The sequence below is a fragment of the Lentilactobacillus raoultii genome (assembly GCF_900411375.1).
Taxonomy (GTDB): domain Bacteria; phylum Bacillota; class Bacilli; order Lactobacillales; family Lactobacillaceae; genus Lentilactobacillus; species Lentilactobacillus raoultii.
Genome location: NZ_LS422986.1, coordinates 230,686 through 425,082, shown reverse-complemented (window position 1 = coordinate 425,082; position 194,397 = coordinate 230,686). Strand labels below are relative to the sequence as shown.

At 42.1% G+C, this 194,397-nt stretch carries 187 protein-coding genes, 1 rRNA gene, 3 pseudogenes and 1 riboswitch (1 of these 192 only partly in view); of the genes and pseudogenes, 87 read left to right on the top strand and 104 right to left on the bottom strand.

Annotated elements, in window-relative coordinates:
- Positions 1-58 precede the first annotated feature (58 nt).
- Positions 59-1,631, bottom strand: a 16S ribosomal RNA gene (locus ED605_RS07725).
- Positions 1,632-2,230: 599 nt separating this feature from the next.
- Here ED605_RS07725 and ED605_RS07720 point away from each other — a divergent pair.
- Positions 2,231-3,409, top strand: a complete 1,179-nt coding sequence (locus ED605_RS07720) for a thiolase family protein (RefSeq protein ID WP_121978307.1) — start codon at positions 2,231-2,233, stop codon at positions 3,407-3,409.
- A 186-nt stretch (positions 3,410-3,595) separates the two neighbouring features.
- Here the strand turns inward: ED605_RS07720 and ED605_RS07715 are convergent, their stop codons facing one another.
- A complete protein-coding gene (locus ED605_RS07715) occupies positions 3,596-5,161 on the bottom strand; it encodes a hypothetical protein (RefSeq protein WP_121978306.1) in 1,566 nt (521 codons plus the stop codon).
- 130 nt (positions 5,162-5,291) lie between these two features.
- Here ED605_RS07715 and ED605_RS07710 point away from each other — a divergent pair, with 130 nt between their 5' ends.
- The 3 genes from ED605_RS07710 to ED605_RS07700 all read left to right on the top strand — a co-directional run bounded on the left by ED605_RS07710 (position 5,292) and on the right by ED605_RS07700 (position 6,458).
- Positions 5,292-5,507 carry a CsbD family protein gene (locus tag ED605_RS07710; protein WP_121978305.1) on the top strand — a complete coding sequence of 72 codons (216 nt, stop codon included), beginning with the start codon at positions 5,292-5,294 and terminating at the stop codon, positions 5,505-5,507.
- Positions 5,508-5,671: 164 nt separating this feature from the next.
- Positions 5,672-6,205: a GNAT family N-acetyltransferase gene (locus ED605_RS07705; protein ID WP_121978304.1), complete on the top strand. Its 534-nt coding sequence runs from the start codon at positions 5,672-5,674 to the stop codon at positions 6,203-6,205.
- A 61-nt stretch (positions 6,206-6,266) separates the two neighbouring features.
- Positions 6,267-6,458: a hypothetical protein gene (locus ED605_RS07700; RefSeq protein WP_121978303.1), complete on the top strand. Its 192-nt coding sequence runs from the start codon at positions 6,267-6,269 to the stop codon at positions 6,456-6,458.
- Between the two features lie 148 nt (positions 6,459-6,606).
- Here the strand turns inward: ED605_RS07700 and ED605_RS07695 are convergent, their stop codons facing one another.
- From ED605_RS07695 to ED605_RS07675, 5 genes are all read right to left on the bottom strand, one after another.
- On the bottom strand, positions 6,607-7,170 hold the full coding sequence (locus tag ED605_RS07695) for a L,D-transpeptidase (RefSeq protein WP_121978302.1): 564 nt from the start codon (positions 7,168-7,170) through the stop codon (positions 6,607-6,609).
- 148 nt (positions 7,171-7,318) lie between these two features.
- Entirely contained in the window at positions 7,319-11,095 is a 3,777-nt protein-coding gene (gene addA / locus ED605_RS07690) for a helicase-exonuclease AddAB subunit AddA (protein WP_121978301.1), read from the bottom strand.
- Entirely contained in the window at positions 11,095-14,643 is a 3,549-nt protein-coding gene (locus ED605_RS07685; RefSeq protein ID WP_121978300.1) for a PD-(D/E)XK nuclease family protein, read from the bottom strand. The genes addA and ED605_RS07685 overlap by 1 nt, the downstream gene beginning before the upstream one ends.
- A 571-nt stretch (positions 14,644-15,214) precedes the next feature.
- Positions 15,215-15,589 carry a hypothetical protein gene (locus tag ED605_RS07680; protein ID WP_121978299.1) on the bottom strand — a complete coding sequence of 125 codons (375 nt, stop codon included), beginning with the start codon at positions 15,587-15,589 and terminating at the stop codon, positions 15,215-15,217.
- A 33-nt stretch (positions 15,590-15,622) separates the two neighbouring features.
- Positions 15,623-16,192 carry an SDR family oxidoreductase gene (locus tag ED605_RS07675; protein ID WP_121978298.1) on the bottom strand — a complete coding sequence of 190 codons (570 nt, stop codon included), beginning with the start codon at positions 16,190-16,192 and terminating at the stop codon, positions 15,623-15,625.
- An 84-nt stretch (positions 16,193-16,276) separates the two neighbouring features.
- Here ED605_RS07675 and ED605_RS07670 point away from each other — a divergent pair, with 84 nt between their 5' ends.
- From ED605_RS07670 to ED605_RS07640, 7 genes are all read left to right on the top strand, one after another.
- Entirely contained in the window at positions 16,277-17,224 is a 948-nt protein-coding gene (locus tag ED605_RS07670; RefSeq protein ID WP_121978297.1) for an aldo/keto reductase, read from the top strand.
- Positions 17,225-17,315: 91 nt separating this feature from the next.
- Positions 17,316-17,831, top strand: a complete 516-nt coding sequence (locus tag ED605_RS07665) for a type 1 glutamine amidotransferase domain-containing protein (RefSeq protein WP_121978296.1) — start codon at positions 17,316-17,318, stop codon at positions 17,829-17,831.
- A 328-nt stretch (positions 17,832-18,159) separates the two neighbouring features.
- On the top strand, positions 18,160-19,470 hold the full coding sequence (locus tag ED605_RS07660) for an NCS2 family permease (protein WP_121978295.1): 1,311 nt from the start codon (positions 18,160-18,162) through the stop codon (positions 19,468-19,470).
- Between the two features lie 236 nt (positions 19,471-19,706).
- The gene (locus ED605_RS07655) at positions 19,707-20,225 is read left to right on the top strand and encodes a QueT transporter family protein (protein ID WP_121978294.1); all 519 of its coding nucleotides are present in this window, start codon (positions 19,707-19,709) and stop codon (positions 20,223-20,225) included.
- 316 nt (positions 20,226-20,541) lie between these two features.
- Positions 20,542-21,843 carry an acetylornithine deacetylase gene (locus ED605_RS07650; protein WP_121978293.1) on the top strand — a complete coding sequence of 434 codons (1,302 nt, stop codon included), beginning with the start codon at positions 20,542-20,544 and terminating at the stop codon, positions 21,841-21,843.
- 74 nt (positions 21,844-21,917) lie between these two features.
- On the top strand, positions 21,918-23,036 hold the full coding sequence (locus ED605_RS07645) for a glycerol dehydrogenase (RefSeq protein ID WP_121978292.1): 1,119 nt from the start codon (positions 21,918-21,920) through the stop codon (positions 23,034-23,036).
- 267 nt (positions 23,037-23,303) lie between these two features.
- Positions 23,304-23,702 carry a hypothetical protein gene (locus ED605_RS07640; protein ID WP_121978291.1) on the top strand — a complete coding sequence of 133 codons (399 nt, stop codon included), beginning with the start codon at positions 23,304-23,306 and terminating at the stop codon, positions 23,700-23,702.
- A 31-nt stretch (positions 23,703-23,733) separates the two neighbouring features.
- Here ED605_RS07640 and ED605_RS14605 read toward each other — a convergent pair whose 3' ends face one another.
- The 3 genes from ED605_RS14605 to ED605_RS07625 all read right to left on the bottom strand — a co-directional run bounded on the left by ED605_RS14605 (position 23,734) and on the right by ED605_RS07625 (position 25,969).
- Positions 23,734-23,973, bottom strand: coding sequence for a hypothetical protein (locus ED605_RS14605; protein ID WP_162919770.1), 240 nt, complete (start codon positions 23,971-23,973; stop codon positions 23,734-23,736).
- A gap of 264 nt (positions 23,974-24,237) precedes the next feature.
- Entirely contained in the window at positions 24,238-24,849 is a 612-nt protein-coding gene (locus tag ED605_RS07630) for a transcriptional regulator (protein WP_121978289.1), read from the bottom strand.
- Positions 24,850-24,868: 19 nt separating this feature from the next.
- Complete coding sequence (locus ED605_RS07625) at positions 24,869-25,969, bottom strand: ArsR/SmtB family transcription factor (protein WP_121978288.1); 1,101 nt, start codon at positions 25,967-25,969, stop codon at positions 24,869-24,871.
- A gap of 99 nt (positions 25,970-26,068) precedes the next feature.
- Here ED605_RS07625 and ED605_RS07620 point away from each other — a divergent pair, with 99 nt between their 5' ends.
- The 4 genes from ED605_RS07620 to ED605_RS07605 all read left to right on the top strand — a co-directional run bounded on the left by ED605_RS07620 (position 26,069) and on the right by ED605_RS07605 (position 30,042).
- Positions 26,069-26,974: a ThiF family adenylyltransferase gene (locus ED605_RS07620; protein WP_121978287.1), complete on the top strand. Its 906-nt coding sequence runs from the start codon at positions 26,069-26,071 to the stop codon at positions 26,972-26,974.
- Complete coding sequence (locus tag ED605_RS07615) at positions 26,961-27,815, top strand: methionyl-tRNA formyltransferase (protein WP_121978286.1); 855 nt, start codon at positions 26,961-26,963, stop codon at positions 27,813-27,815. The genes ED605_RS07620 and ED605_RS07615 overlap by 14 nt, the downstream gene beginning before the upstream one ends.
- The gene (locus tag ED605_RS07610) at positions 27,812-29,173 is read left to right on the top strand and encodes an MFS transporter (protein ID WP_121978285.1); all 1,362 of its coding nucleotides are present in this window, start codon (positions 27,812-27,814) and stop codon (positions 29,171-29,173) included. Before ED605_RS07615 ends, ED605_RS07610 begins: the two co-directional genes overlap by 4 nt.
- Before the next feature lie 395 nt (positions 29,174-29,568).
- Positions 29,569-30,042 carry a hypothetical protein gene (locus ED605_RS07605; protein ID WP_121978284.1) on the top strand — a complete coding sequence of 158 codons (474 nt, stop codon included), beginning with the start codon at positions 29,569-29,571 and terminating at the stop codon, positions 30,040-30,042.
- Between the two features lie 56 nt (positions 30,043-30,098).
- Here the strand turns inward: ED605_RS07605 and ED605_RS07600 are convergent, their stop codons facing one another.
- Entirely contained in the window at positions 30,099-30,842 is a 744-nt protein-coding gene (locus ED605_RS07600; RefSeq protein ID WP_121978283.1) for a sulfite exporter TauE/SafE family protein, read from the bottom strand.
- A 453-nt stretch (positions 30,843-31,295) separates the two neighbouring features.
- Between ED605_RS07600 and ED605_RS07595 the strand changes: the two genes are divergently transcribed.
- A complete protein-coding gene (locus tag ED605_RS07595) occupies positions 31,296-32,546 on the top strand; it encodes a Fic family protein (protein ID WP_121978282.1) in 1,251 nt (416 codons plus the stop codon).
- A 336-nt stretch (positions 32,547-32,882) separates the two neighbouring features.
- Here the strand turns inward: ED605_RS07595 and cls are convergent, their stop codons facing one another.
- The gene (gene cls, locus ED605_RS07590) at positions 32,883-34,343 is read right to left on the bottom strand and encodes a cardiolipin synthase (protein ID WP_121978281.1); all 1,461 of its coding nucleotides are present in this window, start codon (positions 34,341-34,343) and stop codon (positions 32,883-32,885) included.
- A 132-nt stretch (positions 34,344-34,475) separates the two neighbouring features.
- Between cls and ED605_RS14600 the strand changes: the two genes are divergently transcribed.
- Complete coding sequence (locus tag ED605_RS14600; protein ID WP_162919769.1) at positions 34,476-34,625, top strand: hypothetical protein; 150 nt, start codon at positions 34,476-34,478, stop codon at positions 34,623-34,625.
- A 67-nt stretch (positions 34,626-34,692) separates the two neighbouring features.
- On the opposite strand, the gene ED605_RS07585 is transcribed toward ED605_RS14600, so the two are convergent.
- A complete protein-coding gene (locus tag ED605_RS07585; RefSeq protein WP_121978280.1) occupies positions 34,693-37,305 on the bottom strand; it encodes an efflux RND transporter permease subunit in 2,613 nt (870 codons plus the stop codon).
- A gap of 172 nt (positions 37,306-37,477) precedes the next feature.
- On the opposite strand from ED605_RS07585, the gene ED605_RS07580 reads away from it, so the two are divergent.
- From ED605_RS07580 to ED605_RS07565, 4 genes are all read left to right on the top strand, one after another.
- On the top strand, positions 37,478-38,035 hold the full coding sequence (locus tag ED605_RS07580) for a TetR/AcrR family transcriptional regulator (protein ID WP_121978279.1): 558 nt from the start codon (positions 37,478-37,480) through the stop codon (positions 38,033-38,035).
- A 280-nt stretch (positions 38,036-38,315) separates the two neighbouring features.
- On the top strand, positions 38,316-38,888 hold the full coding sequence (locus ED605_RS07575; RefSeq protein ID WP_225419083.1) for a PadR family transcriptional regulator: 573 nt from the start codon (positions 38,316-38,318) through the stop codon (positions 38,886-38,888).
- Positions 38,872-40,443, top strand: coding sequence for an MFS transporter (locus ED605_RS07570; protein ID WP_121978278.1), 1,572 nt, complete (start codon positions 38,872-38,874; stop codon positions 40,441-40,443). Before ED605_RS07575 ends, ED605_RS07570 begins: the two co-directional genes overlap by 17 nt.
- A 100-nt stretch (positions 40,444-40,543) precedes the next feature.
- Complete coding sequence (locus tag ED605_RS07565) at positions 40,544-41,464, top strand: NADP-dependent oxidoreductase (protein ID WP_121978277.1); 921 nt, start codon at positions 40,544-40,546, stop codon at positions 41,462-41,464.
- A 68-nt stretch (positions 41,465-41,532) separates the two neighbouring features.
- Here the strand turns inward: ED605_RS07565 and ED605_RS07560 are convergent, their stop codons facing one another.
- Entirely contained in the window at positions 41,533-42,318 is a 786-nt protein-coding gene (locus ED605_RS07560; protein ID WP_121978276.1) for a carbon-nitrogen family hydrolase, read from the bottom strand.
- Between the two features lie 210 nt (positions 42,319-42,528).
- On the opposite strand from ED605_RS07560, the gene ED605_RS07555 reads away from it, so the two are divergent.
- A complete protein-coding gene (locus tag ED605_RS07555) occupies positions 42,529-43,485 on the top strand; it encodes a GRP family sugar transporter (RefSeq protein ID WP_121978275.1) in 957 nt (318 codons plus the stop codon).
- On the opposite strand, the pseudogene ED605_RS07550 reads toward ED605_RS07555, so the two are convergent.
- Positions 43,484-43,642 (bottom strand): annotated as a pseudogene (locus ED605_RS07550) (transposase); the annotation flags it as partial. The gene ED605_RS07555 and the pseudogene ED605_RS07550 sit on opposite strands and share 2 nt — an antisense overlap.
- A 221-nt stretch (positions 43,643-43,863) precedes the next feature.
- On the opposite strand from ED605_RS07550, the pseudogene ED605_RS15060 reads away from it, so the two are divergent.
- Positions 43,864-44,172: pseudogene (locus ED605_RS15060) on the top strand (IS982 family transposase); the annotation flags it as partial.
- Positions 44,173-44,515: 343 nt separating this feature from the next.
- Here the strand turns inward: ED605_RS15060 and ED605_RS07545 are convergent.
- A complete protein-coding gene (locus tag ED605_RS07545; RefSeq protein ID WP_121978273.1) occupies positions 44,516-45,355 on the bottom strand; it encodes a hypothetical protein in 840 nt (279 codons plus the stop codon).
- Positions 45,356-45,729: 374 nt separating this feature from the next.
- The gene (locus ED605_RS07540; RefSeq protein WP_121978272.1) at positions 45,730-46,056 is read right to left on the bottom strand and encodes a SemiSWEET family transporter; all 327 of its coding nucleotides are present in this window, start codon (positions 46,054-46,056) and stop codon (positions 45,730-45,732) included.
- Between the two features lie 772 nt (positions 46,057-46,828).
- Between ED605_RS07540 and trpD the strand changes: the two genes are divergently transcribed.
- From trpD to trpA, 5 genes are read left to right on the top strand one after another with little or no spacing between them, the layout of a single operon-like run.
- On the top strand, positions 46,829-47,854 hold the full coding sequence (gene trpD / locus ED605_RS07530) for an anthranilate phosphoribosyltransferase (protein WP_121978270.1): 1,026 nt from the start codon (positions 46,829-46,831) through the stop codon (positions 47,852-47,854).
- On the top strand, positions 47,851-48,630 hold the full coding sequence (trpC, locus tag ED605_RS07525; RefSeq protein ID WP_121978269.1) for an indole-3-glycerol phosphate synthase TrpC: 780 nt from the start codon (positions 47,851-47,853) through the stop codon (positions 48,628-48,630). Before trpD ends, trpC begins: the two co-directional genes overlap by 4 nt.
- A gap of 2 nt (positions 48,631-48,632) precedes the next feature.
- Positions 48,633-49,232 (top strand): phosphoribosylanthranilate isomerase, encoded by a 600-nt coding sequence (locus ED605_RS07520; RefSeq protein WP_121978268.1) that lies wholly within the window; start codon positions 48,633-48,635, stop codon positions 49,230-49,232.
- The gene (trpB, locus tag ED605_RS07515) at positions 49,216-50,436 is read left to right on the top strand and encodes a tryptophan synthase subunit beta (protein ID WP_121978267.1); all 1,221 of its coding nucleotides are present in this window, start codon (positions 49,216-49,218) and stop codon (positions 50,434-50,436) included. Before ED605_RS07520 ends, trpB begins: the two co-directional genes overlap by 17 nt.
- Positions 50,429-51,223, top strand: a complete 795-nt coding sequence (gene trpA / locus ED605_RS07510; protein WP_121978266.1) for a tryptophan synthase subunit alpha — start codon at positions 50,429-50,431, stop codon at positions 51,221-51,223. Before trpB ends, trpA begins: the two co-directional genes overlap by 8 nt.
- A 498-nt stretch (positions 51,224-51,721) precedes the next feature.
- Here trpA and ED605_RS07505 read toward each other — a convergent pair whose 3' ends face one another.
- From ED605_RS07505 to ED605_RS07450, 11 genes are all read right to left on the bottom strand, one after another.
- Entirely contained in the window at positions 51,722-52,546 is an 825-nt protein-coding gene (locus ED605_RS07505) for a hypothetical protein (RefSeq protein ID WP_121978265.1), read from the bottom strand.
- Positions 52,536-53,354: an ATP-binding cassette domain-containing protein gene (locus ED605_RS07500; RefSeq protein ID WP_162919768.1), complete on the bottom strand. Its 819-nt coding sequence runs from the start codon at positions 53,352-53,354 to the stop codon at positions 52,536-52,538. The genes ED605_RS07505 and ED605_RS07500 overlap by 11 nt, the downstream gene beginning before the upstream one ends.
- Positions 53,344-53,682 (bottom strand): CPBP family glutamic-type intramembrane protease, encoded by a 339-nt coding sequence (locus ED605_RS14980; protein WP_121978263.1) that lies wholly within the window; start codon positions 53,680-53,682, stop codon positions 53,344-53,346. Before ED605_RS14980 ends, ED605_RS07500 begins: the two co-directional genes overlap by 11 nt.
- A gap of 739 nt (positions 53,683-54,421) precedes the next feature.
- Positions 54,422-56,014: a putative polysaccharide biosynthesis protein gene (locus tag ED605_RS07485; protein WP_191981357.1), complete on the bottom strand. Its 1,593-nt coding sequence runs from the start codon at positions 56,012-56,014 to the stop codon at positions 54,422-54,424.
- A 134-nt stretch (positions 56,015-56,148) separates the two neighbouring features.
- Complete coding sequence (locus tag ED605_RS07480) at positions 56,149-56,706, bottom strand: GNAT family N-acetyltransferase (protein WP_225419082.1); 558 nt, start codon at positions 56,704-56,706, stop codon at positions 56,149-56,151.
- A gap of 132 nt (positions 56,707-56,838) precedes the next feature.
- The gene (locus ED605_RS07475; RefSeq protein WP_121978260.1) at positions 56,839-58,167 is read right to left on the bottom strand and encodes an MFS transporter; all 1,329 of its coding nucleotides are present in this window, start codon (positions 58,165-58,167) and stop codon (positions 56,839-56,841) included.
- Positions 58,168-58,599: 432 nt separating this feature from the next.
- Positions 58,600-58,860, bottom strand: coding sequence for a hypothetical protein (locus ED605_RS07470; protein WP_121978259.1), 261 nt, complete (start codon positions 58,858-58,860; stop codon positions 58,600-58,602).
- Positions 58,861-59,034: 174 nt separating this feature from the next.
- A complete protein-coding gene (locus ED605_RS07465; RefSeq protein ID WP_121978258.1) occupies positions 59,035-60,945 on the bottom strand; it encodes a S53 family peptidase in 1,911 nt (636 codons plus the stop codon).
- A 146-nt stretch (positions 60,946-61,091) separates the two neighbouring features.
- Positions 61,092-61,574: an isochorismatase family protein gene (locus ED605_RS07460; RefSeq protein WP_121978257.1), complete on the bottom strand. Its 483-nt coding sequence runs from the start codon at positions 61,572-61,574 to the stop codon at positions 61,092-61,094.
- Between the two features lie 33 nt (positions 61,575-61,607).
- Complete coding sequence (locus ED605_RS07455; RefSeq protein ID WP_121978256.1) at positions 61,608-61,859, bottom strand: fatty acid kinase subunit FakA-related protein; 252 nt, start codon at positions 61,857-61,859, stop codon at positions 61,608-61,610.
- A gap of 124 nt (positions 61,860-61,983) precedes the next feature.
- Entirely contained in the window at positions 61,984-62,352 is a 369-nt protein-coding gene (locus ED605_RS07450; protein ID WP_121978255.1) for a winged helix-turn-helix transcriptional regulator, read from the bottom strand.
- A gap of 184 nt (positions 62,353-62,536) precedes the next feature.
- On the opposite strand from ED605_RS07450, the gene ED605_RS07445 reads away from it, so the two are divergent.
- The gene (locus tag ED605_RS07445) at positions 62,537-63,556 is read left to right on the top strand and encodes a zinc-binding alcohol dehydrogenase family protein (RefSeq protein ID WP_121978335.1); all 1,020 of its coding nucleotides are present in this window, start codon (positions 62,537-62,539) and stop codon (positions 63,554-63,556) included.
- A gap of 14 nt (positions 63,557-63,570) precedes the next feature.
- Here ED605_RS07445 and ED605_RS14755 read toward each other — a convergent pair.
- The 4 genes and pseudogenes from ED605_RS14755 to ED605_RS07425 all read right to left on the bottom strand — a co-directional run.
- A pseudogene (locus ED605_RS14755) lies at positions 63,571-63,743 on the bottom strand (ASCH domain-containing protein); the annotation flags it as partial.
- Between the two features lie 48 nt (positions 63,744-63,791).
- Entirely contained in the window at positions 63,792-64,241 is a 450-nt protein-coding gene (locus tag ED605_RS07435; RefSeq protein WP_225419080.1) for a hypothetical protein, read from the bottom strand.
- A 119-nt stretch (positions 64,242-64,360) separates the two neighbouring features.
- Entirely contained in the window at positions 64,361-65,932 is a 1,572-nt protein-coding gene (locus ED605_RS07430; RefSeq protein WP_121978254.1) for an ABC-2 family transporter permease, read from the bottom strand.
- Positions 65,925-66,692, bottom strand: coding sequence for an ABC transporter ATP-binding protein (locus tag ED605_RS07425; protein ID WP_121978253.1), 768 nt, complete (start codon positions 66,690-66,692; stop codon positions 65,925-65,927). Before ED605_RS07425 ends, ED605_RS07430 begins: the two co-directional genes overlap by 8 nt.
- A 319-nt stretch (positions 66,693-67,011) precedes the next feature.
- Between ED605_RS07425 and ED605_RS07420 the strand changes: the two genes are divergently transcribed.
- The gene (locus ED605_RS07420) at positions 67,012-67,467 is read left to right on the top strand and encodes an NUDIX domain-containing protein (protein WP_162919767.1); all 456 of its coding nucleotides are present in this window, start codon (positions 67,012-67,014) and stop codon (positions 67,465-67,467) included.
- 3 nt (positions 67,468-67,470) lie between these two features.
- Here ED605_RS07420 and ED605_RS07415 read toward each other — a convergent pair whose 3' ends face one another.
- From ED605_RS07415 to ED605_RS07370, 10 genes are all read right to left on the bottom strand, one after another.
- Entirely contained in the window at positions 67,471-68,394 is a 924-nt protein-coding gene (locus ED605_RS07415) for a glutathione S-transferase C-terminal domain-containing protein (protein ID WP_121978251.1), read from the bottom strand.
- A gap of 118 nt (positions 68,395-68,512) precedes the next feature.
- Complete coding sequence (locus ED605_RS07410; protein WP_121978250.1) at positions 68,513-70,318, bottom strand: oligopeptide ABC transporter substrate-binding protein; 1,806 nt, start codon at positions 70,316-70,318, stop codon at positions 68,513-68,515.
- Positions 70,319-70,413: 95 nt separating this feature from the next.
- Positions 70,414-71,367, bottom strand: coding sequence for an ABC transporter permease (locus ED605_RS07405; protein ID WP_121978249.1), 954 nt, complete (start codon positions 71,365-71,367; stop codon positions 70,414-70,416).
- A gap of 12 nt (positions 71,368-71,379) precedes the next feature.
- Positions 71,380-72,339 (bottom strand): ABC transporter permease, encoded by a 960-nt coding sequence (locus tag ED605_RS07400; protein ID WP_121978248.1) that lies wholly within the window; start codon positions 72,337-72,339, stop codon positions 71,380-71,382.
- Entirely contained in the window at positions 72,339-73,319 is a 981-nt protein-coding gene (locus tag ED605_RS07395; protein WP_121978247.1) for an ATP-binding cassette domain-containing protein, read from the bottom strand. Before ED605_RS07395 ends, ED605_RS07400 begins: the two co-directional genes overlap by 1 nt.
- Positions 73,300-74,337: an ABC transporter ATP-binding protein gene (locus ED605_RS07390; protein ID WP_121978246.1), complete on the bottom strand. Its 1,038-nt coding sequence runs from the start codon at positions 74,335-74,337 to the stop codon at positions 73,300-73,302. The genes ED605_RS07395 and ED605_RS07390 overlap by 20 nt, the downstream gene beginning before the upstream one ends.
- 205 nt (positions 74,338-74,542) lie before the next feature.
- Positions 74,543-75,745, bottom strand: coding sequence for an MFS transporter (locus ED605_RS07385; RefSeq protein WP_121978245.1), 1,203 nt, complete (start codon positions 75,743-75,745; stop codon positions 74,543-74,545).
- Positions 75,746-75,924: 179 nt separating this feature from the next.
- Complete coding sequence (locus tag ED605_RS07380; protein WP_121978244.1) at positions 75,925-76,578, bottom strand: NAD(P)-dependent oxidoreductase; 654 nt, start codon at positions 76,576-76,578, stop codon at positions 75,925-75,927.
- 41 nt (positions 76,579-76,619) lie between these two features.
- Positions 76,620-78,878, bottom strand: coding sequence for a glycoside hydrolase family 65 protein (locus ED605_RS07375; RefSeq protein WP_121978243.1), 2,259 nt, complete (start codon positions 78,876-78,878; stop codon positions 76,620-76,622).
- 21 nt (positions 78,879-78,899) lie between these two features.
- Positions 78,900-80,258, bottom strand: coding sequence for an SLC45 family MFS transporter (locus ED605_RS07370; protein ID WP_121978242.1), 1,359 nt, complete (start codon positions 80,256-80,258; stop codon positions 78,900-78,902).
- 451 nt (positions 80,259-80,709) lie between these two features.
- Between ED605_RS07370 and scrK the strand changes: the two genes are divergently transcribed.
- The 5 genes from scrK (at position 80,710) to ED605_RS07345 (ending at position 85,267) form a co-directional block, all read left to right on the top strand.
- Positions 80,710-81,585 carry a fructokinase ScrK gene (gene scrK / locus ED605_RS07365; protein ID WP_121978241.1) on the top strand — a complete coding sequence of 292 codons (876 nt, stop codon included), beginning with the start codon at positions 80,710-80,712 and terminating at the stop codon, positions 81,583-81,585.
- 63 nt (positions 81,586-81,648) lie between these two features.
- Positions 81,649-82,650 carry a zinc-dependent alcohol dehydrogenase family protein gene (locus ED605_RS07360; protein WP_121978240.1) on the top strand — a complete coding sequence of 334 codons (1,002 nt, stop codon included), beginning with the start codon at positions 81,649-81,651 and terminating at the stop codon, positions 82,648-82,650.
- Positions 82,651-82,679: 29 nt separating this feature from the next.
- Positions 82,680-83,420 (top strand): DUF6198 family protein, encoded by a 741-nt coding sequence (locus ED605_RS07355; protein ID WP_225419079.1) that lies wholly within the window; start codon positions 82,680-82,682, stop codon positions 83,418-83,420.
- Positions 83,421-83,447: 27 nt separating this feature from the next.
- Positions 83,448-83,837 (top strand): VOC family protein, encoded by a 390-nt coding sequence (locus ED605_RS07350; protein ID WP_121978238.1) that lies wholly within the window; start codon positions 83,448-83,450, stop codon positions 83,835-83,837.
- An 83-nt stretch (positions 83,838-83,920) separates the two neighbouring features.
- Complete coding sequence (locus ED605_RS07345; protein WP_121978237.1) at positions 83,921-85,267, top strand: glucose-6-phosphate isomerase; 1,347 nt, start codon at positions 83,921-83,923, stop codon at positions 85,265-85,267.
- 66 nt (positions 85,268-85,333) lie between these two features.
- Here the strand turns inward: ED605_RS07345 and ED605_RS07340 are convergent, their stop codons facing one another.
- Genes ED605_RS07340 through ED605_RS07330 form a run of 3 tightly spaced genes read right to left on the bottom strand, consistent with a single transcriptional unit; the run spans position 85,334 to position 88,393 of the window.
- Complete coding sequence (locus tag ED605_RS07340; protein WP_121978236.1) at positions 85,334-85,936, bottom strand: TMEM175 family protein; 603 nt, start codon at positions 85,934-85,936, stop codon at positions 85,334-85,336.
- 43 nt (positions 85,937-85,979) lie between these two features.
- On the bottom strand, positions 85,980-87,386 hold the full coding sequence (locus ED605_RS07335) for an MFS transporter (RefSeq protein WP_121978235.1): 1,407 nt from the start codon (positions 87,384-87,386) through the stop codon (positions 85,980-85,982).
- 32 nt (positions 87,387-87,418) lie between these two features.
- On the bottom strand, positions 87,419-88,393 hold the full coding sequence (locus ED605_RS07330; protein WP_121978234.1) for a LacI family DNA-binding transcriptional regulator: 975 nt from the start codon (positions 88,391-88,393) through the stop codon (positions 87,419-87,421).
- Between the two features lie 156 nt (positions 88,394-88,549).
- On the opposite strand from ED605_RS07330, the gene ED605_RS07325 reads away from it, so the two are divergent.
- Positions 88,550-89,098: a hypothetical protein gene (locus ED605_RS07325; protein WP_121978233.1), complete on the top strand. Its 549-nt coding sequence runs from the start codon at positions 88,550-88,552 to the stop codon at positions 89,096-89,098.
- 116 nt (positions 89,099-89,214) lie between these two features.
- Here ED605_RS07325 and ED605_RS07320 read toward each other — a convergent pair whose 3' ends face one another.
- From ED605_RS07320 to ED605_RS07305, 4 genes are all read right to left on the bottom strand, one after another.
- The gene (locus tag ED605_RS07320; protein ID WP_121978232.1) at positions 89,215-89,400 is read right to left on the bottom strand and encodes a hypothetical protein; all 186 of its coding nucleotides are present in this window, start codon (positions 89,398-89,400) and stop codon (positions 89,215-89,217) included.
- 60 nt (positions 89,401-89,460) lie between these two features.
- Complete coding sequence (locus ED605_RS07315; RefSeq protein WP_121978231.1) at positions 89,461-90,789, bottom strand: C1 family peptidase; 1,329 nt, start codon at positions 90,787-90,789, stop codon at positions 89,461-89,463.
- 145 nt (positions 90,790-90,934) lie between these two features.
- Entirely contained in the window at positions 90,935-91,447 is a 513-nt protein-coding gene (locus ED605_RS07310) for an ECF transporter S component (protein WP_121978230.1), read from the bottom strand.
- A 193-nt stretch (positions 91,448-91,640) separates the two neighbouring features.
- A complete protein-coding gene (locus tag ED605_RS07305) occupies positions 91,641-92,501 on the bottom strand; it encodes a bifunctional hydroxymethylpyrimidine kinase/phosphomethylpyrimidine kinase (RefSeq protein ID WP_225419078.1) in 861 nt (286 codons plus the stop codon).
- Between the two features lie 204 nt (positions 92,502-92,705).
- On the opposite strand from ED605_RS07305, the gene ED605_RS07300 reads away from it, so the two are divergent.
- Positions 92,706-93,377 (top strand): YoaK family protein, encoded by a 672-nt coding sequence (locus ED605_RS07300; protein ID WP_121978228.1) that lies wholly within the window; start codon positions 92,706-92,708, stop codon positions 93,375-93,377.
- Here ED605_RS07300 and ED605_RS07295 read toward each other — a convergent pair.
- The gene (locus ED605_RS07295) at positions 93,374-93,784 is read right to left on the bottom strand and encodes an MFS transporter (protein ID WP_121978227.1); all 411 of its coding nucleotides are present in this window, start codon (positions 93,782-93,784) and stop codon (positions 93,374-93,376) included. The genes ED605_RS07300 and ED605_RS07295 overlap by 4 nt on opposite strands.
- 352 nt (positions 93,785-94,136) lie before the next feature.
- Here ED605_RS07295 and ED605_RS07290 point away from each other — a divergent pair, with 352 nt between their 5' ends.
- Complete coding sequence (locus ED605_RS07290; protein WP_121978226.1) at positions 94,137-95,267, top strand: vitamin B12 independent methionine synthase; 1,131 nt, start codon at positions 94,137-94,139, stop codon at positions 95,265-95,267.
- Positions 95,268-95,352: 85 nt separating this feature from the next.
- On the opposite strand, the gene ED605_RS07285 is transcribed toward ED605_RS07290, so the two are convergent.
- Complete coding sequence (locus tag ED605_RS07285; protein ID WP_121978225.1) at positions 95,353-96,282, bottom strand: sensor histidine kinase; 930 nt, start codon at positions 96,280-96,282, stop codon at positions 95,353-95,355.
- Positions 96,283-96,291: 9 nt separating this feature from the next.
- Positions 96,292-96,969, bottom strand: a complete 678-nt coding sequence (locus tag ED605_RS07280) for a response regulator transcription factor (protein ID WP_121978224.1) — start codon at positions 96,967-96,969, stop codon at positions 96,292-96,294.
- A 134-nt stretch (positions 96,970-97,103) separates the two neighbouring features.
- On the opposite strand from ED605_RS07280, the gene ED605_RS07275 reads away from it, so the two are divergent.
- The 4 genes from ED605_RS07275 (at position 97,104) to ED605_RS07260 (ending at position 100,877) form a co-directional block, all read left to right on the top strand.
- On the top strand, positions 97,104-98,027 hold the full coding sequence (locus tag ED605_RS07275; protein WP_121978223.1) for an ABC transporter ATP-binding protein: 924 nt from the start codon (positions 97,104-97,106) through the stop codon (positions 98,025-98,027).
- Positions 98,020-98,787, top strand: a complete 768-nt coding sequence (locus ED605_RS07270; protein WP_121978222.1) for a DUF2705 family protein — start codon at positions 98,020-98,022, stop codon at positions 98,785-98,787. The genes ED605_RS07275 and ED605_RS07270 overlap by 8 nt, the downstream gene beginning before the upstream one ends.
- 269 nt (positions 98,788-99,056) lie before the next feature.
- Complete coding sequence (locus ED605_RS07265) at positions 99,057-100,241, top strand: MFS transporter (RefSeq protein WP_121978221.1); 1,185 nt, start codon at positions 99,057-99,059, stop codon at positions 100,239-100,241.
- Between the two features lie 141 nt (positions 100,242-100,382).
- Complete coding sequence (locus ED605_RS07260; protein WP_121978220.1) at positions 100,383-100,877, top strand: hypothetical protein; 495 nt, start codon at positions 100,383-100,385, stop codon at positions 100,875-100,877.
- 21 nt (positions 100,878-100,898) lie between these two features.
- On the opposite strand, the gene ED605_RS07255 is transcribed toward ED605_RS07260, so the two are convergent.
- Both ED605_RS07255 and ED605_RS07250 read right to left on the bottom strand, forming a co-directional pair.
- Entirely contained in the window at positions 100,899-103,685 is a 2,787-nt protein-coding gene (locus tag ED605_RS07255; RefSeq protein WP_121978219.1) for a DEAD/DEAH box helicase, read from the bottom strand.
- A 239-nt stretch (positions 103,686-103,924) separates the two neighbouring features.
- Complete coding sequence (locus ED605_RS07250) at positions 103,925-104,512, bottom strand: hypothetical protein (RefSeq protein ID WP_121978218.1); 588 nt, start codon at positions 104,510-104,512, stop codon at positions 103,925-103,927.
- A gap of 176 nt (positions 104,513-104,688) precedes the next feature.
- Here ED605_RS07250 and ED605_RS07245 point away from each other — a divergent pair, with 176 nt between their 5' ends.
- The 3 genes from ED605_RS07245 to ED605_RS07230 all read left to right on the top strand — a co-directional run bounded on the left by ED605_RS07245 (position 104,689) and on the right by ED605_RS07230 (position 109,823).
- Entirely contained in the window at positions 104,689-106,344 is a 1,656-nt protein-coding gene (locus tag ED605_RS07245; RefSeq protein ID WP_121978217.1) for an ArnT family glycosyltransferase, read from the top strand.
- A 9-nt stretch (positions 106,345-106,353) separates the two neighbouring features.
- Positions 106,354-108,093: a putative glycosyltransferase family protein gene (locus ED605_RS07240; protein WP_225419077.1), complete on the top strand. Its 1,740-nt coding sequence runs from the start codon at positions 106,354-106,356 to the stop codon at positions 108,091-108,093.
- Positions 108,094-108,614: 521 nt separating this feature from the next.
- Complete coding sequence (locus tag ED605_RS07230) at positions 108,615-109,823, top strand: D-alanyl-D-alanine carboxypeptidase (RefSeq protein ID WP_121978215.1); 1,209 nt, start codon at positions 108,615-108,617, stop codon at positions 109,821-109,823.
- Between the two features lie 86 nt (positions 109,824-109,909).
- Here ED605_RS07230 and ED605_RS07225 read toward each other — a convergent pair whose 3' ends face one another.
- Genes ED605_RS07225 through ED605_RS07210 form a run of 4 tightly spaced genes read right to left on the bottom strand, consistent with a single transcriptional unit; the run spans position 109,910 to position 113,461 of the window.
- On the bottom strand, positions 109,910-110,800 hold the full coding sequence (locus ED605_RS07225) for a polysaccharide deacetylase family protein (protein WP_121978214.1): 891 nt from the start codon (positions 110,798-110,800) through the stop codon (positions 109,910-109,912).
- Positions 110,793-111,095 carry a hypothetical protein gene (locus ED605_RS07220; RefSeq protein ID WP_370824653.1) on the bottom strand — a complete coding sequence of 101 codons (303 nt, stop codon included), beginning with the start codon at positions 111,093-111,095 and terminating at the stop codon, positions 110,793-110,795. The genes ED605_RS07225 and ED605_RS07220 overlap by 8 nt, the downstream gene beginning before the upstream one ends.
- A 2-nt stretch (positions 111,096-111,097) precedes the next feature.
- The gene (locus ED605_RS07215; protein ID WP_121978213.1) at positions 111,098-112,312 is read right to left on the bottom strand and encodes a glycosyltransferase family 2 protein; all 1,215 of its coding nucleotides are present in this window, start codon (positions 112,310-112,312) and stop codon (positions 111,098-111,100) included.
- A gap of 36 nt (positions 112,313-112,348) precedes the next feature.
- The gene (locus ED605_RS07210) at positions 112,349-113,461 is read right to left on the bottom strand and encodes a family 20 glycosylhydrolase (RefSeq protein ID WP_121978330.1); all 1,113 of its coding nucleotides are present in this window, start codon (positions 113,459-113,461) and stop codon (positions 112,349-112,351) included.
- A 373-nt stretch (positions 113,462-113,834) separates the two neighbouring features.
- On the opposite strand from ED605_RS07210, the gene ED605_RS07205 reads away from it, so the two are divergent.
- From ED605_RS07205 to ED605_RS07175, 7 genes are all read left to right on the top strand, one after another.
- The gene (locus tag ED605_RS07205) at positions 113,835-114,659 is read left to right on the top strand and encodes a hypothetical protein (RefSeq protein ID WP_121978212.1); all 825 of its coding nucleotides are present in this window, start codon (positions 113,835-113,837) and stop codon (positions 114,657-114,659) included.
- Positions 114,643-115,347 (top strand): hypothetical protein, encoded by a 705-nt coding sequence (locus ED605_RS07200; protein WP_121978211.1) that lies wholly within the window; start codon positions 114,643-114,645, stop codon positions 115,345-115,347. The genes ED605_RS07205 and ED605_RS07200 overlap by 17 nt, the downstream gene beginning before the upstream one ends.
- Positions 115,344-116,006, top strand: a complete 663-nt coding sequence (locus ED605_RS07195) for a hypothetical protein (protein WP_121978210.1) — start codon at positions 115,344-115,346, stop codon at positions 116,004-116,006. Before ED605_RS07200 ends, ED605_RS07195 begins: the two co-directional genes overlap by 4 nt.
- A 5-nt stretch (positions 116,007-116,011) precedes the next feature.
- Complete coding sequence (locus tag ED605_RS07190; RefSeq protein ID WP_121978209.1) at positions 116,012-116,644, top strand: ABC transporter ATP-binding protein; 633 nt, start codon at positions 116,012-116,014, stop codon at positions 116,642-116,644.
- A 333-nt stretch (positions 116,645-116,977) separates the two neighbouring features.
- Positions 116,978-117,907 (top strand): AEC family transporter, encoded by a 930-nt coding sequence (locus ED605_RS07185; protein ID WP_121978208.1) that lies wholly within the window; start codon positions 116,978-116,980, stop codon positions 117,905-117,907.
- Between the two features lie 94 nt (positions 117,908-118,001).
- Positions 118,002-118,748 carry a hypothetical protein gene (locus tag ED605_RS07180; RefSeq protein WP_121978207.1) on the top strand — a complete coding sequence of 249 codons (747 nt, stop codon included), beginning with the start codon at positions 118,002-118,004 and terminating at the stop codon, positions 118,746-118,748.
- 23 nt (positions 118,749-118,771) lie between these two features.
- Positions 118,772-119,617, top strand: coding sequence for a D-alanyl-D-alanine carboxypeptidase (locus tag ED605_RS07175; protein ID WP_225419076.1), 846 nt, complete (start codon positions 118,772-118,774; stop codon positions 119,615-119,617).
- Positions 119,618-119,740: 123 nt separating this feature from the next.
- Here the strand turns inward: ED605_RS07175 and ED605_RS07170 are convergent, their stop codons facing one another.
- From ED605_RS07170 to ED605_RS07155, 4 genes are all read right to left on the bottom strand, one after another.
- Positions 119,741-120,703, bottom strand: coding sequence for a helveticin J family class III bacteriocin (locus ED605_RS07170; RefSeq protein WP_225419075.1), 963 nt, complete (start codon positions 120,701-120,703; stop codon positions 119,741-119,743).
- 183 nt (positions 120,704-120,886) lie between these two features.
- On the bottom strand, positions 120,887-121,237 hold the full coding sequence (locus ED605_RS07165) for a hypothetical protein (RefSeq protein WP_121978205.1): 351 nt from the start codon (positions 121,235-121,237) through the stop codon (positions 120,887-120,889).
- Between the two features lie 119 nt (positions 121,238-121,356).
- Positions 121,357-121,722, bottom strand: coding sequence for a hypothetical protein (locus tag ED605_RS07160; RefSeq protein WP_121978204.1), 366 nt, complete (start codon positions 121,720-121,722; stop codon positions 121,357-121,359).
- 29 nt (positions 121,723-121,751) lie between these two features.
- On the bottom strand, positions 121,752-122,144 hold the full coding sequence (locus ED605_RS07155; protein WP_121978203.1) for a hypothetical protein: 393 nt from the start codon (positions 122,142-122,144) through the stop codon (positions 121,752-121,754).
- Positions 122,145-122,497: 353 nt separating this feature from the next.
- Here ED605_RS07155 and ED605_RS07150 point away from each other — a divergent pair, with 353 nt between their 5' ends.
- On the top strand, positions 122,498-123,121 hold the full coding sequence (locus tag ED605_RS07150) for a LexA family protein (protein WP_121978202.1): 624 nt from the start codon (positions 122,498-122,500) through the stop codon (positions 123,119-123,121).
- A 132-nt stretch (positions 123,122-123,253) separates the two neighbouring features.
- Here the strand turns inward: ED605_RS07150 and dsdA are convergent, their stop codons facing one another.
- From dsdA to tenA, 5 genes are all read right to left on the bottom strand, one after another.
- A complete protein-coding gene (gene dsdA / locus ED605_RS07145; RefSeq protein WP_191981352.1) occupies positions 123,254-124,555 on the bottom strand; it encodes a D-serine ammonia-lyase in 1,302 nt (433 codons plus the stop codon).
- A gap of 167 nt (positions 124,556-124,722) precedes the next feature.
- Complete coding sequence (locus tag ED605_RS07140) at positions 124,723-125,226, bottom strand: hypothetical protein (RefSeq protein ID WP_121978200.1); 504 nt, start codon at positions 125,224-125,226, stop codon at positions 124,723-124,725.
- Between the two features lie 43 nt (positions 125,227-125,269).
- Entirely contained in the window at positions 125,270-125,944 is a 675-nt protein-coding gene (locus tag ED605_RS07135; protein WP_121978199.1) for an AAA family ATPase, read from the bottom strand.
- A gap of 12 nt (positions 125,945-125,956) precedes the next feature.
- Entirely contained in the window at positions 125,957-126,706 is a 750-nt protein-coding gene (locus tag ED605_RS07130; RefSeq protein ID WP_225419074.1) for a hypothetical protein, read from the bottom strand.
- 599 nt (positions 126,707-127,305) lie between these two features.
- Complete coding sequence (tenA, locus tag ED605_RS07125) at positions 127,306-128,007, bottom strand: thiaminase II (protein ID WP_121978197.1); 702 nt, start codon at positions 128,005-128,007, stop codon at positions 127,306-127,308.
- Positions 128,008-128,070: 63 nt separating this feature from the next.
- Positions 128,071-128,169: riboswitch (TPP riboswitch) on the bottom strand.
- 145 nt (positions 128,170-128,314) lie between these two features.
- Between tenA and ED605_RS07120 the strand changes: the two genes are divergently transcribed.
- The 7 genes from ED605_RS07120 to ED605_RS07095 all read left to right on the top strand — a co-directional run bounded on the left by ED605_RS07120 (position 128,315) and on the right by ED605_RS07095 (position 132,672).
- Positions 128,315-128,836 carry an SDR family NAD(P)-dependent oxidoreductase gene (locus ED605_RS07120; protein ID WP_263852942.1) on the top strand — a complete coding sequence of 174 codons (522 nt, stop codon included), beginning with the start codon at positions 128,315-128,317 and terminating at the stop codon, positions 128,834-128,836.
- Positions 128,817-129,059, top strand: coding sequence for an SDR family oxidoreductase (locus tag ED605_RS14895; RefSeq protein WP_263852941.1), 243 nt, complete (start codon positions 128,817-128,819; stop codon positions 129,057-129,059). Before ED605_RS07120 ends, ED605_RS14895 begins: the two co-directional genes overlap by 20 nt.
- Positions 129,060-129,298: 239 nt before the next feature.
- Complete coding sequence (locus tag ED605_RS07115; RefSeq protein ID WP_121978196.1) at positions 129,299-129,760, top strand: DUF6978 family protein; 462 nt, start codon at positions 129,299-129,301, stop codon at positions 129,758-129,760.
- Entirely contained in the window at positions 129,750-130,529 is a 780-nt protein-coding gene (locus ED605_RS07110; RefSeq protein ID WP_121978195.1) for a DUF1828 domain-containing protein, read from the top strand. The genes ED605_RS07115 and ED605_RS07110 overlap by 11 nt, the downstream gene beginning before the upstream one ends.
- Before the next feature lie 102 nt (positions 130,530-130,631).
- A complete protein-coding gene (locus ED605_RS07105; protein WP_121978194.1) occupies positions 130,632-131,582 on the top strand; it encodes a zinc-binding dehydrogenase in 951 nt (316 codons plus the stop codon).
- 187 nt (positions 131,583-131,769) lie between these two features.
- Positions 131,770-132,087 carry a hypothetical protein gene (locus ED605_RS07100; protein WP_225419073.1) on the top strand — a complete coding sequence of 106 codons (318 nt, stop codon included), beginning with the start codon at positions 131,770-131,772 and terminating at the stop codon, positions 132,085-132,087.
- 198 nt (positions 132,088-132,285) lie between these two features.
- Positions 132,286-132,672, top strand: a complete 387-nt coding sequence (locus tag ED605_RS07095) for a hypothetical protein (protein ID WP_121978193.1) — start codon at positions 132,286-132,288, stop codon at positions 132,670-132,672.
- Positions 132,673-132,736: 64 nt separating this feature from the next.
- On the opposite strand, the gene ED605_RS07090 is transcribed toward ED605_RS07095, so the two are convergent.
- Both ED605_RS07090 and ED605_RS07085 read right to left on the bottom strand, forming a co-directional pair.
- Positions 132,737-133,294 carry a phosphoribosyltransferase family protein gene (locus ED605_RS07090; RefSeq protein ID WP_121978192.1) on the bottom strand — a complete coding sequence of 186 codons (558 nt, stop codon included), beginning with the start codon at positions 133,292-133,294 and terminating at the stop codon, positions 132,737-132,739.
- A 2-nt stretch (positions 133,295-133,296) separates the two neighbouring features.
- Entirely contained in the window at positions 133,297-134,373 is a 1,077-nt protein-coding gene (locus ED605_RS07085; protein ID WP_121978191.1) for an NCS2 family permease, read from the bottom strand.
- A 277-nt stretch (positions 134,374-134,650) separates the two neighbouring features.
- Between ED605_RS07085 and ED605_RS07080 the strand changes: the two genes are divergently transcribed.
- The 7 genes from ED605_RS07080 (at position 134,651) to ED605_RS07045 (ending at position 143,994) form a co-directional block, all read left to right on the top strand.
- Positions 134,651-135,517, top strand: coding sequence for a DUF3737 family protein (locus tag ED605_RS07080; RefSeq protein ID WP_121978190.1), 867 nt, complete (start codon positions 134,651-134,653; stop codon positions 135,515-135,517).
- Positions 135,517-136,695 carry a MalY/PatB family protein gene (locus tag ED605_RS07075; RefSeq protein ID WP_121978189.1) on the top strand — a complete coding sequence of 393 codons (1,179 nt, stop codon included), beginning with the start codon at positions 135,517-135,519 and terminating at the stop codon, positions 136,693-136,695. The genes ED605_RS07080 and ED605_RS07075 overlap by 1 nt, the downstream gene beginning before the upstream one ends.
- Before the next feature lie 333 nt (positions 136,696-137,028).
- Positions 137,029-139,278, top strand: coding sequence for a ribonucleoside-triphosphate reductase, adenosylcobalamin-dependent (gene nrdJ / locus ED605_RS07070; protein WP_121978188.1), 2,250 nt, complete (start codon positions 137,029-137,031; stop codon positions 139,276-139,278).
- Positions 139,279-139,811: 533 nt separating this feature from the next.
- The gene (locus tag ED605_RS07060) at positions 139,812-140,348 is read left to right on the top strand and encodes a cob(I)yrinic acid a,c-diamide adenosyltransferase (RefSeq protein WP_121978186.1); all 537 of its coding nucleotides are present in this window, start codon (positions 139,812-139,814) and stop codon (positions 140,346-140,348) included.
- Between the two features lie 14 nt (positions 140,349-140,362).
- Positions 140,363-141,058: a FadR/GntR family transcriptional regulator gene (locus ED605_RS07055; RefSeq protein WP_121978185.1), complete on the top strand. Its 696-nt coding sequence runs from the start codon at positions 140,363-140,365 to the stop codon at positions 141,056-141,058.
- Between the two features lie 66 nt (positions 141,059-141,124).
- The gene (locus ED605_RS07050) at positions 141,125-142,321 is read left to right on the top strand and encodes an MFS transporter (RefSeq protein WP_121978184.1); all 1,197 of its coding nucleotides are present in this window, start codon (positions 141,125-141,127) and stop codon (positions 142,319-142,321) included.
- A 230-nt stretch (positions 142,322-142,551) separates the two neighbouring features.
- On the top strand, positions 142,552-143,994 hold the full coding sequence (locus ED605_RS07045; RefSeq protein WP_225419072.1) for an MFS transporter: 1,443 nt from the start codon (positions 142,552-142,554) through the stop codon (positions 143,992-143,994).
- 76 nt (positions 143,995-144,070) lie between these two features.
- Here the strand turns inward: ED605_RS07045 and gap are convergent, their stop codons facing one another.
- The gene (gene gap, locus ED605_RS07040) at positions 144,071-145,081 is read right to left on the bottom strand and encodes a type I glyceraldehyde-3-phosphate dehydrogenase (protein WP_121978183.1); all 1,011 of its coding nucleotides are present in this window, start codon (positions 145,079-145,081) and stop codon (positions 144,071-144,073) included.
- 220 nt (positions 145,082-145,301) lie between these two features.
- Positions 145,302-146,660 (bottom strand): FAD-dependent oxidoreductase, encoded by a 1,359-nt coding sequence (locus ED605_RS07035; RefSeq protein ID WP_121978182.1) that lies wholly within the window; start codon positions 146,658-146,660, stop codon positions 145,302-145,304.
- Positions 146,661-146,986: 326 nt separating this feature from the next.
- Here ED605_RS07035 and ED605_RS07030 point away from each other — a divergent pair, with 326 nt between their 5' ends.
- The gene (locus ED605_RS07030; RefSeq protein WP_121978181.1) at positions 146,987-147,211 is read left to right on the top strand and encodes a hypothetical protein; all 225 of its coding nucleotides are present in this window, start codon (positions 146,987-146,989) and stop codon (positions 147,209-147,211) included.
- A 106-nt stretch (positions 147,212-147,317) separates the two neighbouring features.
- Here ED605_RS07030 and ED605_RS07025 read toward each other — a convergent pair whose 3' ends face one another.
- From ED605_RS07025 to citD, 10 genes are all read right to left on the bottom strand, one after another.
- The gene (locus ED605_RS07025) at positions 147,318-147,722 is read right to left on the bottom strand and encodes a flavodoxin family protein (protein WP_121978180.1); all 405 of its coding nucleotides are present in this window, start codon (positions 147,720-147,722) and stop codon (positions 147,318-147,320) included.
- 160 nt (positions 147,723-147,882) lie between these two features.
- A complete protein-coding gene (larE, locus tag ED605_RS07020; RefSeq protein ID WP_121978179.1) occupies positions 147,883-148,725 on the bottom strand; it encodes an ATP-dependent sacrificial sulfur transferase LarE in 843 nt (280 codons plus the stop codon).
- Between the two features lie 41 nt (positions 148,726-148,766).
- On the bottom strand, positions 148,767-149,210 hold the full coding sequence (gene larC2, locus ED605_RS14890) for a nickel pincer cofactor biosynthesis protein LarC2 (RefSeq protein ID WP_121978178.1): 444 nt from the start codon (positions 149,208-149,210) through the stop codon (positions 148,767-148,769).
- A gap of 8 nt (positions 149,211-149,218) precedes the next feature.
- On the bottom strand, positions 149,219-150,004 hold the full coding sequence (larC, locus tag ED605_RS14885; RefSeq protein WP_121978177.1) for a nickel pincer cofactor biosynthesis protein LarC: 786 nt from the start codon (positions 150,002-150,004) through the stop codon (positions 149,219-149,221).
- Positions 149,994-150,755 carry a nickel pincer cofactor biosynthesis protein LarB gene (larB, locus tag ED605_RS07005; protein ID WP_121978176.1) on the bottom strand — a complete coding sequence of 254 codons (762 nt, stop codon included), beginning with the start codon at positions 150,753-150,755 and terminating at the stop codon, positions 149,994-149,996. Before larB ends, larC begins: the two co-directional genes overlap by 11 nt.
- Positions 150,756-150,793: 38 nt before the next feature.
- Entirely contained in the window at positions 150,794-152,053 is a 1,260-nt protein-coding gene (locus ED605_RS07000) for a lactate racemase domain-containing protein (RefSeq protein ID WP_121978326.1), read from the bottom strand.
- 210 nt (positions 152,054-152,263) lie between these two features.
- Positions 152,264-153,211 carry an L-lactate dehydrogenase gene (locus ED605_RS06995; RefSeq protein WP_225419071.1) on the bottom strand — a complete coding sequence of 316 codons (948 nt, stop codon included), beginning with the start codon at positions 153,209-153,211 and terminating at the stop codon, positions 152,264-152,266.
- A gap of 613 nt (positions 153,212-153,824) precedes the next feature.
- Positions 153,825-155,363, bottom strand: a complete 1,539-nt coding sequence (gene citF, locus ED605_RS06990; RefSeq protein ID WP_121978175.1) for a citrate lyase subunit alpha — start codon at positions 155,361-155,363, stop codon at positions 153,825-153,827.
- Positions 155,353-156,267 (bottom strand): citrate (pro-3S)-lyase subunit beta, encoded by a 915-nt coding sequence (gene citE / locus ED605_RS06985; protein WP_121978174.1) that lies wholly within the window; start codon positions 156,265-156,267, stop codon positions 155,353-155,355. The genes citF and citE overlap by 11 nt, the downstream gene beginning before the upstream one ends.
- Before the next feature lie 2 nt (positions 156,268-156,269).
- On the bottom strand, positions 156,270-156,563 hold the full coding sequence (gene citD, locus ED605_RS06980; RefSeq protein WP_121978173.1) for a citrate lyase acyl carrier protein: 294 nt from the start codon (positions 156,561-156,563) through the stop codon (positions 156,270-156,272).
- A gap of 282 nt (positions 156,564-156,845) precedes the next feature.
- Here citD and ED605_RS06975 point away from each other — a divergent pair, with 282 nt between their 5' ends.
- Positions 156,846-157,808: a sugar-binding transcriptional regulator gene (locus tag ED605_RS06975; RefSeq protein ID WP_121978172.1), complete on the top strand. Its 963-nt coding sequence runs from the start codon at positions 156,846-156,848 to the stop codon at positions 157,806-157,808.
- A 117-nt stretch (positions 157,809-157,925) separates the two neighbouring features.
- Here ED605_RS06975 and ED605_RS06970 read toward each other — a convergent pair whose 3' ends face one another.
- The 3 genes from ED605_RS06970 to ED605_RS06960 all read right to left on the bottom strand — a co-directional run bounded on the left by ED605_RS06970 (position 157,926) and on the right by ED605_RS06960 (position 162,481).
- On the bottom strand, positions 157,926-159,347 hold the full coding sequence (locus ED605_RS06970; protein WP_121978171.1) for a DASS family sodium-coupled anion symporter: 1,422 nt from the start codon (positions 159,345-159,347) through the stop codon (positions 157,926-157,928).
- Between the two features lie 62 nt (positions 159,348-159,409).
- Positions 159,410-160,804 carry a flavocytochrome c gene (locus ED605_RS06965; protein ID WP_121978170.1) on the bottom strand — a complete coding sequence of 465 codons (1,395 nt, stop codon included), beginning with the start codon at positions 160,802-160,804 and terminating at the stop codon, positions 159,410-159,412.
- 291 nt (positions 160,805-161,095) lie between these two features.
- Positions 161,096-162,481: a class II fumarate hydratase gene (locus ED605_RS06960; protein WP_121978169.1), complete on the bottom strand. Its 1,386-nt coding sequence runs from the start codon at positions 162,479-162,481 to the stop codon at positions 161,096-161,098.
- Between the two features lie 580 nt (positions 162,482-163,061).
- Here ED605_RS06960 and spxB point away from each other — a divergent pair.
- Positions 163,062-164,825, top strand: coding sequence for a pyruvate oxidase (gene spxB, locus ED605_RS06955; RefSeq protein ID WP_121978168.1), 1,764 nt, complete (start codon positions 163,062-163,064; stop codon positions 164,823-164,825).
- A 214-nt stretch (positions 164,826-165,039) separates the two neighbouring features.
- Entirely contained in the window at positions 165,040-165,876 is an 837-nt protein-coding gene (locus tag ED605_RS06950; RefSeq protein WP_121978167.1) for an FAD synthetase family protein, read from the top strand.
- Between the two features lie 20 nt (positions 165,877-165,896).
- Here ED605_RS06950 and ED605_RS06945 read toward each other — a convergent pair whose 3' ends face one another.
- The 3 genes from ED605_RS06945 to ED605_RS06935 all read right to left on the bottom strand — a co-directional run bounded on the left by ED605_RS06945 (position 165,897) and on the right by ED605_RS06935 (position 168,312).
- Entirely contained in the window at positions 165,897-166,322 is a 426-nt protein-coding gene (locus tag ED605_RS06945; protein WP_121978166.1) for an RrF2 family transcriptional regulator, read from the bottom strand.
- 60 nt (positions 166,323-166,382) lie between these two features.
- Complete coding sequence (locus ED605_RS06940; RefSeq protein ID WP_121978165.1) at positions 166,383-167,786, bottom strand: MFS transporter; 1,404 nt, start codon at positions 167,784-167,786, stop codon at positions 166,383-166,385.
- Positions 167,787-167,940: 154 nt separating this feature from the next.
- The gene (locus ED605_RS06935; RefSeq protein ID WP_121978164.1) at positions 167,941-168,312 is read right to left on the bottom strand and encodes a DUF6483 family protein; all 372 of its coding nucleotides are present in this window, start codon (positions 168,310-168,312) and stop codon (positions 167,941-167,943) included.
- Between the two features lie 240 nt (positions 168,313-168,552).
- Here ED605_RS06935 and ED605_RS06930 point away from each other — a divergent pair, with 240 nt between their 5' ends.
- Entirely contained in the window at positions 168,553-169,119 is a 567-nt protein-coding gene (locus ED605_RS06930) for a helix-turn-helix transcriptional regulator (protein ID WP_121978163.1), read from the top strand.
- On the opposite strand, the gene ED605_RS06925 is transcribed toward ED605_RS06930, so the two are convergent.
- Complete coding sequence (locus tag ED605_RS06925) at positions 169,112-169,309, bottom strand: hypothetical protein (protein ID WP_121978162.1); 198 nt, start codon at positions 169,307-169,309, stop codon at positions 169,112-169,114. The genes ED605_RS06930 and ED605_RS06925 overlap by 8 nt on opposite strands.
- Before the next feature lie 239 nt (positions 169,310-169,548).
- Between ED605_RS06925 and ED605_RS06920 the strand changes: the two genes are divergently transcribed.
- Together ED605_RS06920 and ED605_RS06915 are read left to right on the top strand one after the other, a co-directional pair.
- On the top strand, positions 169,549-170,439 hold the full coding sequence (locus ED605_RS06920) for a LysR family transcriptional regulator (protein ID WP_121978161.1): 891 nt from the start codon (positions 169,549-169,551) through the stop codon (positions 170,437-170,439).
- Between the two features lie 166 nt (positions 170,440-170,605).
- Positions 170,606-172,228, top strand: coding sequence for a malolactic enzyme (locus ED605_RS06915; RefSeq protein WP_121978160.1), 1,623 nt, complete (start codon positions 170,606-170,608; stop codon positions 172,226-172,228).
- A gap of 86 nt (positions 172,229-172,314) precedes the next feature.
- Here the strand turns inward: ED605_RS06915 and ED605_RS06910 are convergent, their stop codons facing one another.
- The 4 genes from ED605_RS06910 to ED605_RS06895 form a co-directional block, all read right to left on the bottom strand.
- Positions 172,315-173,106 carry a CPBP family intramembrane glutamic endopeptidase gene (locus ED605_RS06910; protein WP_121978159.1) on the bottom strand — a complete coding sequence of 264 codons (792 nt, stop codon included), beginning with the start codon at positions 173,104-173,106 and terminating at the stop codon, positions 172,315-172,317.
- Between the two features lie 212 nt (positions 173,107-173,318).
- Positions 173,319-173,711, bottom strand: a complete 393-nt coding sequence (locus tag ED605_RS06905) for a type II toxin-antitoxin system PemK/MazF family toxin (protein WP_121978158.1) — start codon at positions 173,709-173,711, stop codon at positions 173,319-173,321.
- Positions 173,711-173,932 (bottom strand): type II toxin-antitoxin system PemI/MazE family antitoxin, encoded by a 222-nt coding sequence (gene mazE / locus ED605_RS06900; protein WP_121978157.1) that lies wholly within the window; start codon positions 173,930-173,932, stop codon positions 173,711-173,713. Before mazE ends, ED605_RS06905 begins: the two co-directional genes overlap by 1 nt.
- A 180-nt stretch (positions 173,933-174,112) precedes the next feature.
- The gene (locus ED605_RS06895; protein WP_121978156.1) at positions 174,113-175,072 is read right to left on the bottom strand and encodes a D-2-hydroxyacid dehydrogenase; all 960 of its coding nucleotides are present in this window, start codon (positions 175,070-175,072) and stop codon (positions 174,113-174,115) included.
- Positions 175,073-175,295: 223 nt separating this feature from the next.
- On the opposite strand from ED605_RS06895, the gene ED605_RS06890 reads away from it, so the two are divergent.
- A complete protein-coding gene (locus tag ED605_RS06890) occupies positions 175,296-176,132 on the top strand; it encodes a C40 family peptidase (RefSeq protein WP_121978155.1) in 837 nt (278 codons plus the stop codon).
- Between the two features lie 24 nt (positions 176,133-176,156).
- Positions 176,157-177,341, top strand: a complete 1,185-nt coding sequence (locus ED605_RS06885; protein WP_121978154.1) for a CPBP family intramembrane glutamic endopeptidase — start codon at positions 176,157-176,159, stop codon at positions 177,339-177,341.
- 83 nt (positions 177,342-177,424) lie between these two features.
- On the opposite strand, the gene ED605_RS06880 is transcribed toward ED605_RS06885, so the two are convergent.
- Positions 177,425-177,745, bottom strand: a complete 321-nt coding sequence (locus ED605_RS06880) for a hypothetical protein (protein WP_225419070.1) — start codon at positions 177,743-177,745, stop codon at positions 177,425-177,427.
- 119 nt (positions 177,746-177,864) lie between these two features.
- The gene (locus tag ED605_RS06875; protein ID WP_225419069.1) at positions 177,865-179,187 is read right to left on the bottom strand and encodes an MFS transporter; all 1,323 of its coding nucleotides are present in this window, start codon (positions 179,185-179,187) and stop codon (positions 177,865-177,867) included.
- Between the two features lie 122 nt (positions 179,188-179,309).
- Here ED605_RS06875 and ED605_RS06870 point away from each other — a divergent pair, with 122 nt between their 5' ends.
- On the top strand, positions 179,310-179,918 hold the full coding sequence (locus tag ED605_RS06870; protein ID WP_121978153.1) for a winged helix-turn-helix domain-containing protein: 609 nt from the start codon (positions 179,310-179,312) through the stop codon (positions 179,916-179,918).
- A 108-nt stretch (positions 179,919-180,026) separates the two neighbouring features.
- On the opposite strand, the gene ED605_RS06865 is transcribed toward ED605_RS06870, so the two are convergent.
- The gene (locus tag ED605_RS06865; protein ID WP_121978152.1) at positions 180,027-180,371 is read right to left on the bottom strand and encodes a type II toxin-antitoxin system PemK/MazF family toxin; all 345 of its coding nucleotides are present in this window, start codon (positions 180,369-180,371) and stop codon (positions 180,027-180,029) included.
- Between the two features lie 235 nt (positions 180,372-180,606).
- On the opposite strand from ED605_RS06865, the gene ED605_RS06860 reads away from it, so the two are divergent.
- Positions 180,607-181,818, top strand: coding sequence for an RNA-guided endonuclease InsQ/TnpB family protein (locus ED605_RS06860; RefSeq protein ID WP_121978151.1), 1,212 nt, complete (start codon positions 180,607-180,609; stop codon positions 181,816-181,818).
- Between the two features lie 63 nt (positions 181,819-181,881).
- Here the strand turns inward: ED605_RS06860 and ED605_RS06855 are convergent, their stop codons facing one another.
- From ED605_RS06855 to ED605_RS06835, 5 genes are all read right to left on the bottom strand, one after another.
- Positions 181,882-182,154, bottom strand: coding sequence for an AbrB/MazE/SpoVT family DNA-binding domain-containing protein (locus ED605_RS06855; protein WP_121978150.1), 273 nt, complete (start codon positions 182,152-182,154; stop codon positions 181,882-181,884).
- Positions 182,155-182,304: 150 nt separating this feature from the next.
- Positions 182,305-182,727: an SRPBCC family protein gene (locus ED605_RS06850; protein ID WP_121978149.1), complete on the bottom strand. Its 423-nt coding sequence runs from the start codon at positions 182,725-182,727 to the stop codon at positions 182,305-182,307.
- 75 nt (positions 182,728-182,802) lie between these two features.
- Positions 182,803-183,630, bottom strand: a complete 828-nt coding sequence (locus tag ED605_RS06845) for a helix-turn-helix domain-containing protein (RefSeq protein ID WP_121978148.1) — start codon at positions 183,628-183,630, stop codon at positions 182,803-182,805.
- Between the two features lie 32 nt (positions 183,631-183,662).
- Entirely contained in the window at positions 183,663-184,325 is a 663-nt protein-coding gene (locus ED605_RS06840) for a CPBP family intramembrane glutamic endopeptidase (protein ID WP_121978147.1), read from the bottom strand.
- A gap of 29 nt (positions 184,326-184,354) precedes the next feature.
- The gene (locus ED605_RS06835; protein ID WP_121978146.1) at positions 184,355-184,810 is read right to left on the bottom strand and encodes an HIT family protein; all 456 of its coding nucleotides are present in this window, start codon (positions 184,808-184,810) and stop codon (positions 184,355-184,357) included.
- A 198-nt stretch (positions 184,811-185,008) separates the two neighbouring features.
- Here ED605_RS06835 and ED605_RS06830 point away from each other — a divergent pair, with 198 nt between their 5' ends.
- The 6 genes from ED605_RS06830 (at position 185,009) to ED605_RS06805 (ending at position 189,589) form a co-directional block, all read left to right on the top strand.
- Positions 185,009-185,515, top strand: a complete 507-nt coding sequence (locus ED605_RS06830; protein ID WP_121978145.1) for a hypothetical protein — start codon at positions 185,009-185,011, stop codon at positions 185,513-185,515.
- A gap of 174 nt (positions 185,516-185,689) precedes the next feature.
- Complete coding sequence (locus ED605_RS06825) at positions 185,690-186,595, top strand: ATP-binding cassette domain-containing protein (protein WP_162919772.1); 906 nt, start codon at positions 185,690-185,692, stop codon at positions 186,593-186,595.
- Positions 186,592-187,371 (top strand): ABC transporter permease, encoded by a 780-nt coding sequence (locus ED605_RS06820; RefSeq protein WP_121978143.1) that lies wholly within the window; start codon positions 186,592-186,594, stop codon positions 187,369-187,371. The genes ED605_RS06825 and ED605_RS06820 overlap by 4 nt, the downstream gene beginning before the upstream one ends.
- A 137-nt stretch (positions 187,372-187,508) precedes the next feature.
- Entirely contained in the window at positions 187,509-188,240 is a 732-nt protein-coding gene (locus ED605_RS06815) for an ABC transporter ATP-binding protein (RefSeq protein WP_121978142.1), read from the top strand.
- A 6-nt stretch (positions 188,241-188,246) separates the two neighbouring features.
- Positions 188,247-189,302, top strand: a complete 1,056-nt coding sequence (locus ED605_RS06810; RefSeq protein WP_121978141.1) for an ABC transporter permease family protein — start codon at positions 188,247-188,249, stop codon at positions 189,300-189,302.
- 14 nt (positions 189,303-189,316) lie between these two features.
- Complete coding sequence (locus tag ED605_RS06805) at positions 189,317-189,589, top strand: hypothetical protein (protein WP_121978140.1); 273 nt, start codon at positions 189,317-189,319, stop codon at positions 189,587-189,589.
- Between the two features lie 81 nt (positions 189,590-189,670).
- Here ED605_RS06805 and ED605_RS06800 read toward each other — a convergent pair whose 3' ends face one another.
- Positions 189,671-190,363, bottom strand: coding sequence for an aspartate/glutamate racemase family protein (locus ED605_RS06800; protein WP_121978139.1), 693 nt, complete (start codon positions 190,361-190,363; stop codon positions 189,671-189,673).
- A 235-nt stretch (positions 190,364-190,598) separates the two neighbouring features.
- Here ED605_RS06800 and ED605_RS14745 point away from each other — a divergent pair, with 235 nt between their 5' ends.
- Positions 190,599-190,973: an MFS transporter gene (locus tag ED605_RS14745; protein WP_225419068.1), complete on the top strand. Its 375-nt coding sequence runs from the start codon at positions 190,599-190,601 to the stop codon at positions 190,971-190,973.
- Positions 190,945-191,916: an MFS transporter gene (locus ED605_RS06795; protein ID WP_225419067.1), complete on the top strand. Its 972-nt coding sequence runs from the start codon at positions 190,945-190,947 to the stop codon at positions 191,914-191,916. Before ED605_RS14745 ends, ED605_RS06795 begins: the two co-directional genes overlap by 29 nt.
- Before the next feature lie 133 nt (positions 191,917-192,049).
- On the opposite strand, the gene ED605_RS06790 is transcribed toward ED605_RS06795, so the two are convergent.
- On the bottom strand, positions 192,050-192,241 hold the full coding sequence (locus ED605_RS06790) for a hypothetical protein (protein ID WP_121978138.1): 192 nt from the start codon (positions 192,239-192,241) through the stop codon (positions 192,050-192,052).
- A 165-nt stretch (positions 192,242-192,406) separates the two neighbouring features.
- On the opposite strand from ED605_RS06790, the gene ED605_RS06785 reads away from it, so the two are divergent.
- Positions 192,407-193,483 carry a S66 family peptidase gene (locus ED605_RS06785; protein ID WP_121978137.1) on the top strand — a complete coding sequence of 359 codons (1,077 nt, stop codon included), beginning with the start codon at positions 192,407-192,409 and terminating at the stop codon, positions 193,481-193,483.
- A gap of 84 nt (positions 193,484-193,567) precedes the next feature.
- Here the strand turns inward: ED605_RS06785 and ED605_RS06780 are convergent, their stop codons facing one another.
- Together ED605_RS06780 and ED605_RS06775 are read right to left on the bottom strand one after the other, a co-directional pair.
- Positions 193,568-193,816, bottom strand: coding sequence for a metal-sensitive transcriptional regulator (locus ED605_RS06780; protein WP_121978136.1), 249 nt, complete (start codon positions 193,814-193,816; stop codon positions 193,568-193,570).
- Positions 193,817-193,818: 2 nt separating this feature from the next.
- Positions 193,819-194,397, bottom strand: partial view of an FAD-dependent oxidoreductase gene (locus ED605_RS06775; protein ID WP_121978135.1) — the 3' end only. It continues 1,077 nt past the right edge of the window; the window shows 579 of its 1,656 coding nt (coding positions 1,078-1,656); its start codon lies off the right edge, out of view; it ends in the stop codon at positions 193,819-193,821.

Genomic DNA, 194,397 nt, shown 5'->3' with positions numbered 1-194,397 from the left:
ACCTCTCAAAACTGAATAAAACTTCCGACATTGTGTAGGTTTCCGAATTTTTCCTTAGAAAGGAGGTGATCCAGCCGCAGGTTCTCCTACGGCTACCTTGTTACGACTTCACCCTAATCATCTGTCCCACCTTAGACGGCTGGCCCCCGAAGGTTACCTCACCGGCTTTGGGTGTTACAAACTCTCATGGTGTGACGGGCGGTGTGTACAAGGCCCGGGAACGTATTCACCGTGGCATGCTGATCCACGATTACTAGCGATTCCAACTTCATGCAGGCGAGTTGCAGCCTGCAATCCGAACTGAGAACGGCTTTGAGAGATTAGCTTGACCTCGCGGTTTCGCAACTCGTTGTACCGTCCATTGTAGCACGTGTGTAGCCCAGGTCATAAGGGGCATGATGATTTGACGTCATCCCCACCTTCCTCCGGTTTGTCACCGGCAGTCTCGCCAGAGTGCCCAACCGAATGCTGGCAACTGACAATAAGGGTTGCGCTCGTTGCGGGACTTAACCCAACATCTCACGACACGAGCTGACGACAACCATGCACCACCTGTCATTCCGTCCCCGAAGGGAACGCCTAATCTCTTAGGTTAGCAGAAGATGTCAAGACCTGGTAAGGTTCTTCGCGTAGCATCGAATTAAACCACATGCTCCACCGCTTGTGCGGGCCCCCGTCAATTCCTTTGAGTTTCAACCTTGCGGTCGTACTCCCCAGGCGGAGTGCTTAATGCGTTAGCTGCAGCACTGAAGGGCGGAAACCCTCCAACACTTAGCACTCATCGTTTACGGCATGGACTACCAGGGTATCTAATCCTGTTCGCTACCCATGCTTTCGAGCCTCAGCGTCAGTTGCAGACCAGACAGCCGCCTTCGCCACTGGTGTTCTTCCATATATCTACGCATTTCACCGCTACACATGGAGTTCCACTGTCCTCTTCTGCACTCAAGTCTCCCGGTTTCCGATGCCCTTCTCCGGTTAAGCCGAAGGCTTTCACATCAGACCTAAAAAACCGCCTGCGCTCGCTTTACGCCCAATAAATCCGGACAACGCTTGCCACCTACGTATTACCGCGGCTGCTGGCACGTAGTTAGCCGTGGCTTTCTGGTTGGATACCGTCACGATGTCAACAGTTACTCTGACACCCGTTCTTCTCCAACAACAGAGTTTTACGAGCCGAAACCCTTCATCACTCACGCGGCGTTGCTCCATCAGACTTGCGTCCATTGTGGAAGATTCCCTACTGCTGCCTCCCGTAGGAGTTTGGGCCGTGTCTCAGTCCCAATGTGGCCGATTACCCTCTCAGGTCGGCTACGTATCATTGCCTTGGTGAGCCGTTACCCCACCAACTAGCTAATACGCCGCGGGTCCATCCCAAAGTGACAGCCGAAACCATCTTTCAAACTAAAACCAGGCGGTTTTAGTTGTTATGCGGTATTAGCATCTGTTTCCAAATGTTATCCCCCGCTTCGGGGCAGGTTACCCACGTGTTACTCACCAGTTCGCCACTCGTCTAAAGTTGAATCAGTTTGATGCAAGCACCAAAAATCATCAACCCAGACGCGTTCGACTTGCATGTATTAGGCACGCCGCCAGCGTTCGTCCTGAGCCAGGATCAAACTCTCATCTTAAAATGAGTAATTTGTGACTCATTGATTGTTGTTCTTAATTTACTAGCGAATTGACTTCGCAATTTGTTAATTGGCTTTAGGCACGCCGCCAGCGTTCGTCCTGAGCCAGGATCAAACTCTCATCTTAAAATGAGTAATTTGTGACTCATTGATTGTTGTTCTTAATTTACTAGCGAATTGACTTCGCAATTTGTTAATTGGCTTCGATTGAGATCGAAGCACCCTACACAATTGTTTGTCGAAAATTTTGTTCAGTTTTCAAAGGTCTACCTACAGGACAGCAACTAATTTTTCAATTTCAATCAGTTGATTTAGCTTGCTGAATCGTTGATGTCCTGCGCTTCAAGCAACGAGATTAATTATATATCATCGAATCACTTAAGTCAAGAAAAACTTTTTTGGAACCGATTGGTATATGTCGTTCGTATCGAAGCAACGAATAATATATTACCAGCTATTTTGGAGTAGGTCAACCATTTTTCAAAATTAATTTCATCTTTTTTGAAAAAGCTAAGAAAATAGTAAACCGACACAATATCTCCCCCAAAACAGTCGACTATCTGTATACTAACATTGAATAGAAAAAGGAGTCATTAGTATTGAAAAAAATCGTCATTGTTAATGCTAAGCGAACCCCGATTGGCAAACTTAACGGGGTGCTCAAAGATCAAACGGCCGTCGAACTTGCAACAGCCGTTTCAAAAGCATTAATTAAAACTTCAAAAATTTCAGCTGAAGAAATTGACCAAGTCATTTTGGGAAATGCTGTTCAAGCCGGTAACGGTCAGAACCTGGCGCGTCAAGTCGAATTAAACAGTGGCCTTCCTTCTAAAACCACATCATTTACAATCAATCAAGTCTGTGGTTCGGGATTAAAAGCTGTTCGTCAAGCCCAAATGGAACTATTAATGGGGGACGCCAGAATGATTTTAGCGGGCGGAACTGAAAGTATGTCTAATGTGCCGTTTTTAAATATGGATCAACGCCATCCAACCAAATTTGGTTCAATTACCGTTTATGATGGGCTGGAACGTGACGGCTTAACCGATGCTTTCTCCAGCCAGCCAATGGGAATCACTGCCGAAAACGTGGCCAACCGGTTTCACGTAACTCGGAAACAGCAGGATCAATTTGCTCTTAATTCCCATTTGAAAGCACGGGCTGCCATTCAGAATCATTATTTCGATCATGAAATGGTGCCTATTCAAGTGACTAATAGGAAGAAAACCGAAACAATCGATCAGGATGAACCTGTTCGGTTTGATACCAGTCTTGCGCAATTGGCGACATTAAAACCCGCTTTTGTCGAAAATGGGACTGTCACCGCCGGCAATGCAGCCGGTTTAAACGACGGCGCCTCGGCATTGCTGCTCACAACTGCCGAACATGCCAATCAGCTCGGCCTTTCACCAATTGCTGAAATTGTTGATTATGCTGAACAGGGGATTGATCCTGAAATCATGGGATACGCCCCCTACTATGCCATCAGAAAGCTATTAGCCAAGCAACGGATGCACATGGCCGATATCGATTTATTCGAAATCAATGAGGCATTCGCTTCACAGTGTGTTGCCGTGGCCCGCGACCTGGGCATTGATGAAGCTCGTTTAAACATTAGCGGCGGTGCCATTGCTCTCGGCCATCCGCTGGGCGATTCGGGCGCTCGAATTTTGACTACACTCCTCAACAATTTGAAACGAACCGGCCAAACGTATGGGATTGCTTCACTATGTATGGGTGGCGGCATGGGATCGGCAATGCTGATTAAGATGTGTTAATCCCCCTCTTTTCACCAACAAATATAAGCAGTATGGATTTGTCAGAAACATTTTTTGTCTGACAAACTCATACTGCTTTTTAAACGCATAAATCATTATAAAATTTTAGAGTGTGATAGCCTTTAAACGAGCTGCGATCATCATGTTTTTCATCACATGATGCCTAAATGATGACTAAATATAGTTTCAAAATAACCTGACACGGTCATTTTCCGGCAATTCAGCTGAAAATGACCGTTGATAAAGCCAGTAGAGGACCCGTTTAGTTTGTTTGCCCCGACTCTGATAATTCGGATCCAATGCCTGACACTGGGAACGACTGCTCATTAAGTGGTTGAAGGCACTCATACTTCCAGCTTGCGTTAACTGGGCATAATCGACGGCCCCCTGATGGATCAGCTTGGCAAAATGCGTTATCTGATTAACTGCTAATTGATTGGCAAGGCCAGTCAATGTTCCTGGTGTCATAGAACCCAGCTCTGCCTGTATTGGCCTTTCCGGTGGCCGACGCTGGCCGATAGCCCTCAAAGTCTGGTTCCTGGCAAACAAATAATTAACCAAAACCGGCCATAATAATTTTCTTAACAATCGGTCAAATAAGTGATCAAACACACCATAATTAATTTCAATTTTTTCATCTAAGTCATTTACTAATGGCTGATGCAGCTTACCGAGCGCAAACGCAAAAATCTGTTGAAAATTTTGATTAGCCGCATGTCGCGTATGGGCAACCTGGCTCAAGTCCAAAATTGGTAATGTTTTAACAGTTGCAACAATTGTTGACTGAAGCCCAAGCTCGGCAAGTAAACTGGATTCCCGGCGCTCAACATACCACTTAATCTCTTCAACATCCGTCGTCAGCAATGGCGGCAGGCCAATCAAGTCATAATTGTCACTAGCCAAGCTATTAATCGCCACCTTCTGGATAACAGTGGTCATCAATAAGTCCATCAGACCGATCAATTTCTGGTTAATAAAGTGATCCACAGCGTCCGTTAAACGGTCTGACAGCGCGCCGACCATCATCGGCGGTAGATGATGCTGCTCACTGAAATCGGGTGCCAGATCACCGTTAAATTGAAATAGTGACTGTTTGCCATATTGATAATGACCCAGAAAGCCACCCTCAGATTCATCAAGCAGCCCCTTAACCACTTGATCATCAGTTGTCTGATCCAATCGACGATCGACTGGCGTATTCTTTAAATACCGAGTTAACCGTTTAAACCAGTCATTCACCATTTGACTTGCTTGCTGAAATGAGAGGCCGGCTAAGCGATCCAGGATGGTTGGGACAACCCCGCCCTCACCGGCAATGGCTTGGACAAAATGGATGACCGCTGTTTGATAACCGGCTGTAAAGCGTTTTTCATCACTGCTTTCAGCTAAATAAGCCGCGTAAGCATCTCCAGTTGCCCGATTAACAACTTCTGGCGTCTCCTCGCCACTTGCCCAAGCTACCATAAACGAAAATTGGTTAAAGTCAATAACCATTAAATCCTTTACCGCAACCAAATATCCCAGTTGAGCCGGCTTAGTCATTTTAAAATCAGCCAACGACAAGCCTGATTCAAGCGGAAATTTTAAGGAGCTGTGGGCACCCCGCTTAATTCTTTCGGCATAAATTGAACTTTTAGCATATGTATTTTCGCCTAACAATTTGGAAGTTACCGATCCCATCAAGCTGAAAAGCTCTTTAAAGGCTGCCGACCGGGGGGTTCTTGATTTAACTGTTCGATTATTTTCAGCCATGTTATCACCTTCCCTGAATCCAACTTATTTTAACATATTCTTTGACCCAAAATTACCAAACTTAAAAATTGCGACCACCCCACCTGATTGGTTAAGATAAGGGTAGAAATAACGAAAGGATGTGGCAAAATTGGGTAAACTTAAAAATGAATCAGATAAGGTAACCGGCAAGGCAAAAGAAGGCCTTGGCGAAGCAAGTGGTAACGATAAGATGAAATTAAAGGGCAAGCTCCAAAATGCATCCGGTAAGGCGAAAGAAAAGTTGGAAGATGCTAAGGAGAAGGTTGCTGAAAAGGCTAACGAATTCTTAGATAAACATGAGAAAAAGAACAAAGATGATAAGTAACCAGAATTTTAAAGACCAATGAGGCGGTATCAATCGCTTCGTTGGCCTTTTTCTTTTCTTATCTGATTCTTCTTGCAATTAAAAATTCAATGCTCTATAATGCTCTTTCGTGCTAAGAAAATCTAATCATTCAAATTAGAAATAACCAAAGGATGTGAGCATTGATGTCTGCAACATATTTACGTCAAGCAACGAATCAGGACCTTCCGGAAATTAAAAAAATTATTTCGGACGCCAAAGCATTTTTGAAGAAACAAGGAATCGACCAGTGGCAAGACGGCTACCCAACCGACGAAGATCTGGAAACTGATGTCAAATTCGGCATTACCTACGTCTTAATCATTGACGGTCAAATTGCGGCAACCGCGGCCCTGCACCAGGGTCTCGATGTGAGCTACCTACAAATTCACGATGGCGAATGGCTAAACGGCGTCCACGGCCGCTACACTGCGATTCACCGGATTGCCATGTCGGCTGATTTCCGTGGTCAACACCTCTCAGAAAAGATGATTTCAGGCTTAATTACCATCTCAAGCGTTCTCGGCTACAAGGATGTCCGAATTGATACCCACCCGGATAATAAAGGCATGCAACATGTCATTACCACTAACGGCTTCACCAAGCGCGGTACCATCTACATGGAAGAAAAAGATCACGAAGCTTCCCCGCGCTACGCTTACCAATTAATTATCGAATAGCCAACACCCATTCTTTCCCCCTACCTTTTCAGTGAGGTACAATGGTTGATGAGGTGATCTAATGGCGATTTCAGATGCAGATGTTAAAACAGCTTTAATGACTATGTACATCATTGGAATAATCTGTTTAGGCATTATCTTTTTCTTATTGGATAAAGTCAACGGTCAATTCTTTACTAAATTTTCCATCGGTTTAATTGCCATTATCTTGGTGATGGGCGTCATTTTGATCAACTTATTCAGTTTGAGTTGACGCTGTTCATATCGGGATGCGTTTCATTGCATGGTTGCATGGAGAAAATTATCCAAGTTAAAAAGACTAAGTTCGGCGAAAGCCTGGCTTAGTCTTTTTTTGAACTTTTAAAAATGTCACATGCTTACCAAAACGTTTGGTGGCTTGCCTAATCAGTGATCACAACTTTTGTCCCCATTGGCACGGTCCGGTTAATCCACTTGGCATCAGGAATTGACAGCCGAATACAGCCATGTGAATTGGCTCGTTTACCTAAATGGCGGGCTTCGGATTTAAGATATTGCCCTTTAGAATTTGTCGGCACCGTATGAAATAGGTAAACCCCATGGTTTTTCCACGATGTCCAATAATGGGCACCTTCGTGAGACGACGGATTATAAAAGAAGTCACCACGTTCCTGCTGAATGTGATAGGTTCCCGTTGGCGTCGAATTATGAATGCCAGTTGACGCATACATCGTATATAGCGTTTGGTGGTTTGGACTTTTTACATAAACCCGTTGCTTCTTTAGCGAAACTTGTAAAAAGCGGCCGTTGTTTGTCGTAATTTTAGGATATGGTTTGTTTTGAGAAGGCTTCTTCCAATTAATGACCTTTGTCGATTGGCTTTTTTCTGAAACGGTTCGGTGGTGAGAATCAGCTCGTCCATCACCACAGCCGGTCAAAATGAACGCCAAACCAATGACGGCCATGAGTCGTAAATAATTTCGCATGGTTTCTCACTCTCAATAAATAGTCTGCTTCTATTATATCATTGCATTAGGTGGAACCAAGCGGTTGACCTTTTCGGCGAATAACAGCGCCAGATTAATGGATAAAGCGGTTTCGACTAATCATTTTTGCTAAAACCTTACACTAATCTTAATCATTACCAACGTGAGACAGTTCAACGGCTTGATTAGCCGCCAACAGATACAAGTACTGATGAGTGACCGGACGGTGCAGAATCTTTGACAATGCCAGCGCATACAGTGCTAATTGACCGCGGTACCGTTTAACAATATCGGCAACCGTTGTTTTAGGGGTGAGTCGATCGGTCTTGTAATCAAATAGGGAGACCTCGTCAGCTGTGACCACATATCCATCAATAATCCCATGAATCAAAATGGTCTGATCATCATTGTCCTGAAAGCCTTTGAAGACATCTTTAGCTTTCATTAGTAATGAGAATGGGGCTTCTCGATGGGTCTTTTCAGGATTGGCTAGGACCAATCGGCCCACGTCACTTTGGTAAAATTGCAGCACTTCATCTACGTTGATCTTAGCGGCCACTGCCGGTTCCAAGATGTGCTGCTGAGTTAAATTAGTGATCAGTGCCGTTACGGAATCTGCCGTTGGCGGTGTGCTTAAATCCAATTGTTGGAGGACCAAGTGCGTTGCCGTACCAATTTCGGTAGGTGCCGGCTGGCCGGTTCCCGCTGAAATAAATTCCGGCACTTCAAGGTCAGCTTTCAGATAACGACCGGTATTAGCAGCCTTGTTAACATCCAGCATTGAATACCCGGACAATTGTGTGTTATCGGGGTCATCGAATAACCGCTTAATTTCAGAAACAGATTGGTAAGCGGTTGTCACTGTGGCAGCCTGATGCGGATAATCCAAGTTCATCACTCTAGAAATATACGTTTTAGTTGGCTGTTCAACAACCGTCGGCTTTTTAGTCAACCGATCAATAAACTCATTTGGTGAGACCGGCTTATCGACCTGACCACCGGCTTCTTTGGTAATTCGCTCATCATCATAAAAGTCCAGTCGAAAATCAGCTGGGGCAGTTGCTAAAACCGGTGACCCAACACTGTCACCAACTTCTTCTGTGACTCGTGGGTGACGGGAAATCGCTGGGCCGATCCAGTCCAGGTAGTTTTTGGCTGCGCTTCGGACCGCTGCCGGCAATACCAGTTGATTGGCATCCGTTTGCTGCTGCCAGTGTTGAATCAGCTGTTGATTGTCGCCGCTCTTATCTCCCTTAATTTTGGCAATTAAGTAGAGTCGCTGCTCGGCCCGGGTCATGGCAACGTATAGTTTCCGCATTTCTTCTGCCAAGCCGGCATTCTTTGTCATATCCAAAATTGCCTGGCGCTGCAAGGGTGATCGAAATTCCCGGCTTTGGTTGTTAAAATACGAAATGCCAATGCCCCAGTGATCGTTTAAGACATACTTGCCCATCGTATCCTGCATGTTGAACTGCTTGCCAACGTCGTTTAAGAAGACAATCGGAAACTGCAACCCTTTACTGCCGTGAATGGTCATGACATGCACCGTGTTATCGGAAGTGGTCGGATTGGTATTGGCCAAATCGTTATCCCGATCCTGCATCCGCTGAATAAACTGAACGAATTGAAACAGCCCTTTAAACCCATTTTTTTCGTAATCGGCCGCGCGATCATATAACGCATGCAAATTAGTTTGCCGTTGAAGGCCGGCCGGCATTCCGCCGACATAGTCCAAATAACCGGTTTGATTATAAATATCCCAAATTAAGGCCACTAAGCCATCCTGCTGGGCAATGTCCTTGAACCGACGCAACTGTTTCATGAAACGGTCAATTCTCTGATAAATTTGGGTCGCGTAATCATTGGGCTCATCGGTTGAAAACCGTTGGTAAAAAGCCAACACCGCCTGATAGTAGTTGCCGGTATTCCGATTAATCCGCAGGTAAGCCAACTGATTTTCATCCAAACCGACAATCGGCGAGCGCAGTACCGCCACTAAGGGAATATCTTGAAACGGATTATCAATAATTGACAGTAACGCCATCATGATTTGGATTTCAGTCGTTTTAAAATAACTCTTGGCACCGGTAATCTCTGCTGGAATATTGTAACGGGAAAAAATGTCCGATAAGGTTAACTCATTATTATGGGTTGGTGAAATAACAGCAATGTCACCGTAAGTCACCGGCCTCATCTGATCCGTTTGTTTGTCATAAATCAACTGCTGTCCTGTTACCAAAGCTCGAATCTTTTGCGCGATAATTTCAGCCTGGCCACTATCACTGTCTTCAATCTGGTCAGCCGCTACGTCTTCATCAGTAGTGGCAGCTGTAGATGATTTAGTTCGATAAATGACTAATGACACATCGGCGTTTAGGTTTTCAGGATAGTAAGTCGCCCCAAACTGCAGCTTAGCCTTACCACTGTAGTCAATATTGCCAACTTGAGTGTCCATTGTCTGTTCAAAAATCAGATTGGTAAACGCATCGATATTTTTAGCTGAGCGAAAGTTCTCCGATAAATTAATCAGTTCGTCGGCTGTATCAGCTTGACGGTATTGCGTTTGTTTTTTGATAAACATCGTCGGATCGGCTAATCGAAACCGGTAAATCGATTGCTTAACATCCCCCACCATAAACCGGTTCCCCCGATCGGGCCGGGCAATCCGGTTCAAAATGGCATCCTGCAGCCGGTTATTATCCTGATATTCATCCGTCATAATTTCGACATACTGCGTCTGCAATCGCTGGCGAACCTGCTTAGCCTGATCGCTTTGATCATTTAGGATATCGTAAGCAGCGTGCTCAATATCGATAAACTGCATCAAATGGCGTCGAGCCTTGGCCTGCTTATACGCCAGTCGGAAAGTTTTAACCACCGTCACCAGCTTTTCAACCCGTGACTTGGCGGCCGCCATTAGGGTCAGGTTATCCTGTTCATTCCAAGTAAAGTAGTGATCAAGCAACTTGGCCCAATCTGCTTTCATTTTCTTGTTGGTTGTCTTAACTTGTTCATATAGCTGTTTTTGATAGTCGTCAGTATCTTTTCTTAACCTCGCTTTGTTCATTGAAGCAAAGGAAAAGCCGGTTAATAAGGTGCGTAAGTCATCCCACGAATCAGCTTGATTCATCTGTTCAGCCAATCGCTGAATCGTTGCCAGCTGATCGGTAAACAGGGCTTCGACTTTAGGCAGCTCAGCTTGTTGAGCCAATTGAATGATTGCTTGATGTGACATCACCAATCGTTTGAAAGTGGCGTCAATTTCAGGCTTAATTAACCGCTGATATAAGTCGCTTTTAATCAGGCCGCCGTCACCGATATCATAAAAGGTGGCCGTCTTAGCTAACCAATCATCCGGATTTTCATTAACATTGGCAAAGTCATCCATTTGAAAAATGACGTTGGTTAGGCCATCATCACTTCGATCATTTGAAAAGTTCTCGGTCAATTCGGCAAATGAATGATCGACATCCTGACCATATAAATCTTCCCGCACGTTATCCCAGACCTGTTCCTTCAACAGCTGAATTTCGGTACTATCGGAAAGCACTCGAAAGTTGGGATCAATTCCTAAGATATAGTAGTAACGGCCCACCAACTTCTGACAATAGGCATCCATGGTCGTGATGTCGGCAACCGCTACTTTTCGAATCTGGGTCAGCAGATGCTTTTTAGTCTCGGCATCATTGGCTTTGGCAAACTCCGACTGTAGAGACTTTCTCAATCGTTCCCGCATTTCCTTAGCCGCCGCGTTGGTAAAAGTAACCACCAACAGCTGATCAATATTGACCCCTTGATTTTTAACCATCTCAATGATCCGGTCGACCAAAACCCGGGTTTTACCAGAGCCGGCAGAAGCTGAAACCAGGACGTTGCCGGCGGGGTGATCTTGAATGGCTTTTTGTTGATCCGGTGTGTATTGCATTATTTTTCCCCTCTCAACTTCGCAATAATTTCTTCCTTTGAGTATTTTGGCAGCAGTCGATAGTTATTTTCCGGCAGTAGCGGATCGAAATTCATAATTGACTTATATGGTGTAAATTTCAACGGTGTCAATTGGTCAATTTTAACCGGTGCCAGTGAAATATCTCCAGCAAAAATTCGCTTGGAGGCGTCAACTATCAAAGCTTCCGTGTGATCCAGAAAGGCTGTCAAATCATTTTCGGTAATGGTCGAAGAACTCTTCCCGACCTTCCCACTCTTAAGCTTATTAAATGGATAAACCAGTGAATGACCACTTCCCTGTGCCAAATCCGCATCCAGATGGTCAACCAGGTCGGCGTCATCTACCAGAATGCCCTGATACTTATGCTGCGTCAACAAAGACTTCTCCAGTCCTTTCTGAAAATCAGCCGGTTTAAAAGTCGCGTTAAAGATGTGCATGTACAGCGCCCCGGCTAACAGGGCATCGTGACTATCGGGGTTCAACGTGGCCAAATTATATCGCAGCACATCCAAATACGTCAGTAACTGCATCGACGTGCCCAAATAGGCCTGATTGAAGTCGAATTTTTTGTTTCCAGATTTGTAATCCACAATGCCAAAGTAACGCTTATCGTTAACCTTCATTGAATCAATCCGATCGATCCGGCCACGCACGTTGACTTGTTTATGATTCGGCAGATCAAAACGCAACCCCTTTAAACCATTGGCCGATGGTTGGCCAAATACCAATTCAGTCTTTTGCGGTCGCATCGGCGTTAACTTCTGCTGATCCCGCATTGTTCTAATCATCTGCTGGATCGTGGCTTGCAGCTGCAGGGTGATGTAATGCATGCGGTTGGAACTGCTTAAAATGAGATACTGAAAATTATCAGGATCCTGAACCATTGCGTCAACATTTTCTGTCACCAATTCATTAACATCGGCATCGCTTAAGCCTGTCAGATCAATCTTTTGGTTGTGAACCATCGCAACAATCCGTTCCAGCGCTTCATGAAAAAACTGTCCGGTGGAAGCCGATGACAATTCGAACTGTTCGCGTTCCTGAAGTCGCAATCCATATTTCAAAAAGTATTCATAGGGATTTTCATAGAACGATTCCAATTGGGAAATTGAAATATTCAGTGACGAGCCGTATAATTTTTCGGCAATCTCACGACTCAATGGCACCGGCACGTTTCGGTAATTGATACTGCCGAGTAATTGCTCCGTCAACGTGGCCGTTTCCTGATCCCGTTTTAATTGGTTAAAGACAAAGGCCCACGTTGGCGATAGCTTTTCCTGTTGCTGATAGCTGGCTTGGACGACTTGAATCAAATGGTGCAGGGTCGCCCGCTTGGAGCCGATGTAAGCCGCGACTTTCTTTTGATGGTTATCCGGAACAGCGGCGTGATGGCGCACCGGCAGATGGAAATAAGCTGCTATTCGAGTCACATAAGGTGACAGTGAGACACTGGTTTCATCGCTCAACTGACTAGCATACGAAAAAATTAAGTGTCGAGACGGGCTGGTAAAGGCCAGATAATTCAGGTAAGGTTCGGCAGCCATCTGCTCATCAGCCGGATCGTTTAGAAACTGGTCATCAGTCAACTGACCTTGAATCTGAACCAGGTCATCATCCCCAAATAAACTGTCATTAACGATTCTCTCCGGCATATTTTCATCGTTGGAACCAATCATGATCGTCACTTTGCGGTTGTTCATCTGAACCATTCCGCTTTCAGAAATCTGAACCTGATCCAGGGTTGATGGAATTTGCGAATACGTCGCTCCCTCAAAGCCCGCGTAAATCAAAGCCCAGAAGTCTTCGGCGACAAACGATTGATCGCCTAAAATTCGGACGTTTTCATCCAATAGGGCGCAAAAAGTCCGCCAAACCTGCTCGATTTCATCTGAACGGTTGATTTCCTGCTGGTTAACCGCTTGATTTCGAAGTGCCTGTAATCGATCAATCACCCCGCTAGCCGCCAAAAACTGATAGAGCAATTTAGCGGCCTGGCGGTTGGTCTTTGCCCGATAGAAGCGCTTATAAAATGGCGGCAGCAGATCCTTAACGAGATGGCGAATGGTATTAATCTGTTGAGTAATGGCTTGATCGCGTTCACTAATGGTCGGCCCGTCATCGTCGGCAGCCACCCAAATATATTGCCAGTCCTCATCCTGAGTCCATTTTTGGCCTTCAAAACCGTTTTTAAGGACCAGATTTTCGGTCAAAGAAACGGCTTGACGGTAATTTTCGATAGGCATTGGCGTGCCATCCGCGAGTTTTGGTAGAATCAATTCTGATTTCAATAACCGCATGACGTCATCATAACGATAGTTCCGAGCCCGGTTTGGCTGGTAACAGTCAAATAACGCTCCCAACAATTCAACGAGCGGATGATCAACCATCGATTTTTGAATATCCTTAAAATAGGGAATTTGTTGCATCGTCAAGATTGGATCTAAGATAGTCTCGTATCCTGCCAAATGTCGGGTGACAATTAGAAAGTCTGAATACCGATACTTTTTGGTTGCCACCAGTTGACGAATTTTAGCAGCCATCTGATCCAGTTCGGAATACGGATTATCGGCCTGATAGATCTGAATTGTATCAGCAGCCACTTGGTGATCCGCCGTAATGGTACCCAAGCTGTTGGACTGTTGCCAAAAAGTGCCCAGCTTTAACAGATCTGGTTCAACCCGGGGCTGATCCGCCTTAACGACCGGCAAATAGGGGATCCGATTAGCAGCTGCAAATCGATAAAATCGGTTAAACAGTTTAGCCGATTGATAGAACAGATTCGGCCGCTCCGGTAAGTCTGTTGGGTAAGGCCGATCCAAAATAATCGATATGGTCATACTGGCCCCCCGCTTGGTCAGCGTTTCAACCAATCGGCACTCCTGCGCGGTGAATTTAGCAAAATCTGAAATGTAGAAATGCATGTTACTTAAGTCACGTTGTTCTAATTCATCGCTCAGCAAATTCAAGACATTGTGTGGATCAAAATACTGATCGTCAATTTTCTTTTCATAGGCTTCGTAAATGATGGAGAAGTCATGTAATTTATCACGCAAATCATTTGACAACTGATTATCCTGGTTTTCATTCATTTTCATTAAATCAACCGGTAAGACATTACCAGCCTGCATCAGTGAAATTTGTTCGGAAATCTGGTTAATAAATCCCGGTAGGCGGGCTTCCTGGCCGAATAACAGCAGCTCATTCTGGTGTTCGGTAATAATTTGATATAACAGCATATTAATACCAGCCGGGCTGATTCGCTGCTTTTGATATTTAGCTGTCGTTCGTAAAAAGTACCAGGCCAAACGGGTAAATGAAAGCACCTGAACACTACTTTGAGCCGTCTTATCCTCCCCCGGCTCGGCCAACTGCTTCAAAATCGCCACTTCAGATTCAAACTTGATGTGGTTGGGAACCAAGTAAAAGAAGCGGTCATCGGGGTGAGCTGTTTTTTGCTGCTTTAAAATCTCAACCATTTTTTCGCGATGGTCATAACCGTTCGTCCCCAGTACAAATTGTAACGTCACAGCAATGCCTCCTTTAAAAGATATATCATTTTTTGCATACTTCAATTTTGCCTTTTTCAACTCATTTATTAATATTTAAATAAGGCCAAAAAATTAAACAATTAGTTATCAAAAGTGAGCCTTTTTCATTGAACATTGTGAAAAATAGGCTATTATTAGAAGTGGATGTAACGATGCATCCATTATTTGACCTAAATGAAAGCTTTATGCTTGCATTGATCTTGTTTACGGGGATGTGCCGGCCGCTACGATTTAATATCGGAAGCAAGAATTTACGATCTACCCCCAATATATCTTTCAAGTTCACATCGACCGACAATCCCCTCTCCTAATAACGCCTGGATCCAACCAGGCGGTACATATCAGGAAATCTTCAATTCTGAAAACGAATTGAAAATCCACTATCGTTTTCAATCATCGTTTAGAAAGCGGTGAAGGCTGCAGCTCATGTACTTTCTTGTACAGGAGTTGCAGCCCTTTAATTTTCAAGGATCTTCAGTTTTAAATGATCATCCACTCCCGTTAGAGCTGTTTGAGCACTTAGTCAACTTTAAACCAATATATCAAAACGTTAATGATCACCATTAGTATCGGCCGTCTGCACCTTATTTTCCAACATCACTTTATTGGTATAGTATTCCAAGTCATCGACAACTTGTTCGTTCTGATCGCCCTTGATTTGCGCGTTATGAAGATTTTGTTGAGCAACTGCCCAATAGACCAAATTATCCGTGATCGGCAGAATATCTCTAATCACGTGAAATTCAAATTTATCTGAATTCGTTGATTTCATATTTAAGTAATTATTCCAATCGGTGACCATTCTAACACCGGTATTTTCTTTTTTAGAAATCGCCATGATAATCACAAAATGTGAGCGACGATTTGCCACAAATAGCTGTTGCTTCAGTTCTTTAAGTTGTTCCGGATCCAATTTAATTGCCATACTTGAGATCACCCCCTCGCCTTTAAGGTTTAGTTAATGATTATCATTAACGTCCACAATGCCAACCGACTGATTGAGTCGTTCTTGATTAACAAACGCCGTCAGAACCAGATCAGCCACGTTCTTTGCGGCAACCTGTCCGACCGGCATGACAGCTCCTTCGTTAAATAATCGATAAGTTGAACGCCCTTGGTCAGTCAACGCACTCATTCTAATAATAGAATACGGGATTTCAGACTCATCGACCAGCTTCACGGCATATCTTTGCTGTTTTATAAACTCTGGTCGATTGGGCACCTCCGGATAATTGGTAGGTCCCGTCAACTCATCATCAATACCGGCATAAGAAAGCATGATAAAATGTTGGATTTTGGGTGCCGTTTCTTCAATTGCATCAAATAAGGCTTCAAAATCCAAGTCAACATCCAGCGGGCCCAAAGCAGCCAACAACCAATCAACGCCAGTCAGTGCTGCTGCGTAATCACCGGCAGATTGAAGATTCCCTTGAAATTGGACAACCTTTAGGCCATCAATTTCTTGGAGTTGTGGGGATAGTTCAGCGACCACTGGACTATTTTGATTTAAAATTAATAATTTTTTCACGTCATGGACTTCCTAGTCGAAAAATTTTGTGCTTAACTTAATGTGTACCATAGTATAGCTGGAAAATCAAAGGAGGAATTTGCAATGACTAAAAACGTCACGATCGGCCACTCAGAAGTTCACGCCACTCCCCTTGGATTAGGGACCAATGCTGTCGGCGGTCACAACCTGTTTCCAAATCTCGATGAAAAAACCGGGATGGCGACGGTCAGAACCGCTTTGGATAATGGTATTACCATGCTGGATACTGCCTATGCCTATGGGCTGGGACGTTCCGAAGAATTGATTGGCCAAGTGCTAAAAGACTATGATCGGTCCAAAATCACGATTGCCACTAAGGGTGCTCAAATCGTTAAAGACGGTCAAACCACCATCAGTAATGCTCCAGATGATTTAAAGCGATTTGTCGAAGCCAGTTTAAAACGGCTTCAAACCGACTACCTGGATATATTTTACATCCATTTTCCTGATGAAAACACCGCTAAAGATAAAGCTATCGCAACTTTGCAAGAATTAAAAGATCAGGGCTTGATTCGAGCAATCGGTGTTTCCAACTTTTCGCTGGCGCAGCTTAAGGAAGCCAATCGCAACCATCAAGTTGACGTGATTGAAAACCAGTACAGCCTAGTTCATCGCGAACCGGAAAAAGAATTGTTTTCTTATTTAAAACAGGAACACATCTCATTTGTGCCGTTCTTCCCACTGGCTTCCGGCCTACTCACCGGTAAATACGATACCACACCAAAGAAGTTTCCCGATGATGACCTGCGCAGTCAGGACCCTAACTTTTCCGGCAGCCGCTTCAAAGCAATCATCGAAGCCGTCAACAGTCTCCAGCCGATTGCCGACAATCATGACGCCACGATTGCTCAAATCGTTCTGGCCTGGTACATTAAGAACCCCGACATTAGTGTCGTCATTCCGGGTGCTAAGTCACCCCACCAGGTTCAAAGCAACGCGAAAGCCCTGAATATCGTCTTATCCGCAGAAGAATATAATATGATTGACAATGCTTTCAAGTCATTTGAGTAATTTCAGTTGATTTTACTCACTTAGCATTTGCCACTTATCTTTTCAAAGTGTTAGAATAAAAATTACACTAAATTAGGAGGGAACAAATCCAATGAGCAAAATTGCAGTCATCGTCACAAATGACGTTGAAGATGTAGAATACACTTCACCGGTTGAGGCACTTAAAAATGCCGGCCATCAAGTCGTCACGATCGAAAATCAGGCTGGTAATCACCTGACTGGCAAACACGGGGTTGCAATCACCGCCGATAAGGGCATTGATGATGTAAACCCGGATGAATTTGACGGCCTGTTAATTCCCGGTGGCTTTTCACCGGATCAATTACGAGCCGATGAGCGTTTCGTAGATTTTGTTAAGGCCTTTTTGTTAAGCGACAAACCGGTCTTCGCGATTTGCCACGGCCCACAATTATTTATCCAAACCGGCTTAACCAAGGGTCGCACCATGACCGCTTATACGACTGTTCGGCCAGACCTGTACTACGCTGGTGCCATCGTTAAGAATCAGCCGGTAGTAGTTGACCAAAATCTGGTAACCAGCCGAACTCCGGATGATTTGGATGCTTTTAACAGCGCCATCCTTACAACGCTTAAACAGACTGCTTAGATAACTTTAAACAACCACCGGTTGAATTTCGACAACCGTTTATAAAATAAACCGATCTTTATTCAGCATGGGATGATGCCTGATCCAAGAGTCATTTGACTGCTTTGGTCTTGAACATCGTTACCATAACTGAATGCGGATCGGTTTTTGATTCGTAACTGGACTACTTCGGAAATAACAACAGCCGGCTTAGCCGCCAAATAAATAAGTAAATAATTCGAGCTTTTTAGGATATTTAATTCGGTTATTGAAGATAGTAAGCTATAATGATAATATAAAATACGTTGTTTTTATTTCATATCCGAACGATAAGGGGCGCTATTATTTTATGTTAAAATCAATTGCAACATTTTTCGACTTTGAGGGTCGAAAAACCAATTTCAGAAGGGAAATTGTTGCCGGCATCACCACGTTCGTGTCAATGGTGTATATCTTATTCGTTAATCCCAATGTCCTGGGCGTGACCGGCATGGACAAGGGCGCTATTTTCACCGCCACGGCGCTGGCTTCGGCATTTGGTTGCTTCCTAATGGGACTGATTGCCAACTATCCAATTGCCATTTCCGCCAGCTTGGGGATCAACGCTTTCTTTGCCTATTCAGTCGTCATTGGCATGAAAGTTTCATGGCAGACCGCGCTGGCCGGTGTGTTCGTGGCCTCAGTGATTTTCATCATTTTAACGGCTTTAAAACTCCGAGAAAAAATCATTGATTCGATTCCAGCCGATTTTAAAGCAGCGATTGGTGGTGGGATCGGCCTGTTCATTGCTTTTATCGGGATGAACGACGGTGGCTTGATTCAATCAAGCAAAGATACCCTGGTTACTTTGGGTTCACTTCACGTTGGCACAACCTGGCTAACAATCTTTGGCTTACTGGTGTCCGTGATCCTGATGAGCATGAGAGTCCCCGGCGCCATCTTTATCGGGATGGTTCTAAACGCCATTTTAGGGATGGTCACCGGCTTGATTCCCTTGCCACACCAATGGGTTTCAGGGATGCCGAGTTTGGCACCAACTTTTGGCGTCGCACTCTCCCACATTGGCGACATTAATTCACTTCAATTAATCGTGGTTGTCCTCACCTTCCTGCTGGTGACGTTCTTTGATACGGCCGGTACCTTGGTTGGTTTGGCTGAACAAGCCGGCTTCATCAGAAATAACCGGATTCCAAGAATTGGCCGTGCACTCATTGCCGACTCTTCAACTATGGCTGTCGGCTCAATTTTAGGCACCTCACCAATGGGGGCCTTCGTTGAATCCTCAGCCGGAATCGCCGTGGGTGGTCGAACCGGCTTTACCGCCGTGATTGTCGGCATTCTGTTTGTTTTGGGAACCTTCTTCTCACCACTACTAACGGTAATTACCAGTCAAGTTACCGCGCCGGCTTTAATCATTGTCGGGGTGCTGATGGCCCAATCGTTGAAAAATGTCCATTGGGAACAGTTTGAAATTGCCGCACCAGCCTTTATCACACTGGTTGGGATGCCGTTTACTTATAGTATCGCTGATGGAATTGCACTTGGGTTTATCACCTACCCGATTACCATGATTGCCGCAAAACGGGGCAAGGAAGTTAGTGCGATGATGTATGGTTTGGCAGTGGTCTTCGTTGTTTTCCTTTGGATTTTGAACAGCTGATCAAGACTGCCCTTTGGCTTTATTCAAAGATCACAAAGGATTCTATAGAACTATAGATCTATAGTTCTATAGAATTAGAAGGAACTGCCACATCGATTTTCGTGAGCAGTTCTTTTGCTTAGCTGGAGATTTTATTCACCAACCCAGTTGATCCGACTCTTGAGCTTCCCACCGAAAAGCGTTAAAGTTAATAAGTTACCAATAACTAAATAATTTAACTTAAGGAAGGAATTTAAATGAATTCTAAGACAAACGTTCTCGGCATCGACAGCGTGGTGGACCTCACCAAAGCTGCCGTTGTCGCTGCACTCTACATCGCGTTAACGATGGTCTTTGCAGCCGTAAGTTATGGGCCCATTCAGTTCCGGTTTTCGGAAGGGTTGAATAACCTGGTCCCTTTTAACAAACGCTACATTGTTGCCATCACTTTAGCCTGCTTCATTACCAATATCATGTCACCAAACGGGGCGATTGATATGGTGGTCGGAACCTTTGAAACCTTCATCAATTTGATCACCATTTATCTGGTAACCAAACACATGAAGTCGGTGATCGCCAAGTTGGTGGCATCAGTTCTGATCGGAACTTTCTATATGTTCATCATCGGTTTTGAAATTGCTATTATCGGCCACAGTGCTTTCTGGCCAACTTTCTGGGGAACCTATCTGACTGCCGGAATTGGTGAATTTGTCACCATGACAATCGGTGCGATTGTTCTCTATCTGATTAATTTAAAGTATGATTTAAGTAAATAAGTGTTACAGAAAAGAAGCTTTGGCAATTAATTTTGTGAGGCTTCTTTTTTCATACTAACTGTTGCTGAACACCCCAATAACTCACTAGAAGTTATTCTACCAAATCACTTAGCCTGTGTTATGCTAATAACAGCTAGGGGAGCATTTGCTGAGACCTGAAAAGGAACCCTTTGAACCTGAGAGTCAGCACTCGCGTAGGAAAGCCGTTATTAACGTGAAAACTAAAATCATTCAAAGATCGTTCCATCTCAATCGCTTCTCTGGCACTATTTCAAACTAATTGCCGAGAAGTGATTTTTAGATTGGAGCAAACATTATGACAACTACTAAAGCCCAACTTTTAGCCGCCATTGATCAGCACTCAGAAGAGTTGATTAAACAACTTGATCGAATTGTTGCATTTAACACGGTTTCCCCACCCGCCCGAAATACGGCCGACTTGCAACAATTAATTGACGAGGAATTAACAGCCGATGGTTTTGCGACCAAGCAACAACCCTTTTACAAAAGGGACCGCTTATTATCCGCCACTAAGCCTGGCACTGCTTCGACATCCCATCACAGTTTGATTCTAAACGGTCACGTTGACGTGGCGGCTTTGGAAAATCGTGACGACTGGCGAACAGATCCGTTCAAGCTGGTCAAGCAGGGTGATACCTTGATTGGCCGCGGCGTCAGTGATATGAAGGGTGCGATTGCCGCTGATTTATTTATTTTTCACTTACTCAAGAAACTGGGGATTCAATTGCCCGGTGACTTGAAATTCCAATCCGTTGTGGGCGAAGAACTCGGTGAAGCCGGTACCAAAACATTGCTTAAACAGGGTGAAACCGCCGATTTTGCGATTGTCGGTGATACTTCCGGTACTCACTTTCAGGGCCAAGGCGGCGTGATTACCGGTTGGATTACCTTGAAAAGCCCCCACACTTACCATGACGGTAACCGGATCTCGATGGTTCAAACTGGTGGCGGCCTCAAAGCAGCCAGCATGGTCGAAAAAATGATGGTGGTCATTTCCGCACTGCAGACACTTGAACGATACTGGGGCATCACCAAAAGTTATCCGGGATTTAAACCCGGCACCGATACCATCAATCCAGCCTATATCAAAGGCGGTATTCATCCGGCCTTCGTTGCCGACGAGTGCCGCTTATGGATCACAGTTCATTTCTACCCAAACGAAACCGTCGAGGGCATTGAAAAAGAAGTTGAGGAAGAGGTGATTACTGCCGCCAAGGCCGATCCGTGGTTGCGTGACAACCTGCCAACCTTTAAATGGGGCGGCGATTCCATGCTGGTAGATCAGGGAGAAGTCTTTCCCGCCCTTGAACTGGATCAAACCAGCCAGCCAATGAAGTTGTTAAAGAACGCTTACCAATCCGCCTTTGATCGTCAACCGGTGATTGGGATGTCAACCTCCGTTTCCGATGGCGGTTGGTTTGGCTATTACCACATCCCGGCAGTCATTTATGGCCCGGGTGAATTAGTCCAAGCCCACAGTGATAATGAAAGTGCCAGCTTTGATCAGTTACTAAAATACACTAAGTCAATCGCCGGATTTATTGTCGACTGGTGCCAATCAGAAAAAACATCGGATGAAGCTGACCACACTGAATGACTTTCCATTCACGGTTAAATCCCCTATACTTAATATGTGAACAAAATCACTTATTAGAATTAGGAGGCTTTTTCATGACTCAAATATTTGCAAGTCCCAGCAACTATCTTCAGGGACCCGGAGAATTATTCAACAGTGCCCCAATTATCGAAAAATATGGGCAAAAAATCCTGTTGCTTTCAGATCCAACGGTTTTGAAAATCGTTGGCAACCAATTCATGGATTATTTAAAGCAGCATCAATTTGACGTGACTCTGGCCACCTTTCAGGGCGAAGCATCCGAAGCCGAAATTAATCGAGTCACTGAAATCGGCCAAAAAGCTCAGTCGACAATCATTATTGGCCTCGGTGGTGGTAAAACCGCAGATTCAGCCAAAGCGATCGCTGATAACCTGGGGATTGCCGTCATGATCGCGCCTACCATTGCTTCAACCGACGCACCGTGTTCTCGATTGTCAGTGATTTACACGGACAATGGTCAGTTTGATCACTACCGATTCTACAAGAAGAATCCGGAAATTGTCCTACTCGACACTAAGATTATCGCTGGTGCCCCAGTCCACCTATTGATTTCAGGAGTCGCCGATGCTCTAGCAACCAACGTGGAAGCGATTGACGTTCGTAAAGCCAACGCTGACAACATGCTGGGAGCCAAGCAGACCATTGTGGCCGGTTCAATCGGTCAAGCTTGCGAAACAACATTGTTTAACTACGCGGAACTGGCTGTAGCGGCTAACCGGGCCCACGTCGCAACCGATGCCTTAAATCACATTGTTGAAGCCAACACCCTTTTAAGTGGCTTGGGATTTGAAAGTGGTGGCTTGGCAGCGGCTCACGCCATTCATAACGGCTTTACAGCACTTTCTGGAGAAATCCATCACCTGACTCATGGTGAAAAAGTTGCTTACGGTACTCTAGTTGAACTGATTTTGGACGGCAGTGATCAAAAGCGGTTTGAAAAGTTCCTAAAATTCGATTTACGACTCGGGTTACCAACCACATTGACCCGCCTTCATTTAGCTGATGCTTCCGATGATGATCTAATGAAAGTCGCCACTCAGGCATGTGATCCCAACGATACCATGACTTGCATGCCGACTAACATTACGCCCGCAGACGTCTTTGCGGCGATTAAAGCCGTCGACGAATATAGTCGTGATTTCCAGGGCAAATCGGTAATGGAATTGGATTAACCTAAATCAAAAGTACAGAGTTAAAGCATTAAAAAGTGCTCCTTAAACACCGATATAACAGTGCTTAGGGAGTACTTTTTTAATGCTGGTGTCTCTTCCAAATGACCAATCTCACGAGGAACTGCCCTATTCCGACACTTGTAGTCCTAAAAGTCAGCTTACTAAATGGCACTATTAGGCAAAAGCCGGTGATATAATGTGTTTGAAATTAGAAACAGCTAGTGTTTTGTTTATCGTCAAGTGACCATTTGAAATGATGTGATTAAAATGAAACCTATTAAAACCGCTAAAATTATTATTTTGTTTTCGGAATTATTAACCTTAATTGTGATATTGATTTCCGGTGTGATAACGTTGCAAAACAAAGTCCAGTCTCACAGTCATTACACACTAACCTCCCTAATCGCTTCTTTAATCTTGATCTCTGCATCATTTGGCGTCGGTTGGTTGATCACAACGCATAACCTAAAAAACGGCCTATATACCCTCACAATTTGGCAGCTTCTTCTGGCATTAGGAATTTTCTTTGTCCCATTTCTATCGCTATCAACCATTGGCACATCATTTTTGACGATCTCTGATGCAAGTCTTTCCATCCTAACCGTTATTTTAAGCATCTGGAGTGGCGTCTTAGTCTTTAACACTAAAGCCCACCAGAAATCATAATCTGGCTAACGCGCATTTGACCACCAACTACTCAATCATCGCTTGAATCAGAAAGCACATCAACCAGCCATGCCAAGATCACCATTGGGATTGCCGTCAATAAAGTTTGCCCGAAGAAATCCGTGAAGGTTTTGCTATTGGACCATCCCATCATTTCAAAAATAAGCTGCACAATCAAACAAATACCAAACCCGAAGAATGCGTCAAACGTATATCTAAAGAGCAAGGATGTTTTTCTTTTGAAAGAAATTTTAGCTAATAAGATTCGCAAATTAATCAACTCCATCAAACAGGAACCTAAACAATCAATTATCTTGATTACGATAATCGTTGCTTTTATTTGGTTAATCACAAATGTTTGGTTCTTTAGTTTATTAAGCACGGCCTTTGTGTCAGCATTGCTTATCGTCGTGTTGATCCAGTTTTTAAGGTCATTTAAAAACAGGTAAACAATTGCAACTGCCGATTTCAACAAAGCTGGTTTGATTTTCTCAAGTAATTTAGAGAAAGCCAAACCAGTTTTTTATAGCCGTTCTCAATAAGGCTTGTCCTCAAGAAATTTTTCCTTAAACCAACGTTTTAAAGGCAAATTTAGCACCACCTGCCTATTGCTTTCCAGTGTGACAACCTTGTCAGCTACCAACTGATCTAACATTTTAGTACCTAAAACGCCAGATAAGTGAGGTAATCGTTCAGAAAAATCAATGCAAGTTTGAATTTGAGATTGGCGAACAGGTTCACCTAAGTAACGGCTGAATCGGTGCTTGCCTGCCTCGCTTAAAACATACTTAGCCGGTGACTCATATCTAACTAATTTAGCCTGAATTAAAAGTTGAAATAATTGTACACCGGCCTGTCCGGCTAAATGATGATAGCAGGTCCTAGCCTGGCCAATTCTAATTACTGATTTTCGATGGGTTAATTTTTCCCATGTCCTCTTGCCAAGATCTGATATCGGACTAATGGACCTACTTAATTTAAAGTAATTTCGTCCAGCAAAGAATCGATGTTCAATTAGATTTTGATTTTCCAAAATTTTTAATTGATTCTCCCCTGACTGTAACGCCAAGTTAGTTGCCCTGCAAATCTCACGTAAAGTTAAAAAGCGCTGACAACTCAAAACTGACAGTAATTGGTTAGTTAACATGTTCAAACACTCCTCGTAATTAATCCGACTGATTTAGATATGTGTAAAAGCCTGGAATTAAATCATCAATCAAGTTAGTTGGTGAATACAAAACAAACTTGCGATCTTTTTGGGTTTTCACTAATTTAGCCTGTTTTAAAAGTTTTAAGTGATGGGAAACCGTTGACGCACTCATTGTCATAATTTGTCCGAGTGACTGAGTTGTCAAGGGTTCATCCGATAAATACTTCATAATTCGTAATCGCACTGGATCACTTAATGCATTAAATATTTCTGATAATTCATCCGGATTTACTTTGGTTTTAATCTTATTAAGTGCGTCATACGTAATGGTTACACCATCTTCGAAACGATCAACAAAAAGGTGTGGCCAAACAAAATAACTGGGAACCAGCAAAATAACGTCATGATTCCCTAAATTAATTTGTTGATCAAATGGCTTTGTCACCATCAACTGGTTTTGCTGCCAATGTAATCGATCAACTTCCAAGTGATTGATCAAATTCACAAAACCATGATCTCTTAAATACGTCGATTGATTCTTAATTTCATTAATTAAAAATTGACTTAATGACCGATCTTGCCACGTTTTATCAAAAACCGCCCTTCGATAGTCATCAATAAAGCCGAACAAATTCCCATAAACTTTTTGAGGATCTGACTGCAAGTCCGCCAATAATTGCTTAGAATTAGTTGGCTGATAGTCTCGCCACTCCAAGCTTTTAGCAAGTTTGGGAATAAATTGATTTTCCCGTTGTTGGGCAGCCTGTGCCAAGCTCTGCCAAACATTTTTGGGATTCTCGTGACTTAAAAACCGTTTTAGGTTATTAATTTCCTCATCTAAATCATTTGTGAGATTTTCAAAATTGTTAAAAAAGATTGGCGGAACACCTAGTTCATAAATTAATTCAAAATAATGAAGCTGGTTGAAAAAATCATCTGATAATGTTTGTCGAGCTTCTAATGCCCAATCAATATTCATCCCGTGATGACGGGGATTTAGAAGAACATGTAGGCTTCTAAACAATTCATTTAGTGGCGAATACACAAATTGAATCCGCTGAGTCAGTGTTTCATTGTTTTGTAACGCATAATCTCCAAAACTAATTTTAATCGTCATGTTTTATTTCCTTTCGATTTCAAAATTCCGAAATCGTTTGATTATATTACAAGTTGATCTTATCATGAAATTACAATAATTCAAAGGAGATCATTTCATATGATTCATGATAAAGAGCATTTAGTGTACACCGCTAAGGAAAATGAAGTAATGTATTGGGAACGAGTAAACAGAAGTTTAGGATGGCTTGGAAACTCCACAGAAGAGCAACATAAACGTCAAAATAAGTTAAAGAATGCAGTAATCGGAATTGCAGGTACTGGTGGAATTGGTGGTCAGCTTGCTCAACGATTAGTTCGTATGGGAGTCAGAAACCTAAAGTTAGCGGACCCAGATTCATTTGATATTTCAAATATGAATCGTCAAATGGGGGCCGATTTGAAACATCTCGGTAAAAATAAAGCCGAAGTTGTTGCTGAAATGACTTATAGCCTAAATCATGATGTTAACATTGCGGTTTATCCGGAAGGTATTACGACAAAGACAGCTACAGATTTTGTAGAGGATTGTGATTATATTCTTGACCAAATGGATTTTTATCAAATTGCTAACCGCTATGCACTGCATCAAGCATTTAGAAATTCTAATAAGGCCAAATTTATATTAAAAGTTCCTACAGTTGCACACGGTACTTACATCTTTAAATACACTAAAGATTCTATGCATATAGAAGATGTATACGGAATTAATCCAGATTCAAAGTTATCCCCTAAAGTTATTCATCGACTTATGGAGCGTATTATCCCACATATGCCAAATTATCCTTCTAAGCAAACTCTTGATAAATGGTTTATAGATTTAAAACGAATGCCGATTTTTGCTGCATGTCCTCCAATTGCTGAAGGAGTTTTAGCCGAGAGATTAGGTCAAGCAATTACTGGATTAGATAAGCTCCCTGGTGCAATTAGAATTCCCGTACAGCCAGGTTATGTTTATTTCGATACTTTAACTTGGGCAACAGAGATTAAATCAGGAAAGTGGTGGACAAACGATGAAGAAATTTAAAATTATTTTCTTTTCTGAGGTGAACTCAAAATTTGGCATGCCTTTTTTTAAAAGAATTGTTAAAGATCCACATTTTGAAATTGTTGCATTTGTAACAACACCCGCTGGTAAATTATGTTCATATTATGTGGGTGAACCAAATCCAGTGGATCTAGAAGAATTTGCCAAGTCAAAAAGCATTCCTGTTTTTCGCCCAACAAACATAAAATCAACCGACTTTGTGGCTAAGCTTAAGACTTTTTCTCCAGATTACATTATTATTGCAAATTATCAGAAAATTCTTCGAAAAAATCTTATTGTTTTACCTAAATACGAAGCTTTGAATTTCCATCCGAGTCCTTTACCACGCTATGCTGGACTTGCACCGTTCTTTTGGATGGCTAAAAACGGTGAACACAACAGTGGTGTTTCCTGCATCGAAGTCGCCCCTGAAATTGATGGAGGAAAGATTGTAGCCCAACTCCCTGTGCATCTAACAGGAGGTGAGACGTCACCAGAAATCCGAAACAAATTATTTGATAAATCCTTGAAATTATTAGAAAACGTACTACAGTCAATTATTTCAGGAACATTATCTGCCCAACCTCAAGATAAAAGTTTGCGGCAATATTTTGGGAACCCCTCAATGAACGATAGATCCATAACTGCCAATTCTTCACTACATGATGTTTTAGCAACAATGAGGGCATGTGCTCCAAATTATGCCTACCTATTTCGAAATGACAAGTACATCCCAGTTACAGCCGTTGGATATGTACTTCAAAATGGTTCTATTCCTTTTAGATGTCAAGGAGTACAGTTATTTTTCCAACCTGCCACTAATCAGGAGAAGGTATCATGACTAATCAGGTAAAGAATCGATTAATTCTTATAGTTGCTGGGATGGGAATGTTACTTTCAACATTAGATACCGGGATCATCAATGTTGCACTCCCATTTCTACAGCATGAGTTTCACACTTCCACTAGTACAACTGCCCTGAGCGTCGTTGGGTACACAACTAGTTTAGCCGTTCTGATTTTACCTTTGGGATATCTGAGCGACCGAATTGGTAAACTCAAAGTTTCTTTTATCGGATTATTAATATTTGGACTTGGGTCGATTTTATGTGGAATCGCCACAAACATTTTAAGTTTAATTGTCTTTCGAATTATTCAAGGAATTGGTGCTGCAGCTCTTCAATCAACCTCGGCTGCTCTAATCACAACGCTCATGGATAGTGACCAAATTTCAAGTGCACTGGGGATATTAGGAATCATGATCGGATTAGGACCCATCTTAGGCCCGTCAATTGGCGGATTTTTTTTAGCTATGAATGTTTGGCGGCTAATTTTCTGGATCAACGTTCCGTTTGCAATTCTAGGAGCAATTTGTAATCAATTATTGATTAACCAGGTTAATGAAAATTCAGAAAATAGACGTTTCGACTTTTTAGGTAGTATTATTAATGCTTTTATGATCATCTTTTTGCTAACTGGTTTTTCGCTTCTTAGTCAAAAAACAAATTTCAGATCAGCGTTAATTTTCATTATCGGTGGCGTGCTTTGCGGATTTCTATTCTACATTTTTGAATCGAAATCTACTCATCCCCTCATTAACTTTCGAGAATTTTCTAAATCACCTAAGATCTGGTTATTTTTAGCACAAACCATTATTTTTGGGTTTACATCTGCCGTTATCTTTTTGATCCCACCATTTCTTTTTGAAAAGATACTGCACATAGGCGTCGGGACAACTGGTCTGTTAGTTCTTGGTGCTCCAGCAGGATTAGTCATCTTTTCCAGAATTTCTGGCAATCGAAACGACGGAACCAAAAACCAAAAATTCAGTCTTTTGGGACTTCTAATTATTAGCATTGCTTTTACAAGCTTGCTCCTAGTAAGGACAAACTGGCCGGCTATTATCATTACGGGTTGTCTGTTCTTATTCGGAATCGGCGGTGGTTACTTCCAACCAGCCAACATTGCAGCTATTATGCAGTCAGGCTCTTTAAACAATCAAGGAGCTATTGGGTCGCTACAAAGAATGACGCAAAACATTGCCATTGCCAGTGGTACAGCAATTGGCTCAACGCTAATTAATCTAACAACTCCCAATCTGGCTCTTGGAATTCAGGTTAACTGGCTGCTAGCACTATTAGTTGTTGCCATTGTTCTCATTGCCGATGTAGTGATTAATTCACGTGATAAACCACTTTAAAAATTCCACGTTAACCCTATATAAAAATGAAAAACCGATTTAATTTTCTCAAATAATTATGGAGAAAGTTAAATCGGGTTTCTTTTAACAGCTTGACAACAAAATAGCAATGAATAAATTCCGGTAATTTCTTAGAGATTGTCAAGCCCCCTTAACATTCAAAAATAAAACTCTGACTTTGCTAAATGAGGTTGACTAATTAATCAATGACTACTGAAAACATTGACAAATAAATAGTATCGATGTTACAAATTAATATTAACGACTTGTTGATAGATAATCTGATTAATTTAAACGGCAATGGGTAATTTTCATAATGGAATACGACTACTACTGAAAAAATCACTTTAAATTTATTGAAACCTACTCTAACTCACATGTATGGGAGAGATAGCATGAAAAAAAGTTTCTGGGTGAGTTCAACCATCATTTTGCTGCTATGGTTATTGAGCGTGGGAGTTGCAATGGATTATGGCACACCTAATAATCACACCTTAACTCGAACAGCTAATCAATACCATCAGAAGCTTAATAATCACTGGACCATCACCAAAGCCGATCGAGCTGGTGACCTTATTTTAATGGGATCTACCAAGACAAGGTTAATTGTGCAGTTTCTACAAAAGCACCTTTTCTATTACCAAACCCTGGTCAATAGAACCTATTCGTTAAAAAGTTTACATTATCGAACAATCTATGACTTAATGCCGATTAAAAGAGCAAACTATTTTGTTTATGGCAAATTAAACTCCCGTAAACCAACCCCAACGATTGACTATCAACCAACTTCAAGTATGACAGCCGGAAAGTATCAACTTTGGTACGGTTTGGAATCAGGTAAGTTGAATCAAACTTTGCGTTTTCGATAAAAATAAAAAACTGGTTTGGTTTTCTCAAGTAATTTAGAGAAAGTCAAACCAGTTTTTCATAGATAAGCCTGATACCCCAAGATCACCGAGAGACCCAGGGCAAAAATACCAACCGCCAATTCGATTACTTTTGACGGAATATAACGCACAATAATCGGTCCAATGTAGCCGCCGACTGAGAGGCCCAACAATAACGGGATTATGACCGCCCAATCGATTGGCAGTCTGACAATAAACATCCCGGCCGCCACCACATTGTTACAAAATGATGCAAAATTGCGCATCGCATTATAAATAGCATAGTTTTCATCCACCAGTTTGGAAAGTACCGCGATCATCAGTAAACCAGCAGCTGCCCCAAAGTAACCGGTGTAAATGCCCACTAAAAAGACACCCAACCAACTGAGCCGCGTTGCCCACTTATTTTCGGCAGCCTGACTAGACTGTCTTTTAGGTATTAAGATCAAGATTCCGGCCAATAAAATGAAAATTGGTACCAACTTTTGAAAGCCAGCGTTTGAACTGTGGATTAAAATCAGGGCGCCAAATGCCCCACCAACGGTATCTAAAAGCGCAATCTGACCTGCCTGTTTCCAGTGATGCCGTAACTCTTTTAACGAAGCTGAAACAGTTCCCAATCCGGCTCCTACTTGAGCAACGGTAATTGTGGCGTTGGCCGTAATCGGCATCACTCCCACCGACAATAACACTGGGTACAAGGTTAAAGACGCCATGCCGACAATCCCCGTAAGAACACCAGCCACTAAGCTCATTAAGATTAAATAAACGATTGAAGCCATCATGATCCTTTCACATCAACGGCACTGTTGGTTTTGGTTACGCCTGCACTTACCAATATTTAACGTCATTATTATAACATGTCACACCCATAGTAATTCGTAATTGTTAAGCGTAGCAGGCCACTGGGAAATTAAGATCATTTGATCAAAAAGCGTTTCAGTTTGGTCCTGATATTTCGCCAAGGAAGCTGTTTGCTGAAATGTTAGTGCAAAATTAAGGTGATATTTTAACAAAACGGCTTTTTGTTAAAATATCACACAAGAAATACTTTTATATTTTAACAAAAGACCGTTTTGTCAAAATATATATCGAACATTCACTTTGTATTTCATCAAATAGCTCTTTTTCTCAAATAAATTTGCTAAAAGCAGAAGACAAACTAATAATTAGCTGTTTTGACCAAATACGATGTGATATAGTAAGAATTACCTAAAAGACTGGAGGCTTTTGAAATGACTTATCAGTTACTCTCAATTTTTAAATATAATGGAAGTGGGCCTTCAAAAAGCTTGGACGAAATCAACCAAGAATATCAACGGCGTTTGACGGGTTACTCAACCGTTGTGACTAACCTGTTCCCGGTTTTAGACCATCACGAATTCGAACAACTATCAACTTTTCCGTTATTCTTCATCCAAACTAACGAAATTAACACCTTAATAAACCAAGTCAACCGAAATTCAAAAAAAATTATCAAGCTTGCCCATCCCTTACCCGGCGTCGCAAAACACAGTTATACCCGCAAATTGTTAACCGCCGAAATTTATTTTACGAATGAAATTGAAGGCGTTAAAACAAGCCGAAAACAAATCGGGACTATTATTAGCGAGTTAAATACGAAGAAAAAATCGACACGACGGTTAGAATCGGCTATTAGGCTATATAACATAACATTGAGTGGCAAAACTTACCAAATCCAGACGCTTGAAGATTTTCGAAAGATTTACGATGACCTGCTTCGCGGCGAAATTCCTGAGTCCAAACAGCCAGATGGTCATTTATTTCGAAACAAAGCCGTTTATATTGGCACTGAGAGCCAAAAGATCCACAATCCACCTGTCAACGAACGTGAAATCCAACAAAAACTTATGCCATTAATTAACTTTATGAATGATGAAACTGTTCTCGATATTCCTAAATCACTAGTCACCCATTTCATGTTCGAGAACACCCACCCATTCTATGACGGCAATGGCCGAATGGGAAGATACCTACTTTCCGCTTATTTAGCTTCAAAACTAGACCCATATACCGGGCTCTGCATTTCCAGTGCGATTCACGCTAACCAAAGCGCTTATTACAAAATTTTTAAACAGACGGATGATGTTGAAAATAGAGCCGATGCGACTTTATTCATCACCAAACTTTTAGCAATTATTTCTCAAGGCCAGCAAGACGTCATTGAAAGTTTATCTCAATTGTCGGTCCAGCTCGAGAAGACTGCTCAAAAAATTAACGCCCAATTTAGTGATCCGATTGACCAAACTATTCTCTATATTTTTGCTCAATCTAAATTATTCAGTGATCGTGATGAAACCGGCATTAAAGATACTGAATTAAAAGAATTTCTATACGCTGACGCACCCCAAAAATTTCACAAACGCGACTTACAACGTCGAATTGATCGATTTGAAGCTGCTGGCATTTTAAAAAGGATCAAAGGAAAACCCGTCCAACACATTATTACAAACACCTGCATTTAAAACCCACTGTTCTTAATCCCGGCCTCACAACACATTTTTCACTCACAAAAAGCGCGCCATCATCCAAATAAGATGACGACTCGCTTTTCGAGATGGTAATCGCTGAAAGGTATCGGACCAATCATTGACCAACTTAGCTGGTCGGGTATTGTGTTACGTTAAATATCTCTGTTGTCATCGGCAAACTACTCGGATCTAGGCACGCTGACCTAGCGCCTTACCTAATTCTTGGCCTTATCCCTCGTTTGTCAAACAGGTGATTAGTCACTTCACCTTTCAACTTTATTATAAGCGAATCGGACCATTACTGACAAACAATTTGGCTCATCATTTTCCCTAAAGAATCGGTGATAACAAACGGCTAAAAGTTTGTTTGAACTTCAACCAGAGGGATTGCTGGTTAAACATGGCCGGTGTTTGCAGCTGACTAACTGAGATGTCATTTAAATAGATCTCGCGCATGGCCGTCGCAAATTTTTCATCATAAATAAACGAGTTGATTTCAAAGTTTAATTTAAAGCTCCGATAATCCAAATTGGCTGAGCCCACTGAGGCAATCTCATCGTCAATTACCATCGTTTTGGCATGCATGAAGCCCTTCCCGTAATAGTAAATCTTGACGCCCTCTTCAGCCAGTTGACGAGCATAGTATTGAGTGGCCCGGTAAACAAAGGGATGGTCCGGCATACTTGGAATCATGATGCGAACATCCACACCGGACATGGCCGCAATTCTTAAAGCGTCTAAAACACTATCGTCGGGAATCAAATACGGAGACTGGATCCAGCAATACTTGGTTGCCATGGTAATTAATTTGATGTAACCCATTTTGATCTGTTGCAGATCGGAATCCGGGCCACTGGACACAATTTGCATGTTGACGTTGCCCTTCGTGGTGGTTACCGGAAAGTACTTTGGCTGGACCGCTTCTTCATTAATCTGACCACGTGTACTAGTGGCATTCCAGTCCAGAATAAAGCGAGCCTGCAAGCCGAAAACCCCCGAGCCAATAATTCGAATGTGGGTATCCCGCCATGGGCCAAACTTTTTCTTGCGGCCTAAATATTGATCGCCAATGTTAAAACCACCGGTATAGCCAATTTTTCCATCAACCACGATAATCTTTCTATGATCACGAAAGTTGATTCGAAAATCCAGGAGAACTGAACGGGTATTCAAGAATGGATAAGCGTGACCGCCGGCATCGTTTAACGGTTGGAAAAATTTACGAGTTGTCCCCATCGACCCCCAAGAATCGTAAATCACTCGGACTTCAACACCTTGTTTAGCCTTCATCACCAGTAAATCACGAATCTCATTGCCAATCCGATCATTATAAAACGTGTAAAATTCAATATGGATACTTTTTTTGGCACTTTCAATATCCTCAATGACCCGATGAAACAAGTCGTTCCCATTTGTAAAAATGTGGACTTTATTTTGTCGTGCCAAGAATGCCGAGTCGGTGGTCATAAACATATCCACGGCATTTCGGTTGCGCCGCACCACATCATCAGCGGGTGTCTTATCGGCATGGCCTAATTGGCTGCGTTGTTCCTGGAGTCGCTCATCCAGTTGCATTTGAACGTGCTTATGTAATTTAAATAACCGGTTTTTGGGCAGTTTGCGCCCTAAAAAGGCGTAGGCAATAAATCCGACCAGTGGTAAAAAAACCAATACCAGCAACCAAGCCCAGATAGCCGCAATATCCCGTTTTTCTCGAAAGACTGTTAACACGGCAAAGATCGCGTTGATAATGACGACCGCGTTAAAAATAGAAGAGGCATCAATTGTCATATTTCCCTCCTGAAGCAAAATTTAGCTTATTATTAGAATAGAGCAGAATGAGTGATGACACAATTGATAATTTACAATTTCAACCCAAATCCAGCGCTACATCAATTAGTATACTAGAAAGAAGGGCTTTCGATGAATCTTTTTAATTTTTTCCCGGTCGGCCTTCACGGTTTTCACACCGTGCACTTTATTCACGTGATCTTTAATGAACAGCCGATGATTGGAATTGCGCTGATTGTCGCTTTGGTTTTATATTTAATTTATCGCTTTATGAATCGTTGATCTACCACGCAAAAACGCCCACCGAGATTAGTTGTCCCGGTAGGCGTTTTTAAGTTATTAATGTTAGTTAATTCTTAGTTGGTTTTTGGTCCGATTTTGGCTTCCTAGGCCGCAACAGATAGATAATCGCTGGCAAAATCGTCAGGGTACTGATGAGCGCGTAAGCCGTATCCAGTACCGTAATAAATCCAAACGATTGCAAGACCGGAAAGTTAACGAAGGTCAGGGTGATAAAGCCGCCAATGACTGTCAAGCCGGAAACTGTGATGGCTTGACCAACCGATCCCAGTGCCGTTTCAATCGCACCTTCATTTTCTTGACCCTTTCGGCGTTCCTCGATATAGCGTTCCAGAACCAGAATGGTAAATTCGGTGCCAATTCCCAAGATCAATGAGCTTAACGAAATGGTCAACGGATTATAGCTGATCCCCAGTAGTTTTAACGTCATTGGCGAGAGCCCCAACACAATAATGATTGGTAATAACGGATAAATTGCGTAGTGGAAATGACGATAAACCAGTAGTAGTACCACAAAAATTGTCAATAAACCAGCAATGATAATCAGCCCATGGTTGGCCGTCATGTTATTAATTCCTTTCAGCATCATCCCGGTTGAACCAGCCGGACTAATGGTGACGTCACCACTCACATTTTTAGCATCTTTGGTAATCCGGTTCATGAGCTTCAGTGCCTGATCTGATTTAAGATCCGGGTCAATCTTAAACGTAATCGCCGAATACTGGTGATTCTTGCTAACAAGTGTTTGTTGGACCACACTTGGAATTGCGTCAACCTGCTGATTGAGCTTGGTTTGCGATAACTTATTTTGTGAGCCGCTTAATGTCTCCGGCAAAGAAGTCACGTCTAAAACATCTTTTGAATATTTTGACTTAACTTGTTGACCAAACTGGTTAATCGCCGCTAAGTTATCCTTGCTTCGAACATCGTCGGATTTAACCAAGTAAGTCAGATTAGTTGTTGAGCCGACCTCTTTAATGATTTTCTTATTGGCTTTTAGTGCCGGCAAACTCTGCGGGATCATCTTGGTCAAATCAGTCTCAATTGAAATCTGACTTTCAAAGAAGAACCCGGCAATACCAAGTAACACGCCCACGACAGTAATCACGCCGGCATGCTTCATAATCCATTTTGAATAATTGGCAAGGACATTATTCAACCAAGACTTATTTTTGTTGAGCTTAGCTGTCTGCCTAAAGTTCTTCCGCTGATCCAGGATGGAAACCAGCGCAAAGGTCAATGAAAACTCAACAACGTATCCCATTAAGACACCAATTGCCAACGTCACCCCGAAGAATTTCAGCATTGGGGCCTTTGAAATCAACATCATCAAGAAGCTTAGAATCATCACAACCGATGCGATGCCCACGGCCATTCCGGAATGAGCAGCCGTTGTGGTAACTGCTGCCCGTGAATCTTGGTGATTCTTCTTGTATTCCTCTTCGTAACGATTCAAGAACTGAACCCCAAAATCGGTTCCCAGTCCAATCAGGATTGGCAACGTCGCCATTGTGGCCATAGTAATTTCAATTCCCAGCCAGCCCATAATGCCAAACGTCCAGACCATCCCAACCAAAACAAACAGTAACGGGAACAATCGGCGTCGAACCGGAAAGACAAGTAACAGAATAATCACCATGATCACAACCGCGGCTAATAACATGATCGTCATACTGTTGGTCATTTGTTTTCCAACCGTCCCGGCAATTGCGGGTGAACCGGCAACGCTTGCCCGGTAATGACCAGTTGTCAAGCCGGCATCTTTTAACAGGTGCTTAATTTTCTTATATTGCGTGTTGTTCATGTTCATATCCGTATTCGCCGTTGTCGTCAGCGAAATCAAGAGATGACGACCATTTTGAGGCAATAACTGAGCCATTGCACTTGGGACTCGGCCATTATCGAAATATATCAATTGCTTCAACAGACCAGCGTTCATGTTCTGAACATCCGGCAGCATTTTCAGCATTGTGGCCGCGACTGCCTGTTTTTGAGAAGCTGTGAGTAGTTTTTGCGTATAGGCCTGCACCACTGCCTGCTGCTTTGGTTGCAGTAATTTAGTCAGGGCAGTGCTGCTTTGCGTGGTGCTTCCTTTAGATGACTGACTAGCTTGAGCCATTTTCATTTTTTGCGTATTGGTCAAAATCGATAGCGTGTACGCTGATAAGCGCTTTTGCTGACTAGCCGTTAACGATTTAGTCATTTGATTTTGAAGCTGTTTCTTTTGGCGACTCGACAACTGCGCCATCATCGCCGATTGAGTGCCTGATTGCGATGAACTTCCCAGCATGTTACCCGCCGATGAAGCGTGAAGTTCGCCGTTTAAAACACTTGAAACGTCGGTTGTCGACTTAATCCCTTTGATTTGATTGGCTTTATCGGCAAATTGTTTAACCTTTTTGAAGGTCGTCGGATTAACGGTAGATTCGCCATTAGGTTGATGAAGATCGACAATAAAAACGTCGTTGCCGAATTGCTTTTGGTAAGTCACAGAATCCTTGGCAATTTTTGAGCCGGAACTGACAAACATACTGTTACCGGTGTTCATTTGAATTTGGGGTAGCCCCAAACCAAAGATCACTGTTAACACCGCGATTATTACGAGTGTCAACTTTGAATGGTTATAGATTAAAGACCCGGCTTTTGATAATAACCCCTTCATGATTCTATATTCAGTCCTTTCGAAACATTTTCTATACGCTGTGGTATTAAATGAATACTGTGTTGATTTAAAAGTACGTGATTTAGTATAATATAGGTAAATTAGTAACTCAATCATTAAAAAATTCAAAAATGTTATCAAATGAACACTCAACATGGAGGATGTTTAACCAATGGTCGGAACAAAAAATAATCGCCGCACAAAATATACAATTCAGCTACTCAAAAACGCCCTGCTCACGATTTTGACCCGCGAACCACTTGCCAAAGTGACCATCACCGAAATTTGCAGGGAAGCCAACGTCAATCGAGGCACTTTTTATCTGCATTTTGAAAGTCCCGGTGATTTATTCGAAGCCATCGAAAAAGATATTTCCAACCAAGTAATCCCCTTACTAAAGGTCCGACCAAGAGACGACTTATACGAATGGGGCCGCCGGCTGGTATCGGTGATTGAGGATAATCAAATTGCCATGAAAATCATTTTGGATGCCAAACGGGAGGATCGGGTCATTCAACAGATTTTTGATGAGGCTCACGAATTGTTTCTCAAAGACTTTGCCGAACAATTTGACGTCACTAACCAAACCGTTCAGGAATATTACTTCACCTACTTTGTCAATGGCAGCATTGGCATCCTCAAAAAGTGGTTGGAAGGAAATGATGAAATCACGGCGGATGAAATCGCTAGAATTATCATTAACCCCAACCTACTCCAACCCAAGGCTTGATCAACCTTAAAAATCAAAATGGGTCATTGTCATAAAAAATTCATTTAACTCCGATCATCAAACAGGCTGAAGACAAATTTGTCTTCGGCTTTTTTATTCATTAATGGCAGGACTTTGTGAACCTCGAATAATAAGTTGAAAGCGTTTTTCTTTCAACAACTGTTATAATAGGCATCCAGCTTCAAATAAATTAAACAAGCTTGTGAAAAAATCCTTGCATTATACGTCGAAACGACCTATGATAAGTAAGCTATTTTAAAGTAGAAATAAGGAAAATCTCTTGTACGAATTATTAATTTTGGGCGTACTGACCTCCCAAGATATGTCTGGCTACAAATTGCGAACCATTTTGGAGAGTAGTCTGGTCCCCCGCCGAGAAATTTCCAACGGGGTAATGTATCCCTTGTTGAAAAAGTTGGCTGACCAAGGATTTATCGTTTTTTTGAAAGCCCCTGACACTGCCAGAAATAAGAAGTTTGCTCACCTGACGGCCGCTGGTTTTACCCGATTTCAACAGTTAATGGCAGCCTCGGTAACCCGCGATGCCAAGCGTGAATCTATTTTTCGGTTCAAATTCCGGGGAATGGCCGGCATTGATTTTGACACTCAGGAACAAATTTTAACCGATTACGAAGCCGCCGAACAAAGCGACCTCAATTCCTACCAGGAAGTTTACCGGCACCTGCAGACCAAACTCACTCAATCCACTACCAACCGTGACGATCTTCGCTGGGCTATTCGATCACTGGACCTGAGCCTTTCAATTTGTCATGCAAAGCTTAACTGGCTTAAAAATTGTCGTCAAAAAATTAATCAGGATAGGAAGCGTTACTCAAATGAACAAACAAAGTAGTTTAAAACAATGGATTGCCTTGCTCGCCATGGGTCTCGGCGTTTTTATGGGGTTACTTGATGTGACTGTCGTGAACGTGGCGCTGCCAACCATGGCCCGTGGGTTCAATACCACTTTCACCGATCTACAGTGGGTGTTGAACGCCTACACACTAGTTTACGCGGTCACGCTAATGATCATGTCAAAGCTAGGCGATATGTATGGCCGAAAGAAGGTCTTTTTAGGCTCGTTGGTATTATTTGTGATTGCCTCCGCTATCAACGGAATGGCCCCGACTCTGCTGATTTTAGATATCGGCCGGGGCGTACAGGCAATTGGTGGCGCCGGGATGATGTCACTATCCATGGCACTGGTGGCCTCCAACTTTGAAGGTCGAAAACGTGGCTTGGCACTTGGCATCCTGGGGTCCATCATCGGTGTTTCATCCGCTTCCGGTCCACTAATCGGTGGCTATCTGGTCGAACACTTTGGTTGGCCGGCTATTTTTTATGTAAACGTGCCATTTGGCATTATTGCTGTCATTCTTACCATTTTTTATGTCGCTGAAACGCCAAGCTATGGAAAGAATCACCGCATCGATTTACTGGGCATGCTGCTATCGGCAGTTGGTTTATTTGCTATTATTTACGGCTTAATTATTAAAGAAAGCCACCCACACTGGTCATGGCTTGATATCCGGGTTAGCGGGCTGCTAATCGGCGGAATGATTGTGATGGCCGGCTTTGTGCTGATTGAATTAAAAGTGACCGATCCCATGATGGATATTCAGATGTTCAGACGCCCCCATTTTCTCGGAACAATTGCGGTTGCTTTCGCGCTTGGCGCCGGTATTTATGCTTATAACGCCTTCCTGACGGCTCTGATGCAAAACTACATCGGGTATTCGGCTGTTCAAACCGGGGTAAGGCAGCTGACAATTAGTGCCTGGTCCCTAGTTTTAGGCCCCGTTGCCGGCATTCTCAGTGCCCGTTATTCCAAAAAATGGATGATTGTCATTAGCTTACTTGTTGGCGGTCTTGGCTTCTTTGCCATGGCGCATGCGATCAGTCCAACGATCAGTTTCGTTGAACTATGGCCAGGGATGGTGTTGATGGGAATTGCCAATGGGATGGTCAACCCTCTGTTAAACACGGCCGGAATGGAAGGGGCTTTGCCTAATGAAATGGGCATGGTCTCCGGCTTGCTAAATGTCTTTCGGCAGTTTGGGACAACCGTTGGCGTCGTTGGTCTAGGGCTGATTCAAGATGCCCAATTTGAAAACCACCTTAACACCCACCTACCTGCCTTAAAGATGCCTACTCAGGCACTTAACGGAATCAAAGAAGCCCTGATCAATGCCGGTCCGTTTTCGGGTCACAGTATTGCCTTTTCAAGTCGGATTGAAAAAGCCCCGTTTGCCCATGCGCTCCAGCAAATTGTCATCAGGGCCTATGATAATGGGATGGCTGCCGTAGCTGTTACTTCCGGCATCCTCGTGATTCTCGGCGCATTGGGAGCCGCCTTCTTAATGAGAAACCACGCTTCTCAAGACATTGAACTCAAACAATCGAAGTAGTTGTATCAGCCTTAATTTGAAAGGCAACTTGCTTGCTTTAATTAACCGTTTCCGCTTACAATAACCACGTTATCAACGAGTTATAGGGAGGCGGTTTTTTATGAAAGCATTTGGATATGAGCACCACGGCGCACCTGAGGTCTTTCAGGCCTACGATATTCCTACCCCATCTCCGTCAGCCAATCAGTTATTGGTTCGCACTATTGCCATCGGCCTTAACAATCGCGAACGGGCTGAACGGGCAGGTGGTTACGGTGGCATCAGCGGCCCACTGATTCCCGGTCGAGACGTGGTCGGTGAAGTCGTGACTGTTGGTAAACGCGTCAGTGGCTTTTCAGAAGGCGATCTGGTATTGACCCATACCGAGCACGGCTATGCAGAATTTGTATTGGCTGATCTTGATGCTACCGTGAAGTTACCCGATGGGATACCGCCAACCAAGGCTGCCGGTATTATTACGCCAGGGCTAACGGCCTATAAAGCAGTGACCTTTTTCGGTAATGTTAAAGCCGGCCAAACCGTTGTCGTTAAAGGGGCGTCTGGTGGCGTTGGCTCGATTGCGGTTCAAATTGCAACCGACTTGGGCGCCAATGTAATCGGGATTGCATCCAGTCACAATGCGGACTTCGTTAAGTCAATTGGTGCCAGTCAGTTTGTCGCCTACGATCAAAGTGATCCGGCAACCGTTTTGGCTGATCAAGCCGACGTAGTGATCAACAGCGCGATGAACGGTGCCGGTACCGAAGACGATTTGGCCATGGTGAAACCTAACGGCACGATTGCCAGTGTTGCCCATACGTCACCAATTTCCGATAAGCCGGTTAACTTCGTTCATATTCGGCCAACCAACGAGATGACCGATCGTGAAGCCTTGCAAGCCGTGGTCGATCTCATGCGGGATGGCAAATTAACCATCAAAATCGGTTATAAACTACCATTTTCACGGGATGGCTTTGTTAAGGGCCATCAGTTACTTGAAGAAAAACATGACGGTCGCGTGATTATTGTTAACGAGCTGTAATCACCAAAAATCGCGAACTAAAAACGGAAACCGGAAAGCAGCCATCAAGCTGATTTCGGTTTCCGTTTTTATCGGTAAAGTTCAGGCCGCCGGTCCGCAAATACTGGCATGAATCCTCGCGCATCATCGGTTTCTGTTGTCTCAATCGTGATTGTTTTTAATTGCGGTTGATCATCCAGAGTCAGTAATTCATCTCCCAATGGATTGTAAACACCGGAGTGGCCACCAAATTGATTATCCGGATCACTACCAACCCGGTTTACGGCCACCACAAAACTTTGATTTTCAATTGCCCGTGCGGCCAACAATCGGCGCCATTGTGGAATTCGACTGGTCGGCCATTCTGCCGGTACAAAGATCAGCCGACTGTTATCCAGACTCAACGTCCGTAGCCATTCCGGAAAGCGGATGTCGTAACAGATCACACTGGTGGCGTCGACTCCTTTAATTTGGAAATGGTCTTCTTCATGTCCGGCCGCCAAGTATTGATCTTCACGCATCAAACCAAATAAATGAACCTTTTGGTAACTCGTCAGCAATTGCCCCGCCGTGCCAAAAATGTAAGTGGTATTATAGTAGGCACCGTCATGGGCGGTTGCCACCGAGCCACCATGCACAATGAGTTGGTACTTCTTAGCCAGTTTGGCCAGTAATGTCTGGGTGCGTTGACCATTAGGATCCGCAATCTTGGCAAATCTGGTCAAATCATAACCAGTATTCCACATTTCCGGGAAAACAACGATATCTGCATGTTGTTCGGCCGCTTGCTTAACCGCCGGCTCAATTTGCGCAAAGTTCTTGTCCGGATCACCAAAATAGAGATTGAGCTGAGCTAAAGAAATTGTCAACTTCATTTAAAAACCTCCTCGTATTAGAACATCATCTTAACGTTGCGTTAGTTAGCGTTATTATAGTCCTAATCGACTACGTATGTGCAACCAGATAATTGTTTTTTAAAGAGTTCTCAATTAAAATCAAATTTCGGCACTACCAAATCAGTCATATGATATAATTTCTCTGTTAGAACTAAATTAGCCAAAACGACTAAAAAATGGAGGAACACGATGAGCATCAGTTTACTATTTGCACTCATTCCACCAATCACTTGGGGCGCTACCGGTATCATTGGCACCAAGATGGGCGGCTCGGCTGCCCAACAAACCTTTGGTGAATCCTGTGGGGCATTAATCTTAGCATTGGGCGTCTACCTTTTCTTCGTGCTTCCCAATGGCATTGTGGTGGATGGCCGGATTTGGGTTGTTGGCCTATTTTCCGGTCTGTTCTGGTCAGTTGGCACGGTTGGCCAATTTTTCGCTTATAAACGGATGGGCGTTTCAGAAGCTTTTCCGCTTTCAACAGCCGGTCAAATCATTACCAACGCCTTGATGGCTGCCGCGGTGTTAGGTGAATGGACGACCTTAAGTATGTGGTTTTTTGGTGCAATTTCAATCGCTTTGGTAACCGTGGGGGCACTTCTAACGGCGGCTCGGTCAAAAGCTGACAAGAAAATCACTAAAAAACGTCCAAGTACTTACATGCAGGGATTATTTGCTCTGTTTTTATCAACGATTGGCTTCATGCTTTACTTTGTCTTTCCCAACCTACTGGTAAAGGTGGGGTACATCAGTCAAACCGTCCATAATGCCAATCACGGCATTAACTATATGACGGCAATTGTGACGCCTCAAGCCATTGGTCAAATCATCGGTTCAGCACTCATCGGCACCTTTATTCTTCACGAAACCAAACTAATTGCCATTCCAACTTTGAAAAACTTTGTCACAGGAATTAACTGGGCTATCGGAAATCTGTTTATGTTCATTTCAACCGCCAATCCAGCTATCGGTCAAGCAACGGCCACGACGCTTTCTCAATTGGGAATTGTTGTCGGCACGTTTGGTGGCATTTATATTCTGCACGAACGCAAAACCCGCGATCAAATGGTCAAAATCATCCTTGGCTCTCTGCTGGTCATTGTCGGCAGTGTGCTGATCACGAATTTGAAACTGCTGAGTTTATAACAAGCTCGAAGAGGCCACTATCCGTCCACTTCCGGAAACAACTATAAACGGTCTCCCAAGAACCAAACTCGGCGGGCAAGTCTCGCCAGGGTGAGCCGACCTTGAGTTGCCAAAGCACGGCATTTAAAGCCGTCCGGTTACTTAAAGGTCGACCAGTGGTTAGAGCTTTTCGATCCGTTACCACTTTTCATCAGAGATAGCGTGTCGATTAGTGGCTAATGGGGAAGTAGTCATGCGTTGGGTCCTCATTTCCGGTTTTTACCCAGATTATACCGGAATTTTAGTTAAAAAGTTTGTTTTAAGACCAGGCCCTAGTTTAATTCCCAAATATCCGTGTAGAATAAGAATTTATTGTGGACAAATAAAGTATCTATCACTTTAGTGGCTTTAGGTAATCTAGGATATTTAAGCCAGCCACAGCAGTGTGACTTAAGGGCAAACGGGATTATATTGTCGATGTAATTTGCCATCAAGGGAATTAGTGCAACAGACGCGGCTCTTAAAGCGTTACCAGAAACGAAATGAAACGACCTTTTCATCTTTTACACGTAGTTTTCATTTTGAGCAACTAGTTCACAAACCCTGACTGGGGTTCCACCAACAATTGAGGCCAGCTTTTCGTTCATACAATGAAGAGCGTGAGAGCAAGGACCTTACGGCTTCAATTTAGCCAATGGTAATTCTTAACTAGCGCAAGAGGTTAGGGTTAAGAATTTATTAACTTGTCTTTTAAACGGTTTTATTTGTATACTTTTCAGCTTATTATACAAAATAAATATAAAGGAGTGTGAATATATTGTCAATTGTAAGTTTTCCATTTTTTATTATCTCACTAGTTTGGATTATTGTTTTATTATTTCAACACAAAAAACCAGATGCGTTTTTAATTGTAGTATTTACGTTGTCGTTACTCATGCAAGTTGTATCATTTTTAACTTTTTGGAATATGCCATAAAGGCTAAAAATTAATAATAATTAAACCAAAAAGCAGTTTTAAAGTCGTTACCTTTAAAACCGCTAAGTTATTACGTTAGACTCTCCACCAAAGCCTGTGTGACCAGTTAATGTGTGGTAAGCCACCTTTAAACGCAGAGCAATTTTTGTTAGTTGTCAGCCCCTTACACTTTGTATTTCCACTCATTTCACAACCATAAGTAGAATCGTTGTTATCACAGTCACTTCCTTGAAAGTTTAATGCTGCTTTTGCTGCACTCATAGCACCCGAACGGCGGCTATAATACTTATGTGAATAATTAAACTCTCCATTAAAATCATTACATTGAACCCGAACCCCAGCTTTATATTTATGCCCATCTTTTTGACCTAAACTAGCAGTTTGATAAACTGTGTCGCCATCTCCATTGTCTTGACCGGAAGCCATATCAGATTCATTTGTTTCCATTTTATTGATTAACTCCATTAGGTCTAATGTAACTGTGAAATCACCTTGTTTACTTTGTAATTGTTGTTGCGTTAAGTTAATAGATTGAAGCACATTGCCTAGTTTGTTTTTAAAGACAATTACTGGATTGTCTTTATCAACTTTTAAAGTAAATTTGTCATTTGAAGTAGTGGTGCTTCCAACAGATGAAGTTACGACAGCCCCACTATCATCTAATTTTTCATCTAATATCGTGTAATCGCCATCAGTATGAGTAGAATAACGGGAATTCTCCTGCAATGTTAACTTTTGCAGACTCGTCATATCATCGTCACTTAATGCCGACGTTAGCATTCTAGCCTCATTTTGGATTATAACATGTCCCTGAAGATCTATTGTATTTGCACTATCTGCATTCACAATTTTGCAAGATCCAAACAACATAATAACCATTGACATCCCTAAGAGAAAAAAATACTTTAATTTCAAAACTGAAACCCCTTCCCTATATATACATAAAATTTACATAACTTCATAACATTATCATGTAAATGTGTTCATACTTTGAATTTTTTTATGACTTTTTTATGAATAGATTAGAAAAGCTATAAGGAAATATAAAAAAACTTGTTTGGACAAAAACTGAGATCAAATGGTCAAAATCATCCTTGGCTCTCTGCTGGTCATTGTCGACAGTGTGCTGATCACAAATTTGAAACTGCTGAGTTTATAGCATAACGATGGGAATCCAGTCGTAACTTAAAAAGCGTTCCGGATAATTAATAGCTTAAAATGCTAATTATCCGAGACGCTTTTGATTTGTGTCTGATCTCTCAATTTTTAGTTTGATCCTCAAATGTCCATTAAACCATCGCCGTGATCGCCGTTAAGACACCAAAAACAACACCGGGCAAACTGGCGATGATTAGCCGCCAATCCTTTTGAGGCTTTAACCAGCCATAGCCAACCCACAAGGTCGCGTTGAGTGCGGCAAATAATGGTTGAACCGGCGAAATCGGATTACCATTTAAATTGCTGATGATTTCACCAATATACGACACGTACATGATGAAATTTGCAATGGTCGCAAAATCCCCAATTAACTTAATTTCATCAATGCGCTTCTTATGTAGTGCATCCTGAATCTGATGATTAAATTGACCCTGAGTTGGTCTTAATTGACGCTGCATTCAATCGCTTCCCATTCCCCTTTTTTACTCACCTCAGTCTTACCACTTCCCCGCTCCAAAAGCCAGAAAAATTTAATCTAATTATCATTTTTGTTGGCTTATGAATTACTCCGCTACATTTTAAAAAAATTAAGCCAGCCATTTTGAATCGTTAGTTTTTTGAAGCCATCTAAACAACGCCTCTGCATCAAGGCTTAGTGGATAAGCTCCTTGCCCGGATTTCCAACCGTTTCAAGTTAGCCACCCAAGATTTCCAAAAAAAGTTTTATTAAAATTATTGACTTTTTGATGAAAAGCCTCTAATATACAAACTAACAATTAATGATTCGCCCATAAAAACCGATGAAGTGGAGATCAAGATCATTGTGCACGCAAAGAGAGTTGCCGATGCTGAGAGTGCAATCGAACGCAGATGATTAAATGGACCACTGAGGGTTCTTCCGAAAGATTTTCGAGTACGGAGAAACGTCAAGGCATACGTCAGTTGTCGGAGGGATGTTAGTCCCTTGCTAAGCGTGATTAATTGGGAATTGAAGACAAATCAGCAACTGCTATTTGTAGTAGACCCAATTAATTGAACTAAGGTGGCACCGCGGAAAAATCCGTCCTTAACTTACAGAAGTTATGGGCGGGTTTTTTTATATTCCCGGAGGTCTTGAAAATGAACCAAAACAAAGAAATCAAACGATGGCAACCCTCATCAAATGACAACCAAAAATGTCGTTAACTCACAATCTAAATTAATTTTATAAACCAATTGGAGGAATGCATGATGATTAAACAAGCCATTGAAAAAGTCGTTAACCATGAAAACCTAACGTTTGAAGAAAGCCAAGCTGTTTTGGATGAAATCATGAACGGTGAAGCTTCGGAAATCGAAACTGCCAGTCTTTTAACGGCGTTAACCGCTAAGACCCCAACCATTGATGAAATTGCCGGTGCTGCTTCCTCAATGAGAAGTCACGCCTTGGCTTTTCCGGAAACTAAAGACGTCCTGGAAATCGTCGGAACTGGCGGTGATCATGCCAACACCTTCAACATTTCAACCACCAGTGCAATTGTGGTTGCCGCTACCGGCACTAAAGTTGCCAAACACGGCAACCGGGCCGCTTCATCCAAGAGCGGTGCCGCCGACGTCCTTGAAGCATTGGGCTTAGACATTAATGAAACGCCGGCTGTCAGTTATGAAAGCCTTCAAAAGAACAATTTGGCCTTCCTGTTCGCCCAGGAATATCACAAATCCATGAAGTACGTCGCTCCGGTCAGAAAACAACTGGGCTTTCGAACTATCTTCAACATTCTTGGCCCACTGGCTAATCCAGCCCACCCAACCCGCCAATTACTCGGTGTTTACAACGAAGAGTTGCTTGAGCCACTCGCTAACGTGCTGAAAAAGCTGGACGTTAAAAACGCGATGGTCATTCATGGTCGTGACGGTCTTGATGAAATGACAACCGCTGGTGAGACGGCCGTAGTTGAACTTCGTGACGGAAAGCTCACCAAGTATACCCTGACGCCGGAACAATTTGGTTTAAAACGGAGCCAACGAGCCGATTTGGTCGGTGGGACACCTGACGAAAACGGCCAAATCACCCACGATATTTTAGCCGGCAAAAAGGGGCCTAAACGTGACATTGTAATATTGAATGCCGGTGCTGCCCTTCACTTGGCCCATCCGGAATTATCGATTCAGGAAGGCATTGAGTTGGCAGCCAAAACCATTGATAACGGCAAGGCTCTCAACGAACTCAAGAACCTGTTAGCCTTCTCCAAGAAACGTCAGGATGTGGTGGCATGATTCTCGATGAATTAGTAACTGTCACCAAAGCCAGATTGGTCCGTCATAAACGACGTCAATCATTAGCCGAGCTGAAGCAAACGATCACGTCAATGCCAGCAGACTCCAAACCTGATTTTTTAGAAATTTTAAAGCATCCCAGCTTACACGTCATCTCGGAAGTCAAAAAAAGCTCGCCTTCCAAGGGGATGATCGTTACAGATTTTCCTTATTTGAAAATTGCCAAGGCATACGATCAGGCCGGAGTAGATGCCATTTCCGTACTAACCGAGCCTGATTATTTCAACGGCCACCTGCATTACTTGCGAGAAATCAGCCAAGTTGTTTCGGCACCAACCCTGCGTAAGGATTTCACAATTGATCCCTACATGATTTATGAGGCAAAAGCCAACGGCGCCGGCATCATCTTACTGATTGTGGCAATTTTATCCGATCAGCAATTACGTGACTATCGGGAATTAGCTGAAAGCCTTGGCATGCAGGCAATTGTGGAAGCCTACACTGCTGATGAAGTAAAGCGGGCCCGTCAAAGTGATGCCAAAATTATCGGTATCAACAATCGCAACCTTAAAGATTTCAAAGTTGATTTTAATAACAGTTTGAAACTACGCCGTTTAGTCCCGGCAGACATTCCGGTGGTCGCAGAAAGTGGCATTCAGACCCAACAGGATGTCAAACTGCTGGCCGATGCCAACTTCAATGCCATTTTAATGGGTGAAACACTGATGCGATCCACCCAAAAGCAACAGTTAATCAGGGAATTTAAGGAGGCTTAAAAATGGTTTTAGTTAAAATCTGCGGTCTGATGCGCCCAGAAGACATCTTCGCTGTTAACCAAGTCGATGCCGACTTTGCCGGTTTTGTCTTTGCGCCTAGCCGACACCAAGTTTCATTAGAAAAGGCATTGGCATTAAAAGAGTTATTAAAGCCGGAAATTAAGACTGTGGGCGTCTTCGTTAACGAGTCCGTAGATGAAATGCTAGCCATTTATCATGCCGGCGCCATCGACATTGCCCAGCTGCATGGTAAGAGTACGCCGACTGAAATTAGCCAACTCAAGCAGGCCGGACTTGGCGTGATTCAGGTTTTTGAACGCCAAACCGTTGACACAACCTCCCCAGCCGACTATCTGATGGTCGACAGTGGTAAGGGCAGCGGCCAACTGCTTGATTTAACCAGGATTCCCCACCTTAACCGATCATTAATTCTTGCTGGTGGCCTGACCCCGCAAAACGTCAGTCGAGCAATTCAAATTGTTCGGCCAGATATCGTGGACGTTTCCAGCGGCGTCGAAACCAACGGCCATAAAGATGCTCAAAAGATTAATCAGTTTGTCAAAAACGCAAAAGAGGAAGTTTACTATGAAAACATTAAATGACGCAACTCAGGAAAAACAACGAAGCGGCCGTTACGGCCAAGATTTCGGTGGCCAATACATCCCCGAAACTTTAATGACCGAGCTTGAAAAAGTAACCAAAGCTTTTAACGACTTAAAAGATGATCCCAAATTTAAAGCCGAATTAAATGACTTGCTGATCAACTACGCCAACCGACCATCTTTACTGTACTATGCTAAAAACATGACCGAGGACCTCGGTGGTGCCAAAATTTACTTAAAACGTGAGGACTTAAACCATACCGGCGCCCACAAAATCAATAACGTGATTGGCCAAGTGCTCTTGGCTAAACATTTAGGCAAAAAACGACTGATTGCTGAAACCGGTGCCGGCCAGCACGGTGTTGCCACCGCAACCATCGCTGCTTTAATGGGCATGGATTGTGAGATTTTTATGGGTAAAGAAGATACCGATCGGCAGAAGTTGAATGTTTATCGAATGGAGTTATTGGGTGCCAAGGTTCACCCGGTTACCAACGGCTCAATGGTCTTAAAAGATGCCGTTAACGCTACCCTTCAGGAATGGGCCAGTCGTAGTGAGGACACCTTCTATGTGATGGGATCCGCCGTTGGACCGGCACCATTTCCGGCTATCGTTAAGCATTTTCAAAGCGTGATTTCCAAAGAATCCAAACAGCAACTCCAAGTCAAAGAAGGTCGGCTTCCCGACATGGTCGTTGCCTGTGTTGGCGGCGGTAGTAACGCCATTGGCAGCTTTGCGGACTACATTGATGATCCCGATGTCAAGCTGGTCGGCGTTGAAGCAGCCGGCAAAGGCGTTGACACCGATCGGACCGCTGCCACGATTGAACGAGGGACCGTTGGGATTTTTCATGGCATGAAATCATTATTTATGCAAAATGATGACGGCCAAATCGATCCGGTTTATTCCATCTCGGCCGGTTTGGATTATCCGGGAGTTGGTCCGGAGCACGCTGCTCTTGCCCAGGAAGGCCGGGCTCAATACGTTGGCATTACCGATGATGAAGCGGTCCAAGCTTTCGAATATATTGCTCGAGAGGAAGGCATCGTTGCCGCCATTGAAAGTTGTCATGCCGTTGCTTATGTTGAAAAAATCGCCCCAAAGATGGCCAAGGATCAAATCATCGTCTGCACCCTTTCCGGCCGTGGGGACAAGGATGTCGCAAGTATTGCCAAATACAAAGGAGTCAACATTGATGAGTAAGTTAAGTGAAGTTTTCAAAAATCATAAAGCATTTATTCCATTTGTCGTCGCAGATGATCCGGATTTTGACATCACAGTCGCAAATATCGTCGCTCTGGCCAACGGTGGTGCCGACATCGTTGAATTAGGGATTCCCTTTTCTGATCCGGTCGCCGATGGGCCAGTCATCCAAGCAGCTGATCTACGTGCTTTCGATGCCAAGGTCAGAACCAAAACAGTATTTGAAATCGTGGCGGCTACCCGAGAAAAGACTCAGGTGCCAATGGTCTTTTTAACTTACTTAAACATCGTCTTTAAATACGGCTACGACGCCTTTTTAAAGCGTTGCGCCGACTTAGGAGTTTCCGGTCTGGTCATTCCGGATCTCCCCTATGAGAGTCGCGATGAAATTGTTCCGATCGCCAATAAGTATGGCGTTGATATTATTCCACTGATTACGCCTACATCCGGCCATCGCATCGATAAGATTGCCAAAAGCGCCACCGGTTTTATTTACGTGGTCTCTTCAATGGGGATTACCGGTGAACGAGATGCCTTCTTCAACGGCTTAAAAGACTTAGTAGCCCACATCAAACAGGCAACCGATGTGCCAACAGCGATTGGGTTTGGCGTTCACACACCCGATCAAGCTCAAAAGATGGCCCAAATCGCCGATGGTGTCATTATTGGTAGTGCAATCGTCGATATTGTTGCTAAAGAAAAACAACATGCTCCAGAGGCAATTGAACAGTTCACCAAACAGATTCGTCAAGCGGTCGATTCTGGGAAACAGGTATCTGTTAAATAACATTACAACATAGCAAAGCAGGTAGACATATATTAGCAGTGTCCATAGATACCATTAGTTTACAATTAGCAAAACTATTTCAGTGAAAGATCACTCCATAAATAAAATTCTCACCATCCTTCGGCATTGTCCATCGGGTGGTGAGAATTATTTTGACAGATACGTTTAATTAATAGCTTAAATAATAGATAGACTGATTTAACCTCACACAATTAAACTTATCTACTCCTCATAATACCTACTGAGTTTTATCATGTTAATCTATTATTTAATGCCACAATATACCATGACGTTTTGGAGTCTTAATCAAAGTTCACCAAATTAGGAAACTGCGAGTAGTAGATTTAAATTTATAGATAAGTAATGCTTAATCATTTTACTTATCGCTATGTGTTATCTAATAACAATTAGTCTAAATCCCTCAACAAAAAATCATACACATCATTTTATCAGAACTTTTATATCTGTTTATTATTTTATACTAATTTTTATAGAAAACTATCTTTTGCGATCTACAATTGATTCAAGAATTAATAACGCAACCAAAATAACTAGCCAAACAATTAGCAGCTTTATAACATTCCCATTAATTCTAAAAATTCCTAAACTTTTGAATAGCTTGGGCTTATAAGCAGCAGGAATTGTAACATTTTTGACCATAATACTTCTAATAACTCCAGCAATTTTATACCCTGGCCATTCGACCACCAACTTTTTCATAAAACTTGGGAGCTCACCAAATATTATATAGGAACCAGAGAAAAAGCCAGTCAACGCACCAACAATTGCTGATAATGATGAAAAAACAGAAATGGAATTTACTAGATTAGTAATACAAGCGAAAAATAAACAACCAAAAACAACTAAAAGTAATGCATACCCCACTATTTGTATAAACATATTGAGAGTTAACAAAGAGCTATCTCCGACACCTAAATAGGCATATGCAATGACAACAAATGCTAAAGTTGAGACGGATGCTTCAATTACAGCTGCTATTAAATATGATACGGACATGGAAAGCTTAGACATCTGACCATTCACAATAAAATCATATTGTTTATTATCTTGACTATCCTTTATTCTTTGTTCAAATGGGGCAAGAGAAGCTGATATCCCAACAATTGAAATCAGACCTGCAATCATCCATAAATCCACAAATTGCTTTGCATGGATACCCTTGGGCATAGTTTGCAAAATATTATCCCTCAAGAAAAAAACATAAATAAATAAAGTAATTAAAAGAGCCAGGAACGAGAAGAAAATTGCTACTTTATCTCGTCGGTATATCGCAAGTGTTCTCCGAATAAACTTAATTTTCATTATAGATCGCCTCAGCATTCATAAAAAGATCATCAAAAGAAGTATGTTTAACTTCAAAATCTCTTTCCCTAGGAATAATATTATTCAGATAAGTAATAACATCATTAGAATCATCAAAAAATTTTGTCTTTAAAATTGTATTCTCTTTTTCCAGTTCCCTATCACTGTCCTTATAGATTATTAACTTATATCGCGGCATTTGGCCAATAAATTTTTTCATAGAACCAAAGTATTTTTTTTGCCCTTTTTGAATAAACAAAACCTTATTTGCATATATCAATTCTCCCAAATCATGCGTAGTATAGATCATTGCAGAGCTACTATCAGTGTCTAACAAATTGTGAATTTGCGTCCACGCTTCCTCTTTTATATCTACATCCATCCCCGCTGACAATTCGTCTAATAACAATACATTAGGTTGAGATACCGCTATTCTAACAAAATTAACAATCCTTTTCTGCCCCCCGGATAGAGAACCATATAATTGTTTTAAATCTTTTATTTGAAATTGATTAAGCATCTCCTTCGCATCTTCTAATTTCGATCTTTTTAAAATTCTAAACCTTAAATTTTGTATAATACTTAATGTTTCATCTAAAATATTATTTTGGAATACTGCACCAAAATTCACTTTACTAGTGCTAACTTTTCCATTATCTGGAGATATTATTCCCATTATAATTTGTAATAAAGTAGATTTCCCAGAACCGTTTGGTCCTATTAAAGCAATTCGATCACCCGAATTTACACTTAAATCGACTTTATCAATACGCCCAGCTTTGCTTACGTTATCTATATCAATTTTCATAGTAATTTTCCTTTCTGTTCTGCACATAGAAATACACAAATATATTAAAAGCCATGTGACACAATATTGTTAAAATTACGCCATATTTAAGGAACAATATCGACATTAGAATGCCTTGAAAAACTTTAATTGTACCTCTTTTAAAACCAAGATAAGGCAGATGACTAAAAGAAAAGGCCAAAGAAGAAATTACAATAAATGTCATAAAATTCTGGTGGATTTCTAAACCTGTGTAATAAATAAGCCAACGAAAATGAAGTTCCTCTAATAGTGGGAAAGAAAAAATCGAATTTTTTTCTCTTAGAATGTTTAGTACATACTTCTGCATTCTTATAGCCTTGCCAGTACAAAGCTCAATTTCTACAGGAAGAATAACACCTATAAAAAAAGTACTGTTAAAAGGCTCATAAAAGAATCCCCATTAATTCCAAATAAGTCATTATCAATTTAGAAGGTAACAGAATTTCTAAAGTGGCTCCCATAAATAATCCTGAAATCAACCCATAAATAATTGTCTTCATGCTTTTTCCTTTCAAAAAGGGCAGAGAAATCAAGAATTTCTCTGCCTTTACAAAATTAGCAGCAAGTAGTCGTGCAGCAGCAGGAACCATAGTATGTCAATTCAGTTCCTGATACTTCCGATTTAATAATGGAAGATGTTACCCCATCCTTGATTTTCATGGTCTTACCTCTCCGTCATTACGCCTAGACTCCAAATTTCTAACACGGAGAAATCATAAAATTTGCATAGAATTATAAAATTCCTCATATGATCTCTTCATGTTCACAGTATCACTTGGTGAAAATTTATCAATTAATATGCCTTCAAAATCAAAGATTAATTCAATTAATTCGGGAATCAATTTATATAACAAAAAATTTCGTGTAATCAATAGAAAAGAGACGGTCAGCTACTGCATACAGGGGGGGAGATCCTTCCCAGTGAAACTCTTTTAACAAACTAGAAACCTCAAGAGTGATGATAATCACCGGAAAAATAAAAGACCATCCTGTAACTATTAACGTTACACAGGACAGCCTTTTTATTTTTGGTGCTGAAAATTTTTTCATTCAAAATGCTTATATCTAAGATAGCGATAACCGATCTTCTTTTCAAAGATCCGCTTGGATAAACCAGTCGCATTGGCCAACGCCAGATAGATTAACAAGGCCACCAAACCAAACACGGCGGCAAACATAAACGCCGAAATTTTAGTCACCGGCAAGAAACTCCGGTGAAGACCGGTAATAGCTAGCGCAACGATCACCGCAAAAGCAATGTTGACCACGATATTCAGCGTCAGCTTCGATAACCTGACCCCAAACTCCTTGCGAATCTCACCCAAACTCATCAGGCAAACCAGGCCAAAGGCGATTGCTGTAGCCAAAATAGCACCGAAACCTTGCAGCCAAGTAACTAATGGCACCTGCAAAACCAACTTGACGATCAAGCCAATAATTAAATAGAACATCGCTTTTTTACTATAATGCAACGCCTGAAGCAACGTTAGCCCATTAATTGCCATCCCCAGAATCAAGCTCTGAATGATGTTCCAGAAAAGATAGTGACCACCCAGGAAGCTAAATGGGAAGAAGACCCCATTTGTTTCAAACGACAAGGCAGCTAACAGCGTCACAATCGGGCCCAACGCAAATAGTAGCATGTTCAGGTTTTGAAGAACCAGATCACCAATATTATGCTTACCAGCTGCCCGGCTGCTTGCCAAAATCGGTAACGTGGTTTCTGCAACGGCTAGTGCCAACGAAATGACCACCGTCGTAATCTTAGTTGGGTTAGCTGAGAACATCGTGAAAATATTTTGGGTATACAACGCTGTTTTATGAAGAACATTTTCCATCACCTGCTTGAAGACCAGCTGATCCACAAACTGAGTTAAGGTGATGCCGGAACCAACCACCACAAACGGGATTGATTCGTAAGCAATCATTTTAAAAGTTCGCCCCAGCCCCTCAAGATCATACGGCAAACTTTTTTCAGCCTTTTGTTGATAAACATTTCGTTGTTTGCGGTAGTAAAAAGCTAAGTAAAGATAGCTGGCAAGGGCCCCAACCAAAGCTGCCATGACACTTAAATAAACTGCATGGACAAACGTTTTATGAAAGATAAAGATTGTCATGTAAGTAGTAACCAGGATAAAAATGACCCGGACAAATTGCTCCCAGAGTTGTGACACACCATACGGTTTTAAATCCTGATTGCCCTGAAACCAGCCGCGTGCCGCGCTCATCGACGGCAAAATCACAATTGCCGGTACCAAAAAGCGAATAGCGGTTGTCGAAATTTCCGGCGACACCACCGGACTATTTTTAGAAAGCAGTGGCGCCAGGGCATAGAGTAAGATTCCGCAAATCACGCCAGACAGCATCATTAGCCCCATGCCCACTTTGGCTAACCGTTTTGAGTTTAGAAATTTATTTTCACCATTATAAAAGGCCACCCGGCGAGCAATCGCTGAAGGAAAGCCGGCCGTGCCAAGTGAGATAAATAGTGCATAGGGTGTATAAGATGTATTAAATAATGCTTGTGCCGCATTCTGGTGGGCAGCGCTGCCCATCATTGCCAGCCATGGAATTAAGTAAACCACACCAAGAACGCGTGAAAAGATGCTTCCAAATGACAGCCAGAATGAACCGGACATAATTTTTTTATTCAAAGAAAACACTCTTTCTAGTCGAATGTCTAAAATGATATTGTACCGCATTTTAGCAATTGATGGCACCTTAATTTAAAAATCAACGTGCCAAAAACATTAGGATGCCAAAATCAGCAACATCAGTGGCGGTCCACCGGGTTGACCAGACCAAATTCTTCAAAATCACGGAATTGACCGTGAAAATAAATCTGCTCCTTAAAGACTGCCTCACGAGAGAAGCCAAGCCGCTGAGGGATCGCCGAACTTTTGGTATTTTCAGTATCAACTTGAATCAAAATTTTATGCAACCCGAGTGTTTTAAAGCCGTAGTCTATTATGGCTTCAAGTGACCGAGTCATCACACCCTGTCCCTGAGCCTGACTACTCAGCCAATAGCCAACTTCAGCATGCCGGTTCGCTCGATCAATGTTATGAAAGTCAATCATCCCCACTGGTACTTGATCAACCACAATGGTCAACATGAAAACTTTACCATTGACCATCTGACCCTGAATATATTTAATGAACTTGGCTTCCGCACGTTCACTCTTGGTATCGTCTACCCAGGGCATCCACTTTCTTAACTCTTTCCGGTCTGCTTGGACAGCTTCAAAAAGAGCTGCTGCCTGATTTTTTTCAGGAAGCAACAGACTGACTTGATGCTGATTTAACTCAAATTGCTTGAAAACAAACATCATTTGGTTCCTTTCGACAAAAATATGATGACACTTAATCTATATTATACCCTATTTTTGACAGACAAAAACCCGACTTGGCAAAGTCCCAAATCGGATTTTTCTTCTATATTATAAGTAGGTTAATTTAGTCGATTATTTTGTATAATCAATACTCTTGGTTTCTTTAGTTGTTAAGAGCGCAACCAGTGAAACAAAGGCCATCAATGCCAAGTAGAAACCAACCGAGTGGATGCCCCACCGATCAACCAAGAAGGAGGCGATGGTCGGTGCAAAAGCTGCCCCGATGATCGCTGCTAAATTGTAGGCAATGCCAGAACCCGAATAACGGGTACTAGTTGGGAACAGTTCTGGCAGTAATGCACCAACTGGGCCATAAATAATGCCATAGATAAAGAAACCGACAAAGATGAAGAATAACCCACCGGCAAGGTTATGCTGACCCTGGAAGAAGAATGGAAAGGCCAGGGCAAAAGCGATAATCATCAAGGTACCAGTTACCAAGACACCTTTTCGGCCAAGTCGATCGGCAAATAACGAGGCCACCACGATCATGACCCCAAACAAAACCACACCAAGCATTAGGAGCAAGAGCCATTCACGGTTATTAAAGCTCATTGCCGTGGTAACGTAACTCAATGACCAAGTCGTCAATAAGTAGAAGAAGGTATAGGCAACTCCCATGATGAAGGTGCCTTTGAGGATTTGAGCCCAATTATGTTTGAAGACTTGGGCCAAGGGTGCCTTTTGAACTTTGGACTTATCCATTGCCAAACGGAACAACGGTGTTTCCTGCATCTTTTCACGGACAACCAACCCGATAACCACCAGAACGGCAGATGCCAGAAACGGAATTCGCCAACCAAAAGCCTGCATTTGAGCCGGTTTTAAAGTTGACTCCAAAACGAAGTAAAGACCATTACTTAAGAAGAAGCCGATTGGTGCGCCTAGTTCTGGAAAGGCACCATATAGTGCCCGTCGGTTAGCCGGGGCGTTTTCAGTTGCCACCAAAACGGCACCGGACCACTCACCGCCAAGGCCGATTCCTTGAATAAAGCGGGCCAGGCACAGCAATAAGACGGACAAAAGGCCTAATGTTGCATAACTTGGCAATACCCCAATGACAACAGTTGCTGTTCCCATTGTCAAAAGTGATACAACCAGTGTTTTCTTTCTACCCAGCTTATCACCAAAATGACCAAAAATCAGTGAACCCAGTGGTCTTGCAATAAAGGCAACTCCAAATGTCAAAAGACTTAAAATAAGGGCAATCGCTGGAGTAACCTTCGGGAAAAAGACTTTCGGGAAGTATGTAGCTGCTGCGGTACCATAAGCATAAAAATCAAAAAATTCAATTGCCGTCCCGATCATTGATGCTAAAATAACGGTTCTGACCGGGTCTCTTTGTAATGTTTCGGCTGACTCCTGTCTGGAATCAACCACTGTCGTAGGCGTATCTTCCATAAAAAAATTCACTCTCCTCAAAATTTTATCGATTCCAAAGAATCTATCCACTCATTACCAAACAACGTTTTCAATCAATTTCATCAACCATCTTCTTTCCGGGAACTAAAAAACGCCAAGAACCGTTTTGACAGTTCTTGGCGAATTGCACCAACCCTGCCCGCAAGCTTGCGGGCACTCTAATTAGCCCGCAGTATGAATAATAATCACAATGCGAGAAATTAAGCTGTTTAATTGTAAAGCTGAGTTAGTGTTTTTCATTTCGTTTGATCCCCTTTTCATAAATTGGTTTTATCTTATCAGAAGAAAAATTAAAAGTAAATGAATTTTCAAAAATTAAGGGTTAATACCTATATCATCAGATATTAACCCTTTAACCAAATTTTAATTTTAAGCTCAGTTAACTTTCTCAAAACACTATTCCAACGCTGATTAGTCAGCGCTGACGGTTGCATCCTTTTGGATTTCCGGAGATAGATCAAACATCTTGGCTGCTTCGGATAACATCGCATGGTATGGATAAAAGCCATCACGATATGGTTCAATCACCACTTCTTCTGAAATCTTGGAAAGTGGCTTTTTGCCATCCCTTACTTGCAGCTTATCCAACTCTGCGATAATTTTCTTCTCAACTTCCGCGTAGCTACCCACTACCGGATTAGTCTTTAAATTGCCTTGAACTGAAATTTTCATAAGCATCCCTCCGCAATCTATCGTTTTTGAGAAAACATATCCGATCAAATTCTTTGGATATATTTAGTTACATCATACCAGTTATTAGCGAATTGTTCAGCTTGAATTTGGATTAATCTCAACTAAATAAAAAAGTGACCACTTGAATAATTCCTGGCAGTCACTTATTTTCGGTTATCGATAAGTTTGCATTAATTTTTCGAAGTTGACAATTCCCAACCCACTGGCCTGGTTATAGTCAGTATTTGGCTGACCGGTATAGTACAAGTTAGAATTATCCTCAGTATCATTCAATGGCGTGAATGGTGTGTCGGATTGGACGGCTAAGCGATAGAGTTGAGGATTCCAAAAGCCCATTCTCGGTCGGCCAGTTTGGCTATTAATCAAAGCAGTAACTGCCGCAAATTGTGGTGTCACAATGCTGGTACCACCGCCAACCCGCCACGTAGCACCGGTATAAATTAGATACCCAGTATTAGCATCGGCATTGGCTGACACATCCGGATAATTCCGACCACTGTCAGTCCCGGTGACCAATGCCGGATTAAAGCTAGGCTGATTTAACTGTGACAAGTACTGTCGGGCAGAGAAGGTGTTGATTCCCGGCACTCCCTGTTGATAATCGGGCGTATTGTACATATGGGCAAAGCCGCCACCGCTACCTTCACCAATTTCCGGTAAAAACTCCGGCATCTTGGCAAAGAAGTTCGAATTGTTTTGCAAAATCGGCCAATAGTAATCAGTGCCCCAGCTTCGTTCTTTGTTAACTTGGATAACTCCTAAAACATTATCAGCTGGTTGGTACTTTTTCGAAAACGGCAGTGTCGTTCCCCCGATTGAAGTAATCCAAGGGCTGGTTGAATAAGGATCGGCATCGTTAACGGTTCGATCCAATAATACTTTAGATCCTGAAAGACCACTTACCGTGTAAGTTGGCCCACCATTATCACCGGACGCAACAAAGTTTGAAATTCCTTCCAGGGCCCCTTGAGCAAAAATCAAATTCATAACTTGTAAATATTTTGGTGAAAGGACCCGACGTTGTTTGAGTAACTGAAGATAGTGATCAGTACCCAATCCCCAGCTGCTGGAAAGCGAGCCAGCCTGGTTTTCATCATAAGCGGTTGCGTAAGCATTCACAAAATTCATGAAGGTCGGTACCGAGCTTTTCACCCGATACAGTCGGATATTGGCTTCCGGCGCTACCGAACCGGCGTATTCAACATCCATTTCCGCTTCCTCCTCACCCTCATCAACTAATGACGGATCAAATAAACCGCTGTTAACTCGTTTAACCGTGTAACGACTCTTGTTGGCGTTAACCTTTTCATGTTTCCAAAAATGGGAAACATCCTGCCAATTTATACCGCCAAAGGCAATAATTCCGATCGTTTGACCTTTTCCGGTTAGTCCCCGTTGATACAACGGCGTAACCTTGTAATGGTTGGCAAATCGGCTTGTATCGCCAAAATTCTTCGCATAATTAATCGGCATAGTCGACCCAAAAAAGTTAATTTTAGATTCTGGATAGAAGTATCTCGAATTGTGATCAGTAACCCCTAAAGTCGTCCAAACCGTTTTTGCCAAGCGGGCAGGAATACTTGGTTTGCGGTTTCCGAATTGTAGTGGATTGGCATGATAGAGTGCCTGATTTAGATTGACTTTAAAAAGACGGTTTGCATTCTTGGCCTTGCCGCTGACATTAAGGATCAGCCCATTATGGTAAGTCGATGTTTTCAATTGATAGTGCTTTAAAAATTGCGTCCACTCATCCGTTACAGATGTTGGTTGCCCGTATTGGTCACGAATGCCAGTCGCTGTTAGATACTGCTTAAATTCCGGCTTCACTGGGTTATTAACGGCCAGCGCCTGTTGATAAAGTCCTGACAAGTTTCTCGGCTTCAGCACAATATCGAAATCAACAGCTGAATTAGCCTTTAGTTCACTTGGCATTAACTTTTGTGCCGTGGTCATATTACTAAAGATATCGCTAATCGCGTTGGCAAAAGTCGTTTTTGATGTCGCGACTACCAGTAAACCTACCCCAACTAAAAGAATCAGTCCCCGCTGAATCAATCGTTTCATATAGCATCCCCCCCATTTCAAAAATCTCACCCTCATTTTAGCACTAAAGGTGCAGCTAATTGACTTGGGAAGCCTATGACTTGATTCAGTGAAAAACTGATTTTTTAATAAACTCAAAACGCTTAGCTAGACTAGCTTTAACACACTTAATTCATTACTTCAGCAAACGAACCGGCCCAGATATGCTCATGGTGGATGAGCATTTGTTGAGTCGAAATCTCGGCATCAAAGGTCGTATGCAGACCATGTGTGATCGCCATATGGAAACCTAAATCATGACCCACTCGAATGGCAGTGTCAATGCAATATTCTGTTTGCAAACCACAAACTTCAATCGAAGTCAGTTTTTGATGTCTTAAATAATCGGCCAACCCGGTTTCAAAAAACGAATCTGAGTGATACTTAAGGAGTACCCGATCAGAATGCTGCCGATGAAGTTCAGCAACCAATTGGCTGGCGGTAGTGCCATAACTCAGCTCATCATCAATATTCTGCATAAAAACAATTGGGCGGCCAGCCTGGCGGTACGCATCAATTCGCTGATTGATCTTTGACGCCACTTTATTAAAGCCAACTGCCTGAGACAAGCCATTTTGAACATCGATCACCAACAAAACATCTTTTATCATGTAAAAATCCTTTCTACCTGGTAAGTGACTATTTTAACCTTTCAACCCACGAGCTTGGCGATCCATGTCTTCAACCACGATATCAAAAATTTCCCCGAGTGACGCGCAGTACTCTAAAATCTCCCATGGCTTATTTGTGTGAAAATGAATTTTAATCAGTGACTGATCACCAACCGCAATTAAGCTATCTCCTTCAAAATGGGTTTTAATATATGCATCAATTGCATCTTCATCCAAATCATGTCCATCAATTAGGCACTGCACATCGTATTTATATTTGATCATGACAAGTATCCTCCACTCCGTTTAATGGTTAACCTATATTATAGCCGTCTGCCTTTAAATAACCCAGAATTAATTGTTCAAAAAACGGCACTGACCAAAATTAGTCAGTGCCGCTAAATTCAAGTTAAACATTAGATGATGTTTTTTTAACTGAACTTGAACTACTTTGCAGCTGATTATACATATTTCCCCACTGTTCCATTGCGGAAACGACCGGCTCCAGTGTCCGGCCAAATTCAGTCAATGAATAAGTCGTTTTTACCGGCACCGTTGGATATACCTCTTTTGAAATCACGCCATCCGCTAAGAGTTCTTTTAGTTGCAAAGCCAACATTCTTCTGGAACAATCTGTTATTTCTTTTTGCAGGTCGTTGAAACGTTTGGTGCCATCCAACAAATGGTAAATAATCACACTTTTCCATTTTCCGGCAATAATTTGCAACGTACTCTCAACGGGACATCCCGCTTGGCAATTATAAATTTTTCGTTTCAATTCAATTCCTCCCTGTCCTACAAGTATCAACACTTCCATCATAATTCGCAGGTCTTCGGGATTCAAACCAGAAGCTGAATTTTGGAAAAATTTGTAACTTAGTGAAATTTAATTCCCTTCTTGTACCTAATTTTTAGTGGTTTACACTAAAGTTAACCAGAAAGGGGCTTATTTTATGACTAAAATTAATGCCATCGGTTTTACACAACATCTACCTATTTCAAATCCAGATAGTTTTCAAACTTTTCAACTCGAAATGCCGAAACCAACCGGCCATGACTTATTAGTCAAAATCATCGCGACTTCGGTTAATCCCGTTGATGTCCAAGTTCGTGGGCATGGGCAGGGAACTTTAAAACAGCCAAAAGTCATCGGTTGGGACGCGTATGGCGAGGTTACTGACGTTGGCAGTGACGTATCGCTATTCGACGTAGGTGACAAAGTCTTTTATGCCGGTTCATTTATTCGTGCCGGTAGCGATAGTGACTACCAACTAGTTGACGAACGACTTGTAGGCCACGCACCGAAGAAACTGACAGCTGCTCAAATTGGCGGGATGCCACTAACCAGTTTGACTGCCTGGGAAGCATTATTTGAACGCCTTCACATTGATCCTGAACAGCCCAAGGAGAATGCCAAACAAACGTTACTAATCATTAACGGATCCGGCGGGGTCGGCTCAATTGCAACTCAGTTAGCCCACATGGCCGGGTTGAACGTGATTGCCAGTGCTTCGCGCCCCGAGACGGTTAAATGGGTTAAGCAAAACGGCGCCGACCAAACAGTCAATCACCATCGCAATCTGGTAACCGAAGTTCGCAAACTTGGTTACCACTACGTTGACTACATCTTAAACCTGAACGATCTGGATGGTCATTGGCACGAAATTGCTGAATTGATCAAACCCGCCGGCAAGATCTGTGCGATTACCGAAAATAAGCGCGGAATTGACTTGCAACAACTGACCAAAAAGTGTGCGTCATTTCACTGGGAATGGATGTATTCCAAATCCTATTATCATACCAATGATATGATCACCCAGCATGAAATTCTCGATAAAGTTGCCAATTTATTGGATCAAGGGATTATTCACCCAACCGTCACAAAAACGTTACATCCAATTAGCTTGGCAACCCTAAAGCAAGCCCATCAAGCGGTTGAAACTGGCCACATGATTGGCAAAATCGCTATTAGCAACCAATAGAAATGCAATGATCATTAACTAACTACTTTGAATACTTCACAAACGCAGGGAATCTGATTGGAAAACGACTTTCCCTGTTCTACATACGCTTGGCGAAAAAATCTTCATGCACTTGACGCCAATAATTTAATGATCGATCACCTTCACCTTCATGGTAGGCGTGTTCCGCTGATACCAGTTTAAAGGGGGGCCTCTACCAGATAGTTACTATCCTGCCCCTTTGAAGGTCCATTTTTCAATATCGATAGACTTTGGGGATTGTCACCCGTGCACGTGTCTTAACTGGCAGAAAAGCTTCCTGCCCATCAAGTAAGATGGCGTGATGGTAGCGACCATTAACCAAAACCTTACCAAGATGATACAGCGCAAAAGCCGAGCAGTCATCCTGTTTTCGTTTACTGAAGAAAGCATATTGGTTATGACCATCAATCGTCATCCTTTGAACGATCAGATGTTTACCAGTTGCCTGACCCTTTCCTTCTCGAAAACTATGGGAAGCCAATTTTAAAGTCACGAATCGATGGCGAAAACGGTCATAATAGTGCCAAGTGCCAAAAAAGGCGCTTGGGATTTTCTTTAGTCGAACAACCTTTGGCGTCGTCTTGGCACTTGCTCGGTCGTTTGGAATATTCAGCAGACCGTCCACAAAAAGTCCTAAAATTATAAATGGTGTTACTTTAACCAAAACAAGTTTTAACCTCCAAATATTTTTTCAATAAATTTCTTTGATATCAGCCAGTGTCCTACACGACCTATCTTAATATCGGTCGGATGGCACTGAGTCAACGTCCACTTCACCTTGATTTAAAGGTTCAAGTCAACTTTTTTCCAATAATCCAAGTAATGCCAAACCATATAGGTTGTTGCAATTACAATAAGCATGAAAACACTGGCATTAATAATCATTGGCGGAAATTGGGTCACCAGATAAGCATAGAGGCCGACTAAGATGGCACCAGCAATCATAAACCCGACAATTACCAACCCGATCAGGAAATTCCCACCACCACGGTTAAATAGTTGAGTGGCGTTAGTCCATGTCAGATCAAGTAGCCGCCAGTCTCGTGTGTAGTTATACATACTGCTCAAAAAGTTACCCAGAATGGTCCCCAACCCCAGTGTTAAAATGTTAACCCACATGAGTTTGGCGAAGATCCCAAAACCAACGGCCAGAATCAGTAACACAATGGATTGAATAGCGACTACGATCTTAAACTTCAACCATAGGTAATCTTTAAAATCAATTGGCAACGACTTAATAAACGCTAGATTTTGCCGATCCAAAGAAATCATGACACTCGATAGTGACCCCTGATTAACTGTGACAACCGCCACAACCATCCCTGTCAAAAACATCACACCCGCATACTGAATCGAAAGACTAGAGAGTGATAAGCCCTGTTGCACGAAAATAGCTACTGCATACACAGCCACGGGAAAAATGGTCATCGACAACGATTGGGTTAATAATGTTGGATTGCCAAGCAGGCCGACATTATACCGAATAAATTGCCGATTCATCCCTTGCCCGCGACGATGTTTGCGTTTGGCAGTTCCGGTTTGCGAATTAAGGCCGCTCATGACCCTTGGCAACAGCCATTTTTGAAGCAACAGCCCCATGACAACACTGGCTATTACCAGAACCGCGACAGTCATTAAACTCCCCATACTGGTTGGTTGAACAACCACTTGGTGTAGACGGTCGAATAACGGAAGAGGCTTAAAACCGCTGGCATTGCTATCACTAGTTTGATTCATCACTAGTACAGCAATGACCATCGCCACCATCGTGATCCCAGTCATTAGAAAAGTCATCAATTTTTGGTGACGTCGGTAAATTCCGGTTTGGGCGAAACTAAAAATGGCAATTGAACAAAATAGAAACAAGAAGACGTAATAAAGTACAAATAATAACGTCCCAACCGTGATGCCGACACCAATAAAACGTCCAGTTTGAATGCCGGTAACCACAAACATCATCCAAATTGGAAGTGCTGTAGGTAAAATTATCAACCCCACAACTGAAAATTTCGCCATATAAACTGCCCAGCGACTTAACGGCAATGGTAGATAATCCTTCAAATCTTTACTTTCAAAAAAGACATTGTCAATTGTGGTCACACTTTGAGATAACCCGATAATCGTGAATAAACCGACAACGTTCGTAAAAGCACCAACATCCTTAACCAGATTGGACGTCAATAATAGGCCGCCATAAATAACCGCAAACAAGGCGCCTAACAGCACGTATTGCTGAATCAGTGACCGATATAGCGCTGCACCAGTTTTACCGTTCTCACGCTGCTTACGGGTTTGTTGGGGATTTACGTACAGAATGTTAATTTTAATCAGCTGCATTAACTGTCGATTAAGCATCGTGCTCATCCTCCTCCAACTGATGAATCATCTGATTGTCACCCTGACGACCAGCCATTTTCAGATAAATGGTTTCCAACGTTGCATTCGGCATCGTACTCAACAACTGTTTAACTGACCCATTGTAAATCAATAAGCCTTTTCGCAAAATGGCCACTTCGTCACATAATTCCTGAGCAGTGGCTAAAACGTGAGTTGAGAAGATCACAGTTTTACCCTTTTCAGCGTGGGAGCGCATTAGTGATTTTAAATCATAAATAGCTTGCGGATCCAGGCCGGTCATCGGCTCGTCCAATACCCAAATATCTGGATCCGGTAATAACGCGCCAATAATAATGACCTTTTGACGCATTCCATGTGAAAAACTGCCAATTGTCTCATCAACGTGATCAGCCATATCAAATAATCGTGAAAGATTATCTTGGCGTTGCGTTCGAAGCTGCTTGGGAATTTCGTAGGCTGAAGCAATCAGGTCCCAATAATCATTCGCCGTCAATTCCAAAAACATGTCTGGCGAGTCCGGTACGTAGCCGATTTTTTTCTTAATAGCCAGTCGGTGTTCAGCTAAATCGTACCCGTCCACCTTAATTGACCCGGAAGTCGGCTCAATAATGCTCACCAAGCTCTTTAGGGTGGTTGATTTACCAGCCCCATTGTGCCCCAGAAAGCCGAAAATTTTGCCGTTGGGAATCGTTAATGAAAGATCCCTGAGGGCTTCAGTTGATGGATATACTTTTCTTAAATGACTAAATTCAATCATAATCTCAATACCCCTATTCCAAAATTTGTGTCAAATTATACACTGGTTTATCATAATAACAAATCGCAAACTGCAATCTACTTGCCAAAAACGTTGATAAATCAAAAGTGCCATAATTACTAGACATCGAATTTGCGATGAATTAATTATTAAGCTATACCGTTGATGTGAAGAAAGTATGAATTTTTTATGCAGAAATAATGAAATTAAAATGATTGCTTCATTTTTCACATCATAAAAAAACGAGTATTTGCGATTCACAAACTGTTTATCGATAATAATATCTAACGCTGGAAACAATAAAGAGGAGGAATCAGACTTGACGACTCATGGCGCTTTTGGGGTTATCCAAAATGCCAACCGACAAATTTTGCTAGTTAAACGACGTGATTTCCCACTATGGGATCTTCCGGGTGGTACTCAAAAACCTCACGAATCTCTTGAAGCTTGCCTCAAACGTGAAGTTTACGAAGAAACTGGATTACTAGTAACCCAGTATTATCTTGTAGGAACCTATCTTCGGCTTTTACACGATGACCAACAATATGTGTTTGACATAACAGATTTTACAAATCAATGGATTCCCAAAGGACCGGAAACCAGACGAATTGCCTTTTTTTCTATCGATCATTTACCAAAAAATATGGTTGCCTTGCGACGTCGGCAAATTACCGACACCTTAAAAGGCAACCATCATGTGAATTCTGTTAATCAGGAAAATCGACTGTTATTTTTAGGCGAACAATTAATTCGCAAACTTTGGGCCCATCATTAAGTTTCAGAAGCTTGACCAACGACTTTCATCTGGACCCACTGGCATGATTCGATCAAAGGATTCGACTGGCTCATCGCTGACTTTAAAGAAGTGTTCCTTGATCGCTTGAAAATCTGTACTCTGACGAAATGCCGGGATTTGGTAGCATTCCCGTGCGTAACGCCATAGGTTCGGATAATCATCCAATCGCTGTTTGTTTAACTTATCTTTGAAATAGAAAACAACATCAAATCTCACCAAATCAACAAATAACCGGATATCCGGTTGGGTTAATCGATCGCCTAATAAGAACCGATTATCACCCAAGCGTTCTTCCAGCCAATCTAATCGATCAAAGTATTGTTGAGCCAGTTTTTCATACTCCGTCTGTGACGTCACATCAGCGAGCTTTCCAGGAATTGATGTTAAATCGCCGACAATCATTTGATTCAATTCTAAAATGGCCTCACTCTGATCATTAGGAAAAATGTCGAGTACGTCAACCGCGAACTCAGATTGCCAAGCTGTTGAGAGCTCATTCATCAATTCATCAGAAGAATTATTGACAACTTTGCCAGTTTTAAGGTCAATTAAAGCCGGGATAGTCGGTCGGGCTTTAAATTGAGGATCCGTTTTTCGATAATTTTCAGACAAGCGGGTTGTTTTTAAGACCGGATCTTGGTCATCATCTAACGCACCAAAGAACCAATCGTCGTCAATGCCGGCATGGCGCAAATTGTAGATGGCCGTTTTAGAAATCACCTTGTTTAAGCCGACTAAATCAATTAGAATTGCTACCGGTGTTGCCCAGGGACAGAAGCGACCCCACACCAAATGATATCGGTTAGCCTCGACTGGTAGTTCACCTGTCGTAAACTTCTTTTCAAATAACGAGTCGCTGCTGGTGCGGGGATGCCAAGCACAAGCAGCATTCTTTTCATTTGCCAAATAAATGCCTTCTTTCAATTACTTTAGTTGTCATTTATTTTACACCGAATTTAGTTGCTCAAAACAAAAACGCCACCCGTTTGAGTGGTGTTCTTGCCGTTTCATTTGCTAATCAATACTATTTGGGGTTTGCAGCGGTTAATGACAAGTTACTCCAGAATTCGTTTGAACCTTGAGGTGTTACGCTATAGCCTTTGACACGGCTGTTAACCGGCGTCCATGAAGTTCCGAATTGTTCCGGCGCATAGCCCGCTTGACTATTCATGTAACGTTGCCATTTCTTAAACTGTTGAGCTCGATATTTAGCGTTCCAAGCTTTATTGTTATTCAAACTATTAAGCAATTGCGTATTCTTTTTAGTAGCAAAGTGCCCATAGTTGTAGGGGGCATCAGCTCCATAAATCTGGGTTGGTGTCGGCTCAGAGCTTGTACTCCAAGCACCTAGCCAAACATCAATTTTATTTTGTTGAGGCTTTTGAATAATTGAGTAGAAACTATTCATTTCCATTGGTTTACCAGTAGTGAACTGAACATTTAACCCTAATTTATGCCATTGTTGAACATAATATTGATAACTGGCCTCTGCAGCTGAAGAACTCTGCATAACACCAAAATGAATGGTAAGTTTTTTACCATTTGGATCAGTTCGCCACTTACCATGCTTCTTATAACCAGCCTTATTCAATAGTGACTTAGCCTTCTTCATGTTGTAAGGGAAACCAGCAGCTTTAGAATCATAAACGTTCTTAAAGAGTGGCGGAATTAGCGTATTAGCTCGCCAACTCAGGCCACCTCCGAATTTCTTAGTAACTGCATCAACATTAGTGGCATACATCATCGCTTTACGTAAATTCTTATTAGCCATTTTAGCATGCGGGTTCATTTCGTTTAACCCTGTCTTGGTGTTCATCTTTCCAAGATTAAAGCCAAAGTAAGAATAGTTCATTGCGGGCCCACCAACTTCAGTATAATCTTTCAAGGCCTTTACCTTAGGATACTGACTAGACGGTAAAGAAGCATTTTGTTGACCAGCGGCAAAGTCGTACTTTTTAGACTTAAAGGCTGCGACAATGTTATTCATGGAAACCACTTGAATAGTGATGTGTTTGATTTGTGGTTTCTTGCCCAAATAATACTTGTTCGGTGACCAACTGGTTGATTCTCCTTGAACAATCTTATCCAGCTTGTAAGCGCCAGTAAAGATCGGTTTCTTACGAACTTTAGGCGAAGCCGCCAGCTTCGAAATTGGCGTCTTACCATAATATTCGTAAGGCTCAACCGTTGACCAAATAAACGAACTACCAAGGTACTGCATTGAGGGTGACATCTTGGTATAATGAATGACCGCCGTTCGTCCCTTTTGACCATCGGGATATGTAATGCCTGAAATTGTCTTGGCCTTACCGGCGTGATAAGCTGCCATTCCTTTAATTGCTGCGTAATCTGACGAATATTGTTGTGAATCCGTATGCTTATTGCCAATCATTTCATACGGGTATTCAATATCTTTAGCAGTGACTTTCATACCGTTCGACCATTTGGCATTTTTTCTTAAAGTAATGGTTGCCGTTTTAGCTTTTCTGTTTAACCTTAAATTAGCCAATCCACCATCAACAATTTTATAATTCTTCGTAACGTTAAAAAGCGTACTGCCTCCACCAGGAGAAAAGACATCCGCGTCTTCGGCGTTAGTCTGCAATGTTGGGGAAGAAATCCCGGCAAATGGTGCATCATTTACTTCAGCGACTTTTAACGTACTATTGTTGCCAGCCGAGGTCGCTTTACCCGACCCGCTGTAAGTGGCCGGAAGTGATACCTTAGGTTTAGAAGCTCCCGAATTGCTACTCTTACTATTACCGCACGCAGCCAACGTCAGAGCCGATAGTGCTACCAGTCCGGCCGCCAGCCATTTTCTCTCGCTCATAAACATCCCTCCAAGTTTAAATGTTTAAATCATCCTTCAATCATTCACCTCAGTTTGCGTCAAGCACCATCTCCTTTAATGCAAAACGATTCACACTATTTCTTTTGCGACCCCCGACGCTGGGCAGCATTAGTGGTTCGCCGCATTACTTGACCAATGTAACTGATGGACAGGCATAAAATGATAATCTCGATAGCTGCCGGCAACCAAGTCCACCAGTAACCGGTAATATTTTCGGGATCATTAGCATTGGCGATTAACGTCCCCAGTGACGGTGTGCCCATCGGTAAGCCAAAGCCCAGAAATGAGAGCCCGGTTTCAACACCGATATTTTCCGCAAATGATAACGTGGTATCCACGATAATCAGCGACGAAATATTTGGCATGATTTCTCGAAAAATAATCTTAAAGTTACCGGTCCCGGACGTTTTAGAAGCCGCAACATAGTCCTTTTGAGATTCCGATAAAGTTCGCGAACGAATCAACCGCGACGTGCCCATCCAATAGAAAATTGACAGAATTAGGGTCAGGGTAATCGCATTGTAGTGGGGAATAATCGTCACAATGACAATGATCGTCATCAGCATTGGAATAATCATCATAAAGTCGTATACCCGTTGCATTCCCAAATCGACCATGCCGCCGAAATAACCGGAAACCAGTCCCCAGCAAATGCCAAACGTTGAGGAAATTACTGTTAAGCCAATCGCAATACAAATTGAATTTCGCGAACCAACAATCAATTCCTTAGCGATCGAACGGCCACCGGCATCGGCTCCCAGCCAATATTCAGGTGTAAATGGTTTGGCATAGTAACCCATGATGTTAGTTTCCATCATTTTAGGAACGTCAATAAACATTGACGCAATGATCACAAACAAAATGAAGGCCACCAAGATAAATAATGACACCAGTGCCGGCTTATCAGCCACAAATTCACGCCACATGATTTTAGCAGCGGATGGGGTTGCCTCCTGACTGGCTTCCTTGGTTAATCGTGCTAAATCTGTTTCTGAAATTTCAGTCGCATTTTCAATACTTTTCTTCACTGTTCACGCCTCCTATTCAACCCGAACTCGTGGGTCAACGATACTTAAGGCGATATCGGAAAGCAGGGTCCCCATTAAATTCAAGAAGCCGTATAACAGCACCAATGCGGTAATAACTGTATAATCACGGAAATTAATGGCGTTTAAAAATAACAGTCCCATGCCGGGGTAAGAGAAAACCATTTCGGTAAAAATGGATCCACCTAATAACCCGGTAATCGAATAACCGGCAAAGGCCGCGATCGGCAACAGAGAGTTCCGGAAAATATGATGACGATAAATGTCTTTCATTGGAACGCCTTTAGCCCGCGCCGTTCGAACGTAATCCGAATGTTTGGCATCGATGACCTCCGAACGCAGATATTGAACAATATTGACCGTCCCGAATAACGCGCCCAACAACCCGGGTAAAATAATGTGTCCCAGTCGCGATATCAGCGTGCCACCAAGTCCACTGGCCTGAGAGGAAACCGAGCCACTTGTTGGAAACCAGTTCAACGCATAACCAAAAATCCAAATGCCAATAACCAAGACAACGAAGAACGGAATTGACATGGTGACGTATGTATAAACACGAACCAACGTATCTTGAAGTTTGCCTTCATGACGACCAGCATAAATTCCTAAAGGTAGCCCGATCGCATACGTCAAAACCATCGTAAACAATGCCAGCCACAACGTATTCGTCCCCCGTTGTTTAATTAGATCAACAACTGGTTCCTGGTATTCATAACTCATCCCCAAATTACCGTGGAACAAATGGACAATCCAATTCCAATACTGTTGGTACCAAGGATCATACAATCCGTGAATCACCATCAAATGATGAATTTGAGCTTGACTGGCTCGGGGGTTAATGGTTCCGGTGAATGGATCTCCCGGCATGGCTTTGGCCAGTAAGAACACCAGCACACTTAAAATGACCAGCTCAGGAATCATAATCAGGAGCCGACGCAAAATTGTTTTCCACATTAGATGCTCACCTCTTCACGATTAGCTTGATTTTGATACTGGGTGGCTTGCTCAGGTGGCAGGGCAACCGAATGCGTCGCCGATATTTTTACCAGTGGAAAAGCCATCCCCTCTTGATCGTAGTAGGTTTGTTGCTGCTCTTGATAAATTTTTTCAATTTGCAGTCGGTGCTGACGATGTTCTTCACGATGATTAACGTTGGTTTCGGGAATCGCCGCCAATAACCGCTTCGTATAAATGTGCATCGGATGCTGATAGATATCTTCCCGAGTGCCCATTTCAACAATCCGCCCCTTATTCATGATGGCGATATGATTACACATATGACGCACAACACCCAAATCATGGGAAATAGACAGGTACGAAATATCAAATTCGCGTTGGATCTTCTTCATAAAATTAAGCACTTGAGCCTGAACAGACAGATCCAGTGCAGAAACCGGTTCATCGGCAATAATCAATCGCGGATGAGTCGCAACGGCTCTCGCAACGCCGATTCGTTGTCGCTGCCCACCGGAAAATTGGTGAGGGTACTTATAAAGCGCATCTGGATCCAACCCAACAATGTCTAACAGCTGCAAGACTCGCAACTTCTCGTTATTCTTACTTAAATGTTCAAAATTACGAAGCGGCTCGGCAATGATATCTTCAATTCGTTTCCGTGGGTTCAAGCTGGACAACGAGTCCTGAAAAATCATTTGAACATCATGGTTATAATCCAGTTCGCGCCGATTTTGAGCCTTAGTCACGTCTTTTCCCTTATATGTAACGGTTCCTGAAGTGGCCTTTTCCAAACCAATAATGGCTTTGGCAGTGGTTGATTTACCTGAACCGGACTCACCTACCAACCCGTAAGTTTCCCCCGCTTCAAGGTTGAACGTTACGCCGTCAACTGCCTTCACGGTGTCGACTACCCGATTCCAAAAACCGCCGCGAATCGGGTAATGAACCTTTAAATCTTTAATCTCCATTAAGCTCATCTTGAAGTGCCCCCTTCTTTTCAACTTGATCTGGAAAGTAAAAGTGCTGATAACACGTACATCGGACAAGATGACCATTCCCCAAATCGTGCATGGTTGGATTAGATTCGTGAGCCGAAGCCGGAATCCATGGAATTCGTGGTGCAAACCGATCACCATGCTTAGGCATTCGTTGCAAAGATGGCACCATTCCCGAGATCACGTAAAGTTCATCACCCTCGTCATTTCGTTGGGGCATTGACCGTAACAAAGAGCGGGTGTAAGGATGTTTGGGATCATTAAAAATCTGTTCAGCCGTCCCTTGTTCAACAATCTGACCGGCATACATCACAGCAACCCGATCAGCCGTTTCAGCCACCACACCAAGATCGTGGGTAATCAAAATTATCCCGGCATGATTTTCCTTTTGAATATCTCTTAAAACATCCAGAATTTGGGCTTGGATTGTGACATCCAGGGCAGTAGTTGGCTCATCGGCAATAATCAAGTCCGGCTTGCAAGCAATGGCAATGGCAATAATAATTCGCTGCCGCATCCCGCCGGAAAGTTGATGGGGAAATTGATGAGCTGTTCGTTCCGGATCGATAATCCCGACTTCATTGAGCAGTTCAATCACTCTGGCATGACGTTGCTTTTCTGTCATCTTCGTGTGATAAATCATGACTTCTTGAATTTGGTCTTCAACTCGTTTTAACGGATTAAGTGCCGATAACGGATCTTGAAAAATCATGCCAATCTTGGCACCTCGTAACTTGTTGTAACCAGTTTCGTCAAGTTTCAATAAATCGGTTCCCTCAAAATCGATTTCACCTGAAATCTTGGTCTCTGCCGGATCATGAAGGCCCATGATAGTTGTTGCCAATGTACTTTTACCGCAACCTGATTCACCTACAATGGCCAATATTTCATCATTGTGAACCGTTAAGTTGACATCAGACACCGCATCATAATAAGCCCCATCAATCTTAAACGCGGTACTGACATCTTTAACGTTTAATAGTGTCTTTCCGTTAGTCACATTTAATCCTTCCCTCTAAAAGATAATGATGACGATTCTCATTTTATGGCTTAACCATTTGAATTCCTCACTGAAAAAGTTGATAGTCTCATTGTATTCTAATTTTTATTTTTGTTAAAGCCTTAGGGCAATTTTTTTGCAAAAAGAAAAAAGCCACGGGAATTTTAAACAAATTCACGTAGCATCTTTAACTAAAATAAATATGTTAATTTTTAGAAGACTCTTTAGATTGATTTCGATTGAAAATTCTAACGATTTCGATACCAACGTAGCCGATAATCGTCACACTCACCAAGCCAATATAAACGGGTTTAATACCAAATCCGATATTTTGAAAAAGCCCTAAACTAAAAACCGTAACAGCTGCCAGAATATTTGAAAAGACCCCCTCGAGCATCAACAACTGTAAGCGATCACGATCATTAAGGCCGATTTGAATTAAGTTATCTAGCATGGTTCCCATTAAAACGGCACCCAAGGCTAACAATGCATACGAAAAAAGAACCATCCAAAAATTGCGGCTAGCGACCAATCCAATCGCGTAAGTAATGTAGATGACCCCACCAACCTGAAAGCCGGTGATATTTTTCACTCGAAGCCTGACTGTTGCCAAAATGGTAGACGTCAGTAAAAAGGCAACGGCTAAAAACGACAGTGAAAAAGCATACTGTGCCGAGGTGATCCCAACGACTTTCGTTACAAAGAGCACCTCAAAAGAATCCATCCCCGTCCCCATGTTATCCAATAACAGATAAATGACCAAAAAAGCCAACAGGCCATCTACTGAAAGCAGGCGGCGAATCATTTTGAAAAAATGTTTCATTAGTGAAAACTGACATGGCCGGCTTGCTTGATCCTCGAAGCGAATGGCTGGCAGCCTCAACAAAGTCAACGCACCGATAACCGTAATACCGCCATAGCTATCAAACAAGAATGTCGCCGGCTGCTTCTGTAACAAGCCAACAAGTAACGGCCCCAAGAAATAAGCGACTGATCCGACTGATGTAATGGCTGCATTGAATTGCGTTAAGTTTGGTCTATCAACCACTTTGGGAATTAACGCCATTAAATTACCATTGAAAACGTCACTCATCATTTCAATTAATAAGACGCCCAAAAAGAGTGTCATTTGGTGGATCAACAGGGGTAGCGCGATAAAAATAACTGCTTTGGCTAACTCCAAACCAATTAGTAGCCATTTCTTATTCTGTAACCGGGACGCTTGGTGATTTGCCGGTAAAGAAAGCAGGCTGCCGAGCACCTTGGTACACCATAGAAATAACACCGCATTGACTGAAACTTTGGCAAGAATAATGTTCAAAGCAACTGTGTATCCATATTGAGCTGTCAATGAAATCAGTCGATTAAATAGAATTGGTATATTTCTTTTTTGATACACGTGCCCCACTCTAATCCCACTCCTCATTACCACATTGATTAATAATGATTTCTCATATTTATTTTTTATTATGAGAAAAAGCTTAGTGATGTTAGCATAAAATAAAATATAAAAAAAGGAAAGTGATGTTTTTCCACTTTCCGTTAATTACCTGTAATCTATAAAAAATCAAGTTCATTGCTGAATGCTTATTTATTAACCACCGTAAATCGTTCATTATGATGCGATGGCGTAACAATTTCGTCAACAATCACCTTACCCATCGTCCCAGAAGTCACTTCGGATTTTCCTGAAGCATTTCTCAAAAGCTGATCCGTTCCTAATTCATAAGGTGCCAAATCGCCCGGTACAAAGTTGGCGCTTGGTGAAACGGCAACCCAGTTAACATCTTTCAATCCTGTTAGAAATTGATACTCTTCCGATTGAGCCCGTGGCGTTGCAATAAAGTTCTCTTTATTTGGTAGGCCTTCCAACTGATCAATTAATCGTTTACCGTTGCCAATTGATAAGCTGGCAGCCCCAAGGATAAAGAATAATCTTGGTTTCTCGTGTCCTCGTGCTAATTCTACTAAATGTTCAGCTAATTCGAGGTGTTGGTGAGCTTTGCTTGGATCATGCCCCGGCGAAAAAGCATCCACTACAACGTCTAAGCCGGCCAAATCGGCTACTTGAATGTCAAAGACGTCCGTTGCTTTAACCGTTACTCGATCGCCAAACATCTCATTTGCCTTGTTTCCGTTTCTCACAAATGCCTTAACCGTCAGCCCCTGTTTAAGCGCCTCATTCGTAATTGTGCTACCGGCCATGCCAGTTGCGCCAATCACGCCAATTGTTAGTGCCATGCCAAATTCCTCCCTTCTCCCGTTAATATAAGCCAGTCTCGTTATTTTGTCAGCTTAACCGCCTTATCACCAACCTCAATGGTAATCGGTTCACCATCAATTAGTTTGAAGTGAGCGCCGCTTTGGTCAACGGCTACTTCAATCAATCGATCACGAAAGACCTGACGGAATGAATAGCGCTGCCACTTTTTCGGTAAGAATGGGGCATAATGCAATTGACCATTTCGAACCCGCATACCGGCAAAACCTTGAACGACTGCCAGCCAACCACCAGTCATCGCCGTCACGTGTAATCCATCATCGGTATCGTTGTTATAGTTATCCAAATCCAAGCGGGCTGTCCGTTCATACAACTCAACGGCCTTGTCCTCATAATGCAGATCAGCCGCCAGAACCGAATGAATCGCTGCCGACAAGCTGGATTCGTGCACGGTAAGTGGTTCATAAAAGTCAAAATTAGCTTTCTTTTGAGCGGGGGTATAGTTATCAATAAAGTCCCAAATGCCTTGTAAAACATCTCCCTGCTTAATGTAAGGGGAACGTAAAATTTTATCCCAGGACCAGTGCTGATTAATTGGCAATTGATCAGCAGGAATTGCTGAAACCGGCTGAATATCCTTATCTAAGAAGCCGTCATGTTGCACAAAGATATTGAGTTTTTCATCATAAGGCAGGTACATTTGATCAACGATTGCTTGCCAGTGCTGCTTTTCTTCGTCCGTTACCGCTAATTTTTCAGCTTGCTGAGGAGAAACCTGCTTCAAAACCGACAACGTATATTTTAACGTCCACTGTGCCAACAAATTGGTGTACCAGTTATTATCAACGTTATTCTCGTATTCGTCGGGCCCGGTCACGCCATGAATCATGTATTTTTGTTTACGTTGACTAAAGTGAACCCGATCGGCCCAGAACCTGGAAATTTCCGTTAATACCTTTGACCCTTCATTTAAGACATAGGAGCGATCACCGGTATAGCGGGTATAATTATAGATGGCAAAGGCAATATCGCCATTTCGATGAATCTCTTCAAAGGTAATTTCCCACTCGTTATGGCATTCGATCCCATCGAAAGTCACCATTGGAAATAGTGCACCCTTCAAACCCTGTTGCTTAGCATTATGATAAGCGCCCGCCAATTGTTTATAACGGTACATCAGGAGATTGCGGGTCACTTTTGGATCAGTAATCCCAAGGTAAACGGGAACCGCAAACGCCTCGGTATCCCAATAGGTCGCACCACCGTACTTCTCACCGGTAAAGCCCTTTGGACCAATGTTTAACCGGGCATCCTCACCGTAGTAGGTTGAAAACAGTTCAAACATGTTAAAGCGAATGCCTTGTTGAGCTGCGGTATCGCCATCGATCTCGATGTCAGACTTGTTCCAACGAGCTTCCCAGACCCGTGCATGAGCATTTAATAAGTCATCAAAGGTCTTTGCGGCCGTTAGGTCACTTAATCGATGCATGGCGGTCGTTAGTTCCTCAGTTGTTGAATAATCACGCGAGGTCACCACAATGACTCGTTTTTCCAGTTGGGCAGTTTGATCAGGGCTTAACTCACCCACAAACCGATTAGCAACTTCTTTTTCAGTTGGTTGCTGGATGGTTACCGATTTTAAATCAGAAACATGACGCATCTCCATACCAGAGGTGAACCGCGGTGTGCCAAATGGATTGGGCGTTGTTTTTGCAATTACGCTTCCTGAATTTGGTTTCTGGTTTGTGGTAACCACTTCCCAGAAGCGTTCATCGTAGTTGGCATCTTCGTTTTTAACATCGGCATCAATTGCGGAATCAACGGTCACCGCCACCTTAGTGGTCCCCACGTTCTTCAAAGTCAGCCGCTGAACTGACAATTCCTGCTGGGCAACGCTTAGAAACCGCTCAAGGGTGACCGCAACCTGAGCTTGCCCCTTGGTAATTGTAAACGACCGGGTTAACGTCGCGTGCTTCATGTCAAGATCCAACTTAAAATTGCTAAATTGATCCTTCGCCAAATCAATCGTCTCACCGTTGAGTTGAATGGTCATCTTAATAAAATTAACTGCATTGACCACCTTACCAAAGTACTCGGGATAGCCATTCTTCCACCAGCCTACTCGGGTCTTATCCGGATACCAGACACCTCCCAGATACAAACCGGGAAGCGTGTCGCCACTGTAATCTTCTTCGAAAAAGCCGCGCATTCCCATATAACCGTTTCCTAAACTGGTCATCGATTCCTGAAGCCGCTTGTTTTCGGGGTTAAAGTCATGAGTGACGATGTGCCAGGGGTTAATATCAAAAATTCTCTTCATTTTTTCGAAATCCTTTCTAAATTAAGCTTTATACGTTTCTTTAATCAAACCAACGGCCAGGGCACCCAGCGCCATAATGATGCCGGCCAACAGGAACATATTCTCCTGAGCGTTCCCTAAGAGTGGAAATAGTGCAAAACTGGCAAGTGAGGCCACAATTTGTGGCAAGCAGATTGACCCGTTAAATAGTCCAAGATACGTCCCCATGTGTTCACCGGACAACGCATTGGTAATCATGGTTAACGGGTAGGTATTCATGGCCGCCCAAGCCATGCCAACCAGGACAAATGAAACGATTAATGCATATTGTGAATGAATAAAGAATACCGACAAGAAACCAGCGGCACCCAATCCTAAGCTCAGGGCATAGCCGAGTTTGTGATGGTTATTCGGCACTTTAGCCAAAACGTATGACCAAACAACGGCGGCAATTGACTGAACGGCAGCTAACACACCGTACCAGTTACCGGCGGCCTGATAGCCATTGGAAGCTGCGTTGGTAGTGTTCCAAACGTTATTGGCAATTGCCCCTGCTGAATAAGTCCACAGATACTGGAAAGCCACCCAGCAGAAGAACTGAACCAACGTCACTGTCCAGAAAACTTTAGGTGCTTTCTTCAAAAGCGCAAACCAGTTACCACCTGTCGTATTGGCTTCTTCGGAAATACCGTGATACCTGGCATAGGTTGCCGGATCATATTCATGAACTTTAAAAATTGTCAGCAAACTAGTCAGCAAAAGAATTGCCGCACCCACGTAAAACGAAATGACAACCGACTGGGGAACCACGCCCTTTTTAGCCGTGTTGGCAATCCCAAACGCTGTGAATAAGAACGGAAAGATCGCGGCAATTACCGCACCACCGTTTGACAAGAAGCTTTGAATCCCATACGCATAGCTCTTTTGATCATCGTTGACCATATCACCGACCATCATTTTAAATGGCTGCATGGCAATATTTGATGACACATCCAACAGAGCGACCGTTACGGCCCCAAAAAGCAGTGCCGTGATTGAAGCGTATCCAAAACCGAAACTCCCCGAATTCGGTAAAAGACACATCACCACAATGGCAATTAACGTGCCCAATGCCAGGTAAGGTAATCGCCGGCCACCCAGCTTAGGCGCCCAGGTCCGATCCGAATAGTAACCGATAATTGGTTGCACAATTAGTCCAGCCAGCGGTGGCAAAATGAAAAACCACCCCAGTTTGTTTGGATCAGCGCCAATCGTCTGGAAAATTCGGCTCATCTGCGAACTTTGCAGGGTAAAGGCCATTTGAACCCCCAAAAAGCCGAAATTGATCATCCAAATGGTACTAATGGGAAGCTTGGGCAACCCGGATTTAACAGTTGTTGCTTCTGCACTTTTTTCCTCCATGATGTTTTCCTCCAAATCTTCATTCCTAGAATTTTCAATAATTGCTTTTACGAGGATATTATGACACCGTTTTCATTTTAATGCAACCGGTTGCACACCCGATTTAATTGTGAATAACGCTTTCATATTGATAAAATACCAATGATAACGATTAATAAAGTTTGTGAAATATTTTTTCATATTGCTTTCAGAGCCCTAATCAAAATAAACTAAAAACACTAAACACCCCTGTGAGAATCTAATTTATCAGGCAGAAAAAAATTTACAAAAAAGTTTTAGCAACTTTTTTCACCCGAAAATGCCTGATGGTCTATACCTTATAACTTTCCTTGAAAAAAATATTGAGTTATATTGCCTCTATTTTCATTTACATTTGTCGAATATGTGTTATATTGAATCGTGATTCACAAGGAAATCATTGAACAGGATTAATTAAAGGTGGTGACAATTGATGTTACTTGGGAGTATTGAAGCCGGTGGAACCAAATTTGTGTGCGCCGTTGGCAATGAGGATTACCGCATTCTTGACAGCGTCCATATTAAGACAACCACGCCGGCAGAAACTTTGCAGAAAACCGTTGACTACTTCAAACAATTTAAGGAATTACAAGCCATTGCGGTTTCATCGTTTGGACCAATCGAGCTTCGGAAGAACTCACCGAAATACGGCTATATTACCAACACCCCTAAACCAGGCTGGGCAAATACCGATTTCGTAGGTCGCTTAAAAGAAGCATTTGACTTGCCGATTGCTTGGACAACCGACGTAAACGGCTCGGCCTATGGTGAATATGTCATGGCAACGTTATTTAACCAAAAGATTGACTCACTCGTTTACTTTACAATTGGAACGGGGGTCGGTGCCGGAGAAATTGTTAACGGCCGCTTTATTGGTGATCTTGGTCACCCGGAAGTTGGTCATGTCCGGCTAAAACGTCATCCGGATGATTTGGATTTCAAAGGGATTTGTCCATATCACGGGGATTGTCTGGAAGGATTGGTTAGTGGGCCGACGTTTGAAGCGCGAACCGGCAAAAAGGGACAAGACATTCCGCTAACCGATCACGTATGGGATATCATGGCCTTTTATGTCGCTCAAGCCGCTATTCAAGAAACGTTGCTCTTTAGACCCGCCAAAATTGTTTTCGGTGGCGGCGTTGTCAGCGAACCGTTCTTGAAAAAAGTGCGGGCCCAATTTAAAGACCTACTAAACAATTACGTTGATGTTGGCAATCTTGATCAATATATCGTCATGCCACTGGTTAAAAATAACGGGTCAGCCACTGTTGGTGACTTTGCTTTAGCTGTGGAAGAACTGAACAAATAATTTTTTTACTGAAAAACACAAACGTTTGTGTTAACGCTTTATATTCTAAAGGAGATTCTATTTATGAAAGCACTTGTCTTTACTGATATTAAAAAAATGGAAATTGAAGATATCGATACCCCAACAGTAAAACCTAACGAAGTTCGAATTAACACTGCCTACGCTGGGATTTGTGGCACTGATCACGCCTTATACAACGGCTTACCAGGATCTGCCGATGCTGTCCCACCCATTGTGTTTGGTCATGAAAATTCAGGAATTGTCGCTGAAGTCGGTGCCGACGTGACCAACGTCAAAGTTGGCGATCGGGTAACAGTGGATCCAAACATTTACTGTGGTCAATGTTTCTATTGCCATACCAATCGGCCTGAACTTTGCGAAAACCTGTCAGCCGTTGGCGTTACCAGAAATGGTGGCTTGGAACAATCCTTCACAGCACCAGCAACCGTTGTTTACCCAATTCCCGATGACGTTTCGTTAAAAGCTGCTGCCACCATTGAACCAATTTCATGTGCCGTTCACGGTATTAAATTACTTCGCCTCACTCCTTATCAACGCGCTTTGGTAATTGGTGACGGCTTCATGGGTCAATTGTTTGCCCAAATTCTTCAGGCATATGGCGTCCACCAAGTGGATCTTGCCGGGATTGCAGACGAAAAGTTAAAGCGTAACAAGGAAAAATTCGGCGTTAAAAACACTTATAACACGACTCGCGATACTTTACCTTCAAACTATGACGTGGTCATCGAAGCCGTTGGTTTACCACAAACCCAGGAACAAGCTGTTGAAGCCACTCGTAAAGGTGCTCAAGTTTTGATGTTTGGCGTTGGTAAACCGGATGCCCACTTCGAAATGAACACTTACGAAGTTTACCAAAAACAATTAACCATTCAAGGCTCCTTTATCAACCCTAACTCATTTGAAGATTCAATTGCCCTGCTTCAAAGCGGTAAGTTGGACGTTGAATCCTTGATTAGTAATGAATTATCCCTCGACCAAGTTGAAGGAGTCCTTCAAGGTAAGACCAAAGTAACATCAAAGGCCGTTGTCAAAGTAGGTGACTAGTTATGGTATCAAATAATGAGGAGGCCAATATGAACGATTCTCAAGTCTTAAATGGTCGCACCATCTCAATGAGTACGTCAATCCTTTACTTTATCATCTCACTGGTCATCAACTCAGCTGGAAATGTTCTGACTTTGGTTACCAGTGCCAAAATTCACCCATCCTATTTGGGTTCCGCCTATTGGACTGCCGCTGAAGCCAACTTAAGTGTCGCATTTGGTTGGAATTTGTTTTGGACATTCCTGATTTTGGGTGTGGCCACCACCATTTTAAATGCCATTTTAGTCGGCCATTGGAGTTGGCGGCGCGCCCTTGGCAATCTGATCTTTATGGTGCCCTTCTCTGCACTGATTCAGATCTTTGAAGATTTCTTTATCGGTAAGTACTCCTTCTTCAAAGGATTACCAGCCGCAAACTCTATTGGGATGATTATTTTCTACATTTTGCTAAATTTCTTTGGGGTCGCGTTAATCGGAACCGCCATTTCAATTTATCAGCGGGTCAATTTGGTGCTGCATCCAGCCGACGACCTCATGCAGATCTTGCGGTTTAAGTACTTTAAAGGCAATGCCAACGTTGCGATGTGGGCTTCCTACATTCCACCAACCATCATGGCAATTGTGGCATTTATGATCACCAAGCAATTCACCAACTTTGGGATTGGCACAATCTTCGCCTTTCTTTTCCAAGGCGGCATTACCGGCATTGCTGATCGACGCGTTTTCCCGGGTCTCAAACATCAGGCTTTGGACGTCGGTAAAACAGACTAGTTCACTTCATTTGAAAGGAAGTTCATCATGGCAATTAAGGATGATATTACTGGAATCCAGCACGTTGGGATTCCTTCAAAAGATTTAGATAAAACCATCACTTTTTATAAATCACTTGGTTTTGATCAAGCCGGCTTATTTCATAATGGCAAAAACCGGTGCGCGTTCATGCGCTTCGGCAATTTAACCATTGAAACCTGGGAAGGTGATCCAGTCGCTATGAAGGCTGGCGCTATCAATCATATTTCATTAAACACCCCCGATGTTGATAAGGCCTTTGCAGATGCTAAGGCCCAAGGACTCAACCTGGTTGATCAGGAAATTCAAGCAATTCCGTCTTTCTGGGATCATGGGATTCGTTACTTTAACATTCTTGGCCCCAATCAAGAAACGATTGAATTTTGCCAAATCCTATAAAAAAGGTTATTTTAATCATAGAGCGCTTAATTTGATGATACTATTAGATTAAGCGCTTATGTTTTCAGAGGAGGATATAAAAAGTGGCTCATATTAAATTTGACAGTTCAAAATTATCAAAATTCGTTCATGATAATGAATTAGGTGAAATGCAGGCAATGGTGACCGCGGCAGACGCTGAAGTCCGTCAAGGTACCGGTGCCGGTAGTGAATTCCGTGACTGGCTGACGCTACCAAAGGATTACGACAAGGCTGAATTTGCTCGAATCAAACAGGCAGCCAAGAAGATCCAAAGCGATTCCAAGGTCTTGGTGGTAATTGGTATCGGCGGGTCCTACTTAGGGGCCAAAATGGCCGTTGATTTTCTGAATGATACTTTCTTTAATTATTTACCGGACGATCAGCGGAAATTTCCACAAGTCTTCTTTGCCGGTAACTCATTAAGTCCTTCATACGTTTACGATCTACTTCATTTAATTGGTGACCGTGACTTTTCCGTTAACGTCATTTCAAAGTCAGGAACCACAACGGAACCCTCAATTGCTTTTCGAATTTTCAAAGATAAACTGGTTCAAAAGTACGGTGCTGAAGGTGCCAAGAAGCGAATTTACGCAACTACCGACAAGGCTCATGGCGCTTTACGTCAGGAGGCTAACGCCAACGGTTACGAAAGCTTTATTATCCCGGATGGTGTCGGTGGCCGTTACTCCGTGCTCTCACCGGTAGGCCTCTTACCAATTGCTGTTTCCGGAGCCAGCATCGATGAGTTGATGAAAGGGGCCGCTGACGCCGCTGACGCTTATACCGATCCTGATTTAACTAAAAACGAAGCTTATCAATATGCAGCTTATCGAAACATCCTGTATCGTAAAGGATTCACAACCGAACTGCTGGAAAATTACGAACCCAACATGCAGTATTTGGCTGAATGGTGGAAGCAACTGATGGGTGAGTCTGAAGGCAAGGATCAAAAGGGCATTTACCCGTCATCCGCCAACTTTACAACGGATCTGCATTCACTTGGTCAGTACATTCAGGAAGGGTTACGCAACCTGATGGAAACCGTTGTGAAAGTTGATCACCCGAACCACGACGAAGATATTCCAAAGGAAAAGGATAACCTCGACGGCTTGCAGTATTTGGAAGGTAAAACCATGGATTTTGCCAATACTAAGGCTTTTGAAGGTGTTGTCTTAGCTCATACAGATGGGAACGTGCCGAATATGAGCATTCATATTCCGGATCAGACTCCTTACACGTTGGGTTATCTCATCTACTTCTTTGAAATTGCCGTTGCCATCTCCGGTTACTTAAACGGCATCAATCCGTTCAATCAACCCGGCGTTGAAGCTTATAAGACCAATATGTTTGCTTTGTTGGGCAAGCCCGGCTATGAAAAGTTGGGGAAAGAATTAAATGATCGGCTTTAATGATTAAAGCCAACTAAAAATAACGACTGGGATAACTTAAAGTTGTCTCCGTCGTTATTTTTTAGTCTACAAATCCTTCTTTCGCTGATAGAATCGAATCACTCTGGTTACCAACACTCTGGAAAGGATGCCTAAACCAATCACAACTAATAATAATTTTGGAACCAGCAAGCTAACAATAAGATAAACCACGCTAATACTCAGCATTGCCTTAACAGACCAAAATTCTTCAATATCATGATTAGTCAACCGGAGACGATCCCGCCGATTCTGATTAATTACCAAACGAAACAACCACAATTGAAATAAATTCACTATAAACATCAAGGCCGCAAAACTAATCGCACTTTCCTTTGAGATAAAACTATTACTTAACCAAGTTGTTGCAAACGGAATCAAGCAAATCGGACACAAATAATAAAGATTGCCGATCAGAATCTTGATCGTAACCGTTTTTAAATTTGTAAACAATTCTTGGTGAAATACCCAGTATTGGGCAACCACTCCAAAACTGATTAAGTACGATAATAATTGAATCACTAAGCGATGACTCTCAAGACCAGACAAATTACCAATCGGTTCCTTAATGTCCAGTACCATAATGGTGATGACGACTGCAAAGACCCCATCTGAAATTGCAATCATGCGCTCCTTAGAATTTTTAAACATCTTCCCGCTTCTCCCCAAAATAAACAATTTCTACTCAGATGCCTTAACTAATTCGGCGAGTCTGGCGCTTCAAAACGATCCCAATTAGTACGATAGCGATCAAAATCAGGCCAAGCGAAAACATATAAGCGTAATGCATACCAAAAACAAACCAGTCGGGATGCTGATCCGGATAGGTCGTCATGCGTTGGCCTGCTTTAAGACTGATCCCGTGATACAGTAACGACGTCGCCAAGGCCAGTCCCATTGACATGCCCAAATTACGTCCCAGCGCTGCGATCGAACCGGCAATTCCTTGAAATTCCGGTGCGGCGTTGCCCATAATCATGGGATTGTTTTGAAAAGCGCCATTGGCACAGCCAAAAAGCGCCAGACCGATAATTAACCAAATAATCGACCAACTCGGTGTCACCAGAATAAAAATAACTTCCGGCACCAGAAAAATAAATAATGCCATGAACGAGACCTTTTCGGCGCCTAAATGATCCGAAATTGCCCCACCGGTTGGTGCACTGAAGACATTTACAATCGGCACAGCCATCAGAATCAAACCTGAGAGGCCGGAAGAAAGTAGCAGCCGGTCTTGGAGGTAAAATGGCATAATAACGTTATTGAAGTACCCGCACATGTAGACCAACATGGCCGATAAAATCCCAAATGTAAAGCCTAAATTATGAAAGAGCCGAAGATCAATCAACGGTTCAGCTTGCTGTCGTTCAATTAAAATAAATCCAATCAAAAAGCCGCCCGCTAAAATAGCCAGACCAATGATTTTCCAGTGGCCGAAGCCGATCATTTGTCCAAGAAAAATCATTACAAAAAAGCTGAGAATTAGACCTGTGTAGGCTAAAAATCCCCAAATATCAATTTTAGGCCGCGTCCGTAACGGCTTAGGGTGAGGAAAGAAATGGTGGCCCAGGAAAAAGGCCACAATCCCAATTGGCACGTTAACAAAGAAGATGTCATGCCAACTGGCAATGCTTAAAATAAGCCCGCCCACTCCTGGACCGGCAATATTGCCAATCTGGACAAACGCACTGTTGACCCCAAGCGCCAAGCCGTGACGACTCAATGGGAAAATATCCGTAATAATGCCAAAATTGGTGGCCATCGTCATCGATGCCCCCAACGCTTGCAATACCCGGGCGGCCAAAATTGTCGGAAGGTTAATACTCAGACCACATGCCAGTGACCCCAAGACAAAAATAACAGTTCCAATTTGAAAAAGCCGAACTCGACCAACCTGATCTGATAATTCACCAAATAAAATCAGCAGCACACAGATCAAAACCAAATAAACTGAAACAATCCATTCAGCCTGGTTATTAGGAATCCGGAGATCACGTGAAATTTTAGGGACCGCAATATTCACAATACTGGCGTCAATCGTTGACATAAAAGAGACGATTGACGTGGACATCAATAACACCCACTGATTTGGTTTCTGCACGCCTATCCCCTCCCTTTTAAAATTAACTTAAGCTATGCCAATTCAATGCTATGCGCGACAATTGTATGTTTCACCGCGTTGGCAATTTGAGTTGCTGGCTTCTCAAAAAGCAGTTGAACGGCTGCCTGTCCCATCTCTGTTGGATGTAGATCAACAGAGTGAAAATGTTGATTGGTCAACTCATTAGGCAGCGAATTATTGTAACCAACCACCTCAATTTCCCGATTTGGATAAAGTGTTTTAAATCGGTGGTATAATTTCAAGCCGGTATAATCATCTGTGGCAACTGCGCCATCCATTTGCGGATTGGCTTTAATTAATCGGCTCAACTGATCATCATCCTGATCGGAAACCGAAAAAATGACTGGTTTGCGATTGGTTCGCGACATTTCTCTCAGATACCCTTCTCGGCGATCCAATTCATAAGGCCAGCCGTTTGATGATTCCGCAAATATCGGCTGAAGGACATGGCGTTGGTCAATCAAGAAGCGGGTCCCATCCGCGCCAGCTCTAACATTATTATTATCAACGTAAGGCCACTTTTGACCCGCAGCGGGCTTTCCAATAGTCACAAAATCAACCGGTTGATGACGCAATAAATTAATCACCGGATCGTTAATATGAGAATACAGGAGGATAAACCGTTTAATTTGGGCGCCGGTAATCATTGATTTGACGTTTTCCAAAACCTGTTCAGTCGAATTACCAATCGCCACCGATAACACATAATTTCGAGAAGTAAGTTCTTCATTGATACCTCGTAATAATCCAACATAAAAAATGTTGTCAACGACGCGATTATTAACCGGGAAAATGACCCCAACCGCATTTGCTTCCCGATTGGTCAGGTTACGAGCGTTATAGTTCGGTTGATAGCCAAGTTGATCCGCTACCTCTTTAACGCGTTTCCGGGTGCGCGTACTAATCCTTTGATTATTATTGAGTGCCCGAGAGACGGTTGAAACCGATAACCCCATCTTCTTGGCAATGTCGCGAATGGTTGCCATACCTATCTTCCTATCTATATGATCGATCTGAGTCGATCAATTGTATTTCTAAATTGCGAACGTATTAAGATTTCGTTTCTTTTATTAATATTCGAACATACGACTAGATTTTGCAAGTGTTGTGTGATAATTTCATGATATGAGGTGATACGAATTATGGAAAGAAACAAATCATTAGCGGCTATTTTGGTCGTTACTGCGGGCCTGGGGCTTATATTAGCGGGTTGTGGCAAATCTTCCAGTAAAAATGCCAATCCGAGCAGTAAAACCAGTATGCAAAATCCAACTAAAGGGAAAACGGCAAAAGAAGCCCTGATTTCCAATGATAATCTTTGGTACATGAACGGCTCCATCAATTATAAGAGCAAAACCGGTATTGATGCCTATCAATTCAACCGACATAACCAGACCGTCACAATTTACAGCGTCAGCAAAATTTACAAAACCTACAAAGACGCCAAAAAAGCTAATGATTTGGATAAACAGGGAACGTTAAAATATTCCTTTAAAAACAAATCGGCTAATAATCCAGTCATTTATATGAAAGGAAAACTTTCAGATATTCCAATGGATCAGACCGTTTCAGTCAGAAGTAAAGTTTCTGGGAAATATCGCGCCGCCAACTTGAAGGTTTCCGGTTTTAAAGTAGTTCGAAGCTTGGATAACGATGATGCCAAACAAGTTTTGGTTACGCCGGGAAACTAATCTGACCTGTACACGAAAGATCGGTTTTTGTGCTAGTTATGCCATAAAAAGAAACGTCCCATGTGATCAACTATTTCAGCTGGTCACGTGGGACTTTTAAATTTACGGCTATCTTCTTATTTGATTTCTTTATATTTTTTCGTGGCTACAATTATGATTGCGATGCCAATCACTGTCAGTAACGCACATACCATCGATTCTTCTTTTGAAAAATAACAGAATGAGAATAAAAGTCTTGATACCCCTATAGACGCAAAACCAGCACCAAGGGTTCCGATCTTAATAGCCGTCGATTTTTTCAATTGTTATGATCTCCTTTAATTCACTGAAAATTAAGGTGGCAGTTGATTTTACATTTAAACTTATGCCAATGAATCCCAAGCAGGCAATTCAATCGGCGCCATCTTGAGTAATGCTTGTTGATCTTCTGTCAGGTACTTTTTATGAACAACAACTTCATAAACGTAGTCGTTCATCCAGCTGTCTGCCATGGTAAAGTAGCCCTTATTGCCGTTTTTATCGCCCCACGAATTTTCAACTTTCCATTTGGTAGGTTGACCTTGATCGTCCAAATCAACCCCGGTCAGCGTCATCGCGTGAGAAACCTCTGCTTGGTGATAGGTTAGTCGCTGTGCCTTATCCATTGCCAAATTGACATCGAACAAGTCACTATAACGATACAAGTGACTGTCCAAATAACCCTTTTTACGATCCATCTGTTCCAAAACATCGTTGCCGAACCAAACCGTTTCGCCATCTTTTAACTGAGCAATGGCTGCTTTCTTTAAAACCGCCATTGGCAAGTTCAAAAATTGAATCTGTTTACCGCCAACCACGTTGTTTTGACTTGGCAACGCGTACAGTTGATTAAAGGCCTTCTCAGGTGAATTTGATACCACAACGTAATCATCCAAATCAATTCCCAAATACTGGTCATAAAATTGCTGCGGCGTTAATCCCGAAACTTTGTGGTATTTCTTGTCATCATCACGATAGGAAAAATTAACCGTTGTTGGTGGCTCACCGAATGAATAAGCAGTTATTCGATACACTTCAGCCAGCATTTTTTGTCGGGCAGCGTTAATTTCTTCATCAGACTTACCGTCATTGACCAGTTGGCGAAGCGTCATCCCATCAATTCGCAGTTTTCGGTTCATCACTGTATCAAGTGCACCGGTATTCTCAACGTTACTGGTTTCCGGATAATCGCTAACCGGTACCACACCATATTTTTGAACCAAAGCAGCCGCCATCGCCCACTGACCACCATCGTCGCCGGGCATGCTTAAATAATAAGTAACTTCCCGATCATCAGCCGGCCGATCGGCAGTTGCAATCATGCGGCTATAATAAATGTTGGCTCGTTCGATGCGATCCCAGAAAAATAAGTATTTTTGAGAAAGATTGAAATCTTTAACCCGATATTTTTTGGCAAATTGATGCCGTAACGTATTGACCAATGCAAACAGCCAGCAACGGCCGCTTTGTTTCTGGTTGGTCACCGAGCCGGTTTGTAAATCAATCGAAAAAACCGGATCCAACCGCACTTGAGCATTGGGGTCTTGAGCCGCCTGATTAACCCCATTTTGGGTAATAATCCGAGAAAGCACCTCACTCTTAGGTGACTTCTTAAATTCATCATGTAGGCGTTTAACATCCTGTTTGCCTAAAGCGTCTTCTGTTTCCGTCATATAATAAAACCTCCAGTCAAAACTTGTCGTTGCTGAACATTGTATAGCTTTTAGATTGGTTCAGCAATTACGATTCAAAAATTAATCGAATAAAAACCGGCAGTCTTTATTAACCACCGGTTTCAAAATACATAGTCTACCAAAATCAATTATGGATCCGTTTTCGCAAAAATGGTGTGACCGCCAGTGCAATCACGGCCCCCACTAAGCCTTGAATGATGTTGGTGAAGATTCCCAAGAATCCGGCTGAAATCGTGTACAAAATCGTATCAGCAAAGAAGTACCCCACGACCATCACTAATGCGGCAATTAAAACTGCCAGTGTGTCGACATATTTCTTTGAGCTGCGATTCTTGATCCAACCGGCAATCAGGCCTTCGAGCCCGTGAACGACAAACGAAAAAATAGCATAATTTCCATAACCGGAAAGCATATCCAGCAAAAAGCCGCTCAAAGCTCCAACGGTTCCGCCCACTTTAGGGCCTAACAACAGGGCACTGATTAAAATACCGCCATCACACAAATTAATGTTCCCGTGAGTGCCAGGAATCGGAATGGGTGGAATCCCCATACTGACCGCCAAAGTCACCGCGACAAACATGGCGGTTAAAATAACTGTTTTGAATTGGGTTTGTTGGCCAACTCGTTTTTTATCCATCATCATAACTCCTTTCTAAAAGGTCTTCCTTCGCATTTTCAGCGGAAAAGTCATATCGAGCCCACTGACTGCTAAAAAACCTCAGTCGCGATAATAAGCATACCACATCGGCTGCACCGATTTTTCAATAAATCGATTTAGACAAACTTGACGTGCATGCCAGTCTCGATACTGCCAATTTCAACTGTCATTTTTAGAATTCCCCCCTTTTTTGTCCCAAGGTAAATTTCGTAACGTCACTTAACGTTTTAGTTAAATTCAAGCCATACTTACGTTGTTCAACTGCCAGCTGAGCAGTCTTCGAGACGGCCTCATACGTTCCAAAAACTGCCCGCTGAACCGCACTTTCAAACTCAATGTTAAAGTTCAGATAACCGCAAATCAAAGCCGCAAACAAGTCACCAGTCCCATAAAAGTGCCCGGGAATAAACGGCGACCCGCTCCAAACGAGCTTTCCCTGGTGATTAAAACCCGAGCCCATTCCAGCATCCCGGTGAATCCCGGTCACAACTGCTTGGGGATGGTTGGGCAATTCTTGATTAAGAACTGCCAGTGCTGCTTGAATATCAGCATCAGACGAATCCGGCACCAATTTAACTCCGGTCAACAATCCTAATTCGGTCACGTTTGGTGTGATGACGGTTGCAGTTGTCATCATTTTTTTAACCGCTTTAAGATACGTATCGTCAAAGCCGTTATACAACGTGCCACAATCACCCAAAACCGGATCAATCACAATCTGGGTCATTTGACCAGCCTTTAAATAGTTAGTTAGTTCTGTCACTGTGTCTGTATTACCAACGTAGCCGACTAATGCTGAAGTTAACTTTAAATCGGGAATCGTCTGCCAATGATTAATTGTTTTTTTAATCCACTCAGTCGAATTTGAAATTACCGGCTGACCAAAGCCCTCCGTCTGCGTGGATAGTATCTCGGTCGGAATGGCAGCCGTCTGAATTCCGAACCCTGAAAGAATGGAAATTGCAGCTGTCATCGACATCCTTCCGACCGCGGAAAAATCTTCAGCTACCAAAATACTTGATTCAGAAATCATCATCCGCCCCCTAATTGCCGTTACTTACTTGCTACTATTGTACCGCATTCAGTTTAGAAATTAATATTTTTCACAGAAAGTATTGGTTTTTCTCACTAAAAGTAGATCCATTATACCAAGTTTTGTTCAAAAGTGAGAGAATTAATCTATAATTTGACTGTTAATGCGTTAATGCTTCAAATCATAATCCAAGGGGGCTTTACAATGGATTTTTCAACCAAAAATAGTCTAACAACTTTATTCCAGACCTTTATTATGGGATCAATTGATGCCTACACTTTTCAAAACTTTAACGGTTCATTTGTCAGTGCGCAAACTGGTAACTTAGTGGTTTTCGCTTATGAGTTGGCTGCCAAGGGCTGGCAAACGGCATATGTTCGCGTACCAGTCTTAATTGGGTTTCTGCTTGGCGCCTTTATTTCCCAAGCCTGTAAACATTTAAAATTATCCACCAACCACCGGTTTTCAGCTTTTTTACTACTTAGCATTCTCTTTTTGGGACTACTGTACGGGGCTATGTTTACATCGATTACTGAGCTCCCCATGCTTTTTTCGCTGGGCCTGTTTTCCGGATATGAACTGACGGTTTTCAATAAAATTGGTGGGACCAGTGTAAATAACGGCATTATGACCGGTAACCTAAAGAACTTTTCAAATAATGTGTATGAAGCGATTTTCAGTCATGATCATGATGCTTTAATCAAAGCTGGTCATTTTTTAAGCGGCATTTGCATGTTTGTCTTTGGCATTCTATTTAGCACCTACTATTTAAAAGCAACTGGCACACGCGTTTTCTTGTGTGCGTTGTTGATCAACACTATTTTGCTGATCATTGTGACCATCTTTAAAGAAGCACCTTCTCAGCCTCAGGATTAATGGGTCGGCTTTAAACCTAAAGTGACCAATATCGAAATCAGGGTGCTCAGTGCTGACAGTAGGCAAACGCCAAAGTAGCCAAATGTCGGATATATCCACCCACCGATCAATGAGCCAAACGTCAAGCCAAGGTACAGAAACGAACTGTTAAAAGCCATAACTGTTGACCGATTGGTTGGCACCACGTTAACGATGAAGGTGTTTAACGCACTAACGCCGAAGCCTTGAAACATGGCCAGACAGATCAATAATCCAACTAACAGCCACAAGTGGTTCCCTACCAAGCCTAATAAAAGCATTACCATAACGGATAAGCTTCCGTTTAATTTAACGCTTCTGGTGAAACCGATTCGATTATTGACGACCCCGCCAAAAAAGCTGGCAAAAAAGTTCCCCCTGCTAAAAATTGACTTTTCCCACCATTTAGTTTATTCTAGATTAAAATTTGATTAACTTACGAAATTAAAAAGACTAAGAGAAGAGTAGGCGTCAATTGCATGCTAGAGAGTCCCGCTGGTGAAAACGGATATGCAAGTCGCGTTGAAGATGAACTCTGATAAGTCACTATTCTGTTCACGCAAAATAGTCGGTAGGAACCGTTAACTTCCCGGGTATCAATTGGTACCGTTGAGGCATTATTTGCGAAAATAGTGTAAATAAGGGTGGTAACGCGAGCATTCGCCCCTTGTTTGTCGGCATGACAAGCAGGGGCGAATGCTTTTTTCGTAGGTTAATTTTAAACAACAGGAGGACTTCAAAATGACAGAAACCAGTACTAAAATCAGATTCCCATATCGTTACGATGTTGTCGGCAGTTTACTCAGAACCCAAGCCTTAAAGGATGCCCATGAACAATTTAGACAAGGCGATATTTCAGCAAATCAACTGCAGCAGGTGCAACATGCCGAAACCAAGAAGATTGTTAAAAAGCAAGCTGAATTAGGGCTCAAAGACGTCACAGATGGCGAATTCAACCGCTCCTGGTGGCACTTAGACTTTCTGTGGGGCTTAACCGGTGTTGGTCACTATGACTATCATCAAAGCTACAAGTTTCATGGCAGTAAAACGCGAACCGACAATGCGGATTTAATCGGCCGGATTGCCTATAATCCCGATCATCCCTTCTTTGACAGTTTTAAATTTTTGCAGTCAATTACACCAGATGGCGTAACGCCTAAGCAAACAATTCCCTCCCCATCCATGCTTTTCCGGGATAATCGAAGTGACAACTGGTCTAAATTCTACAAATCCTGGGATGAATACTTAGACGATTTAGCCACCGCTTATCACCAAACTATCCAGCATTTTTATGATCTTGGTTGTCGTTACATCCAACTCGATGACACAACCTGGGCATTTCTGATTACTAAATTAAACGAAACGGCCAACGATAAAACTGAACACCAGCACTATGTTCAGATGGCTGAAGACGCTGTCCGTGTCATCAATCAGCTGCTTAAGGGCTTGCCGAACGATTTAACAGTGACGACGCACATTTGTCGGGGAAACTTTAAGTCAACCTACCTCTTTTCCGGTAGCTATGACGATGTTGCCGACTATCTGGGACAACTCCACTACGACGGCCTCTTTCTTGAATACGACAATCAACGATCGGGCAGTTTCGCACCACTTGATCGAATCTGGAACGGCGACCAGCACAAACGGATCGTCCTTGGTTTGATCACTTCCAAATCGCCGGAACTGGAGGATGAACAGCAAGTCATTAATCGCATTAAAGAAGCCGCTGAAAAAGTCCCGCTAAGCAATCTGGCACTGTCTACCCAGTGCGGGTTTGCATCTACCGAAGAAGGCAATAAGTTGACTGAGGAACAACAGTGGGAGAAGCTTCGCCTGGTTAAACGGATTGCTGAAAAGGTTTGGCATGTCTAATCAACCAACTTTATAGAATTTGAATAATCAAAGGGGCCAGCGCAATTTTCGGTTTTGCGGTTGGTCCCTTTTCTGTTGAAACGATTTAATGATCATGACCTTTTGTTTGATCTTCTTGAGCCCTTATTGAATTTTTTAGTGGCTTTAAAATTATCGTGACATTGAACCAGGTATCTTTGGTTGATAAACTTAGCCGGCCTCCCAGCGTCGTTACCAATGATTGCACAATACTAAGTCCCAATCCCACACTATGATTTGATCGAGATTGATCAGCCGTGTAAAAACGATTAATCAACTGAGAAGGATCCTTTGGGAGCTGATTTCCCTTGTTAGCAAACACTAACTGAATATGTGTTTCATCAATAGGTGCTAAACTCACCAGAACGTCTTCTCGGCCATATTTCAAAACGTTTCCGATTAAGTTTTGACACACTCGGCTCAGTAAGGTTGCGTCAGTTTGCAGAAAAACATTTGGTTTAATTGTCGGTGTGACTTTCAAATGACGCTTATTAAATTCATCGTAATAATTAAATAATTCATTTTCTATCAATTCTGACCCATTAACCGAATTGATTTTTAGCGAAACACTTTTTTCCTGCAGTAGGTTAAAATCCATCAAATACTGTAAATAGTAGTTAACCGACTCAAGATTGCGCTGGATTCGTTCCAGTTGTGCCGCATCACTTGCATCTACAGACCTCATTAGCAACTGCACATACCCCATTGAAACGGTTAGCGGCGTTTTAATGTCATGGGTTAAATTCGTCAACATTTTTCGGACCTGATTTTCCTGCTGAGTTTGAATTTGCTGAAGCTTTCGACTATTTTTCAAGCTAAGATTGCTTGCTCTGGCCAACTCTTTAGTCAAGGGCAAATTAGTATAAGTCGTCACAAATCCGTTAGTTGGATGCTCATTTATGTATGTTAGCTCAACTGTTATCCGCTTAATTTCAATAATAACTGTCAGCAGCAGGATTACTAAAATCAGACACAAAATACTCAGTAAAGTGATCATAATAACCTCCTAGTCAAAACGCACGCCAATGCCCCAAATAGAATTGATGTATTGCGCTTCCGGACATAATGCATTAATTTTGGTTCGCAGATTACTTAAATGGACGTTTAAGGTATTTTCAGCATTTAAATACGACGTTCCCCAAACCGATTCGTATAACTGAGCTTTTTGAAAAACCTGGTGAGGGTGGGCCATTAGAATTTGAAGTAATGCAAATTCTTTTTTAGGCAAAATTAGTTCCTGATTATCCACTTGGACTTCATGAGTCACCTGATTCAAAGTCACTTTACCATAGGACAGAATCTGGTTTGTCGGAATCATCGGATTACTTTGTCGTAGTTGAACTTTAACCCTGGCAAGCAATTCATCAATATCAAACGGCTTAGTCAAATAATCATTTGCGCCATTTTCCAATAGCTCAACTACTTTTCGTTTTTCCTGAATAGCTGTTAGTACCAAAACCGGCACCTGTGACGTTTTGCGAATCATTTTAAGCACACTTTCTCCTGTGATTCCCGGCAACATTAAATCTAAAATGACTAAATCTGGCTGTTGTTGAGAAAACCTATTCAAGGCGCTGGCGCCATCAGCTGCCTCTATGACTTCATAATCGGGTATCAATACATCCCTTAAAAGCGTGCGGATATCATCATTATCTTCAATAATCAAAATTACCGTATCTGCCATAAATTTACCTCCTCGCAATCTTAAGTTGACTGCTTTAACACCCTTATCACAATTTAGGTTTAATTAAGGTTTAGTTATGTCATGGCTTAAGAATCAGATAGTAATCTTAGACTATAGAAGAAAGGGGCATTGAGATGAAACCTATTTTAGAGATTAATCATGTCAGTAAACATTTTGGCCAATTCCAAGCACTACAAGACGTCTCGTTTAACGTCAATCGAGGTGATATCTATGGCCTAATTGGTGAAAACGGAGCCGGAAAAACTACTTTGATGCGTTTGATTACTCATCTTTCGCCGTTAAAAGAGGGCACTATTACCCTGCTTGGCGAACGATCAACTCACTATAAGCAAGCATTAAAGCATATTGGTGCCGTTATCGAAACACCCGCTGCCTTCAAAAAATTAACCGTTCGACAAAACCTTAAATTAACAGCGATTCAACATGGCATCCAAGATCCTGGGTTAATTGACCAAACTATTGATTTCGTTGGCCTATCCTCTAAAAAGAATGCTAAAGCCGGGAAATTATCCCTTGGGCAACGTCAACGACTCGGACTAGGGTTGGCATTATTACCACAACCGGACTTTTTGATTCTTGACGAGCCAATCAATGGGCTGGATCCTTCTGGCATTATTGAATTCCGACAACTACTAAAGCGATTAAATCAAGAGCATAACACCACCATTTTAATCTCCAGTCATATTTTGACCGAACTATACCAGGTTTCGACCAAGTTTGGTTTCATTTATCACGGTCACTTTATCAAAGAAGTTACCAAAGAAGAATTAGATAAAGAAAATCAATCAGGAATTCTTTTAGACGTCGATGACACGAAAACAACTGCTCAGCTACTGGATCAAAATAACATCAGTCCTTTCACCGTCCTTAGTGATCATCAAATCATTATTCACAATTTAACAATTGATACAGCAAATTTGAATCGAATTTTAGTGATGAATGACGTCTCTGTGACGAACATCACCCGTCAAGAAGGGTCTTTGGAGCAGTATTATACCAATTTGCTACATCATCAAGGAGGGCATACAAATGATTAACCAACTACGAGCCGATTTTTACCGACAGAGTCATACATTCGGACATTATTTACTGTTAGCACTAGTAATTCTATTTAGTGTTGTAGTCGTTTATTCAAAGCAAGCTGGTGGAATAATGGTTAGCGCCCCGGTTAATATTGATCAACTAACAAGAATACCGTGGACATTATTAACCGGCATTCGAGGACTTACCATTTCGGCTAGCGTTCTAATGTACGCTTTTATCAGCATTTTTGTGATGGTCATCGGTTATGAATTCAGCCAACAAACTTATAAGAATACGTTAGTCTCAGGCATTTCCCGATCAGGCTTTATTATCGCAAAATTTATCATCATGTTACTAGATCTTTTTGTCCAAGTCATTGTCTTTTTCCTGGTTGGCACCTTAACTGGAATGGCACTGGGACGAAAAACCGGTACCAGTTGGTCATCCCTCTTCAACACTACTTTACTCACGGCGTTAATTGTTACTTTCTTCATTGGCGTCGTTTTCAGCATGGCCATCGTTATTCTAATGCTAACAGGCTCATTAATTGGTAGTGCTGTTTTCATCATCATCTTTCCCTTACTTGTTTCAATTGTGAGTATGATTTCAAAATGGAATTGGTTAAAGTACATTGACTTCTTTAACGTTTCCGTTAAAATCAGTTTAAAACAATTAACGGTAAATCAATTTCAACCTTACATTTTGATCAGCCTTGCTATCCTAATTGTTTGTTTCGGTATCTCATTGTTTCTAATCAAGAATAAAGAATTGTAAAGCGACTACTCAGCATCAAAGGGGCCAGCACAATTGTCAATTTTGTGGTGGTCCCTTTTCACAACTGCTACTAAAACATACCTTGTGAGTTCTTAAATAAATCGTTATACTAAAAAAGCAACTATATGGAAATTGAGGTGGGTGCCATGCTGGCTTGGATTACATTAAAGCACTGCATTATCCAGGTATCAACACTCTAGTGACCGCGCAAAAATAACCTCAACCTACCTGCTAATTTTGGTGGGTTGAGTCACTGGAGTGTTCATCAAATGAAAATTAAATATGCAGCTAATATTGGTAAAGGCTATGTCTATACCTTCTTCTCGTTCTTTGGTATTACAAGCCTATGGGTCATTTACCTGCAAATGCAGGGACTAAGTTTAGTTGAAATTGGGCTTTGCGAAAGTATCTTCCACATTGCCAGTTTTGGCTTTGAAGTACCAACCGGCGTTTTGGCCGACCGCTTCTCTTACAAAGCCGTTTTAATTGCGGGTCGCATTGCGGCAATTCTTTCTGCAGTTATGATGCTAACCAGTCATACTTTTTTAATGTTTGCGTTGAGCTTTGTTCTAAATGCATTGTCATATAATTTACAATCCGGTACAATCGATGCATTAATGTATGATTCCCTGATTGAAAGCCACCAGACCAAAACTTATCCGCGGGTTATTGGAACCGTTAATATGCTATTTGAGTTTGGCGATACCAGCGGCGTTGTTCTAGCAGGCTTTCTCGTTCACTGGCATTTCGAGTTGACCTACGTGATTGCCATTATCATCGGGGTTTTCGCCTTGATCTCAATTTTGATGATGAAAGAACCTCAAATCACTTCGTCTAAGAAGCAGATCCAAGCACCGATGACCATTAAATCGATTCTGACCACTTCCTATCGCGTTTTCAAAACCAATCACGTTCTTAGAAATCTCATGTTTTTCCAAGCCGCCTTTGACGGGATCTGTACGTCTTATTACTTTTATTTTCAGTCTCTATTGGAAAAAGCCCATTTTTCAGGTTGGATGATTTCAACGCTGATGATTATTTCCGCTGCGGTGAACATCATGAGCATCAAATTAACTCCCACCATTCAAAAGCGGTTTGCCAAAAGGGTCTTGATTATCGGACTTAGTTGGGGACTAGTTGGCCTCTTATTAACCAGCTGGTTCAATTGGTTACCGGTATTAATCGGACTGTTCTTAGTCTCCCAGGCCGGCTCATCCCTTGTAGAACCAATTTTCAGCAGCTACTATAATGAAATGATTGATTCCAATCAACGAGCCACCCTTCTAAGCGTTGCCAGCGTCTTGTTTTCTTTCACCATGATCGGCTTGTTTCCATTCATCGGCTGGCTGGTAGATCACTTGAACTTTTCAGGCGCGTTTGGGATTATTGGCTGTTTACTAACCGGCAGCCTTTTAGCTTTCTACACGAAAAGCTATTTTAAATACAGTCGGTAATAATTTCTAACCACTATCAAAAAGGCCGCACCAAACTTTGAACTTAATCAGAGTCTGGTGTGGCCTTTAAATTGTCGGTGACGTTCACTTCAATCAATTTGAGTCTGAATTTCAAATTTTTTAAAGGAGCAACTGATTAAAATGAAAAAATATCTACTCATCATTCTAGGATGCCTCCTGGTTATTAGCTGGGGATCTATGGGTTACTACTTATCGCATGACGACTCTCCTCAAAAGCTATTATCAAATGTGGCTTCACAAAATGGTAATCAGAGATTAATACCAAGTTCGGTGATCACCCTCAATATAGATAAAAGAGAAGACCAAGTGATATTAGGAACCACCACTCAAAAGGTCCTAATTGTTTCAGAAAGAACTAAAAACACTATTGGTTACCAATCTTCCTTGAGTAATTTCATTAAGTCATCGGATTTATCTCCCAAAAAGATTAAGTTTATCGAAATACCACGAAAAGGACTGTCAAACAGGAATTTTTTCTATGGGCGACTAAAAAGCAGCCAGCCGACTCCTGAATTCAAGGGCCAAAAACTATCTACCGTTTGGGTTGGTCGTATTCGATTATGGTACACACTTTTGCGAGATAATGACTATCATCAAATTACCTTTCCCAAATAACAAGTTTACTAATCATGCCTATCACTTCAAGCTATCGACCGACCTTAACAACATCTTGGTAAATTGCTTCACTAGTTGGGGTTGTGCCATTCTAACGGTCATGCCCGAATTATTTCTAAATCCCTTATCTGAACTCAACCAAAGCTGATCCTGGTTAATAATTAAACTGGTTGGCAAGTTATTATCATAAAGCGTGTAACGAATTTTTTGATCTTCAAATTGTTTTCTCTGACTGTCCGTCAAATAATTGGTTAGAATGTGAATTTGAACTTGCTCATTCGAACTGGCCAACAGTTTGCCCAAAACAAAATTAGATAGTTGATTCATGCAAATAATCATTTGATGTGCGCCTTTAACCGATGCCAAAATCTCGCTTTGATATCGGCCATTAAAGAATTGAATGCCAGCCTGCTGACTACGTTGGTCATTAACAATTTGGTAGTGAAGATGTTCATAAGTCTTTTGGCGTTTACGATACATTTTGGCCAACATTGGGACGAACATGTCAATATAATCGTAAACTCGAATTTCAGCTTTCTGAGTGAGATTTCGTTGCATCCTTCCCAAATATTGTTCGCTACGGCCCTTCCAGGAATGAGGCATCGCTAAAATCAACGTATCAATTGTGCCAATATCAAGCCCTTCACCCGCATACTTTCCCGTGGCAATCAGGATATAGGGGCCCATCGTTTGATTAATCTGCTCAATGACCTGACTATTTTGCTTATCCGTTTGTTCACCATAGAGTAAGTAAACCGGGAATGTGGTATTAAGCAGCTCTGCCAATAAATGCAAATGGGCAATCCGATTGGTTAGAACTAACACATGGCGACCTTCTGACAGACTTTCTTCCATGTCCTTAACCAGTGATTGATTTCGGGTGTCATCGTGCAAAATCGCCTCATAATTTTGGTTAATGCCATTATTGGCAATTTGCAAATCGTTCATCCCCAAATTGGTAAATCTGGGAACAACGGTCCGCTTAACCTTTAATAAAGTTGCTTCATCAATCGGGGCCGTTTGATAACGAACCGGGCCAAATCTCATTGTAACGATTGGTTCCTGACCATCCCGTCGAAAAGGCGTTGCCGACAATCCGTACAAATATTTACAATGTAACTGTTTGATCACCTGATCGTACGTATAGGCCGCATCATGATGCACCTCATCGCTGATAACCAGTCCGTATTGATCCAAGATTTCTTGACTGGCCTGATCCGCTTTAAACGATTGAATCGTCGCAACATCGATAACGCCACTTCGATTGCGCTTATTACCAAAAAAGGTCCCAATCACCTCTTTATGCCGTTTTCGACCAGATGGTGTTAATTCGGTCACAAAGGGCTGATCATCGACTTTTAGAAATTGATTAAGACGTTCCAGCCACTGAGCTGCTAATTCTTTATCATGGACTAAAATTAGCGTACTAACGCCTAATTCCGCAATCACTTTGGCAGCAATCACCGTTTTACCAAAGCCCGTTCGAGCAGCCAACACGCCCATTTGATGATTTAACAAAGCAGTCAAAGCGGTTTTTTGCTCACTTCGAAGCTCACCAAGAAATTTGGCGTGAATCTTTCTACCCGCGAAACGTTGATCTACCCATTTCAACCGTGGGATAGTTGCGATCAATTCATCTTCAAGGCCTCGCGGTAAGGCTAAGTATTCAGGCGTTTCTTCAAAAAGACTAATAATTCGCGGTTCATTATAAGTTGACAATCTTAACCGCTGTTTTTCATAGAACTGAGGATTACGGAAAGAAGCCAACCATTTTAGTTGAGCGGCCTGACGTGAGCTTAAGTCACTCTTCTTTATATATAATGCATTCGAACGAATAATGGTTAGAGGCTGATTGATCTGGAGCGGTTCCTTTAAAAGATCAGTTTGGTCTTCTTGATCATCAAATAATTTAAAATTAATCTGGGTATTAAGTTCTTCAATTAAGGCGTCAACCCGCGATTCTGTCATTAAATTAACGTTAGCCAGCACTGCCCACTGATCTTGATACGGATGAAATCTTTCGTCAACAAAGACGCTCTTTCCCGCTCTTCGTCGATTTCCCTGCAAAGGACCGGCGATTAAGTTACCCAGCTTCTTTTGGCCAATGATATCTTGACTGGGAAAGAGTCGGTCAAAGGCCGCAAATGATAGATTGGGATTAATGGTCATTGTAATTTTCAAAAGCGCATCTCCCAAGTGACGCGCTTTTGAAGCAGCAATGGGGTTCTTGAAAAACAGCCAAATGTGACACCCCTTACCGGATTGAGAAAGTTCAATCAGGTTTGGAACTTGATATTTGGTGCAGAGTTGTCTAATAGAGCTTGTGATTTCCCGCCATTGATCGCCTTCGTGGTGACCATCAATATCGATTACTAAATATTTTGTTGTATTATCAGGCAACATTGGATAGAACCCCAAAAACTGTTGTCCGGTTAAATGGGTTTTTAACTGGTCATCTGTTAAAGGAATCCAGTGATCTACTTGAGGCCGGCCATTTTTGAACGGTACCACTGGCGAATAGATCTCCTTACCGGCTTTTTTATTAAAATATCGCCGCGCATACACATCCGTTCGGCCAACAAATCGTTTCTTGTATAAGTTTAACCGTTCTTGTAATAAATCGGCGTTTTGACTATCGATATCCAAAAATTGGCTAAGTTCATTAAAGGGCATTACCCCATATGAATCAGAATTTTGTTGGCGAAAAATCGCCATTTTTCCTTGTTTAGTATGGCCAAAATCTTGACCAGTCGTAATTAATTCATAAGATATCCCATTCATTTTGAAAATTTTAAATTGTTTATCCATTAGTTATCCTCAATATTAAAGCTGTTCAAAATTTATCATATTAATATTTATTTCTTATATAATATCATTTATTAGACGATAATTAAAACTAAATTTAATTTTTGATCTAAAAAGGTCGCACTAAACTTTGATCTTAATCAGAGTCTAGTGCGACCTTTTAATTGTAGGTGTAGTCTACTTTAACCGAGTTAGTGATTAGTCATTGACCGACATGCCATTCATGTCGGAAATTTCGTTAATTACTTTGCGTATTTAACGTAAGCTTTGTTCAAGCTAGCTTGAGCGGCTTTATATGCCTTAAGAGCTTGTGCCTTCTTGGCAGTTGTCTTAGCTTTCTTGTAACTTGCTTTAGCTTTGGCAACTTTTGACTTAGCATTCTTTACAGCGGTTGGGTGTTGTAAAGTAGCCAGTTTTGCTTGGTCCTGCTTGTAAGTTGCATAAGCTTTCTTGTAAGCTTTAAGATACTTAGCTTTTGCAGTAGCGGTCTTGGCCTTCTTGTAAGCGGCCTTGGCTTTCTTGGCAGCAGCTTTAGCTTTAGCAACCTTAGCTTTGTTTGCTTTAACAGTCTTAGCATGCTTTGAAGCAGCCGTTGTCTTAGTTGGTGTCTTTGTTGAAGATGATGATTCAGTTGGTGTAGAAGTTGATGAAGCAGTGGTTGTGCTACTTGAGTCAGTTGTAGTAGTTGAACCACTGGTTGCAGTAACACCTGAGCCACTTGTAGCAGTGACAGTGGTGTCAGCATTGTTGGTATGTAAGCTTGCTGAAGCTACGCTACCAACTGAGAAAAGTGTGACGGCTGCTGTTAGATATAGTAAAGTCTTTTTCATGTAATAAATACCCTCCAAGTTATGTTTCTCTGATTTAATCATCGTTTTCGCAAGAATAATCGTTAAACGGTTAAAATTTTCAAGCCCTACACCCTTGTTACATATAATAATATGTATTTAATCTTTTGTTAAGATCTATTATACTAATTTTATAAAAAACTTTTTAGAATTGAGTGATGAGTGTGTCTTCAAAAGTGAAATCGTGGTTGTCAAAAAGGGCCTATCTGGGTCTTTTTCTCCTAATCAGTATCTGGTTTATGGGATTTGTCAGTTACACGTCCCCGTTATTTTATTTTGACTATTCTCCAGATAATAATTGCTTTTTTACGGTCGGCAAAGCATTAATGCATGGCATTTTGCCCTACAAGGACGTTTTTGAACAAAAGGGACCTTACGTTTATCTCATGCACGGGCTGGCTTCTCTAATCAGCAGTCGATCCTTACTGGGAATCTTTCCATTTGAAGTGTTAAGTCTCTTTCTCACCATGTACATAGTTTACAAAATCGCCCGTTTGAATACCTATCAGTTGGCCGCCTGTGCCATTGCGATTCTAGTGCCGGTTTTTCAACTGTTTCACCCATACTATAACTATGGTGATACGGTCGAATCATTACTATTTCCGGCTATGCTGGCACTTATTTACGTGCTGCTGAAAGCTGACCGAGCCCATTTTGTGCTTCCCGGCCAACTTTGGTGTCTCCAAGGCTTTTTGGTTGGATTGACCTTCTTGATGAAATATACGTTATTGGGCGGCTGGATCATCTTTTATTTGGCTATGTTTGGCTACTACGTCAAGCAAAAGTCATGGCGGGAGATGGCCAAATTAATCCGGTGGAGTCTCTTGGGCTTTTTAATCGCAACCTTACCCTGGTTAATTTTCTTTCTGGCAACCCATTCACTGACTGCCTTTTTTCACGTTTATTTTTACGAAAATATGCATATCTACATGTTGTCGGATAACTCAGTGTTTGCTAAATTCATTGAATCTTTGACTATCTACAGCAGTTTTCTCCGACAGGATCCATTGATTTTTGTTTGTGGCTTTGTTGGTTACGTCTACCTGCTCTTTAGCCGTTCAACTTTTCAGACCACTTGGGGCAAGATGCTGTTTGTCATGATGATGATCGTCAACGCTGCCTTTATTGTCTACGGTTATCATCCCGGCCAAGTTTACCAATACTATGAGCTGGCTTTCTTCCCCTACTTGGTCATTCCAAGCGTTTTTGCCTTTACCAACGCCATCAAAAGATTCAACATCACCATCAATGATCAAAATGAATCGCTGGTACTCTTAAGTTGCGCCCTGATCAGCTTCTTTTTAATCCTGGGTGTTAACGATAATATCTTAAGTTCTCGAATTTTCCCAAATAACAGCTCAGTCACACTTAATCAAACCAATCGGCCGCAGCAACCCGCCCAAGTTGAGTTCGGTAAGCTGATGCGATCCCAAAGCAAGGGCCGGCCAACTCTTCTGAACTACGGATCAATCGACATGGGATTCTACACGACTTCCGGGGCACTGCCAAGTACCTATTATTTCCAAAACTATAACATCGCCCATGACAAAGCACCTCAAATTTTGAACAGTCAAGCAACGGTCATCAAAAAGCGTCAGGTCCAGTGGGTCGTTTTAAATACGCCGGCCGGCAAACAAATCGGCAAATGGCACGGCTATGCCAGCGCCAAGGGCAAGATTACAAGCGGCAATATAAATCCGGGCACCAAGAAGATTGCCAAGTCACTGCTTAAAAATTATCGAGTTGTCACCAACCATACCCAGGCCTTCGAAGGGGCCAATGTGACGTACTGGCTGCTTAAACGAAAGGACTAAACTATCAGAATGAAAGAAAATAAGGCCTCTAAAATGGACATAATTTCAAAAATCGGCGTTACTAAAATCTTTTTTAAAAAGCAATGGCTAATTGTCGGCTCTTTTTTCATTTTTAGTATTCTTGATGTGATCGTATTTCTTAGATATGGTTGGTTATTTGGTGCCCAAGATTTACAATTTCATCTACAGCGAATTGAAGAATTGTACCAAAATATCCAACATCTAGGCTTCTTTCCATCTATCGCAACTTTTACGTTTAATCAAAACGGTTCAGCCGTTATGAGTATGTATCCCAAATTGCCGCTATACTTATTCGTCATTTGTCGATTAATAATTCGACAGCCAATTTTTAGTTATTACTTTGGCATCATTTTATCCACATTTATTGGACTAATCATTGCTTACTTCAGTTGTTTATCCATAAATCACAAAAAAACCACCGAAACCTATATTTTTGCCATTTCATACATGATGGCCGGTTTAACCGTCAACTACAATTTCTATATGGGAGACATCGGCATTAGCTTTAGTCTCATTTTCCTCCCCTTGGCATTTGCCGGATTGTTTCATTGGTTGACATCGGGTAAATACAAAATGTTGGCCCTTGGACTCTCTCTAATTTGTTTAAGTCACGTCTTGAATTTTATTTTCATCATTATTACCATGACTATTATTACCTTGATAAACATCAAAAAATTATCAAGGGCTAAATTTGTTAACCTTTTAAAAGCCATCAGTATCACGATTTTCGTAACCAGTAGTTTTTGGCTACCTGCACTAAGCTTCGGGGCCAGTACTTCCATGGTTAAGCCTTATGATGCCCACCTTCAAGGAATCAGCATCCCTGATTATTTAATTCGCAGCTTAACCAATAACATCACGTATGGGATCACATTATTTGCGACTTTGGGGTTAATTTTGGGACTTATTTGTTATCGTTATTTGCCGACGTACCTACGCCAACTGCTTTGGCTTTCAATTGGCTACTTTTTGATTAGCAGTAATTTATTCCCTTGGAAAATTTTTCAGCACACCAGTCTTCATTTAATCCAATTTCCGTGGAGAATACTTATTTTTTCACAATTATTTTTGATCTTCATCTTTAGTTACTTGGTTGGTAAATTACTCGCATGCTTTCCCCGAAAACAAATTAGGCAAATCATTATCATGACACTAACTGTTCTGGCAGTTACGTTATCCTTAAATACCCAGCAGCGCCATTTAAACTTTGAATTAAAGGCACCTGAAATCAGTTTCCCGATGAATGAAAATTATGGATTTGGCTATAAAGATGGTGTCGCCTGGTATAAAGTCACCAATAAATATGAGTATCAGCATTTAATGACTTATACTGGCACAGGAGATTACTTACCTCAAAGTTCTTTTAGAGTTTTCAAAAGAATCGCTGATCAATTTCACTCAGCTGCTTTAAGGCCTTCCAATAAATTATTACCCACAACCCTCAATCCTGGTAGTAATCAAACCAACATCTCATTTAATTTAAGCCAAGATGCAACCGAAGTCGAACTGCCTTTTATTACCTATAACCACCATTACCTAGTGCAGTTGGACAACCAAAAAATACCACTCAATACTAGTCGACACCAACTAGTACTATTAAAAAATATAAAGGCTGGAAATCACACCGTCCGTGTTCAATATCAGAACACTGCAATGACTGTCACTACCATTTTAATGACGGTTGTTGGACTGATTATTCTACTTTATCCCTTTCGCAAATCTGATTGAATTAACAGTGTTGTAGTGTACATTTCTTTAATTAAGATGCGTAGTCACAGTTGCCCATCAAGTGCACATTACTTGTCTTCCATCACATTCTGAATTATGCTAGAGTTAGTGAACATGAAGTTGATAATTTGATAGTTGATGAAATGGATGAGTGCGATGTCGTTTAATCGAAATTTTTATAAAGCGTTTCCATTTTGGTGCGGCCTGATTATTTTAACCAATCTATTACTGATAGGTGAGTGCCGCATATTCGATGCGTTTTGGTGGTATCACGTTGTGTCTACCCTAATCGGTTGTGTGATGATTGGTTACTCGTTTGTTGCTTCAAATTCGGAATAAGTTAACACTAACGGTGAAATGGTCGGCCAATTCGATTGTTTCACCGTTAAATTTAGCAATTATGCCAAGTTTCTAATCTTCTCTTAAGCTTGCCTTTCAAATCTGCAAATGAGTTCATTTATGACAATCAAATGTTATATAATGACGATGTTTGCTACAGTTTTTCAGAAAGGATTTTATTGATGAGAATGCCTACGTTTGTCACCATTGGCTTGGGGCTCCTAGTGAGCGTCGGCTGCTTAAATGCCCAGTCAACGCCTGTTCAGGCAAAGACCAAAAGCAGCTATCGAATCGTTAAAACAAAGGATTACAGTCACGTTTACAGCGATAAAAAGCACGCTGTCCGCTTACCCTATCACGTCAAAACGACCCACAATGCCTATATGTGGAATGCTCACCACACTAAAAAGCTGCATAATCTTAAAAATTATCAGGCAACTACCTGGTTTTTGGCAAAAAGTGTGGTCTTAAAGCATGGAAACCACAAATCTGTTTACTATCAAGTGAAAAATACCACCCACTCCCTAAGCGGCTACGTTTGGAAGGGCTATTTAGCCAAGGGTTACAGTCCAAAAGGATACCAAATTGTCCAACAAAAATGGGCCAACCAATCCGGCTCGTATTATCCTAAATACTATGGTCAGGATATTAAAATGTGGAATTATAACCACAGTAAAGTCCGCGTTCATTTAAAGAATTTCCCCGGCATGAATTGGTACCGGACCGAAACGGTTGTGATGCGGCATGGTAAAAAGCGCGCCGTTTACTACTATTTGAGTGGGACCCTCAGAGGAAATGGACGAACCGTCGGCGGTTACGTTTGGCACGGCTACTTAAAGCGGGGAACCAATCCCAACCATACCGGCCAAAATTATGTACCAATTGATGATTTCCTAGGTGATACCGACTACAACCAGTACGTTCAAACCGCTAAATACCAAAAACTAGCCAAGCAAATTGCTGACCTATTCTCAAATAGTCGGATCGACTACAACCTTTCAAGAATTGCGGCGTATAATTATGACGCGGCCAATCAATCCATCATGAGTGATGAAGATGTTAAGCCGATTGGTACTGGCGGCTATAGTCATATTCGGGCTTTTCCAGACATTGATCGTTACCTGTTAAAACATTCATCATGGTCAGATGCTAAAAAATTACAGGCAGTTAAGACGATGCTGAACGAGACCGGTTATGACGCAGATAAGCGGGCTTCGATGGGCAACTACCAAATCGGCATTCAGATCATCGATAACGTTCCCGATATTTTAGGCCAAATCGTGGCCAATGACGGTAACGGATACGCCAATGGCTACGCGCTGATCATTGGTCAACAAGATCCAACCGGCAATTCAGAAGATAATGATAAATCATTTTTCTACTACAATTAGTCACTTAAAAATAAACCACTGACACATATCTCGTGCCGGTGGCTTATTTTTTTACACAGTCACTTCATTTTTAATGCCAGTTGGTTTCACTGGCTTAACCATTTTGAAATACTCGGCCAACTACTCGAATTAACAATCACTCTGGGGGTCTCCTTAAGGTCACTGTGAGTGGTGACCAACCCATTGTTTAAAGTCAAAATTGCTTTCAAACCAAGCCGTTCATCCAGGAATTTTTGGACTTGTGGGGTGCCACTGCCATATGGATAGGTAAAAATTGGCGACCGATGTCCGAGCTTTTGTTTAAGTACTTGCTGACTGACCGCATAATCGCGCTTAAACCGAACAAAATTGTTAGGCAGGTTAAAGACCGGTGTCCCATGATCGACTAAATAGTGCATTCGATTGGTGTGGACGGCAAAGGTAACTAAATTTCCTGCCCGCTTCTTCATCCGTCGAATTGCGGGCCACGTTGCCAGTTTGGTGCCATCCTTATACCAACCAGTATTACCAGTAATGATAGAATCTGTAAATGGATAATGGTGTTTGAGTAGAACTGGTAATGCGTTATCAATCATGGTGCGATCAATATCATCAAACGTAATCACCACATAACGACCGTGAATCGGTCGATGTTTTTTAACTAATTTAATTAACTGGGGCATGGCAAGTACTTTCACGTGATGAGCTTGAATGACATCCATTTGATGTTTAAATTGCGAAAGATTGACGTTAAAATCATGAAACTGACTGTTGGGAGAAACCTGCTGGTCAAATTTAACAATCTCATTGGCTGCCAAAATTCGGTGGTAGCAAAGGACCATCACCCCGTTTTTGATCTGCTCATCCCGTTTAGAAATCGCGTAATCAGGCCGATTCCCCAATTCATACTTGATATTATGGTGAACACTAATTGCCAGAATCGTTAAAAAAGCGATGATCACACCAATTAGAATCCCCAAACGTGCTTTTTTACCCATGGTTTTCAGCCCTCCGTTTCAATCTACGGATTCGCCAACAACCAAAGATAATCATTAAACTGGTGACGACAACTACTAGCAGTGCAAAGATAACGTACGCTCTCACCGAAAGATTCAAAACCAGATAATCGGCAACCAGTGAGTCTGAGTACGCGTTTAATAGAAAGCAAACATTAATATAAATAATCGATCCGGTCACCAGCCATAATGCAATTAAGATCAGTGCTCGTCTGATCATTACCAAAATCGATGAATGCTTACGAATAATCAATTTAGATGGTAGCGATTTTCTCATGATCAAAGCCCCCTGTCCGGACTACGCCAACTGCCGGTGTGCTTTGGATCCAGAAAAAACGACCCCAAAGCAGTTAAGCAACTGATCAGATTAATAAACCAGTAGAAAATGACGTACAGCGGCAGTAGCAGTAAGTCTTGCCAACTGATAAAGTCCGATTTCTTTGAATCCGCGTAACCAATTAGGAATTGTACCAAACTAATCAGCAACAGTAAAAATAAAATCACCCCGTCCAGAATCAAATCGCCGGTAAACAGGACCGTCATTAAGTAAAATAGTGTCACAAACGAACAGCTAATGGCCCAGAGATCACTGATAATCATATCAAGCAACAGCCATTGCTCACTGAGGCGCCCCGTCACCAGCAGCTTACGATTGCGAAACAGTACTTCAAACCCGCCACGGGCCCAACGTTGTCGCTGATGAATCAGATCTCTGACGTGCTCTGGTACCAGAATCCAAGCCACGGCTTGTGGGCAGTAGACTACCTGCCAATGATGCTGATACAACCGCCAAGTGACGTCGATGTCTTCGGTGATGGCATCGATATTCCACCAGCCAACATCAGCCAGCGCCGCTTTTCGATAAGCGACTACCACGCCGGAAACCGTCGTGATATGCCCCGTCACAAATGCTTGGCCCCGTTTAATGATGTCAATCACACCAACGTATTCCAACAATTCGAGTCGGCCCAAAATGCTGGTCCGATTTCTGACGATCGGTTTGCCGCCGACCGCTCCAACCCGTGGATTGTTATAAAATTGCGCCAGCATCGGTTCCAAGACGTGTCGGTCAACATAGCTGTCGGCATCCAAGCACAGCAGGAATTTACCGCGAGCAACTTTGGCACCCTGATTTAACGCATTGGCCTTACCTTGATTGGGTTGAAGGTTAAGGACTTCGATCGGCAGCTGCCCATGATATTGTTGTGCCAGTTGCTTCATCACCTTCAAAGTAGCATCTTGGCTACCGTCATTAATTAAAATCAATTCAATAGGTGAATAGGTCAGTTCAGAAACCGACTGAACAACACTGGCCAGCGTTTCAGCTTCATTATGAGCCGGAATCAGGACTGATACCAAGTCCGCCGGTTTGCCCTCATGTAAATTAATCAATGGTACTTGGCGTTGCTGAATTGAAAAGAAAACCGAACCGGTAATCCAAACAATCGACACAATCACCGGATACAAAATAACAAATGAGCTAAGTGTCCCCATCACACTCTCCCCCCTAATAATTGAATTTTAACTTGATCACACTGGCTTTCGGGCAAGTGCCAGAAAATTTTCAATAAATTTTTCACCAGCTCGATAAATCTGATGATCCGTAATCTTGCCAGCCGCGTCCGCCCAAAAAGAAACGCTGCTGCCAACAATACCGCGCCGTGATTTGAGCTTAGTCGCGTGATCGGTATGCCACAGTGTTGGCTTCCAGTACCGTTTCATATCACTGCTCATATAAGCAACGTTTTTCGGCCGCAAATTCTGTTTGGAAATATTAAAGTACAGATAATAATCATTGTAATTCAACACTTTAAAGTGATTAGCAATCAGTCGCGGCATGGAAGCCCACGTCTTTTTCCGCAGTGCCCCCAGTTTGCCGGACTGATCAGCCGTCCAATTCCAATAAGTGACTTGGATGTGATGATTCAATGCACTAAGACTGTGATTTAAAAACCCATCGTTCCACGCCTCCGGAATGAATCCTAATTTTTCGACGTTTTGACTGGTGGCGTTTAAATACTTAATGTAGGCGGTGTTTTTCGTCACTTTATCGGTAAACTCATCCCCGCCAAGGTGAAACCGAGCGTTCGCCTGACCGGCAAAATCTGTTGCAACTTGTCGATCAACTTCCTTCACAAACGCAATACTGGTCGCATTTAAATGAAGCTCATCCCCATAACTTTTTGACTGCCAACTAAGCCTTTTAGCCAGCTGCGCCTTACCGGCAGCCTTCATCGTGTTGACCAGCCCAGTCACATGAGCGGGAGTATCAATTTCTGGAATCAGTGTCAGGTGTCTTTGCTTCGCAATCATTAGTAGATAGTGAATCTGTGACGAGCTATAAAAAGCTTGATGAGTGATCCTGTTTCGCCAGACCCCGCCTTTTTCAACGGCCCGATCACGAGTCTGACCCACCTGTTGATTTTCAATAGCGAAATCCTTGTCGTCACTTAGATGTAGTTGAATAAATTGGCCATGGTGATCAGCAACCAACTGAATAAACTTAACCAGCGTTGCAACGTGATAATGGTGCCGAGAAACGTCTAAGGTGACCCCATTAAATTGACCATCCTGATTAGTTGCCGTCTTTTGTGGCGTCTTAGCCGACAAACTACATCCCATCAGTAACACAACCAGTGGCATGAAAAGTAACCAGCGTTTATGCATGACTTGCTCCCCCCATTCAGCAATCAAAATTAACCCTTTTTAAAGCCAAACTTATACTAGCAAAGATCGCTCACATGGTTAAAAAAGTCGCTCATAATTCATGAATTGTTAGATTCTCTTAATAATTAATGGAGGGAAAAACGATCATTTTCTTGGATAGCTAAATAATTTTATCGATCGATCATCACTGCCATGTAGGGAGTTAGGTGCCAAAAAAGATTCTGTTCACAAAATCTTCAAACAGTTTTCACAAAAAATTCACTTGGATACGATTAAATGAAATAAGTATTTTATGATAGATGAATTATGTCCAATATTAAATACATTACATATAGAAAGAGGAAAGCCATTGCTATCATCGGAATTAACCGCGATTAAACATTCAAAGCGAAGTATGCTAAGCATCCTATTCTTATTGATCGCCATCATCCTGGGCGAAGCATTTTCCTGGTATGGAAATTACTATCTATTTTGGGATTATGCAAGATATAAACATATTGCGTTATCTTTTAAAAATGTTTATCACCCAACCATGACCACTTTTCTAGCCGGCAACACTTCTGGTCAATTCTTACAGACCATGATCATTTGGCTGCTACCTATGTATTTGCTTTTAATCAGCACCCAACGATTAGTCGAACAAAGCCAAACTGAAAGCAATTATGTGACTTTGTCCCGCTCTTCAAAGATTAACCGTTACCTGGTAACCAGTCAATTAACCCAATTCATTGTCTTTATGGGCCTCTTTTTAGTGTTATTTATCTTTGATTTTTTGTTGGCAGAATTACTATTTCACAACGGTCAATCTTTCATGGACTTGGAGAACTCGACAAAGTATTCTCATTTATTGGCATTAGAAATGCACCATCCCAATTTAACCTACCTGGCCTATTCCGTCATCGTCAGCGCTGCCTTCGGGTTATTTGCCGTGGTCGTTCAGGTACTGGTTTTGATCTTAAAACGACCCATTCTGGTTTATCCAGTTTCCCTGGGAATCTGGTTCTTTATGGTCGCAATGCCGGCCAGTTCAACTTATTTTATACAGCCATTTATCGAATACGATTGGGGCACCTATCTTTCAGCGCTAATCAGCTACTTATTGATTTGTGGTGCTATCATTGTTGGCAGTAATCTTTGGCTAAAATTGCGGGGTAAATATGTTTATTTCAGCTAAAAGAAGAACTCGTTACCGGGTTATCAGTTTAATCATCTTGGTCATTTTCTTATGGCTTAATTGGAGTCAAAATACCAATGTTCAGCCAAACGCAACCGAAATCCAAGCTTGGCAATCCTTATTTTCAACCGAAAGTGGCGCCTTCTCAATTTTCTTCTTTGGCCCAGTGATCGCAACTATCTTCATCGTCTTTGAACTGAGTAATCGAAATTCCTACCTGGTCTATTATCGAACATCACGTCGATCGATGCTTCATCAATCCGAAAAGCAGCTGTTATTTGATGCGATTCTCTTTAGTACCACTTACGTTCTTTTTGGGTCGATCCTCAATCAACTATTCATGGGAAAAGGAATTTTTGAATGGTCCTTTGGCCTACTATTAGTAATCACAATTATTAACACAACTTTGTTTTTGAGCTTTTTGGGAGAAATTTCCCGAATTCTCATGGTTTTTTATCGTGATTACTTGGTGCTGGTGATGTTAATTTGTGCCAATATCCTTTTAAGCATCGCTGCCAGATTTTTCCATTTTTGGATTCCACTATTTGAAATTAACTTATTTTCCAACTTTTTTGCGGGTCACCTGACGATTCTGATTGTTATTCGCTCCTTTTCCAGACTACTCCTATGCTTCTTAGTCAGCCTTTTAATCGCCAGAAAATGTCTGCATTGGGAGGATATTTTGTGAATACGCGAAAACTAACAATTGAGTTGCTTTTGATTAATGGTTTGAATTTGTTATATGACTTAGCCAACCGCAAGCCGATTCTGCTGGGCCTGAATTATCATTTCAAAATTTTGGACTTGGCTGCCAATCTCATTTGGTTACTGGCCGTCAGTTATGTCTTTGCGACATTCTTCGAACAACGTTTTCTGGCGACCGTTCCAAGTATTGTCACACGGTACCAAACCCGCCGACAATTGCTTGGAAAAATCATGAAATTAGCTGTCACGGTGGCGATCATTCAGGCTGGCAGCCAAAGTGGACTGATCTTGATTACTTTAGAAGCACCATTTAGGTTGGTTTGGCAGATTTTTGCAACAGCCGGCCTGGCGTGGTTGGTGATCTTAGTTGGCTTTACCTGCCTTTGGCTAGAATTCAGTAGCGCCATTGCCTACCTTAGTCTGTTTATCGGCTATGTTGGGTGCTTAATACTGGGCGACCTGTTCATTTCGAACGGTCAACTTGGCGGCTGGACCACGTTACTTACCCCTCAGCTCATTAATGGTTATCGACTAATGGCGTTGCCGGCCGGTTCCCAATTATTGATTAGCAGCGCTGAAGCCGGCCTGATAGTCGGCTGGTTGCTTGGGGTTATCAAACACTATGATTTCTTGAAAGGTTGAATAAGATGAGTATCGAACTAAAAAACGTCACGAAAAAGATTAAGAAAACAACCGTGCTTAAAAACGTTTCATATCGCTTTGAAGCGGGCCACATTTATGGCCTTGCGGGTCGAAACGGCTCCGGTAAAACCATGTTAATAAGAGCAATCGCCGGTTTACTGATTCCAAGTTTAGGCCAAGTTATCATTGATGGCGAACCATTACACGAAAAAATCGATTTCCCACCCAGCATTGGGGTGACGATTGAAAATACGGTATTTCCAAAGGATTTGACAGGACTTGAAAACCTGGTCGCGTTAAGCAAGATTAAACATCAAGCCACACTTGATGATATTAAATCAGCTTTTGAAAAGGTCGGAATGGCGGAGCGGGAATGGAATACCAAAGTCGCCAAATATTCATTGGGGATGCGGCAGAAATTAAGCATTGCTCAGGCACTTTTCGAAAAGCCGAAACTCCTTTTGCTGGATGAGCCAACAAACGGCCTAGATCAAGAGAGTACCGAGAAATTAAGAGAAACCCTAAGACAAGAAGCTAATCGCGGTACAACCGTAATTTTAGCGAGCCACGATAAAGATGACCTGAAACTTTTGAGTCAAACCGTCATCCAAATTGATGGTGGTGCCATCGTCAATTAGGATTATCAGAATAATTACTTCACCATTGCACGGAATTCTTTTCAGGAAGAGTTTCGTGCTTATTTATTGAGCATTTTGGGAACACCTAACCAACAACTCGGTTACTGTGATCAGTTACATAGATCGAGAAAACTATTTTCACAAAAATGAAACTAATTCTTATTTTTCCATCAGTAATAAGGTTATTCCTGAATCAACGATCATTGTCCCTGCGAGCTCTCTGGGAAGATCGGCTGATTGCCCACAATGATTAAGATTTGCGATACAATGTAAGTGGTCTAGATAGTTTTTCAAGAAACTATTGAAATCTACATTCTATCAGGAGGTGGTTCTTTGGCTCTCGGTCAACTTACCAATCAAATTGTGTTGATGTTTGTCTTAATGCTGGTCGGCGTCTTAATCAACAAGCTTGGCTTCATGCGGCCACAAACGTCAAACGATCTTACCAACATCCTGCTCTATATTGTTTCGCCTTGCTTAATTATCGGCGCCTTTGAGCAACATTATTCCGCTAGTCGAATGAAACAGCTCTTGCTGGTTTGCATCGGCATTTTCATCTTTTACATAGTCGAAATTGTAATTTCAAAACTAGCCTTTGGCCGGATTAGCAACATTAACCTGCGCCGAATTACCCAATATGGCAGTATTTATTCCAACGCCGGTTTTATGGGAGTTCCTATAACCAGCGCTTTATTTGGCAACAGTGGTGTCTTCTTTGCCGTTGCGTCATTGGCTGGGTTCAACATTTTTAGTTGGACTCACGGCGTCTCTCTTTTTAAGACAGGTCAAAAGACCACCGATCGCTGGCAAAACTTCCGTGAAATCATTGTCAATCCAAATATCATTTCCATTCTAATCGGCTTAATCTTTTTCCTCTATTCTTACCAGTTGCCGGAGCCGGCAAATGAGGTCGTCAAGTATATCAGCTCGATCAATACACCACTTTCAATGATTGTCATTGGCAACAGTTTAGGCAATATTAAACTAAATCGGCAACTCATTGACTGGCATCTCTGGTTGGCCCTTTTCTTCAGAAATGTTCTGTTCCCGATAATCGCTATCATTGTCTTGCAACTGCTAACAGTTTCGGGAGTGGCGTTATATACAACCGTCCTAATGGCTGCATGCCCCGCCGCTGGATTAGTTGTCCTCTTTACATTGCAGGCTTATGGTGATACCAGCCCGGCTGTCGCTTTGATGAGTCTTTCAACTATTTTGAGTCTGGTCACCATCCCATTGGTATTTGCACTGATTAAGTTTTAACCAAGATCATCTTTCATTTAGAATAATTAACGGATACTTATATTGGCTGGAGTGATCTTTCTTTTGTTAAAATGAGTGTATGGGAGGAAGTATAATGAGCAAAAAAATTATTGGTGCAGTAGTCGTAAGTTTATTGGCTTTTGGGGTAAATTTCACTGTAAAGCAAGCACCCATCCAAGCTGCTTACAGGTGGAATAAGGTAAAATACTATAACCATATTCCATTTCACGCAAAATCCAATAGTACAGCATATATGTGGAATTGGAAGCACACCAAACGTTTGCACAACCTAAGGAACTATCCACGAACCACTTGGTATTTATCAAAAAGTGTCAAAATGAACAATGGAAAAAAAGTCGGAATCTATTATCAAGTTACTAATGGTAAAGGAACCGTTTCTGGATTTGTTCATCGAAACTATTTAACAGCTGGTGTTAATCCAAAGGGACCTGTACTATTAACTCAAAATATCACTAATGAGCAGAAACAAAAAACCAGAGCAACCATTCTTAAAATTATGAACCAAACTCGCCCTGATGAAAATCTTCAGAAGGTTGCTGACAGCATCAATGAACTCAACACCAGTGATAGCTACGAGTATTATCAGAAACAGTTACCTATTGACGAACAATCATCATTAATCCAAATCACTTCAAATGGTGGGGGTGAAAATGACAAAGCTTTGAATTCTGGAAAAATTACTTATGCTGAATATTTAAGGAAGAATATCGAAACACAGCTTGCGTCAAGTGGATTGTCACTTTCATCAATTAAAGGCTATCGGATTGGAATCGGAATTAAACGGGGAGCTGATATCCTGTTACTACCACCAACAAAATGAATGGATATGTAGGAGTGTTTTCTATGTTTAAAAAAAGTTTATTATTTTTGTTAGTTCTAATCGCCATGTTTGCCGGCTTATCAAGTATTAGTTCGGCAACTGCCAGTAAGATTCCCAGTAACTATTCTTTCGATGGAACCAAAACTTTTGGCCCTGTTCCATACTATGCAAACACTAAAAGCCAAAAAGCCTACATTTGGAATATGGCCCAAACCAAACGGATTCATAATTTAAAAAACTATCCCAATACAGTCTGGATGGTTTCCAAAGCTTTCGTGAAACCGGTAAAGGGCAAAAATGAAGTGTATTACAACCTGTACTCCGCTTACAACAAAAAGATTCGAGGGATCGCTTGGTATGGCTATTTTCAAAAGAGCATCATTAAATTACCGGTTTTATTCGATAGTCAGCAAGCCTACCTTAACGATCTAAAGACTAATAAGGCTTTGAAACTAACTCGGATGGTCGCAAAGCTTTTTCCTAATTCCAAGATTAATTTGGATTTATCCAAGAGCTTATATCTATCTAAAGATCGGAATAAATCACTCTTGGCTAACTTTACAAATACTAAATTTATTAGTTTCAATACATTTGATGCTAGATACCAACGTATGGCACCTTCCAAAGCCATAAATTACATTGAACAGCGACTCAATAAGCTTGGCTATGATCAGAACAAAAGAAGCAGCCTTTCTAATTACAACATTGGTTTAGATATTGTGGGCAACGCGGAATCATACGAAAAACTTAGCGAATTAAAGCAAGCTACCCAATATCAATATCCAATGAGCAAACCAGGATTTCAGGACATGATAAACTACAGGTCTTGTGCAATTGTATTAGCGATTCCAAAAAATAATGCCGATTAAAAGCAATATCACACTTGATTGTTTTAAAAAAATCCCGTAAAATCAGCAATTTGTAAACTGATTTTACGGGATTTTTAGACCTAGATAAACCTTACATCCAGCGTCTCATCATTGATTTAATTTTTAGAAAATTGACTTTGATACGCTGTAGATATAGTGAGTCTTACCTCCAGCAGGACCGGACTCAATACCGAAGAGAATATCGTTTCCAGTCAATTGAGGTGCCTCAATTTCAACACTTCCTGATAGATCAGAAAATGAAATAACTCGTTCTACAGGGGTCGATCCCAATACATTCCAAGGTGAACGCACAATCATTGGCTTTGAACCCTTCTTCGCCTGACCACTAGTGAAGTACAGCCAATTATAGCCGCCATTAACCGCACTTCGCTTGTTGGATAGTTCCATCCCCTGCCAAGAATTTTGTGGATATACATACTTGGAAATATCACGACTGGAAACGTAGAAACTTCCACCCTTAATCATTCTAGGGTCAGTCTTAGCGTTAATATTACCGTTTTGCAATGCATCAAATAATGGCTTTGCATTTAACGCTGTAATGCGTTTTTGCGCCGTTTTTGCATCACCACGACTTTGCGTCCAGATGGCTAACCGGGTTTTATCTGAAGATAAAGCCGCATCAACCCTGTGCAAACTCATATTTTTAGTTGTTCCAGTTCCCAAATAATTTAAATACGTAATAGCATGAACATCGCTGGCATTTTTATCCTTACCATCAAGTTTAATCACTCCGATGCGGCTTGCCCAATGATCTCCCAAACTATCAATTTCTTTTGAACTTGCATAGGTGGCTACCCATGCCCATTTGTCGCCCCCTGAATCAGTGAACGGTTCAAAAGTTTGGCAGTGACCAAAGTTTTTTAATCTCATTTCTGAAAAACCAGACTTTGTGAAGTCAATATCTTTCTGATCAGAAGCAACGTTGATATATCGCAAAAGCATATCATCTTTTTCACCGTACATCTGCAAAGCATACGCCGTACCATCGGAATCCAAATAAAATTTTTGAACTACTTGGGTACCAGGCATCGTTAACGTAAATTTTCTTTTAGCATTTGTCATCATTAAAAATCTTCTTTCTTAAATTTATCGTTTACCAACCCAACTCCGGAATTGAATTAGTAATTCGTAACCAGCGCCGATTACATAAATGAGTATAATGTGTTTTTAAAACTAAAATTTTCAAATTTGTTTCAGTTTAATCATATTTAAAGTTGAAAATACCACTTCATTTTCCATTGCCAAAGATTATCGATGATTATCCCCTCTCAACTGATGTTTATAGAATTGGTAAGCTGACTCAACAGATGCGCTAATCGTTGCTTTAGATATTTTGGTGCTTAATGCTGCAAGTTGTTCAATAATCAATCGAATGGCGGCTTTCTTTCGGTTTTCATGACTCAAATCTTTCAAGTTGGCCATCTCTGCCACTGCAATACTTGCCAAGTGATCTAGTAGCTCTAGTTGTCGCTGAGTGTGAAGATCCCTTTCTTTAAGAATTCTTGCTTGAAGGAATGGTTGCATCAGTCGATAAAGCGCTGGAATGACCGCCAACAAGAATGCCACCAAACTCGTCACACTAATCGTTGCAGTTGTCATAATTATCACCTCCCATGCAAAAAATCAGCTGTTGAATCATCACTTGTAACGATTCAACAGCTGATTATTGTAGCGCGAACTTCATCGAGCCTTTTGCAAATCCGTTACTTCAACTTTAACTACATGCTTAAACCAAGCCGCTTACTAAGATTTTCCAAGAAACGTTTCCGCTTCCGACTAACTGTCGCCACGCTCATAGTCAACTGAATGGCCGCATCCCTCAAGGTTAACCGCTGAACGGGATTGAAATACAGTGTTCGAATAACCTGCTTAGTATCTACATCGGATCGCTCCAAGCAGTCATGAACCGCTCGCTGATTATCTTTTAACCGACGCAAATATCGATCGGTCGTAATATTATTCGCCATTACTTGACCATTGGCGGTTTCAAAAATCATTTGATGCTCGCAATGGTCAATATAGCGAGCTGATTGTGGGTAATCTCTCAAAACCTCTTCCAAATACTTCGTGATAGCTGTTGTCAAAATGACGCCCCCTTTTTAATTGACTAGCACTACCGATCATTGAGCTTTTGAGGTGTTTGAGCCTGAAACCTGATTTGCCAGAATGCCTGAGGGGTGATGCCTAAAATGTAAGTAATCTGAAAGGGTTCAAGCCCCAAACTTAGTAAATCAGTCACCGTCTTTCTTAACTCATCACGTTGCTTACCATGATACGAGGTGAGCTGTCGCCGCTTCCTTGGTGGCAAATGTGGCTCACAGTGATTAGCAAACCGCTGCAAATCTTTGATTAGCGGATCACTATCTGGAATTTGGTCAATGGTACAATGATGAAGTCGTTCAATGTGATCAATCTTTTGATGAAGCTGGTTTCGATACTTTTTGGCCGCGGCATTTCGAATAACAACCGCTGCCTGATACTGATCAATCAATTTAATTAAATCCATTCTCAGAGTTCTCCTTTCAAATCCAATATATGCTTTAATCACACTCAATTTGTTTAGCTAGTTGCTTTTAACCGTAATAAATGACACAAACATGTGTCTCAACTAACCCCATCATAGTCCAATACGAATATATGTTCAACCTTTTTAGTGAAAATATTTGTAAAATGTAGCTGAAACTCATCCGGTTACCCAATTACAGTACAGCAACTTCAATATTTCCGATTTAACCGTAATTCAAGATAGCATCCCCACTTTTCTTGCTCTATAATACAATTATAGTGTAATTAACTTGGCTAATTGAGTTTTGCAAGTTTGTTTCTGGTACATATATGTATGGTGAGGAGCGGTTAACGATGGCTGAACAACCCAACAGTCGAGAAATATTGAGTGCCAATCTAAGAGCATTGATGGCAAGACACGGCATCTCCAGAATCAAGCTATCGGACGAATTAAATATTAAGTACACCACGCTGACAGACTGGATAAAGGGCCGGACCTATCCAAGAATTGAAAGTATTGAAAAACTTGCTGATTACTTCAATGTTAATAAGAGTGACTTGGTGGAAGGAAAAGACCCCCGCGAAATCAGCAAAGGTATTGTTGCCGTGCCTATCATTGGAACGATTGCCGGTGGATCTCCTATTCTAGCCAGTGAAAATATCCAAGGAAATATTTTTGAAGTCAAATCCGGATTACCCACGGGGCCGCTATTCTACTTACGAGTCAAAGGAAAGTCCATGGAGCCGACAATCAAAGACGGGTCGTTAGTTTTAATTCATCAGCAGCCAGAAGTGGAAAACGGTGAAATTGCGGCCGTCATGATTAACAACGAAGCAACCCTTAAACGCGTTCATGCCACTGACGGTCAATACATCTTGACACCTGATAATCCAAAGTTTAAACCGATTGTGTTAACGCCTAACAATAATAATCAAATTTTGGGCAAGGCTATTCGGGTCACTAGTGAGTTGAGTTAGCAATCTTTAACCACAAACGATCCCATCAACAGCATTTTCTCATGCTAATTGATGGGATCGTTTTAATAATCCAATCATTTTTCATATAATCATCAAGCTTCAAACACACTAATGCGTTCTGGACCTGAACAGTTACTCCTTTTCCAGCAACGATTCTCCCCGACGATAATTTGCCACTCGCTCACTTTCGGGCATCATCTGGCCACCGGTTGCCCAAACAATATGTGTGGCCTTTTCAGTATTAAAAGCCGGTACATTTCTAATCACCGGTGCAATTGCTGTGAAGCCAGCTGCTGCCGAAGGTTCAACCGTAATGTGCTGCGTATCAGCCAACCTGGCAACATTTTGGTAGATCTCTGCATCCTGAAAGGTGACACTCCCAAACAACAGGGTTCGCATGACCTTTCCAGCGAGGCGGGATGGACGGCCAACCGCCAGGCCGTCGGCCGCAGTTAATCCATCCAGACCAATGTCATAAACTGAGATGTTATTATTTAGCTTGGTCATCATCCCTAAAGTGACCGATGGCACATGGGTTGGTTCACAAAACACTGCATGAATATACGGACCGATGATCTCTTTTAGTCCAAACGTCACCCCGCTTGGACTTCCGCCAACGCCAGCCGGTAGATAAACCAAAACGGGATGTTGACGATCCACTTTAATATGTTGGTCTTTTAACTGTTTTTGCAGCCGAACTGCTGCTACCGCATAACCTAAAAACAAATCAGTAGATCCTTCATCATCGACAAAATGAATCCTTGGGTCCGCCGCAGCATCTTGTCGGGCACGCTGAATAACGTGGGAAAAGTCGGTGTTAAATTCTTTAACTTGAACGCCGTTAGCCCGAAGCTTGTCTTTTTTCCATTGTCGGGCATCATGAGACATATAAACCGTTGTGTGAAAACCAAAAGTTGCGGCAACAATCCCGACACTTAATGCCAAATTTCCAGTGGACGCTACCACCACACCATAATTCGAAAACAATTGATGGTAGCGGTCGGTGGCCAGCACACTATAATCATCCATATAAGTTAAATCAGTGTGAGCCATTGCCACCTGTTCAGCAAACTTCAAAACTTCATAGATCCCGCCACGAGATTTAATCGAACCGGAGATTGGCAGTTGACTGTCAGCTTTCAAAAACAGCTGGCCGGCCAGTCTTTGATGATAACCGCGATTCCATTCAGCCTGCATCCGATCAAGCCTGATCAACGGCGATTCAATGATGCCATGCATCGATGCGGTTTCCGGAAAAGTCTTGGCCAGGTATGGGGCAAAACGTTCCCAGCGGGCAACCGCATCAAAAATGTCAGCTTTTGAAAAAGGTAACGCCGCTTGTTGACCATAGTCCGGATTTCGCCAAAAAATTGGTCGTTCTGCCATCAAATCTTTCACTTGTGGATATTCGGTTACTAACGACATCTCATCCATGCCCATCAGTCCTTTCAGATTACTTCAGGGCTATTATAGGGCAAAGGCTTCATGTTAGTTTTTATTACACAAATTCTTTAAAAAGGCTTAATTATGGTATCAAAGTAATGTCAGAAAGATGTCAGGCAGTCCGAGTCAGCAATTTCATACTAAAATACATCATCCAATCAGTGACGATGCCAGCCCTTGATTCCCAAGCCCAATAAAAAGAATGGTCCCAAAAACAACATAATGCCATTCAATAATAGATTCTTAACCAAATTAAATAGTGAGTCCGAAAGGCCTTCATATGATTGGGTCGTCGCGTGTGTGTATTCCCAAGGATTGGCTGTAACCCCGTTTGCTGACCACTTCCGATGGCGATGATTGGCCTGAGCGTCAGCGTGATGCAATTTAAGTGCCCGATCCTTGTAGGTTTCAAATTTGACAGGGGCTTTACTGAATACCCGCGAATAAACGAAGCGAATAATTGGCAGCGTAATCAGCAGATTAACTAATAGGTAGTCATCAAGCCACGACAAGTGAACCGTCATCTGCAACATCGCCCAACCATTTTTGCTGTCAAAATAAGGTAGACGAATCCCACCATCGTACAAGTAAATCAACACTAACGCAATTCCACCACTAATGACCGCGCCAAGATAATGTCTCACAGCTCGACTTCTTGTCATCTTTTCTAGCCACCTTTATGATCTTTAACTGATCCTCTTCAAATTAAAAATCTTGATCCTGTTTTATGTATGCCTCGACTAAGTTTTGAGTGCCAGCCTGCTTTAAGAATTCAGTGGGCGAGCCGGAAAACTGCATTTTCCCCGCTTTTAAAAATAATAAATAATCATTTCGGCCAACGTTTTGAAATTGATGTGACGTCATGATCACCTTTTTCCCACGTTGATTGAGTTCATGAATTCTTTCCATAACTAAATTTGCCATTTTAGGGTCCAATCCGCTTTCCGGTTCATCAAATAAATATAGGTCACGGTCCAATCTCGATACGGCGTCAATCATGACTAAGCGACGTTGGCCACCCGAAAGTTCACCGTATTTAGTTGCGGCAAGTGGTTGCAGTTCGGCTGGCAAGTCGGTCAGTTTGAATTTTCCTCGAAAGCCACTCATCCCCATTACCATCTTCAACGTATCAAAAACCGTTGCTTCATATATAAACGATACACTTTGTGGCTGATAGGCAATCCGAGAAAAACTCGGGAACTGATGGAAACTGGTGGGATCCCGCTGATTAACAGTTGCGATAAAGTCCAATAAGGTTGTCTTTCCCGTGCCATTTGGACCAAAAATAATGTTTACTTGGTGATCCTGAAAGTTCGCATTCAAATTCTGAAATAATAAACGGCCGGTTTTAAGTTTGTAACTGAAATTTTCAATTTCCATTATTTAATCTCCCTAACGACTCGTTCTTGAAGCCAAACTCATTTTTGCGATAATCACGTTTCCCAAAATAACGTAAATCAAACCAATAACGGTCAACATCAAGATGTTTCCCAAGAAATGCGCATGATTAACCAGAAGCAGATAGGCATTTTGCTGAAAATCGACCGGATTAATCAGCGTCAAAATCGCCGTTAACACTGACGAGTGAAAGCTAAAGGAGGCTAAAAGCAATGCTGCTAAGACATAGCCGGTTAAAAATAGGGAGATTGTTTTGAGCTTGAGGGGCATGATTAGAATCACACTGGTGAAAAAGGCCACGATTGGGATAATCAAGAAATTCATCAGCCAACAAGCACCCATTAACTGCAACAATTGCGAGTTTGGCCGATAAATCACCACTGCCAGAAGATTGAATAGGGCAATTTCTACTTGCAGAATGATAGTTTGTGGAATCAAGTTAGCGTAGTAGATTAACCGTTTATCGCCCGCAATAAATGTATACATTTTCAAAAAGTTATTTTCTCGCATTTGGAAAATAACCATGGTCATTTGATTAATAACGCCAAACATCATGATATATCCCCAAAAGCCAAAGAGGTTGCTGGCGATGTCCGAATCAGATAACCGATCACCTGCCGCAAAGTTATTCCAAGAAACCACTAGAAAATACGCAGCCGGAAAAATTAACGTATATAAGAAGACCAGCTTATCTTCCAAGGCCAGTCGACTTTCAAATTCAATCAAACTGAACAATTTTCGCAACGCTTTTATCCTCCCTCAACTTTTTCTTATTATATTAAAGTAATCTGAGAGCAAAAACAAGGTGACAAATGTCATTAATATAGTTATTCAAAATCACAAAATGGCACCGATTCTGGTCTTATTCTGGCCACGATAAGAGCAATTGGTACTAAAAGGGATGTCCAAGTCATAATGAATCTTTTCTTTCATAATGATCCTCCAATCATAGTCGGCATCAGTCTATCATAAAAAATCATCACTTCAAAATCGCTAACCAGGTTCGTTAACTGAATGCAATCCGATCACGCCAGTGTTTCCGGCCCTTTAATTGGCTCAATCAGCCTTTAAATTCATGACAAATGTAACGGCTAATTTATAAAGCTGATTCTAATCAAGTTTAAGCATGCCATCCTCTCTAACCAGTAGTGTTACGGGATTCTCGACCCTTTTCAACCTCATGAAAACTAGTTCGTGCTCGATTGTGAACCAGTTTGTAAACTGGTTTTCATTGATATTTTGTCTCAACATGCCAAGATAGTTAGGCTTACTTTAAAAAAGTTTGCCAGAAAGTATATTAAAAATGCCTACCGCTTAAGTTGCAGTAGACATTTTTAGATTATTTATTGATTAGCTTGTTTTAACGGTTTCACAAATTGCCAACGCTTTTGATAATATGCCTGGTCCCAGAAGTCCCATTCCATTTCGCAACTTTTAAGGAATTCCTCTTTTACTTGATCAAGTCGGTGACGGTCATACTTCTCGGCCTCCCGATCAATCAACCCAAAGAACTGCGGTAACAAACTCTCATCAGGGTCGTCTATATTAGCATAGAAGTCGATCCAAGGTTTAAAGACATTCTGATCAGTATTCTTACCCTCTTTAACCAACAAGTTGGCAATTTCCACGTATGTCCAAGGACAAGGTGTCATCGCCGCAACGATATCAATCAAATCACCCGTTCTGGCCGCATGATACATGTGCTCATTGTACAGGTAAGTCCCCGGCGCCTGCGCTTCATGCTGTAAGGATTCGTAAGCAACCCCGGCCACGTTACAAAAATTATGGTGCGGGTGAATTTCGCTATTCAAAATAAAGTCAATCTGTTTGGCAAAGATGGCCATATCAGCCCGAGTCTGCGACTTTTGAATCGCCGCGGCGTAGACTTTGATAAACGCATTCAGATAATTGAAGTCCTGGCCGACATAAAAAGTCAAAGCAGCCCTTGGCAAATGGCCTTCAGCAATTCCCTGCACAAACGGATGTTGGATAATTTCATTTAAAATTGGTTGTCCGGCAGCGGTTAATTCTTCAGAAAATTTCATGATATGATCCCTCTAAAAATCAAAATTTTCAAATAAAACTTAACCGGACTTGATCCTATAAGTTCCATCATCAAAGCACTTCCCTCCGTTGGTCTTAACCAAATCAGGTTCAAAGGGATTGGCAAATTGCCATCTCAGCACAAGGCACCCCTAGTGGTTATATTTGAATAAGCTCATTTTAACATAGTTGGTCGTCAATTTTCACAAAATTTTTGCAATCCCTTTTAATTGTGATTGGTTGTGTAAGCGAATACAATTGAATTGCCAACTGTTTTAACTTGTCAACCAAAGAAAGGATGGTTTAAAAATGGCAAGATTTGATAATAAAGTTGCAATCGTAACGGGTGGCGCATCAGGTATCGGTTTAGAAACGGTTAAACTCTTCCTAAAAGAAGGGGCTAAAGTTGTGATCGGCGATTATTCAGACAAAGGAGACGAAGTCGTTGCCGGACTGAATGCCGGTAAGCGGGCACTATTTGTCAAAACCGATGTCACTCAAGAAGCCGATATCAAAAAGTTGATCCAAAAGACCGTCGCTACTTTTGGACATTTGGATATCATGTTCGCAAATGCCGGAATTGCCAACGACGCAACCATTACAGAATTACCTTTGGATAAGTGGCAAAACACGATTAATATCAATTTAACCGGCGTCTTTCTTTCAGATAAATACGCACTGGAACAGATGCTCAAACAAAGGACTGGCGGTGCCATTGTCAATGCTGGTTCTATTCACAGTTTTGTCGGCCTGCCAAACGTAACCGCTTATGGGAGCAGCCAAAGGTGGTATCAAGATTCTCACGCAAACTTTGGGAGCCGCTTATGCTAAGCATGGCATCCGTGTCAACGCCATTGCTCCCGGCTATATTGACACACCTCTTTTAAACAAAGTTGACCCCGCTCTCAAAGAAAAGTTAGCCCAACGCCATCCAATTGGCCGATTGGGAAAACCAGAAGAAATCGCCAAAGCAGTCGCCTTTTTAGCAAGTGATGATGCCTCGTTTATCATCGGGACCACTTTGGTTGCTGACGGTGGCTATACAGCTGTCTAACATCAGCTATTTCAAAAAATAAATTACTAGACTTAGTCAAGAGTCAAAAATCCTGTAAGGTCAGCCAATACATGACTTTACAGGATTTTTAAACCAATTTTTTCATTTTTGGTTAAGGCCGGCAAAATAAGCCATTAATTTCGCGTATATAAATAATAGAGATTGATTAAATACTTTTTTGCTTTTCACACAACAACCTACGAATGAGCAATAGGTATTAAGAAAGGCTTTTTGCAATAATGGAAAACCACAAATACTTAAAACTACACAATTACCCAAAAATAACCAATCAAACCAGACTATATTGCGCCAATCAAGGGCAACAGGAAAGCTATGCTGGGCACGCAATATTCGACAACACTGAAAAGTTCCAAGTAATTCAAGCTCGTAAGGGAAAAATCAGAAAAGACGATTTGACTTATGTGCTGTTATACAAAAGAAGTGAAATCATGTTGCGCATAGACCTAGTTGGCGCAACACATAAGGGGATTCCAACTCCTCACGTTCATATTTTCGATCATGATCATTGTGACGGCTTCGATGCAATCCCCCTTTCAAGTTTAAAAAACTACAATCCATCAGACGACATTGTGATCTCATTATTTGAATTTTTAAAGTATAATAACTTTGAGACAAGAGAACTTTTAATTAGCTCAAAAAAGTCTAAGGAACTTAACGAAGGTGAAAGCAATGAAAACTAACTGTTCAGAAACAGAAAAATTATTAGATCATTATTCAGAATGGCTGCGCAGCCAGTATCATGTTAAAAAACTCGGTGACGCTGATGAAGTCACAACCCCTTTCCTTAATACTATTGGTGATAATATCCGCATCTACGTTAAATCTTTAAATGGAAATCAAATTGAACTCAGTGACGACGGTATCACTTTGCAGGATTTGGAATTATCCGGCATTAATATGTCGGTATCTACAAGACGAGAGCTACTATCCAAATTGAAAAAAGAATTTCACATTCATCAAAGGGCTGATACTTTACTAGTTCAAGGCAGCATTCAAAATTTCCCACGTCTCAAACAAAATTTCCTTTTAGCTATCATCCGAATCGATGATCTTGCTAATACAAAACATCCAAATGTAGAGAATCTATTTTCAGAAGAAGTTTATGATTTCTTGGACAGCCATGATTTTGGCGGCCTACGGGAACACCCTTTTAATGGTAATAGCGGTGTCACCTATTCTACGAGCTACGTCATTCCTGCAAGAAAATCAAAACCTTTTAGGTTGATAGACTTACAAAGTAATTTGTCCTTCAATCAAATGATGTGCAATGCTTACAAGTTTGAAGATATCCAGAAAAATGCCTTCTTTTCTTCAAAAAAATTGTCTTATACGATCATCTTCAATGATCAAGAAAAACATCCTTCAAAAAATTCCCTAAAAATTGCAAATCAATCAGACATTAAACTAATTGCTTGGAAAGACAAACAACAACTTCTTTCGTTACGATAATAATTAAAAGCTCCTCATCATAGATCAAATTAGGACTCGACGTCGCTCACTGAGCGTGCTAGTGTTATTGATAAGTATTTCCTTTGAAGAAGGTGAAACAAGATTAAAGCACTATATTTTGATCGATTTGGTGGTCCGGAAGTCCTCCAATACGGAACATTACCGGATCCTAAGTTGGCTGATCATGACGTATTAGTTAAAATGGCGTATATCGGTCTTAACTTCGCCGATATTTACCGTCGAAAGGGCACTTACCACATCGAAAAAAGCACCCCTTACATTGATGGTTACGAAGGCTTAGGGATGATCATTGCTGTCGGCAAAAAAGTCACCAAGCATCGATTAGGTGAAAAAGTTTTCTTTGTCGATGTGCCATTCGCAAACTCTGAATTGGTGGCCGTCCCGGAAAGTCATGCGATTAAAGTGCCCGCCGAGCTTAATGACAAAATAATTGCCTGCGTCGGCTTGCAAGGACTCACTGCCGACTTTCTCGCGCACGATTTAGGAAAGAATCGACCGAATCAAACTGTGTTTATTCATGGTATTAGTGGTGGAGTCGGCCAAATTTTGTCACAAATTTTGACTGCTGATGGTGTCAATGTCTATGGTGTGACCTCGACTCGTGAAAAACAGAAAGTCGCCTTAACCCAGGGTGCCAAAGAAGTCTTTTTACGAAATGAACCTTGGCTTCATGATTGGCTTGAACGCTTTGATACGGTATACGACGGTGTTGGCGTTACTTTGGAGCAAAGCATTGAGCTGCTCAAACACAAGGGCAACCTGGTCTTTTACGGAATGGCCGGTGGTAATCCGCCCAAAGTTGATTTGGTCACCTTACTGTCTCAATCCAAAAGTATTCTAACCGGTGATTTATGGGATTATCTAACTGATTATTGGGAACGCATTGCCAGAAGTAAACGCCTATTCAGTTATTTTATCAATCACCAGATCCATATCAGTGAACCGACCGTTTTTCCTTTAAAAGACGGCGTTTTAGCCCACAAATTGTTGGAATCCGGTAACAATGTCGGTAAGATTCTATTGAAACCTTAGCAGCTTGGCTGAACAAGCTGTTTTTTAGTCTGTTCTCAAAATTCTACTATTTTATTAATATTCTTGAATAATTCTTGATTTATTTTTAACTAACTATAAGATTAATCTTGTGAACGTTATTTTGAACACCTCACTGCCTCATTTAAACCCGCATTTTTAATTTTTCCCAAAAAGGAAGTGCCCAATTTTGAGTCTCGCCATCGACATTTTCATTACGCTATACGCATTACTGACCATGGCCGCTTCAGTGATCCACCTTTGGAGTAAGGACGTCTCGTTTTTATTAATCGTTGCCCTATTTCTGTCAGCTTTTATCACGTTAACCAGTCTCATGATTTCCTCGAGGCTGCTTTCTTTGGATACCCTTTTACTGGGATTGGTCGGCATTTCCGTTTTTACGTTTGCCAACGGTTATCATCTGTACGGTAAGCCTCATTGGTCCCACCATTTAATCCGACTGATCCTCCACATTGCAATTTTTATCGCCGCCTTGATGACTTGGTAATTCCAATTCACTCATATAGGGTAACAAAATCAATTTGCACGATTGAAATAGTTAGTGTTATCCTATCTATGTTCATGTCAAATCCGATCATAAGAAATTAATCATTACCTTAAGCTGATTTGACATCATGATTGTCCGGCTAATTGCCAGGGCAAAAGCCTTGAAACACAGTATTTAGAAAGAAGTCGTTTTTATTTTATGAAAATTGAATGGCGTTTCAGTCTAATTAATAACCTGCCACTCATTGCACTATGGATTAGTTTATTAGCTTTTAACGGGTTAAGCCCCCAGGGATGGCAACAGTTTTTAGCGCCGTTAGCTATCCTGGGTGCGTTTTGGATCATCTATTACCTGGTCTTTGAGCGCCCCTACTTTAACCATCATCCTGAACAACGACCGGGAAACCACGTTATTTCCGGATTGGGGTGGATTATGATGGTCATCCTAGTGATGGTTGCCGTCATCGTCTTACTTAAGTTTAACCAATCAACTATTGCGAGTCCTGCCAGCTTATTAGGAAGCTTTACCCTAATTAGTTTACTTCGTGATTTACTATCGGTTAAAAAACTGGCAGTTGAAAAATAATGACCAGATTTATTAAAAAGCGCTTGTGAGCATCTTGATTAGGATGTCCGCAAGCGCTTTTTAATTAGCAATGCTCTTTTAATTGAAACAATGGTAACCTTTCCAAATACAGAATATCGGATCGGTCTGCGGCGGCGCCTTCCGCCAGTACCGCACATTTAGCCAGGACTTTTGCATTGGCTTGATGAAGCAAACGTTCAGCTGCCTCAAGTGAGCCACCGGTTGAAATGACATCATCGACCAGGATGACCCGCTTCCCGCACAAATAATCGGCATCTGTGCCATCCAAAACCAACTTCTGCTGATCAGTTGTTGTAATAGAACTAACCGCTACCTGAATCGGTGAAACCATATAGGCCTTAACGCTTTTTCGCAACACAACAAATTTAGGATGACCGCTAATTCGACTTAATTCTTCAGCTAGCGGAATGCCTTTGCTTTCAAGCGTCACAATACAATCAAACGGTAATGGCATTTTAGCTGCCAGCTGAACCGCAGCATAGTGTGCCAATTCAGCATCCCCCAGCAAGACAAACGAAGCAATCGCTGTCGTCTTACTGATTGGAATAATTGGCAAGGTTCGTTTTAATTTTCCAACTGTTAATTCATATGTTTGTTGCATTTCTATACCCCCAGGCCAAACAATGGCAATCCAAATTTTAACAGTGCACCGGTTAGTAAGCCGCTAAACGGGTCAATAATGGCCGTCACTACCAGCACCAGAGCCGCGATAACACGATCAGATCCTTGCATCGCTGTCGCCGCATTTTCCGGAAAGATCACGACAGCTCCCAAGATGAGGAGGAAACCCGCAATTGAAGCTGATGGTACATATTTACCAATTTTAGGTAACCAGCCGACAAACAAGATGACTGCCATGATTAGCATCATCATTACACCAGCAATCACCGGTTCCGGTGCACTGGCAGTTGCCGAGATAATCGTTTCAACCGGCGCCCCGCCCAGTAAACTGGTGCCCATATCCGCAAACGCCTGCATACTGGTTAAAAGATTTAAATTAACCGGATTGGGCTTAATGCCTGTCATTTGTCCAGTAATCAAGCCATAGGATATATTAGCCCCAATGTTTAAACATGCCAGACTTAGGGCACCACGAATCACTCGAAGGCTAACGACCGGCTTTAAAAAGTGAAATCGCCGTGCTTGCACATTTTGTGGAAGTTCAGCTCGGTAGTGGGTTGCGACCACCGCAATCAGGCTGGATCCAATTACCGATAGACTGATCGTCCACACCAGATCTTTAGTCACCAAGTAGGTAATAATCGCAATCCCAATTGAAAAGAGGCCGGCAATTCGCGCTTGCTTGGCCATCTGGACCGCGATTTTTGCCAGCATAATCCCAACGCCAGCCATCATCCCAGCCATAATTGGTTCTCCTAATACAGATACAATTTTGGTAAGAGTCCCGGTTACGCCAATTACCGCCATAATCAGTGACCCACCAAAGATAATCGAGGTACGTTCACGAGTAGTTTCTCCCAAGTTTCCCGTTAGCGCTAATGATTCCGCTTGAAACGAAATTGGCGCAACTGACCCGAAAATCCCATTGACAGCCGAGGCAAACACAAATGAAAAAGTGGTTGGAAAAACCGCAAATCCCAGTGCCATGGCCATAATTCCCTGGGGGATGCCGTTGAGTACAACACCAATTGCGGCGAGAAAATCCGCTAACCAATGCATTGAATGAGTCCTCCTAAATACGAACAATAAATTTATTTTGAATTATATAGTTCGATAATAATTTTATATTAGCGCATTTTTAGTATAAAATCCATTCAAAATCTCCAAAAATAAGAACTTTGCTTTAGAATAAGCTCATAAATTCCATTCTTAACCAGATGCTTATATTGAAGGATTACCAATTTTTTAAACCGACCATAGCGTGATAACCAAAATAGGGTTAAGATTAACATATATCCTACAAATTAGTTATTCTCTAAGGAAGCGATTTTATTACATGAAAGATTACCGAAATCAATATTTTGAAGGCGAGCGGCCGCTGTTTGCTGAACACGATGCCACAATTACTGACACGACGTTTGGCAAGGGCGAATCGCCGCTCAAAGAAAGTCGCAACGTTAATTTAAAAAATGTTATTTTTAAATGGAAATATCCCCTTTGGTACACCCACAACGCCAAAGTCGACCACACTATCTTGGAAAAAATTGCTCATGCCGGTATTTGGTACACCCACCATATTGACATGACCAACTGCTCCATTCAGGCAACCAAGACGTTTCGCCGCAGCAGCTATATCAACTTAGTTAACGATCACTTTTCAAATGCGGCCGAAACGCTGTGGAACTGCGATCATATTAAAATCAACCACGTCCAAGCCAACGGCAACTACTTTGGCATGAACAGCCAAAATCTCTATATTGATCACCTTGATTTAATTGGTAACTATTGCTTTGACGGTGCTAAAAACGTTGAAGTTCACAATTCAACCCTAGTTTCCAAAGATGCTTTTTGGAACTGTGAAAACGTGACGGTCTATGATTCCACCATTAACGGCGAATATCTTGGCTGGAATACGCAACATTTAACACTGATTAACTGTACGATTGAAAGCGATCAGGGACTTTGTTACATCGACCATTTAACGATGAAGAACTGTCGTCTGTTAGCGACTGATCTGGCATTTGAATATTGTACCGATATTGACGCCGAGATCAGCTCAAGTATCGTCAGCGTTAAAAATCCCATTAGCGGTAAAATCCACGCCCAATCAATTGGTGAAATTATTATGGACCCAACCAAAATCGATCCAAGTCAAACAACAATTACTACCGACCCCAAAATCTCTAAAAGGAAGTTAGCCTAATGTATGATTTCAATTCCGTCATTCCCCGTCGCAAAACCGATTCCGTTAAATGGGACGTTAAAGCCAACGAATTGCCGATGTGGGTAGCCGATATGGATTTCAAAACGGCCCCGGAAATTATTGACGCCATGCAAAAGAAAGTTTCATTCGGCGTTTTCGGCTATGAACAGCCGGGCAGTGACTATTTCAATGCCGTTGCCGATTGGTACGCTACTGAACACCATGCTCGGCCTAAAACCGACTGGATGCTCTTTTGTACAGGGGTTGTCCCATCCATTTCATCTGCCGTGCGGCGAGTTAGTCATATTGGCGACAACGTGGTCGTCTGCGCGCCGGTTTACAACATTTTTTACAATTCAATCATCAATAACGGCCGACACGTCCTGTCCAGTGACCTGGTATACGATGCCAAAACGCTTCAATATCACATTAACTGGCAAGACTTGGAAGCTAAGCTGGCAGATCCGCTTAGTACCATGATGATCCTATGTAATCCCCACAATCCAGTTGGTAAAGTTTGGTCCAAAGACGACCTTGTCTCAATTAGTCGACTTTGCATCAAACATCATGTAACTCTTTTCAGTGATGAAATTCACGGTGATTTGGTAATGGGTGATCCCCAATACACACCACTTTTTGCGTTACCGGAAGAACTCCTTCAAAACGCCATTATCAGTGTCTCGCCAAGCAAAACCTTTAACGTAGCCGCCCTTCACGCTGCAACTGTGATTGTTCCAAACGCTAATCTACGCAATATCGTTAACCGGGGAATCAATACCGACGAGCTCGGCGAACCCAATTTACTGGCCATTCCCGGCACAATTGCGGCGTATACGCAGGGTCACCAATGGTTGGCTGAATTAAAGGCCCAACTCACTCGAAATCGAACCACTTTTACCACGTATTGCCAACAATCGATTCCTCAAATCAAAGTTGTGCCATCAAATGCAACCTACTTAATGTGGCTTGACTGCAGTGCCATTACCACCGATTCAGCTCAACTGGAAGCCTTCATTCGGCAGCAAACCGGCCTATACGTTTCCGCCGGTAACATTTATGGTGGCAACGGTAACCGATTCTTACGTGTCAATATTGCTTGTCCGCCAGCACTTTTGCAAGATGGCTTAAACCGGTTAAAGCGGGGCATTGCTCAATATCTTGACGCCAAAACCAATTAATCAATTTTGATGGCCAATGGCGGCTTCGTGTTTAATATCAACCCTTCACTAAGATAAGCCGATAAAACAGCCTGTTACCTTCGAAAAGATCATTGTGGTCAATTGATTGACAACTCAATTCTTATAGGAATCCCATCAAATAACAGATAGTTGTTTTAGCCTAACAGCGTGTTAAAAAAATTTTTAGCCACTGAATCCCTTATCACAACGGGGCTGATTCAATCATCTGCTGAATTTCTCCCGGCACAATATATTGATTATCCTCTGCGGTCGAGATACTATATATAGTGTCGAAACAACGAATGATAAAAAAGAAGTACGGGAGGAATCGTTATGCAAGCAATGAAACTTTCATCAGTTTCACTTTCTGATGAATTTATAAACCGAGTTAAAAGCGAAATCACACCGCACTGGGGTGAATTAGGATGGGTCACTTACAAACGGACCTATGCCCGTTGGCTCCCGGAAAAGCAGCGGACAGAAAACTGGGATGAGACGGTTAAGCGAGTCGTTGAAGGAAATATTAACCTTGACCCGCGTCTTCACCAAGATAACGTCGATCCACAGGTAATTAGTGAATTAACGGATGAAGCTAAAAAACTCTACAAACTCATTTACGGCTTAGCAGCCACACCTTCCGGCCGTAATCTCTGGATCTCTGGAACCGCCTACGAAGCTCGAAACGGTGACGCTTTAAACAACTGTTGGTTCATTGCTGTCCGTCCACAACCATACGGGGACAGCCACATCGTTCCTGAATACCTCAAACCGGATCAACCGGCCGTTTCCATGCCATATTCTTTCATGTTTGATCAACTCATGAAGGGTGGCGGGGTTGGTTTTTCTGTCACTAAAGAAAACGTCCACAAGATTCCTCTAGTTAATAATAAAGTGAACTTAACCATTGTCATTGATAAAAACAGCGCTTCCTATGAAGACTCTCTCAAGATGGGCGCCGTTGATAAAGATGCTTACTTCAAGGATCATGCTGTAACGGATGCCGCTTATTACCGCTTACCGGATACCCGTGAAGGTTGGGTCTTGTCAAATGCTCATTTAATCGATTTACATTTCAAGTCAACCAATCCCAAGGGCCAGCAGAAACTTGTGCTTGATGTGAGTGATATCCGCCCAAAGGGTGCTAAGATCAAGGGCTTTGGCGGAACGGCTTCCGGCCCGATGCCATTGATTGAAATGTTATTTGATATCAACGAGATTTTAAATAGTCGTGCTCGTCGTCATCTGTCATCCGTTGATATGACCGATATTGGTAATATGATCGGAAAAACAGTGGTTGCCGGAAACGTTCGTCGCTCAGCCGAATTAGCGTTGGGGTCTGCCGATGATGAGGCCTTCATCACGATGAAGCAAGATAAAGAAAAACTTTACCATCACCGTTGGGCATCTAACAATAGTGTGGCGGTTGATTCAAACTTTAGTAACTATGGTCCAATTGCCGATTCAATTCGCCATAATGGTGAACCTGGGATCGTTAACTTGGAACTTTCCAGAAATTATGGTCGAAAGATTGACGGCCTTCAAAAAGATATTGATCCAAACGTTGAGGGAACCAACCCATGTGGCGAGATTTCGCTTTCGAATGGTGAACCTTGCAACCTGTTTGAAGTCTTTCCTTACGTTGCTACTCAGCAAAATTGGGATCTTGACGAAGCCTTCACACTGGGTACTCGTTTTTCCAAACGTGTCACTTTTAGTCCCTATGACTGGGAGGTTTCTCGAAAAGCCATTCAAAAGAATCGCCGAATCGGTATTTCGATGTCTGGGATTCAAGACTGGATTTTAAGTGAATTAGGTAACCGGGTTGTCACCGGCTATCAGGATGTCACTGATCCAGAAACCGGCGAAACCTATCACAAGCCGATTTATGATCAACGAGCTATTGATAAGGTCAATCAGTTATACAAGGCCGTTGTTAAGGCCGATCGTGACTATTCAAACGAGTTGGGCTGCAATCCGTCCATCAAACACACCACGGTTAAACCATCTGGAACAGTTGCTAAATTAGCCGGGGTTTCTGAAGGAATGCACTTCCACTATGCCCCATACCTGATTCAACGAATTCGGTTCCAAGATTCCGATCCATTGTTGCCAGCCTTGAAGGCCTGTGGTTATCACGTTGAACCCGACATTTATTCGAAGAACACCATGGTTGCTGAATTCCCAATTCGAGCAGCTCATGCAGACAGCAAAAAGTTTGCCTCTGCCGGTAGCGTTTCAATCGCCGAACAGTTTGCAACCCAAGCTTTCTTACAGACTTATTGGTCAGACAATGCCGTTAGTTGTACGGTTACTTTCCAACCCGATGAAGGCGATCAAATTGCCCCATTAATGAAACAGTACCGTCACACAACTAAATCAACGTCTCTCTTGCCTTATGTTGGCAATGAATTTAAGCAGGCCCCTAAGGAACCCATTGACAAACAGACCTACGAAAAGAAAGTCATGCAGATTCATGGTGACGTCCAACAGGTCTTCAATCAGTTGAATAATAATCACGATCAGAAGGGCGCCGAAATCATTGGCCAAACAGACTGTGAAGGCGGTGCCTGCCCGATCAAGTAAGCTTTTGAATGCCCACATTAAACCCGAATTTAAATGATCCGTTCAAAAATGATCATCAAAAAACGGAAACCCGCTTTAAGGTTTCCGTTTTTACATACGAAGGAAGTTCCTAATAATTCCTTGTCGATCCGCTCAACTCGCGGTATCTTATAGGTACGATTCTTTCACGAGGGGGGCAGGAAATTTTGTTATTTCATCCATTTAAAAAATCTGAAAAACAGCGCGAAGACTTTTTAAGAAACATCCGATTCATTGACCGACGCGATTTTCAACATTTTGAGCCCGATCCACACAACGGTCCTTTTAAGGAAGCTTTTCGGCTGAAGAGGATCCATCAAGAATACCGACTTGAAATCCGACGAGAAAGGGCAGAAATGCGGATTCTTCATTTCAAGCTCTTCTTGTTGGGTCACGAAGATTTTCTCAAATTTCTACGGCATGTCATCACTGGTCGAAATCAACCATGATTAGGGCAGTCTACTTGTCTCGGTTTCATTCAACTACTAAAAATTTTAAATAAAGGAGCCTCAAAAATGGTTAAAATTTATACTAAAGTCGGTGATCATGGTCAAACCAAACAGGTTACCGGTAAGATGGTCCCAAAATATGACCTGCAAATTGAAGCCTTGGGGGCAATCGACGAACTTGACTCATGGCTTGGCTACGTCATTTCGATTCTATCTCCCAAAGCCGACCAGTTGGCACCAAAGTTAAAAACCGTCCAGCGGAAGCTTTATGAACTCCAAGCAGACATTACCGTTAAACGCCATCATAATATTTCACTTGACGATACCAAACAACTGGAAAGCGAAATTGATGCGATGATGGCCAAGTTACCCGTCATTAAAGCTTTTATCCTCCCAGGCGGCAATCCTTCGGGGGCTTCATTACAGTATGCCCGGGCATTGGCTCGAAGGGCAGAGCGGTTTGTGGTAGCGTTAAATGATAAACAACAACCGTTAAACGCCGAAATCCTGGAATATTTAAATCGTCTTTCCGACTATCTATTTGCGTTAGCTCGCTACGCCAACTTTTTGGAAGGCTATGACGAAGAAAAAAGTAAATTGTAGCGGGGTGAAAAACCGTGTCGACCAATAATCACCAAAAATTTAAATCACGCACACTGGCAGACCAAGTGTCTCAGCAACTCCAGTCAGAAATCTTAAATCACCAACTAACGATTGGTGACCGTCTGCCTACCGAACCAAAATTAATGGCTCGATTCAACGTGGGTCGATCAACCATTCGTGAAGCCGTTAAAGTATTGGCCAACCTTGGGCTGATCGATGTCCGACAGGGAAAGGGCACTACCGTGATTAACGATACCCTGCCCAGGCAGGCGGTCGCCACTACTTTAAAAAATGCGCCGGCCATTGATGCTTATGAAGCTCGAAAAGCTTTGGAAATCGGCATCGTCAATTTAGCCTGCCTTAACCGCAACGCAACTGACCTGAAAGCGATGAATTATTATCTTGAAATTCGGGCGGCTGCTGCCAACCGTTATTCATTGGATGCTTATCGACACGCCGACGAGCAATTTCATGAAGCGATCGCTAAAGCCACGCATAATCCAGTCGTTAAAGATCTTTATGACGATTTTTGGCAGTCATTTAAAAATCGTTTTGGTGACAGCTTTACCGAAACTAACTTATACGAAGAACAATCAACCATTCACCAAAACATCTTGACGGCGATTAAACAACGGGATCCCCATCAAGCTGTTGACTGGGTCGAAAAAAATATTAATCTGCTGGAACAAACTACCACAACTAACGATTAGCCGCTGAGATTAACCAGCTAGCAACTAATCGATCGTTCAACAATTTATTTGAAAGGACTTGAAAAATTGCACACAGAACGTTCCGGCATTAACTTTACTCTGGAAGTCTTTTTATTAGCCGCCAATTTGCGATTGGCCATTATCGGAATTCCGCCAATTGTGACTAAGGTTCAAGCTTATTTTCAGTTATCAACCGCTCAAACTGGTGTTTTAACCACCATTCCGCTACTTTGTTTTGGGTTTCTATCGGTCGCAACCGCACCGATTATTCGAAAACTGGGAACCAAACGGACGATTGAATCCGCCCTGTTAATATTGACCATTGCCAATCTGCTTCGGACGTATATGACTTGGGGCATGTTTATCGGTACTATTTTCGTTGGTGCCGGCATTACGATGCTGAATGTGTCGCTACCGGCACTAATTGTTGAGCGGCATCCTGAACAATCCGTTAAATTAAATGGTGTCTACACAGCCTCCATTAACGTTATCTCCGCAATTATTGGTGGCATTGCCGTTCCGGTCGCTAATGCCATCGGTTGGCAGTTCACCGTTCAACTATTCTCAATTCCGGCAATCATCGCCTTTTTGGCAACCCTATTATTGCCACACCGGCCAACGAAAGCAGCCGGCCATCATCAAACTTCTAAGGATGGGGCAACTATAGCTGCTCCCACTAAAATTTGGAAACGGGGTCACGTCTGGCTGCTAGCCATCTTTATGGGACTTCAATCTTTGATCTTCTATACGGTTGTTGCCTGGCTGCCAAGTGTCCTAATGTCACATGGTTTATCCGCCACTACTGCCGGCTGGCTGTTTTCCATCTTTCAGATCATTGGTGCGCCCTTTGCCTATCTAGTGCCGCGGGCAACAACCAAAGCAGCTCATTTAAATGCCTTGATGGCGGCACTTTTAGTTGGCTTTTTATCAGGCATCAGCATCTTGATCGCTGTTAACGCAACTTGGTTACTGATAGTGGCCTGCATCATTATTGGGGTCACCACGGCTTCAGTTTTCACTTTGTCGCTTTCAATGATCACCACCATTTCGACCACTCCACAGGAAGCTGGCTCAGTTGGTGGCATTGTTCAATCAATTGGTTATCTAATCGCCAGTATTGGCCCCACCCTGTTCGGCATGATTAAAACCGACTTGGGTAACTGGCCGCAAACTTTAATGGTCCTAATTGCAATCGCATTAGTTAATATTTTAGTTGGGTTCATTCTCATTCAGGTAGTTCAAAAGAAACATTTTGTTTATTAAAACTGCCATGAAGAAAGTTCAAGAACCCTTCTTCCCTAAGCCCCACTTCAATCACTACACCAAGTAGCCGTTGAAGTGGGGCTTCTTAGGTAATGAACCAGTGAGTTCCGCCATTCCGGTAGGAGATTAATCAATGTCTAATTTAAGCTGATAACAACATATTCTTTTCTCTGAGCTGAGTCTTGCGGTATGCTAAATGCAAATAGTGTTTAAAAAAGAAGGCCTTTATCATGACTACCAAGACTGCAACTCCTAAGATCTGGTGGATTTTTATTTCAATTTCGATCTTTTCGTTTATGTCAACCCTAACCAGCAGCGTGGTCAATATTGCAATGCCGGTCATGAGCCGGGCAATGGCGGTTACGACCACACAAATCAACTGGGTGGCATCCAGTTATCTGGTCATGACGTGTATGTTACTGCTACCCTTTGGCAAACTTGGTGACCTGTATGGTAAAGTAAAAATTTTTAAAATCGGTACCATTATTTTTACAATCAGTTCGTTTTTCTGTGGCATTGATCTGGGATTTGGATTTCTGCTGATCTGCCGGGGACTTCAAGCTATCGGTGCCAGTATGACGCTTAGTAACAACACCGGGATCATCACAGAAGTTTTCCCACCTAAGAAACGTGGGTTGGCATTAGGTAGCTTTTCATCAGTCGTTGCACTAGGTGGCGTCATCGGTCCGGGCTTAGGTGGTTTAATCTTGGCGACCCTCTCCTGGCATTATATTTTCTGGATCAACGTCCCTCTGGGGATCTTTGCCATTATGATCGGCCACTTATTTCTCCCCAAGTCGGGACGCTCTCACCAACAGCCACTTGATTATTTAGGACTGGGGTCATTTGGCTTAATGATGGGGACCCTCTTCATTGGCTTGCTTTGGGGACAGGAAGTCGGTTTTTCAAATGGCTGGTTTGAAGGATTAATGGTTGCGACCGTTTTCCTGTTGATCATCTTTCTTCGGCTCGAGCACCATTCTTCATTTCCCGCGGTTAATCTAACGCTTTTTAAAAACGTTGATTTTTCCCTTAACCTAATTGCCACCATCTTAGTCTACGCACTGAATTTTGTCGTCAACATTATCGAACCCTTGTATTTACAAGAAAACCGATTGATCTCACCGCAAATAACCGGCTTGATTATGATGAGCTTTCCAGTCATTCAAATCATTATTGCGCCCTTAGCCGGCAGTTTTGCCGATCATACCAGCGATTGGCAGGTTTATATCATTGGAATTGGCATTCTCATCCTTGGCCAAGTTGGCCTGGCAAGTGTTTCCCATGAAACATCCATTGGACTTCTGTGTCTATGGCTGGGACTAATTGGTTTGGGAAACGGGTTGTTTCAAGGGCCAAACAACGTCATGGTCATGGAGGCCGTTTCTAAAGACCAGTTAGGAATCACCAGTGGCTTGCTGGGGTTATCCAGGAACATTGGCATGACAATCGGCACCATTTCTTCCAGTGTGCTGCTATTTGCCGGGATTAATCACGCACTTGGCAGTGTTGTTCACAACTATCCCGTTGAACAGCCAAATGCTTTCATTTTTGGGATGATGGTCACCTTTGTTGTGACGGCTTCAGTTTTCCTACTCTTTTTAGCAGTCAACCTCCTATTTAAACTTCACCGCCCATCAAAAAAACCGCTCAATAATCGCTTACATGATTAAAAAAAGCACCAGGACAGAATTCACTATCCTAGTGCTTTTTCAATCATGTGATGGTTCGAGTCACTGATTAATTAACTTATTTTTCACCAAATGCTTTGGCGGTTCTGATCATGTTGGAAACAAAGCCGTATTCATTGTCAAACCAGGTTGCCGTCTTAACGACTTGTAAGTCACCATTGGACGTAACTTCTGTTTGAGTTGGATCATAAACGCCACCGTGCGTGTCGCCGATAATATCGGAAGAAACGATTTCATCTTCGTTCCAACCAAATGCCGGATTGTTGTTCGTATGTGGTTTGATTGCTTCATTAACTTGATCTGCCGTCACACCCTTGGCCTTCAAAACGGAAACCAATTCGCAAACTGAACCGTCAATGACGGCGACCCGTTGTGCGTGACCATTCAAATGACCATCCAATTCAGGGATCACTAAGCCAATCGCTTTAGCCGCACCGGTTGAATGTGGAATCGTATTTGCCGAAGCCGTTCGATTTGGACGAAGCTTCTTTCCCTTAGGGCCATCCAAAATCATTTGAGAACTTGTAAAGGCATGGATAACGGTCATAGTACCAACTTCAAGGCCGAATTCCTTGTTCAGGAAGTAAGCCATTGGTGCCAACGCATTAGTGGTACATGAACCGGCTGAAATAATTTGATCATCCGAATTCAAAGTATCGTCATTAACGTTATAAACAATCGTCTTGATTGGGCCGGCAGGAGCGGAAATCAAAACTTTCTTAACACCAGCGTCCAAGTGAGCCTGTGATTTTTCTTTGGAAGTGTAGAAACCGGTACATTCAAGAACCAGTTCAACGCCATCGTTTTTAGCCCAAGGAATCTGTGAAGCATCCTTTTCAGCATAAACGTGGTACTCATGACCATCAACAATAATTGAGTCATCAGTTGAACTCACTTCACCCGGGTAAGTCCCATGGGTTGTATCATACTTGAACAAGTATGCCAACATTGACGGGGTGGTTAAATCATTAATCGCCGTTACTTCAATGTCGGGATCATTGACTTCAAGAATTCGACGAAGTGCCAATCGGCCAATTCGGCCAAAACCATTAATGCCAATTTTTACCATATTCGTTTCCCTCCTATATCAAAACAGACACAATTAAACTGTGTCAAATCTTTTAACCAAATAAAAGTATAGGCCGGTTTTGGTTTTAAGCAAGCAATTCGACTTAACGCTAATAATTACTCAAAAGGATCGTCACATTCAAGGATTTCCTCTTGAATTTGACGACCCTTAGCTAGCAAGGCTATTTTATCTGTATCATGAAATGATTTTAGTTAAACAATTATTTTTGAGCCAATTCACGTTGTGCTTTTTGGGCAGCAACGTTAATGATGTTCCATGGCCGATCAAATCCAGGTTGGAAGAAGAAGTCGGCATAAGCTAAATCATCAACTGTCAGCTTTTGTTGGATAGCAAGCGAAATAACGTTCATGTTAGCCGTCACATCAGCTTTTGACATAATTTGAGCCCCAAGAATTCGACCATCTTTGGGATCAAATGTCAATTTAAATTGGACTTTGGCGTTTTGATCTGCCGGAACAAATGGTGGTCGGTAAGTATCTTCGACATAAACCGATTGGGTCTCAGCACCAAACTTATCAGCGGTCCCTTCCTTGATACCGGTGGAAGCAAAGTGATAATCAAAGACACTTAAAGCTGATGAACCGGAAACTGCCGGTGTCGGTTGGGTGGCCTCGGTTAAGTTCTTAACCGCATATCGACCCTGACGTCGACCATTGGTTGCCAAAGCAATTTGAGCCGGCCGATCAGTTGGGGCAAACTTGACTTTAGTTGCATCCCCAACCGCAAAAATATCAGGTTGACTAGTTCGTTGATACTCATCGGTTTTAATGGTCCCGTTGCTATTTAATTCAAGCGTATCAGCAAGCCACTTCGTATTTGGCTTGACACCAACAGCTTCAACAACCAACTCAGCTGGATATTCGGCCTGATCAGTAACCACTTTGGCCACCTTACCGTCTTTTCCAACAATTTCTTTAACCGTTTCACCCGTTGCGGCATGGACTCCATGAGCAGCCATTTCTTCAGTCAGGATGCCGGTGAATTCTTTATCCAGATAGACACTTAACAGTCTTGGCAGAATATCGATCACGGTAACTTTTTTACCAGCCTTCGCGAAGACTTCGGCAGCTTCAATGCCAATGTAGCCGGAACCAATTACGACAACATTTTTAATGGTTGGTTCAACTGTGGCCCGCTTTAACTTCATCGCCCAATCGCGACCACGCATGTAATAAACGTTTTGCAAATCATTGCCGGGAATTGGTAACGCAACTGGAACTGCCCCGACACTCAGGATTAATTTATCATAACTTTCATCGCGTTCGGTTCCCTCGGCTAGATCCTTCACGTGAACTTCGTGTTTATCTGGTGAGATCGATGTAATTTCTTGGCGGACAAACACGTGAACACCTTGACTGCGCATGCCTTCAGGGGTGGCGTAACGCACGCTGTTAACGTCTTTAACAACCCCTTCAAGGTATAATTGCATGCCACAAGACAGGAACGAAATGAAATCACCTTTCTCGTACCATTGAATTTCAGCATCTGGATGAGTTGCCAATAATTCACGAACTGCTTCATAACCACCATGAGATGACCCAACAACAATTACTTTCACTGTAAATCCCTCCTGTTATTTTGCTTCAATTACATTGTAACAATTATAATGTAATAATTCAACCTATTTTAGAATCATTCTAAATAACAGTCGATGCCTACCAATCTAATTTTATGCTATCAAACTGCCATCTAAAAACCAAGCGCAAACTTTTTAAGATTTCTGTGTTCATTTTCATGTTTTACTTCAGAAATATTACAAAATTAACTTAAAATGTAAACTAAATTGCCTTGTATTACCACTCGGAATCAATTATAGTAACATTAATCAATAATAAGATTTGTAAGATGTATTCACACCCTCAACCATTTTCGGAGGTGGCTGCCATGTTAAAAGAACTTTTTTCCCGTTTATTAAATGCCCTCCTATTATCAGCAATTTCACTTGGAACGATTCTGTTTATCGTCAAGGGAATTGTTGACCTTTCTTATACCGGCATTTATGCATGGCCGCAGTACGTCACCTATTTTATTACCGGAATGATTGGCGTGACGATCATTATGATCGCTTTTGAAACAATCGAAATGTTGGCCAGCAGAAACCGACGATAACTCATCACCATTAAAAAGCGTTCGTTTATCACCTGATTTTACTCTTAAAATGATCAGGGAATAAACGAGCGTTTTTTATGTCTCGCATATCGACCTGCTACCCGTCTCATTGGGTGACAGTCTCCTTGGCAAAGGCCTCAATTTCCTTCTTTTGATGACCGTTAATATTACCCATTTTCGGCATGACACCATGTAGAAATAGATGGTCATCAGCTACTGGGATCTTCTTCTTTTTTAAAACTTTGGTAAGCTGCTTTTCAATCGTGAATACGCTTCCAGAAGTGCCGAACAAAAAGACTTCTTTGACTTTTTCAGGATCCAAATTAGCCGCAAAGGCTTTCAGATGCTTATCGGCACTCATATTGTAAACGCCACCACCAAGAAAGAGCCGATCAACCGGCTTATCAATTGGTGAGTCAATTGATTTAGCAGGTACATGAAGCTGCTCACCCAGCAAATTGGCTAACTTTTCCGTATTCCCCGTTCTTGAGTAAAATCTAATTGCATCCATTTTGCCATCTCCCCAACTTATTTAGCAATTGATTACCACTAACCCGATTATAGTTCTGTATCCGCTTTCTTTCAAATTACTTGTGACATACTTGTTTCAATTTGAAAAATAAAAAACAGCAACCGGCTTGCCCGCCAAGTTGCCGTTACACGACATCATTTCATTTTTGGTTAACTGTTAACCGTTGCTTAGTAGCGACCGATAAGTCATCATTCATTCGGCCACTCTTAAAGCCAGCCATATCAACCGTTACATACTTAAAGCCAAAAGATACCAGTGCCTCTTGAACCCGATCATGTTGCTCAACCAGCCGGTTCAACTCTTTAACTGGAACCTCAATTCTGGCAATTTCATTATGATAGCGAACCCGAACCACTGGAAAGCCCAAGTCACGCAAATACTTTTCAGCTTGCATCACCTGCTTAATTTTAGCAGGCGTTAACTGTGTATAGTACGGAAACCGAGAGGCAATTGAGCAGCTGGCAGCCTTATTCCAATTGTGGAGTCCCAATGATTTGGCCAATCCACGAACATCATCCTTATAAAAACCGGCTTTTTGAAGAACACTGATGGCGCCCGCCTCGTTACGAGCAACCAACCCCGGTCGAAAATCATTTAAATCATCCATGATCATCCCGTCAAGAACTGCTTGATAACTGCCCTCCTTGGCAATCTGATTTAACTGCTGATAAAACAATTGCTTACTATAGTACCAGGTTTCCGGTTCATTAGCCGCGATATGGGCGTTGGCAAGATAATCAATTGTAATGCCCCGAACATTGGCCTTTAACGATTTGGCCAATGAGATGGCTCGAGTATATTCTTCGTCGGCAAATAAAACTGAGTTGGCAACCACTGCCAGCACTCGATCCTTTCCCAAGACTCGAAGTGCTTCGGCAAGAACCAATGTGCTGTCAATCCCACCGGAAAAGCCCACCACAACTTTTCCAAGCGGGGCGAGTAACGATTCAAGTTGGACTTTCTTTTCATTTAATGCTGTCATGTTTAACAACTCCCTTTCAAGCAAACCTTTCAAAACAGCCATTATTCCAGGCACTGGTACACTGCTTGATAAACGTCCTGCAGTGAAACCCCAAAGGCTTTTGATGCCTTCAAACAATCTTCAAATTCCGGAACCGTCTTTTCAATCTCCCCAAATTTAGCAACTTTGACAGTGATCTTACCGAATTTGGTTTGAATCGCTTTAAAACTTCGAGCCATAATCAGCCGGTCAAGCCTTTGGTAACGAACTCCCAGCGTCGTGGTGTGCTTTAAAATCAAGGCGGCCAGCCTATTCAAATCATCAGGTGTCACCAAAGCGGTCAGTTCAACGGCGGGCCGGTTTTTCTTCATCTGGATTGGCGTGAAGAACGCGTCCAGTGCCCCCTGATCCATTAATAGATCGATGATCGGCGCCAACGTTTCCGGTGACTGGTCATCGACGTTGGCATTTATCGAAATGACTTGATCCTCAGGTTGATTAACCAATTGATGACTTAATTTTTTTTACATTTTAAGACCCTTAAAGCGTTGAACTGCGGGATCCGGCGATTGCCAAAACCATAGCCAACCTTTTTAATTTCCAGATTTTTCGGTAAATCGCCAAATGACCTCACAATTTCTTTCACGATGCCAATACCGGTTGGGGTGACCAATTCTGTTCGAATATTGGTCTCTTGGTGAATCGGGATGGCCGTGCCCACCCGCATCTGCATAACTGCTGGCACCGGTACCGGCATGATGCCATGGGCAACTTTGATAAACCCGGTGCCATCTGAAATCTCTGAGCAATAAACCTGATCAACATCCAACATCTCCAATGCCACAAACGCGCCAACAATGTCAACGATTGAATCCAGTGCCCCAACCTCGTGAAAGTGAACTTCTTTAACAGGCCGATGGTGAACCGTGGCCTCTGCTTGAGCAATGTCCGTAAACACCGCGATCACATGTTGTTTCACTCGATCACTTAGCTCGCTTTGATTGATCAGTTGCTGAATCTCTGTTAAATGCCGATGGGGGCCATGAGCCGGATGAGCCTGCCGGTCTTTTTCAGTGACAACTGCGTCATCTTTACCGGCCACATCTAAAACGGTGTCAAAATCGGTGCCGTAAATGCTACTGTGGGCCACTCGTTTCGCCGTTACTCGGTAACCGCCAACGTTTAGCTTGGCCAGCTGTTGTTTGAAAGCTTCAAAATCCAGTCCCAGATCCAATAACGCGCCAATCAGCATATCGCCACTAATCCCTGAAAATGCATCTAAGTATAAGCTAGTCGCCATTTTTTCCTCCCAAATGATTGATCATACTGGCTGAATAAGCCGCCCCAAAACCATTGTCGATGTTAACCACCGTTACGCCGGCAGCGCAACTATTCAGCATGGTCAGCAGTGCCGTGACACCCTTAAAACTGGTGCCGTACCCAACACTGGTTGGCACCGCGATGACCGGTTTGTTTACCAACCCACCAACTACGCTGACTAAGGCGCCTTCCATCCCGGCAATTACGATCACCACTTTGGCTTTACGAACTACCTCGATATTCGCCAGTAAACGCTGCAAGCCGGCCACACCGACATCGTAAATTCGGTCAACCCGGTTACCATACAATTCCGCGGTTACAGCAGCTTCTTCGGCAACCGGAATATCCGTGGTGCCAGCCGTGAGAATTGCAATAGTTGAGGACGTCAATGGTGGCGTTTGGCTCACGTCGGTCAGACACCGACCAGTTGCGTGATACGTGGCGTTTGGAAACTGCTTTAAAATACCGGTTGCCTGATGCTTCGAAACGCGGGTTACTAAAATGGTTTGCCCAGCCTGCTTTAAGTCCCTCATAATCTGAACAATCTGTTCAATCGATTTTCCCTGGCCGTAAATCACTTCCGGATAGCCGGTCCGCTGATGACGTTCCAAATCGATTTTGGCAAAATCCAAATCAGAAAATGTCTGATCGGCTAATTGATCAGCCGCTTGCGCCACACTGATTTCATGACGGGATAAGCGGTTTAAAACATCCTTAAGTTGCTTTGACATTTGTTTCACTCCTAATTTCACGATAATTTAATTCGCCGTCATGCTTTCGAAACTTCCGGTACCGTCAATGAGCCGGCCGGCAGGATAATCACGGAAGCTTGTTTACCCTTCTGAGCCAACGCTTCAGTGAAGGCCACTTTTAAATCGTGAAATGGTTTAAAATGAACATTTTTCATCTGTTCGTCAGTTAATTGGGTCACCGCCCACGTGGAAGCCCAAGTATCAATCTGCGCCATCTTAGCCGCTTTGTGATAACCAAGGTGCCAGCTTTGGTCAATCTTTTTCAGCACCCCTTCAGCCGTCTTTTCTGAACTTAGCAGATTATAAAATGGCTTGGGGCCAATGCCAGTCCGGCAAGTGGCCACTAAAATCAGGATGCCATTGGGCTTCAACGCCAACTTGCCATTATCAAGCGCTTTTTGAGATTGATAGAGATCAACATCCATCGGGTAGGGCGCTGCCGAAATGACAATATCGGCCTTATGAGGAATTTGAACACCAAAAACTTCTTTAGCCTTATCGATGCCAGCGTAAAATGAACCATTCAGGTCGCCGGTTGTGACGGCATAAATGTCATGATCACTATCCAACACTGTCTCAATCGCAAAAATGTTTAACCCCTTTATCACCTTCATGGCATCCATCATATCTTCGTGAACCGGATTACCTTTTAGATTCATTGCCCGAGCAGCGTCCATCAGAGCCAAATGATGGTTTTCTGAAATGGTTTTATAGGCAGCCACTCCAGGTAGAAACGATTTTCGGCCACCGGTATAGCCGGCAAAGTAATGGGGCTCAATTGAACTGATCGGAACTACTCGATCAGCTTCGGTAACAATTTTATTCAAATACATCTCTGTACCGTTCTTAGACTTTCCCAAATACGTCATCGGATCGTGCTTGCTGTCATGACTGTGGATCAAGTTGCGCCGCTTCAAATCCTGATAAATTTCATTACCAAAAATAAACCGGTATTCTTTCTCAGTCGGTGCTCGGTGAACGCCGGTTGCGACAATAAACGAAATATTTTTGTGTTTGATTTTGGGATAGATAATCTTTAAAATTTCGGCAGTTGGTGTCGGCCGGGTGCCGTCATTAACAATAAAGACAATCTTTTTATCGGTATCGATGAAGTCATCAAAGGACGCTGACGCAATCGGATGAGCCAACGCCTTGGTGATCACACTAACTGCATCAGGCTTTTTGACTGCATTGGGATTGTAAACGCCGACCAATTGGTTAGTCGGCACATCGATTTCAAAAGCATCTTTCTCCCCATATGGGACTTTCACTTTCATGATCAGCACCACGGTCCTTTCCTTATACCCGCTTTTACAATGACAATGGTTTATTTCCAGATTACCATTTAATTCACATTTTGGCAGATCAAATTTTAAAATTATTTGACGTGACAGAAAAGGAGCTTTCAGGTCATCAACTTTTTAAACGATTGATGACCCGAAAGCTCCTTAATAGATTTTTTTAACATGCTAATTTAATTTGCTAAATCATTTAGCCGCCATCACGACTTCTGCCATTTGCTTAGCAGATTGTTTCATCTTATTGATTTCATTGTTTGAAAGCGGCTCTTCGATCACCTTGGCAATTCCGCTGGCATTAATAACGGCCGGATTACCAATATAGACATCTTTTAATCCGTACTGGCCGGTTAACGGAGCACTGACCGGCATCACGACATTTTGATTATATAAGATGGCTTTGCTTAATCGCATCAAGCTAACTGCAACCCCATAATACGTTGCGCCCTTCAGGCCAATAATTTCGCCGCCCTTTTTCCGGACATCCACTTCAATTTGGGCCAAGTCATCGTCGGAAATACCGGTTTCCATAGCAACGGTTCTCAATGGCTGGCCGCCAACCGTCGCTTCGTCATAGGCTGCAAACGAACTGTCACCGTGCTCACCCAGGATCATTGCGTCAATGTTTTGCGTACTGACGTTAAATTTATGAGCCAACGCAACCTGCAGTCTTGAGGTATCAAGAGAAGTTCCGGTGCCAATGACTCTTTCCCGTGGGAATCCGGAAATTTCTTGGGTAATCGTCGTCAAAATATCAACCGGATTACTTGAAATCAAGAAGATCCCATGAAAACCGCTGGCCACAATCGGTTTAACAATTGATTCAAGAATCCGGGCATTTTTAGCAACCAAATCTAACCGAGTCTCACCGGATTTTCTAGGAACTCCCGCCGTAATCACAACCAGATCAGCATCTGCCGCATCTTGATAGTGACCATATCGAAGCTTCATTGGGCTGGTCATTGGTAGCACATCTTCCAGATCCAAGACATCGCCCCGAACATGATCAGCTTTAATGTCCACAATCACCATCTCATCGGCGCCATTGTTCTGCAGCATCGAAAATGCATACGATGACCCAACTGCACCGTCGCCAACAAGAATCACTTTTTTGAACTTTTCTGCTTTATTTAACATCGTTAGCATCTCCATTTTCTTTGCAGGCAGGATCAAGCGCGCTCAATCCGGTTTACCCAATTCGATTAATTCACTTTTAATTTCGACAGTTCAACTGAAAGAGGATCGCCCTCTTTGTGAATCCTCATACATTGTATAATACGTTTTAAAAAATGTCAAAACAATTGTTATATTTTTAAAAAGTTAAAAATAAACCTAATTTTTAAGGTAAAAATCAGCTGTTTTTGACTTAATTAATGTAAAATTTTGAAAGCAGTTTTTTGATGTGAAAAAGTTTTCAGTCAATTGTGAACGATGTCACTAGATTAAATCGACCTAAGAGCTTAATAAGCCACCTTATTTAATTTCTCAAAAAATTAGGTATTTTTTAAAGTCCTTGAGCCTAAAACACGACACTCCTCGCTCTTGATGACTCATTTGAACTGCTTATTTCATCTTACCAAGTTCTAAGAATAAGCCAACTGCCACTTTGAAAATGATAAGCGGCAATCTGCCCCCCAACTAAAACAAGCCCGACATTTTCTAGTTTATCACTGAGTTTGAGTAACCAAAAAGATTGGCCAAAAGTTCCTCCACTTTCAGCCAATCTTTTTTAAATTTAAAAATTAAATGATTAATCTTTAACCTGATGAATCGCATCAATGATGGTCCCGTCACGATACTCAACCAGTGCAACGGTCCGATCGGTAAATTCAAGCGGTTTGGGTTGCCCCACCTTTTCTTCGGCTAATTTTTGCAGCTCCTGAATTGAATAAACCGGAACTCCCGGAAGATGTCCTAAGGCCTTTATCAAGTCCGTTCGTTTAGGATTGATCGCAATCCCGTATTCGGTTACCAACACATCAACCGAGTCACCTGGTGTCACATTAGTCGTTACCTTAGGCACCACCGTCGCAATTCGTCCTCGAACCAACGGCGCTGAAATAATGGTTAATTTAGCGGTGGCCGCGTCCTGATGACCACCAACGGCGCCACGAATGACACCATCAGATCCGGTCATCACGTTGACGTTGAAGTCGGTATCAATTTCCAACGCACTTAAAATGACCACATCTAATTGATCAACCATTGCGCCCTTATTGTCGGGATCCGCATACCAGGAAGCATCAATCTCCTGTTGGTTAGGGTTCGTGTGCATAGATTCGGCCGCGCCTTTATCAAAGTCCTGCACATCCATGACACGGTTAACCAATCCTTCTGCCAACAAATCAGTCGTGGGTTTGGTGATACCGCCTAACGCGAAGGATGCCTTGATTTGATTATCCAACATGGCTTGTCGCAAGTAACGGGTAACGGCTAAGGCAGCCCCACCGGAACCGGTTTGAAATGAGAAACCATCCTTAAAGTATGGCGAATGAACGATTACGTCATTAACCATCGAGGCAATTTTTAATTCCTTTGGATCTTTAGTAAAGCGGGTCGCACCGGAACCGATCTTGTCAGGATCACCAACTTGATCAACTTTTACGACGTAATCAACCTGCGTTTGTTTAATAGAAGCCGGTGTGTTGGGATAAGGCATCAAATGATCCGTTAATAAGACCACCCGATCGGCATACTGAGCATCCATTAAGGCATAGCCAAGGGAACCAAAGACCGCCTTGCCTGCCATGCCATTGGCATTTCCCAATCTATCCGCATTAGGGACTCCAAGAAATGCCACATCGATCTTAATATCACCATGTTCAATTGCTCGAGCCCGGTTACCGTGTGAGCGGAAAATGACCGGATTCTTTAAACCACCGTGGGAGACAAAATCGCCCAAAGAACCCCGCATCCCGGAGCTGGTAATGTTAGTGATTGTCCCCTTCTTAATGGCTTCAATCACAATGTCATTCATCACACCGGTCAGCGATGACGGTGCCAGGGTTAAATTCTGAATGCCGGCATCGATAATGACCCGCATCACTTTATTAAATACGAAATCCCCGTTTCGAAAGTGGTGGTGAAACGAGATGGTCATCCCATTCCTAACCGTTTTTTGAACGACTTGTTTAATGGAATCAACCACCTTGTCATTGCCAGTTGTGACGTGAACTTTCGGGGCGACCCGTTGAATGTCTGGATGACCGATATCGGTCGTTTTAAACCCTTCATAATTCAACTTTTTCATCAAATCATCTGGTAACTCACGGTTTACACTATTTTTCAATGTAGTTGCCCTCCTCATCAAGCAAATTGGAAGCTTTTGCCAATTTCATCACTCGCTGCGCCCGCATCACAACCGGGCGATCAACCATTTGACCATTCATTGAAATCACACCGGAGCCCTTTGCCCTGGCTTCTTCAATCGCATTGATCACATTTTGAGCATTTTCAACTTCCTTTTGAGTGGGTTCATAAACTTTGTTAACCATCTCAATTTGCCGCGGATTAACCAATGATTTACCGTCAAAACCAAGTTGATGAATATAGCGGGTTTCGCGATAAAAGCCTTCCGTGTCATCCATATTGGTAAAGACCGTATCAAAGGCCGCAATGCCAGCTGCTCGAGCCGCATGGAGGACCATGTTTCGTGCGAACGCCAATTCCGCGCCATCCGGATAACGGTGGGTTTTCATGTCGGTCGTATAATCTTCAGCCGATAGGGCAATCCCGATCATCCGCTTTGAAGCAGCCGCAATGGCCGGAGCGTTTAAGACCCCTTTGGCACTTTCGATCGCTGCCATTAAATGGGTGCTGCCTTCTTGTCGGCCAAACTGTTTTTCGGCCGCTAAAACATCCTTTTCCAAATCATGGATCATGTCGGCACTTTCAGTTTTTGGCAAACGGATCACATCAACCCCAGCCTTGACCATGGCCTTAACATCATTGTCATAGTAGGGGGTATCGGCCCCGTTGATTCTGACTACTAATTCGGCATCACCATAATCTTGAGTCTGCAACGCCTCGTAGACCAAATCTCTGGCAGCATCCTTTTCAGCCATCGAAACGGCATCTTCCAAGTCAAACATAATTGAGTCCGCTCCATAGATGCCGGCATCCTTCACCATTGCCGGATTGTTTCCCGGCACAAACATCATTGTTCGCCGTAACCGTTCACCGTTATCAGCCATTTTTACAGTACCTCCCATGCCGGTTGATCGGTTGTCTTCAGCGCGCGCTGGGCAACCGCGATTGTCCGGGCTTTAATGACACAATCCAAGGCCCCTTTATCAACCGCTTTAACCTTGGCTTGTTCGATTCCGAATTTTTTTAACGTCGTCGTAATGACCGAAATAATTTGATCTCCAAACTGTTTCTTAACGTCTGATTCCAATTCAACTTGAATGCCATTCGACCCCTTTGAAAGCATAATTTGAATATCTGATGATTCCAAAGTTCCTGCAATGGCAGTCTGCTTAATTTCCATCAACTATCATTCCTTCCTGATTCCAATGACCCAATTCACGAGGTTAATAATCTGATTGTTAATAGTTAGGCAACCATTTGAAAGTGACCTGCTCAAATAATTAGACCATCTTTTTGCCTCTTTTAGCTTACGTCATTTTTTAACTTTTTTCAAATTTATATAAAATTTTTAAATATTTTAAAACTCTGACCAAGTTATTTTAACGATTGACAAGAACCGTTTCATTCTTAAAAGCCCACATGATATAATATTGGCAATACATCGCGAGGAGGAACATGCTTTATGGACGTCAAACATCAAGAATTACTTGCCAACATTGCGCAGGACCATTATCTTTCCAAGCTAAGCATAACGGAATTATCCGATAAATATAAGCTTAGTCGCTATCTAATTACTAAATCCTTGGATGAAGCACTGGCATCCGGCCTGGTTAAAATTACGGTCAACACACCGATTACCAGAAATTTCGAATTAGAAGTGTTATTTAAAAAACTGTTCAACATTAGAAACGCTTTTATTATCAAAAATTCCGATACACCAAACGATAATAATGAAAACATTATTGAATACGCTGCCGAAGAAATTCAAAGTCTTATTCGCCAGAGTCGGGTCGTCGGCTTGACTTGGGGAGATACAGTGTTAAGTATCATCGGCCACTTTCAAGCCGAACTTAAAGAAGATGTCGTTTTCACTCAATTTGTGGGCGATAACATGAAATACAATTCACTGTCCGGCGCAACACCGATTGTTGAAAAGGCAGCGGCAAAATTCGGTTCCCCCTACTTAACGATGCCGGGGCCACTTTATATTTTAAATGATGCCGCCCGTAACTCTCTGAAGCAGGAGCCGGCACTGTTTCCCGCCTTTAACACCGCTTCAAAAATGGACTTATTATTTACTGGTGTTGGCACTTTGTCTTCCGTTGACACCATTCCGGTTTGGAAGCAACACCGGGCCGAAATTTTTGAAAATGTCGATCCTGATCAAGTCGCCGGGATGCTGTATGGTCGGCCATATGACATTGAAGGCAACCTCCTCACGTCCGGAAAAGATAAGACATTCGGGATTTCTATGGATAACGTTATGACCACCATTCATCGGATTGGCATTATTAAAAGTAAATTCAAGGCCCGGGCTTTACTGGGCGCGCTTCGTGGCAACCTATTAACCGAATTTGTGACTAATGAAGCCGTGGCCAACCGAGTTTTGCAGGAAATGAATGCCGGCTCGCAATCTGTTAAATAACCAACTCGGCTTCTAGAACCACCTATAAAGAAAGATCGACACAAAACGTTTCTGTTTTGGAGTCGATCTTTTTTAGCTTAACGCCATTTCTTCAGCATCTCTCAGGCGGTTAAAAGCCTACCAGATACCGATTAATTTCATCCATAAGCTGCCAAGGCCGATCCAAACTACCAGATAAAATAAGCCTAAAATCGCGTTCATCCGCCACCAATCAGCCTGCTTGACGTATCCCGAACCAAACAAAACCGTTGCCGGTCCGTTGGCAAAGTGGGTTGTAGAACCAAAGATTGCGCCTGTAAAACCGAGAATAATGGCTGCCAGCGTGGCCGGTGCCCCAGCGGAAATGGCCACTCCAAGTAAGGCTGAATACATGGCTGAAACGTGGGCCGTTCCACTGGCAAACAGGTAGTGCGAATAGAAATAAACCAAAACCAGGACCAGAAGGACGACAATCCAGCTAACGCCATGAAGCGAGCTGCCGATTGACTTCGATAACCATGGAATGACACCCAATGCGTTTAATTCATTGGCCATGAAAATTAAAATTGAGAACCAAAGAATTGTGTTCCAAGCGCCCGTCTCATGTAGAATGTCATCCATTGTCAAAACACCGGTTAATAGTAATAAACCAACCGCCAAGAAAGCAACTGTGGCAGCATCCAACCCGATAAAGCTTGAAATGATCCACAAAACCAACGCAATTAAAAAGACGCTGGCCATCACTTTTTCAGGCTTGGACGTTTTGCCCATCTTGGCCAATTCTGTGTCGGCCCATTCTTTGGCATTGGGTGTTTCTTCAATTTCCGGTGGATACATTTTGTAAATTAACCATGGGACAACAATTAAACTAATCAGACCCGGAACGAGCCCAGCCATAAACCAAGTCATCCAAGGCATGTTAACATGGAGGGTTTTCGCTAAAGTCGCTGCCACCAGGTTGGGGGCCATCGCCGTCATAAACATCCCGGAAGTAATAATGTCACCGTGAAATTCCGTGAAAACCAGAAACGCGCCCATTTTCCGTCGAGTAGCGTCGTCCGGCAGTGAGCCATAGGTGTGGGCCAATGAATCAATAATTGGATAAACAATGCCACCAGACCGCGCCGTATTACTGGGTGTGGCCGGAGCAGTCACTAAATCAACGCCAATTAATGAATAGGCTAAACCGAGCGTGCGCTTACCAAATAAACGAATAAATACCAGCGCTACCCGGCGACCAAAACCGGTTTTGATAAAGCCGCGTGACAGGAAGTAGGCCATCCCAATCATCCAAACCGTACTATTACCAAAGCCGGCCGTCGCTGTATCGATATCAACAATCCCCAATAAAACGGTAATTGTCATTCCTAAAAGAGCGGTTGCGCCAATCGGTAGCGGTTGGGTGATGCAGCCGATAATGGTTGCCACAAAGATCGCCAGCATATGCCAGCCGGCCACCGGAATGCCAACGGGCTTGACCGGTGTCAACAACCAAAGCACCACGCCAATGATGATCGGCCAAATAAATTTTTGATACTTCACTTTACTTAACTGTTGCATAACATATTTCTCCTCAACCAGCGGCACCGACAACTCTTGGGCTACCGGTGGCCACTTTTACATTACTTACCTGAAACGTACTTATATGATTGTTCACCTGCTTGGCGACCAAAGACAACCGTTTCGGCAATCGAGTTGCCACCAATTCGGTTATTGCCATGAAGACCACCGGCAACTTCGCCACCGGCAAATAATCCCTTAATCGGCTCGCCAGTTTCTTTGAGTACTTGGGCTTTTCGATTAATCTTAACCCCACCCATGGTGTAATGAACGGCCGGGGCAATGTGAATCGCAAAGAACGGAGCCTGAGAAATATCACGATCCATCCCGGTTGAGCGTTTAAAGGTTGGATCCTGTTGATCAGCAACTGCCTTATTCCAATCAGTGACCGTCTTTTCCAGGTTGGCCGGCTCGACATTAATCTTTTCAGCCAACTCGCTAATGGTTTCCCCGTGAATCACCAACCCAATGTGATCATAAAACTCAATTGCTTTCACGTGAGCACGAATACCACTATCTAAAATCAGGTAGGCACTCTTTTCAGGCAACTGATTGATCGCGTTAGTGACATTTTTACGGGTATCCAACTCGTTAACAAACCGTTGAGCACGACCATTGACCAAGATTGCCCCTTCGCCACGGGTAGCTTCACCGATTAAAAAGGCGTGATCGGTATCTTGCTGCACGGTCGGGTGCACCTGGATCTGATCCATATCAACCAAGCCGGCGCCAACTTCCTGGGCCAACTTAATCCCATCACCAGTTGCGCCAGGTTGATTCGTTGTCTTGTAATCGACTAAATCCGGTCGATATTTTTTAATGATGTCCTTGCTGGCACCAAATCCACCGGTTGCTAAAATAACGGCTTTGGCATTGATTTTTTTCTGGGTCCCATCATTAAGTGTCACGTTGACACCGCTAACAGCATGATCAGCCTGCACCAAATGGTCTACGTGAACATCGTTAAATAACGGAATTTTTTCTTTTTCAACTAATTTTAAAAGCTCGGTCACCAAAAAGTTACCAATCGGTGCCATACTGCTGGGACGATGAGTCCGCTTAATTTTCATACCACCGGTAATGGTCACGTCATCCAAATGAATGCCGTGATCAGCCAGCCAGTCAATGGCCAAAGCACCGTGCGTCGTGAAATATTGCAGCATTTCCTGATTATTCAATTCGCCGCCGCCACGATAGGTATCTTCGTAAAACTCTTCATAACTATCTACAATGTGATGCTTCAGCTGAACATTGGTTTCCGCCGCGTTCATGCCGGATGACGCTCGGTTGGTATTCCCACCCAGTCGGTCCATCTTTTCTAAAATGACTGGCTTTAATCCGAGTTCATGGGCTTGAAGTGCCGCCGTCATCCCGGTTGCACCGGAGCCAATGACAACTAAATCATACTGGTCCTTTAATTCTTTAATATCCGTTGGTTGAAAAACATATTTTGCCATACTGGACTTCTTTCCTCTCTGTTGTTACTTGGGAGCTAACTGCTCGCTTCTCCTAGGACAGCTTCTTCAAGCAGACCCCTGCATGTAAGGGATTGCTTTTAAAAATCCAGAAACGGGATTTTCAAAAGCAACGCCTTACACTCCTGGGTCTAACCGCTTGAATCCGCTCACTGTTCTAGGACAGCTTCGCCAAATAGCATCATTCCATATACGGGATCGCTTAGCAAAACCCAAAATCAGGGTTTCACTAAGCGACGCCGTATATTCCAGATGCTAACCATTTGGCTGCGCTCACTCAATATTTGTCATCTTCAACGGGTTCACCCACTTGTCGAATTGTTCGGCTGTGACCTTTCCCGATTTAATTGCTGCTTCTCGCAACGTGCTGCCAGCTTTATCCGCCGCCTGCGCAATTTTTGCACTGTCATGATACCCAATATGTGGGGACAGCGCCGTGACCGTCATCAATGAGTTATCAACCAAATCACTCATTCGCTTGGCATTAACCGTTAACCCATGAATCATCTTATCCGCAAACCCAGTCATCGTTCCCGCCAACAGGTCAGCTGATTCCAGGAACGCATCGATTAAGACCGGCTTGTAAACATTCATCTCAAAGTTACCTTGTGAAGCGGCTAAATCAACAACCACGTCATTTCCCATAACCCGAACAGCGGCCATCGTAACGGCTTCCGCCTGGGTTGGATTAACCTTTCCCGGCATAATCGAAGAGCCCGGTTCATTTGCTGGAATATTCAATTCATCATAACCAGCCCGCGGCCCACTTGCCAAAAAGCGAACGTCGTTGGCAATCTTCATCAAATCAGCAGCCAGTGTCTTCATCGCACCGTGCACAACGTTTAATCCCGAATGAGCTGCTAAGCCATCGAATTTATTAGTATCTGCCGTAAATTTCAAGCCATAAACCCGGCTCATTCTTTCCGCAATGTCATCCGCAAAATGGGGAGCTGCATTTAAACCAGTCCCGACAGCCGTGCCACCCATCGCCAATTCAAGTAAGGTACCATCCAAGCTCTTCAAGTAACTCAAGTCATGTTCAACCATGCTGACCCAGCCGCTGACTTCTTGGCCAAACGTCAATGGGGTTGCGTCTTGAAGGTGAGTCCGACCAATTTTAACGGTCCGCCAATACTTTTCCTGTTTAACTTTTAATTCATCAATTAAGTGTTGAGCCGCCTTTTCCAACTTCTGAACCGCTTCACTAGCAGTAATGTTCATGGCCGTTGGAAAAATATCGTTGGAACTTTGCCCATGGTTGACATCGTCGTTGGGTAAAATTTCAAGGCTGTCATCAATCTGAGCTGCTTTATGGGCAACTACTTCGTTGACGTTCATATTGGTCTGAGTACCTGAACCCGTTTGGTAAACTTTTAACGGGAAATCTTGGCGAAGGTCGTCATCAGACAAGGCCAATAGTGCATCAATGGCTTTGACAATCAACTCACTTTTTTCCTGACTCAAAGCACCTTCTTCAGCATTTGCTTGAGCAGCTGCCTTTTTAATTTGCAGCAACGTCTTAATAATCGGTAATGGCATCAATTGGCCAGTTGGAAAATTATGACGGCTTCTTTCAGTTTGCGGCCCCCACAAAGCACTGGCAGGGATCTCGACAGGTCCTAACGTATCTTCTTCAACTCGAACATCTTTATTCGACATATGGATTACCTCCGTTATATTCATGAAATGCAACACAAGCACTTAACAGTATACAGGTAGCTGATTGTTACAAAAATCACAAAAACGTTTAAAAAATAGTCAACTTTTCCTTAAAACGCTTACAATTATCTTCATGATGATTCTACTAGTCTCAAATGATTATAGTCAAACGCCGAGGAGGCTATTAATATTATTAATAAGTGGCCATGTTTTAACAACTTAAATTATCGATTTTATAGGCACTATCCGTAAAATATGTTCTGACTGTTTTTTAACTTGAAGCAAAATAACGTAACAAATCCCCCGAAAGCAACTGATGCTTTACTAAAAAAATATTTTGAAATGATTTTCACAATCAACTTTTAAATTATTTTTAATCGATTTTTGAACTGTCAACTCCAAAATTTCTCAAAAAGGCTGCCATAGTCACTTTTTATTGCGACTAATTGCCATTATTTTTACTTTGTTTACTCAAAAATACTATCACTTTTTCTAAATAAAGCGTTTACATTTCACAAACATCAAACTATACTTGAGTAAGTAAGGGATATGTAAAAGCAAATTTTAGGAGGTTTAATTTATGGTTGAAAAGATTAGTGGTTCTGATGCTGTATTAAAAGTGCTTGAACAATGGGGCGTTAACCACATCTATGGCCTGCCAGGTGGTTCATTTGACTCGACCATGAATGCGATTCATAATCAAAAAGATAAAATTAACTATATCCAAGTACGACACGAAGAGGCTGGCGCAATTGCCGCTTCGGCTACCGCAAAGCTCACCGGTAAAGTCGGTGTCTGCTTTGGATCGGCCGGACCTGGTGCGGTTCACTTGCTAAACGGCCTTTACGACGCAAAAAGTGACGGTGTGCCAGTTGTTGCATTGGTGGCTCAAGTACCAACCAGTAACATGAACATGGACTTCTTCCAAGCAATGGATGAAGAGCCGATTTTTGACGATGTTGCCGTTTGGAACCGAACAGCGATGACCGCCCAAGCTTTACCACGAATGACTGACGAAGCTATTCGTCAAGCTTACATGAAACATGGCGTGGCGGTTCTAACGATTCCAAAGGACTTGGGCTGGGCTCAGATTGATGACACTTACGAGCCAAATCTCAAGTCACACGAGGAAACGCCGGCTTATCCAGATCCGCGGCCGGAAGACGTTGAGCAAGCTGTTAAATTAATTAAAGATGCCAAATCACCAATGATCTACTTTGGGCTTGGTGCCAAGGATGCTGCCAAAGAACTGAAGGCCGTTTCCGAAAAATTCAAGATGCCAATGGTTTCTTCAGTTTTAGCCAAGGGAATTATTGAAGATGACTATCCGGCTTATCTGGGCTCAACTGGTCGGGTTGCCCCAAAGCCAGGGTCAGAAGTCGGTTTCAGTACTGATTTAATTCTTTGGGTCGGCAACGATGTGCCATTTAGTATGTTCTTATTTAACAAGCACGCTAAAGTCATTCAAATTGATATTGAAAGCGAAAAATTAGGCAAGCGTCGTCATAACGACGTTTCCATGCTGACGGATTCCAAGAAGGCTTTACAGGCCATCCTGGATGCCGGTGAAGAAAGAAAGCCATCTGCCCTTTATCAAGCTGCTTTAGCCGATAAAACCAATTGGTTGAATTGGCAGAACAGCTTCAAGGATTCTGATGAGAAGCCGGTTCGTCCGGAACCAATCTTTGATGTGATCAATAAGACTGCCAGTGACAAAGCCGTCTTTGCGGTTGATGTCGGCAATGTCAACATTAACTTTGAACGGTTAATTGACATGCACGGTGACCAAAAGTGGGCCACTTCCGGTATTTACGCAACAATGGGCTTTGCGGTTCCTACTTCCATTGCAGCCAAGTTGGAATATCCGGACCGGGATGTTTACAGTCTGAGCGGTGACGGTGCATTTGCCATGTTGGGTGAAGAAATTCTGACTCAGGTTAAGTACGGGCTGCACATTGTCAACGTAATCTTCAGTAATGAGACTTTGGGCTACATCCAAGCTGAACAAACCGATGATACCCATCAGCCACTTTCCGGAGTTGATCTGCCGGATACCAACTGGGCAGAAGTTGCTAAAGGGATGGGTGCTGTCAGCTATACGGTTCACACTAAAGATGACATGCAAAAAGCCATTCAAGAAGCTAAAAATACTGATAAACCGGTTGTCATCGATGTTAAGTTGACTCACAAGATGCCATTGACGACACAGCACATGTTTATCGATCCGTCATGGCAGGATCCTAAGAAAGTCGACGAATTTGTCAAGAAGTATCAAGCTCAGGATTTGAAACCGCTCAGCTACTTCTTAAAAGAAGCCAAAGAAGGGCAGCTGCAAACCAACTAACCGGATAACCAGCTGACTTTTAAGTAAAAGTCTTCTGATTGCTCGGATTTCTGCTAATAGATGATTTAAAAGCTGGGACATTATTTGAGCCCAGCTTTTATTTTGCCAACTATCCTCATATCTCCAAAAGATAGTTGTGCCGATATCCTGAATCCCTTATGATTGAAACTAAGTATTTAGGATTACCTATTCTAAATTTTGGGAGCACTTGCTCATGCAGATTATTTATCTTAATTCACATCATCAACACGCAATCACCCCACCAAAGCAGCCGATTGTGTTGGCCCTCGGTTTTTTTGACGGGGTTCATAAAGGCCATCAGTTTGTCATTCAAACAGCCGCCAAAATTGCATCGAAGAAAAGGTTGCCATTGGCGGTAATGACCTTCAACCGCCATGCCTCACGAATTTTCAACCACGGCCCATCGGCTTCGTTTCGATATTTAACCACCCTGAAACAAAAAACAGAATTGATTAAAAAATTACACGCCGATATATTGTACGTGGTTGATTTCAATCATCAATTTGCCAGCCTTTCGCCCAAGGCCTTCATCAACCGCTATGTCATCGGATTAAATGCTAAAATCGTGGTGGCCGGGTTTGACTATACCTTTGGCCAAGGTGGAACCACCACTATCGATTCAATGGCCGCCATTAGTGATCAGTTAATTAAAACCGTTACCGTTAAGGAATTGGATAGTCAACACACCAAAATCAGTTCAACTCGCATTCGTAAATTAATTAGTCAGGGGAAAATCACGGAAGCCAACCGCCTACTAGGTCATTCCTACGAAACCACCGGCAAACTAATTCGCGCCCAAATCGACGGCTTATCAATCGTCAATCCTTCCAGTCGCCTACAGCAACTGCCCAAAACGGGTAATTACCTTTGCGATGTAACAATTTCCAATCAAAAAAAGAGACTCAGTGTTCATGTTCACCAAGCCTCGAGCCATCATTCACCAGCCGTTATTTACGTTAACCGAGCATTATTCCACCATCTGCCACACATTAATTCCTTGCCGGTGACGATTGAGTGGTTGAGTGGCTGACTTTTGTTGTGCAAAAAGCACTAACCAACATCATCAAGGCTCGTTTTCTTAAGAACTGCCACCATGGCATCTTCTGCTTCATTCAGTATTTTTGAACTTTCCTGCAACCAATTTTTAACTTTGTTATGATCTTGAAAGGCCGTTACGTCAAAATCTTCATGTACCTTAAACAACTGATTTGTGCCTTCAGTAGCGACTAAAATATCGTAAAAAGTTATTTGCGAAGCTGGTTTTGCCAATCGTAAGCCACCATAGATGCCGGTTTTTGAACTCAAAATGCCGGTTCTTTTTAGTAGAGAAGAAATTCTTTTAATGCTGGGAACTGGTATATTTAATTTTTCAGATATTTTGTCGATTGATAAATAGTCATACCGTTCCTCGTCTGATTTAATGCCAACGTAAGCAGCAATTTCCAGTGCCTGTGAGAATGCGATAGAAAAGGCCATAGTGTTTACCTCCAATTAGTTGATTAAGTATATTCTATTATACCAAATCTATCGTTTAAATTATTCTGTTTCCTTTTTTTCTCTTGGAACAATCAGAATAATTACTAATAATAGTCCCAATAAAGTTAAACCACCGCCAATCAACATTGATTGGCCAAAAATATCTGAGATTTTGGAAACCGCACCGGTAAATGCCGCAAAAATCGCCAATCCTAATGCACCACCAAATTGGCGGGCCGTATTATAAACGCCTGATGCTGCCCCGGAAACTTCTCGACGAATTCTTGCCAATCCCGAAGTTGCAAGCGTTGCAAATGCAAGTGCAAACCCGATTGCAAAACCTAACGTCCCAATTAATAATAGCCAGTAGTTAGCTGAATGTGAAACAGCAGACAGTTCAAGCATCGACAACAAAACAATCAAAAATCCGCCTACCATCACTCTGGAATTCCCCCAGTGTGCAACTAAACTTCTTGCGCGAATTGCCACAATGAAAAGTAGGATTGCCATCGGTACCATTCCCAAGGCAGTAATAAAGGGACTTAACCCAAGAACCCCTTGTAAAAATTGAGGCGTATAGAACCAAAAGCCAATTCCAGCCGCACTAAACAAGAGTGAACTAAGATATGACGCTGTCCGTTCCCGATCTTTAAAAATTTCAAGTGGCATTGTTGGCTGAAAGACTTTTCCTTGACTAATAATAAACCCTACCCACAAAACCAGCGAGATAATTAAAGTTGGTATTGGCCACGGACTCCCATCAAGGCCATAAGATAGGGAAGTCATTGCCAAAACGGACAAAATGGTCCCTAGCCAATCAATTTTTCCGACTTGAATTTGCGATCTGGACAGGACCTTGGCTGCAATAATGACCATAACAAGAGCAATGGGCCCATTAATATAAAAGCCTACTCTCCAAGAGGCAAACGTTGCAAAAAAGCCACCAATAACGAGTCCGATGGCAGCACCAGCACCAATCACTGATGCATAATAGCCGATCGCTTTTTGTCTTGCCTGACCTTCAAAAGTATCCGTTAGCAATGCCAAACAATTGGGAGCAAGAATTGCAGCACCAATTCCCTGAACAGCTCGGAAACTAATAATCATCGGTGCGTTAATTGCCGCTCCCACGGCTAAACTCCCAGTTCCAAAAATAATCAGACTGATAATGAATAGGGCTTTTCGGCCATAGAGATCACCCAGCTTTCCACCAATTAACATAAAGCCTGCATATGTCAAGGCATAAGAAACCTGAACCCACGACAATGACCCAGCAGTTAAGTGAAGCTGAGCTGCCATTTTAACGGTCCCCGTGTAAACAATCGATGTATCCAAGACCCCAAGAAAAGCACCTATGAGTGCAAGTACGAGAATGACTTTTTGTCGGCCGCTTTCTTTTCCCGTCGAACTTTTAAACTTATTCTGGTTACTCAATGTTGAGACATTCTTTCCTTTTTCTGTCATAGATAGAGCTCCTTTACTTATATTGTTTAATTAGTATATTCTTTTTATTCTAATAAAGCAATATAAATTCCTGTGATTTAGACTTAAAAATAAGCCCACACAGGAAAAACAATTTTAACTTCCGGCAATGTTTACTTCCAAAGTCGAAAATAAATCATGGTAGCCGACTAATTTGCGTCTTAACCACTGTCAGTCGGCATTCAATCTCATGTCGTCCCAATCCCATTTCCGACAATTCATGATCATCCAACGCTTGGACCCGTTGATAAAACCACTTTTCAATATTTAAATAATCGCGATGCGGAATTGCCATTGCCAACGCTGCAACATACTGTTTAGCCGACTGATAAGCTTTCCTTTGTATCAAATCATTAATTCGATCCCGATACTGCAACACGCCGGTTTGTTTCTTTGGCAGCACAATTTGAGAACCAGGTTCCTTGCCCTTTCCAAGCGAAATGACAAACCCTAAACCCATTCCCATACCATGAATTTGTTGACTCAAAAAATCATTTCCAAGTGCCATTGGCCGTTTCCTCCTTTTCAACTTGACCTTAAACTACCATAGATTTCATAAAGAAAATAGCGGATCGGTCATTAAAAGATGAAATGTCAACTACTATTGACAACCAGCAATTTTAAACTGCAAACCGGAAACTATAGTTTGCGAACTGCCAATTTTATAGTGCTGCTAAATTGTTTTTCTTAAAATGAGGTACACTATACTTAAAAGTCATCGAAGATTGGTAATTAAAGGAGGAAATTTATGCTACGTGAGCGATTGATTGCTTATCGAAAAGAAAACCGGCTCACTCAAGCTGAACTGGCAAATCAAATTCATGTCTCAAGACAGACTATCCCACACTGGGAAACCGGCCAATCAACCCCAGACATCCAAAGCCTGGTCTTCCTTTGTGACCTGTACAACATCACAATAGACGAATTGTTAGACGACAAACTGGTTGCCATGCAGGCAAAGGCAATTTTAAAACAAAGTCGGCAACTGGCATTGGGTATCGGCATAGCGATCATGGCCGCCTATGCCTCTCTTCTCAGCAGTCGCTGGCTTCTCTTCACTTACGCCATGATGCTAACAACCGCTTTTTCAACGATTGGCGTTATGCTTTGCCTCACACTGATCAAGATTACTAAGCCTTTTAGATTGTCGACTTGCCAATCACTCATCCACTATTTGATAACGGGTCAGATCCCAGTTGGCCGACGACCCAAAATTAGCGGTCAGCAATTACTCTTTCTGGCAGGCTTGGGAATTTGTTTAGGGTTAGTCCTCACATTTTCACCGGGAATTGCCTATTTAGGGTGGACTATTTAGCTTTCTTTGAGTCGAAAAAAACATCAATTAATAGCACAATACCAACGGCAAAAGCAATGAAATCAGCTAAGAAATTGAAATCGAGGCCTCCGTTTTTGATCATTAAGTATATATTAGTCACTACTAGAAACAGGCCCAACCAAAAGGTGACTTTTTTATAAAATTGACGATGTTGTGTTTTTTTCTGCATAATGTTGTCTCCTTACTTAAAGCTTAAAAGTAATATGGGCATTATTAACCAAAGAAAAATTTCAATATTGACTTCTTTACCATGATACCCCTGCCGTTTCCTTTAATCAGTAAATTCAGTAGAATAGAAAGTAAGAACTTATTAATAGCTATCTTCTTCAAAAATTCAAAGCATCCTCAAAATAATTTAAGCATTAATTCAGTTATGTACCCATCCCACCATTAATCGAGGTTGACCTTATGAAATTAAGAGATTTGGAATACTTTTGCTACCTTTATCAAGTCGGAACTTTTACCGGCGTCGCCAAGCATTTTAACGTGGAACAGCCGACGGTGACCTTAGCGATTAAACGACTGGAAGCCTCGCTGAAAACCAAATTGGCCTTTCGCAACCGTTCCAAAGGGCTGATTCAAATCACACCCGCCGGTGAAATTCTTTATCGCCACGCTAGTAACATGCTTCGAGACGCTAAGCTAGCCAACCTGGAAATTGACCAATATACCAGTAAAAAGATTCGCTTTGGCTTACCGCCCATCATCGGTTCACTTTATTTCCCATTAATTATTGATGGCATTATTCAAGACCATTTATTAGAAGATCTGGAGGTCGACGAAACCGGCTCTCAGCAGCTCTTACTGGATCTTCAAGGTGGCAAAATTGACATTGCACTCTTGGGAAGTCCCTTGCCACTTCAAAACAACGTAATTAATACTACCTTTTTAACTAGCCGACAATTTGTCGTTATTTCATCAAAGACTCATTGGTTGAGTCAATCCCAATCCATTTCCTTTGCCAAGCTTAAAAGCGAGCCTTTTATCACACTTAACGGACGCTTTATTCACTCAGAAGTGCTAAAAGTCTATTCCAATCAAGCTAAGTTTCATCCCCACATTATTTTTGAAACCCAAAGCATCGAAACCATGAAACGGCTGGTTGAAAGAAATGCCGGCATTGGTTTATTGGTTAAAGACGCCATCCGGCCATCCGATGAACTTTCGCTAACTGCTTTGGAAAATCCCTTACCCGAACGTTTTAACATCTCTATCGCAACTCGAAAAAATTATTTGGCCGATGATCATGAACAAGCCTTTATCAGTGACTTATTCAAACTCCAAACTATCCTCAATTAAATTAGTCACAAGTATCAGCCAGTTTATCTCGCTGTAAATTAAATTCAGCGTGATCGCTTAATGCCAAACGTTATTAATATTTTTAATCAAGTCAACCAAGTTTGACTATAATAGCAGTTCCTGTGCATACTGACGATAAACTACTAAATAGAAAGTCAGTGATGACATGTCGACTAATAACATTTTAACCGATCCATTTAAAAATAAGGGAACCGCTTTTACTCAGGCGGAACGTCACCAGCTGGGGTTAACCGGACTGCTGCCGTTAAAAGTCCAAACTCTTGAGCAGCAAGCCGAGCAAGTTTACGGCCAGTACCAACAGAAATCAACTGATCTTGAAAAACGATTATTTCTCATGACCATTTTCAACGAAAATCGGGTTTTATTCTATAAAGTTTTCAGCCAACACGTTGCCGAAATGATGCCGATTGTCTATGACCCGACGATTGCAACTACGGTGGAACATTACAGTCAGCTATTTGTTCAACCACAAAATGCAGCCTTTTTATCAATTGATGAACCAGATACCCTCGCGGAAAGTTTGGAGAATGCGGCGGCTGGACGTGACATCCGACTAGTGGTCGTAACGGATGGTGAAGGCATTCTCGGAATTGGCGATTGGGGGACTCAGGGTGTCGATATTGCGGTTGGCAAATTAATGGTTTATACAGCTGCGGCCGGAATTGATCCTCAACAAGTGCTACCCGTAGTCCTGGATGTCGGGACAGATAATCAGCAATTACTTCATGACCCGATGTATTTAGGAAACCAGCATCCCAGAATCCAAGGTTCCCAATATCATCAGTTTATCACCCAGTTCGTCAAAGCAGTGGAGACACTCTTTCCACACGTTTATTTACATTTCGAAGATTTTGGTCGTGATAACGCAGCGACAATTTTGAATCGCTTCAAGGCTAACAATCTGGTGTTTAATGATGATATCCAAGGGACTGGAATTATCGTCTTGGCCGGAATTCTTGGCGCTTTAAACATTTCAAAACAATCACTAACGAATCAACGTTACTTGTGTTTTGGCGCAGGGACTGCTGGGGCTGGAATCACCCAACGGATTTTTGAAGAAATGGTGACCCTCGGCTTAAGTTCGGAAGAAGCCCGGAAACATTTTTATCTAGTGGACAAACAAGGACTATTGTTTAACGATACGCCTAATTTGACGCCGGAACAGAAGCCCTTTGCCCGTTCTCGAGAGGAATTCGAGAACGCCGATGACCTCACTGATTTATTAAGTGTCGTCAAAGCCGTCCACCCCACAATTATGGTTGGCACTTCAACCAAGGCCGGTGCTTTCACCGAAACTGTGGTAAAAGAAATGGCAGCTCACACGGACCGTCCCATTATTTTTCCGATTTCAAATCCGACTAAATTAATTGAAGCCCACGCCGATGACCTGATCAAATGGACCGATGGCCGTGCGTTGGTGGCTACCGGCATCCCGTCCAAGCCCGTTGAGTACCATGGAGTGACGTATGAAATTGGTCAGGCCAACAATGCATTGATTTACCCCGGCTTAGGCTTAGGAGCCATCGCTAGCACTGCTAAAGTACTCAATGATCAAATGATTTCAGCTGCTGCCCATTCATTGGGTGGCATTGTTGACGTAAAAAAGCCTGGTGCGGCTGTTTTACCACCGGTTTCCAAACTGGCTGAGTTTTCAGAAACCGTCGCTGAAGCCGTTGCCCAGAGCGCTGTCGAGCAACAATTGAATCAACAACCCATTCATTCAGTGGTTGAAGCCATCCGGAATACTAAGTGGGCGCCTCATTATTAATTAATTGTTATAAAAAGTCACTCGGCAATTTTACTTGTCGGGTGACTTTTTCGTTACTTTTATTAATCATAATCTATTAAAATCGCTCAATGAGCCGGTGAGACCATCTTGCCATGCGAAGTTGTTTGAGATTGAAGGGCCCGATCCAACTGAACCAAGTAGACCAGACTCACTACTAATAGGAAACCAAAAATAATCAAAATAAGGGACCAACTACTTTCCTTAATATCAAGTTGCGTAGCGGCACTTGGGAACCAATCCAGCAAAAAGTGAACCAGCATGGGCCAAACAAGTGAATTAGTCGTCAATCTAAGCGCTGACAGAAAAACTCCGATTACGAATGCCCAGAAGATTTGTTGGAAAACAGCACCAGGATGTCCACCAAATAAATTCACTAGATGGAAAATACCAAAGAGTACCGACGAGTAGATTGCCGATCGGGTTAATTTGTACGACCGACCATTGTACTGAGCATGGGTCAAAAATGCCGATAAAAATAGTCCTCGACAAATCGACTCTTCAAAAATTGCCGCTGCCAGAGCGATCAGTGTATTAACAAGCAAATGGTGAGTTTGAAAAACCATGATAATATGCTGCGGCACGTCAGCGAAGGTGAAAACAATTCCAAGCGCCACGAGACACACCAGTCCCCAAATGAGTAACGGCCTGCTCAGCGTCAACCGATGGGTAAACACCTTAGTGGATTTAAGAGCCCAAACCGTTAATCCCAGCGCTAATAGCGCAAAAATGGTGTCGGCAATGGCTTGATCAATAAATGCTGCGTTATAGAACAAAAAGCTCATCAAATTAAACAGCAAAAACAGCACAATCGCCAAAGTGATTTGCCGACCCCATGACCACCGATTTTCAACTATCATCCTACCCGCTTCTTCCAATTTTGATTCACTCACATTTAATTAGAGTTAATCACATTATAGCGTTAAGACTCTAAATTGACTAGGGGTCTAATTTAAGCGACCTATCGAACCCATTTCTGGAATCACCAACAGTTGGAAAATTTTGTTTAAAGCCTTCGTTATTCTACAAATTTTAGTTCAAATTTTAGGTTCAAATTTTAGTTTAACGGCTCTTAAAGATTATTAATGATTTTATCAAAGCCCAATCCATCCATGATTATTTTAACTGTCCGCATGAAATCCATACTGGTAGCCTTTTCCACAAATTCAATCTGACGTTCTTTAGTCATGAAATCAATTGTTCGGAGTTGTGAAGCATTAATCTGTCCATGCAGTTTATTACTATTTAAATCAACAAAAAACGGTAAGTCTCTAACTGTACTAGTAATTGGACAAATGGTCACAAAACCTGTTCGCAAATTAAAAGAATCACTACTCACGACAATAGCCGGACGACGTTTTTTAATCTCCCGGCCAACACTTGGATTGAAGTTCAAATAAACCAGATCCCCTTGCTGAGGGGTATACCCATGATAGTTGTAACTCGGTATCAAATTGTTGGACATTAGACCTCCTCCCGACCAGTGAGACGATCATTCATGTCTTGAGACACGAATCGTAGATTAGTTTTGGAATATTTAGGATCTTGGTAGATATTAGGTGCTTTGGGTGTATAAATCAAACTACCATCTGAGCCTTGCATGCTCATGAATTCAGTACCCTCAGCGACATTAAATTGCTTAGGAATACTTAAAACTAAAGTGTTACCTTGTTTACGTGCTTTCATAAATAGCACCTCCCGTAATTACATGGTAACACTTAAGCATTACTCAATCAATAAAAGGGAAAACTGATTTTTCTTCAATATATTATCCATTCATTCACTGAAAAACCAGTTTCCATAATCTTTAAACTACCCCCCCAAAAAAATTTTTAACTCTACTTCTCAGCACCTAATCTCACAAAACTAACCAACAACGTTCTGTGGCACATCACGCAAATAGCTTTTCAGATTATTTACTGTAATTGTTAGCAGTCGTTCTCGGGTTTCAAGCGGTGCCCAAGCAATGTGCGGTGTGATGTAACAATTTTTAGCGGTTAAGAGTGGATTAGTCGTTTGAATTGGTTCTTTCGAAACCACATCTGTTCCATATGCCGAAACCTTACCTTTATTGAGTGCGGTTGCCAAGGCGGATTCATCAACCAATTTTCCCCGTGCGGTATTAAGCAGAATCACACCATCCTTCATTTGATCAAGCGTAGTCTGATTGATCAAGCCAATCGTATCCGGTGTTTGAATCACGTGAAGACTAATCACGTCGGCAGTTTTAACCAAGTCCGCTAGTTCAACTTGCTTGGCCCATGATTGCGCGTTATCTCTTGGTCGATGATTATAAAAGATCACTTTCATTGAAAAAGCATGCCCCAATTCGGCAACCTTTTGTGCAATTCGACCATAGCCAATCAGGCCTAGCGTTTTGCCCTGTAATTCTAAAAGTGGTTTATCCCAGAAAGTGAAATCGGCCGTCTTTCCCCATTTTCCTTCATGAACCAACTGATTATGCAGACCAACCTGCCCGGTAATTTCCAGTAATAGCGAAAAGGTAAATTGAGCCACTGCTGCTGTGGCATAGGTCGGGATATTGGTAACGGTCACTTGATGTTGTTTGGCACTCTCAAGATCAATCACATCGTAACCCGTTCCCATAACACCGATATAAGTCAACTTTGGCGCCTGACGAATCACCGCATCATCAAGGGGCGTTTTATGCGTTAAAACAATTTCGGCATCCCCAATTCTTTTTAAAATTTCCGCATCGTCATCAACCGGTGTCCGATCATAAAGCTGGCAATTCCCCAGTTGGCGCAGCACTTGCCAATTCAGATCATGATTCAAGGCATAGCCATCCAATAGAACAATTTTCAAGATGATCACTTTCCTTTCATTGTCTCAGGTTTTAAGTGATGGTACTTGTCATCATCATACTCACTGGTGGTCAAACCGTCCAATGACAATTTTTGGGTTGATTTAAATCTTCGGCCACTCACCTTTTCTAAGAAAGCAATAAGTTTATATCAAAATTATCGTCAGCCTCTGCTTATCATGCTAAAAATAAACTAATAACTTTATCTGGGTGAGGGTGGCTAAAATGATAACAAAACATCGAAAATTAATAACTTGGGGACTGAGCTTAATCGTCCTGATTGGTATAAGTGCCATTTTTGTTAAAGCGACATGGGATCCTAATGATACACCGGCCCCGATTATGGATGTTAAACAGGCAATTGTTCCCAATCATGTTTATCAGGCCTATCGTTTCCCGTACAAACTAACTATTACAACTGATAATGCCAAACTTTATTCAGCCCCGGCCGGCACTAAGGGGTCACATTATCTAGGAACCGCGGCCGCCCATTATTTAAAGGCGGCCATTATCGGTCAGGTTCGAGATGATTTAAATCATAATCAGCGAGCCGGCTATATCAAATTTACACAGAATCACCAATCCTATTGGATCAGTGCGCAGCAAATCCGTTTTCGTGATCTAAGCGCACTCAGAGGCCATCAACCACAAATTGAAGCGGCCATTAATGCGGGACTAAAATTGGTCGGGCATTCCAAATATGATTATGGTGGCGGTCGAAACTTAACCGATATCAATCACCACCGATTCGACTGTTCCTCTTTTGTCAGGTATTGCTACAGCAAGGCCGGTATCACTCTTGGCAACTTGGATAGTGTCACAACTTTCACCTTGGTGACAATGGGTAAGCCGGTTAGTTTTCATCACATGAAGCGCGGTGATCTTTTCTTTTTCACAAATGCTAGAGGACAGGTCAATTCACACGTTGCCATCTATCTGGGTGATCACCTATTCTTGCATGACCACGGCCAATCGGATACCGGTGGCGTTGGTATTACATCACTAAACGCTCCCAGTTGGTATAATGAGACTAACGGAACGATGAGACGAGTAATCAACTAGATTTTATAAAGGGATCTAATAAATATGAACAAATACTTACTAGCTTTTAAAATAGAGTGTTTATTAATTGGTATCGTTATAATTATCTTTTTTGTCAATTCTCTTTCATCTTTGCTTACTTTAACTACAGTTATTTTGGGTATCTTGACAACTTTCTTTGGATTTTTAATTTCTAATAGAAAAAATATCAACCACCAATTCTTACAGGTTGGCAACCACTTAGTAAAAATAATCTTAACCTTCTCATTTCCAACTACTTTGCTCACCGCTATCAGTTTGTTATCATCCCTTCCCACAACCTCACGGCATCTTGCTTGGTTGACATTAACACTTACACTAATCATTTTTGGTGGCGCACTGTTACCGTTTATTAAGGCAATCCTATTACCGATATCTCAACCGAGCTGGCAAATTGCTATCGGTATCTTGTTCATGACCATTTTACCGGCATCATTTATGTCGTTAAGATATTTAAACGCCACCATCACTTTTACAATTCAGTCCCCCATTATATGGATTTTTATTCTCACAAGCTTGGCTATTACCACTTACGTAATGATTTACTGGGGATATCAGCTGCCTAGGCTCAAAATTAACAAAGATGTTGATTATCGATGGCTTTTGTTGGCAGTGATAACATTACTTCTTAACTTGGGATTGTCAGCTGGTAGCTGGTCTCGATTATTCTTTCATTTTGACTTAACTTTAACGCCAGGCCCTCTATATTTGATTTTATTCACTATTATTTGGACCGGTATAAAGGAAGAATTTATGTTTCGATATGTATTTTTATGGCCACTGGCTTCCTTGGCAAGAGGACCTATTGAATCCAGAGTATTTTGGTCCAGCTTGATTAGTTCCCTCGTTTTTGGTGTCTTTCATGCACAAAATATCAATAGCCAAGGCGTTTTACAAACCTGCTTACAAATCTTTGCAGCTTTTGGAATTGGTTTTCTGTTCAGCGTTATTACGTTATACACTGGGACTATTTGGATTTCAATCATTATCCACAGTATGATTGATTTAATTGGTTTTCCAGCGACCAACAGTGTTTTTACCGGGAAAACATCATTGTTTCTCATTGAATTTATCATTGCTACTCGGGTTATTGAATTAATCGTTGCTTTCTTGTTGATAAGAAACAAGAAGAATCAGCAGGCGTTTAGCACAACACTAAATCGACTGAGACAAAATCAGTTAAACTTTTAAACACAATAGCTTCTTAATATTCCCTTATTCGCCTCCGAAAAAACACCATTCCAATTACCAGAATGGTGCTCGTTTAATTTCAATTATTTTTCCAACAGCTCCGACTTAGCCGCTTGATAACCTTTGATGAAATCAACTACTTCAGTCATTTGATAGTTAGTCAGCTGGTTTCCCAACATGACCGTTTTTTGTGGATATTGTCGAAAGGCCTGATGCTCCTTAAAGTCTTTGGCCGCTTGATCATAGCCCATTTGATAATCGCTTTGATCAGTTTTCGACTGCTTAGTATCAGTATCATTGGACCACTGTTCTTGAGATTGATTAGCAGTATTTTGATACTTACCCCGTTCGTAGTTCTTTTTAACATAATTATGAAGTTCTTTAAATTCTTCAAACACCGTCATCGCTTCTCTTTCATTAACCGTCTAACTTTCTAATTCAGCATTTACTCATTATTCTAGGGTGAAATCATTTACCATAAATAATGAATTAATTAGTAGGTTATAGTAGCTGGGATGATTTGTCAATCCTTTTTAAATAAATAGTCTCGGCGAATGTCTTCAAACAGGCGTTTTACAAATCCCAAACCATAAGCAAACATGAGACAGCCACTCATCACAATCACCAAGGCCCCCTTTAAATTTAACTGAAAGATGACCGTATAGATCAGCGTGCCAATTGGCATAATGGCGGTTACCGAGGTGGTCAATATTGCACTCACTCTACCCAGCAGCCGTTCTGGAACAGTTGTTTGTAAGAGCACATTAATTGTGATATTCATGGTGGCACTCATTAATCCGGCTACCAGCATCATCATGGCCCCGACAATTGAAAGTTGATTCGGCTGATTTAAAACCGTCAGCGTCATCCCCAACAGAATAATGCAAAGACCCATTGTTGTAGTGGGTAATAGGACTTTCACGGAAAGATATTTCTTATTCGGAATCATGGACATTAATAGACTCCCGACGAGCAATCCCAAAGAAAAGCCGGTTTCAATGACCCCCACTGGTTGATTTCCAGCATGCAATTGATTGGTAATGACGAAGGGCAGGCCAATTGTCACCGCTGTGAACAGAAGATTCACCACGATCGCCATAAAAATCAGGTCTCGAATCAATGGGCGACTTTTAATATAGTTTAAGCCCACTTTGAAATGAGTTAGTTGGGACACCCGCTTCTTCAAATCATCACCGATGCAGCTTTTTGAATTTTGATAATGAAAGTGCATTGATATTAAAATAAGTAACGCTATGATAGTTGAAATAATCTCAACCATAATCAGTAATTCAAAACCCATCATAGTATATAAGATGACGCCCACAACCGGCGCTAAAATAGATGAAAGCGAACTTGCAGCTTGAGTGAGTGCGCCTAAGATTTGAATTTTTTGCTCATTCACTAATTCATGAACTGCGGCTGTGTAGGCCGTCGTACTAAAATTGGTTGAAATGGCATTCACGATCACAAAGCCGATAACTGGAGCAAATTCATCAGCACCGTTGAAGTGGGGCAAACTTAGTGCAAACATCAGCAAGCCACCTAATCTAAACGACAAACTCGTTACTAAAATAACTTTGTGACGAAAATGATCAACAATGTTACCGACTGGCACTAAAAAAAGTAAACTAACTATCGGAACAATTGCGGTTTCCAGACCAAAACTTAATGGTGAATGCGTATCATGCAACAGCATCAATCCCATCGCAAGCGATAACATCCCACCACTAAGTGAACTAATGAAATTACTGGTAACGTCTTTCAAAATTTGACAATCAGATTGCCGATCAGTAATGATACTGGTTGGTTGATTATTCTTTGAAGCTTCGACTAATTTAGTTTCCAATATCAACCGCCTCGAATCTATTTTAAAAAAGTTTATCTACTAAATTTTTTTAGTAGGTAAATAAAATATAGTCGGTTGATTAATTTTTGTCAAGCCATTATGATAATGATGAGGTGAAAAGAATGTCACAAAATCCGGTTTCCAAATTAGCAAAGTTAATGGCCGATGAAAAAGTCATCGCCATTTTAAAGGCAACTAAAAATAAAGCAGGCCTAACATCAAAAGAGATTTCTCAAAAGGTTCATATTCCAACTAATCAACTCTATTACACCATTAAGAAAATGACGGATGAAGGTCTATTAGAAGTAACGCAAAAGAAGAGCATTAAAAATTTTCAAGAATTCTATTATTCCAGCTACCAAATGACCCATCATGACCCCCAACTTGGCCCTGAGGACCCTGAACTCACCAAGAAGGGCGTCAACATTTCAGCAGAGTGGGTTGAAAAACACAGTCAGGCAGTAGCACAGATGATTCTATTCCAAACCCAACAATTTCTTGGTGCCATGCAATCTGATGTGACGGATTATGCTACCCATCAGGATATCAATCGCATCCACGCTGGAGCAGTTCACAGCACATGGAAATTATCCCTGGATAATGAAAAAAGGCTTTGGCAACAAATTATTAGGTTAATTAATGAAACCGAAGTTGAAAGTCAGGGAGAGGATACGCATGATGTCCATCTTTTAATTGAAAAGTGGGTTCAAGATTCAAATAATCAAAAATAAGCAGTGGGCTTGATCGGGAGAAGTTTATCGATCAGCCGACTGCTTATTTTTTTGGATCAGTGCAGGTATCAGTTATCCTCGCCAACCTGGAGGCTACTATCGCACATCTCAATTTTGTTTTGCTTTGTTATTTTTGATAAATTTGAACAAATTGACCTTATCGCGATTACTTAACTGACCAATTGGCCGTCTACTTAACACATAATCTCGAGTAATATTTACAAGCTGTAGCGTGTCTATATAAGATTGTCTATGCAGACCAGCAACACCAAGATCTAAAATACGATAATAATATTGTTTTATCGACTTAGATTTGTTAGCAAACTTGGTAGTAATCTTGAAAGTTACTAAATACTTGTCATTGTAATCAACCACTAAGATTGGGCGGTGCTTACTTTTGCCAGTATTGTCATCGAAAAAGACATCGGCAATATAGATATCCATCGGTGACATTTACTGAAAGTTCCAGGCAGAAAGCCCCTGACTTTAGTCGGGGGATGAATGCCGATAGTTTTAATTAAATCTTAAGGGAATGTTCGTTTGGGGATATGCTATACTATTTTAGCAATCTTGTTTAAGGTTGATTAGGGAGACCTTAAAGGAACACCAGGTGGCGTTAGTTCGGTCAGAAATCACTACCTTTTGGTCCTCATTAACGGTCATTTAAATTTGAAAGGAGGGCCTAGCGATGCTTAAAGGGGTTAAATTACGGCTCTATCCCAAGCCCGACCAAGTGATTCAATTGTGGCAGCTCTTTGGTAACGACCGGTTTGTCTGGAATCAACTGTTAGCAATGATGAACCAGCGGTATGAAAATAATCCGGAGCTGAAACGGCTCAACCGTTATCAATTAGATTATTTACTGCCCGCTTTAAAAATTGAATATCCTTTTTTAAAGCTCAGTGATAGTTCCAGTCTACAAGTGGTCACCCGCAATCTGAATCAAGCCTGGGTCAACTTTTTCCAGGATAAAAGTCATCAAGTGGGGAAGCCCCGGTTTCACAGTCGGCATTACCCCCGCCAATCCTATACCGGTAAATCCACGGTGCAGGTCATTGCCAAACGTTATTTAAAAATTCCCAAGTTGGGTTACGTTAAAACCAGTAAAACGGGTTGCTTAAAAGATGGCCAGATTAAACAATATACTTTATCCCATGACGCCACGGGACGATATTATCTGGCCATTCAATTGGAGTGCCCGGAACCCCAACCGTTGCCCAAGACGCACCGCGTGGTTGGCTTGGATCTGGGATTAGCCCATTTAGTGACTACTTCAGATGGCCAACAGTTTCCCACCTTAAAGGCTGATTGGTTAACTCGGCAAGCCACCCTTTGGCAACGGAAGTATCAACGCCGGAAAAACCAAGCCACCAAGTGGGCCCGTCAGTGGAATCATGACCAACGGCATTTCACGGACCGCGATGTCTTTGATTATCAAAACTGGCAACGCGCTCAGCAAATCAAAGCCCGCTATCAGGGCCGAGTAGCCCAGCAACGCTTAAACTACCTGCATCAGCTGAGTACCGAACTGGTTAAAAAGTATGATGTGATTGTGATTGAAGATTTAAAAGTCAAGAATCTGCAAAAGAATCACCGGTTAGCCCGTTCGATTGCCAATGCCGGCTGGTATCAATTTCGTCAAATGTTAACTTATAAATGTGACTGGTATGGCAAACAATTAATTGTGGTTAACCCCCGCTATACCAGTCAACAGTGTTCTAACTGTGGGTTTCAAAGCGGTCAAAAGCCTTTAGCCATCCGGGAATGGACCTGTTCACAGTGTCAGACCCATCACGATCGGGATATTAATGCGGCAGTTAATATCCGGCAGGCGGGCTTAAAACTCAACGCTACGGGTTCGGGACGAACCTTGGTCACAAAGTCCGGTTCTGTAAGTTAGACCTGGTTCTAAATACTACCGGATGTTCCCAGAAACCACCGATTTTAATCGGTGTGTAGTTCATTAACCTTCTTCCATCCACTTAGCAAAATTAGGCGCTTTAGTTTTGTCGTAATGACCATCTTTATCAATATCGACCGTTTCAGTTGGTATATCTTTAATCAAGTTATGCCAATCTAATTGAGTTGGCACCTTTTTAATAACGATTTCTTCATTATCGTTAAGTGAAACACTGACTTCATCGCCCGAATTAATATTGAGTTGCTTGCGAAATTCTGACGGTAGAACAAGTTGACCTTTAACGGAAACTTTTTTAGTGATTGCTTTATTTGTCATATTAAGGCCTCCTGAAACACACTTAATTCTTACCTTCTAACTTCTTACAGTGAGATTATAACAGATAGAAGATTTAGGAATAAACAAAAACAACCCGGCATTAATTGTCGAGTTGTTTTTTCGTTGAAATTAACTTTTTTAATTGACTGCTTAAGCCACAGTTACTCTTTCAATGAGCAAGCCTAAATTTTTCAAGTTAATTTTCAAAGCGTGTTTGGCAATGGGCGCCAATAATTTAAGTGGTAACTTGGTCTTTGACTCATCGGTCATCAGGGCTTCCGTAAGTTGCAGCCGATTATTGGCAACTTGCTGGAGTGTAAATACTAAATCATATTCAAAGCGTCCTTGGCGACTGTGATAAATTATCCGGTCGCTCACCTCTTCGACGGTCATTACTTCTCGTTGATTCAAAGCCGCTTGAGCACGAGTCACGATAAAGCTTCGATGGCCTTGATCAACCGCCGTAATTTCTGGAACCCATTTCAATAATTGAAGCGGGTCTACCAGGATTTGACGTGCCAAATCCTTGGATGCGTTAATGGTTATAGAATTAGTGAATAGTTGTTTGTTCATGCTAAAGTCCTCCTCTTATTTGATGGCTTTAGCTTACCAACCGACAACCTAATTTAAAAATCAGAATACTGATATTTAAAAATTCTCGTAGGGTTTCTCGTGAAACAATTCCGTAAAAATATCGGCTCGCCGGTGTGCCTCATCGGCCATATCTATGCGGGCCTGCATTTCAGACGCCCTAGCCAACAAATAATACAAGTTAGCCAACATGTAGTGTGAATTATGGTGAGTCGCAAACTCAATTCCTTTAGTAACCCAACCAGCCGTCGCCGGGTATTGTTTAAGTTCAAAGTTAATCAATCCCGCCAAATAAAAAATGATAATCAAATTTTCTTCATATTTAGCGGCTTCAATCCCAGCGACAGCTTGATCGATTAACTCTTCAGCGACTCGCTGATGACCCAATTGCGCCTTAATAACTCCCATCGAAATCGTCACTAATCGGGTTAAAGTGGACGACCGGTTGGGATGGGCATTGGCCAAAGCTAATTGGAAATCAGTTTCAATCGTCTGACTGTCATGCTCTAACTGCCATTCTGAAATCCCCAGATAATAGTAATAGGCCTGCATTTGGCTGTCACTTTCAATACTGTCCAAAACGGCATCGGTTTGAAGAAAATCAAACAGTTCCTGATACTGATGCCGATTGCACAAATCGGCCAATTTTTGATTGAGATTAGCGGCTCGACTGATGGCAAAATTAGTCGTTAAACTGACTTCATCCAAACTAATCGCCAACCGTTCGCAAAGCGCCATCAACAATTTAGCATTGGGAGTATACTGCCCCTTTTCAATTGCCGAAAGCATGGATTGCGAACAAATCCCTGCCGCTAATTGTTTTTGCGTCAGTTGTTTAGCCCGACGCGCTTGTTTAAGAGTTTCCCCAAGGGTCACTACTGTCATTAATTGTCATCTCCAACCAATCTACCAAGTGTTCAAACAAATAGAAAAATCGCTGAATCCCATACACAGTGCAAAATCGTTCCCGGCCATAGATTCTTTGATCGATAAAAGAGCCAACCAAAAATCAATCCCAAGGGTAAGACACTGGCAATTCCTGAAAGCCATCCCCGCCAAGACAACTCCTGTGCCCAATAGATCGGGAAATGAATCGCTTGAAATAAAAGTGCCTGAATAACGATGGCTTTAACGACCCCGCTGTGAGCCAGCAGGTAGTTACAAAAGAACCCCCGGAAAACAAATTCTTCAATTAATCCGGCAGCCAACGCTACGGATAAGAAGTTCCCACCGGCTTTAGTGAATGGGTGAGCCGTCATGTACAAACCATGGTGCTTAAGGATCATTGAAATGAATAAGTAACCAGTCATTCCTACCAGCAGCCACCAAAAAACGGCTGGAAAGCGCCGATTATAAAGATGTTTTTTGGACAGCCAGAGCTGCGACTGGGTTCTATTGAGCCAAAAGATTCCCAAGGGAAGCCAAATGGCTGCTTTTACACTGATATCGATCAAATCATTGACTACTCCGGTTGTATAGCGCGTTTGAATTGTCGTTAAGTAGGTTTGAGCGATTAACCAAATCACCCAAAAAATCAGGTAATTTATATAAAGCTGTTTGCCGGACCATTGCCGTTGCATCAAAATTACGCCTCTTCAATCAATTCAGTTTAAGATTGATGATCTTTCAAGTAGTTAGTAATAGCCGCTCTTAACGACCTATCTTTTTGGCGGGTGTATTGATAACATGGATCAGACCAATAGCTTTTCGGATAAAGCCACACCGGTAATTTCAGGCGGTCAGCCGATTCATGCCGATATCTTGGAAAAACGTGCGCGTGCAAAAACTGATCCGAATTACCCAGGATATCATAGTTCACCCTGACGGCCTTAGTAGCATACAATACAGCATCTCCTAAAATACTCATATCAGTTAAAAATAGCGTGCGTTCTGATAGCGATAGCTCATTTAAAGAACCAACAACTCGTCTAGGTAATAAAACTGAATAACCAGGTAAAAACTGGGTATCGCCCATCACCGCAAAGCCACCTGGCAATGTCGCCATGACCATGGGATTGGTTCCGTTAATTGCCGCACGGATTCGATCCTGTCGCCAATCACGCATTCGATCACCTCAAAGCATTTCTTCCTATTATCGTCGTCCAATTTGAATTTGTCCATAGCCAGCTTCATCGGAATTTCCATTTTGACTTGGTCTAAACGAAAAAATTAAATAGTTATCCTTGCATTACGATTCGTTTTGTCGTACTGTATTAGTTGAATAGTACAGTAGTATAAACACCTGAAAGGAGGCTATTTGGACATGAAAAAAGCAACCCATTTTAATCAATCACTTGTTTTGGCTATTTTATTAACTGTCGTCATGGTCATGCCACTTTTATCAGGATGTACTGGCAGTCAGGCCAAGGATTTAAAGAATTTGTCAGCCAAAGCCGATCATCAGCAACCATCGCCCTTTAGAAAAACAGATTGGGTAAAAGTTACCACCGCCAATGGGCATCAAGTTGACCAAATCACTAATCGACGCGATGTTATTTACGTTTCCGATATCGTTGGCGACGCTGCTGAAGATGATCAGGTCGGCCTTGGCACTCATTACCTCAGTGACAAACATCCCAGCTATTATTACACCTTTTACCAAGCCAAGCCAAAAGTTGCCATTCACTTAACCGTGTACTCGGATGCCAAGCAGGCACAGGTCACTCACTTACCTATCATTCACGCTGTGCATTATAAACTGTCACCAACCAGTTATCATAAATTAACACATCCGGTGAAAACGTTAGGAGCCCAACCGATGCCGAAGTAACTGTCAACGTATTAACAAATCGGGATGATAGTTTGAAATACAAATGGACAATCATTGGCGCAGTTGTCTGGCAATTATCCAATCAGGAATTTAACCACTTCAATCACCCCGATCATTTTGAAGGCAACCAGAAGCGCAATTAAAAATTTGGAGGTCTTTTCATTGACTAATACCATTATGCAAATTCAACATTTGAATAAATCTTTTGAGTCAAAACAGGTCCTGCACGACATTTCATTTACTGGTCAAACCGGCCACGTAATTGGCCTAGTAGGCGCTAACGGTGCCGGAAAGACCACCTTGATGAAGGCCATTTTGGGATTAATCTCCGCACAGGGCAAAATCACAATCGACGGTCACCCCAGTTCATTTGATCATCACGAGATTTTAAAAGAAGTTGGGGCACTCATTGAATACCCCAGCATTTATCCCTTTATGAGTGGTCGGGACCATTTAAAATTGTTCGCAAAAGGACCTAATCAATCGCAGCGGATTCAATCTGTGATTAACGACTTGCATTTAACCCATTATATTGATCGACCAGCTAAGAAATATTCGTTGGGGATGAAACAAAAATTGGGCATCGCCATGGCAATACTGAACAATCCGAAGTTGGTAATTCTCGATGAACCGATGAACGGCTTGGATCCTCAAGCTAATAAAGAACTTCGATTATTAATTAAATCAAAGAGCCAAACGGGGACCACTTTCCTCATCTCCAGCCACATTTTAAGTGAATTACAAAAGATTGCCGACGAGCTGTTGATTCTCGACCATGGTCAGTTGATTCAGGAAACGACTATGAAGGATCTATTAGCGGCCAGCGTGCATTACTTAATACTGTCGACTGACCAGGATGAGTTGGCCCGGCAAGTTTTAAAGGCAGCCGGCTATCAGGTCCTCAACGATCCTCACTTGAAGTTGCAAATTCCACCTAAGTTTAATCTGGAACCAATTCTCAAAGAACTAACTAAGCATCACATCACGGTCTTGGACATCCAACATCAGGATGGTGGATTGGAAGATTCAGTTTTGAAGTTGTTACATCAGGATCAGGTTTTAACGGAGGCTGCAAAATGAAAACACTATTATGGCAGGAAACGTTTAAATTGCTTAAGAAAAAGAGCACCTACTGGGTCACAATTGTAATAATGGCAATAATTTTAGGTCAGGCCTTTCTTGGTAGCGTATACCCAAAGGTAATCCCTGCAAAAATGTTTTTCACCTCCAGCTTTGGTGCTACTACAATGATCGTTTTTGTTTTGATTGCGGCCTGTGCAGCATCAATTTCTATGGAATTTCAATACGGAACCATTAAAGAACTCGTCTACCAACAATATTCACGCAGCACTATTCTGATTAGCAAATGGCTAGTCATGCTGATTTATTCGTTGTACCTATATGTTATGACTGGCACCGTTGCTCTCATTGGAAAAGTTATTTTCCTAAATAATAAATTCTCTCTAAACGATAAAGACATTTACTCAAATCATATGACATTTTTGCAACAGTGGTTATCGCAAATGGAGAGCAGCTTCATTACCTTATGGTTAGTATTGAGTATCGTTTTCTTGTGTGCATCGCTCTTTAAAACGTCCACTGTAGCTGTTACGTCAGGAATTGTCGGCTTTTTTGCCCTGAATGCGATTGGCGTTTTAATGTTTAAAGTAATTGCTAAGTTTCACTGGTTCAGGTGGAATCCCTTTAACTTTCTTAACTATGCTAACCAAGTTACAGACCCTACCCGCAAATCTTTAACCCAATTGTCGGATAACCAACTTTTAATTGGTAGCTTAATGTACACGGCACTATTTCTATGTATTGGATTGTTGTTCTTCCGAAAACGGAATGTATAAATTATTCACTAATTGATTGAATTATGAAGCTAAGGAATTATTAATGACAAAAAACGGCTAAATAATTGTAATCGTTATCTTAAGGTGTATGATGACATAAAATAGTTGTTGCTTTTCCTTTTATCGAGGTGATCAACATGGCAAAACAAGTGATTAACGTCCAGAACGTCACGAAGAGCGTCTCAATTGACGGCAATAAACAAACCTTGGAAATTCTTCATGGCATTTCCTTAACCGCCAATGCCGGTGAATTTCTTAGTATCATTGGCCCATCAGGATCTGGAAAATCAACCTTACTCAATGCAATGTCTGGGCTGTCTAAACCAACAAGCGGTCAGGTAAACATTTTGAATATCGATCCTTATCAACTAAAACCGGCTAAAGCTGCAATTTTTCGGCGAACACAAATTGGGTTTATCTTTCAATCTTATAATTTGGTACCGGCACTACCCGCTTTTGATAATATTGTATTGCCACTGCGTTTATCACATCGGAAGGTTAACAAATCCAAAATTTACAAGTTACTCAAAGAACTTAACTTTGAAGCCAATCCGAATAATTTTGTATCGGACCTATCCGGTGGCGAGCAACAAAAAATTGCGATTGCCCGAGTGCTGGTGGCTAATAGTAAGGTCATTTTCGCTGATGAGCCAACCGGTGCTTTAGATACTGTCTCTCGAAAAATTATTTTTAACCTACTCCGTAAGCTAACGGATCAAGGCGTGTGTGTCGTAATGGTAACTCACGATATCGAAATGGCGTCAGCGACTGATAAAGCTATTACTTTGCGTGATGGTCGTTTGGAAAAAGTTATTGAGAAACCAACCGCAGACGCTCTTTTCCAAGCGCTCAACGAGGAAGGGAGCTGAGTAATTATGTTACGAATGATTTGGCTACAATTCAAATACTCTCAAAAAGTTTGGGCTGCATCCTTGCTTTTATTTATCGTAACGGGGTTTCTAACGGGTGTTTGTTTAAACGGTATCTTTACAATTGACGATCATTATGCACATTTACAATCAGCTGCCAATCTTAGTGCGCTATTCTATTATCCCATGATCTTTGGCATTATTACTTTATTTATAGTTTCCAGTGGTGTCATTAAGTTAGTGATCAACAGTATGCGCAAAGACTATACACTTTGGACAATCTTAGGAGCTAATCCGAATCAACTATCCTTGTTAATTGGCGGTCAACTATTGATTATTGGCGCGATAGCAGCTTTTATTGGTTTTGTAATTGCTGTCCCGTTCACAGTTGCATTGAGTGGCTGGCTATCTTCCCTATTAGGAGCAAGCCAAACTGCTAACATGCCGAAACTTCCTTTTGACTTTTCAATTCCAGCTTGCTTCTGGACGATTTCCTTTATTAGCCTTACTTCTGGATTAGCTGGTTATTTTCACTCGCATAAACTATTTATCAACTCACAAAGCAACGATTTAAATTTCAAAAAACACCATTCTAAATTCCAAAAAATAGGCCGGATCTCGTTGACGGTTATTAGTGCGATGGGCTTGCTATTTTGTTACGGTGATTCAATCATTTTAACTCCTCAGGCACGTCATTATCTGATTAATGGCAGTCCTCATGAAGCAGCCAAAACCTATATTCCAAATTTAATGTTGATCATGCTCTTCTCAATTATGCTATTTTCACTGCTGTCGCCAATTCTGTTATCGTGGTTAATTAAATTATGGACACACCTCCTACCAAGAAAGAAATCAGCCACCACAAATACCGCTTTCTGGCATACACTTTTCGACAAAAACTATTTATCGTCCTTGATCGTGCCACTGTTTGGTGGATCATTCTTACTAACTGGTGTTAATGGCGTGACTTCAAATATTACTAACGGCGGTGGTAACCAAGCTGCTGCAGCCAACTCACTGGTCAGCTTAGTCACCTTAGCAGGCAACAAAAAATCAGTCTAAAACAACTACTCATTTTGGGATTCACATCTGCAAATGCAATCGCCGAACGCATCACTGAGGCGTTTATTTACGCCATCACCTTTCTTATCTGTGCGGTAATCGGCAACTTACCACTTTATTTAACCATTAATCAGATCGGTATTAACACACATGACCCAATGGAAATTTCGTGGAATTCAGTAATTGCTTGGCCAACATGGCTATTTGGCCTGATGCTCATTTTCATCGCGGCTGTTGGTTCGTTAAACGTCGTGCTGGTTAATCGTGAATTTAGCCCTGCAGAATAGTTTTTAAAAGATTCGCGCGGAGAAAACTCCCACGAATCTTTTTGTTATAAATGAACTCAAATTGAAAAACTACTCAACCAATTACTTCATCAAATAATCTACCGCTCGATTCACGTGAATTTGAGTTGTGTCATAAACGGTAATTTTAAAATCTGCTTGGGACAAAATCAATGGAATTTCAGTGCATCCCAAAATAAGTCCTTCAATCCGGCTGGTCGCAATCATATTTCCGACCACCTTTTTTAGGTATTGCTTCGTGGATTCTTTAATAATTCCCTGTTCCAATTCATTAACAATAAAGTGGTTAACCTTAGGAATGTCCTGGTCCGTTGGCAAAACAACTTTGATCTGATTTTCCAAAAATGGCTTTTCAAAGAATCCCTGTTTCATCGTAAAATCCGTTCCCAACAAGCCGACGGTTGTCTGGTGATGCTGCTTAATCTGGGATAATGTGGCGGTCAAAATACTGATTAACGGAATCGGACTTTGTTTCTGGACCTGATCAAAAACGATGTGGGGTGTATTAGCAGCCATTAATCCCACCGTTGCACCAGCCTGAGCCAGCTTATCGATCCCGCCAACTAACATTTTTGTCAATTCTTCATACCGTTTTTGCTGGCAAAGCGCCAACATGGCAAAAATATCAATGCTTTCGATATTGAGATTTGGGAAAACCTGTCTTCCCATTCGCTTTTCGTATTGGTACACAATCTTTTTGTAATATTCAAGGGTTGATTCCGGTCCCATGCCACCTAAAATGCCTAGCTTTTCCATCCCAACTGCCATCTCTTTCATTTTGAGTTTTTAACTTATGATAAAATTTATCATTTTCAACTCATTATACCGCTATGAATCAAATAAGCCAGTTGATCAGGACCCTTATTCAGTTCACCAAATCATTTAAAAAATTTTTGAATCGACTTGTTTTTCTTAACAATGATGCACTATTATAAGATTATTCACATTAATACTTTATTAGAAAAAAGTTCATTTTAAGGTGGCGGAATTCGTGGAAATTACAGGTCATGACTCAAACGTTCAAATTGTCAAAGATTTTAGCAGTAGCTTAATTAGTTCGTTTTCTGGCGACATGTTTTCGTTCGCTTTAGGATTAATGTTACTGAATGCAACCGGCCTGTCGCTTAGTTTTGGGCTCTCGATGATTATTATGCCAGTTGTTAACTTGGCCGGCTTGATCCCAATTGGTAATTTGATTGACTCACACCGACATAAACCCTTGCTACTGGTCAATCTCGGAATTCGACTGACTGCTTTAGTGATTTATGCCCTTACCATCAACCTATTTCACGGAGTGGGCAAAATTATCCCAACGATCATTTTTCTACTGATTAATTATGCCACGGTCAGCCACGGTCAGCGTTAGCAATAGTGGTTATAATGCTTCCGTGCACGAATTGGTTAACACTAGCCATATCCAAAAAATTAACTCACTGTCCCAATCAGCCACCTCATTTGCGACTATCTTTTCGCCGGTGGTCGCAGCTTCACTTTATACAATCATTGGCTTTGATGCCTTTATTCAATTTGAATTGATCGCTAATGGCTGTGCTTTACTTATTTTAGCCACCATGCATTTTCACTATCAGAATGGATCGACACGTGCCACCACCGAGCAGTCGGCCTCACAATGGACCGTCTTCAAAGCCGGGCTTCACTATATCGCCAATGAGCCCTTTTTGAAATATGCGATTACCGGTGCAGTCATCATTAACCTGCTATTTCCTGTAATTGAAGTTGGTTTGCCATTCATGATCATTCACCAAATACACGCGGGCAATCAAACTTTGGGGATTTTAAATGCGATGGTGGCCTTGGGCATGTTAATCGGCAATTTAGTCATCACAGGCATGCCGGAAATCAAGCGACTAACCAGAGTTCTAGTCACTTTTTTCTTTACATTAACAGGTGCGATTATCGCTGTCGGCTTTGTTTTGGGGATGATCATTAACCTATTAGCCTTACGACTGATTGGCGGCCTAATGACCTTTATCATTGGTTTTTCTTTAGCCTTCTTAAATACCCCGATTAGTATCTACCTTCAGGAAACGGTTCCGCCAGCACTGATTGGTCGGGTTTCAGCAACCCTTATGGCGGGCGTCATGACATCCACCCCGGTTGGCACCATCATCTTTTCCGTTCTCTTCCAGGTATTTCCAACCAGCCTTAACTTTATTTTTACGGGGATTGCATTGACTGGATTTAGTTTCTATTTGGGATACCTTCTCATTAAAGTTAACCCCAAGCCGAAATTTGAGACAGCCCATATTAACAGGGCAGAGAGCCAAGAACCGGGGCCTAATCATTAAAACTCGATTACCAATTAAATTTAGATAAAATTCAACCCATTCAGTAAGAAATAGGCTTTCGTAAACCGTTATCATCAGCTGTACGAAGGCCTATTTTGGATGTTTTTTCAAATGTTTCACTTAGAATCTGTCATTAACGACGGCCGATAAACGCACTGATAATATACGCTACCCCAGCTATTGCCACAAGCAAATATGCCCAAAAGTATAGATCAATCCGAAAATGATTATCAAAAATAAAGAACCCATTCAATAAGACAAGGGTTACTCCAACCCAAAAGTTGCCTTGTTGGTAAAAATGGGGCCGCTGCTGATTCGACTTCAATACCTCCCCCTCCTTACTCAATTGTTAACTAAAGATTATCACACGAACAAGTATGCTCAACTTCAGAACGTCTTTAAAGACCATTTCATTATCCAATATCGCTTGTTGAAATCCTTCAGTCAGCCTATAATCAAAAGTAACTTTTTCGTTAAGGGGGTCTTTAGATTGATTAAACCACACATGCTCCATGTCGGTGATAAAGTAGCTGTTGTGAGCCTTTCCGGTGGCATTTTAGGCGAACCCGTCGCCCACCATCAACTGACGCTGGGAATAAACCGACTCAAAGAATTCGGGCTGGATCCAGTAATCATGCCAAACGCTTTAAAGGGATTGGCTTTTTTGAAGAATCACCCGGAAGCCCGAGCCGATGATCTTAAACAAGCTTTCGCTGACGAGTCGATTAAGGGCATCATTTGCGCAATTGGTGGCAATGATACTTATCGACTATTGCCCTATCTGTTGGATAACCCAACCTTCATCAAAAACGTGAAACAATCGCCTAAATTATTTACTGGTTTTTCGGATACGACCATCAATCATTTGATGTTCTACCAGTTAGGAATGACCAGTTTCTACGGTCCGAATTTCCTCAATGATCTGGCTGAATTAGATCATGAGATGCTGCCATACACCAAACATTACTTTCAGCAGTATTTTCAAAACGAGCCGACCGTTGAAATTAAGTCCAGCCCGATCTGGTACGAAGAACGAACCGATTTTTCGCCAGCTGCTCTGGGAACATCCCGCGTCACTCATCCGGAAAAACACGGTTATGAAGTTTTGCGCGGCTCGGGAACTGTCACCGGTCCACTGCTTGGTGGCTGTATTGACAGTCTTTACAGCATTTTAGCCGGTGATCGTCAGGCGGACGAAAAGCCAACGGCCGAAAAATACCATCTTTTTCCAGATAAGGCTGATTGGCATGGAAAAATCTTATTTATTGAAACGAGTGAAGAACAGCCTAATCCGGTTCTCTATCGTCAAATGTTACTAAAATTAAAAGACGTCGGCACACTCTCAGCCGTTGCTGCTATCATTGTAGGAAAGCCCCAAAATGAACGCTACTATGATGAGTACAAGCAAGCACTGATCGATGTCACCAAAGACCTCCATACACCAATTCTGTTCAATGTTAATTTTGGCCATGGCTATCCAAGAACTGTCTTGCCCTATGGCATCAATTGCCAGATTAATTTTGACCAAAAGATAGTTAAAACTGTTGACCCTTGGTTTAAAGATTAAATTTACAAAAAATCAGTGGCTTGGCAATTTTGAAACGGTCATTTTACCGCGACATTACCAAGTCACTGATTTTTCTTTATTTAGTTATAACTTCGTAATCATTTTCAAAGCTGCTTCAACATTTTCATCGGTCTGCTTACCAGTTTCATCTAAACAACGACGTAAATTCTCAGCAACTACCAATCCCATCACTTTATCAACGCTGGATCGAACTGCCATTAGTTGGGGCATAATTTCCTGACAGGATTTGTCTTCATCCATCATTTTTAAAATGCCCCTGATTTGGCCTTCGGTTCGTTTCAAACGGTTCGCAATTTTCGGATCACACGTCATACTTAATTTCCCCCTGAATGTTGAATTCGTTCTGGATAGGCGGCACTGTACGTTAAAAAGGCCCCATCCAGATTTTTAACTTTAAACCCGTGATTCTTCAAAATTCGTTCGGCAATATAACTTCTTTGACCACTCCGACAACTGACAATCAGTAATCGATCCTTTGGCAACTCACTCAATCGTGACCTTAAGTCATCCAACGGGAAATTAACGGCATTGGGCAATCGACCATCCCGTTCGAGTTCCTTTGGATTTCGAACATCAATTAAGTAGGCACCCGCTTTAACAGCAGCGTCGACTTCATCAAATTGGAGATTATCAGAAAGGCCCTCCACCAAATTTTCAGCTGCGTAGCCGATCATATTAACCGGGTCCTTGGCCGAACCAAATGGTGGCGCATAACTCAGCTCAAATTCCGGCAAGTCAAAAACGGTCATATGATGCTTAATTACCACTGACAAAACATCAATTCGTTTATCAACCCCAGCTTTACCAACCGCTTGTGCGCCATATAACACACCGTTTTTGGGATTAAACATCAATTTGAGTGACAGCGGCGTGCCACCTGGATAATAGGCGGC

Coding starts and splice junctions, on each gene's coding strand:
- ED605_RS06840 (WP_121978147.1), bottom strand. CDS start 184,325: ATGCAACGGCAATGGTCCGGCAAACAGCTTTATATAAATTACCTGATT.
- larE (WP_121978179.1), bottom strand. CDS start 148,725: ATGACAGCATTAAATGAAAAGAAAGTCCAACTTGAATCGTTACTCGCC.
- larC (WP_121978177.1), bottom strand. CDS start 150,004: ATGGCGACTAGCTTATACTTAGATGCATTTTCAGGGATTAGTGGCGAT.
- ED605_RS07300 (WP_121978228.1), top strand. CDS start 92,706: ATGGATTTTTCAACCAAAAATAGTCTAACAACTTTATTCCAGACCTTT.
- citD (WP_121978173.1), bottom strand. CDS start 156,563: ATGGAAATTAAGCAGACTGCCATTGCAGGAACTTTGGAATCATCAGAT.
- ED605_RS07200 (WP_121978211.1), top strand. CDS start 114,643: ATGTTTATTTCAGCTAAAAGAAGAACTCGTTACCGGGTTATCAGTTTA.
- ED605_RS07150 (WP_121978202.1), top strand. CDS start 122,498: ATGGCTGAACAACCCAACAGTCGAGAAATATTGAGTGCCAATCTAAGA.
- ED605_RS07245 (WP_121978217.1), top strand. CDS start 104,689: ATGAGTGTGTCTTCAAAAGTGAAATCGTGGTTGTCAAAAAGGGCCTAT.
- ED605_RS06835 (WP_121978146.1), bottom strand. CDS start 184,810: ATGCGTGATTGGCGACAGGATCGAATCCGTGCGGCAATTAACGGAACC.
- ED605_RS07230 (WP_121978215.1), top strand. CDS start 108,615: ATGAGAATGCCTACGTTTGTCACCATTGGCTTGGGGCTCCTAGTGAGC.
- ED605_RS07485 (WP_191981357.1), bottom strand. CDS start 56,014: ATGTCCGGTTCATTCTGGCTGTCATTTGGAAGCATCTTTTCACGCGTT.
- ED605_RS07475 (WP_121978260.1), bottom strand. CDS start 58,167: ATGGAAGATACGCCTACGACAGTGGTTGATTCCAGACAGGAGTCAGCC.
- trpC (WP_121978269.1), top strand. CDS start 47,851: ATGATTCTCGATGAATTAGTAACTGTCACCAAAGCCAGATTGGTCCGT.
- nrdJ (WP_121978188.1), top strand. CDS start 137,029: ATGCAAGCAATGAAACTTTCATCAGTTTCACTTTCTGATGAATTTATA.
- ED605_RS07095 (WP_121978193.1), top strand. CDS start 132,286: ATGAAAATTGAATGGCGTTTCAGTCTAATTAATAACCTGCCACTCATT.
- ED605_RS07375 (WP_121978243.1), bottom strand. CDS start 78,878: ATGAAGAGAATTTTTGATATTAACCCCTGGCACATCGTCACTCATGAC.
- ED605_RS07650 (WP_121978293.1), top strand. CDS start 20,542: ATGACAACTACTAAAGCCCAACTTTTAGCCGCCATTGATCAGCACTCA.
- ED605_RS07465 (WP_121978258.1), bottom strand. CDS start 60,945: ATGAAACGATTGATTCAGCGGGGACTGATTCTTTTAGTTGGGGTAGGT.
- ED605_RS06780 (WP_121978136.1), bottom strand. CDS start 193,816: ATGACGTGTGATCCGAAAATTGCGAACCGTTTGAAACGAACCGAAGGC.
- ED605_RS07210 (WP_121978330.1), bottom strand. CDS start 113,461: ATGCCACTGGTTGTGTTACTGATGGGATGTAGTTTGTCGGCTAAGACG.
- ED605_RS06795 (WP_225419067.1), top strand. CDS start 190,945: ATGCCACGGTCAGCCACGGTCAGCGTTAGCAATAGTGGTTATAATGCT.
- ED605_RS07285 (WP_121978225.1), bottom strand. CDS start 96,282: ATGATCACTTTACTGAGTATTTTGTGTCTGATTTTAGTAATCCTGCTG.
- ED605_RS07395 (WP_121978247.1), bottom strand. CDS start 73,319: ATGAGCTTAATGGAGATTAAAGATTTAAAGGTTCATTACCCGATTCGC.
- ED605_RS07060 (WP_121978186.1), top strand. CDS start 139,812: ATGGTTAAAATTTATACTAAAGTCGGTGATCATGGTCAAACCAAACAG.
- ED605_RS06845 (WP_121978148.1), bottom strand. CDS start 183,630: ATGACAGTAGTGACCCTTGGGGAAACTCTTAAACAAGCGCGTCGGGCT.
- ED605_RS06860 (WP_121978151.1), top strand. CDS start 180,607: ATGCTTAAAGGGGTTAAATTACGGCTCTATCCCAAGCCCGACCAAGTG.
- ED605_RS07255 (WP_121978219.1), bottom strand. CDS start 103,685: ATGGATAAACAATTTAAAATTTTCAAAATGAATGGGATATCTTATGAA.
- ED605_RS06940 (WP_121978165.1), bottom strand. CDS start 167,786: ATGACAGAAAAAGGAAAGAATGTCTCAACATTGAGTAACCAGAATAAG.
- ED605_RS06815 (WP_121978142.1), top strand. CDS start 187,509: ATGGCAAAACAAGTGATTAACGTCCAGAACGTCACGAAGAGCGTCTCA.
- ED605_RS06855 (WP_121978150.1), bottom strand. CDS start 182,154: ATGACAAATAAAGCAATCACTAAAAAAGTTTCCGTTAAAGGTCAACTT.
- ED605_RS07165 (WP_121978205.1), bottom strand. CDS start 121,237: ATGACAACTGCAACGATTAGTGTGACGAGTTTGGTGGCATTCTTGTTG.
- trpA (WP_121978266.1), top strand. CDS start 50,429: ATGAGTAAGTTAAGTGAAGTTTTCAAAAATCATAAAGCATTTATTCCA.
- ED605_RS06905 (WP_121978158.1), bottom strand. CDS start 173,711: ATGTCCAACAATTTGATACCGAGTTACAACTATCATGGGTATACCCCT.
- ED605_RS07270 (WP_121978222.1), top strand. CDS start 98,020: ATGATTAACCAACTACGAGCCGATTTTTACCGACAGAGTCATACATTC.
- ED605_RS06850 (WP_121978149.1), bottom strand. CDS start 182,727: ATGAACAAACAACTATTCACTAATTCTATAACCATTAACGCATCCAAG.
- trpB (WP_121978267.1), top strand. CDS start 49,216: ATGAAAACATTAAATGACGCAACTCAGGAAAAACAACGAAGCGGCCGT.
- scrK (WP_121978241.1), top strand. CDS start 80,710: ATGTTACTTGGGAGTATTGAAGCCGGTGGAACCAAATTTGTGTGCGCC.
- dsdA (WP_191981352.1), bottom strand. CDS start 124,555: ATGGATGAGATGTCGTTAGTAACCGAATATCCACAAGTGAAAGATTTG.
- ED605_RS07290 (WP_121978226.1), top strand. CDS start 94,137: ATGACAGAAACCAGTACTAAAATCAGATTCCCATATCGTTACGATGTT.
- ED605_RS07570 (WP_121978278.1), top strand. CDS start 38,872: ATGAACAAACAAAGTAGTTTAAAACAATGGATTGCCTTGCTCGCCATG.
- ED605_RS07665 (WP_121978296.1), top strand. CDS start 17,316: ATGAGCAAAATTGCAGTCATCGTCACAAATGACGTTGAAGATGTAGAA.
- ED605_RS07170 (WP_225419075.1), bottom strand. CDS start 120,703: ATGATGACAAATGCTAAAAGAAAATTTACGTTAACGATGCCTGGTACC.
- ED605_RS07215 (WP_121978213.1), bottom strand. CDS start 112,312: ATGGGGACACTTAGCTCATTTGTTATTTTGTATCCGGTGATTGTGTCG.
- larB (WP_121978176.1), bottom strand. CDS start 150,755: ATGTCAAAGCAACTTAAGGATGTTTTAAACCGCTTATCCCGTCATGAA.
- ED605_RS07330 (WP_121978234.1), bottom strand. CDS start 88,393: ATGGCAACCATTCGCGACATTGCCAAGAAGATGGGGTTATCGGTTTCA.
- ED605_RS06885 (WP_121978154.1), top strand. CDS start 176,157: ATGAACAAATACTTACTAGCTTTTAAAATAGAGTGTTTATTAATTGGT.
- ED605_RS07455 (WP_121978256.1), bottom strand. CDS start 61,859: ATGATCAAATATAAATACGATGTGCAGTGCCTAATTGATGGACATGAT.
- ED605_RS07580 (WP_121978279.1), top strand. CDS start 37,478: ATGGTCGGAACAAAAAATAATCGCCGCACAAAATATACAATTCAGCTA.
- ED605_RS06935 (WP_121978164.1), bottom strand. CDS start 168,312: ATGGCACTTGGAAATGATTTTTTGAGTCAACAAATTCATGGTATGGGA.
- ED605_RS07380 (WP_121978244.1), bottom strand. CDS start 76,578: ATGGCACTAACAATTGGCGTGATTGGCGCAACTGGCATGGCCGGTAGC.
- ED605_RS07135 (WP_121978199.1), bottom strand. CDS start 125,944: ATGGAAATTGAAAATTTCAGTTACAAACTTAAAACCGGCCGTTTATTA.
- ED605_RS07240 (WP_225419077.1), top strand. CDS start 106,354: ATGAAAGAAAATAAGGCCTCTAAAATGGACATAATTTCAAAAATCGGC.
- ED605_RS07615 (WP_121978286.1), top strand. CDS start 26,961: ATGAAGAAATTTAAAATTATTTTCTTTTCTGAGGTGAACTCAAAATTT.
- ED605_RS07705 (WP_121978304.1), top strand. CDS start 5,672: ATGTCTGCAACATATTTACGTCAAGCAACGAATCAGGACCTTCCGGAA.
- ED605_RS07325 (WP_121978233.1), top strand. CDS start 88,550: ATGGAAAGAAACAAATCATTAGCGGCTATTTTGGTCGTTACTGCGGGC.
- ED605_RS07540 (WP_121978272.1), bottom strand. CDS start 46,056: ATGCAGCGTCAATTAAGACCAACTCAGGGTCAATTTAATCATCAGATT.
- ED605_RS07645 (WP_121978292.1), top strand. CDS start 21,918: ATGACTCAAATATTTGCAAGTCCCAGCAACTATCTTCAGGGACCCGGA.
- ED605_RS06865 (WP_121978152.1), bottom strand. CDS start 180,371: ATGTCACCGATGGATATCTATATTGCCGATGTCTTTTTCGATGACAAT.
- ED605_RS06970 (WP_121978171.1), bottom strand. CDS start 159,347: ATGCAACAGTTAAGTAAAGTGAAGTATCAAAAATTTATTTGGCCGATC.
- ED605_RS07115 (WP_121978196.1), top strand. CDS start 129,299: ATGGAAAACCACAAATACTTAAAACTACACAATTACCCAAAAATAACC.
- ED605_RS07370 (WP_121978242.1), bottom strand. CDS start 80,258: ATGGAGGAAAAAAGTGCAGAAGCAACAACTGTTAAATCCGGGTTGCCC.
- ED605_RS06830 (WP_121978145.1), top strand. CDS start 185,009: ATGAAAAAAGCAACCCATTTTAATCAATCACTTGTTTTGGCTATTTTA.
- ED605_RS07360 (WP_121978240.1), top strand. CDS start 81,649: ATGAAAGCACTTGTCTTTACTGATATTAAAAAAATGGAAATTGAAGAT.
- ED605_RS07505 (WP_121978265.1), bottom strand. CDS start 52,546: ATGAAAATTAAGTTTATTCGGAGAACACTTGCGATATACCGACGAGAT.
- ED605_RS07340 (WP_121978236.1), bottom strand. CDS start 85,936: ATGTTTAAAAATTCTAAGGAGCGCATGATTGCAATTTCAGATGGGGTC.
- ED605_RS07605 (WP_121978284.1), top strand. CDS start 29,569: ATGAAAAAAAGTTTCTGGGTGAGTTCAACCATCATTTTGCTGCTATGG.
- ED605_RS07155 (WP_121978203.1), bottom strand. CDS start 122,144: ATGGATTTAATTAAATTGATTGATCAGTATCAGGCAGCGGTTGTTATT.
- gap (WP_121978183.1), bottom strand. CDS start 145,081: ATGGTAAAAATTGGCATTAATGGTTTTGGCCGAATTGGCCGATTGGCA.
- ED605_RS07260 (WP_121978220.1), top strand. CDS start 100,383: ATGAAAAAATATCTACTCATCATTCTAGGATGCCTCCTGGTTATTAGC.
- ED605_RS07315 (WP_121978231.1), bottom strand. CDS start 90,789: ATGACGGAAACAGAAGACGCTTTAGGCAAACAGGATGTTAAACGCCTA.
- ED605_RS06930 (WP_121978163.1), top strand. CDS start 168,553: ATGCTACGTGAGCGATTGATTGCTTATCGAAAAGAAAACCGGCTCACT.
- ED605_RS07180 (WP_121978207.1), top strand. CDS start 118,002: ATGAGCAAAAAAATTATTGGTGCAGTAGTCGTAAGTTTATTGGCTTTT.
- trpD (WP_121978270.1), top strand. CDS start 46,829: ATGATTAAACAAGCCATTGAAAAAGTCGTTAACCATGAAAACCTAACG.
- ED605_RS07715 (WP_121978306.1), bottom strand. CDS start 5,161: ATGGCTGAAAATAATCGAACAGTTAAATCAAGAACCCCCCGGTCGGCA.
- ED605_RS06925 (WP_121978162.1), bottom strand. CDS start 169,309: ATGCAGAAAAAAACACAACATCGTCAATTTTATAAAAAAGTCACCTTT.
- ED605_RS07045 (WP_225419072.1), top strand. CDS start 142,552: ATGACTACCAAGACTGCAACTCCTAAGATCTGGTGGATTTTTATTTCA.
- spxB (WP_121978168.1), top strand. CDS start 163,062: ATGGTTGAAAAGATTAGTGGTTCTGATGCTGTATTAAAAGTGCTTGAA.
- ED605_RS07025 (WP_121978180.1), bottom strand. CDS start 147,722: ATGGATGCAATTAGATTTTACTCAAGAACGGGGAATACGGAAAAGTTA.
- ED605_RS07110 (WP_121978195.1), top strand. CDS start 129,750: ATGAAAACTAACTGTTCAGAAACAGAAAAATTATTAGATCATTATTCA.
- ED605_RS07595 (WP_121978282.1), top strand. CDS start 31,296: ATGACTTATCAGTTACTCTCAATTTTTAAATATAATGGAAGTGGGCCT.
- ED605_RS06800 (WP_121978139.1), bottom strand. CDS start 190,363: ATGGAAAAGCTAGGCATTTTAGGTGGCATGGGACCGGAATCAACCCTT.
- ED605_RS07620 (WP_121978287.1), top strand. CDS start 26,069: ATGATTCATGATAAAGAGCATTTAGTGTACACCGCTAAGGAAAATGAA.
- mazE (WP_121978157.1), bottom strand. CDS start 173,932: ATGAAAGCACGTAAACAAGGTAACACTTTAGTTTTAAGTATTCCTAAG.
- ED605_RS06995 (WP_225419071.1), bottom strand. CDS start 153,211: ATGTTAAATAAAGCAGAAAAGTTCAAAAAAGTGATTCTTGTTGGCGAC.
- ED605_RS06960 (WP_121978169.1), bottom strand. CDS start 162,481: ATGTCGAATAAAGATGTTCGAGTTGAAGAAGATACGTTAGGACCTGTC.
- ED605_RS06890 (WP_121978155.1), top strand. CDS start 175,296: ATGATAACAAAACATCGAAAATTAATAACTTGGGGACTGAGCTTAATC.
- ED605_RS07625 (WP_121978288.1), bottom strand. CDS start 25,969: ATGACGATTAAAATTAGTTTTGGAGATTATGCGTTACAAAACAATGAA.
- ED605_RS07500 (WP_162919768.1), bottom strand. CDS start 53,354: ATGAAAATTGATATAGATAACGTAAGCAAAGCTGGGCGTATTGATAAA.
- ED605_RS07695 (WP_121978302.1), bottom strand. CDS start 7,170: ATGCGAAATTATTTACGACTCATGGCCGTCATTGGTTTGGCGTTCATT.
- ED605_RS07400 (WP_121978248.1), bottom strand. CDS start 72,339: ATGTGGAAAACAATTTTGCGTCGGCTCCTGATTATGATTCCTGAGCTG.
- ED605_RS07565 (WP_121978277.1), top strand. CDS start 40,544: ATGAAAGCATTTGGATATGAGCACCACGGCGCACCTGAGGTCTTTCAG.
- ED605_RS06810 (WP_121978141.1), top strand. CDS start 188,247: ATGTTACGAATGATTTGGCTACAATTCAAATACTCTCAAAAAGTTTGG.
- ED605_RS06945 (WP_121978166.1), bottom strand. CDS start 166,322: ATGGCCTTTTCTATCGCATTCTCACAGGCACTGGAAATTGCTGCTTAC.
- ED605_RS07660 (WP_121978295.1), top strand. CDS start 18,160: ATGTTAAAATCAATTGCAACATTTTTCGACTTTGAGGGTCGAAAAACC.
- ED605_RS07640 (WP_121978291.1), top strand. CDS start 23,304: ATGAAACCTATTAAAACCGCTAAAATTATTATTTTGTTTTCGGAATTA.
- ED605_RS07585 (WP_121978280.1), bottom strand. CDS start 37,305: ATGAAGGGGTTATTATCAAAAGCCGGGTCTTTAATCTATAACCATTCA.
- ED605_RS07610 (WP_121978285.1), top strand. CDS start 27,812: ATGACTAATCAGGTAAAGAATCGATTAATTCTTATAGTTGCTGGGATG.
- ED605_RS07090 (WP_121978192.1), bottom strand. CDS start 133,294: ATGCAACAAACATATGAATTAACAGTTGGAAAATTAAAACGAACCTTG.
- ED605_RS07305 (WP_225419078.1), bottom strand. CDS start 92,501: ATGATTTCTGAATCAAGTATTTTGGTAGCTGAAGATTTTTCCGCGGTC.
- ED605_RS06880 (WP_225419070.1), bottom strand. CDS start 177,745: ATGACGGTGTTTGAAGAATTTAAAGAACTTCATAATTATGTTAAAAAG.
- ED605_RS07600 (WP_121978283.1), bottom strand. CDS start 30,842: ATGGCTTCAATCGTTTATTTAATCTTAATGAGCTTAGTGGCTGGTGTT.
- ED605_RS07220 (WP_370824653.1), bottom strand. CDS start 111,095: ATGAGAAAATCGCTACCATCTAAATTGATTATTCGTAAGCATTCATCG.
- ED605_RS07700 (WP_121978303.1), top strand. CDS start 6,267: ATGGCGATTTCAGATGCAGATGTTAAAACAGCTTTAATGACTATGTAC.
- ED605_RS07655 (WP_121978294.1), top strand. CDS start 19,707: ATGAATTCTAAGACAAACGTTCTCGGCATCGACAGCGTGGTGGACCTC.
- ED605_RS07140 (WP_121978200.1), bottom strand. CDS start 125,226: ATGACAAGAAGTCGAGCTGTGAGACATTATCTTGGCGCGGTCATTAGT.
- ED605_RS07275 (WP_121978223.1), top strand. CDS start 97,104: ATGAAACCTATTTTAGAGATTAATCATGTCAGTAAACATTTTGGCCAA.
- ED605_RS07075 (WP_121978189.1), top strand. CDS start 135,517: ATGTATGATTTCAATTCCGTCATTCCCCGTCGCAAAACCGATTCCGTT.
- ED605_RS07480 (WP_225419082.1), bottom strand. CDS start 56,706: ATGATGTTTGTTTTCAAGCAATTTGAGTTAAATCAGCATCAAGTCAGT.
- ED605_RS07120 (WP_263852942.1), top strand. CDS start 128,315: ATGGCAAGATTTGATAATAAAGTTGCAATCGTAACGGGTGGCGCATCA.
- ED605_RS06915 (WP_121978160.1), top strand. CDS start 170,606: ATGTCGACTAATAACATTTTAACCGATCCATTTAAAAATAAGGGAACC.
- ED605_RS07520 (WP_121978268.1), top strand. CDS start 48,633: ATGGTTTTAGTTAAAATCTGCGGTCTGATGCGCCCAGAAGACATCTTC.
- ED605_RS07560 (WP_121978276.1), bottom strand. CDS start 42,318: ATGAAGTTGACAATTTCTTTAGCTCAGCTCAATCTCTATTTTGGTGAT.
- ED605_RS14980 (WP_121978263.1), bottom strand. CDS start 53,682: ATGCAGAAGTATGTACTAAACATTCTAAGAGAAAAAAATTCGATTTTT.
- addA (WP_121978301.1), bottom strand. CDS start 11,095: ATGCAATACACACCGGATCAACAAAAAGCCATTCAAGATCACCCCGCC.
- ED605_RS07250 (WP_121978218.1), bottom strand. CDS start 104,512: ATGAAAAAGACTTTACTATATCTAACAGCAGCCGTCACACTTTTCTCA.
- ED605_RS07680 (WP_121978299.1), bottom strand. CDS start 15,589: ATGGCAATTAAATTGGATCCGGAACAACTTAAAGAACTGAAGCAACAG.
- ED605_RS07030 (WP_121978181.1), top strand. CDS start 146,987: ATGTTAAAAGAACTTTTTTCCCGTTTATTAAATGCCCTCCTATTATCA.
- ED605_RS07280 (WP_121978224.1), bottom strand. CDS start 96,969: ATGGCAGATACGGTAATTTTGATTATTGAAGATAATGATGATATCCGC.
- ED605_RS07190 (WP_121978209.1), top strand. CDS start 116,012: ATGAGTATCGAACTAAAAAACGTCACGAAAAAGATTAAGAAAACAACC.
- ED605_RS07310 (WP_121978230.1), bottom strand. CDS start 91,447: ATGGATAAAAAACGAGTTGGCCAACAAACCCAATTCAAAACAGTTATT.
- ED605_RS06920 (WP_121978161.1), top strand. CDS start 169,549: ATGAAATTAAGAGATTTGGAATACTTTTGCTACCTTTATCAAGTCGGA.
- ED605_RS07350 (WP_121978238.1), top strand. CDS start 83,448: ATGGCAATTAAGGATGATATTACTGGAATCCAGCACGTTGGGATTCCT.
- citE (WP_121978174.1), bottom strand. CDS start 156,267: ATGGCTGATAACGGTGAACGGTTACGGCGAACAATGATGTTTGTGCCG.
- ED605_RS07470 (WP_121978259.1), bottom strand. CDS start 58,860: ATGAAAATTTCAGTTCAAGGCAATTTAAAGACTAATCCGGTAGTGGGT.
- tenA (WP_121978197.1), bottom strand. CDS start 128,007: ATGAAATTTTCTGAAGAATTAACCGCTGCCGGACAACCAATTTTAAAT.
- ED605_RS07175 (WP_225419076.1), top strand. CDS start 118,772: ATGTTTAAAAAAAGTTTATTATTTTTGTTAGTTCTAATCGCCATGTTT.
- ED605_RS07225 (WP_121978214.1), bottom strand. CDS start 110,800: ATGGGTAAAAAAGCACGTTTGGGGATTCTAATTGGTGTGATCATCGCT.
- ED605_RS07080 (WP_121978190.1), top strand. CDS start 134,651: ATGAAAGATTACCGAAATCAATATTTTGAAGGCGAGCGGCCGCTGTTT.
- ED605_RS06870 (WP_121978153.1), top strand. CDS start 179,310: ATGTCACAAAATCCGGTTTCCAAATTAGCAAAGTTAATGGCCGATGAA.
- ED605_RS07460 (WP_121978257.1), bottom strand. CDS start 61,574: ATGATAAAAGATGTTTTGTTGGTGATCGATGTTCAAAATGGCTTGTCT.
- ED605_RS07425 (WP_121978253.1), bottom strand. CDS start 66,692: ATGATTGAATTTAGTCATTTAAGAAAAGTATATCCATCAACTGAAGCC.
- ED605_RS07085 (WP_121978191.1), bottom strand. CDS start 134,373: ATGCATTGGTTAGCGGATTTTCTCGCCGCAATTGGTGTTGTACTCAAC.
- ED605_RS07355 (WP_225419079.1), top strand. CDS start 82,680: ATGAACGATTCTCAAGTCTTAAATGGTCGCACCATCTCAATGAGTACG.
- ED605_RS06820 (WP_121978143.1), top strand. CDS start 186,592: ATGAAAACACTATTATGGCAGGAAACGTTTAAATTGCTTAAGAAAAAG.
- ED605_RS06910 (WP_121978159.1), bottom strand. CDS start 173,106: ATGATAGTTGAAAATCGGTGGTCATGGGGTCGGCAAATCACTTTGGCG.
- ED605_RS07630 (WP_121978289.1), bottom strand. CDS start 24,849: ATGTTAACTAACCAATTACTGTCAGTTTTGAGTTGTCAGCGCTTTTTA.
- ED605_RS07410 (WP_121978250.1), bottom strand. CDS start 70,318: ATGAGCGAGAGAAAATGGCTGGCGGCCGGACTGGTAGCACTATCGGCT.
- ED605_RS06965 (WP_121978170.1), bottom strand. CDS start 160,804: ATGGCAAAATATGTTTTTCAACCAACGGATATTAAAGAATTAAAGGAC.
- ED605_RS14600 (WP_162919769.1), top strand. CDS start 34,476: ATGAATCTTTTTAATTTTTTCCCGGTCGGCCTTCACGGTTTTCACACC.
- cls (WP_121978281.1), bottom strand. CDS start 34,343: ATGACAATTGATGCCTCTTCTATTTTTAACGCGGTCGTCATTATCAAC.
- ED605_RS07555 (WP_121978275.1), top strand. CDS start 42,529: ATGAGCATCAGTTTACTATTTGCACTCATTCCACCAATCACTTGGGGC.
- ED605_RS07265 (WP_121978221.1), top strand. CDS start 99,057: ATGAAAATTAAATATGCAGCTAATATTGGTAAAGGCTATGTCTATACC.
- ED605_RS06950 (WP_121978167.1), top strand. CDS start 165,040: ATGCAGATTATTTATCTTAATTCACATCATCAACACGCAATCACCCCA.
- ED605_RS07000 (WP_121978326.1), bottom strand. CDS start 152,053: ATGAAAGTGAAAGTCCCATATGGGGAGAAAGATGCTTTTGAAATCGAT.
- ED605_RS07670 (WP_121978297.1), top strand. CDS start 16,277: ATGACTAAAAACGTCACGATCGGCCACTCAGAAGTTCACGCCACTCCC.
- ED605_RS07430 (WP_121978254.1), bottom strand. CDS start 65,932: ATGCTTAATCGACAGTTAATGCAGCTGATTAAAATTAACATTCTGTAC.
- ED605_RS06975 (WP_121978172.1), top strand. CDS start 156,846: ATGGACGTCAAACATCAAGAATTACTTGCCAACATTGCGCAGGACCAT.